Genomic DNA, 167,540 nt, shown 5'->3' with positions numbered 1-167,540 from the left:
AATTACAAAGAAATTCAACATGAAAGCCCTCCCATTGTGGAGGGCTTTCGTGCGTTTTGGGGCTAGCACAACTCAAGCACAAATCCGGCCTCTCATTTGACTATTCCCCTATGCCGGTGATTCCATCCTCTTGAAACAACTGAAAAGGGAACGGAGGCAGGCGTGGCAAGTCATGAAATCCTCGGTGGGAAGGTCAACGTCTACCGGCGAGGGGGCCTCACCTGGCATTGCTCCGCCTCTCTCAAAGGCCAGCAGTATCGCACCAGCACCAAGGAAACGGGTGCTCGAGCAGGCCAAGTCCCTTGCCGAGGACTGGTATCTCGGTTTGCGCGGCAAGCTGGCGGGTTTGATCAAGACCGAGGCGACCTTTGCCATAGCAGCCAAGAAGTTTGAACGGGAATACGCCATCATCACCGAAGGCGAGCGCAGGCCACACATCTTAGGCAGCGTCCCAAACCCGATTGACGATATTGGCAGCTAAGGCTGCCCTGATGCGATGGCGATCTTCTGGCACTCGACGTCTCTACTCGGCAGTTTGAGCGTTCTCTTGCCTGCCAAGATGGAACATCCGGCGCGGAAGCACGGCGAGGGCCGTCAGTCCCCCGTATGCGATCGCCGCGGCCGCCACGATCTGGAAAAGGGAATTGAGACTTGCCTGAAACCAGATCACCGAAGCCCACCCGACGAAAGCTGCCAGGATCATCCTGACTGTTCCGGCAAGAACCGGGAGTAAAACACGCTTCAGTCCCTGGCTTGCAAAATAAAGCGCCAGTCCCAATCCAACTGCACCATAAGCCGGTGCGACAATTTGCAGATACTGGGAGCCTAGCTGCTGCACATCCGGGTCCGCCGTGAATAATCTCATCCAGGTCATGGGGAACAGAGTGGCCAGAATGCCGATTGTCTGCGTGAGGCCGAATGCGATACCTGCGCCAACCCAGGCGACCCGGCGGGCGCGTTCGATCTGACCCGCTCCGATATTAATCCCAGCCATGGTGACGATAGCGGTTCCAAGACCGAAGATGATGGGGATTTGCAGATAATCTAGCCGCGATGCGATGCCGAACCCCGCAATTGCGTCTGCGCCGAAGTGGCCGACGGCTGCCGTTACAAACGTAACCGTCAGATTGACCTGGATCGTGCCGACTGCGGAAGGCAGGCCGACACCCAGAATGTCCTTGAACAGTCGACCTTGCAGCGGAACGATTTTGAACTTTAGCGGGCTGCTTGAGGAGCGCAGGTATAGGGCAAGCACCAGTGCCGCGGTGAGATAATAAATGAAGACCGCAGCGCCTCCGCCTGCCACGCCGAGCTGCGGGAAGGGGCCCCAGCCGAAAATCAACAGCGGGGACAAGACGAGGAGAAGGAACGCGCCGGAGATGATGACGAGGGCAGGCACGTTCACGTTGCCAGCGCCCCGCAGGGCTGCCGAAAGCAAAGCCGTGATCCAGATGGGAATGGAGCCTGCGAACACAATTCCTGAATAGAGGAGGGCGGCCTTAAGGGTTTCTCCAGTCCCTCCCATTGAGCGGTAGAGCGCAGGTCCAAGAAGGATTGCAGCGACTGAGAAAATAGCTCCGAATACTATGGCCAGAACAATCGAATGCCAGACAAGCCCATCGGCATCAGCGTAGCGGTTGGCTCCCAGCGCTCGGGCCACAGCCGAGGAAACTCCCCCTCCAATCCCGCCATTCGACATCATTTGCATCAGCATGAGGACCGGAAAGACGAGGGTCACGCCCGCTAAAGCCTCGGTCCCAAGGAAGCTGACGAAGTAGGTTTCCGCGACCCCAACAAAGGTCTGGACCACGAGAACGACGACCGTGGGCAATGCCAACCGAAACAGTGTGGGCGTGATTGGTCCCTGAAGAATTCCACGTGGTGTCTTCTGTGAAATTGTTGAGACATGAGAATTTTTGCTGTCAGGCATATCGGCCATGGCTGATCCTAAAAAGCTCTCCGAGGCTCTGCTCCGCTCCCAAGGCCATGGGCTCGCAACCGGTTCTCAGAATTTGAAAATAGATTGTTTTCGAAATCTAAATTATATAGAGTTCATTCGCAATCTAAAATATCGCTTCCGAGCGCGAGACCGGAGCCCGTGCAGGTGTTCAAAACCAATGTTTCAAGGATCGATAAAAGCTGAAATGGTGGAAAACCCGCTTGTCGGGAATCTATGCTTTGCCGTGCAGCGGACAAACCGCATCATCTCTCGCCAGATCAACGATGCATTGCGCTCCACAGGACTAACGGCAGAGCAGATATTTCTTCTTGCAGCGATTGGTGAAGCAGGTTCCCCTCGAATATCGGAGGTTTCGCTACTTCTTGGCCTTGACCACTCAACCGTCGTTTCAAATCTAAAACCCCTGGTGAGAAAGAACTGGGTGACGATGTCCGTGGATGTGGATGATCGCAGGGCACGAAGGCTTCTGCTCACCGACAACGGGAGCGCTCGGCTTGCAATGGCATTTGAGCGTCTTCAGGAACTTGGAGACGCGCTGATGAAAAAGGTTGGCGGCAAGCAGAATACTCTTAGCCTGTGCCGGATGCTTAGCGAGCTATCGACAGCGTGCGCTTGACATAGGCCGCGCGGGCGACCGGTAGATAAGTGCAAGGATACAGCCATCACCCCTTATTTTCGGCGCCGTCTTCCCGCACTACCTCCTTGTGGGGCTGTGCCTTTAATCCAGCCACTTCGGTCTCCAGGCGGGCCAGCCGTTTTTCCAGCGCGATGAGGTAGTCTCCCTGCGGATCGTCGATACTCAGGACGGCATCTTCCCACGATCGCCATTTTTCTCGAAAACGCTTCAACATTTCAAATCTCCATGGCCATCAATTTTACAAATCGGCGCTTGCGGGCCCCAAAGTATGAGCGAACATCACGCCATTCGCTCCGAAAGGCGGATCACCTCTGCCGGTTGCCTCAAACCTGTGGCGACGACTGAAACTCTCAGCCGCCTTTCAAGCGCGTCATTGAATGTCGCGCCGACCACGATATTGGCGTCGTCATCGACTTCCTCGCGAACACGTGTTGCCGCTTCATCGACATCAAAAAGGGTCATGTCCGGTCCGCCTGAGATCGAGACGAGAAGGCCTTTTGCTCCCATGACGGACGCTTCATCGAACAGCGGATTGGCAATCGCTGCCTCGGCGGCATGTCGGGCGCGGGCGTCTCCCGTTGCCTCGCCCGTGCCCATGACAGCACGGCCCATGTCACGCATGACTGACCTTACATCGGCGAAGTCGAGATTGATCAATCCTTCCTTGACGATCAGATCGATGACGGAACTGACCCCGGCATGCAGCACATGATCTGCCATTTCGAATGCATCCGCGAAGGTCGTCTTCGCATCGGCAATCCGGAACAGGTTCTGATTGGGGATGACGATCACCGTGTCTGCGCATTCACTAAGACGCTCGATTCCCTGCCGCGCTGTTCGCATTCGCTGGGTACCTTCGAATGTGAAGGGCATGGTGACGACGCCGACCGTCAGTATGCCTGCCTTGCGCGCAGCATGGGCGATAACGGGTGCGGCACCTGTTCCCGTTCCGCCCCCCATGCCCGCCGTCACGAAACACATATGGGTTCCGTGGAGGTGATCCATAATCTCGTCAATCGACTCTTCGGCGGCCGCCTGTCCAATATCGGCCAATGATCCGGCGCCAAGTCCCTCCGTGACGGTCGGGCCAAGCTGGATAAGCCGTGGCGCTTTTGACATGGACAAAGCCTGTGCATCGGTGTTCGCAACGATAAACTCCGCGCCCTCGAGATCGTGCACGATCATGTTGTTGACAGCATTGCCGCCGCCACCGCCGACGCCGATGACGGCAATCCTTGGCTTGAGGAGCGTTATGCCGGGCGGTGAAACGACAGTCGTTGGTTGCATGGTGGGAGCGTCCTGGTGGAGACTTTGTTCAAAGGGGATCACCCGCGGGGGTTAATCAGCTAATGGCGTACGATTGCCTCTCCTCGGCCAGCGTCGAAACACTGCGCTGGCATTGACGCCACCGAAGCCGAAGCCATTGGATATCGCATATTCAACATCGAGGGGTCGGGCATCGTTTGCGACAAAGTCGATGCCATTGGCTTCAAGGTCCGGTGAACTGAGATTCAAGGTCGGGGGCGCGATCTGGTGCTGGAGCGCCAGGATCGTAAAAATAGCCTCAAGGCCGCCGGCTGCCCCCAGCAGGTGCCCCGTCGCCGACTTCGTGCCGCTGACAGCGATCGACTTCCTTTGGCCGAACAGGCTCTTGATTGCTCTGAGCTCTCCGAGATCTCCAACCGGGGTCGAAGTCGCATGTGCGTTCAGATGGCCGATGTCGTGCGGCGCGATACCAGCCTGCGCGATGGCGATTTGCATTGCCCTGCGGGCGCCGCTTCCATCTTCCGGCCCGGAGGTAATATGATGGGCGTCGGCGGTCGTTCCATATCCAACGAGTTCTGCTATCGGCGTCGCACCACGAGCAAGGGCGTGGCTTAGGGCTTCAATGACGAGGATGCCTGCGCCTTCGCCCATAACGAAGCCGTCGCGCGCGGTGTCGAAGGGACGTGACGCTTTGGCCGGGGTTTCGTTAAAGCCTGTCGATAGTGATCTTGCCGCTGCGAAACCACCAAGGCTGACAATGTTCATACAGGCCTCGGTTCCACCACAAACCGCAATGTCGGCTTCATTGGATCTGATCAGTCGCGCTGCATCGCCAATCGCCTGAACGCCGGCGGCACATGCCGTCACCGGGGCTCCCAGCGGGCCTCTAAAGCCATGCCGGATAGAGACTTGTCCGGCAGCGAGATTCACGAGAAAGGATGGAATGGTGAAGGGCGAGAGGCGGCGCACGCCGCGTTGGTCGACGGTACGCACCGCCTCCGTTATCGCGGGAAAGCCACCGATGCCGGATGCGATGATTGTCGCCGTTCTCAGTTTTTCTTCTTCGGAAGCTGGCTTCCAGTTCGCCTGCGCAAGGGCCTCTTCCGCCGCTGCCAGCGCAAAGATGATGAAACGGTCGACCTTACGTTGATCCTTCGAGGACAGGGTCCTGTCAGGATCAAATCCTCCTTCAGGATCGTCTGCCAGAGAAGGGACCACGCCTCCGATTTTTGACGGCAAATCCCCGACGATGTCATCACCCAGCCGACGGATCCCGCTTTTGCCAGCAAGGAGCCGAGACCAGGAGATATCGACATTTGCACCAAGGGGGCTGACGGCTCCCATTCCCGTGACAACGACACGACGCATTTGCATTCCACCTGTCTATGATCAAAAATTTGGCATGCCTTCGGCGTCCGACCGAATGACCGGTCGTGAACTTGGGACATGCGGTTTGCGCTATACTCGCCTGATACGCGTGCGGATTCGGCTGAGCCGTGACAGCTACCGGCGACGAATATCCAAAAACGGTCTGTTAGTCGCTGCGATCGCGGCCAGCAATGCGCCGGACCTCGCTCGCTGCCGCGTCGAGTACGCTCGTCGACAGCAGTTCATCCTCGATGATACGCGACAGCGTCACCGCACCGACCATCATGGACAATATTGCCATGGCTTTTCCGCTTCGAGCTCTATCGTCGCCCTCTCCGATGAGTTCTTCGAGCACCTCGAAATGCGCCCGGATACCATCTTCAAACGGGCGCCGAACTTCGGCGGTTTGACGCGCCGCGTCGGAGCCGAGAGCAACAAGCGGGCATCCTTCTGCCTTCTCGCCGCTATGATCTTTGGAGAGATAGAAGCTGATGATCGACTCCAGGGGATCTGACGTGTCTGCTGCGGCATCAGACCACCTTCTCGTGGCGCTCTCGAGAGCACGCCGTGATGCGAGCGCCGCAAGATCGTCTTTCGATGCGAACTGTTTGTAGAATCCACCCTGGGTGAGGCCTGCACCCTTCATCAGGTCTTTCAGGCCGATCCCGTCGAAACCATGCTCTCGAAACAACCGGCTGGCGACGTTTATCACCCTCTCGCGGTTTTCCTCTGCCTGTACGCGGCTCACTCTCATGTGGACCTCCAATTAGATTTCATTTGACATCTATATGTCTTTTAGAGTTAGAGTGCAATCTAATATTTTTGAACGGGCCGTCAAGAAGGGACGATGAAATGAAACGGAAACTTGTTGTCACTGCAGCAGCAGTGCTGGCGCTGGCCGCAGGCGGAGCCGCAGCACTGCTGCTTCCGGCGCAGGCACCAGAGGCAAAGGCTGCCGATCCCCGGACCTTGGCACCACTGGTCAACCTCGCGACGGCCAGGCTCCCTGGCAATTCGAGCAGCAGCTTTACCGGAACCGTTGGCGCCCGGGTCCAGAGCAATCTCGGCTTTCGCGTTCCCGGAAAGATCGTTGAACGTTTCGTCGACGTCGGGGAGCAGGTGAGCGCTGGCCAGCCATTGATGAGGCTTGACGAGACCGATCTTCGCCTTGCTCTGACCGCCAAGCGAAACGCTGTCATCGCAGCACAGGCGACGTTTGTTCAAGCGAAAGCCGATGAGAAACGCTTTGCCGTGCTGGTGAAGACTTCTGCTGCCTCGACGCAGCAATATGAACGATCGAAGGCCCTGCTGGATACGGCGACGGCACAGTTGGCCGCCGCTCAGGCTGAGGCGAATGTTGCTGAAAACGAGGCCCAATATACGGTTCTTGTTGCCGATGCAGATGGAACCATTGTCGAGACGCTCGGTGAACCGGGCCAGGTGGTAACCGCCGGGCAGCCGGTTGTCCGGCTCGCGAAGTCAGGTCCGCGCGAAGCCATTGTCTGGCTTCCCGAAACCATGCGCCCTGAAATCGGGGTTCAGGCTTCTGCCTCGGTGTACGGCAGAAACAATGTGGAGAAGGCCAAGCTGCGCCAGATCTCCGATTCTGCCGATCAGCAGACCCGCACTTATGAAACGCGCTGGGTGCTTGAAGGGGGGGCTGCAAATGCGCCCCTGGGAGCGACCGTCACCATCGAAATCGAGAACAGGGATGTGCAGAATCATGCCGAACTGCCGATAGGCGCTCTGTTGGATGACGGGACGCGGACGGGCGTCTGGGTGATCGATCAGCAATCGTCCGTCGTGAAGTTTCGTGATGTGAACGTGGAGCGGGTGAGCGAAGAGAATGTGGTCGTCACTAATGTCAAGCCGGGAGAGGCGGTCGTTGCGCTTGGCGCACATCTTCTGAAGGATGGAGCGCAAGTTCGCACCAGCGTTGGTACAAAAGAGGCGGCAAACTGATGAACCTCAATCTGTCCGCCCTTGCGGTTCGCGAACGCGCCGTGACGCTGTTCTTCATCGTCCTTCTGTCGCTTGCCGGCGTCTATGCCTTCGTCAAGCTGGGACGCGCTGAAGACCCCTCCTTTACCATCAAGACGTTGACGGTCACGACTGTCTGGCCGGGCGCAACCGCGCGGGAGATGCAGGATCTCGTTGCCGAGCCGCTGGAGAAGCGCATTCAGGAATTGGCCTGGTACGACCGGGTCGAGACAACGACGCGCCCCGGCTTCGCCTATCTTACCGTCACGCTCAAGGACAATACGCCGCCAAGCGCCGTCGCCGAAGAATTTTATCAGGCGCGCAAGAAGCTCGGCGATGAAGCCAGAAACCTGCCGCAGGGTGTTCTGGGACCGTTCGTGAACGACGAATATTCCGACGTCAGCTTCGGCCTTTACGCTCTCAAGGCGCAGGGCATGCCGATGCGCGATCTCGTCCGGGAGGCCGAAAAGATCAGGCAGGACATGCTTCATGTTCCCGGCGTCAAGAAAATCAATATTCTCGGCGAACAGCCGGAGCAGATTTTCGTAGAGTTCTCCTATGAGAAGCTCGCCACGCTCGGCATATCTTCTCAGGACATTGCCGCAGCCCTTCAACGGCGCAATACCGTTACGCCCGCTGGCTCAATAGATACGCAGGGTCCGCAGGTCTTCATTCGTCTCGATGGTGCCTATGACAGTGTTCAGTCTATCGCTGATACGCCCATCGTCGCTTCCGGCCGCGCGTTGAAGCTTTCCGACATTGCTGAGGTACGCCGGGGTTATCAGGAGCCGGCAAGCTATGTCATCCGTCATGACGGCGAGCCGGCCATCATGCTCGGTGTTGTCATGCAACAGGGCTGGAATGGTCTGGAGCTTGGCAAGGCTCTCGAGGAGCGCTCCAGCCGGATCGCACAGTCGTTACCCCTTGGCATAACGCTGACGAAGGTCAGCGATCAGGCTGTCAACATTGATGCGGCGGTGGGTGAATTCATGGTGAAGTTCGCCATGGCCCTCGGCGTGGTGCTCTTCGTCAGTCTCATTGCGCTCGGCTGGCGGGTGGGCATCGTTGTGGCTCTGGCCGTTCCGCTGACGCTGGCTGTCGTCTTCATCATCATGCTCGAGACGGGGCGCTTCTTCGACCGCATCACGCTCGGTGCATTGATCCTGGCACTTGGCCTGCTTGTCGATGACGCCATCATCGCCATCGAGGTGATGGTCGTGAAGATGGAAGAGGGCATGGACCGCATCAAGGCGGCTGCCTATGCCTGGAGCCACACTGCCGCACCGATGCTGTCGGGCACGCTTGTGACCGTTATCGGCCTGATGCCGGTCGGTTTTGCCGCCTCTGCAGCCGGTGAATATGCGGGCAATATCTTCTGGATCGTCGGTTTCGCGCTGATCGTTTCCTGGTTCGTGGCGGTGATCTTTACGCCCTATCTCGGCGTAAAGCTGTTGCCCGATATCAAGCCGGTAGCAGGTGGCCATCATGCGATTTACGATACGCCGAATTACAGACGCCTGCGCGGCGCGATCGAATTCACCGTCAAGCACAAGTTCCTGACCTGCGCCATTGTCGGCGTCGTCATGGCGCTCTCGGTCGTGGGGATGGGTGCAGTGAAGCAGCAGTTCTTCCCCACATCGGACCGCCCTGAGGTTCTCGTCGAAGTCCGCATGCCAGAAGGCACGAGCATCGAAACGACGACCGCCACGGTCAAGAAGCTCGAGGCCTGGTTGAAGCAGCAGCCCGAAGCGAAGATCGCGACCAGTTACATCGGCCAGGGTGCGCCCCGCTTCTTCTTCGCCATGGCGCCCGAACTGCCCGATCCTGCCTTCGCGAAGATCGTTGTGCTGACATCCGACGCCCATGAGCGTGAGGTGCTGAAACTTCGTCTGCGGGAAGCCGTTGCGCAAGGGCTGGCGCCCGAGGCATTCGTGCGCGTCACGCAACTTGTCTTTGGCCCCTACACGCCATTCCCCGTCGAGTTTCGGATCAAAGGACCGGACTCGGAAGAGCTGTACAAAATCTCCGAGCAGGCACTTGCTCTCATGAGCTCTGTACCTGACGTCAGAAATGCCAACCGCGATTGGGGTAACCGCACACCCGTCGTCCGTTTCGTTCCTGATCAGGATCGCCTGAACCTCATCGGCATGTCGTCCGCCGAGGCTGCCCAGCAGATACAGCTCCTGCTGAGTGGTGTTCCCGTGACGCAAGTTCGTGAGAACATCCGAAACGTTCCTGTCGTGGCGAGAAGTGCCGGTGAAATCCGCCTCGATCCTGCAAGGCTAGCCGACTTCTCGCTCGTGACAAGAGACGGCCGTGCGATCCCGCTCGATCAGATCGGCCACACGGAGGTGCGCTTCGAAGAGCCGATCCTCAAGCGTCGTGACAGAACGCCTGTGGTGACGGTCCGATCCGACATTAACGAGGCGACCCAACCGCCGGAGGTTTCGCAACAGGTGATGACCGCTCTTCAGCCGCTCATTGCATCTATGCCTGCTGGCTACACAATCGAGATGGGTGGCAATATCGAGGAATCACTCAAGGCGAATACGGCTCTGGTGAAGGTGTTCCCACTGATGATCGCAGCGACCCTGATCGTCATCATCCTTCAGGTCCGCAGCCTGTCGACGATGACGATGGTGATGCTGACAGCACCGCTCGGTCTTGCAGGCGTCGTGCCGACCCTGATCCTGTTCAACCAGCCTTTCGGGTTTAACGCGATCCTGGGTCTTATCGGCCTGGCGGGCATCCTCATGCGCAACACGTTGATCCTCACCGAGCAGATCAAGGAGAACAAGGCTGCGGGTCTGGACGACTATCATGCCGTGATTGAGGCTACGGTGCAGCGAACGAGGCCCGTCATCCTGACAGCGCTTGCCGCGGTCCTCGCCTTCATTCCTCTGACGCATTCCGTTTTCTGGGGTTCGATGGCCTACACGCTTATCGGCGGCACGGCGGTGGGCACGCTCATCATCCTGCTCTTCCTGCCGGCACTCTATGCTGCATGGTTCCGCATCAAGCCGCCCAAGGCAGAAGTGCATCCAACGGAGCACGGGAATACGGAAACAGCTCAACATTCGCTTGCTGCGGAATAGCCAACCCGCACCTCCGCAGCAGAGGATGCTGCGGAGGGGTCATGCCGCTTTGGCGAGAGTGGCCTGGTTTGTGTGCCCACAGGGCCGTTTCGGAAGCCATGTCTTCGTCCCGCTTCAATCCTGCCAATGAGGAGTCTTTACATGAACCCCGTCGTATCCATTTTCAAATATCCTCCGGATGGGGGTAGAGGATATCACCGGGATATGCGCGTCAGGTGGGCTCTCGAGGAAGTCGGCCAGCCTTACACTCTACGGCATCTGACTTTTTCCGAGATGCGCTGCCCCGAATATCTGGAAATGCAGCCGTTCGGCCAGATGCCGATCTACCAGGAGGGCGATCTCATTCTTTTCGAATCCGGTGCGATTGTGCTTCACATAGCACAGCGTTTCGCCGGCCTCCTTCCGGATGAAGCGAATGCGCGCTCGCGCTCCATCATGTGGATGTTTGCAGCCGTCAACACGATCGAGCCCTGTATCGCGTCTGGCAGCGTCGGATATCTCAGTCAACGGCTCCAGCAACTGGGCGATACGCTTGGAGGGAAAGAGTGGCTTGAGGGGGCTCAGTTCAGCGCCGGTGATCTCATGATGGTGAGCGTACTGCGGCCGCTTAAGCACTCTGATATTCTGCTGGATAGTCCGGGCTTGCAGGACTACGTCGAAAGAGGCGAGCAACGATCCGCGTTCCAGCGTGCACTGGGCAATCCACCAGCGGACAGGCGAACGGCGTGACTTGATGGCATAAGCATCCGTCACACCTGTCACTCCTCAGGCAAGAACCGCCGTATTAACTCGACCGATGTTTCCCGCGTCGAGGCGATTCACCCACGTGTCGTGTGGACTGACCATCCGCCTCCTCAATTTCTGCATATGCGTTTTATTTCGCTTGCAATCTAACGGATTTATAGATTACAAACGAAATCTAAATTGATTTCTAATCCAACGCTAATTTTGGAGAGCGTAGATGTCGAGAGACAAGATTGTTGTGGTGACCGGAGCATCCTCCGGTATAGGGCAGGCGACCGTGAGGTTGCTGTCACAGAATGGGTTCAAGGTATTTGCAGGATCGCGCAATCCTGACAAAAGTGGACCGGTTCCTGGTGTCGAGTACGGACGTCTCAATGTGGACAATGACGAGTCGGTTAGGCAATTCGTCGATTGGGTTCTGTCCCGTTCAGGTGGGATTGATGTCGTGGTGAACAATGCAGGCGTCTCTCTTGTCGGGCCGGTCGAAGGCACGTCGGACGATGAGGCGAAGGCCCTTTTTGAAACCAATCTCTTTGGCCCACTGCGCATGATACGAGCGGTATTGCCTGCGATGCGGCAGCAGAATTCCGGCCTGATTGTCAATGTCAGCTCGGTCCTCGGCTTCCTCCCCGCACCTTATATGGGCCTTTATGCCAGCAGCAAGCATGCCCTGGAGGGACTATCTGAAACGCTTGACCATGAAGTTCGGCAATTCAACATTCGCTCCGTCCTGGTCGAGCCAACGTTCACGAGGACAAGTCTTGATGTCAATGCGAAGCAGACGGAGACCCGCATTGACGACTACGCCCATCAATTTGCCAAATCCAATGAGGCCGTTCTTTCCGCCATTAAGACGTCAAGCAGTCCGCAGACTGTTGCTGCCGAAATCATGGCGGCAATCACAGGTCCTCACAAAATGCGCAGGCCGGTTGGAAAACAGGCTACGCTTCTCAGTCGCCTGAAGCGGTTTGTTCCAGCCAAGGCATTGGATAGCGGCATCAGGAAGACGTTTGGGCTCTCCAGGCTGTAAGCATTCGCGGAATTCGCGCACCACAAGCAGAAAGTAGGGCGTACGGAATTCAGAAACTTCATGTCATCTATCGTCATGACTGACGGGTGCCACAGTCGCGCCGACCGCCACGTCCACTGCAGCGGTCAGTCGCACTGGCGAGAATATGTTAGCGCGCGCTCGGACCGACATGGGTTTAAAGCAGCGTTCACAACTACCAGCCGCCAGTCGATGTCGAACGAGCGCAGCGTGCGACGAAATGCTCTGCCGCCAACCCCAACAGCGGCGCTCCTAGATAGATGAAGGGCGGAGGGAAGTGCACACCCACACTGTCTGGTTCGACGGCCATGCTCATCTCCAATCTTTCCTCAAACCAGCATCCCGCGAGATCGTAAAGCTAAACCTGGCGGATAAGTCTTTGATCAATTGGATGTTTGCCAGTTTCAAAACAAAACCCCGTTGCACCCGCGACGGGGTTTTTTGTGTTTCGGGACTTATGAAATAACGACAAGCGTTAAGCTAACTTCGTCCCGCTTTGTCCTAATGCATAAGCGAAGTTGGAGGCTGCTCACTTCCGTCTGGCCTCTAACCTCGGAACCATCTGCTTTTTCCTTTGTTAGTGCCAACCTAAATGTAGCGCACGTTGTCGAGCCGACGCTCTTAGACAATATGACGGCTGCGTTTTTGCGCCGGAATCGGCGTCAGCGGTAAGGTGCAGCACGCTATGAACAAGTTCTTCACCCTTTTTGCCAGCCGTACCGCGTCCTTTTCAGGCTCGCCCACTGCGTTTGTCGTCGCGCTTGGCACGATCATCGTCTGGGGAGTAAGCGGGCCGCTGTTTGGCTTTTCGGAGGTCTGGCAACTGGTCATCAACACGGGCACCACCATTGTCACCTTCCTCATGATTTTCCTCGTGCAGAATTCGCAGAACCGGGATTCTGCAGCGATGGAAGCAAAGCTGGACGAACTCCTGAGAGCCGTGGAGCAGGCACGCGCAGATTTTATCGGGATCGAGCATCTCACGGAAGAAGAAATCGAGGAGATTCGCGCCCGGCTGGAAAAGGAAAACGGACCTGAAGGCGAGAAGCCACCTCCACATCACGCCATGGCGCGACTGCTTTCCCGGCGTTAGGTCAGACGGTTTGCCAGCTGGCGGCGGCCGTGGCCGTCTCCTGTCGCCGGGACATAGTCACCTACACCAACATGCGGCAAAGCCCGCTGACAGAAGGAGCTATTATGTCTCTCAAGGTCTTAGCATTGAATGCGACACTCAAGTCTTCCACCTCGGCAGAGCCGTCGTCGACCGAAAAACTGCTGACATTGATCCTTCGGGAACTCGGCAATCATGATGTGCAAACCGAGACGATCAGGCTTGCCGATCATGACATCAAGGCCGGCGTTACGTCCGATGAAGGCGAGGGGGACGCCTGGCCGGCCATCCGTGAAAAGATCGTTGCAGCCGATATTATTCTGATTGGAACGCCGATATGGCTCGGACAGCCCTCGAGCGTGTGCAAAAGAGCGCTGGAGCGCATGGATGCCTTTCTGGACGAGACCGACGCGCAGGGGCGTATGGTTTCCTATGGGAAAGTCGCCGCGGTGGCGGTCGTCGGAAATGAAGACGGTGCTCACCATGTTTCGGCGGAACTTTTCCAGGCCCTGAATGATGTCGGCTTCACTATTCCCGCAAATGCGGTTGCCTACTGGGTGGGAGAAGCAATGGGTTCGAAGAATTTCGTCGATCTCGATGAAACGCCGGAAGCCGTTAAAACCATGGTCAGCATGCTTGTGCGCAACTCGGTGCACCTGGCTCTGCTCCTTAAGAACAGTCAATATCCGGGCGACAAGGACTGACGTAATCAGGGCGGCCCTGCCGGCTTTTCCGCCAAGGACGTCGTATAAAACGGCTGCTACTCCTCACCATGCCCCGTCCGGCGTCGCGGGTAAGGCGATCATCATGTGAGGCGGCATTCTCCCCTGCCGATAATTATTTTCGGAACTCTCTGCATGTCGGTTTGTTCGAGAGGCGTTCATGCCGGCCCGAGATGGGTTTCCCGTCTCTCGGAGGAAATTCCCGAAAGGGAGGCTCGCAATCCATGATCCTAGCGGAGGAAAAATCCACATGAAGAAAACTGTTTTCGTTGTGTTGCTTCTAGGCGGCGGTGCGCTGTCGGCTTTCGCCCAGCAGACCCCAACCGCCAATCCGGGTGGCGATAAGCCGGCTGTCGCGACACCGGGCGCCAATAATCCGACGGCTCCGGTGGAGGGCGCCAATAGCTTCACTGAAGCGCAGGCCAAACAGAGGATGGAAGAGGCCGGGTACACGCAGGTCAAGGACCTGACGAAAGACGACAAGGGTGTGTGGATGGCATCGGGCGTGAAAGGCGGTAAGACCGTGGCCATAGCGCTCGATTATCAGGGCAACGTCGTCGCCAAGTGAGGCGCGCAGGATTTTGGGAGAAGTGACATGAGAACCGTAACCGGACTTTTCGACGACTATGACGATGCAAGTGCCGCCGTTTCCGAACTGGAAAGAGCGGGCGTGCCGTCAAGCGATATCAGCATCGTCGGCAGCAACGCCGACAGGCGGCATGGAGAGGATTCCGATTCCAACGCAGCGGAGGGCGCAGGCACAGGTGCCGGCATCGGTGCGCTTGTCGGTGGCGCGGGCGGTCTGCTGACGGGGCTTGGATTGATGGCGATCCCGGGCGTGGGGCCGGTGGTTGCAGCGGGCTGGCTTGCCGCAACAGCGGTCGGTGCAGCGGGCGGCGCCGTTGCCGGTGGCGCGGCCGGCGGGCTTATCGGAGCCATGACTCGCTCGGGCGTTTCCGAAGAGGATGCCAATCTTTACGCCGAAGGGGTTCGCAGGGGCGGTACGCTGGTCACCGCCCGCGTGGAAGATAATCTGGTGCCGGAGGCCGAGGCCGTGCTCAAGCGGCAGGGCTGGGTCGACCCTGCGGAACGCCGCGCGGCCTATCGCGAACAGGGCTGGACGGGCTTCGACGAGGCGTCGAGACCTTATGCGCCGGAAGATGTTGAGCAGGAGCGTAACCGGTACCGCCGCTCCGCAATTTGACGAACTCACCCGTCAGCCGGGGGCATGGTTTTGCCATCGCCTCCGGTCAACGCCTTGCAGGAGCTGACATGGCCAGAAAACCAGATTCCACCTCATCATCCGCCACCGCCACCATTCACGACCAGAAGCTTCTTCGGGGGGATGGCGGAGAACTGCACCAGACCGCGACCGGCGACGAGCCCGTGCTAACGACCGCGCAGGGCGGGCCGGTTGCAGACGACCAGAATTCCCTTCGGGTCGGTTCTCGCGGGCCGCTTGTCGTGGATGATTTCCATTTTCGCGAGAAGATCTTCCATTTCGATCATGAGAGAATTCCCGAGCGCGTGGTTCACGCGCGCGGTTACGGCGCACACGGCTATTTCGAGACTTACGACTCCCTTGCCGCCCATACCAAGGCCGATCTGTTTCAGCGGGCGGGTGAAAAGACCCCGGCCTTCGTGCGGTTCTCGACCGTCGCCGGCAACAAGGGGTCGGCCGACCTTGCGCGGGATGTGCGCGGTTTTGCCGTGAAGCTCTACACCAGGGAGGGAAACTGGGACCTTGTCGGCAACAACATTCCCGTCTTCTTCATTCAGGATGCGATCAAGTTTCCGGATCTCATCCATGCCGCCAAGCAGGAGCCTGATCGCGCCTTTCCGCAAGCACAAACCGCGCATGACACCTTCTGGGATTTCATCAGTCTCACGCCTGAAAGCATGAACATGGTCATGTGGATCATGTCGGATCGGACCATTCCGCGTTCCTTCCGGTTCATGGAAGGTTTCGGGGTCCACACCTTCCGATTCATCAACGCGAAGGAGCAATCGACCTTCGTGAAGTTTCACTGGAAGCCGAAGCTCGGATTGCAGTCGGTGGCGTGGAACGAGGCGGTCAAGATCAACGGCGCCGATCCCGATTTTCACCGGCGCGATCTTTGGACGGCGATCCAGTCCGGCAATTTTCCGGAATGGGAGTTGCAGGTTCAGCTTTTTGATCAGGATTTCGCCGACAGCTTCGATTTCGACGTTCTCGACCCCACCAAGATCATTCCCGAGGAGATATTGGCGCCCAAACCGGTCGGCCGGCTTGTCCTAGACCGGATGCCGGACAATTTCTTTGCCGAGACCGAACAGGTGGCGTTCATGACGCAGAACGTGCCGCCGGGCATCGATTTCAGCAATGATCCGCTGCTGCAGGGCAGGAATTTTTCCTATCTCGATACGCAGCTCAAGCGTCTCGGCGGGCCGAACTTCACGCATTTGCCCATCAATGCGCCCAAGTGTCCTTTCGCGCATTTCCAGCAGGATGGCCATATGGCGATGCACAATCCGACCGGACGGGCGAATTATCAGCCCAATTCCTTCGGGGAAGGGCCAAGGGAATCGCCGTCGCGTGGATTCCGGCATTTCCCTGCCGAGGAGCAGGGCGCCAAGGCAAGGTTGCGGCCGGAAAGTTTCGCCGACCACTATAGTCAGGCGCGCCAGTTCTACATCAGCCAGACGCCACCTGAACAACGTCATATCGCATCGGCGCTCACCTTCGAACTCAGCAAGGTGGAAACTCCCGTCATTCGTGAGAGGATGGTCGCGCATCTTCTCAATATCGACGAAACGCTTGCCGCGACGGTGGCGCAGAAGCTCGGCCTGCAAGCCATGCCGAAACCGGCGGATGCCGCCATGCCAACCCGTCAGGATCTGGAGCCGTCGCCGGCGCTCAGTATCGTTCAGCGGGGTCCCAAACGGTTCGAGGGTCGCAAGCTCGGCATTCTCATTACCGACGGCGTAGACGCCAAGCTGCTGAAGGGACTGACCAAAGCGGTCGAGGCGGAAAAAGCTGTCTTCGAGCTTATCGCGCCCAAGGTCGGCGGGGTAACGGCGTCGGACGGCACCTTCGTCGAGGCACATCACATGATTGATGGCGGGCCTTCGGTGCTTTTCGATGCGGTGGCGCTGCTGACATCGGCGGCGGCCATCGATGAGCTGATCAAGGAGGCAACTGCGCGGGATTTCGTCGCCGATGCGTTCCAGCACTGCAAATTCATTGGCTACGACCAGTCGGCGCTGCCGTTACTGGAAAAAGCGGGAATGGCCGATGTCATGGATGAAGGCATGCTGCCATTGCCGGGTGAAGGAGGACTGGCTGCCTTCGTATCAGAGCTCGGCAAACTTCGAGTCTGGGCGCGCGAACCGTCGCTCAAACTCGGCAAGGCCTCCGTGCCGGTCGATAAGCAATGAAACACCCACTCTCACTCACCACCAAGCAACAGGAGACTAAAAATGGCTGAGAAGACATTGGAAGACCTTTTCCTCGATACGGTGAAGGATATTTATTTCGCGGAACGCCAGATTCTCAAGGCGCTTCCGAAAATGGCGCGGGCTGCGCAGTCAGCGGATTTAAAGGCGGCATTCGAAAAGCACAGGGACGAGACCGAGGTCCACGTGGAGCGATTGCAGAATGTCTTCGAGTTGCTCGGCAAGCCGGCACGCGGCAAGACCTGCGAAGCGATCCAGGGCATTATCTCGGAAGGCGAGGAAATCATGGAGGAGTTCAAGGGCTCTCCCGCGCTCGATGCCGGGCTGATTTCTTCGGCGCAGGCCGTGGAGCACTACGAGATCACCCGTTATGGCACCTTGAAGACATGGGCGGTCGAACTCGGCATGAAGGAAGCGGCCAAACTGTTCGAGCAGACGCTGGGCGAGGAAAGCGCAACGGATACGGCTCTCTCTTCGCTTGCCCAGGCACGCGCCAACGTGAAGGCTAAATCCAAGGCGGCATGAGCCGTCACGCGGACGTGCCGCCGATACCGGCGGCGCGTCCAATTCTACAGTTGTCTCTTTCATGCGAGGCTGAACCATGAGGCTGTTTCGCGACAATGGATTGACGATTGTCCTTGTCCTGACTTCCCTTTTGACGATCGGTGGCATGCTTGCGACCGGCTGGGTCGTTTACAACGAGGAGCTTGCGCAGCATCAGGCGACGCCCCTGACGCTTCTTTCCTACGCAAAGAGCGGCCATTTTCTTTCCGCCCTGTTCGAAAACTGGGAGAGCGAATTTCTCCAGATGTCGGCTTATGTGATGCTGACTGCGTTTCTTTTTCAGAGAGGCTCGTCGGAATCCAAAGACCCCGATAAAGCTGCATCGCAGGACGAAGATCCCGCACAAAAAGCAGATGATCCCGAGGCGCCCTGGCCGGTGAAAGCAGGGGGATTTATCCGCACCCTCTATTCCTATTCTCTGGGATTGGCGCTGTTCTTCCTTTTCATCGTCAGTTTTGTTCTCCATCTGAAATACAGCGCTGACGCAGGGGCAGTGGAAGCCGCCATGCACGGTAAGCCCGAGACAACGCTATTTGCGCATCTGGGAAGTGTGGAATTCTGGTTTGAATCCTTTCAGAACTGGCAATCGGAGTTTCTTTCGACCGCGGTTCTCGTCATTCTCTCCATCTTCCTGCGCTTCCGCGGGTCGCCGGAATCGAAACCCGTTGCCGCTCCTCACAGCGAGACCGGCGGATAGGGAGGAGGAATTGATCGAGTTTTCTGCCGAGGGAGACTGGCGGCACCTGTGCGTCGACATGCAACGCGTTTTCGCCGAGGATACGCCATGGCATGTCGAATGGATGGACCGCATCAGCGAGGAGGTGGAGGCTGTGGTTCAAGGCGATCCCGCCCGATGCATCTTCACCTGTTTTGTGCCGCCGAAATCTGTCGAGCAGGCCGCCGGTGCATGGCGGGCCTATTATGAAAAATGGCCGATGATGACGCAGCAGTCGCTGGCCCCGGAACTGATCGGTGTTATACCAGCGCTGTCGCGCTACATACCGCCCGCCCGTATCTTTCGTAAAAGCGTGTACTCACCCTGGCTGCATGGAGGCCTTGGCGACATCCTGCGGGAGGAACGGGTTTCAACACTGGTGATTACCGGCGGCGAAACAGATGTCTGCGTTCTCGCCACCGTTCTGGGAGCGATAGACCAGGGTTTTTACGTCATTCTGGTCGAAGACGCGCTTTGTAGCGGAAGGGATGCGACACACGATGCGGCGTTGAAGCTGCTGTCTGGCCGTTTTTCGACGCAGTTGCAGGTGTGCGATACAGCGACCCTCCTTGCGGCGCTTCCCAGGCAATCCGCTCCGCGGTTCATGAGACCCTAATATCAGAATTGCTTCGGGCGATTAGCGGAAGCAGCCAGCGGTCTTCACCGAAGACAAGGAACAAGGCTCCCCTAGCGAAGTTAGGCCGCCTATCTTCACACGAACCGGAGGCTCCACCGTGGCCCAGACCGTTGATCACGAAACCAGCAACAGCCTCAATATCGAGGCGGCCACTCCCAAGGTGATTAAGATCATCGTGGGAGAGCGGACGGTGCTTGAGGGCGTGCTGAACACCGGCTGCGTCTTGAGAGTGCAGACAAAGGAAGGCGCCAAGCCACAATCCATCGAACTTGCGATCGAGGACCTGGCTCGGTGAAGGTTGTGGTGTGCGACCGGATCAACCCTGGAAATTGCCGTCGCTGGTATCCCGTTCGTCGTAGTTCAAATCCCAGTCCTTCTCCGGTTTTTTGACGCCGGGCGGCAGTTTGTTGACGGTTGCGTCGTCCGAACCGGTGATAACCCTTGGCTTCGCGCTCGCCACGCCGTTGTTTTTCGAGGTTTTCTTCCCGCGCGCAAATTGCGGTTCACTGTCCTTGTGAATTTGCTTCAGCTTGTCGTTCTTGTTCATGACGTCCTCCTTCATCCCTCCCTAACAGTTTTACAGCAGCGCTGTTCCCTCAATGCCTCAGCAAGATCGGAACCTCTCAACGACGCTGCGGTTAGAAGACCTGCAGGATAGCGGATCCGCCATTCCTGCAACCATAAGCGGAGATGAAGCGATGAGCCCACCCGACAAGGACACCCAGCCGGAGCCCGGTACGGACGATGCCCGGTTCGTCGATACTGAAGAAAGCCGCCGGGACAGGGAAAAGGCGAGAAAGAACGCGGAACGCATGATCGAAGAGAGGTGGCGGAGGCAACCGCCCAAGGGTGTAGATGAGGCCTGAAACCAACTGTCCTATCTAAAGCTTCGCGCGCGCCTGCGCTTTTCCAATCGACGTCGTCGAAATCCTCATTGATGTCGCCATTGTACGTTGGCGTACAGCAACCAAGCGTCCGCCGAGACATTTCCCCATAGTGAAAGGATGGGAAAATGGCCAAGCACGCTGTGAGTGGAGTTTCCGGAAACACATTGAGTGAAGCGCAGCTGGAGGAGTTGCGCATCGGTATTGCGGAGCTGGCGCCGGCCCTGACGGCTTTTGCGCGCCGCTTCGTCAGAAATGAGGAGGATGTTGACGATCTCGTTCAGGAGACGATGTTGCGGGGGCTTCGGGCCCTGCATGGTTTTACCCCCGGCACGGCGCTGAAATCATGGCTCTTCACCATTTTGCGCAACACGTTCTGCACTCGCTACAAGGTGTCGAGGCGTGAATGCGTCGGCTTGCCGGTCGGTATCGAGCAATCCATGTCTACCCCTGCCAGCCAAGAATGGCGTGTGCAGCATCAGGAGGTCATGAGGGCTATCCGCCATCTCGACAAGGACCAGAAAAAAGCTCTGCTGCTCGTGGCGGCAGGGACGAGTTATTCCGATGCCGCCGCCATCTGCGGCTGCCGGGTGGGCACCATCAAAAGCCGCGTCAACAGGGCGAGGGAGTCGCTACGTCGAAATCTGGACTGAGTGCTGGTGACAGCCGGCCGCACGCCGCAGACAGGTGGGCGCTACCTGTCCTGCTGGTGACCTTGATGTGTCGTGTTTATCTTTATGTTTGCCTGCCTCCCGGTCTGGGTTGAAACCTTCTGTTCCTTGACGGCGGAGGTTTCTTCCGTGTTCAGACGGTCGTTGTTGCCGGGCCCTTGCTGGCTTCTGTTCTCTTCGGGAATGGGGAGTGTTTTCCTGGTCATGTTACACCTCGTCCGGCATGAGTTCGTGGAGCGACCCGAACCATGCTTGCGCAGGTTTGTTCCCCCGTCCGTCGACGTCTTTCATATTGCAGGCGAGTGACGCCACGGATGGATGAATGGGAAACCGGAACGCATCATTCCGTTTCTGGGCATGACGAGGTACGCGATTATCCGAAACCGTAGAGGAACGTCCTTTAAGACCTCATTGAACCTGAGACCAAGCCGAACCGACAACGCGTAAGGCTGGAAAATCAGCCGACAAGCAATTTGGTTCGAAAATAGAGAGTCGCGAGCCGCTGAAGCTTCAGGGGATCGACAACGCCGCGATCATACATTTTCAGGACATAGCGGGCGACGTCTGCCCGGCACAAAGCCGGATCGCGTTCTGCGGACAGAACATTCTCGTAGGCTGCCTTAACGATGTTGATGTCTTCGTTCAGAAAAATTCCGGAACTCTGGTACTCGTGATTGGCGTGCATTTCACCTCCTTGAAACGCATCCTGCATTTCACAGCGTGAGGGAAGATGAACCCATACTATAGGGAAATGGCCAAACGTAAATGTTCGGAAGCGTACCGAACGACGATTGAGAAGGTCGTGCGGACTACCGAACCCCGCTGCTTTCGACAATGACGAGGTCGTCAAGCGGGATTTCAGACTGGTATTCGCGCAGAAAGCGGGCGAATACACGATTGCTTTCCTCTTCAGGCATGCCGTAGAGATCGCGCGCATAGTTCTCGAGCATCTCGCGGTTCCTGATCGTAATTCTTCCCCTTTCGGAACGAATGAACCCATGGCTTTCGAGAACGTGGAGGGCGTCCGTTACACTTGCTCGCCTGACGGCCAGCATGGTGGACAAAAAGTCGTGGGTCAGTGGCAGATGATTGCCTTCTATGCGGTCGTGGCACATCAGGAGCCAGCGGGCGAGCCGCTCCGTTACGGACTGGGTGGCATTGGAAGACGCCGTGTATTCCACCTGCGTTCTTGAGATGTGCAGTGCACAGACAAGAATCTCGAAAAAGACCCGATATTTTTCAAGAAGCGCTTCAAACGACCGCATGTCCATGACAAGGGCTTCGCCGGGAGCCTGTATCACGATTTCGGTCAGGTTTGTTTCCGCGCCAGCGACCGCCCCTGTCGGCACAAATCCCTCTCTCCCGACAAGCCCCGCTTCTGTTTTGCGCTCCGATTTGGTGACGACCACGACGGAGGCAATGCCGGATGACAGGAAGAAAACACGCTCGACGGGCGCGCCGGCGGAAATCAATACATCGCCCAATGCGAGCTTGATGGGCTTACAGACGCCCGTTACGTCACGCCTGATGTCATCTGGCAGAAGAGAAAGCAGAAAATTCTTTTCGCCATCGCCCTCAGCTTGTTTCAACATAACACGTGCCTCGCTTTAATGTCTGATGCCCCCTCCTTGAGCCATCAAAGCGGAAACAATGTTTTCGATGTCTTCCGAACGTCCGGAGAGGACAAAAGGTCCCGGCTCGCTGTCAATAACCGTCTCTGGCACGAAAAAAAGATAAGGAATTGCCTCTTCGTCCAGTTGTTCGGTGAGACGCAGCATGACGTCCGCCTCGTAACGAACGTCAATAATCGCCGCGGCAAATTTGAGAGCGTCTTCACTTTCAATGAAGCTGGCGGAGTAGGGTCCTTCCAGGCCGATCTGGGCATGAAACCACGCCATTCGGATTTCCGATGTAACAGTATCTGTCATGCCAATGATTGCGATGGTGAGGCGTTTAACGGTCTGCATGCTTTACTCCTCGCGCACCATCGGCATGCGTGCCTGTTCCCACCATAACGCCTGAGCAAGACGATTTCAGCCGCCCGGTCACAGAATTTATCAAATAAGCGCGAGGGAAGTGCTGCAATGTCAGAAATTGATCCCGAAAAACAGCGGCCAATACTCGAATTCGAGAGGTAATGATCTGATGTTCTAGCGCCTTGCGGCGGAACAATTGCGCATGAGCGGGGTTGGGGCGTCTTCCGGATTGGAAGGATTTCCTTCTTCGAGATGCGAGCCGGTGTTAGCGAGGGAAGATAAGACAATGACCACCATTCCGCTGATCGGTGCCGGTGCGCTTGAGATTTCGCTGGTCAGCCGGCAGTTTCTGATCGCCGACATGAAAGAGGCAATCTCTCTGCTGGAAGAACACTGGCCGGTAAAAACCGGTGTGCACTATCGTCTTGCCCTCAGGAGTTGCCGACTCGCTCTGTTGCGAAATGGCTCCTCAACCGTTGCGCGGGAACACCTGATTGCCGCGTGCCTGGAGGCGGGCGTGAGCCATAAAGCCGTTTCCACCGATCAAATCCGTCTTTAGGTCAGGTCCATGCGAACTTGTATTCATCCATAGGGGAGGTATCCGATGGCGGGGAAAAATAATGACATGGCTGATGCGCCGCGGGAAAGCATCAGGCCCGAACAGGATATGAACCGACCGTTAAGTGAAAGGCTCGACTCGAAATTCTCGCCCATCGGCATAGATGATGGCGATTTTCGAGGGCGCAAACGGACGTGGAAAACCATGATGGTCTATACGCTGGTCGTATTCGCCCTCGCTGTTGCGATTGCACTCTATTTTCTCACAGGAACACATCCCGGCCGCGCGGTGTGAGGCGAGGCCGGGATGTGTTCCGGTCTATACTTTGCCAGCTGCCAGATCGAGGCTGCCGATCGATGGAAAGCAGACTTCTTCGCTTCTTCGCCGCAAGGGAATATCCACCTGATAGGGCACAGCCACCATCAGTTGCAGGGGGGTGCGCAACCGGTTCGTTGCCGTGGTGTCGGTCAGGGTCAGATGGGCGGTCGCAGCAAGGCGTTCCGCCTCCTGCGTTGGGACCACATTGCTCTCCAGCAGCTTCGCAGCCGCCAAAGCCAGGTGGCGGCTGGGATAAACTGCCCTCATGACCTCAGAGACGACAACGGCCCACCCGTTCTCATGCGCGATGATTTGATATTCGATGCTCTTTTCCATGGTGTTCAAGCCTCCCTGTTCGGTCGCACCTAACCACGATGGGAGAAGCTTGTTCCTCACGTTGGGGCGATTGCGGCAGGCCGGTTTGGCTAAGTCGTCGCGCCAAGGATTTCGCCTATTTTGTGCAGGTCGGAGACGAAGGCGCGGTGCTGTCGATCCGCCTCCTGCCGGTCGCGAAGGCGCAGCAGATAAGATGGATGGATGGTGACGAGAAGGCGTGTGCCGGCCCGCGTCAAAAGAACATGCCCGCGTTCCTTTGTCACGCCGCTTGCGCGTCCCGTCAGCGCGTAAAAGGCCGTGGCGCCCATTGCTACGATAAGGTCTGGCTCGACGAGCCGCAGTTCTGCACCCAGCCACCAGGCGCAGCGCTGCACCTCCCCGCCGTTCGGGCGGGCATGCAGACGTCGTTTCCCACGCTGCTCGAATTTGAAATGTTTTACGGCGTTGGTCACATAACATTGCGAACGATCCACGCCCGCTTCTTTGAGGCATTCGTCGAGCAGGCGACCGGCCGGACCAACGAAAGGCCTTCCTTTCAGGTCTTCTTCATTGCCCGGCTGTTCGCCGACGAGGACTACCCGCGCCCGGGTGTCGCCGTCGCCGAAAACAAGCTGGGTGGCGTTCCTGTAGAGATCGCATCTTTCACAGCTTTCCGCTTCCTTGCGCAAAGCGCCAAGTGAGGGCGCGCTGGCGCTTTCGGGCTGGAAGGCGGGTGGCAGACGGTTTTTGCGTGTGCTTCTTGCCAAGGTGGTGACTCCCCGCAGATACGGCCATTTCTCCCCTGCCGTGACGGTGGGGGTCCACATACCCAATGACCTGGTTTCGATATATGATGCTGCCTGAAAAATGGGCCAAAATTTGAACCTGCGTCCATCTGCGGTGCAGGAACGATCCGTTCTACCAATTCGTACGGAAACGTACTCACTGTTTTCATGGGATTTTCCGCTGCTAATATGACCGCCGCAGGTTGATGGTTTTTCGAGCAAAGGGGCGACCGGGCGAACCGCTATGCTTGGATCAGATTTTCTTGTTTATAACCGATTGTTGAAGACCCTCGGCACAGAACGCCTGTCGCAGCTTGCGTCGCGGCTGGAGCCCGTGGATCTGCCGACGGGACATCGGCTCGTTGCCGCTGGCAAGCCCATTTCTCATCTCTGTTTTATCGAAACCGGTCTTGCATCGACGGTCGTTCATGATGACGGCGGCAAAAGCATTGAAGCCGTGCTTGTTGGGCGAGAGGGCATCACCGGCTGGCCCGTTCTGCTAGGCGCGGAAACCACGCCGGACGAAACCGTCATGGGCGTGGGCGGTCGTGGCTTCCTGATTCCGGCCGCTGAAATACGGCGGGAAATGGAGGAAGACGCGCGCCTGCGTGAGCTTTTGCTGGGCTATATCAACATCTGCCTGCTTCAGGCCAGCCAGCTTGTGCTGGCAAATGGGCAATATGGTCTGCGGGAAAGGCTCGCACGCTGGCTGCTGATGTGTCATGACCGCCTCGATACGGATGATTTGCCGATTACCCATGAGTTTCTCTCCACCGTTCTTGGGGTGCGGCGGCCTGGCATCACCAACGAGCTGCATGTTCTCGAAGGCATTCATGCCATTCGCGCCAGCCGCGGAAATGTCCGCATTGTCAATCGCGGTATACTGGAAGACGTCGCCGACATGACCTATGGCGTCCCCGAAAGAGAATATGAAACACTGATGGCCCGTATGCGGACGGATGATGCCCTTTCAGTCCTTTCGGTCCAGCGCATCGCTGAAACGGACGACTTTCAGTAAGTCATGCTGCTTGTTACGGATGATGATGCATCCTTCGGAAATGTCACGCCCTTGCAGGATCGCCTCGCTCATCAAGGCGCGGGCGTCCTTGCGCGCCTCTTCGATCGCTTGGTCGAGGGAAGGGAGCTCGCTTCCTTCCGGGTCATCAAGGACGTTTTTACCGCTGATTACATTGAAGAAAAATCTTGGCATTGCGGGTCTTCCCAAGGAACGATGGTCGCCGCTGACGCATGGAGTGGCCTATCCCTAGCCAAACTGCCGCAAATATTGCGCCTGTTTTTCAAGCCGTGCGGCAAGTTCGGAAATGCTCATATTCGTCGCGCATAGATGGATGGCGCATTCCAGGAAGTGCAGGGATGAGCGTCGGAGAAAGTCCTGCTGCTGCTCATGCGCCATTCTGGAGATGCGATCGGTTTTTCCGGATTTATCCGTCATCTTCTGTTCCCTCGGTTTGAATTCTGGGTCGCCTAACCAGTGGAGCGTGCAATTGTTTCGAAAAAAATTCCGCTGTTGCCTCCCCGTCTTCGCGGAACATTGCCCCAGCAAAGTGGTTGGGGAGCGTTGAACCCAACCGGAGGCAATGATGACCAATAATTCTCCACGAGACGGTGCTCCCGGCACCACCGACCAATCGCCGCGATGGGAAGGGCCGAAGGAAAGCCGACCCAGAGGCTACATGAAACCCACGGACGACCCCGAGCACGATCGGGATGCTGTCGGTGAAAATCTCAAGGACCCACGGAAGAAGCGTGTTTCCGATGCAATGAAAACCCGCGACGACCAATAGGCCAGCGGCTTGTCCGCTGCCACCCGACGACAGGAGGAATAAATGTCCACCTCGACGAAAACACCGGCAAGTATCCGGCAGGGCGGGCCGGGCTCTTCCCATGAAAACGCAAAGGCCCCACTGGAGATCAAGAAACCTGCGGCAGACAATGACAAACGTTCAAAGAGCAGGGTTTCCGGGGGAGGGGGTGAGCGTGACAGTCACCACACCCATGACCCCGAACGAAAATAATTATCCGCCGGGAGAGAACGATGAAAAAGGCAAAAAAGAAAAAGAAGTGGTCACAGAAGGTGACCAGGGAAAGCGATGCGCTCGATCTTGAGAAGGAGGTGTTCACCAAAGACGATCCTTCACAGATCGCACGTTCGCTGAAAGCTTCGGCGGAACAATCCTCCAGGCGCAAGACCAGCCCTTTCCGGTCTGCAATGTCGATGCTGGTGTTTTACATCAACCGTGCTGGCCGGACGTTGCCCGGAAATCGCAAGGAAGTGCTGGAAGACGCGAAGGATGAGCTTCGCAAGGAATTCGGGAAATCGCGATAGACGCACGGCACTCGCTTTTGGCCCCTATCACGCGAAGCGCGAAGGAGGGCTGGGGGCCGTGCAGCAGAAAATTGCTCCTCATGTAATATTAAGTCCCGGAACTCCTGTGAGCCGCCATGCCCCCGCGAAACGCAGGATGACGACGCGGCGACGTCAACGGGCGCGGCCAGAGACGCTGGCGATCATCTCGAAGGGCCGCCGATCTCTGTGTGGAGGCGCTCGTCGATTGCGTTCATTTGCTCGATTTCGGCGCGCTGGCCGCGGGAAATCTCCGCACAGAGTGCCATAAGTTCCGGATCGGTGATCCTAGCATTTCTGCACATGAGAATGGCGCCGGAATGATGGGGGACCATCGAAGCAATGAATTGTCGGTCGCCGATCAGGGTCTGGTTGCGCGTACCGGTGAAAGCCGCCACGAAGAGAAGGGCAAGACCGGCATGAAGAAATAGGTTCAGCCGCTTGTTCGGATACATCCCACCCATCGTCGCGAGCATGAGGATGCCCATTGGCGCAACCATGGTTAGGGCCATGTAGACCATGTTGAGATTGTTCCGGAAGTCGCCCCAGCCGTCGATCATGGAGAACATCACGAGGTACATAACCACCAGGCTGAGGACCATGTTAACGGCGAAAGCCGCATAGGGATGGCCGGCGGCGTGGGCTTTCCCCTCATGATTGGCGCCGTGATTGTCGTACATCTGGTCCTCCCGTTGCCGCCCAGCGGCTTGCCCCGGAGAGGAGTGCAGCCCTCTCCGGTGATGATCTAGTCGGTGGAGCCAGTCAAAACAGGCTCGGGGCCATAGGGCTAATGCGGCTGCACGCCCGACTGGCTATGGGTCCCGCCGGGACGGGAGATCGCTGCCAATGCCTCGCCCACGCCGTTGCCGTCGGTTTCCACGGCGACATCGCCAAGGGACAGGATCCCCACCAGCTGCTTGTTGCGGTCGAGGACGGGAATACGGCGGATCTGCTGGTCGCCGAGATTGCCGCAGACATCTTCCACATCCTCGTCATCGAAGCAGTATTTCACTTCCCTGGACATGATGTCGCTCGCTTTGGTGTCCGGACCTTTGCCTTCGGCAACTGCGCGAATTGCGATATCCCGGTCGGTGAGCATTCCCACCAACTTTCCTTCCTTGCCGACCGGCAGGACACCGGCATCGATTTCCGCCATGATGCGGGCTGCTTCCTGAATGGTTTCTTCCGCATTCACGACACGCACATCATGCGTCATGACCTCCTGGACTTTCATCGCGGTAACTCCTTCTGACGGTAAATCCTTGCTGCGCACCCGCTTAGTGCTGGGCGTGCTGCTCATTGCGCTTGCGGGTGGCGGCGGCCTTTTTGGCGGAACTGGATCGCTCTGCCTTCGGTCTTGCAGCAGCTGCCTCGCCACCTTTGCGGCCACCCTTTTCGGAAGAGGCGTGGTTCTCGGCATGACCGCGGCCGGAGCCGGATTTCTTGCCGCCGCCGCTTTCCTTGTTCACGGTGGCCCAGGCACGCCGCTCGGCCTCTTTCTCGCCGACGCCGCGATCCTCATATCCTTCTTCGATATGCTCGGCCTTGCGCTTCTGTTTGTCCGTATAGGAAGACTTGTCGCCACGGGGCATCGTGCTTCTCCTCTTGGTTGAAGCGCCCCTAACTCCAGTGATCAAACGATGTTCCCGAGATAACCCAGTCTCCGGCCCTCTCGCTTCTTACCGTTGACAGTCCGACGGAGATCACGCGTTTCTGAAACAGGCCTCGGGCACCATTGACCGGCAACCGGCCTACTGGACCCAAACGCGTCTAATTGCGTCGAATGCCGCGATGATAGAAGGATCGCCCATACGCGCTTCCAGGCAGAGGAAACTCAAGGTCGTCGAGAGCTTCACATTGTCCGCGATGACCAGTCCATGAGACTGCTGTTCATGCAGGGCAATCGATTCCCGGCAAAGGCTTAGTCCGACCCCCGTGCGCGTCATGGCGATCATGGACGCTTCCTGGTCCACTTGGGCCACGATGTGTTGGCGAACGCCAAGTTTGGTGAACAGCCGGGCCAGCATCCGATTATGGACCGATGCGGGTGGCGTGCCGATCCATGGGAGGGAGGCAAGCTGTAACCAATCGGCCCCTCGCACAAAGCTTGCGAGCGATGGCGGAGCGACGACGCAATAGGTCAATTGGGCAAGTGAGCGAGCGTAGAAAAGCGATGCGGTATTCTCTCCAGTGACGTCGGGCGACGGGTCATAGTCCCGTGGGTCACCGAGATAGAAACCGGCGTCGAGCTCGTTGCGCTTGAGCCTCTCCGGCACATCACCGCTCATTCCGTGACGCAACGTTGTTTCTATACCCGGTCCGCTTTCAAGAAGCGCTTTCAGAAAGGCGCCCAGCCGTGTGAATTCAGGATCGATGATCGTGCCGATCCGCAATTTGCCCCGGACCCTCGTCGATAAATTACCGGCCGTCTGACCGAAGTCCGTCAGCGCCGCCAGCACTTGCTCGGCTTTTGCAGCCAACAGCGCACCTTCCTGTGTCAACTCCAAACCCGTCGAGGTTCGCCGGAACAGGGTCAGCCCGGTGTCGGTGGCCAAGCGTTTCAACTGAAGCGTCACCGCCGGCTGCGTGACGTGCAGTTGCTCGGCGGCTCGGGTGACGTTTCCTTCCCGCCCCACGGTAACAAACGCCCGTAATGTTCTCAGATCGATACCTTCCAGCATATTAATTTCACTTATAATGCTCGGTTGAATTTGTCATTGGATTTTACGAGCGAATGTTGGCTATGCATCTAATTAAAGCAGGGAGGGAGCATGGCATGCCACGGCAAAGTGTCCAATCTTATAATTATGTGGCGTTCCATCGCGATGGGGGTGCAACCCGATGAGGACTGGTGGTTCCGGAACTTTCCGCGACGTTTTTGACTACGTTATTGTTGGCGGTGGCTCCGCAGGCTGCCTCCTCGCCAATCGCCTCAGCCGTGACCCGTCAAAACGTGTTCTTTTGCTGGAAGCCGGCCGAAAGGACGACTATCCATGGATACATATCCCGGTCGGCTACCTCTATTGCATCGGCAATCCGCGCACAGACTGGCTTTATAAAACCGAGCCAGATGCCGGCCTGAACGGCCGTTCGCTGCGCTATCCCCGCGGCAAGACGCTTGGCGGCTGCTCATCGATCAACGGCATGATCTATATGCGTGGTCAGGCGCGCGATTTTGACGGGTGGGCAGCGGCAACCGGCGATGATGCCTGGTCCTGGCAAAATTGCCTGCCCGATTTCAAGGTGCATGAGGATCATTACCGGCTGGACGATGGCGCGGATCCGAAGACCGGCGACAACAGCCGGTTCTCCGACATGCATGGCCATGGCGGCGAATGGCGGATCGAGAAGCAGCGTCTGAAATGGGACATTCTCGAATCCTTCGCGGAGGCCGCCGTGGAAGCTGGCATTCCGCGTTCGGACGATTTCAACAGCGGCGACAATGAAGGTGTGGGCTATTTCGAGGTCAATCAGCGCTCCGGCTGGCGCTGGAACACGTCAAAGGCTTTCCTGCGCCCGGCGCGGAACCGTCCCAACCTGACGATCTGGACGCAATCTCATGTCGAGCGTTTGATCCTTGTAAAAGAGGCGTCCGGTCGCAAACGGTGCATCGGTGTCATGGTTGAGCGCCACGGGCAGCGCACGGAGGTTGGGGCGCGCGGAGAGGTTATTCTCTCTGCAGGTGCAATCGGATCACCCCAAATCCTGCAATTATCGGGCATCGGACCCGCCGCACTGCTGAAGCGTCACGGCGTTGAGGTCGAACACGACCTGCCAGGTGTCGGTGAAAATCTTCAGGACCATCTGCAAATTCGTGCGGTCTTCAAGGTCGGTAATGCGAAAACGCTTAATACGCTCGCCAACAGCGTTTTGGGTAAAGCAATGATCGGGCTCGAATATGCGTTGAAACGCAGTGGTCCGATGAGCATGTCGCCCTCGCAACTCGGCGCCTTCACGCGTTCCGATGAAAGCCAGGCCCATGCCAATCTGGAGTATCACGTCCAGCCCCTCAGCCTCGACGCGTTCGGTGAGCCGCTGCACACTATTCCCGCCTTCACTGCCAGTGTTTGCAATCTGAACCCGACCAGCGTTGGAAGCGTGCGGATTCGCTCCGGCAAAGTGTCGGACGCGCCGGCAATTGCGCCGAACTATCTCAGCACCGAAGAAGACCGCGGGATAGCTGCCCAAAGCCTCCGCCAGGTGCGCAAAATCGTGTCGCAGCCAGCGCTGGCAAAATACCGGCCTGAGGAATGGAAGCCAGGTCCGCAGTTCCAGAGTGATGAGGAACTGGCGCGGCTTGCGGGCGATATTGCCAATACCATTTTCCATCCGGTGGGTACGACGAAAATGGGCCGCGATGACGATCCGACGGCAGTCGTCGACAGTCGCCTCAGGGTACGCGGAGTTGCAGGGCTGCGTGTTGTCGACGCGGGCATCATGCCGAAGATCACAAGCGGCAACACCAACGCACCGACGCTTATGATTGCCGAAAAGGCGGCCGGCTGGATCATTGCCGACGCACACGCATAGAAAATTCTTGGGGAGGTTCAAAGAGATGACATCGACCGCACGGTCCACGCTTCCGCTTTCCGGCGTTCGGGTGGTTGATTTCGGGCAATATATTGCCGGCCCCGCCGTCGCCATGATCCTTGGCGATCTGGGTGCGACTGTCGTGCATATCGATCCCCCTGGCGGCCCGCTGTGGCAGAGCCCAGCCAATGCAACGCTCAATCGCAACAAAGCCATCGTCAACATCGATCTGAAGGTGCCTGAGGGCCGCAATCAGGCGTTGGCGCTCATCGCGGAAGCAGACATTGTCATCGAAAATTTTCGCCCGGGCAAACTGGCGGCGCTCGGAATAAATTTTTCAACGCTCCGGCAGGAACGGCCGGAGTTGATCACGCTTTCCATCCCCGGCTTTGCTTCGAACGACGAGGAAAGGCGTGAGCTGCGCGCCTATGAAAGCGTCATCGCGGCAAGCTCCGGCGTTTTTACGGATATGGGCCTCAATCGGGTGCTCATGGGCGTCAACCCGTCCTTCTCCCCGCTGCCGCTGGCCTCGGCCTATGGCGCCATGCTGGCGTCGTCTGCAACAGTCCTCGCCTTGCAGGCGCGTGAGCGCACTGGGCTTGGCGATCACATCGAGGTGCCGCTTGCCAGCGCCGTCATGGAAGGACTGTGCTACAACTCGATCAAGATCGAAGGGCTCCCGGATCGGTATATCACGCAGCGCGAGCAGGAAATCGCCCGCCGCCGGGCCGAAGGCCTGCCGATGAACCTGAGTTACGAGGATCTGCAGGAACTTCTGGATCCCTTTTACAGAAGCTACCTCTGCAAGGACGGGCGGATGTTTTACGTCGTCTGCCCCAGCCACAAGAACCACGCGAAGCGCTGCCTGCAAGCGCTCGGCATCTACGATGAACTCGTGGCCGACGGGCTGACGGAGGAGGAAGATACATATCTTCCGACTTCTGAATGGAAATCCGATGTATCGCTCGGCGTCTACCCTTTGCCCAAGTTCTGGGCCGACAAGATCGCGGCAAGAATGAAGGAGGTGTTCATCACGCGGACCGCAAAGGAGTGGGAGCGCATATTCGGGCGTGGCGGCTTTCCCGGCGCTCCGCAGCGCTGGCTGCAGGAATGGATCAACGACGACCACGCTGAGACGGCGGGTCTTATGATCGATGTCAAGGACCCGGAATATGGGACCATGATCCAGCCTGGGCCGGTCGTCTGGCTCGAGGAAAGCGGCGCTGAAGCGCTCTCTCCAATGCCCCGGCGGTGGGTCGAGTTTTCGACCGCGTTATCCCTGCTGAAGAATGAGAAGACCGAACTTCCACGCATAACCAATCCCGATGATCGCAGCGGTTGGCTACAGGGCGTTCGTGTGCTCGACCTTTGCAATGTGATCGCCGGTCCGCATTGTGTTTATTATCTGGCACGTTTCGGTGCCGAAGTGATCAAGCTTGATCCTGCCTCGCCTCTCTACGATTGCTGGAATACCGTGATTTTCGGTATGTCGCACATGCGCGGAAAACAATCGGCGCTCATCGACATAAAAGCGCCCGAGGGTAAAAAGGCGCTCGAGGCCCTGATAAAGTCGGTCGATGTCATCGTCTGGAATGCGCCCGACAATCAGATCTTCAACATGGGGCTTGATGCCGAGACGCTGAAAACAATCAACCCGGATGCCATTTTCTGTAAACTCGACTGCTTTAGCGGCGTGAGCCGTGGCCCGAGGACCGATTATGTCGGTTATGACGACCTGGTCCAGGCAGCGACCGGCATCATGCTCCGTTTCGGTGGCTCGATGCACGAACCGGAAGAACATGCGCATGTCGGTACGATCGACGTTATGTGCGGATTCGGCGGTGCACTGGGGGTCGCGGCGGCCCTTTACCAGAAACTGAAGACCGGTCGGGTTGGTCGCGGACGGACGTCTCTTTCTGCAAACAGCGGGCTCCTCCAGATTCCATTCTCCTATGACTATCGCGGTAGAAGTCTCTTCAACGAACCTGCCGGTCGGTACGTGGCGGGATATGATGCCCTGACCCGCTTTTATTATACCGCTTCCGGCGACTATCTGCTGTTCAGCTCAAATGAGCAGGATGTGCCAAAGCTTGACTGCCTGGACGACTTCAAAGGAATAGCCAGTCTGCCGAAAGACGAACGCGACGCATTTCTTTCCAGTATTTTTGCCGGCGATACCTCTCAATCGTGGTTGGAGAAGCTCCAACGGGAAGGTTTCGGAGCGGTGATTTGCGACAATATCGACGCGTTGCGATCCCGCTATTCACGGCAAGCCGACGGGACGAACGGTGTAGACAGAGGAAGTTATTCTTTCTCCATTTATGCAGACCATCCAAGCGGCCACGTTGTGACGCAGCTCGATCCCTGTGCCATTCGCCCCAGCCGCAGCTCGATCGTCTCTCCGCCGCCGGCGGAAAAATACGGTGCCTCAACCGTAAAGGTCCTCGAAGAGGTCGGCTATACGGAAAAAGAGATCGAGAAGCTGCTTGAGGACGGTGTTGCGAGCCAGAGCTGGAGCACGGAGTATCTGCCGAGCTGAAACCTCGAAGCTCGGTCGGAAACCGATAACGTTGTGGAAAATGGCAGGATTGCCCAGCGAGCTGATCAGGCCATGCGCAAGCATCCTGTCCCACGGTCGTCGAAGGTGACCTATGACAGGATTTGAAGAACCGAAGCGAAAAGCATGTTGCATCCCGCTATGCTATGTTCAGGTTCAACATGCTCTGCCTCGTTATGACTGAGACCGTCGCGGCACGGCACAAAAATCATGGCCGATGGTGCGACCCTGTTCATGAAAAGTGCATCGTGAAATGCGCCTGACAACATGCGTTCGGTCGAAAAACCGCGCTCCCGCGCGGCGCGGCCCAATGCCGAGACGATGCCATCCTGGAAATTCGCCGGCGGCATGTCGAATATCTGTCCAATCGTCGCTTCGCATTTTTGGTCCATCGCAGCGTCGTGCACGATCGCGCGGATTTTGCTCTCCATTTCGTCGAGTGTTTCTGATGAGGGATGTCTGATATCGACGGTGAAAGTCACGGATTGTGGAATGGCGTTCACGGCACCGGGCTGCAACGCCATTCGGCCAACGGTGAACCGGGCCGCAGGATCCAGCGGCATCATGGCGGGGAAAAGCGACCCCAGCGCATTGACCGCGGCATGAAAAGGATCGCGTCTATATGCTAGGGCTGTTGTGCCGGCATGAGCAGTCTGGCCGGTGATTGACACCTCCAGCCAGCGTGTACCCTGTATGCCCGTCACAATCCCGATGGGCACGCCCTGTTTTTCAAGGGATGGACCCTGCTCTATATGTACCTCGACAAAAGCAAAGACCGGAAAACCAAGATCGCGCATGGTCGCTTCCGGCAGGCTTTTTAGGGTGGCGTCAAGCTCACCGGCAAAACCGGCGCCGTCATCCGTTGCCGCAAGATGAAGCCAGTTTTCGGGGATATTACCGGAAGCAAAAGCCATGGAGCCCATGCAGCCGGGAGCGAAGCGGCAGCCTTCCTCATTGGTGAAGGCGACCACCTCAATGGGGCGCTCCGTATCTATTCCGAAATCTTCGAGCGTTTCGAGAACCTCGAATGCCGAAAGCGTTCCCAGTGCTCCATCAAACCGGCCGCCTGACGGCTGGCTATCCAGATGGCTGCCGATCAGAAGCGGTGCAAGGCTCTCGTCGCGGCCACTCCTCCGAATGAAAAGATTGGCAAGGGGATCCTGAAACACGGAAAACCCCCGATCAATGGCGAGTTTCGCCAGCAGTCGTCTCGCCTCACGATCCAGTGCGGTCAACGCCTGCCGGTTGACGCCGCCCTTTTCAGTCGCGCCGATCGCCGCAAATCGATCGAGATTTGCCAGCAGTCTTTCGCCGTTGATCGAAAGTTTTGCCATTGCTGTCTCCTTTTCAGCCGTCGAGGCCGGGCTGAGCCGCTGCAACGAAAGAACGTACCCGGGACAGTTCGACCGGGTTCCACCAGACGCCGCCTTCCTTCAGCGATGACGCCACGATTACGCCATTGGTGCGTTTGAGGATTTCGATAATATTGCCTTCGTTGACCCCTGAGCCGACCAGAAGCGGCAGATGCGTGGCCGCGCCGATCTCCTCGATCTCTTCAAGAGACGCGCTGTTTCCGGTCCGCTGGCCTGTCGCTATGACGGCATCGGCGTCGAAGAAGGCGAGATCGCGCGTCAGTTCATCAATGCTGCGATCCGCGGTGATGGCGTGGGCGCCGTGCTTCACATGGCTGTCGGCAAAAACCTTGATGTGCTCCGCCCTTAGCAATGAACGGTAGCGCATCGCCTCGGCTGCACGTCCCTCCATGAAACCCTCATTGGCCACATAGGCGTTTGCCCATTGATTGACGCGGATAAATTTCGCCCCGCCCGCCATGGCGATTGCAAGGGCAGGGATGGGAGCATTGGCCAGCACATTGATACCAACGGGCACGCCGACGGCGCGAACGATGCGGTCCGTCACCACGCTCATGAAGGCTGAGGTTTCCGGTCCGATATCATCTGGTTTGGAGAAGGGAACGTCACCGTGGTTTTCGACGATCAGACCGTGCATGCCGCCTTCAACAAGGCGTTCGGCGTCGCGCATGCACGCATCGTAGATCGCATCCATGCTTGCGTTCCGATAACGCGGCGCTCCGGGAAAGGCCGGGCAATGTATCATGCCGATCAGCGCCTTGTTGCGACCGAAAATTTCCTTGATAGCATTGGCCGCGTTGTCGGATATGGTCTGCATTTCAGTCCCTTTCGAAAGTTTTCCATGCGTGCCTTTGTTGTCGGCAATATCGCACTTGATGAAACCTATTCCATTGCCGCACTGCCGGATGCGGGCGCTTCAATCTTTGGCGAGCAGGCCTCGCGCAGTCTCGGTGGCAAAGGCTGCAACCAGGCCATTGTTCTTTCGAGATGCGGTGTCGAAACCACGCTCGTCGCCGCCGTCGGCAGCGATGAGCGTGCGATTGCGATCGAAAAGGCACTCACCCGCGAGCGCCTGACACCAAAGCTCATTTCCGTCGATAGCCCCACCAGCGATATCTCCATCATCCTGACCACCCCCGACGGTGAAAACTCGATCATCACTACCCGTTCGGCAGCGGCAGCGCTCGATCAGAAAGCTGCCTTGGACGCCCTTGCCGTCGCCGTCTCCGGTGACCTCCTCGTTTTGCAGGGCAATCTTTCGGAAGAAACGACCCTTGCCATTCTCAATGCGGCGAGATCGAAGGGACTAAAGACGGCTTTCAATCCGTCGCCGCTTCAGCCCTGGTTTGCAAGCGTCCTGCCGTTCATCGATATCGCCGTCCTCAACCGCCTCGAGGCCGAGGCGCTGACGGGTGAGAGAGGGTCCGATGCCGGAGCGTGCCTGCTGCGCGCCGGTGTCGGCCTCGTCATCGTCACGCTCGGCGGACAAGGCTGTGCGCTCGTGTCCGCCGAAGGCGCTATCGAGGTGCCGGCTGCGCCCGCCACAATCGTCGACACCACGGGCGCCGGCGATTGCTTCACGGGTGTTGCGCTCGCCTCCGCCATGCTTCGCGGCGTCGCCGTGGACGCGCGTGCCCTTGAGGATGCCTCAAGGGCCGCAGCCATCACGGTTGGCCGTCGGGGCACGCAGGATGCCTTTCCCAGTCGTCAAGAACTGATGACCATTTTGCAGGCGTAGCCGCTCTGGTCACGGCTTTTCCGTCAGCCAGCCGAGAATGTTCTTCCACAGCCGCCCATAGCCATCCCATTCGCAGAAGGCTGGAGAAAGCCAGTGCGGACCAATGTCGGATGTCCATGCGGCCGTGCGGCCCTTGCCGAACCGACCGGTGACGAGCAGCGGATGGGAACCCTGATCTTCCGGCAGACGTGCAACCACCTCGACATCGGCGCGGTCACGCACCTCAACCTCGTTCACCCCCAGCAGAAGTGGCCATTCGCCGGAAAGGCCTGCCACGGTTGGATGGTCGGGTTTCAGAATATCGGCCGTCGAGCCCTCAGGAATTTCCACGCGATCGTCCCATGGAAGGCAGGTGACGGGCAACGTATCTTCCACCGGCGTGCGGCGCCAGCGGGCCTTACCATCAATACCCTGAAAGGAAAAATAGCCGCCGACCATCAGCAGGCCGCCGCCCTTTTCCACCCATGCCTTGATGAGCTTCAACCGGTTCGGCACGGTTTTGGACTGCAGCCAGACGGCCGGCGGCAGCAGAAGCGAATTTGCACCGATATCCGAGAGAATGATGACGTCATAGGTATCTAACCCCGCCATCTCGAAGGGAAATTTTTCCACCGCATCATGGGCGGTCATGTAAGTCAGCTCATATTCGCTGCCTTCCAGAGCCTTCACCAGCGGTTCTGCACCCAGATGAAAGGTGACGCTGCCAAATTGATCGAAGCCCTTGTAGTGGGTGGCGGAGCTGACCCAGCTTTCACCGACGAGGAGCACTTTTTTCGTCATGATCTTTCCATTTCCATAGTTTCGTCAGGTCTTCGCCTGGAAGACCGAGCGCGGGTTGTCCCGCATGAGAGTTTGAAGAGTGGCGTCATCGAGCCCGTGCCGCTTCAGCCGCGGCAGGAAGTGTCTGAGGATATAGGCGTAGCCATTGCCGCCATATCGGGTCAGCATCATTTTCAGGAAGACGTCATGAGACAGCAGAATGCGGTCGAGGTAACCGCCCTCCGCCAGCGTGACAATCGAACGGGCGGCATCCTCGTCGCTGGGGCATTGCACCTGCTGGTCGGCGTAGAAAAAATCCATACCGATCATGTCGTATTCGATGAAGGCGCGGCGATCTGCGAGTTCGCTCTGGTAGGTGATATCCGCGTGGGACGGGTTCATGTGACAAAGAACCGTATGGTTTAGATCGGCGCCTTCATCCGCGACGATGTCGAGAACCCTGTGTCCCAGCCGAAGCCATCCCGGCAAATGAACCATCAGGGGAAGGCCGGTGCGGACCTGCGCCTGCGCCGCTCCCCGCAGGGACTTTTCCTCCGCTGCCGTGAAATCCGCGGAGACACCGATTTCGCCGATCAGACCGATGCGGACATCGGTGCCATCGACACCGTGGAGCGCTTCGTGCACGATCTCGTCGGCTATGGCTTCGACCGTGAGCCCGGCCACTTTTTCGGGGTGGGAGGACGCAAGGTAATAACCCGCTCCCATCACGACGTTGAGCCCGGTTGCCTCCGAAATCCTCCGCAGCGCCAGGGGATTTCTGCCGATGCCTTGGCAGGTCGGTTCCACGACCGTCTGTCCACCGGCGGTCGCGAAATCTTTCAGTTCCGCAATCGCCAGGGGTTCGTCGTCGAGCGTGATATTGTGCTTGTTGACGAATGGGTCCTGACGCAACTCGCCGAGGATTTCCATGCAGACAAAGCCTTCGGCAAGATATTGTCTCTCCGGTGTCCTGGGGGCGTGCCACCAGCAACGGCAATCGTTGAGGATGTGCTCGTGCATCAGGGTCACGCCAAGCTGGTTCGCAGCGATTGCGCCACGCACGGTCATGATCTTTCCCGACCGGATATGTCCCTCAGAGAGTTCCGTGGTCATCGCATCACCCCTTTCTCTTCGCGCCGAGGCGGAAGTTGGCGGTGAAGATGCGCGTGTTGAGCCAGATTGCTGCGAGAATGATGGCGCCCGTCACGATCTGGGTAAAGAAGGGAGAGATATGCATGAGGATAAGGCCATTGCCGATGACGGCGATGGTCATGGTGCCCAGAACCGTGCCGAGAATTGTGCCGCGACCGCCCATCAACGATGTGCCGCCCAGAACCACCGCCGCAACCACCTGAAGCTCGAAACCGACCGCCGCATTCGAGGATCCCGACCCCAGCCGTGCTGCAATCATGAGGCCGGCAATGGCCGAGGCCACGCCCGCAGCCAGATAGACCGAGGCGAGAATCCATTTGGCTGGCATCCCGACGCGGCGCGCCGCTTCGGGATTGGAGCCGACGGCGACGACGCGACGACCATATCGGGTGCTGGAAAGCACGATATAGGCGATGATGGTAACGACGACGCCGATCAGGGCAGGAACGGGCATGCCAAGGAAATCACCCCTGCCGAGGTAAAAGAAACCGGGCGCTTCCGGTATCGGCACGGAATAGCCCTGCGTGATATAGAGGGCAACGCCGCGCAGGATGGAGAGGCCTGCAAGCGTCACGATGAAGGCTGGAATGCCCTGATAGGCAATGAACCAGCCCTGCACGAGGCCAAGCCCGCCGCCGAGCACGAGCATGGCGACGACAACCAGCGGCCAGGGGTAACCGGCCGCAAGCAGGATCGCCCCGACGGCATTGATCAGGGCGACCATGGAGCCGACGGACAGATCGATACCGCCGGTGATGATGACGAATGTCATCGCGACTGAGACGATCAGGATGGGCGCGGCCTGACGGACCACGTTCAGAAGATTGCCGGCCGTCAGAAACGTATCCGTGGTTGCGGAGAAGAACAGCATGCAGAGGGCAAAAAAGGCGGCGATGGAAAGCACCTGCGCATTTTCGGCGAAAAAGTCCGAAAGCGGCGAGCCTTTGGCGCGTTCAGTATAGACGGTCAATGACGTTGCCCTCCCACGATCAGACGCACGAGATCCTCGAGGCTGGTGTCGTTGATCTGACGCTCTGCCACCTTGGTGCCTTCATACATGACGGCGATGCGGTCGCAGACCCGGAAGAGATCCTGAAGCCGGTGGGTGATGAGAATAACCGACACGCCCTTGGCCTTGACGCGATTGATGAGCGAAAGCACGGCTTCCACTTCCGCAACGGCAAGCGCCGATGTCGGCTCGTCCATGATCAGGACTTTCGGATTGAAGGAGGCCGCCCGCGCAATGGCGATTGCCTGTCGCTGGCCGCCGGACAGTTTCTCCACCTTGGAGGTGAGACGCGGAATGCGGATTTCCAGTGCATCCAGCATCTTGCGAGCTTCTGAAAGCATGGTCGGCCGGTCGAGAAACGGACCTTTGGTAATTTCGCGCCCGAGGAAGAGATTGCCCACGACATCGATATGGTCACACAGGCTCAGATCCTGAAAAACCATCTCAATGTTGCGGTTGCGGGCATCGGCAGGGCCGGAGAAGCGAATGGCTTCCCCTTCCATTGTGATCGTGCCTTCATCAGGGATATAGGTGCCGGAAATCACCTTGGTGAGGGTAGATTTACCGGCCGCATTGTCGCCGACGAGACCGAGGCACTCGCCGGGAAAGATATCCAGATCGACGCCGCGAAGCGCCTGATGCGAGCCAAAGGTCTTGCGGATATTGCGCAGGGAGATACGCGCTTCACGATCGGGCTGCCGGGAGAGAAGATCTCCCCCGGCGCCGTCGACAGCGCCTGTGTGCTGTCCGGCCGCAATCATTTGAAGACCGCACGGTAGGGTTCGACATTGGCCTTGGTGACGATGGTGACCGGCACGGCAATGGTCTTTTCCACGGTGCCGCCATCGGAGACGGTCTTGAGGGCCTTGACCGCCGCTGCACCCATGGCGGAAGGATCCTGCTGGATGACGCCTGCGACATAACCCGCATCGATGCCTGCAATCGCCTGTTTGGTCAAATCCCAGCCAAACACCTTGATGTCTTTCTGTTTGCTCTGGCTTTCAACGGCGGCGACCGCTCCAAGAAGAGCCGGTTCACCGGTGGCATAAATTGCGGTCATATCAGGATTGCCGGTGATGAGGTTTTCCGCTGCCGACAGTGCGGTGTCCTGAACGTTCTGGCCATCGACGACACCTGCCGCCGTGATGCCGGTCTTGTCCTTGATCGTGTCTTCAAAGCCCTTCTGGCGGATGTTCTGGATGAAGGAGTTCAGCGCACCGACGACGCCAATCTTGGCTTTGCCGCCCATGTCGGACTTCACGTAGTCAAGGAAGAATTTTCCCATGTCGGCGCCCGCTTTGCCGTTATCCACGCCGATCTGCGCCTTCTGCGGACCTTCCGGCAAGATGGCGTCAATGGCGACAACGGGAATATTGGCGGCGGCCGCCTGCTTTACGGCCGGCATGATGCCATTGACATCGATGGCGACCACGGCAATGCCGTCCACCTTCTGCTGGATATAGGTTTCAATCGCGCTGTTCTGAGCGGCGGGGTCATTGTTGGCGTTAAAGATCACCAGCTTGACGCCGGCTTCCTTGGCGGCTTTTTCCGCGCCTTCATTCATCTGGTTAAAAAACAGCGCCTGCTGGTTGATCTGAACCAGGGCGATCGTCTTTTCGGCGGCGTTGGCGAGACCAGCAGACAAAGTCGCGCCGGCAAGGACGGTCGCAGCCAGAGCTGCGGAAAAATATCGACGTTTGAAATTCAGCATTATCGTTCTTCCTCTGTTGGTTTCGTTGCTTTTTATTAGATCGCGGGCGGCGCAACGGATTCACGCACGACGATTTCGACGGGCAAGAGCTCCTCTGACAGCAAAGGAGGTTCCTGGTCCGAATTGGTTTCGAGCAAAAGCGACAGGGCGCGTTGGCCAATGGCGCTGACAGGCTGGCGAATGGCGGTGAGCGGCGGCGCAAAAAGATGCAGCGGCCCGACGTCGTCGAAACCTATCATCGACACGTCCTGCGGGATGCGCACGCCTTCGGAACGCAGAACCTCGACAAATCCGATGGCGATTTCGTCCGAACTGGCGAAAACCGCCGTTGCCGGTCGCCCCTCATCCAGAAAGCGGCGCGCGGCAGCCCGGCCAAATTCCACGGTATAGGCGCCGCAATATCTGGAAATCGAAAGCTCTGCCTCCGCCACCCGCTCGGTGAGAGCAGATTTGAGGCCGCGAAAACGACGCTCCGTACTGATCATGTCCTCTGGTCCCCCGACATAAAGGACACGTTTATGCCCATGCATGGCCAGATGCGCGCCCGCCAGGCGACCACCCTGCTCATTGTCGCAGAAGAGTTTCGGCACGGTGGCGCCGGGCACGTCTTCATCGACCACCACGACCTTGCCGGTGGTATTGATCAGCTCCGCCAGTTCGTCGGTATTGGGGTGGTTCGTGATGAAAACGAGCCCATCGACATGATTGCGGGCAAGCAGACGAAGATAGGACAATTCCCGACCCGTACGGTTCAGCGTGGCGAAAAGCGAGAGGGCAAGTCCTCGCCTGTCGGCTTCTTCTTCGACGGCCGCAACGAGCATGCCGAAAAACGGGTTTCCAATATCAGGAACGACAAGGCCGATCGTGTCCGAGCGCCCTCGGCTCAAGCGTCTGGCATGGGGATTGGGCACGTAATTGAGTTCACGGATAGCGGCCTCGATGCGCGCTTTCGTTTCTGGCGGCAGCTCCAGCGTGCCGTTCAGAAGCCGCGATACGGTCGCAACTGAAACGCCTGCCGCCAAGGCGACATCTTTGAGGCTGGTCGCATGGTTCCGCGCCATCACACTCCCGCTTTCTGTTCCACTCTATCGGGTCTTTTCGACCTCTGTTCGGCTTGTAAAGCGATTTACTAAACCGGTTTACAAAGAAGTCTAAAAGCTCGGCCGAGTCAACACGGTTTTATAACCTCTTTAAAATTTGTCTGTTTCACCGGAGCCGGATCGAAGTGGAGATAAGGCGGCGCTTACCTTTGCCTACCAAGCATCTTCGTAGATTCTGGCGGCATCGGACAGCAGCACCGTCCGTGGATTGTTAACCAGCAGGCGGGTCTGTTCCATCGCACTTTCCGCCAGCAAGGCAAGCCCGTCTTTTGGTATCCCAACATCTCTCAGTCGCACCGGCAGGTTCAGGCGCCCGGGGAGCAAGGCCAGCCCTTCCAGGAAGCCGGCAAGTCGGCCGGACCTGTCGGCAGACTCCAGCTGAGGAAAAAGACATGGCGCCAATTCCGCATAGGCATCCCCGCACACCGTTGCGTTGAAACGCAACACATGTGGCAGGACCAGGCTGTTGGAGAGCCCGTGCGGAACATGATAGAGGCCGCCAATCGGGTAGGCGAGAGCATGAACGGCCGCAACCGGCGAATTGGCAAAGGCCTGACCGGCCAGCATCGCACCCAGCAGCATGGCCTGTCTGGCAACCATCTCGGCCCCGTTATTCACGGCGATCTCGATATTCGCTCCAAGAAGCCGGAGCGCCTCTTTGGCAAGGGTGCGGGAAACAGGATTGTTGTTCGCACTGGCGGAGGTGAACGCCTCGATGGCGTGGACCATGGCGTCAATTCCCGTCGCCGCAGTCACCGCTGGAGGAAGGCCGACGGTCAGGCTTGCGTCGAGGATCGCCGCATCCGGCAGCAGGGTTGGCGACACCACGCCCTTTTTCTGATGTGCATCCGTGGTAACGATGGAAATCGGCGTGACTTCCGATCCGGTACCTGCCGTCGTCGGCACCAGCACGAGGGGCAGGCGTTCCCCGGTCACCTTGCCGACGCCGTAAATATCACCGAGTGCTTCACCGCTTCTGGCCAGCAGGGCTACGAGTTTCGCGACATCGAGCGATGAGCCGCCACCGATGCCCAGTATGCCGGTGGCACCGAAATCGATTGCACGCGCTACAGCGTCGTGGATGACGGTTTCCGGAGGATCAGCGACAACGCCGGTGAAGATCGATGTTTCGGCTCCGCCCTCCGAAAGGCTCGCAAGGGCGGGTTGAACAAGCCCAGCCCTGACGACGCCATCGTCTGAAATTACCAGGACACGCGACCCGAGCCCGGTCTTCAGCTCCGAAAGCCTTGCGATACTGCCGGGGCCTGCGATTATCTGCGGGACAGTCGCGAATGTGAACGTGGACATCTTATCGGTCTCTCACTGATGCCATTTGACGAGAGGCTGATAGTGATGTGGTTGACGCATGACGACAAGATCCTTTCGCCGGACAATGTTCGTCGGATAGGGTGTATCGAGGTTGGTGGTAGAAAGCGGTTCCGCCCGGGTGTGGGGAGCCTCAAGCCCGGTCAGCGACAGTTCCGGGAAAACCAGAATGTCCGGCGCTGTCGTCGCCCTCGCTTCTGTGGCCAGTGCGGTGATGCGGGCGATGTTGTCTGCGATCACGGAGGAGGGGGCGAACTGGGCAACGGCCGCGCGCGATTTGCGCCCGCGCGGGATCGGTCTGCACGAGTTCACCGAAATCAAGGGCATCGTCGGCTTCGGAGATTGACCGTTACGACCCATCTCGTATCGTGACGCGTTCATCGGGGACTCGCCTCGAAATCGGGAAGCGTTAAACCTTCATCCCCATCGCGCCGTGCCGACAGCGATAACAGGGCCGGTTGCCTGACCAGTCGGCGAGCCGCCGAAAGGTTCGACGCTGATCGCGAAGGTGGTGCCTTCGGTGATGCTGTTGCGCATGTCGGCGGGGATTATAAGATCGCCATTCGTGCCGGGCTGGAAGACGCCGAGCGAGCGGGTCTTGCCGCCATCCATCACCAGCCACAGTTCCAGCGATTTTTCGTCGGTCTTGCCGGTTGCGACAGGCACAATGTGCATCCGTCCGGATTCCGCATCGTAGGAGGCGAGGAGATTAACCTGGCTGTCGGTCGTTGCAAGTTCGGCCACCAACGGAGTGGCGCCCTGCCATTTTTCGGGGAAGGCGGCGTAAACGATGGCGGCCACGGCGGTTGCGCTGGTGGCAACCGAGATCCAGCGCCAGAAGGACGCGGAATTCCAGAGGCTGCCATTGGTATTGACGGTCCTGCCGCCGAACAGGCGTTCTTCGATACGCGCAAGAACAGCGGCGCTCGGTGCCTGCTCCTGGTAATCGGCATTGAAGTCGGAAAATTCCGCCTCCCAGCGCTGCACCAGCTGTGCGAAGGCCGCGTCGTCCTGCATGCGTCGTTCCAGTTCACGGCGCTTTTCGAGCGGCAGCACGCCCAGGACATATTCACCGGCGAGGATGTCGTCGTGCGAATGCTTGCCGCCGCTCTGTTCGCCCGTTGTCATCGCTGCATGCACTCTCTGAGTTTGAGAAGACTGCGTCGCAGCCAGGTTCTGACCGTGTTGAGCGGCACCCGCAATTCTTCGGCGAGTTCGAGATAGCTCAAGCCCTCGACATAGGCCCGACGCACCGCCTGCGCGTGTACGGTCTCAAGCTCGCGCATGCAGGCTTCGATCCTGCGGCCTTCATCGGCGAGAACGATCTGCTGCTCAGGATCGCGGGCGCTCTCGTCGGCAAGATCGTAGGCTTCCTCGATGTCGTCGGTTATGGGCTTGCGCGCGCGGATCGTGTCTATTGCATGATTGCGGGCAATGGCGGCAAGCCATGTGGCGGGTTTGCCGGCGCTCGCGGCAAATGTCCGGGCCCGCTGCCAGACCTTGATATAGATTTCCTGCAGCGCCTCCTCGGCTTCCGTTCTGTCACGCAGGATTTTCAGGCAGATCGCGAAAAGCTTCGGACTGGTTGCCTGATAAAGCGAGACGAATGCTGAACGATCACCCATGCCGACGCGGTTAATAAGGCTTGCGATCTCTGTGCCCTGCATTCGAACCTTCCTTGCTGCGCCTCCTTTATAGGATCGTATTTCGCAGGAAGACAAGAGATGCATGCTCATGCTGCGAACCTGGCAACGACTGGGCCGCAGGGTTATCGCACTTAAGCGGCCGGTAAGAGGGGATGTCGTCATCACAGGCCCGTCGGATTTTCCAGCGGGCCGACCAGCCGCACCGTGAGGAAATAGCCGATTGTAGCCGCTGCCGCGGAGACGAAGGTTCCCCATAGAAGATCGGCGACGGTCAGGGTCGTGGACCAGCTTTTGAGCGTCGCCTGATTGGTCAGGTCGTAAGTGGCATAGGCCATGAAGCCGACCACTGCGCCATAGAGCAGCGCGGTCGTCCATTCTCCTGTCTGAAAGGCCGGGCGAACCGCAAGAAAGGTCAGGCCGGCGGCATAGATGAGGTAAAAGACGACCGCCGGAGCAAGCCGAAAGTTTTCTGCCAGAAGATCGCCGATGGCCGGGCGGTAAAGGCGCGACGCCATCGTGCTCAACCAGATGAAATCAACCACCAGAAAGGCGACGAGGGTAAAAAGGTAGGCTGCGACATAGGTTTTCATTGGTGTTTTCCTTTGCAGGGCATCGATAAGGGAGCGACGATGGCGGGCGAAGCAACGTGTAGATGTGGCTAGTTGATCCTTGTCCAATTTATGCCTTTGCACAGCAGACCGGCGACGATACAGCCTTTCGTGGTCATGCCGTTGCCGTTTATTGTCACTGTTATCCTGTAGGATTTATCCCGCTGGGGGTCGAAAGCGGTGCCGGAATAGCTGCCTGCCTCTGTCTGCTTTATGTCCATGATCAGCCGGTCCCCGGCCTTTTCCTTCGGGGTGCCCGGCTTGATCCAGGTGTTTGTGGCACAGATATTTTCACCGCAGGGCGCAATCAGTACTTTCGCCTTGCCGTCTCCGCGTGCCCAGTTGCCGTCGATATCGGCCGCCGTCGCGCTGGACGCGGCCAGCAGTGGCCATAGGACGGAAGCAACCGTTAATCTGTTGATCATCATTGTCTCTCTCCGCAGTTTGGTCCCGCCTTATCTGTGTTCGATCGTGTAGAAGCCCACATTTATGCTCCCTTCGGCAAAGCCCGCCTCGCAATAGCAAAGGTAATAATCCCAAAGCCGTCGAAAGCGGTCATCGAAGCCGAGCAGGGAAATCGCCTGCCACCGCGCATGAAAACGCTGGCGCCACTCGGCGAGCGTGAGCGCGTAGGACTGGCCGAAAAGTTCCTTATCGGTGAGCTTAAGGCCGGTTTTGTCGACCGCTTTTTCGAGCGCGGCATCTGAGGGCAGAAAGCCGCCGGGAAAGACGTATTTCTGAATGAAATCCGCCTTGCGCCGATATGTATCGAAGCGGCTTTCTTCAATCGAAATGATTTGCAGCACCGCACTGCCGCCCGGTTTCAGGCATCTTTTCAGCGTTTCGAAATAGCTCGGCCAATAGGCCTCGCCGACTGCTTCGAACATCTCGACGGAGACAATCCTGTCGAATTGGCCGTTCAGGTCGCGGTAATCCTGCAGCCTCAGATCGATGCGGTCTGTGCTGCCGGCTTTTTCCACCGCATTTTTTGCCCATTTTAACTGGGAGGGGGAGAGAGTGATGCCGGTGACGTTGGCTTTGGCCTGCGTGGCAAGGTGAATGGCGAGTGCGCCCCAGCCGCAGCCGATCTCCAATATGTTCTCGCCGCCGCTCAATTGCAGTTTATCGACGATACGTTCCAGTTTTTTCAGTTGTGCGGCTTCGAGCGTAGACGTCGTGTCATCGAAAATCGCCGAAGAATACAGCATGGAGGGATCAAGCCACTGCCGGTAAAACTCGTTGCCGAGATCATAATGCGCTTCGATATTGCGGCGGCTGCCGCGTCTGGTATTGGCATTCAACCCGTGCGCAGTGCGGTTGAGAAGGCGCATCGGCAGGCTGCCGCGCATTGACCTTGCGAACGCCTCGCGATTTTGGGCCGCAAAGCGGATCAGCGCCGTCAGATCTGGTGTGGTCCAGTCGCCTTCGATGAAACCCTCGGCAAAGCCGATGTCGCCGTTCAGCAGCATTCGCCGGATCGCGCGCCAGCTATGCAGGACAAGGATCGCCTCGCTGCCATTCGTTGCGCCGGATCTTTCAATGATGCCGCCGCCGGGAAGAATGACATGTAATCTTCCCCTGTCGATATTGCTCAACAGCCGGTTGATGAGCCACATGCCTGGGCTGATGCGGTCGTTCAGGCGCGTATTCTTCGCCGATAATTCCGTGAGATTGTCAAACGGGGTCATGAATTTTGGCCTCGATTTGCGACGATGAAGGATGATGGAAGGAGACTGGACCGGCAGGCGGCAGCGGCCGTTTTCTGAACTGCACGCCTTTCAGCCAAATTTTCAGGGCCTCCCAATGAATGCCCAGAATGACCTTGAGCGTCAGGAGGGGAATGGCGAAGAAAGCTTTCAGAAGCGCACCGTCCGTCAATTCGACACGCCGGGCCAGATGCCGGGCGGTCAGGATCAGGCCGTCCTTGTCGAAAGTATCGATGACGATTTTCAGCCTGTCGCCCGGCGGGGCGACGCGGAAAACATAGTGGAGATCCATGTCCATGAATGGAGAGACATAAAAGGCCTTGTCGCATTGCTGGACGATCTCGGTCGATTTGCCGGCTTCCACCGGGATCAGGTATGAGTGTCTCTCGCCAAACGTGTTGTCCACCTCCCAGAGGATAGCTTTGAGCGACAAGTCGCGCCCGTAGCAGAAGAAGACACTGAGTGGGTTGAAGGCCCACCCAAGCAGGCGCGGCATGGTGAGCAGACGTATCGGGCCTCCGTCCACTGCCATGCCTGCCGCCGTCATGGCTGCCTCGATCTGCTGGCGCAGCCCGATGGCGCTGCGGTTGCCGCGGTCCCTGCTGTGAAACGAGAACAGGTTGAACCGGTCTACGGAGAAAAATCGCAATTTCCGGTCGAGCACGTTCAACTCATCGAGGTCGAGGAGCAGCGAATAAATCCGGTAGGCGAGCTTATGGGTTTTCGGCTTCAAGCGCGCATGCGTTACATGGCCGGGAAAAAGCGCCGAGGTGAGGGGAGGCGTCATGCCATCGCCTCCATGATTTCCGTGTCTGTCGCAATCGTCGCCAAATCCAGGCGGATGATCCGGCCGTTGTCGTCAGCAACCTTCCATGGACGGGATACGCCGCCAAGATCTTCGGCGACGGCAAGGCCGGCCTGAAGACCATCTTCATGAAAACCGGATCCGAAATAAGCGCCGCAGAACCAGGTGTTTCGCAGACCCTGCAGGGCCCATAGCTCCTGACGCGCCTGTTCGGTGCCAGCATCAAAAACCGGATGGTGATAGGTTTCCTCGGCGATGATTTTTCCTTGATCCGGTTCTCGCTCCGGGTTCAGCGTTACGAAAATGTCCGGGGTTTCACCCAGCGGCTGAAGTCTGTTCATCCAGTAGGTAATGCTCGGCAGGCTCGTTTTAATGCGCGTGTCGGCCACATAGTTCCAGCTTGACCAGGCAGCGCGGCGGCGCGGCATGAAACGGCTGTCGGTGTGAAGCACGGCGCGGTTTTGGGTGTAGGCAAAAGCGCCAAGAATGCGCCGTTCGGTGCGTGTTGCATCGGCGAGCATGTCGAGCGCCTGATCCGCATGGGTTGCTATCACCACATCATCGAAGCGCACGGCTTTGCCGTCCGCAGTGGTGATTTCGACGCCGTCCGGCAGGCGGTGGATGCGCTTCACCGGCGTCGAGAGGAGAATTCGATCTGCAAACGGCGCCGTAATGCGTTTCACATATTCGCGCGAGCCACCGACGACTGTGCGCCAGACCGGCCGATTGCGCAGCAACAGCAGGCCGTGATTGCGGCAGAATTTGATGAAATGCGCCGCCGGATAACGGCCGACCTCCATGGCCGGCGTGGACCAGATGGCCGCAGCCATGGGGTAAAGATGATCGTCGCGGAACGCTGAACCGTACCGGTTGCGGGTGAGATATTCGTCGAGAGACAGATCGCCCATCAAATGCAGGTCGCGCGGGGCATTGCGGTAAAAGCGCAAAAGGTCAGCAAGCATCGCCCAGAAACGTGGCCTCAGGATGTTGGACTTCTGGGCCAGCAGGCCGGGGCCCGTTCCGCCGGAATATTCGAAACCGCCATCATTCAGAGAAACGGCGAAAGACATGTTCGAAGCTGCGGTCGCCACGCCCAGTTGCTTAAAAAGCGCCGTGAGATTGGGGTAGGTCTGCTCGTTATAGACAATGAATCCGGTATCGACATGGACTTGTCCGCGGTCTGTGCTGAACGTCACCGTATTGGTGTGGCCTCCGATGCGGTCAGCCGCTTCGAAAACAGTTACATCGTGTCGTTGCGACAAAAGCCAGGCCGCCGACAGACCGGAAATTCCCGTTCCGACGACGGCGATGCGGCGGCTTTGTTCTTTTTTCGCTTCGGTGTCGACCATTTTTCCTCGCTATCGCGCTGCCAATCCAGTCCTGGGGACCGCGACATGTACGAGGAGGCCGCCCGATCAGTTTCACCGGCGCACCGATTTTTTGAAATTTTGTCCGGCGCCTGAAACTCTTTTGCGGGTCCGCTCGTATTTGCCATCACGAAACCCGACCTCAAACCATTCAAAATGGCGAGCGAATTAGTGATGTTTTCTGTAGTCCTGGCGCTTGCCATTCTCATGTCGCTTCTGATGGCGGGTGCTTGGGCGTTGCAGAGAGCAACCGGTTCAAGCGGCTGGATCGACACGGTCTGGGCGGCAACTGTCGGGTTTGGCGGAATTTTCGCCGTTGTTTTCGCTGGTGGAGACGGCTGGCGGCGCGGTGCTGTACTTTTCCTGGTCGTTGTCTGGTCCCTGCGGCTTGCCGGCCATATCGGCATGCGCACGCGAGGAGCCGGGGAGGATCCCCGCTATGCAAAGCTTATGGAGCAATGGGGGAGCGCTGCCGCCCTGCGGCTATTCATCTTCCTGCAGATACAGGCAATCGCCGCTTTCGTGCTCGTTCTTGCGGTCTATCTTGCGGCAAGCAACACCCATGTGTTTCCGCGTATGGTTGACGTTATCGCCATGGTGGTTGCCCTTGGCGCGCTGGCAGGCGAAGCGCTCTCCGACGCCCAGCTCTCGAAATTCAGAAAGACCGCAGCGGCAAAAAACAGTGTCTGCGAAACCGGCCTGTGGCGTTATTCCCGTCACCCCAACTATTTTTTCGAATGGCTTTTCTGGTGCGGTTTTCCGCTGCTGGCCATTCAGGGGCAGCCCTTGTCATGGGTATCGCTCGCGGCACCGGCGATGATGTACTGGCTGCTTGTCCATGTCTCCGGCATTCCGCCGCTTGAAGACCATATGTTGCAATCGCGCGGGGAAAAATTCCGCGCCCTTCAAAAACGCGTCAACGCCTTTTTTCCGGGGCCGCGCAAGAACGAGGACAGGCCATGAACATGCTCGCACTCGCCATCAACGCCGCCGAGCGCGCGCCGCTCAGCGACGGCGTGACGCTGGCCGGAATAGATATGCTCTGTGCACGAACGAAGCGGCGGCTTGCCGCTATTCCAGCGGATGCGGAAGAGGTTTTCGCGGCGGATATGGTAAAGTTTCCCGTCGCCAGCCATACCGACGATGCAAACAAACAGCATTATGAAGTGCCAGCGGCATTTTTCGCGCTCGTTCTGGGAGAGCAGCGCAAATATTCCTGCTGTTATTATGACGATGCCACGACGACGCTGGATGAAGCTGAAAATGTTGCTTTGGCCCAGACCTCGGCCCATGCCGGCCTTGAGGACGGCATGGATATTCTGGAACTCGGCTGCGGATGGGGTTCGTTATCCCTTTATATGGCCGGCCGCTTCCCAAATGCGCGCATCGTGTCAGTCTCGAATTCCGTGTCGCAGCGCGAATATATAATCGGTCGTGCCCGAGAACGGGGGCTTTCAAACCTTTCTGTCGTGACGGCCGATATGAATGATTTTACGACGGGAGATCGATTCGACCGTGTCGTATCGGTGGAAATGTTCGAGCATATGTCGAATTGGCGCGTGTTGTTCGAGCGTGTTCACTCGTGGCTGAAGCCGGACGGCAGGTTTTTCCTGCATGTGTTTAACCACCGCGACCGATCCTATCGTTTTGACCACAACAATCCTGCCGACTGGATCGCCCGGCACTTCTTCACCGGCGGCATCATGCCGGCCTTCGACCTTCCCCATCGCTTCAGTCAGCTTTTCACCGTCGAGCAGGAGTGGCGCTGGTCAGGGTCGCACTATCGTCGGACAGCGCTCGATTGGCTCGAAAATTTCGACAAAAAAATTGACCGTATCCGACCCATTCTGCAGCAAACCTATGGCGCCGACGCCCGGCTGTGGGAAAGGCGATGGCGATTGTTCTTCCTGGCGACCGCCGGGCTTTTCGGGCATGAGGGCGGTGACGTGTGGGGTGTGGGACACTACTTTTTTAAGAGGGTTTAGTGTTACCCCCACACAATCGGCGGCGTCACGTTCTAAAAACCGCGCTCGAAACGTTTGCCAAAACGAACGTTTTCTCTCAGTGAGGCGTGCAGACCGGAAGCGAGGATTCTAACGGGGCATCGAGGAGGTCCTTATGACGATTTCACTGGCAACTTCCCTGACAATCGAGATGACAGGGAGGGGCGTTGTTCCGGGCGAGATTTCCGAATTATGACCGGGCCTGTTTAATCGCGGCCTTGAGGCCTTTCTCATCCAGAACACCGGGATAGATCGTCTTGCCGATGACGAAGGATGGCGTGCCGACAAAGTTGAAGGCGAGCGCCTGGCGATAGTTTCGATCGAGCAGCGCGGAGATTTTCCTGTTGTTGCTGTTCACCGCCGCGGCGATGTCTTTCATCGCCAATCCGGCGCCGGTCAGAGCCTTTTCGACATCGTTTTCGGAAATACGCGCCTTTGTTTTCATCAGCGCTTCCATGGCGATTTCATATTGACCGATCTGGGCGGCCCCCAGTACCGCTTGCGCCGCGAAGACTGATGCGCCACCAAAGATCGGCCAGTCCTTCAAAACAAGCCTGACGTCGCCGTCATTGGCGACAACCTTTTTCACCATGGCATGTGAAGTCTTGCAATAGGGGCATTGATAATCGAAATATTCGACAATCGTGACCTTGCCTTTGGGATTTCCAAGCACGGGTGCGTCCCTGTCGAAGAACACCTCCTCCGTGCTGACCTGCTGTGCGAAGCCGTCTCCTGCAGACAACAGCGCTCCGCTAAAAGCCGCCAGTCCGCCGGCAATGAAATCGCGTCGTGAAAACATCAGAATTCTCCTTGTTGGATTATTGGGATGCCGGCAATGCGGCAGGATTGATCGCAACGTCGTTCACGGACGCGAGCCCTGCGCCCTGCGAGCCGATGCTGCCAGATCTGCGGCCGAGAATTCGCCGATCAGCCGCGTTGCTTCCGGCTCGTTTCGGTTGCTGTCGAGAAAAACCATCGTGGGCGGGCCGACTACTTTCAATGTCGAAAGCAACGCCTGTTTATTCGCGTCCAGTTTTGTCAGGTCCAGGCTGACGAGGTTCACTCCCTTCAACGCTTCAACCACATCGGGTGCGGTTAAAAGTGAGCGTTCGATCGTGCGGCAGGTCACGCACCAGTCGGCTGTGACATAAAGGAGTGTCGGTTCCTGTGGCGGCGAGCTGTCGAGCCGGGCTTCCAGGCTTGCGATGGAGGAAACCTTCTCGAAGTCGCTTTTCTTTATCGATGCGAGCGATCCGGAGCCGCTGGCGGAACTCAGCGGCTTCAGGGGAGAGAGCGGATCCGTTGCACCGATGCCGAGACCGATGAAGATCAGAATTGCCCAGATGATGGATGCGAGACCCGTCGTGCGGGAAAGCACGCTCACACCGGACTTCGGATCGCCGGTCCCTGCACCGAAGGCAAAAACGCCGAAGGAAAGGGCAAGTATTGCCCATCCGAGCAATGTCAGCCGTTCCGGCATGAGCGGCGTTGCCAGCCAAAGCGCGGTGGCCAGAAACATGAAGCCGAAAATCTGGCGCACTTTTTCCATCCACAGCCCTGCTTTCGGCAGCGCCTTGCCGCTTGCGGTCGCCATGATGACGAGGGGAATTCCCTTGCCCAGTCCAAGGGCGAATAGTGCGGCGGCGCCGATGACGATATCGCCGGTGCGGGCAATGTAGAGAAGCGCACCCGCCAGGGGAGCCGTGACACAAGGTCCGATGAGCAATGCCGAGGAGAAGCCGAGCAGCATCGCGCCGGGAATCGTGCTAGCACCCTGCGGCGATTTCGCGAACCGGGCAGAGATCACGGCTGGAAGCTGAATGTGGAAAAGGCCGAAATTTGCGAGCGCGAGGACGGCGAACAGGGTGGATATCGCGGCTACGGCATAGGTCGACTGCAGTGCGACCTGCAGGTTTTGCCCTGACCATGCGGCGGCCATTCCCATCAGCCCGAAGGCGGATGCAAGCGCAAGCGCATAAGACAGGGACAACAGGAAGCCGCGCCGCGCGGTCAATTTTTCCCCTTCCCGGGCGAGCAGGGCCGCAACGATAGGATACATCGGGAAAACGCATGGCGTGAAGGCGAGCAGCAATCCGAAACCGAGAAATCCGGCAAGAAGCAGGATCAATCCGCCATCCGCCAGCAGCAGATCGACCGCTGTCTGCGCGTTATCCTCCGCCAGTGAAAATCCTTCCTGTGTGGCGTCCATGGAGACGCCGGCCGAAGCCTGTGCGGCTTTGGCGAAGCTGTTTTGGGAAAACACACCTTCAGCGCCCACGGTCAGGCTTGCCATATCGACCGTTTTGGTGGTCGGCGGATAGCAGAGCCCCTTGTCCTTGCAACCCTGATAGGTAAGGCGGAATTTTGCCGGCGCTTCGGCGACCGATGCCGTTGCGGTCTTGTAGAAAATCTCGGTAAAGCCGAAACTGGGGTCTTCTTTCATCTCTCCGGGGAGGGACTGGATTTCCAGTTTGCGGCCGTCCTCGCCTTCTGCGCTCAGATAGTCACGGTAGAGATAATAGCCGTCATTGATCGCCCAGCGAATGATGGCGCGGCCGTCGTTTCCCCGCTCGACCGTTGCCTTGAACGCCTGGTCCATGGCAAGTGGTGTTTCCATCGCGGACGCCGGGGAGACGACCCTGAAAAGCGCCAGGATCACAAATGTGAACGCCAATATGCGCATCCGGCATATCCTTTCATGTATTCTTCCATGCCGGGACTGATCTCGCCGGGAGCTTAAGGCAGGCTTAAGCTGGTGCGCGCATGGCAAGATTGGATGGACCGCTTGCGGAGGCGTGATTGCGAATTCTCATTGTCGAAGATGATCCGATCCTGCTCGACGGGTTACGGGAAGGTTTGAAGCTGAGCGGCTTCGTCGCGGACGGCGTGACAACGGCCGCCGACGCGTCGGAGGCGCTGGCGACGGATAATTTCGATGCGGTCGTTCTTGATCGAATGCTGCCGGACGGTTCCGGGCTGGATGTCCTGAACGGCTTGCGTCGCAGTGGAAACCGGATTCCCGTCCTGCTCCTGACGGCCAAGGATGAGGTTGGAGACCGCATCGATGGTTTGGATGCGGGCGCCGACGATTATCTTGGCAAACCTTTCGATCTGGATGAGGTTGCCGCCCGTCTGCGGGCGATCATGCGCCGTGCGGCCGGGCGGGCGAGTGCGCAGATCAGCCTGCGAGGGCTGACGCTGGATCCCGCTTCGATGCAGGTTCTTCGGGATGGGTCGACCGTAATCCTGTCGCGCCGCGAGTTCTCGATCCTTCATGCGCTGATGGAAAGTCCGCAGGCAATTCACTCCAAACAGGCACTGGAAGAGCGTCTCTACGGCTGGCAGGAGGATGTGGAGAGCAATACGATCGAGGTGCATGTGCATAAGCTGCGCGCCAAACTTGGAAGTGCCGCCATCGAAACGGTGCGCGGAGTTGGCTACAGACTGGGGATGCCCTGATGCGTTCGATCCGGTTGCGGCTTTTTGCGATCCTGCTGGCGACGACGGGAGCCCTCTGGCTGCTTGCCGTCATGTGGACCTATTTCAGCGTGCAGCATCAGGTCGAGCGGGTGCTGGACGCGCGACTGATGGAAGCCGCCCGCATGGTCAGCTCGCTACTTACCGATCATCATATTGATGTGGCTGCCGCCGTGGACGACACGAAAGCCACCGACGCCGCCTCGTCGTTCGATCTCCAGGGGGACTACCGACGACAGCTCTCCTGCCAGATATGGTCGCTTCAGGGGCAACTCGTCAGCCGGTCGGAAAGTGCGCCGCGTGAATCGCTAACAGACAATCGCGACGGGTTTAGCGAAACCATCGTCGATGGTGTGCGATGGCGTGTCTTTGCGGTTGTGAATCCGAACCTCAATGCCCGTGTTCTTGTGGGCGACAGTCTGGAGATACGCGACAGGCTGGTTGCCGATGTGGTCAAGGGGCAGCTCGTTCCGGCCGTTGCCATTTTGCCGATCCTTGCGGTGCTGATCTGGCTGAGTGTTGGACAGGGGCTGGGACCGCTCAACAGGATCGCCATGTCGCTGGGGTTGAGGTCTGCGGATGAACTGCACGCCATCGAAAACAGGGACACGCCCAGTGAAATCAAGCCATTGCTTAGATCGCTGAACTCCCTCTTCCTGCGGGTGGAGGCAGCCCGTGAGCGTGAGAAGACGTTTATCGCCTATGCCGCCCACGAGTTGAAGACCCCGCTTGCCGGATTGAAGACCCAGGCTCAGGTGGCGCTGCGGAGTAAGGAGGATGATGTTCGAGACAAGGCGCTGGCGCATATTTCGACGAGCGTTGACCGGACCGGGCGTCTTGTCCGCCAGCTTATCGACCTGGCGCTTGTCGATTCGGCGGATCGCGGCGACGGGATCGAGACGGTGCGGCTCGCAGGGATAATGGAGGACATTCGGTCCGATCTTGAAGCCCAGAGCAGCAGGCGTGGCATCTCCGTGAAGCTTCGCATGCAACCGGATGAAATGGTGACCTTGAGAAACGTCAATCTCCTGCGTCTGGCCCTGCGCAACGTGATCGAGAATGCGATTCAGTATTCGCCGGAGGGCTCAAGCGTTGAGATTTGTGCACTGAAGAACGGTCCCAAGGTCGAAATCGACGTGACGGATCAAGGGCAGGGCATAAACCCGGAAGAACAGGCGACTGTCAGGGAGCGGTTCAAGCGAGGACATTCGGCCCATGGCGAAGGCAGCGGCCTTGGCCTGGCGATTGTCGACATGGCGATGCGAAAGCTCGGCGGGGAACTTGATTTTCGTCAGGCTGATTCCGGTTTCGTCGTGACGCTTATTCTGCCGCAGGAGTGACCGGACTACGGTTTAAGGCAGCCTTAAGGTTGGAGCTTCAGCCACGTTTTATAGGCTCCAACCAATTCCAGCAGGCTCCCATGATTCGTCTAATTGTTTCTCCTCGCAGGCCGATGGCCGTCGCGTTGACAATCTTCCTCACCGCTTGCGCAAGCAATGCCGACCGTATTCCCGGCGCTGCGCCGCGCCCTTCCAATGAGCGTGTCGAAGATCGGGAGGCAGCCCCGATCGGAACCGACCCGGTGCTTATGTATGGCGAAAAGACGGATGCCGGTTTTCATATTGCCGGCGTTAATACCGGAAAAATGAATCCCGAGTTCGTGCGACAGGTCGTAAGCTATGCCACGGACGAAAAGCCCGGTACGATCATCGTCGATCAACGAGCGCGTTTCCTTTATCTGATTCAACCCGGCGGTAAGGCGATCCGATATGCCGTGGGTGTCGGCCCTGTTGCGCGCGCCTTTGACGGTGGCGACGCGATTATTGCGAGAAAAGCTGCCTGGCCTCGGTGGATCCCAACACCTGAAATGGTCGCAAGGAACCCCGCGCATTACGGCCCGAATAAGGACGGAGTCGATGGCGGCCCGTCGAACCCGATGGGTGCCCGAGCGCTGTATATGCATAAGGATGGCAGGGATACATATTATCGTGTTCACGGCACGAATGATCCAGGCTCAATCGGCAAGGCTGTATCGGCCGGCTGCATTCGTCTTCTGAATCAGGATATCATCGACCTCTACAACCGGGTAAAGCCCGGTGCCCGGATCGTTGTACAAGGATAGGGTGGAGCCGCTTGATAGCCTGGCGAAGTTCCAGAGGATTCCGAAGCCCGGATTAACCTGACGCTACAGGCTGAGACCGGGAAGAACGGTGCGGATGTGATCGCCCAGCGCCCTGGCTGCCGACGATGTCTGCGTATCGGCAAACTCGATGGCAATGCCGATCGTCGGCAGGGGTGGTAGCCCGCTTTTGACGATATGAAGGTCGGCTGGAACGGCTGTCCTTGTCAGCACGCTGATGGCGTGGCCGGAGCGCGCGATTGCGATGAGGCCGGAAAGGCTGTTGCTGGCGAAGGCGACGCGGTAGCGGCGATTGGCGGCTTCCATGGCGTCGCACGCCGCGCGGTGATCCAGCGTCACGGGCGCGGAGAGCGCCAGCGGCAGCACATCCTTGGCGAGGAGATCCGGCTCCGGCCTGTCCGCCACCCAGACGAAGCTTTCCCTGCGGAGCACGTCGCGGTGATCCGGATCGGATTGCGAAACCAGCGCCATGTCGATCTGGCGGCGTTGCAGGAGGGGGCGCAGTTCCGTCGTGGGCGCACAGACCATGCGCAGATCGACTTTCGGGTAGGTGCCGAAGAAGCCTCTCAGCAGTTCCGGCAGGAAGGCGATGGAATAATCTTCAGGGCAGCCAAGGCTCACGGTTCCCTGCAGAGTCGCCTCACCCATATCGGCAAGGATTTCATCATGCCGGGCAAGCAGAGCGCTGGCATGGGCAAGCAGTCTCTCGCCCGCCGCAGTTACGCGCACTCCCGAACCCGTTCGCTGCAGCAGGGTATGGCCGACCAGCTCTTCCAGCCGCTGCATCTGGGTGCTGAGCGCGGATTGGGTGCGTCCGATCTGCGCTGCGGCGACGCTGATGGAGCCGGCGCGAGCGACAATGATAAAGTTCTTCAGCAGCGTAAGGTCGAGCATGGCGATATCAAAATTATCGATATCGGAGTAAAATACTATCAATTGGACTGAGGTGGCAATGGGTTGTTATGTTTCCGCAAGATAAACTCTTGGGGAATATGCCATGGACAAGCTTGCGAAGAACTTCGCCTCGCTCAATGACGAACCGGCTTTCTGGGAGGCCGCCAATAAACATCTGACCCGCTACGGACCGGCCTTCGAGGAGATCATCGTCGAACGGGCTGAGGGAAGTTTCGTTTATGATGCGGATGGGCGCGCAATTCTCGATTTCACCTCCGGCCAGATGAGCGCTTTGATCGGGCATACCCATCCTGATATCGTCGCCACCGTCAACCGGCAGATGGCATCGGTCGCCCATCTCTTTTCCGGCATGTTGTCGCGCCCGGTCGTTGACCTGGCGGCGCGGCTTGCGGCGCTTGCGCCGGGTCTCGATCGCGTGCAGTTGCTGACCACCGGGGCTGAATCCAACGAGGCGGCGATCCGCATGGCGAAGCTTGTGACCGGCGGGCATGAGATCGTCGCTTTCGCGCAGAGCTGGCACGGCATGACAGGCGCTGCGGCCTCCGCTACCTATAGCGCCGGCCGCAGGGGTTATGGTCCGGCCACGGCCGGTTCACTCGTTATTCCCGCGCCGAATGCCTATCGTCCGCGTTTCAAGAATCCCGATGGATCGAATGACTGGCAGGCGGAGCTCGACGATGCCTTCGAACTGATCGATCGCCAGTCGACCGGCAATCTTGCCGCCTTCATTGCTGAGCCGATCCTGTCGAGCGGCGGTATCCTCGAACTGCCGGTCGGTTATCTCGCTGCGCTAAAGAAAAAGTGCGGGGAGCGCGGCATGCTGCTCATCCTCGATGAAGCCCAGACCGGTGTTGGCCGGACCGGGCATATGTTCGCCTTCCAGCGCGATGGGGTGACGCCCGATATCATGACGCTGTCGAAGACGCTCGGCGCCGGCCTGCCGCTTGCGGCGGTGATGACGAGCGCAGACGTCGAACAGAAGGCCTTCGAGAGGGGTTTCCTGTTCTATACGACCCATGTTTCCGATCCGCTGCCGGCGGCTGTCGGCGTGACGGTTCTCGATGTGGTGGCGCGTGATGGTCTGGTGGAACAGGCGATTGCCCGCGGGAACCGTTTGAAGGAGGGGCTGCTCTCGCTGCAGCAGCGGTTCGAATGCGTTGGAGATGTGCGCGGGCGCGGGCTTTTGCTCGGACTTGAAGTCGTCGCCGACCGGCATACGAAAGCCCCGGGCTTCGAACTTGGTGCGCGCATCATGCAGGAGGCGATGTTGCGTGGCCTCAGCATGAACATCGTCAAGCTGCCCGGCATGGGCGGTGTCTTCCGCATTGCGCCGGCGCTGACGGTATCGGATTCGGAGATCGACCTTGGGCTGGAGATACTGGCGGATTCGATCGAATCCGCACAGCTTGCCCGCTAGGTGTGACCGGCATTTGCCGGAAAAGTCAGTTCCACCCTTGCGCCTTCGCCGGGTCTGGAACTGATATGCGCTTCGCCGCCGCTCTGGCGCACGAAGCCGTAGACCATCGCGAGGCCGAGACCTGCACCGCCATGGTCGCCCCGCGTGGTGAAATAGGGCTCGAAGGCCTTGTCCACGGCCTCCGGCGTCATGCCGATGCCCTCGTCGGTGACGGCGATCACCAGCGTATCTTTGCCGGAGGCGGCCTGGATTGAAATCAGGCCGCCATCGGGCATGGCGGCTGCGGCGTTCAGGCAGAGATTGAGGATGGATTGTTCGAAAAGGGCCGGGTCCAGCGGTATCGAGGGAAGATCGCCCTCGATATCGAGCGCGATCCGGCATTTAGGGCCGACGGCGATTTCGAGAATATCGGCCATGCCGCGCAGCAGGCTTGCGACATTGATGACGCTTGGATGAATCGGCTGCTGGCTGCCGATGGTAAGCATGCTGCTGGCCAGAGACCGGCCGCGGTCCGCCGCCTTGCGGATGCGGGCGATGTGCCGCTTCTGGCGATCGTTGAAACCGGCTTCCCGCTCCAGAAGTCCTAGACTGCCGGTGATGATGCCGATCATGTTGCCCACCTCGTGGCTGACCTGATGGGTCATGCGCATGATGCCATCAAGCCTCTGGGCTTTGACGGCTTCCGCTTCCTGACGATCGAGAGCGGTCACATCGCGGGCGAGCAGCACGATGCCGCCATCCGGCTGGCGTGACATCGATACTTCAATCACCCGCTGATCGTCTGTGCGATGGCGAAGGACTGCGCGGTCGAGCAATTCCCCCGGTTCTGCGTCGAAGGGCAGCAGAGCCGGGTCGATTTCCGGGATCGGTTCGACAAACCGGCGAAGCGGCAGTTTTCGCGATGAGCCGGAGCGTCCGACGAGTTCGATGATGCGACGATTCATGGTGATGGGCCGGCCGGCCGGATCGAAGAGCGCAATTCCCTCGTTCATGGTGCGGAAGGTCGAGCGGATGGTGCGGGCTGCCGCTTCGGCCGTACGCCTGAGGCGCGAGACGCGGTCGACGCTGTCATGGAAGGCGCGAAACGCATCGAGCAGCCGGATCAACTCTGTCTCGGGACCGGTATAGGCGGGCGGGCCGACATCCTTATCCCCCTTGGCAAGGGCATTCATGCCGTTGGAGAGCGTCACGATCCCGCGCGAGACACGCATTACCGAGCGGATCGAGAAGATCGCCACGATGAGAACCAGAAGTGAGGCGACGGCGACAATGATCAGCAGCCGGTTGAGAGCATCGGAAGTCGAAATCAGGTCTTCGTTCAAGCTGCGCGCAACCGCATCGCCCTGGGTTTCTGTCACATGGGAAAGATCCCGCGAGACGGTGTGAAGGCGGGAGACCGAGGCGCGGATGGCGAACATTTCCAGAAGGTAACGGCTCTGGGCTTCGAAGACCCGCTCATAGGGCTGCAGCTCGGCCACGGGCAGGCGCTCGCCGGGATAGCCCTGCTGGCGCGCCGTCGTTTCCGCCACGTAGCGGCGGCGCAGTTCGCCAAGCTGGAAAAGGCTGTCGGATGCGGATGCGGCCTGTACGATGCCGTTCATTCGCCGGCGCAGTTCCGGATCGAGGATGCCCTGACCGGTGGCGATTTCGCCGAGCGCCGCTGCCGCTTCCGCCTTGTGGCCCTGTGCCGCATCGGCATCCTTCGCAAGATCGAGCGTCTGTTCCCGGATGATCTGGAGGAGTTCGACGATGCGTTCGCTGGCAAAGCCACGGGTGATCCGTTCGCCGCTGTCCGGTCCTGTCATTTTAAGCAAAATATCGACCTGCTGGACCACCGAGCGGCTTTCGCTGGAAACGCGATAGGGCGAGGCGGCGTTCATCAGGAACGGTGCGCTGGAGACGAGATCGGAGACCTGCCGCGAGACCAGCGACGCCTTGGCGAGGCTTGAAAAGGCCTGCAACCCATAGGCCGCCATTTCATCGCGGGCGCGCTGCAGGCCATAAATGGCGATGGCGGAAAGGCTGAAGACGAGGAGGCAGGTAAAGACAATCGCAAAGGGCAGGCGAAAGGCGATGGAGGAAAGGAAGGAGCGGCTGATCACGGGGAAGGCTCGCCCTCATCGGTGTGGAGCACGTAACCCTTGCCGCGCCGCGTCTTGATATGGCGCGGCAGGTCGGGATTGATCTCGATCTTGCGCCTGAGCCGCAGCACCAGCACGTCGACATTTCTGTCGATGTAACGGTCGCTCTCCGAACCCAGCCTGTCGAGAATCTGGGAGCGGCTGACGGGCTGGTTGGGTGTTTCCGCCAGTATTTCCAGAAGCGCGAATTCGGCGGTGGTCAGTGTCCGGCTACGGTCCGCGAGGCAGACGGCGCGGCGTGCATCGAGATCGATTGCCCAGTCGCCGAGGCGAAGCGCCCCGCGCCCATGATCGCTGTCCTTCTCCTGTTTCAGCGAAGGGATCGTTCGGCGTAGAACAGCTTTGATCCGGGCCGTGAGTTCGATGGGTTCGAAGGGTTTGACCACATAATCGTCGGCTGCGGTCTCAAGCCCGAGAACCCGGTCGGCGGCGCTGCCGGCGGCAGTGACCATGACGATGCCGATGTCGATCTGGCTGCGCAGCCGCTGGGCGAAGGTGCGTCCGGATGTGCCCGGCAGATTGTGATCGACCAGCACAAGCTGCATCCTGTCCCTTGCCAATATCTCGTCCGCCTCCTCGGCGGAGCGCGCGCAGGTGGGCAGCCAGCCCTCCGCCTCGATGAGGTCCGAGATGAGCTCGGCCATATCCGGATCGTCCTCGACGATCAGAATGCGAACCTTCTGATTAAGCACTGCACTTTCCTCCCGCCATCATCATAGGCATTGCGGCGGCGATCTTCAAAGGCTCGCTGGTTATCGCCCCTGTCATAATTGTAATATCTGTAATCTTGTTCGGCGGTGCGGTGAAAGATTGGTAACCATTCTTCGATTGCGGTGCGGACAGGATGTGACATGCTGTAGGTGGAGACTGGAACGGGGAGGTTCCGGGCAGGGAGGCTTAATTGAAAGCATTGACCGCACTTGCGGCGAGCATGGCTTTATGGCTGTGCGGCGCAGGGCATGGCATGGCCGAGCCGAAGTTGAACGTCCTTTGCGGCGTCGACGAGGCCTGGTGCGTGACCATGCAGCGGGCTTTCGAAGCCAGGGCCGGTCTCGAGATTTCGATGGTGCGCAAGAGCACCGGCGAAATTCTCGACCAGATTCGGGCCGAACGATCCCATCCCACTGTCGATGTCTGGTGGGGCGGTACTGGCGATACCCATTTGCAGGCGGGGTCTGAAGGGCTGCTGGATGAATACCGGCCTGTCCATCAGCAGGATTTGCTGCCGTGGGCGCAGAATTTCTCGGTGATGTCTGGATCGCGGTCTGCGGGAATTTATGCCGGCGCGCTGGGCTTTGCCTATAATTCGGAACTGCTTGCGAAGAACAATCTGCCGGCGCCGACCTGCTGGAAGGATCTGGCGAAGGATGTCTATCGCGGCCATATCCTGACCGGCAATCCGAACTATTCAGGCACGGCCTTCACCATGCTGGCCACTCTCGTCCAGCTCTTCGGCGAGGAGGAAGCTTTCGGGTTCGTGGCGAAGCTCAACCAGAACGTCGTGGGCTATACCAAGGTGGGTGCTGCACCGGTGAAGGCGGCGGCGCGGGGCGAAGTCCTGATCGGAATTTCCTTCATGCATGATGCAGTGACGCAGAAGACCGAAGGGTTTCCGCTTGTTATCGTCGCCCCCTGCGAGGGCACCGGTTACGAGATCGGGGCGGTCAGCATCGTCAAGGGCAACCGCAATACGGCACTTGCGCAGGATTTCGTGGAATTTGCGTTGAGCCCGGAAGGGCAGGCGACCGGGGCCGCGGCCGGCCAGAACCAGGTGCCTTCCAACGCCCGGGCGACATTGCCGCTGACCGCACCTGACATATCGATGATCAAGATGGTGGATTACGATTTTGCCACCTTCGGACAGCCGGAAGAGCGAAGTCGGCTATTGAGCCGCTTCGACAGCGAAATCCACCCGAGCCAGACCCAGTAGGGCCAAAACCAACATCCCGAAAAAGACAGCGCGCGCGCCGCAGAGCGCCGCGACCGGCAGCGCCATGTCTGCGCGCGGCCCAAGAATTCAGACGCAAACTACAGGAGGATAACGATGCGACTGACGATACTTTCCACCCTGCTTTTTGCCGGCACGGCACTCAGCGCCGTTTCCGCGCAGGCGGCGGGCGAACTCAACCTGATCTGCTCGGCCGATGTCGTCATCTGCGAACAGATGAAGGGCGATTTTGAAAAGTCACACGACATCAAGGTCAATATGGTGCGTCTGCCTTCGGGCGAGACCTATGCCAAAGTGCGTGCGGAAGCCCGCAACCCCAAGACCGACATCTGGTGGGCCGGCACCGGCGATCCGCACATGCAGGCGGCGTCCGAGAACCTGACGCTCGAATACAAATCACCGATGCTGGACCAATTGCAGGACTGGGCCGTGAAGCAGGCGGAAAGCAGCGGTTACAGGACGGTCGGCGTTTATGCCGGCGCGCTGGGCTGGGGCTACAACACCGAAATCTTCAAGTCCAAGGGTTACAAGGAGCCGAAGTGCTGGGCCGACCTGCTGGCGCCGGAACTGAAGGGCGAAATCCAGATCGCCAATCCGAATTCGTCCGGCACCGCCTATACGGCGCTTGCCTCGCTGGTGCAGATCATGGGCGAAGATCAGGCGATTGATTATCTGAAGAAGCTCAACGCCAATATTTCGCAATATACCAAATCCGGCTCGGCACCGGTCAAGGCGGCGGCACGCGGCGAAACGGCGCTCGGCATCGTCTTCATGCATGATGCGGTGGCGCAGACTGCGGAAGGTTTCCCCGTCAAGTCCATCGCGCCCTGCGAAGGGACGGGTTACGAGATCGGCTCCATGTCGATCATCAAGGGCGCCCGCAACCTCGACAACGCGAAGACCTGGTACGACTGGGCGCTGACGCCGGAGGTGCAGTCGCGCATGAAGGATGCCAAGTCCTTCCAGCTGCCCTCCAACAAGACGGCGGAAGTGCCGAAGGAAGCGCCGAAGTTCGAAGACATCAAGCTCATCGACTACGACTTCAAGACCTATGGCGACCCGGCCAAGCGCAAGGCGCTTCTGGAGCGCTGGGACCGCGAAGTTGGTGCGGTCGCCAACTGATCTTAACTCCGGCGACAGGCATCCCGGCTTTTTTAGCCGGGGTGTCCGCCACTCTTTCATCGGCATGAAATAAGCGAGGTCGGCCATGACACGTGGCAATCGCAGGCTGGACATCGTCCTGGCGCTCGGGGCTTTTGCCCTCATTCTTCTTCCCTGGTATCGCATCGAAGGCGGCTTTTTCAGCTTCCGCTGGCTTTCCGGATTTTTCTCTTCCGCCAGCAATGCGCCCGGTGTGCTGCAAATATTGTCCTATGGAAAACCATGGCTGGTCGGCGTTGCTATCTTTTTCCTCGCCGCATGCCTTCTCCGGTCCATCCGTGATCCGATGCGGCGCGGCGGTCTGCTTGCCGCCGTCGGCGCTGCCGGGCTCGTTTTCCTCGCCTTGCAGGGGCTGGCCATCGGCTTTAGCGGCTGGAGCTGGACGGTGAGCGAAAACCTCTTCGGCATGCTTGCCGATGGCCAACCTTCCATGGGTGCCGGTGCCGTCGTAATGTCGTTCGTCTTCGTGCTGCTTTTCGCCTTCGGTCTCGCCGAGCGGGGCGTCATGAAAGGCGACGCCTTCGTCGTCGGTGCCATTTCCGTTCTGGTTTTCCTCGTCACGGTTTTTGTCTTTTATCCGATTGGCAGCATGCTGGTCGCCTCCGTTCAGGATTTCGATGGCTCCTTTAATGCCGATGGCTTCATCCGCAATATTCAGGATCCCGGCATCTGGAGCCTTGGTTGCGTGGCGGGCGAAGAGCGTTGTGGCGTTGCCTGGCGGACGCTGTTTCTTGCCCTGATGACGGCCTTCGGTTCGACCGTGCTCGGTCTCGGCTTCGCGCTGATTGCCACCCGCACCCGCTTTCCCTTCAAGAAGGGCCTGCGGCTTCTCACCGTTCTGCCGATCATCACACCGCCTTTCGTCATCGGCCTTGCCCTGACACTGCTTTTCGGTCGCGCCGGTGTCGTCACCGAATGGCTTTCCTATCTCTTCGGCATTGAGCCCGGTCGCTGGCTTTATGGCATGACCGGCATCTGGATCGCGCAGGTCCTTTCCTTCACGCCCATCTCGTTTCTGGTGCTGATCGGCGTGGTTGAAGGCGTCAGCCCGTCGATGGAAGAAGCCTCGCAGACGCTGCGCGCCGACCGCTGGCGCACCTTCTGGCGGGTGTCGCTGCCGCTGATGAAACCCGGTCTCGCCAATGCCTTTCTGATCGGCTTCATCGAGAGCATGGCGGATTTCGGCAATCCGCTGGTGCTTGGCGGCACCCATGGCGTGCTATCGACGGAAATCTTCTTTGCCGTCGTCGGCTCGCAGAACGATCCGTCGCGTGCTGCGGTTCTGGCGATCATCCTCCTGTGCTTCACGCTTTCGGCCTTCCTTGCCCAACGCTTCTGGCTGGCCGGCAAGAATTTTGCGACGGTGACAGGCAAGGGTGACAGCGGCGCGCATATCGCGCTGCCGCGCGGCCTGTCCATCGGCGTTCACGCCGTCGTGGTGCCGTGGATGGTCTTCACCATCGTTGTTTATGGCATGATCCTTGTGGGCGGTTTCGTGAAGACATGGGGTCTCGACAATTCCCTGACGCTCGACCACTACGTCCGCGCCTTTTCCGTCAGCTTCTCCAATGGCTCGATTGCCTGGACGGGCGTCGCCTGGAATTCGTTCTGGACGACCATGAAGATCGCACTGGTTTCCGCGCCGCTGACCGCTGCCGTCGGTCTTTTGACCGCCTATATCATCGTGCGGCAGAAATTCGCCGGGCGGAACCTGTTCGAATTCGCGCTGATGATGAGTTTTGCCATTCCCGGCACGGTCATCGGCGTCAGCTACATCATGGCCTTCAACCTGCCGCCGGTGGAAATGACCGGCTCGGCGCTCATCCTGATCGCCTGCTTCGTGTTCCGCAACATGCCGGTCGGCGTGCGCGGCGGCATTGCGGCGATGAGCCAGCTGGACAAGAGCCTCGACGAAGCCTCGCTGACGCTGCGGGCCAATAGTTTCCGCACCATCCGCAAGGTCATCCTGCCGCTCTTGAGGCCCGCAATCACGGCCGCACTGGTCTATTCCTTCGTGCGCGCCATCACCTCCATCAGCGCTGTCATCTTCCTCGTCAGCGCCGAATACAACATGGCGACCTCCTATATCGTCGGCCTTGTCGAGAACGGCGAATATGGGGTGGCGATTGCCTATTCCTCCATGCTGATCGTGGTGATGATCACCGTCATCACAGGCTTCCAGCTCATTGTCGGCGAGCGTCGCCTGCGGCGCGAAAACCGCGTCGCCGGCCTGCCTTCCGCTTCCTCCGTTCCTCTCGCTCAGGAGAAAACCGCATGATTTCGGTAAAGCCCGGCTCCGTCACCTTTCAGAATGTCCGCAAGACCTTCGGCGCCTTCACCGCCATTCCCGACCTGTCGCTCACCATCGAGCCCGGCACGCTTGTAACCCTGCTCGGTCCCTCCGGCTGCGGCAAGACGACGACGCTGCGCATGCTGGCGGGCCTCGAGCATCCGACCTCGGGCCGTATTCTCATTGGCGACAAGGATGTGACCATGCTGCCCGCCAATGAGCGCGATGTCTCGATGGTCTTCCAGTCCTATGCGCTTTTCCCGCATATGACGGCGCTCGACAATGTCGCCTATGGTCTGCAATCCTCCGGGCTGCGCAAGGCGGAAGCGCGGGAAAGGGCGGAAGAGGGGCTGAAGCTCGTCGGCCTTGCCGGCATGGGCCACCGCCTGCCTGCCGAACTTTCCGGCGGCCAACAGCAGCGCGTGGCGGTTGCCCGCGCTCTTGTGCTCGAGCCGCAGGTGCTGCTGCTGGACGAGCCGCTTTCCAACCTCGATGCCCGCCTTCGCCGCCGGGTCCGCACCGAAATCCGCGAATTGCAGCAGCGGCTTGGCTTTACTGCCGTCTATGTCACGCATGATCAGGATGAGGCGCTCGCTGTTTCCGACCGGATCATCGTGATGAAGGATGGCGAAATCGCCCAGTCGGGTGCGCCACGCGATCTTTACGAGGCCCCGGCCTCCGCTTTCATCGCCGATTTCATGGGTGAGGCGAATGTCGTCGGTTGCGAGGTCATTGGCGTTGAGGGCGCCGATGCGCTGATCCGCGTCGGGGGGATCGATCATCGGGTCGCGGCCCGCAACGCCCGGCCGGGTCCCGCAGAGCTTGCGGTCCGCCCCGGCTCGATTTCCATCGGGCAACCTGGCGGGCCGGGGCTTGCCGGAAGGGTGCTGCACAGCGCCTATCTCGGCGGTCACGTTGAATATGAGGTGGAAACCGATATCGGTACGCTTTTCATTGTCGACCATGCTGTTGAGACCAGCCTGCCGGCGGCGAGCGATGTGACGCTGGGGTTCAAGAACAGGGGCATTGCCTTGATTCAGGCTTGAAGCCGCTCCTGCCCTCAGGATTACATCGAGACAGAGGCAGATTTGTTCTGCCTCTGTCTGTCGGGAAGGCGGGTCTCAAATATCCTTTGCCAGACGAAGCGCATCGTAGATCGCCGCATGGGTATTGCGTGCGGCGACCGCATCGCCGATCCGGAAGAGCCGGTAGGCGCCTTCCGGGTTGCGCTCGACCGCTTGGGCGGCTCCCGCAAGCAGGGCGTCGTAGGAGATTTCCCCGAGGTTTTTCGAACCGGGTTTGAGTTCGAAATAAAGGTCGTCCAGCGGGATCGTGCCGTGGTTGACGACGATCTGATCGACGGTTCTCGCTTTGGCCACGCCGCCATAATCGCTGCCGACATGGGCAATGAGCTGGTTGCCGTTTCTTTCCGCTGCTTCCAGCCGGTAGGTAACGGTGAAAGTCACATCGTGTTTCTGCAGCGAGCGCATATAGGGAACGAGGTTCATGGCCATGACTTCCGGGGCGAAGGCGCGGTCGGGCGTCATGATCTCCACCTTCGCCCCCGCTTTTGCAAGGAATTCGGCGGCTTGCAGACCGGCATGATCGCCGGCATCGTCGAAAACCAGTACATTCGTTCCCGGCTTGACGTCTCCTGAAATGATATCCCATGCCGAGACGACGAGATCGTTGCCGCTGGAAAGTACATCGGTATGCGGCAAGCCGCCGGTGGCGATGATGACCACGTCAGGGTTCTCCGAAAGAACCGTGTCCGCTTCGGCCCAGTTGTTGAAGTGAAAGGTAACGCCCAGTCTCTCGCACTGGCTCATGCGCCAGTCGATGATGCCGATCATCTCACGGCGGCGTTCGCTTTGCGCCGTCAGCCGGATCTGGCCGCCGGGATTGTTGGCGGCCTCGAACACGACGACCTCATGGCCGCGTTCGGCACAGACGCGCGCGGCCTCGAGCCCGGCCGGTCCGGCGCCGACGATCACCACCTTCCGGCGTTCCGCCGCCTTGGGTATCTCGTGCGGCATGGTTTCCTCACGACCCGTTGCCGCATTGTGAATGCAGAAGGCGAGACCGCCCTGATAGATACGGTCGAGACAATAATTGGCGCCCACGCAGGGGCGAATATCTTCCTCGCGTTTTTCCATGATCTTGCGCACGATATGCGGATCGGTCATGTGGGCGCGGGTCATGCCCACCATGTCCACCTTGCCGGCGGCGATGGCGTGGCGCGCGGTGGCGACATCGGGGATCTTGGCGGCGTGGAATGTCGGGAAACTGGTCACGGCGCGGATTTCACCGGCGAAATCGAGATGCGGTGCATTGGCCATGCCCTGAATGGGGATGACGTCGGTCAGGCCCGGGTCGGTGTCGATATGACCCCTGATGACATTGAGATAATCGATCAGGCCGCTGTCCTTCAGGCGTCTGGCGATTTCGATGCCTTCTGCCTTCCCGGTGCCGCCCTCAAGACATTCGTCGGCGGTATAGCGGACACCGAGGATGAAATCGTCGCCCACGCGTTCGCGCATCGCCCTGAAAACGTCGAGACAGAAACGCATGCGGTTTTCAAGCGGGCCGCCATAGGGGCCGTCCAGTTCGTTGGTCAGCGGCGAGACGAACTGGTCGATCAGATGGCCATAGGCTTCCAGCTCCACCCCGTCCATTCCGCCCGCCTTCATGCGTTCGGCGGCGTCGGCGAAGTCCTTGATGATGCGCTCGATATCCCAGTCCTCGATCTTCTTGGGAAAAGCCCGATGCGCCGCTTCGCGGTGATGGGATGGCGCAAGGATCGGCAGCCAGTCGCCCTTGTCCCAGCGGGTGCGGCGGCCGAGATGCGTGAGCTGGATCATGATAGCCGCACCCTCTTCATGCACGGCGTCGGTCATTTCCCGGATCCACGGGACGATTTCATCCTTGTAGGCGAGCAGGTTGTTGAAGACGGGCGGGCTGTCCCTGGAGACAGCGGCGGAGCCGGCCGTCATTGTGAGCGCAACGCCGCCCTTTGCCCGCTCCACCGTGTAGGCGCGGTAACGCCCCTTCGGCATGCCGTCCTCGGGATAGGCGGGTTCGTGCGAGGTGACGATGATGCGGTTGCGCAGTGTGAGGTGTTTTAGCTGGTAAGGCTGAAGAAGGGGATCGCTCGACATAGCCTGCTCCAAAAGGGTTTCTGTCTCAAGGCTAAGCGGGAATGTACACTTGTGTCAATTTACAAAACACAATTGTCTTTCCTTTTGACATGAGTGTACATCCCGCTTGTCGCGAAGAGACCGATTTGCTACGAACGCGTCATGGAAGCGACATTGAACGACACCGGCTGGCGTGGATCGCAGGAGGGGTGGCTTGAGGCCGCCTATCAGGCTTTGCTGGAATCGGGGGTGGATTCCGTCAAAATCCTGCCTTTGGCGAAAAAGCTAAATCTGTCGCGCACGAGCTTCTACTGGTTCTTCAAGGACCGGGAGGAATTGCTGGCCGCGCTTGTCGCCCGCTGGCGGGAAAAAAATACCGGAAGCATCGTCCGGCAATCCGAAGCCTATGCCGAGACGCTGGCCGAAGCCATGCTGAATGTTTTCGACTGCTGGCTGGATCCCGCGCTTTTCGACAGCAGATTTGAATTCGCCGTTCGAAGCTGGGCCCTTCAGTCCGACGAGATTCTTGCGGAGGTTCGCAAGGCCGACGAGATGAGAATGACGGCGCTTGCACGCATGTTCGTGCGGTTCGGCCACAATGAAAACACGGCGGATGTGCGTGCCCGGACCACCTATCTGGTGCAGATTGGCTACATTTCCATGCAGTCCGAGGAAGCTGTTGCGGTGCGGATGCAGAGGATTCCCGACTATATCGCCATCTATACCGGTGAGATGCCGCAGCAGCGTGAGCTTGACCGGTTTTATGCGAGACACGGGTACAGGTCTGCAACGGCGCAACTGTGAGATTTCCGGAGTGACGTCAGCGTACAACGCACGCAATGCCGTCGGCTTATCTGCTGTTGCTGTAAGGTGGTAGAAGTCGAATTGTCTGCCCGCCCTCTTGCAATGTAGCTGCAACATTTCTCGACCAGTGGTGGGGATGGCAAGAATCCATTTCCGGGGGAAGTCATTGCGAATCTTGCTTCTTGAGGATGAACCCGAAATGGCGCGCGCGCTTCTTGAAGCCCTGCGCCGGCGCGATGTGCTAGGATGGACAGGGCAGGCCGCAACTTCCGGCGACGCCGGAGCTGACGGAACTTAAACGGCGCTATCCGAATCTCTGGTTTGTGGTGCGCGAAGCCAATGACATCGTATTGCAATATGGCGCTGTCCCGGGGCGTGCCCTGTCGGCGGTATTTCCCCGAAGTTTTGACCGTGCGCGTCTGGAGGTGGCCGGAACGCTACGCGCCACCGTTGAAAACCGCGATACAGCCGCCGGGCGCTAGTTCGCCGGCTATCGGTATCAGAGGCCGGCAATGTTGCGGCCGATATGGCGCAGTATGCTTTTGAAGAGTTTCACTTCGGCCGGGTCGAGGCCTTCGATTGCGGTTTTTTCGAACATGGCGGCGATGGGCATGAGTTCGTCGGCCAGTTCCTCGCCCTTCGGGGTGAGGGTGATGCGCACGATGCGCGCATTGTCGAGCGGCCGTTCGCGGCTGACGAGGTTACGCCGGACCATCAGCCCCACAAGCCGGGACAGCGTGGAAATCTCCACCGATACCATGTCTGAAAGCTCGGTCAGCGTCTTGCTCTCCTGCTGCCGCAGCGTCGCCAGCACGCGATACATCGGCAGGGTGATGTCATAGGAGGCCAGTCTTACCGAAAAGCGCTCGCCAAGCCGAACGCCCACCCAGTTGAGCAGGTAGGGTACCGAATCGGTGAATTGATAGGACACGAGCAAATCCCCGTTTGAGAACCATCTGCGCAGATGCTGATGTGCGCCTATCGGCTGTACCGGCACAATCCATCCGTTTCAATAGCTTCGCCCCATAAGACGGGGGAATGCGGCGTTCTCCCCTGCACAAAAAATGACAAACAACATTTGCATTGACAAACGTTGCAAACGCAAATAAATAAAAATGCAGGATTTGGGAGGATCTCATGACATCAGCATTGTTTGGCCTGAGTAGCCTTGCGCCTGAAGGCGTCGGTCAGAATTTCCGTTCAACAATGCGTCGTTTTCCGGCGACTGTGACGGTTATCACGGCCTGTGCTTCGGGTGATCAGCGCGATCACGGCATGACGGTCACGGCCGTCACTTCGGTCTCGATGGAGCCGCCGTCCCTGCTGGTTTGCCTGAACAATCGCACCCTGCTGCATGAACTGCTGCTGTGCCGACCCGATTTCATCGTCAATGTGCTGACGCAGGATCAGATTGCCCTGTCGGATGCCTTTAGCGGCAAGGTGTCGCCGGAAGAGCGTTTTCGCGACGGTCAATGGCAGCGCCACGACAATGGCGTTCTCTATCTGCCCACGGCCCATGCCGCCATCGCCTGCCGCCGGGTCGCGGCCATGCCTTACGGAACCCATACCGTCTTCATCGGGCAGGTTGTCTCGGCCGATGTCAGCGAGACGACACGGCCGTTGCTTTACGAAAACGCCCAATATTGCGCCGCAAGCCCCGCGAGCCTGCCCGCCTGATCATCGCCGCCCAGATAATCCCGGCGGGATAACCTCCGGCCAGCAACATCCGGCCGGTAAAGTCCGGCCAGTAAAGTCCGCAAGGAGACAATCATGAACGATATGAGCCATGCGCCGCTGCCGGCGCAAACGAACCCGCGTGCCCGCCTCGCAAGCCGCGTTACCGGCATAGCCGATCTTTTCCGGGCGAGCGCCCGGCAGACGGAGGAGGCCCGGCGCGTTCCTGCCAGCCACATCGAGGCGCTACGTGGCATCGGGTATTTCGATATCGTCAAGCCCCGCGCCTTCGGCGGCAAGGGCGGTGACTTCGCCGAGCTCGTCGAGGCCAATATCGAGCTTTCGGCCGCCTGTGCGTCGACCGGCTGGGTCGCTGGCCTGCTGTCGGCCCATCAATGGCTGCTGGCGATGTTTCCGGAAGAGGCGCAGGCCGATGTCTGGGGCGAAAACCCCGATGCACTGCTGTGCGGCTCCTATGCGCCGGTAAAGATGGCGGAGCTCGCCGATGGCGGTTACCGCCTCAGCGGCAAATGGGCTTTCGCCTCGGGCTGCGAAAACGCGCAATGGTCCCTCTGCGCCGCCATCCTGCCGCCGCAGGGGGAAGGAAAGCCGGTTCCGGCCTTCCTGCTCGTTCCCGCCGGGCAATATGTGATTGAAGACACCTGGCACGTGGTCGGCCTGGCCGGCACGGGTTCCAAGACGCTCGTTCTCGACGATGTCGTCGTTCCCAAACACCGGGTTCTGACCTTTCCGGACGCCACCAGCGGAAAGACGCCCGGTGGAAAATATTATGCAGAGGAAGGTCTGTTCAACATGCCGCTGCTGACCGGCATTCCCTCCTGTCTCGCGGCGGCAGGCGTCGGTGCGGCCAAGGGCGCGCTTGCTGCCTATGTCGATCACGTCGGCGGCCGGGTGACGCGCGGTGCGGTGGCGGGCGGCAATAATCGCATGGCCGAATTTCCGACCATCCAGCTGCGCGTCGCGGAAGCAGCGGCCAGCGTCGATGCGGCTTGCGAAATATTGCTGCGCGATGTTGCCCGCGCACAGGCGCTCTCGCAGGCAAGGATCGAAGGCCGGGCGGAATTTACGGTGGATGACCGCCTTCTCAGCCGTCGCGGCCAGTCCTTTGCGGTGTCTCTCGCCCTGCGCGCCGTGCAGGCGCTCAACGATTCCACCGGCGGCGTCGGGCTCGATCTTTCCAACCCGGTGCAGCGGGCTTGGCGGGATGCGAACGCGGTCGGCCGCCATATCAGCATGAACTGGGACGCCGTGGGCACCATGATCGGCCAGAGCATGCTCGGGCTGGAACCCAAGGGCCAATATTGATCGCCTCTCGGGCGGCAAATCATAGAGTGAATTCGGAGGAAACCACATGCAAGGCAAGGTCGCTCTCGAGGAGCATTTCGCAATCCCGGAAACGCTTCAGGATTCGGCCGGGTTCGTACCCGGCGACTACTGGAAGGAATTGCAGCACCGCCTGCTCGACATTCAGGATACGCGCCTGAAGCTGATGGATGCGCATGGCATCGAAACCATGATCCTGTCGCTGAACGCGCCGGCGGTGCAGGCCATTCCCGACAGGAAGAAGGCGATCGAGATCGCGCGGCGAGCGAACGACGTCCTCGCCGAAGAATGCGCCAGGCGGCCGGATCGTTTCCTCGCCTTCGCAGCCCTGCCATTGCAGGACCCTGACGCGGCGACGCAGGAGCTACAGCGCTGCGTCAACGATCTCGGTTTCGTCGGCGCGCTCGTCAATGGTTTCAGCCAGGAGGGCGATGGCCAGACGCCGCTTTATTACGACCTGCCGCAATATCGCCCATTCTGGGGCGAGGTGGAAAAGCTCGATGTGCCCTTCTACCTGCATCCGCGCAACCCGCTGCCGCAGGATTCGCGCATCTATGACGGCCATCCCTGGCTGCTCGGCCCCACCTGGGCTTTCGCGCAGGAAACGGCCGTGCACGCGTTGCGTCTGATGGCGTCCGGCCTGTTCGACGAGCATCCGCGTCTCAACATCATTCTCGGGCATATGGGCGAGGGCCTGCCCTACATGATGTGGCGCATCGATCATCGTAATGCCTGGGTGAAGCTGCCGCCGCGTTATCCGGCCAAGCGCCGTTTCGTGGATTATTTCAACGAGAATTTCCACATCACCACCTCGGGCAATTTCCGCACCCAGACGCTGATCGACGCCATTCTGGAAATCGGTGCGGATCGCATCCTGTTTTCCACGGACTGGCCCTTTGAGAATATCGACCACGCCTCCGACTGGTTCAACGCGACGACCATCGCCGAGGCTGACCGGGTAAAGATCGGCCGCACCAATGCGCGCCGCCTGTTCAAGCTCGACGGGCGTTGAACCATGCATCCGTTCGTCTATATGGCCGCTCCCGCGCGCATCGTCTTCGGCGCGGGCAGCTCGGAGCGCGTGGCGGAGGAAATCCGCCGCCTTGGCCTGTCGCAGGCGCTGGTGCTTTCCACGCCGCAGCAGAAGGGCGACGCGGAGGCGCTTGCCGCCCGGCTTGGCCGGCTTGCCGTGGGTGTCTTCTCCGATGCGGCCATGCATACGCCGGTCGAGGTGACGAAAAACGCGGTCGAAGCCTATCGTGCCACCGGATCGGATTGCGTTGTCGCGCTCGGCGGCGGCTCCACCACCGGTCTCGGCAAGGCCATTGCGCTGCGCACCGATGCGGCGCAGATCGTCATCCCGACCACCTATGCCGGCTCCGAGGTGACGCCCATTCTCGGCCAGACGGAAAACGGGGTGAAGACCACCATACGCGGGCCGGAAATCCTGCCGGAAGTGGTGATTTACGATGCGGAACTGACGCTTGGATTGCCGGTCGCCATCAGCATGACGAGCGGGCTGAACGCCATGGCGCACGCGGCGGAGGCGCTTTACGCGCAGGACCGCAATCCCATCGCCAGCCTGATGGCGGTTGAGGGATTGCGGGCGATGATCGAGGCGCTTCCCGGCGTGAAGGCTGGGCCGCAGGATGTCAAGGCGCGCGAGACCGCGCTTTATGGTGCGTGGCTGTGCGGCACGGTGCTTGGCGCCGTCGGCATGTCGCTGCATCACAAGCTTTGCCACACGCTGGGCGGCAGTCTCGATCTGCCGCACGCGGAAACCCATGCGGTGCTTCTGCCGCATACCATCGCCTATGTGGAACAGGCGGTACCGGATCTGCTTGCGCCGCTTGCTTCTCTAGTGGGCGGCAGGGCAGGGACGGGGCTCTATGATTTTGCCGCCCGGCTTGGCGCGCCCTCGAGCCTTGCCGCTCTCGGGGTCCGGTCGGACGATCTCGACCGCATGGCGGAGCTTGCAACGGCCAATCCTTACTGGTGCCCGCGGCCAATCGAAAAAACTGCGATCCGCGACCTTTTGCAACGCGCCTTCGAGGGCGCGCGGCCGGAGTGATGGGAGGAGACGATGGATATGAAGATGAGCAATGATGACGGCTACTTCGTCGAGGAACGTTCGGCTGAAACCGTGATCGCGCGTATGCGCGACTGTGACGATCCGCGTCTGAAGGAAATCATGGCGGTGGTGACGCGCAAGCTGCATGAGGCGGTGAAGGAAATCGAACCGACCGAGGAGGAGTGGATGAAGGCCATTCATTTCCTCACCGAGGTCGGCCAGATCTGCAATGAATGGCGGCAGGAATGGATCCTGTTTTCCGATATTCTCGGCGTCTCCATGCTGGTCGACGCCATCAACCATCGCAAGCCAAGCGGCGCGTCGGAATCGACCGTTCTCGGCCCCTTCCATGTCGCGGATGCGCCGGAAATGCCGATGGGTGCGAATATCTGTCTCGATGGCAAGGGCGAGGATATGGTGGTCACCGGACGCATCCTCGATACCGAGGGAGCGCCGGTCGCCGGCGCGCGCATCGATGTCTGGCAGGCCAATGACGAAGGTTTTTATGACGTGCAGCAGAAGGGCATCCAGCCCGATTTCAACCTGCGCGGCGTCTTCATCACCGGCGAGGACGGGCGCTACTGGTTCCGGGCCGCCAAGCCGAAATATTATCCGATCCCGGATGACGGTCCGGTCGGGCAGCTGCTGCGCGCCATGGGGCGGCATCCCTACCGGCCAGCGCATCTGCACTATATCGTTTCGGCCGAAGGCTTCGCCACGCTCGTCACCCATATCTTCGATCCCGACGATCCCTATATCCGTTCGGATGCGGTCTTCGGCGTAAAAGAAAGTCTGCTCGCCGATTTCCAGCGGGTGGATGATGCGCAGAAGGCGCGGGACCTGGGTTTCATCGGCGACTGGTTCTGGTCGGTGAACCACGATTTCGTGCTCGCCCGATGAGCGGCGGCAGCGACCGAACACGGCTTTACGTGCGTTTCGCCGAAAGCGATCCCGCTGCGGCCGCACAACGGGCGGCGCAGATAGAGGCTCACAAGGCCCATCTGCGCAATGGCGAGGCGATGGCGGAAGGGTTCAAGATTCTTGTCTCCGGCCCGATGAGCGCGGTTGCCGACGGCCCATCCGCCGCCCTCATTATTGCGCAGGCGCGCTCGATCGAAGACGTCATCGCCTTCAGCGATGCCGATCCATTCGTCATTCACGGTGTTTATAACCGCATTCATATTTTGAGCTGGACGCCGACGTTGTCGACGATTTCCGGGCTGGAGCCTGGCTGAATTTCGTCGGCGCGGTGCGCCTGGCATTTGTAAATATTTCATTTGCAATTTTTGCAGATGCAACATTTAATCGAAGGCGGGATGCTGGCGATATGTGCTTGACAGGAGCAGGGCACATATCAGTGTGGAGCACGCCGGGCACTCACGGAGGATATCGCAGGAACGGGAGACGCTTATCCATACCGGATGGCGCGTTCATGCGTGAAAGGGAGGAACATGTCCACGAATTATCTGAGCGCCGCGTCAGCGCGGACGAAGAACCCGGCCGGCGTTATCGCGACATGCGGCCTGATGATCATGTTTGACGGTTACGATCTCGTCGTTTACGGCGCCGTCGCACCGGCACTCTTGAAAGAAGGAGCATGGGCGCTCAATCCGGCCATGGTCGGGCGCGCCGCCGCGCTGACGCTGGTAGGCATGCTGCTGGGCGCGCTTTTTGCCGGCACCATGGCCGACCGCATCGGTCGCCGCAAAGTGGTTCTTCTCAGCCTCGCCGGCTTTTCGGCGATGATGATCGCCTCGGCCATGACGCCGAATTTTCTCGCCTTCGAAATCACGCGCTTCTTCGCCGGTCTCGGGCTTGGCGCGCTGTTGCCGACAGTCACCGCGCTGGTGCTGGAATTTTCGCCGCCGCATCGCAGGGCGCAGGCCAATTCCCTGTCTTTCCTCGGTTATCTTGTCGGCGGCATCATTTCCGGCGTCATGGGCATTCTCCTTCTGGAGACCTATGGCTGGCGGCCCTTGATGCTGATCGGCGGCCTGCCGCTTATTCTTCTGCCGATCTTCATGCGTTTCCTGCCGGAATCGCCCGAATGGCTGGCAAGCAAGGGCCGGCAGGCGGAGGCCGACGGCATTTGCGACAGCTACGGTCTGCAACGCATCGTGCCGCATGCGAAAATTCAAAAGGGTGGTGTCGGCGCGCTGTTCTCGGAAGGTCGGTTGCTCTCGACGCTGAATGCCTGGGGCATCCACTTCTGCTCGCTGCTTCTCACCTTCGGCATGGTCAACTGGCTGCCCACCATCATGAACAAGATGGGTTATGATATCAGCTCGGCGCTCAGCTTTTCCGTCATGCTCAATGTCGGGGCCGCGATCGGCATCCTCATCGGCGGTCGGTTTGCGGATAAGGGCAATGTCAAGGTGGTCGTGGCGATCCTGTTTGCCATCGGCGCCGCCTCGATCTTCGCCCTGACGGTGAACAAGGGTCCGCTTCTTTATGCCTTCGTCGCTCTTGCGGGTGCGGGCACCATCGGCACCCAGATTCTCGCCAATGTTCTGGTGGGACGGCTCTACCCCGTTCATATTCGCGGCACGGGTCTCGGTTTTTCGCTGGCGGTCGGGCGGCTCGGCGGCATTGCCGGTCCGATGATCGGCGGCCTCGTGCTGCAGCGGGGTCTGGCGCCCGAATGGAATTTCTACATTTTCGGCTCGGTCGCACTTGTGGGGCTGATGCTGACGGTATTGACCCTGCTTTACCGCACCTCCGGTGACGCGCGGGTTTGATGAATGAAACGGCTGGCCGCGGAGAACCCAAATCCGCGGCCGGAGCATTTCCGGCAAAGCTGCCGAGCGGTTTTACGCCCGGAAAATGACGTTAACGCATCATGCCTTGCGGGACACCGGCGCTATTGTCGCCATCTGCTGCAACGTCCGTTCGTTGATGCGTTTGGCCCGCGCCAGCGCATCGTCGCGATCTTCCGGCAGTGTATAGGTCATATAGGACAGCGACGTTTCGAGGTCGTTGTTGTTATGTCCGAGAATGGCGGCGAAGTAGCTGTTCTTGGTCACATGCGGCGGCGCGAAATTGTGAAAGGCTACCTCGGCATAGAGGTGCCGGAGGCCATAGGGCTTTGGCAGCTCTTCCTTCGGCCAGAGATCCTCGAACAGGTTAAAAACCGTGTCCCGGAGCAGCAGGCGGGTTTCCGACGAAAAATCGTCGATCGACATGCCATGCCACAATTTTCCCTGCCCGCTTTCGCGCAGGCGCCTATAGGCGGCCAGAATCGTTTCCGAGCGGGCAAGCACCGGGATTTCATAGGTAATCCCGAATTTCGTTCCTTCGCCCTGTTTCGTCTTGGCCTGGCCGTTGAACAGGAGGCTCCATTTGGAGACGCCCTTGCCATAGGGGGCAGGTGAAAATTCGGCCTGGGTGAAGACCTCGTAGGGGCGGCGTCCCGTCATGCCGATCAGGCCGATGCCGATCATCACGGGATCGGCGGACAGGAGCTTATCGGCGCAAATCTTCAGAACCTGCCGATAATTCTCGAAGGTGATCAGCGCGCCGTGCTTTCTGGCGATCTTCTCCATCTTCACCCGGCGTGCATCGTCATACATCGCGGCATCGCCGGTGGCGATCTTCAGCATCGGGTGGTCGTCGCCGAAGGCCTCGCGGATGGCGTTGCGATATTTGGTGATGTAGGAGATGATCGTTGTCTGGGCTCTGCCCTTCATGGTGCTGATTTCAGCATTCCACAGGGACTGCATCTCTTCTTTTGTTCCCATGCCGTTCATCGCCGAAATGAAATCCGCGATGCGCAGCAGAACGGTCGGCTTGCGACCGGCGGTATTGAACTCCGCCCGCTCGATTTTTTCGACGATGGAGGTCGCCACGCCGGTTTTCGTATAGTCGGCGCGCGCAATATAGGTGTTCAGCCGCTCGCGCAGCTTTTTCATGTTGCAGATGGCAAGCGGTGTGCTCTTTGCGCCGAACTCGGCCTTCAGCGCATTGCGATATTTCATGATGTAGAGTTCGAGCGTCTTTTCGGTGCGGCCATTGTCGAAATGGTAGCGGACCTCGGCATCCCACAGATCGCGGATTTTTCTGTTGCGGAGCGTGTCATCGCTCTTCATCGCCTCTTTGACCTGGCCGACGAAATGATCGATGCGTTCCACGAGGACTGGTGTTTTCGTCTTTCGCTTTGAAGCGGGCATGCGGCGGCTCCCTGAACCCGTCCGGAAATATAAAATCCATGGTTGGCGATCAACAGCAGCACGGTTGCGGAAATGTGATGAACATCCACTGCAGGCCGGTTTCTTTTGAATAATAGTTTAAGCGATTCCGCAAGCACGGCCGCGACGCGAAGAAGCATCGGCGATGCATTCGCCGCCGAAGATCATCCTAGACGCGGGATTTCGGCCGATGGGGATGCAGGTTATTTCGGAAGCCGGGTCTTCAGCGACGTCACGATACGCTTGGCCAGTCCCTCATAGTCCTCGTCAAAATGGTGACCGCCCTCGATGCCGACTGCTTCCACGCCCTTGGCTTTCAGGCCGGGGCAGGGGTCTTCATCTTCTTCTTCCGTGCCATAGATGCATTGCACCAGCTTCGGATCAATCTTGGCGATGTCATCCACCGTCTTGCCGCCCTTGCCTTCACCGGCAACGCCAAGCCAGCCTTCGACGGAAATCTCGAAATCCACTTCGGTCGAAAGTCCCATCAGGGTCAGTTGCACGACATGCGACTTGTCGCGGTCCGGCAGCAGATTATAGGTGGCGGGAAGAATATCGGCACCGAAGGAATAGCCGATCAACACCACATTGCGGACTTTCCATTCCTTGCGATAGGTGTCGATGATGCGGCCGAGATCTGTGGCGACCTCCTGCGGTTTCTTTTCCTTCCAGAAATAGCGGAGCGAATCGACGCCGATGACGGGTATGCCTTCCTTCTGGAAGGCGCCGCCCACTTCCTCGTCGAGATCGCGCCAGCCGCCGTCGCCGGAATAGATCACCGCCATGGTGTCCATCACCGGGCTGGTTTCCAGAACCTTGATCGGCAGGCCGAGCGGGCTGTCGGTGTCGCCTGCGGCGTCGATCTGGTCGGACAGGGTCTGGGTCAAAACCTCGTCCGCCTTGTCATCCACATCCGTCACGTCGATATCGGGATGCAGCTTGACGAGCGCGTTGACGTGGTCGCGGCCCTTCTGATCCGCGGCAGGCGTGAACAACACGCTGACGGGGGCGGGCAGCGGCCCGTCGGTCAGGCCATAGACCATTTCGCCATCCGCCTTGTCCTTGGTGGCGGGGGTGCAGAGGATTTTCTCAAGCGGCAGGCCGGCCTTGGGGTCGACGGCGATGGCTTCCCGGACGGTGGAGACGGGGCTCTGCGCAATCATCGCCAGCGCCAGCGTTCCGCCCTTGCCGATGCCGGTGAGGATGGGCTGGCGATAGCTGCTCGTGCCGGCGGTGCGCTGGATCTGCTGCGAGAGCGACTCGATGTCCGAGATCATATAGATGCACTCGTCATCATCGGCCTCGAGCGCCTTCAGATATTCCTTGAAATCGATACCGACCACGGCTGCGCCCTTTTCCACCAGCGCCTTGGCGCGGGTCTCATCGGCAGCCGTCCATCCGTCCGCATCAGAAATCAGGAAGACGCTGGCGAGAATTTCGCCATCCGGCACCATGATATGCTCGGAAGGGATCATGCCGGTCTCGTAAGCGGGCTTGTCCTGCGCAAAAACGGCGCCAGAAACAAACAAGGGGGAGGCGAACAGGGCGGAGGCGGCAAGAACCGCTTTCAGCATGCTGGGTTTTCTCATTTTCCGATCACTCCTCTGACGCCGCCGCTGATGAGAACCGTCGCGTCCATCAGCGCCAGAGCGGCGTCTGCGCCGTTCTGCACGGCAAGGTAACGCGGTTCCCATTTCGGGTGGAACTTCGCCTTGAAGGCGCGAAGTCCCTTGAAGTTGTAGAACCGTTCGCCGTGTTCGAACAGCGTGCTGCCGATGCGGTCCCAGACGGGGGCGGCGTCGCGTTTCGACATGCCGGACATGGGGGCCATGCCAAGATTGAAGCTCTCATAGCCCGCCTCGCGCAGATATTGCATGATGCTGACGAAGAGAAAATCCATCGAGCCGCGCGGCGCATCCGGCGAAAAACGCATGAGGTCGACGGTGGCTTCCTTTTTTGTGTCCGTCACCATCAGATTGGCGAAGGCGGTGATCTTTCCATCCTTGCGCAGCACGGCGACAGGTTGCGACAGGATGTAATCCGGCTCGAAAGCGCCAAGAGAGAAGCGCTTTTCCCGGGTATTGTGGTGGGCGAGCCAGCCATCGGAGACCTGTTTCAGTTCATCCAGAATCTCCGCCACCTGCGCCTGTTCGACCACCTCGAAGGTCAGTCCGTCGCGCGCGCCCCGGCTCAGCGACTGGCGAAGATTGGCAAGCTTGCCGCCCTTCAGTTCGAATGCGGTGAGATCGACCAATGCCAGTTCGCCGAGCTTGAAGGCGCGCAGGCCCGCATCGGCGCAATGGGAGAGGAGGAAAGGCGAAATCTGGTAGAAGGCGGCGCGCGCGCCGGCGCCACGCGCGGCCTCCACGAATTGCCAGACCAGATCCGGGAAATCATCCTCATCGCCGACCGGATCGGCAAACGCGATCCATGAGCGGCCCTGAATGCCATACATGATGAAGGCGTTGCCGCTTTCGGAGAACATCACGTGTTTGTCGCCCATGCGCACCAGATTGGCGTCGGCCGCATCCTGTTTCATGACGATGCCGGTCGCACTCGTGACGTCGTCGGCCTTGATGGCGTCCGGCCTGAAGGCCACCGGCCGCATCAGGCTGAAGATGGCGATGGTGGAGGAGGCAAGCACGAGGCCGAGAAGGGCGCGCAATCCGCGCGGCGCTTCCTCGGAGAATTCGAACTGCCACCATAATGTCTGGCTGTAATCCGTATCGCGATAAACGAAGAGCAGGATTGTCGCCGCGCCCGCAATGATGACGGCCATGGCGGCGAGCCAGCTTGGGCCCAGCGCCTGCTTAACCAACGAGGCATGGCGGTTAAAGCTGCGCATATTGACGGAGAGGGCCGCGATGAAGACGCCGAGGATGGCGGCTTCGAACACGGCGATGGCCTTGAGGAGCGAGAGGACCAGCGCCAACGAGGCGGCGACCAGCGCAATCCACCAGGCGCCGTCCAGCCGCTGCCCGAGGCCCCGCGAGGCGACGACAAGCACGAGGCCGAGAATGCTCGTGAGAAAATGCGCCGCCTCGACGATGGGAAGCGGTACGAAATTGGAGAGGAAATCCAGATTGCTGTCCGGTGTCGGCGTCACACTCGAGAAGATCAGCATGGTGCCGAGGATCATCGCGAAGGTCGACAGCAGCGGCGGTGCGAGCCTGACGGCAAGCTGGCTAATATCGGAGACAACAGGCTTTGCCGCGAACTGCTTCATTTCCGAGACGAGCATGACCAGAATGGCCACCACGAGCGGCAGCACGTGATAGATGACGCGGTAGAGAACGAGGCTTCCGAGCAGCTGATCGACGCTGATGGCGTTGCCAAGCCCCGCAACCATGACGGTTTCGAAGACGCCAAGGCCGGCGGGCACATGGCTGAGCACGCCGAGGCCGACGGCGGTGGCGTAGATGGCGAAAAATGTCGGCCAGCCGAGATGTGTGTCGGGCAGCAGGACATAAAGCACGGAGGCGGAGGCGGCGATATCGAAAGCGGAGACCAGGAACTGGCGCGACGATGTCCGGCTGTCCGGGAGACGAAGCCGCCATGCGCCGAGCCTGATGGCGCGCCCGTTGCGCCCGACATAGGCGGCCGCCACGAGAATTGCGATTATGGCAAGCGCTGCACCCCTGAGAATAACGGCATCGACGCCGATGATGGCGGCGATGCGCGGTGCGACGATGAAGGTGGAGATGGCGCTGACCGAAAGCAGCCCAAGCCCGAAGGACAGCGTGACGAAGGCGATGACGCGGGCGATTTCGCCGGGCGACAGACCCAGCCGGGAATAGGCACGAAAGCGGATGGCGCCACCGCTCAAGGGGCCGAAACCGGCGGTATTGCCAATGGCATAGGCCGCAAACGCAGTTGCCGCCATGGGCGGAAAGGGCAGCTTACGGCCGATATATTCGATGGCATTGGCGTCGTAGAATATCAGCGCCAGAAAGCTGAGCGCGGTGAAAACGATGGCGAGCAGCACCGCCGAGGCCGAGGTCTGTGTCAGCGCATCGATGACGTCGTCATAGCGGACTTCGGAGGTCAGGTGATAGATGGCGAAAGTCATCATCACAAAGACCAGCGTGATGGCGATCGCCGTCAGATAGGGTCGGTTTCTGGCAAAAAAGCTTTCAACCGCAGATTCCGTAACATCGGTTTGTGTAATTTCGCTCTTGTCTGCCATTTACTTTGCCCAGCGCCAGTTCCTGTTGGCGAACCACAGGATTGTGTCGCTAATTCGTTTAGGTTGAGGAAATGTGATTAGCAGAAAAGCATGAAGTGTCGATGTGAAGTTTATGTCCGATCATGCGTGAATTTCACCGGTCGGGCGCTGAAAATACAACTATGGAATGCATGATTGGTGGGATTGTTCCGAATGACGCCAAATTGACCGTTGCGGTTGCTTGGTGGTGCCGTTTGATGCGACTACACGCTCCTTTCGATTGAAGGAGATGCCAATGAACAAGCCCACAAGAATAATAGTTTCGCTCGTCGTCGCCCTTGTGGCGGGCGGCGGATACATGGCGGTGGATAAGATGCGCGGCGCCGAATGGGTCGTTTCGCCGCAACAGATCGCGGAGGCCAAGGCAAAAGGGCAGATGGGTTATGAATCCCGTCCGGGCACCGTGACTGTGTTGCCGATCCGCAGCGAGACGGCGGATGTGCTGCCGATGAAATGGGCGCTGATTGGTGTCGTCGCCGGGCTTCTGGCTTTCCGGGCGACCGGCAAGAAAAAAGCGGCAAAGGCTTAAGGGCCTGCCGCTCACATCTCCGGCGCTTTGCGCCGGAGATAAATTGCAATATGCCTCACGCGCCCCAGGTTTTTTCGAGCACACGGATCCAGTTGCCGTGGCAGATTTTGGCGAGCGCCTCGTCGTCATAACCACCCTTGCGCAGGGCTTCGACCAGCAATTGCAGATCGGCTGCGTCCTTCATGGCCGCGGGAATGGTGGTTCCGTCGAAATCCGAACCGAGCGCGACGTGATCGATGCCGATGCGGTTGACGATATAGTCCACGTGGCGGACGAGTTCGTTGAGATCGGTGTCCGGATTTTTCACGCCGTCCTGACGCAGGAACAGAACGCCGAAATTGATGCCTGCGAGGCCGCCCGTGTCGCGGATGGCGTCAAGCTGCCGGTCCGTCAGGTTGCGGCTGTGATTGCACAGCGCATAGGCGTTGGAATGCGAAGCCACCAGCGGCGCGCCGGAAATCCCGGCAATGTCCCAGAAACCCTGCTCGTTCATGTGCGACAGGTCGACCATGATCTTCAGCGCGTTGCAGGTCTTTATCAGCCGCTTGCCGGCATCCGTGAGGCCCGGGCCGATATCCGGCGTCGAGGGGAAACGGAAGGGAACGCCGTAAGCGAAGATGTTCGGGCGGCTCCAGACCGGCCCGAGCGTGCGCAGGCCCGCTTCGTAGAGAACGTGGAGCGCATCCAGATCGGCGCCGATCGCCTCCGCACCTTCGATATGGAAGACGGAAGCGAAAGCGCCCTCTGCCATGGCGTTGCGGATATCGGCGGCCGTGCGGCAGACCTTGAGCGCGCCTGCGGATTGTTTTTCGGCCCGGAACAAAAGGCCGGCCATGGCAAGCGTTGCCTTCAGCGCATCCGCCTCGGTCGGCGTCGGGTAGTCGCCGTTGGCGTCCTTGTCCATGCTGGGCGAAGGCACATAGGCGGCGCAGAGGCCACCGGCCAGCCCGCCTTTCTTGGCGCGGGGCAGGTCGATGTGGCCGATGGTATCCCCTTCGATGAGAAGCGTTTCGGGGGAAACATTGCCCGATCGCCATAACCGCAGCAGCACGTCGTTGTGGCCGTCGAAGACGGGTACGGTTTTTTGATCGGTCATGGTCATTCACCTTCGGAAATGGGATTGCGCGGACGCGCGTGCGGACGAGTTTTCTGAATTGGTAGAGGAAAGGTCAAGGCGGGAGCAAATGCAATCCGTGCATAGGCTCTGCCAAATTTGGAATTGGTCGGGCCTCGTTTGCTCGTGGTAATCGCGGGAAAACATAAAAAAAATGACTGGATTGGGGCAAACCCATACCGTTTTCCGAAAAATAAGGTCCGAAAGGGGATTTTCGATGATTTCAAGACGCAACCTGTTGATTGCCGGTGCTGCCGTTCCGTTCCTTTCTTATGCGCGCATTCCGGCCTTTGCCGCGACGCCGAAGGATATTCTGGTTGTTGCGCAGCAGCTGGACAATATGACGAGCCTTGACCCGCATGAAGGTTTCGAAGCCGTCGGCGGTGAAATCATCTCCAACATGTATCAGAAGCTGGTGCGCGCCAACCGTGAGGATTCGACCAAGGTCGATCCGGTCATCGCGAAATCCTGGGAAGCCGATGCGGACAGCAAGGTCTTCACCTTCACGATCGGTGACGAGGCGACCTTCGCGAGCGGCGCCAAGGTCGCGGCGGAAGACGTCGCCTTCTCGTTGCAGCGCGCCATCAAGATGAACAAGAGCCCGGCCTTCATCATCAGCCAGTTCGGCTTCACGCCCGACAATGCCGAGACAACCATCGTTGCCACTGATGACAAGACGGTGAAGCTGACGACGGCAAAGCCGACCGCCATCTCCTTCCTGCTTTATTGCCTCTCCGCCAATATCGGCGCGATCGTCGAAAAGAAGGCGGTTCTCGCCAATGCTTCCGGCGAAGACCTCGGCAATGGCTGGCTGCAGAAGAACAGCGCCGGCTCCGGCGACTTCGTGCTACAGGCCTGGAAGCCGAGCGAAAGCGTTGCGCTCACCGTCAATCCGAACGGTCCTTACAAGGGCAATATCAAGCGCATCATCCTGCGCCACGTCACCGATCCGTCTTCCCAGCTGCTGATGCTGCAGAAGGGCGATATCGACATTGCCCGCGACCTGACGTCGGAACAGCTGCGCACCGTCAAGGACGATGCGAATATCGAACTGGAGCGCAAGTCCATTGCCTCGCTGGTGCTGATCTCGCTCAACCAGGGCAATGAGAACCTCGCCAAGCCGCAGGTCTGGCAGGCCATCAAGTGGGCGCTGGACTACAAGGGCATGCAGGAAAACATCGTGCCGCTGACGCACGAAATCCACCAGAGCTTCGAGCCGAAGGGCTTCCCCGGTGCCGTCAACGACATTCCGTACCAGCGCGACGTCGAAAAGGCCAAGGCGCTGATGGCGGAAGCCGGTCTTGCCGATGGTTTCGAGATCAGCATGGATCACTATTCCGCCCAGCCTTATCCCGATCTGGCGCAGGCCATTCAGGCAAACCTTGCCGATATCGGCATCAAGGTGCGCCTGCAGTCGGCGGAAAACCGTCAGGTTCTGACCAAGATGCGCGCGCGTGAGCACCAGATGGCGCTTTCCGCATGGGGCACGGATTATTTCGATCCGCATTCCAACGCCGATGTCTTCAACATCAACAAGGACAATGGCGACGACGCCAAGTCGAAGCCCTTCCTGTGGCGTTCGCGCTTCAAGAACGACGACTTCGCTGCCAAGGCCGAAGCCGCGCGTGACGAGAAGGATCCTGCAAAGCGCGTGGAGCTTTATGAAGCCCTGCAACGCGAGCACATGGAAAACAGCCCCTTCGTCTTCATGTTCCAGACCACGAAGACGGCAGCCTTCCGTAAGGGTGTTTCCGGCTTCGAACTCGGCGTTCTCTCCGAGGGCAATTCCTACCACGATGCGAAGAAAGCGTGACATTGAACAAGCGCGTTAAAAGCATATCGTCGATACTGGGCAGCGTCCTCCTGACGCTGTTCGGTTTGATGGTCATCACCTTCATGATCGGGCGCGTCATGCCCGTCGATCCCGTCATTGCGGCGGTCGGCGACAACGCGCCCGAAGACGTCATCGTGCGGGTCCGGGCCGAAATGGGTCTCGACCAGCCGCTGGTCGTGCAGTTCTTCCATTATGTCTCGCAGGTCCTGCATGGCGATTTCGGCAATTCGATCCTGACCCGCAATCCGGTCTGGATCGATATCAAGCGGGTTTTCCCCGCCACCTTCGAACTTGCCACCGCAGCCCTCATCCTTGCTGCGCTGATCGGCATTCCGCTCGGTGTCTGGGCCGCGGTAAAGCAGGGCAAGCTGACCGACCAGGTCATCCGCGTCGTCTGCCTTGCCGGTCACTCCGTGCCGGTCTTCATGCTGGCGCTGATTTCGCTGCTCGTCTTCTACGCCACGCTGGGCGTCGCGCCGGGGCCGGGCCGGCAGGACATCATCTATGACGGCATGATCACGCAGGTTACCGGCCTGATGACGGTCGACACGCTGCTTGCGGGCGACTGGGACGCCTTTTACGACGCCATCGCCCATATGGTGCAGCCGGTCTGCATCCTCGCCTATTTCAGCATGGCCTATATCACCCGCATGACGCGCGCCTTCATGATCGACGCGCTGAAGGGTGAATATGTCATCACCGCCCGCGCCAAGGGGCTTTCGGCCATGACCGTGATCTGGGGGCACGCCTTCCCGACGGTCGCCGTGCAGCTCATCACGGTTCTCGCGCTCACCTATGCCGGTCTTCTCGAAGGTGCGGTGGTGACGGAAACCGTGTTCAGCTGGCCGGGTCTCGGCCAATATCTCACCGTCTCGCTCATGAACGCGGACATGAACCCCGTCGTCGGAGCAACCCTGTTGATCGGCTTCATCTATGTCGCCCTCAACCTGCTCGCAGACGTGCTTTACAGAGTTATGGATCCTCGCGTTCGATGATGTTAGCTAATTTCAGAAACTGGGCGCTGGATGAGACGCCACATTCGCGAACACAGGCTGCCTGGGGCAACCGGTATCGCATCTGGCTCAATCTCAAGTCCAATCCGCTGGCGGTAATCGGACTTACGATCATCGTTCTCTTCATCGCGCTGTCGCTGCTGGCGCCGCTGCTTGCCCCTTACGATCCGGCGACGCAGAACCTCGGCAATCGCTTAGCGTTTCCGAGCGCCGAACACTGGTTCGGCACGGATGAGCTCGGTCGCGACATTCTCTCGCGCATTCTCTATGGCGGCCGCGTCACGCTCGGCATGGTCATTGCCGTCGTCGTTCTCGTCGCACCCATTGGCCTCGCCATCGGCTGCATCGCCGGTTATTTCGGCGGCATTGTCGATACGGTGCTGATGCGCGTGACGGATGTGTTCCTGGCCTTCCCGCGCCTCATCCTCGCGCTTGCTTTCGTCGCGGCTCTGAAGCCGGGTGTCGAGAGCGCCATTCTCGCCATCGCGCTCACCGCCTGGCCGCCCTATGCGCGTCTTGCCCGCGCCGAGACCATGACGGTGCGCGGCAGCGATTTCGTTGCGGCCTACCGGCTGACCGGTGCTTCCGCCTGGCGCATCATCGCCCGGCATATCGCGCCGCTCTGCGTGCCGAGCCTTATCGTGCGCATCACGCTCGACATGAGCTCGATCATCATCACCGCCGCCAGCCTCGGCTTCCTCGGCATGGGCGCGCAGCCGCCTTCGCCGGAATGGGGCGCGATGATTGCGACAGCCAAGCGCTTCATCTTCGAACAATGGTGGGTCGCCACCATTCCCGGCATCGCCATCTTCCTCGTTTCGCTCGCCTTCAATTTCCTTGGCGATGGCCTGCGCGACGTTCTCGACCCGAAGGGACATTGAGCCATGCTGGTCGAAATCGAAAATCTGAAGATCGCTTTCCAGACCCGCACCAGCCGTTTCGAGGCCGTGCGCGGTGTTTCCATGAAGCTCGGCACTGAAAAGCTTGGCATCGTCGGCGAGTCCGGTTCCGGCAAGAGCCTGACGGCGCGTGCGCTAATGAAGCTTCTCCCCTCCAATGCCGATATCCGCGCCGACAAGCTCGCCTTCGACGGCATCGACGTGTTGTCCGCCAGCGAAAGGCAGATGCGCCAGATCCGCGGCAAGCGGGCGGGCTTCATCCTGCAGGACCCGAAATATTCGCTGAACCCGGTAAAGACCATCGGCGCGCAGGTGGCCGAAGCCTGGCGCACCCACAAGGGCGGCAGCAAGCGAGCCGCCATGGAAGCGGCCATCGCCCTGCTCGATCAGGTAAAAATCCGCAATCCGCGCCAGGTCGCCTCTTCCTATGCCCATGAGGTTTCCGGCGGCATGGGCCAGCGCGTGATGATCGCCATGATGCTCGCGCCCGATCCGGAACTGCTGATTGCCGACGAACCGACCAGCGCGCTTGACGCCACGGTGCAGGCGGAAATCCTGCGGCTGATCGAGGAGCTGGTATCGGAACGCGGCATGGGCCTCATCCTCATCAGCCACGACCTGCCGCTCGTGTCGCATTTTTGCGATCGCGTCGCCGTGATGTATTCCGGCCGGGTGATGGAGGAGCTGAAGGCTTCCGAGCTTTTGAAAGCCCAGCATCCTTACACGCAGGGACTTTTAAACTGCATTCCCTCGCTGACGCATCCGCGCGAGCGTCTTCCTGTTCTCAACCGTGATGCAGCGTGGTCCAGCCAATGATCGACGTCGATAATCTCCGTATCAAGTTCGGCGACCGCGAAGTCGTGAAAGGCGTGTCCTTTTCGGTGGAAAAGGGCGGCAGCTTCGGCATCGTCGGCGAAAGCGGCTCGGGCAAGTCCACCATCCTGCGCGCCATGGCCGGCCTGAATGAAAGCTGGGAAGGCCGCATCGCCTTTGCCGGCAAGGATGCGCCGCTGAAGCGCACGCCGGAATTCTTCCGGCAGGTGCAGATGGTGTTTCAGGACCCCTATGGTTCGCTGCATCCGCGCCAGACCATCGACCGCATTCTCAGCGAATTGCCGCTGGTGCATGGCATGGACAATATCGAAAAGCGCATCCAGCAGGCACTCTCGGATGTGGCGTTGCCGCAGGCCGTGCGGTTCCGTTTCCCGCACCAGCTTTCCGGCGGCCAGCGCCAGCGCGTGGCGATTGCCCGCGCCTTGATCGCCGATCCGCAGGTGCTGCTGCTTGATGAGCCGACTTCGGCGTTGGATGTTTCGGTGCAGGCGGAAATTCTGAACCTGTTGCAGGACCTGCGCGCGGCGCGCAACCTCACCTATATTCTCGTCAGCCACAATCTGGCGGTCATTGCGCATCTGTGCCCGCAGGTGGGCGTGATGTTGAACGGGGAAATGGTGGAGCAGCTGAGTGCGGACGATCTGCGCGAAGGCCGCACGAAACATCCGCATACGGAAGAGCTGCGCAGCCTGAGCATCCGGTTGGAAGAGCCGGCCTGAGTCTACGTTGCCAATAAATCGAGCGGGTGCCACGAGTTTCTTCTCCCCGAGGGGGAGAAGTCCGCGGCAGCGGGATGAGGGGGCAAGCTTCCCGTAAATCTCTACCGTTGCCCCCTCATCCGACCCTTCGGGCCACCTTCTCCCCCTCGGGGAGAAGAAACAAGCGGCGATGCCGAGGCTTTCTGTAGAGACGACAAGACACGAGACCGAACCATGCCACAGCAATTCGACTGGAATGCCGCTTCAACGCTTGCCGAGAGCTTCGTCTCGCAATGGGCGGGCAACGAGCCGGGCGGGGCGGTCATTGGTTTCGATCTCGATGGCATTCGCTTTGCCCATGCGGGCGGTGTCGAGAGCCTTTCGACATTCGCACCTTTCACGCCGCAGAGCGTGGTGCGTTATGCCTCCGTCACCAAACACGCTTTCTGCGCCATGGTGCTTGCCCATTCCGATCTGATCGGGCTTGACGATCCGCTCGGCAAACATCTGCCGGAGCTGCAATCGCCGCTCCGCGAGGTGACGGTGGGGCAGGCGCTGGATATGAGTGGCGGGCTGCCGGATACGCGGGAATGCCTCTCACTGCTTGGTCTTTCCGTTTACACGGAGACAAAGGCCGGCCCGCTTCTCGATTATCTGTCGCGGCTCACTCGGCTGAATTTCCCTGCCGGCAGCGAGGTGTCTTATTCCAATACCGGTTATCGTCTGGTGGAAGCGGCGCTGGAGCGTCGCGGTTTCCGTTTCGATGATTTCGTGCAGACGCAGATTGCCGGTCCCTTCGGCGTGTTCCTGAAGGCGCCGGATGTCTGGAACGATCCTGTCGACGGGTTGGTGCCGGGTTACTGGAAGGCTGAAGACAACTGGCAGCTTTCGGCCGCCGGTCTGCATATCTCCGCTTCGGGCAGTCTTGCCGGCAGCGCCGAAGCGCTGACCCGATGGCTGCAGGGCCTGATGCGGGGCGAGGGCAGCTTTGCGGGCGTTCTGGAGAGGCTTTCTGCTGAACGTTCGTTGGCAGATGGGCGGATGAGCGAATATGGCCTCGGCCTGCGCTGGTCGCATCTCGGCGACAGGCGGTTTGTCGGTCACGGCGGTTCGCATCCGGGCTACAAGACCTATTTCCTGCTCGATCCGGAAAACGGCACGGGTTTCGTCGTGGTGTCGAACCGAGAGGACACCAACGGCTTCAAGATCGCGCTGGAAAGCATGGCGGCTCTCACCGGCCTGCCTTTGCCCAAGCCCGCCGCCAGCCTGCCGGAAGGCCTTTACGTGACCGAAAGCGGGCCGTGGTGGCTGGAGATCAAGGGCAGCACATCCACTTTCATCGATGGCGACGACACGCTTTATGAAGATGCCGATGGCTGGGTATCGTCGCGTTCGGCATCGTCTCCGATGCGCCTCAGGCTAGAGGGTGATGCCATTGTCGGCGAGGCCGGCCACGCCGCTCGCCGCTTCCTGCCGGTCGGCGATCATGCGGTGCCGGATGATCTTTCGGGCTCGTGGCGCTCGGATGAGGGCGCCGAATTTTCGATCAGCGGCTCATCGCTGACGATGGGCATCGGCCCGACGCGTCGCAGCATGCCTCTGAAGGCGCTCGGTAATGGCCGTTTCCTCTTCACGCTGATTGACGGGCCATGGACGAAGCGCGTTTGCCTCAATCGTCTGGGTCATGATCGGATCGAGCTGGTTTCCAGCCGGGCGCGGATGATCGAATATTCGAGGGCTGTTTAAAAGAGTTTCATTCACATTCCATTGCTCCTAATAAAGACGCTTTCCGAATGAACGGATAGGATATTGTTGGTGGGAGTGTGAGCCGTGGAAGTCAAATGGCTCGAGGATTTCCTGGCGTTGGCCGGAACGCTCAATTTCTCGAAGGCGGCGGATGAGCGGCATGTGACGCAATCCGCCTTCAGCCGGCGTATCAAGCAGCTGGAGGCCTGGGTGGGCGCGACGCTGGTTGACCGCGCCTCCTATCCTTCCCGGCTGACCGAGGCGGGCGTGAAATTCGTGCCGGTGGCGCAGGAGACGCTGAAGCAGCTTTATCATGCCCGGCGCACGCTTCTTCAGGAAGAGGGAGCGGATGCCAGAACGGTGCGGCTGACGGCGTTGCATACCCTGTCCTTCACCTTCTTTCCCGACTGGCTGAAACGGGTGAACGAAAAGGCGGGACCGCTGTTTTCAGTGTTGAGGCCTGATTCCGGGAGTATGGAGGAAAACCTTAATTCGCTGGTGGACGGGCAGAGCGATTTCCTTCTGACCTATGCCCATCCCGAAGTGCCGATGCTGCTCGATGCGCAGACCTTCGAGTTCCGCGTGCTGGGTGCGGAAAACATCATTCCCGTTTCCGCGCCGGCGAAAGATGGTTCACCGCTGCATGCGCTGGTGGAAAATGCGCGAAAACCCTTCGCCTATCTGGATTATGAAAAGGCGTCGTTTTTCGGTCCGTTGCTGCGCGATCTGCTGAGCGCGCGCCTGCCGCAATTCGAGCGGGTGCATGAGGGCAGCATGTCGGTGGGGCTGAAAGCCATGGCGATGGCCGGCTGGGGTGTCGCCTGGGTGCCGGAAAGCCTGATGCGGCAGGAGCTGGACAGCGGCGCGCTGGTGCGTGCCGCCGATGACAGTTTCGATATTGCCGTCGATATCCGGCTCTATCGTTCCAAGGAGAACCGCCGGCCCGTTGTCGAGCGTATATGGGCGGTTCTCGAAGGCTGATGTTTGCTTAAATCGCGGTGCGGCGGGCGTTTTCCAGATAGAGCGCGCGCAGACGGCTGACGAGCGGGCCGGGCTTGCCATTGCCAACCGGCTTGCCGTCGATCTTCGTTACAGAGACAACGAAGTTGGAGGCGCTGGTCAGGCAGGCTTCGTCGGCATTCAGCGCCTCTTCCAGCGTGAAGGGCCGCTCTTCCAGCGTGAAGCCGGCTTCCCTGGCCAGTTGCAGGGCGGCGAGGCGGGTGCAGCCGGGCAGGGTCTTGTTGCTGTTGCCGCGGGTGATGATCTTCTTGTCGCCGGTGATGATATAGGCGGTGGAGGAAGCGCCTTCGGTCACGAAACCATCCTCGATCATCCACGCCTCGTCACAGCCTTCGGCCTTGGCGATGCGCTTTGCCATGACCTGCGGCAGAAGGCAGACGGTCTTGATGTCGCGGCGTTCCCAGCGCTGGTCGGGAACGGATTTGACGGCGATGCCGGCTTCTTCGACCGGGGTGCCGATCAGCTTCTTGGCCTGGGTGAACATGACAAGCGTTGGCTTCAGATCGGCGGAGAACAGGAAGTTGCGGTCTTCAGCACCTCGCGTCAGCTGCAGATAGATCATGCCTTCGACGAGATTGTTGTCTGCGATCAGGCGGCGCTCGGCCTCGACGATTTCCTTGGTCGTGACAGGCAGGGTCACGTCGATTTCGCGGGCGCTGCGCTCCAGCCGGGCCATGTGCAGGTCGCTATCGATCAGCTTGCCTTCCAGAACCGAGGTGACTTCATAGATGCCGTCGCCGAACAGGAAACCGCGGTCGAAGATGGAAAGGCGGGCGTCCGCTTCGGGCAGGAATTCGCCGTTGACGTAAACGATGCGACCGGATGGGCTAGTCATGAAAACTCCGTCTGGAAAAGTCAGGCTGAAAGAAGGGTTTTAAGGGCGTCGATGGAAATGGCCTCGACCGTGGAGGCCTTGCCGGTGCCGGCATTAAAGCCGGTTGTCGTGGTTGCGGCGCAGAGCGAGTTGAGGATCGCCTCCTCCGTCGCCTCTATCGCGGCTTCGAAGAGCGGCGAAATCGCATCGTTGGAAAGTTCTGGATAGTCTGCGACGGCCTTTCGGCGCGTGGGCGTGCGGCGCAGCCGCTCATCGGTGGAAAATGCCAGCGCGTAATCGCCAGAACCATTGCTGAGCGCGGCACCCGTGCGTGCCAGCCCGCCGAAGCTTCTGGCGGCCAGACGCTTTAGATTGCGGGAGGAGAGCGGCGCATCGGTTGCCACAATGATAACGATCGAGCCGTCCTCGTCCTTGTGGTCAGGGCTGACATAGGGACTGCCGCAGACCAGCAGATGGCCGCCGTAGTTGGACTGCACGAGAATGCCGAGCGTATAGGTCGTTCCGGCGATGGTGACGATGCGGGATGCGGTGCCGATGCCGCCTTTCATGCCGAAGGCCACCGTGCCGGTTCCGGCACCCACGCCGCCCTCGGCCACCGGGCCTGTGGCCGCGTTTTGCAGCGCGACCGAAATTTCCTCGATGGTCGGGCGGCCGGCACGGATGTCGTTCAGGCGGGAATCGTTGGTTTCGCCAACGACGGCATTGATCGAGACGACTTTCTCATTGCCCGGCTGTGCCAGCGTATGGCGGTTGATCGCCTCGATGGCCCGGCCAGTTGCCAGCGTATTGGTGAGGATGATGGGTGTTTCGAGTTCGCCGAGTTCCTCGATCTGGGTGGAACCCGCAAATTTGCCGAAGCCGTTATAGACGGCGAAGGCGGCGGGCACCTTGTCTTGAAAGAGATTACTGCCATGCGGCAGGATCGCGGTTGCGCCCGTGCGGATCGTGTCGCCTTCGATGACGGTCGAATGGCCGATGGTCACGCCTTCGACATCGGTGATGGCGTTGAGCGGGCCGGTCTCGAAATGGCCGGGCCGGAAACCGATATCGCGCAGTCTCGGGCGGGTCGTCTGATGCATCGGGCGATCACTTTTGCGGAATACGGGCTCAAGGTGGAAAAGGCGCGGCTTCATGAAAAGCTTTGCTCTGACTTGACGTTAGACTACTTCGCCGCGAAACGGCATCGCAAAAATGGAATAGTTTTATGCGGGCAATGGATGCGCTCAGGAGGCGCGCAGCGCGGGTTCGCCTTCACGCTCCAGCCATTGGCGCATCGCGTCTTCCGTCTCTTCGCTCGTTGGTGCGCCGATGCGGCCGCCGAAGATCGTGCATTTCAGCGCGGCGGCAACGGAGGAGAGGCGGATGGCCGCGCGGCTTTCCATGCGCTCAGCCATCGCAAGTGCAAACGTGCCGTGGAAAATATCGCCCGCCGCCAGGGTATCGACTGCCTTAACCTGCATGGTCGTCTGGAAATGCACCGTGGGATCGCCGGCTTCCGTCCACCAGCAGCCTAGTGGACCGGCGGTGACGGCGATGAAGGTCTGCGGGTAGCGGGAATGCAGCATCGGCAGCATGTCCTTCACCGTTTCAAGTCCGGTGAGCCGGGCGGCGGCGGGTTCGGAAAAGACGATATGGGTTGCGGCGGGAGCGAGCTTTTCAAGCGTCTCTACCGGAGCAACGTCGCCATCCAGAATGGCCGGTTTGCCAAGCGCGCGTGCCACAGTCAGAACATCGAGCGCCAGTTCCGGCCAGCGCACATCCACCAGGATGGCATCGAAAGGAGCAATATCCTCCGGCGTGCAGGTGCGTTTTTTCTCATGCAGCCGGTGATCGTAAAAAGGCACGATCAGCCGTTCTCCCCGGTCATCGATGATGATTGTCGACAGGGCCGAGCGTGCGCCGGGTGCAACCGTCATGCCTGATGTGTCGATGCCGCTTTCACTGAGATCGCCCAGGATGCGGGTACCGGTTTCGTCATCGCCCACCGCGCCCCAGAGGCTGGCGCGGCCCCCCATGCGATGGACGGCGTAGGCAGCACTCGACGCCATGCCTTCGGCAATCTGCAGCATCTCATAGGGCAGGACCTTGCCTTCGCCCTTCGGCATGTCGTGCACACGAAACAGGGTGTCCAGCACGGCGGCACCCACGCAGAGCACATGCTTGCCGCCCTGTTTGTCTGCCATGCTGTTCACTCCTGTCACCTGTCAGATACGCTTGCCGCTGTCCTTGTCGAACAGATGCACGGTTGCCGGATCGATGGCAATGTGGATCGTATCGCCGAAGCGGACATTGAGGCGCTCGCGGAACAGGCAGGCAATGTCATCGCCCTTGCAATTCAGCTTGGCATAGATTTCCGAGCCGGTGCCTTCGACCAGTTCGACCCGGCCTTCAATGCCACTCTCAGCGGCGCGGATATGTTCCGGCCGCACGCCGTAGACGAGGTCACGGCCGCCCAGCTTGCCGATATCGGCATTGGCGGGCAGCGGCAGGCTGAGGCCCTTCGCCGTGCGGAACACACCTTCCTCCACCCGGCCGCGAATGAAATTCATCGCGGGCGAGCCGATGAAGCCGGCGACGAAGAGGTTGGCGGGATTGTCGTAAAGCTCCAGCGGCGCGCCGATCTGCTCGATGACGCCATCATGCAGCACCACGATCTTGTCGGCCATGGTCATGGCTTCCACCTGGTCGTGGGTGACATAGATGGTGGTGGTGCCGATGCGCTGGTGCATGGCCTTGATCTCGCCGCGCATCTGCACGCGCAGCTTGGCGTCGAGGTTGGAAAGCGGCTCATCGAACAGGAACACCTGCGGATCGCGCACCAGCGCGCGGCCCATGGCGACACGCTGGCGCTGGCCGCCGGAAAGCTGGCGCGGATAGCGGTCCAGCAGCTTTTCCAGCCCCAGAATGGCCGCGGCCCTGTCGACCTTGGCCTTGGTTTCCTCGGCGCTCACCTTCTTCAGCTTCAGCGCGAAGCCCATATTATCCTTGACCGTCATATGCGGATAAAGGGCGTAGTTCTGGAACACCATGGCGATGTCGCGGTCACGGGCGGGCAGGTGGCTGACCTCGCGTGCGCCGATGTGGATTTCGCCGTCGCTCAACTCCTCCAGCCCGGCGATCATGCGCAGCAGGGTGGACTTGCCGCAGCCGGAAGGGCCGACGAGCACGACGAATTCGCCATCCTTGATGTCGATATCGATGCCGTGGATGATGTTGACCGCGCCGAAGCGCTTCTGGACATTTTGGATATTGACCGGTGCCATGTGCAGGTTCCCGTTATGATTTGTTTGGTTCAGCCGCCCTTGACGGCGCCGGCGGTGAGACCCGCCACGATCTGTTTCTGTGCGAACATGGTCAGCAGCAGCACCGGCAGCGTCACGATCAGAGCTGCGGCGGCAAGCGGACCCCAGCTCACCTGTTCGAAGGACAGCATGTTGTAGACCGCGACCGGCAGGGTGCGGGTTTCACGGCTGGCCAGCACGATGCCGAAGACGAAGTTGTTCCACGAGAAGATGACCGCGAGGATGAAGGAGACGACGATGCCGGGCTTGGCAATCGGCAGCGCCACCAGCCGGAACACCTGCCAGGAGGATGCGCCGTCGATGCTTGCCGCCTCTTCCAGCTCTTTAGGCGTGGTCTCGAAATAACCGATCATGATCCAGACGACGATCGGAACCGTCACCACCAGATGGATGATGATCTGTGGCCAGAGCGTGCCGAGCAGGTTCAGCCATTGGAACAGCAGGAACAGCGGAATGAGGAAGGAGAGGCCGGGCGTCATGCGGGCGATCATGATGACCACAGCCGACTTTTCCGCCTTCAGCCGGGCGATGCCGTAACCGGCGGGCACGCCGATGACGAGCGCGAGAATAGTGGCCGCACCGGTGACGAGGACCGAATTCCAGAAATAGAGGAAGAAATTGTTCTCTTCGAACACCTTCACATAGTTCGACCAGGCGAAACGTTCGGGGATCAGGATTGGCGGATAAGCGCCGTTGTCGATTTCATATTTCAGCGACAGCGAGATCATCCACATGAAGAACAGGATGACCGGCGAGATCATCACCAGCGCCACGAAGAACAGGCCGAGCCGGTCGAGATTTCTGCGTTTCAGGATTTTTGCGGACATCAGTGTTCCTCCATCTCGTTCCATTGCGAGCGCTGGCGCACCATCAGAAGCACGAAGGAGAGCGCCACGATGATGATGAAGAAGACGACGGCCATGGCTGAGCCGTAACCGATGTCGTAATAGGCAAACGCCGTATTGTAGAGGTAGATGTTTATAGTTTCCGATGCCGTGCCGGGTCCGCCCTGGGTCATCGCATAGATGATATCGAAGCTTTTGACGGCGTCGATGGAGCGGATGATGACAGCGATCATCAGAAACGGCGCGATCATCGGCATGGTGAGATAACGAAACTTCTGCCAGGCATTGGCGCCGTCGATTTCGGCGCTTTCATAGGGTTCGCGGGGCACTGCGGCGAGCCCGCCGAGCACGATCAGCATGACCAGCGGCGTCCATTGCCAGGTTTCCACCAGCACCAGCGAGGGGATGACGGTGGACTGGTTGTAGATCCATTCCAGCGGGCCGATGCCGATGAAGGAGAGCAGATAGTTCAGGACACCGAGCTGCGGGTGGAACATCATGGTCCAGACGAGCGCGATGGCGACCGGCGTCGCCATCATCGGCATGACGAAGACGCCGCGCAGAAAACCGCGCAGCGGAAACTGCGCATCGAAAACCAGCGCCGCCAATGTTCCGAGGAACAGCGGAGCGACGACCGACAGCACGGTATAGATGAGCGTGTGCCAGAGCGATTCCCAGAACCGGGCGTCGCTGGCGAGCCGGATGTAGTTCTCGAAACCGATAAAGCTCTGCTCCTGTCCGAGCGTCCAGCGATGCGCGCTCATCCAGAGGGTAAAGACCCATGGAAAAACGATTACCGCCGAAATGACGACAAGTGCCGGTATGACGAAGGGCCAGTAGTTGGGAGCAAGCCTTGCCGGCCCGCTCCCTTCTTTACGACTGACGCCTGTTTTGGTGTTTTCGATGCTCACGGAGGCCATTATCCCTCGCTACGCGCCAGAACGGGTGCGAACTGTTCCGTCGCCTTTTTGAGTTCGGCGGCAGGATCCGCGCCGCCGATCATGTTGGTGAGGCCGACGCCGTAGATATCGCGGAATTCCGTCACCGGAATGATGACGGGCAGCGCAAGCTGCGAGACCTTGCCGGAACCGACGACCGCATCCAGCCAGGCGGCCGGCATCTTCACGCCTTCGCGCACCTTCTGGTCTTCGAGGATGGACTGGCGGAATGGAACGCCGGCACCCGCCTGCAACAGACGCGCGCCCATTTCATGCGAAATCGCCCATTGGCAGAAGAGGTAAGCGGCTTCCTTCTTGCTGCTGGCTTCGACAACACAGAGACCATCGCCGAAAGTGCCGGCGGCCTGGGTTGCCGGGCCCTTCGGCATGACGCCGTAACCGACCTTGCCGACGACGCGGGATTTTTCCGGGTTTTCGATTGGCGGCGCAAAACCGACGCCATCGAACCACATGCCGATCTTGCCCTGGAGGAAGGCCGACTGCGCTTCTGCCCAGTTGAAGCCGGAGACGCCGGGAGGAGCGGCTTTCGTCATCAGGCGCTGATAGAGCTTGGCCGCTTCAACCGCCTCCTTGGACTCGGTGTTGACCTTTCCATCCGCGCCGATGGGCTTTGCGCCGTAACCCAGCATCAGCGAGGTCCAGACCGGGGTATTGGCGTTCTTCAGGCCACGGGCAACGAAACCATAGGTGTTGGTTGCGGGATCGGTGATCTTTTCCGCCGCCGTCACCAGTTCCTCGAAGGTCTCAGGGTATTTCAGGCCCTTGGCTTCGAAGAGCTCCTTGTTCCAGTAGACGATCCAGTAGTCCACCGAGAAGGGCAGCGAGCGCAGCACGCCGTCGCTATCCTTGGCAAATAGCATACCGGCCTCGGCAAAATCCTTCTCCGCAAGCGAAGGGTCGGTCAGCGACGGGTCCTTCAGGAAGCCGCTGATATCGGCCAGCCACTTGCCCTTTTCGAACTGGCGCTTCTGCACGTGGTAGCTCAGATGCACCACATCGAAGCTCGGTTTGCCGGAGGAAAGCTCGATCACGACCTTCTGGCGCTGCTGCTGTTCCGGGGTGGCTTCGGCATTGACCTTGATGCCGGTCAGCTCTTCGAATTCGCCGAGATATTTGATCAGCGTTTCGCTGCGCGGGCTTTTGACGAGATTGACCTCAAGCGTGGTGCCGGCGTGTTTTTTCCAGTTCACCGCCGCCGATGCCGGGCGAATGCCGAGCATCGCGCCGCCGCCAAGCGCCGCCGTGCCTGCCAGAAAGGCGCGACGCGTGGGGTTGAGCAATGAATGCGTCATGTCAGTTCTCCTCCAGATTAGCCGGAAATTCTCCTCACCCCGGCTTGTTGCTTATTTTCCTGCAATCCCGGCGCAGAACCCTCTTCAGTCCCTGCCGGAATTGCCCTAAACCGCCAGCGCCCTGTCCCTTGCGTTGCGGATATGGGCGGTCAGCCGCTCCACGGCGTCTTCGACGGATCGCCTCTCGATGGCCTCGAGAATGGCGAGATGTTCCTTCATCACCGACTTCACGTGGCCGGCGATGCGGAAGCGCTCCTGATTGATGAGGCGCATCTTGATGGAATTGACCCGGTAGGCGTTCGAGATGATCGAGTTGCCGAGCGCATCGATGAAGGCGTCGTGCATGCCCCAGTCCACCTGCTGCGCATGCTCGTCCAGTTCCGGCGATTCCCCGCCATTTTCAGCCGCTTCGGCAATGTCGCGATGCTGTTTTAAAAGCTTTGCGATTGCCTCGTCGGAGGCCGAGCGGGTAAAAAGCGCGACAGCCTCCTTTTCGAGAAAGATGCGGAACTGGAACGCCTCGCGGATGAGATTGAGGTCGATATGGGCGACCTGCAACCCCCGCTGCGGCACGGTCTTGATAAGGCCTTCCGCCTCCAGCCGCGGAATGGCCTCCCGGATCGCCCCCAGCGGCAGACCCGTCAACTCCACGAGGCGGCGTTGCGAGATGAACTGCCCCGGGCGAACGTCGCGCGAGAGAAGGTGATGCGTAAAGCTTTCATACGCCCGTTCCCGCAATGTCTGTTCGCCGGTATCTTCCATGCTCAACCTTTCAAGGTCTGTTCAGGCGGCCTGCCTGCGAAACAGCGAATCGAACGCGCCTTCGATCTGCCGCCGGTCCTCCGGTGAAATGGCGACGAGCGGTGCGCGCACGTCCGACCAGATATTTTCCCCTGTCGTGTGTGATACCAGCACCTTGACCGCTGGTGTAACCGGGAATTTCAGAAGTTCCACAACAAGATCTTCGACGCGCTTGTCGTCCTTGCCGTCGACGGCCATGGCGCGGACTTCCTGTGTCAGGAAATTGGCGACGCCGGAGATCGCGCCCTGACCGCCGAGGCGAACACCCTTCGCCAGATCGCGCTCATCGCCGATCAGGATGGCGAGATCGCCATGTTCTTTCAGCAGACGCTCGGTATGGCTCCAGTTGCCGGAGGAATCCTTGACGCCGGTGACGATGCCGGGGAATGCCTTTTTCAGCCGTCCAACCAGCTCGACCGACAATGTCACCATGGTCACGGAAGGGATGTTGTAGACGAGAATGTCGCGAGCGCCCTTGCCGATCTTTTCGAACACCGCCGAGAACCAGGCAAACAGGCCGTCATCGCTGACATTCTTGAAATAGGAGGGCGGGGCGAGAAGAATATTGCGGGCGCCGGCCTTCAGGGCCTCGGCCGACTGGTCGGCGGCGTCCTCGATGGAATCCACCAGAACGCCGGTGACCAGACGGGAAGGCGCAACGCCGGCCTCGATGAAGCGGGAGAGAATGACCTGCCGTTCACGGCTGCCGACGGAGCATCCTTCGCCCGTGGTGCCGAAGAGTGTCACGCTGTCGCAGCCATTTTCAAGGCAGCGTCGGGCATGGGCGATCATGGCGTCGATATCGACCGTTCCGTCCTTTTTGAAAGGAGTGGTCAGGGCTGCCGAAAGGCCAAATTTCTGGGTCAAGTAAGATGCTCCTCGAAGGTGATTGCGCATTGATAACGCGCTGACATGTTAGTTGTAAAGAGGTAATTGCAGTTTGATTGTTCGGAAGAAGGGAAGCGAGGAATTCGCTTCGGCGTGCGTTGCGGGGCAACGTTGCGAGGCGTGGGGATGGAAGGGTTGTGCAGGGAGAGGAAGGCTGCTTTACCTTGGTGACAGCGCGCTTATGCTCTTTGCAGGGCGAGCGGATAAATGCGAAAATAAATTTGACTGTTGGAGTAAAGATTTTTATCAGCAATCTGAATATTAGGGATAAAGGGACCATCATCATGACCATTGCGGAGCCGTCAGCGCCTGTAGCAGACATTGAGCAGAGCCGCGTCAAGCGCCTGAAAGCTGCGACGCGCGGCGCGCATGGCGATCTCGATGCCTTCATCATGGCATCGAAGCCGTTCGAGAGCCGGGAGAACTTCGGCAAATTCGTGGAAACGCAATATCTTTTTCATCGTGACCTCGATGTCTTCTTTTCCAATGCGACGCTCGATGGCCTGCTTCCTGATCTCAAGGGCCGCCGCCGTCTCTCCATGATCGAGCAGGACCTTGCCGATCTCGGTCTTGCCATTCCCGAAACCGCCGAGCCGCGCTTCACCGGTGAAATGCCGTTCGATCTGCCGGAGGCCATGGGTTGGCTTTATGTGGTTGAAGGCTCCAATCTGGGCGCTGCTTTCCTGCTGAAGGATGCGGCCAAGCTTGGTCTGAATGAAGACTTCGGCGCGCGCCATCTGGCCGGCGCCCCGGAAGGACGCGGCCTGCACTGGCGCACTTTCACCGCCGCTCTCGATGAGATTTCGCTGACGGTCGAAGAGGAAGAGCGGGTCATCGCCGGTGCGGAAGCCGCTTTCCGGGCCGTGCATGCCTATGCGCGGCAACGCCTCGCCTGAGATTTTGGCATAGCTTTGCGATTCTTGTTCTCATCGCGCAGACGTGCCCCGTGGCACGTGTGTGTTCGATTGAGTCGTAAAATCCCTGCACCGTCACCCCGGACTTGAACCGGGGTCCAGTGCGATCAAGTCCTTGATCGCGAAAGGCTCCTCTCACGGCGCAGACGCGCCGTGGCTGGATGCCGGCTCAAGGCCGGCATGACGGAGGGAGGTTTTGGGATGCCGCGCAACGCTCCGCGACCGATATAAGAGCCGCCCATTTCCCGCAGATTGCGTTCGATATTTGCCGAATAAACAGGCAAATAATTTTATCGAATGATAAAATTTTTATCTTTTGGTAAAAATAATTCGCCTCCAAAATTTTATCCATTTGATAAAATTATTTTATTTGGTCTGGCACAGAACCTGCTACTCTTTTGCCAAGTCAGGAGACACCTGATGCAAAAAAGGGAACAGCAAGATGGAAGTTGGTGTTTTTATCCCGATCGGGAACAATGGTTGGCTGCTGTCAGAAAACGCGCCGCAATACAAACCGAGTTTCGACCTGAACAAGGCCATCACTTTGAAGGCGGAGCAATATGGTTTCGACTTCGCGCTCTCGATGATCAAGCTGCGCGGTTTTGGCGGCAAGACCGAGTTCTGGGACTATAATCTGGAATCCTTCACGCTGATGGCGGGCCTTGCCGCTGTCACCTCCAAGATCAAGCTGTTCGGCACGGCCGCAACGCTGGTCATGCCGCCGGCCATCGTAGCCCGCATGGCGACGACCATCGACTCCATTTCCGGCGGCCGTTTCGGCATCAATCTTATTACCGGCTGGCAGCGGCCGGAATATAGCCAGATGGGACTCTGGCCGGGCGACGATTATTTCGGTGATCGTTATGAATATCTCGGCGAATATACGACAGTCCTCAAGGAATTGCTGACGGAGGGCCAGTCGGACTACAAGGGCAAGTTCTTCCAGATGGAGGATTGCCGCATGAAGCCGGTGCCGCAGGGCGACGTCAAACTCATCTGCGCCGGCTCTTCCAATTCCGGCATGGCGTTTTCGGCCAAGTTCGCCGATTACAGCTTCTGCTTCGGCGTCGGCGTCAATACGCCGAAGGCCTTCGCACCCACCAATGAGCGGCTGCTGGCGGCAACGGAAAAGACCGGCCGCGAGGTTAAGTCCGTCGTGCTGACCATGATCCTTGCCGAGGAAAAATCCGAAGATGCCTGGGCGAAATGGGAGCACTATAAGGCCGGTGCAGATGAGGATGCGATCAAGTGGCTCGGCCTGCAAAGCGCTGTCGACACCAAATCCGGCTCCGACACCAATGTTCGCCACATGTCCAATCCCGTCTCGGCGGTCAACATCAACATGGGAACGCTGATCGGCTCCTATGAGGAAGTGGCGGCGATGCTGGACGAGATGAGCGAAGTGCCGGGAACGGGCGGCGTGATGCTGACCTTCGACGACTTCCTCGAAGGCGTCGAGAAATTCGGCAAATATGTGCAGCCGCTGATGAAGAGCCGCGCGCATGTTCAGGCTGCACTGGAGGCTGCGGAATGAGTGAAGCCGTCGTGGCGGGTTACAAGGGGCCGGAAAGCCGTTCGGAAAGTGTGACGCTTCCCGCAAGGCCGGAGCCGATCACCCTGAAACCCAGCGAGACCGCCGTTGTCGTGGTCGACATGCAGAACGCCTATTCGACCGAGGGCGGTTATGTCGATCTGGCCGGTTTCGATATTTCCGGGGCCAAGGGCACCATCGCCAACATCAAGAAGACGCTGGATGCGGCGCGGGCGGCAGGCGTTCAGGTCATCTATTTCCAGAATGGCTGGGACAAGGACTACGTCGAGGCGGGCGGGCCAGGTTCGCCCAACTGGCACAAGTCCAATGCGCTGAAGACCATGCGCAAACGCCCGGAACTGCAGGGCCAGTTGCTGGCCAAAGGCACCTGGGACTACGCCATTGTCGACGAGTTGCAGCCGCAGCCCGCCGATATTCTGGTGCCTAAGACGCGATACAGCGGTTTCTTCAATACCAATATGGATAGCGTGCTGCGCGCCCGCGGCATCCGCAATCTGGTTTTTGTCGGCATCGCCACCAATGTCTGCGTGGAAAGCTCGCTGCGCGATGCCTTCCATCTCGAATATTTCGGGGTCATGCTGGAGGATGCCACGCATCATCTGGGCCCGGACTATATCCAGCAGGCGACGGTCTACAATGTCGAGAAATTTTTCGGCTGGGTCGCCACCGTCAATGATTTCTGCGGCGTCATCTCGCAGGCCGCACCCGTCAGCGCTTGATATCCAACCACAAGAGGAGAACGAAATGCCGAAGAAGATCGTCGTGCCCGCCGGCACCAGCAAACCCATCGCTCCCTTTTCGCCGGGAACCCTTGCCGATGGCGTGGTTTACGTTTCCGGCACGCTGCCCTTCGACAAGGACAATAATGTCGTGCATGTGGGCGATGCGAGCGCCCAGACCCGCCATGTTCTCGAAACCATCAAGTCCGTCATCGAAACCGCCGGCGGCACGATGGAGGACGTGACGATGAACCATATCTTCATCACCGACTGGGCGAATTACCAGGCCGTCAACACGGTCTATGCCGAATATTTCCCCGGCGACAAGCCGGCGCGTTATTGCATCCAGTGCGGCCTCGTAAAGCCAGACGCGCTGGTGGAAATCGCCACCGTCGCCCATATCGGCAAATAGGGCGAAACGGCAGATGATGCATTTCGAGGTTCATGGCCGGACTGATCCTGAGGCGCCCACCATCCTGCTGTCATCGGGGCTGGGCGGATCGGGCGCCTATTGGACGCCGCAGATCGAAGCCCTTGCCGATCATTTCCGGATTGTCACCTACGATCATCGCGGAACCGGCAGGACCGGCGGCGAGGTGCCGCTGGATGGCGGCATATCGGCGATGGCGGATGATGTGCTGGAAATCGTCTCGGCGCTGAACCTCGAGAAATTCCACTTCATGGGTCATGCGCTTGGCGGTCTGATCGGCCTCGATATCGCGCTGCGCCAGCCCGGCCTTATCGACAGGCTCGTTCTGATCAATGCCTGGAGCAAGGCGGATCCGCATTCCGGGCGCTGCTTTGATGTGCGGATCGAGCTTCTGGAGAAATCCGGCGTTGAGGCTTTCGTGAAAGCCCAGCCGCTGTTTCTTTATCCGGCCGCCTGGATGTCGGAACATCAGGAGCGGCTGGCGCGGGACGATGCCCATGGCGTCGCGCATTTTCAGGGCAAGGGGAATGTGCTTCGGCGCATCGCGGCACTGAGGGCCTTTGACGTCGATAGTCGCCTCGGCGAGATCGGCAATCCGGTTCTGGTGGTGGGCACGAAAGACGATCTCCTGGTGCCCTACACCCGCTCCGTGCGTCTCGCTGAGGGTTTGCCGCAGGGGGAACTCTGCCTTCTCGATTTCGGGGCGCATGCGGTCAATATTACTGAAGCTGACCTTTTCAATGCCCGGCTTTTGCAGTTTCTGCTACCGGCAACACGAACATTCTGACGGGATTTTTAGGACAATGACGACAGCACTCGACGACAAGGCACTTGCAGCACTTTTCACCGCGGCGCGCACCCACAATGGCTGGGCTGACAAGCCGGTCGGCGACGAGACGCTGAGAGAGCTTTACGATCTGACGAAGATGGGTCCGACCTCAGCCAATTGCTCGCCGGGACGTTTCGTGTTCGTGCGCAGCCAGGAAGCGAAAGAAAAACTGCGGCCAGCGCTTTCGTCGGGCAATCTCGAAAAGACGATGGCAGCACCCGTCACCGTGATTGCCGCCATCGACCGCGAATTTTACGAGAAACTGCCGATGCTGTTTCCGCATGCCGATGCCCGTTCGTGGTTCACCTCCAGCCCGGCCGTGGCCGAGGAAACGGCCTTCCGCAATGCCACTTTGCAGGCGGGTTATCTCATCCTAGCAGCCCGCTCGTTGGGACTTGATACCGGGGCGATGTCCGGTTTCGACAAAGGCAAGGTGGATGCGGCGTTTTTCGCAGGCACGACGTGGAAGTCCAATTTCCTGATCAATCTCGGCTATGGCGATCCGTCGAAGCTTTTCGGACGGTTGCCCCGCCTTGGCTTCGAAGACGCCTGTGTGCTGGCTTGATGGCCTGTTAAGGAAGGATGGGTTAGATGCAGATGATGTCTCTTGAAAAGGAAGCGGAAATGGAGACGAAGACTGCACAGCAGCGCAGCCTCGATTATAGAAACGCCATGGCGCGGCTCGGTGCGGCGGTCAATATCGTCACCACGGACGGGGCGGCAGGCCGTGCAGGCTTTGCAGCGACGGCGGTTTGCAGCGTTTCCGACAATCCGCCCACCCTTCTTATCTGCCTCAACCGCAATTCTTCCGCTTACAGGGTGGTGAAGGCCAATGGCGTCGTCTGCGTCAACACGCTCGCCGCCCATCACGAGGTGCTGAGCACGCTTTTCGGCGGCAAGACGCCGGCGGAAGAGCGTTTCGCCGCCGGGAGCTGGGGTGTGCTTGAAACCGGCGCGCCGGTTCTGGAGGACGCGCTTGTCTCTTTCGACTGCCGCATCCGTGAGGCGCATGACGGCGGCACGCATGATATTCTGATCTGCGAGGTTGTGGATATGAAGATCAATGAAGGCGATGAGGCGCTGATGTATTTCAACCGGCGTTACCGGGTGCTTTGATCCAGCGGGAGTTTTTCCTCTCGGACTATAGAAAGGGCGTTTCCGGCCTCCCGGAAACGCCCTTTTCATTTACTTGATCAGCGGCAGAAGATCGTTGATCGACTTCTTGGCGTCGCCGTAGAACATGCGGGTATTGTCCTTGTAGAACAGCGGGTTCTCGATACCGGAGTAACCCGTGCCCTGGCCGCGCTTGGAGACGATGACCAGTTTGGACTTCCACACTTCCAGAACCGGCATGCCCGCAATCGGCGAGTTCGGATCGTCCTGGGCGGCCGGATTGACGATGTCGTTGGAGCCGATGACGATGACGACGTCGGTATTGGGGAAGTCGTCGTTGATCTCGTCCATTTCCAGCACGATGTCGTAAGGCACCTTGGCCTCGGCCAGCAGCACGTTCATGTGGCCGGGAAGACGGCCTGCGACCGGGTGGATGGCGAAGCGCACGGTCTTTCCGTCGGCGCGCAGCTTGCGGGTCAGTTCGGAGACCGCGGCCTGCGCCTGCGCCACCGCCATGCCGTAGCCGGGAACGATGATGACGCTGTCGGCGTCATTCAGCGCTGCGGCCACGCCTTCGGCGTCGATCGCCACCTGCTCGCCCTCGATTTCCATCGCCGGACCCGTCGTGCCGCCGAAGCCGCCGAGGATGACCGAGATGAAAGAGCGGTTCATCGCCTTGCACATAATGTAGGAAAGGATGGCACCCGAGGAGCCGACCAGCGCACCGGTGACGATCAGCAGATCGTTGCCGAGCGTGAAGCCGATTGCCGCGGCCGCCCAGCCGGAATAGCTGTTCAGCATCGAAACGACGACAGGCATGTCGGCGCCGCCGATGCCCATGATCAGGTGATAACCGATGAAGAAGGCGGCAAGCGTCATCAGCACCAGCGTCCAAGCGCCGGCGCCGTTGCAATACATGATGAGCAGCACCAGCGACAGGATCGCAGCGCCGGCATTGAGCAAATGTCCGCCCGGCAGCTTCTTCGCCTTGCCGTCCACCTTGCCGGCAAGCTTGCCGAAGGCGACGACGGAGCCAGTGAAGGTGACTGCACCGATGAAGACGCCAAGGAAGACCTCGACCTTCATGATCGCCAGTTCCACCGGCGTCTTGTGGGCGAGAATGGCGGAAAAGCCCGTCAGCAGCGAACGCGCGGTCTCATCGAGCGAGGCGACATGCGCTTCCTCGATATGGGCGTTGAAGCCGATGAAGACGGCGGCGAGGCCGACGAAGGAGTGAAGGGCTGCAACAAGCTGCGGCATTTCGGTCATCTGCACGCGGCTTGCGACGAAGTAGCCGAGAACGGAGCCGCCCGCCAGCATCAGCAGCACCACGAGCCACTGCCCGACGCCCTTGCTGATCTCAGGGCCGAAGACGGTGGCGACGATGGCGAGACCCATGCCGACAATGCCGTACCAGACGGCGCGTTTGGCGCTTTCCTGTCCGGAAAGGCCACCAAGTGAAAGGATGAAAAGAACGGCTGCGGCAACATAGGCCGCGGAAACGATACCAATGGTCATTGAATGTCCCCTACACGGCTCAGGACTTCTGGAACATGGCGAGCATGCGCCGTGTCACGAGGAAACCGCCGACGATGTTGATCGTCGCGATCAGGACGGAAAGCGAGGCGAGGATCACCACCAGCCAGTTGCCGGAACCGATCTGCAGCAATGCGCCGATGATGACGATGCCGGAGATCGCGTTCGTCACCGCCATCAGCGGCGTGTGCAGCGAGTGGCTGACGTTCCAGATGACCTGGAAACCGACGAAGCAGGCCAGCACGAAAACGATGAAGTGGCTCATGAAGCTTGCCGGCGCGAAAGCGCCCACCAGAAGCAGGATCGCCGTACCCACGGCGAGCAGGCCGACCTGGCTTTTCGTCTGCGCCTTGAAGTCCGCGTGTTCCTTGGCGTGCTTTTCCTCAGGCGTGAGTTCTTTTGCTCTTTCCTTCGGCTTCTGCGCGGCAATCGCCTGAATTTTCGGCGGCGGCGGGGGATAAGTGATTTCACCCCGATAGGTGACCGTCGCACCGCGGATGACGTCGTCTTCCATGTTGTGAACCGGCTTGCCGTCCTTTGCAGGCGTCAGATCGGTCATCATGTGGCGGATGTTGGTGGAATAGAGCGTCGAGGCCTGCGTGGCCATACGGCTCGGGAAATCCGTATAGCCGATGACGATGACGCCATTCTCTGAGACGACACGGCTGTCGGGAACCGTGAGGTCGCAATTGCCGCCGCGTTCGGCGGCCAGGTCGACGATGACCGAACCCGGCTTCATCATCGCCACCATGTCGGCGAGCCACAGTTTCGGGGCGTCGCGGCCCGGAATGAGCGCCGTGGTAATGACGATATCGATCTGCGGCGCGAGTTCGCGGAATTTTTCGAGCTGCTTCTCGCGGAATTCCGGCGAGGAGGGGGCGGCATAACCGCCGGTGGCCGCGCCATCCTGCTGCTGGTCGGCGAAATCGAGATAGACGAATTCGGCGCCCATGGATTCGATCTGTTCGGCCACTTCCGGGCGAACGTCGAAGGCATAGGTGATGGCGCCGAGCGATGTGGCCGTGCCGATGGCGGCGAGACCGGCGACGCCTGCGCCGATGACCAGCACCTTGGCGGGCGGCACCTTGCCGGCGGCGGTGACCTGGCCGGTGAAGAAGCGGCCGAAATTATTGCCGGCCTCGATGACCGCGCGATAACCGGCGATATTGGCCATGGAGGACAGGGCGTCCATCTTCTGGGCACGGGAAATGCGCGGCACCATGTCCATGGCGATGACACTTGCGCCCTTTTCCTTCGCCTGCTCCAGAAGGTCCTTGTTCTGGGCGGGATAGAAGAACGAGATCAGCGTCTTGTCCGAAGACAGGCGATCAATCTCCGACGTTTCCGGCGGACGAACCTTGGCGATGATATCGGAACCGGCGTAAAGCGCATCGGCGCTGTCGACGATCGTCACACCGGCTGCGCGATAGGCGTCGTCGGAAAAACCCGCCGCCTTGCCTGCACCGGTTTCAAGAATGCAATCATATCCGAGTTTCTGCAATGCCTGGGCGCTGTCGGGCGTCATGCCGACGCGCGCCTCGCCCTCATATAATTCCTTAGGTGTCCCGATTCTCAAAATGGCTCTCCCTCTGCCTGATAATATAGGGGGGTCATAACCTATTCAGGGGGGCTTTGTCTCCATATTGATTTTGTCTTGCCTGCGACGGAATGACAGCCCGCTGCGACAGTCTTGTTCGATATGCGGACGTATCGCGCAATAAAAGAACCCGGCGCTCCAGCGCCGGGTTCCGAAAATGTCGAACAGGGTATGGCTCAATCCATGGCGTGGATATCGCGATCCTTGGTTTCCGGCAGGAACAGCAGGCCGACGACCAGCGTGATGCCCGCGAAGATGATCGGGTACCAGAGGCCGTAATAGATGTCGCCCTTCGCCGCGCTCATCGCAAAGGCGGTGGCGGGCAAAAGGCCGCCGAACCAGCCGTTACCGATGTGGTATGGCAGCGACATGCCGGAGTAGCGGATGCGGGTCGGGAACAGTTCGACCAGCAGGGCGGCGATCGGGCCATAGACCATCGTTACGTAGATGACGAGGACGGTCAGGACCGCAATGATGACGACCCAGTTCACGGCGGCCGGATCGGCCACCATGGAGAAGGTGCCGCCGCCGGCTACGGTGTAGACGGCCATTTCCGCCGCACCTGCGGCTTCTGCCGGTGTCAGCAGCTTGTCCGCCACCAGCTTATCGGTCGCGACCATTTTCTTGTCGGCAGCGCGAACGGCCTCCGCATTGAGGTTAAGCTCCGGATTTGCGGCAATGAAGGCATCCAGTTTCGCGTCCGGCACCTGCGCCGCGCCGCGCACCAGCGGGTAGCCGCCATCGTGAAGCGCCATGTTGACCTGCTTCTGGAAGGCCTTGTCCTTGGCTGCCGCATCCGCACCGGCGGCGACGGCGTCATAGCTGGTAATGGTGGCATCGCCGATCTTCACGGTGGCCGGCTGGCCGGCTGTGCCCGCAACCACGTCGTAAGGCACGGAGTTGCGTGTCAGGAACGAGGTGGCGATATCGCAGGATGTGGTGAATTTCGCCGTGCCGGTCGGGTTGAACTGGAACTTGCAGTCGCCGGGGGCTGCGGTCACGGTGGCGCGAACGGTGGACTGGGCTTGCGCCAGCGCCGGGTTGCCGGCCCATGTCAGTGCCTTGAACAGCGGGAAGTAGGTCAGCATGGCAAGGATGAGACCGGCCATGATGATCGGCTTGCGGCCGATCTTGTCGGAAAGCCAGCCGAAGATGACGAAGAAGCTGGTGCCGAGGATGAGTGCTGCCGCCACCATGATGTTGGCGGACTGGCCGTCGACCTTCAGGATGCTCTGCAGGAAGAACAGCGCGTAGAACTGGCCCGTATACCAGACAACGGCCTGGCCGATGACGGCGCCGACAAGCGCGATGAGCGCGATCTTTGCGTTCTTCCACTGGCCGAAGGCTTCGCTGAGCGGCGCCTTGGATGTCTTGCCTTCTTCCTTCATTTTCTTGAAGGCCGGAGATTCGTTCATTTTCAGACGAATCCAGACCGATACGCCGAGCAGCAGAACGGAGACGAGGAAGGGAATGCGCCAGCCCCAGGCAGCGAAGGCTTCCTTGCCGAGTGCGAACTGCACGCCGAGAATGACCACCAGCGACAGGAACAGGCCAAGCGTCGCCGTCGTCTGGATCCATGAGGTGTAATAGCCCCTGCGGCCGTTCGGTGCATGTTCGGCAACATAGGTTGCCGCACCGCCATATTCACCGCCGAGCGCCAGGCCCTGCAGCATGCGCAGAACGATCAGGATGATCGGAGCGGCAATGCCGATCTGCGATGCGCCGGGCAGCACGCCGACGAGGAAGGTGGACACACCCATGATGAGGATGGTGATGAGGAAGGTATATTTGCGGCCGACAATGTCGCCCAGACGGCCGAATACCAGCGCGCCGAAGGGGCGCACGAGGAAGCCGGCGGCGAAGGCCAGCAGCGCAAAGATGTTGCGTGTCGTTTCCGGATATTGGCTGAAGAAGTTCGCGCCGATATAGATCGCGAGCGAGCCGTACAGATAAAAATCGTACCATTCGAAGACTGTTCCGAGAGAAGAGGCGAAAATCACCTTCTTCTCTTCACCCGTCATTGGACGGGCGGCGCCGCTCACGGCTGCAATATCTGCCATTGTCTGTCCTCCACAGATGTCCCAATTGGCGCATTGCCGAGCCCATCTCTCTCCTCCGGACTCCCCATAAGGGTGCAATGCGCGGAGTGTCAGAGTGACAGAAAATTAACTGCAATAAGAGCGATGCTTTCGGATTATGACTTTAGTCTAATGCAAGGCGTCCCGAAAATGTCGCGAGGCCGATTTTACGGCCTGCGCAAGACGCCTCCAAACGCGCCTTTTTTCTTGACACAACCGAGAAACCTTCTAATAGCTTCTCGCGAAGAAGGAGCATCACCTTGCGCATGCATGTTGCAGACATGTTCGTCATGGAAGGACCGGCACAATCCGCCGGCGATGATCCGCGCCTTTCTCATTCTACCCGAATTACGGCCAAAACGACGATTAAAACCGTCTAACGTCTCTGGCCACCGCTCTCTCCCCGGTTTGGCTGGGGATTGAGGAAGCCGCGATCTGATGCGGGTTCCCACCTCACCAAAAAGAGGAGAGACAGAAAGAGAGCTTGATCATGGGTTTCAAAGTTGCAATTGCAGGCGCCACCGGCAACGTCGGTCGCGAAATGCTCAATATCTTGGCCGAACGCGGTTTCCCCGCCGATGAAGTCGTGCCGCTTGCTTCCGCCCGCTCGCAGGGCACGGAAGTCTCCTATGGCGACCGCACGCTGAAGGTCTCGAACCTCGAGAACTACGATTTTTCCGACACGGATATTTGCCTGATGTCGGCCGGCGGCGATGTTTCCAAGAAGTGGTCGCCGAAGATCGGTCAGCAGGGCTGCGTTGTCATCGACAACTCGTCCGCATGGCGCTACGACCAGGACGTTCCGCTGATCGTTCCGGAAGTCAATGCCGATGCAGTTGCGGGCTTCACCAAGAAGAACATCATCGCCAACCCCAATTGCTCCACGGCACAGCTCGTCGTCGCGCTGAAGCCGCTGCATGACTTCGCCAAGATCAAGCGCGTCGTCGTTTCCACCTACCAGTCGGTGTCCGGCGCCGGCAAGGAAGGCATGGACGAGCTGTTCCAGCAGACCCGCGCCGTGTTCGTCGCTGATCCGGTGGAAGCCAAGAAGTTCACCAAGCGCATCGCCTTCAACGTCATTCCGCATATCGACGTCTTCATGGAAGACGGCTACACCAAGGAAGAGTGGAAGGTTCTGGCCGAAACCAAGAAGATGCTCGATCCGAAGATCAAGGTAACCTGCACGGCCGTGCGCGTTCCGGTCTTCATCGGCCATTCGGAATCGGTCAATATCGAGTTCGAAAACGAGATCACCGCCGATCAGGCGCGCGACATCCTGCGCGAAGCGCCGGGTTGCCTCGTGATCGACAAGCGCGAAAACGGCGGCTACATCACCCCGGTTGAATCCGCCGGTGAGGATGCGACCTATATCTCGCGTATCCGCGAAGATGCGACGGTCGAAAACGGCCTCAACCTGTGGGTTGTTTCCGACAATCTGCGCAAGGGTGCGGCTCTCAACGCCGTCCAGATCGCCGAACTGTTGATCAATCGTGGTTTCATCAAGCCCCGCAAGGCGGCTGCCTGATCCACGATACGATTTTTTAAGGTTCGTTAAGTATAACCCGTCTGTTCTGTGTGGGGCAGGCGGGTTTCATAATTGGCGACGATCACGGCCAGTTTATTTGCAGGCCTTGCTGCCGAAAGGCAATTTAGGCCGCCAAAAGACAGTTTTGGCACCTGAATCATACAGTATTGACGGTTTGGTTCTCGGGAAAAATTCCCCAAAGGATATCGAAGGCAGATTTTGATGCGGGCAATGAAGGTAATTCTGGCTGGTGTGGCCATGGTTTCGGTTCTGGCAGCGACGCCGGTTATGGCTGCGCAATGCGGTAACACTTCGGCGGGCTTCGATGCCTGGGTCGGCGCCTTCAAGCAGGAAGCGGCGGGCCGCGGCGTCAGCGCCTCGGTGCTCGACCGTGCTTTCTCCGGCGTCTCCTACAACCAGGCGACGATCCGCGCAGACCGCGGCCAGCACAGCTTCAAGCTTTCCTTCGAACAGTTCATGCAGAAGCGCGGCGGTCAGACGATCATTTCGCGCGGCAAGACCATGAAGAAGAACAACGCTTCTCTCTTTGCTTCCATCGAGCGCGCCTATGGCGTGCCGGCCGGTCCGCTTCTGGCCATCTGGGGCATGGAAACCGGCTTTGGCGGCTTCATGGGCAACCAGCACACGCTTTCCGCCGTCGCGACGCTCTCCTTCGATTGCCGTCGTTCGGATTATTTCACCGAGCAGCTTTACGCGGCCCTCAAGCTCGTCGGCAGCGGTTCGCTCAACGTCAACGCCAAGGGTGCGGCCCATGGTGAAATCGGCCAGACGCAGTTCCTGCCGCTGAACGTCGTGCGTTACGGCGTGGATTTCGACCGCGACGGCCGTATCGATCTCGTCGGTTCGCGTGCCGATGCGCTGGCTTCCACCGCGAACTTCCTCGTCGGCCATGGCTGGCAGCGCGGTGCAGGCTACCAGCAGGGACAGGCAAACTACGCCGCCATCCAGGGCTGGAACGCAGCAAGCGTCTACCAGCAGGCCATCGCGTTCATCGGCAAGGCGATTGACGGCCAATAAGGCTGCTTTCCACGCGCGAATTCCCACTTCCGTCATGCCGGACTTGATCCGGCATCCAGTCACGGCGCGTCCGCGCCGTGAAAGAGTCTTTGGCGATCAAGGACTTGATCGCGCTGGACCCCGGATCTAGTCCGGGGTGACGAGCGTTGAATTTGGCCGGTAGCTATTACCTGCCAATCACAGATCCGGGCGACGGAAATCACCCGTCTTGCCGTCCATCACCCACAATTCGCCGGTCGAAATATCGAACCATGCGCCGTGCAGCTTCACCTTACCGGCCGTCTCCTGCGCCTTCACAAAAGGGAAGCCGCGCAGATTGGCGATGGAGTTGCGGATGGAAACGCGTTCCAGCGCCGTCTGCCGCTCGGAAGCTGTCATCACGTCGTTGCTCTGGATTTGCGAGGCGGCCGACTTGACCATGTTCATCCATTTACCGATGAAATCGCCGGGCGACAGCGGCTCGAGATTGGGATCGAGCGCTGCCTGGATGCCGCCGCAGCGGCCGTGGCCCATGACGACGATATCCTTCACCTTCAGAACCTGTACGGCATATTCGATAGCCGCCGAGGTGGCGTGGTACTGGCCATCGGGCTCGAAAGGCGGCACCATGTTGGCGACGTTGCGGACGACGAAAAGCTCTCCCGGTCCGCAGTCGAAAATGGTTTCCGGCGCGGAGCGGGAGTCACAACAGGCAATGAACAGGGTCTGCGGCTTCTGTCCGGTGTCGGCCAGAACGCGGTATCTTTCGCGCTCGTCGACATAGCGACCGTTCATGAAGTTCTTGTAGCCGTTGAGAAGGTTTTCCGGAAAATCTTTCATCTATCGCAGTACCGTTGTGGTTGGACCGAGATCAAGAAAAGAACTCGGTGCGTTGAAGACCAATCCTTTGGAGCATTTTCGCTTTTCTTCGAACCGCGAAATCGCTCCAACTCCTTGTTTGTCGCATTTCCGGACGGAAAACCGAGGGCCACTTTTCCTGGAAATGCTCTAGCCGCTATTTGCGCTTGCTGCGCGAAGGATGCAAGAGATGACGCATCTGCACCATCGCCATGGGTGTGGAGAGGCTGGAAGAGTCCGTCTCCAGCGTCAGTTCGTTCATCTCGCGTTTTTTGGTGCGGGCCAGAATTTCGAACACGCTGGCGGTCGCGAGCTGCAGCGCCTTTTCGTCATCCATGCCTTCCAGCAGGCGGGCGAGGAACAGCGCCGACATCAGGTCGCCGAGACCGTTCGGCGCATTCTCAATGGCACGATGTTCGGCAAGCAGCGCGTGGCGGCCGCTGAGATAAAGATTGCCGGTGCCGCCCGTCATCATCGGCACGGCCGAGGTGACCAGCATTTTCGGCGGGCCCAGCGCAAGCGCGGCATCCATGATGGCATTGTTGGTCTCGAGCTCCGCGCCGCTCATCCAGGCGAGTTCATAACGGTTCGGCGTGGCGACAGTGGCAAGCGGGATGAGGTGATCGCGGATGGCTTCCGCGGTCTCGAGCGGAATGTAAAGCCCGCCCAGATCGCCCATGACCGGATCGCAGGCGTAAATCAGCGACGGGTTCTTTTCCTTCAGATTGCGGATCAGCCGTGCGGTGGAGCGAACCTGCGCCGCACTACCGAAATAACCGGTCAGAACAGCCTTGACCTCGCCGATCCATTTGGCGTTTTCGAGGTCGGTCATCGCCTTGTCGAAATCGTCGTCCTGAAAGCGCATCCGGGTGGAAGGGCCGTGGCCGGGATGCCACGGCATGACGATGGTGGGCACCGCCCAGACGGGATAACCGAGGGTCTCCAGCGCAAAGACTGCAGCGCGATTGCCGACGGAGCCACGCATGACATGGCTGGAAATGACGATGACGGCGCCCTGTGTATTTTCCTGCATCACGGCCTTCTTGCTTTCAAACAAGGCAGAAAGCCCGCAAGTGCACCTCGCCCTGCCACTGCCCAAAGATCAAGATGCGCTCTCATGACATATCGCAAGGCCGGTTTCCACCGTTAATCCCGCAAGGGTCTGTCCCGCAAAAGCATGGCGCGGTCAGGTTCTTTGTCTCTGCCAGCGCTGCCTGCCTGTCATTGCGAGATTGCCGAAGTACTCTATAGTTGTACCATGCTCGATCTCGTCATTGCCTATTGGCCGCATATCCTTGCCGTTCTCTCGATTTTGATGGGAAGCGTGGCGGCCGTGCATGCCACGATGACGAAGGAGGAGGTCCGCTCCGCGCTCGGTTGGGTCGGCGTCATCGTGCTGTCGCCCGTCGTCGGCGCGGTCATCTATGCCATTGCCGGCATCAACCGCATTCGCCGGTCCAACATCACGCAGCAGCGGTCCTTCATGCAGGACGAGATCATGGATCGCGTGGCGCGTCTGGATGCCAGCGGCGACATGATCGCTGCGCGCTTCGGACGCCGTTTCGAGGCGATGAAGACGCTGGGCGACCGGGTGACGCGCCATGCGCTGACGACAGGCAACGGCATAGAGCCGCTGGTGACGGGGGATGCCGCCTATGCCGCCATGCTGGGGGCCATCGACGAGGCGAAGCGGTCGATCATTCTCGAAACATATATTTTCGACAATGACCGGATCGGCGCCCGCTTTGTCGCGGCGCTCGAAAGGGCGAAGTTCCGCGGCGTGGAGGTGCGGGTGCTGGTGGATGCGGTGGGCGCGCGTTATTCGGTGCCGAGCATCCTGCCGACGCTCAGGGAAAAGGGCATCGTCTGCGACGTCTTCAACGGCAATGTCATCATGGGGCTGCGGCTGCCCTATGCCAATCTGCGCACCCACCGCAAGATCCTCGTGGTGGACGGCCGCATCGCGTTCAGCGGCGGCATGAATATCCGCGAGGGGTTCACCCAGGAATTCGGCGGCGAAAGCCAGTCGCACGATACGCATTTCAAGATCACCGGGCCGGTCGTATCGGATTTTTTCTCCATCGCGGCGGAGGACTGGCGTTTCACGACGAAGGAACTGCTGGACACGCCCGTCTGGGATATCGCCATTCCCGATGGTGTGCCGGGTTCGCAGATCGTTGCCCGCGTCTGCTCCTCCGGGCCGGATAAAAGCATCGAGACCAGTCACAAGATGCTGATGGGCGCGTTTTCCGTCGCGCGCTCCTCCATTCTCATCATGTCGCCCTATTTTCTCCCCGATCGGGAGCTTATTTCGGCACTCATTACCGCAGCAAGGCGGGGAGTCGTAGTGGATATCATCGTGCCGAAAAGCAACAATCTGGTGCTTGTGGACAGGGCGATGACGGCGCAGTTCGACCAGATGTTGAGGAATTACTGCCGCATCTGGCGGGCGACGGGGGCTTTCAATCACTCCAAGCTTCTGGTGATCGACGGGCGCTGGAGCTACATTGGCTCTTCCAATCTCGATCCGCGTTCGCTGCGATTGAACTTTGAGATCGATCTCGAAGTTATGGATGAGGAATTCGCCGCGACAATCGGCGAACGCATCCGGGATGCACGGGCAACCGCCTTGCCCGTGCGGCTCAGCGAACTGAATGCGCGGCCATTCGTTGTCCGCTTTGTGGAGCGTGTCCTGTGGCTCGCTTCGCCTTATCTTTAGAGTGCGGTGCGTCCGGCAGGGCGCTGCGCGAGACCGGAGGCATCGACGCGTGAAAAAGAACGGTTTGCTGGATGATGAAAAAACGGCTTTGACGAAAAACACCAGCCTGTCCGCCTTCGTCATGCAGTCGCTGCGCGACCGCCGCCAGCGCCAGAATGCGGCGCCAGCGACGAAAGATCATTCCTTCCCCGTCATCGCCTCCTACAATGTGCATAAATGTGTCGGCCGCGACCGCAAGTTCGATCCCGATCGCACCAGCCGCGTCATTCAGGAAATCGGCGCTGACATCATCGCCCTTCAGGAAGCGGACAGCCGTTTCGGCGAGCGTACCGGCCTGCTCGATCTCGCGCGGCTGGAGCGGGAAAGCGGCCTCATTCCCGTGCCCGTGCAGGCCGGCGTGAAGGCGCATGGCTGGCACGGCAATGTCGTGCTGTTCAAGGAAGGCGCGGTCAGGGATGTGCATACGCTGAAATTGCCGGGGCTGGAGCCGCGCGGCGCGCTCGTCGTGGAGCTGGATCTAAAGCGGGGCGGCACGCTGCGGGTCATCGCCGCCCATTTCGGGCTTCTCAGACATTCCCGCGCCCAGCAGGCGAAAGCGTTGATCAGCCTTCTCGAAGCACGCAACGAATGCGCGACCATCCTCATGGGAGACCTGAACGAATGGCGTCTCGGCAACGGGTCGTCGCTCAATACGTTCCGGGATGCTTTTGGCGCTTTGCCGCCGGCGGTGCCGAGTTTTCCGTCCAACCTGCCGGTGCTGGCGCTCGACAGGATCATCGCCAATCGTGAAGGACTGATCGAGCAGGTGGAGGCGCATGACAGCGCGCTGGCGCGCATCGCCTCGGATCATCTGCCGCTGAAGGCGGCGGTGCGGACCGACCTGCTGCCGGCCTGATCGCGTTGCGGCGTGGTGTGCCGCATAAAGGCGCCAAAAGGCCGGATTAAACCCGTTGCGCCACCGTCATGTGGCTGCGCGAGCGCGCTTCAAGCAACGATGTGCGAATGGCTTCCATCAGCCGCTCGCGATTATTTCGGGTCTTGCCTCTGTCGAGATTCTGCGCGGCAAGCGCGAGATCGAGACCCTCATGCATCACTATCGAATAGGCAACGGTCGTTGCCCAGTTTTCATAGTCCTGCTCCATCATGTCGCCCCTGAACTAAATCATTTAGTCCGAATCACCCTGTTCTTTAAAAGTACCACAAAATACAAAGCATAAAATAGAATTGTTTCTTTTGATGTTCATCAATATGGCTGGATATATTGCATTTCTGACGCCTCCGATGCGGCTTAAATTATCTAGTGTTGCCGTGTAAGTATTTGAAACTGATTCTATTTCAGAAAACCCGCATGAACGTTTTGTGTCATAAAAAACGCCGCGCATCGGGGGATGCGCGGCGGGCTTGCTTTGAAGGTGGCGGTGGATGGGAGTGCGGTCTCAGCCGGCCTTTTCGAGCTTGTAGTCCGAATTGGCCGGTTCTTCCTGCTTGTGCTGGATGAGCGGACGATTGCCCGCCAGCCTGCGCACCAGCACGTAGAAGACCGGTGTCATGAAGATGCCGAAGAACGTTACGCCGATCATGCCGGAGAACACCGCGACACCCATGGCCGCACGCATTTCCGCACCTGCACCGGTGGAGACGACCAGCGGCACCACGCCCATGATGAAGGCGAGCGAGGTCATCAGGATCGGGCGCAGGCGAAGCCGGCTTGCCTCGATGGCCGCCTGAAGCGGTGTTCGTCCTTCGAATTCCAGCTCCCGGGCGAATTCCACGATCAGGATCGCGTTTTTCGCCGAGAGACCGACAAGGACGACAAGGCCGATCTGCGTAAAGATGTTGTTATCCCCTCCCGTCAGCCAGACGCCCGTGAGGGCCGCAAGCACACCGAGCGGGACGATCAGGATGATCGCAATCGGCAAGGTGAGGCTTTCATATTGCGCGGCGAGCACGAGATAGACGAGCAGCAGCGCCAAGGGGAAAACCACGATGCTGGAATTGCCGGCCAGAATCTGCTGGTAGGTCAGGTCCGTCCATTCGTAGTCGACGCCTGCGGGCAGGGTTTCGGCAAGGATTTTTTCAATCGCCGCCTGTGCCTGTCCAGAGGAGAAGCCCGGTGCCGGACCGCCGTTGATATCGGCCGCAAGGAAGCCGTTATAACGGTTGGTGCGCTCCGGCCCCGTCGTCGCATTTACCTTCAAGAGCGTCGACAGCGGGATCATCTGGCCCGATGCGGAGCGAACCTTCAGGCGACCGATATCTTCGGCATGCGCGCGGAACTGGGAATCCGCCTGAACCCGCACGCTGTATGTCCGTCCGAAAGCATTGAAGTCGTTGACATAGAGCGAGCCGAGATAGATCTGCAGCGTCTGGAAGACGTCGCTGACGGAAACGCCCAGCTGTTCCGCCTTGGCGCGGTCGAGATCGGCGAAGAGCTGCGGCACGTTGATCTGGTAGCTGGAGAAGATGCCCGCGAGTTCCGGCGTTTGATAGGCCTTGCCGATCACGGCCTTCGTCGCTTCATCCAGCGTCTGATAGCCGTAGCCGGCGCGGTCTTCGATCTGCAGCTTGAAGCCGCCCGTCTGGCCGAGACCGTTGACCGGCGGCGGCGGGAACATGGCGATGAAGGCATCTTGAATGCCCGCATATTTCTGGTTCAGCTGCATGGCGATGGCGCCGCCGGACAGTTCCGGTGTCTTGCGCTTTTCGAAGTCATCGAGAACCGCAAAGACGATACCGGAATTGGAGCCGATGGTGAAGCCGTTGATCGACAGGCCCGGGAAGGCGATGGCGTGGCTGACGCCAGGTGTTTCGAGCGCGATGTCGCTCATCCGCTTGATGACGCTTTCCGTGCGGTCAAGCGTTGCGCCGTCCGGAAGCTGGGCGAAGCCGATCAGGTACTGCTTGTCCTGCGCCGGCACGAAGCCGCTCGGGACGGTGGTGAACATGCCGTAGGTGGCGGCCACCAGCGCCATATAGACCATCATGACAAGGCTCTTGCGCGTCACCAGCCCGCCCACGGTCTTGCCGTAGCCGTTGGAGGCCGCACCGAAGGCGCGGTTGAAGCCGCGGAAGAACCAGCCGAGGATTTTATCCATGAAGCGGGTCAGCCAGTCTTTCGGTGCGCCGTGTTCCTTCAGCAGCAAGGCTGCAAGAGCGGGCGACAGCGTCAGCGAGTTGATGGCTGAAATGACGGTGGAGATGGCAATGGTCAGTGCGAACTGCCGGTAGAACTGGCCGGACAGGCCGGAGATGAAGGCAAGCGGCACGAAGACCGCGACCAGAACCAGCGCAATCGCGATGATCGGGCCGGAGACTTCGCGCATCGCCTTATAGGTGGCGTCACGCGGCGAGAGCCCGTTTTCGATATTTCGCTCGACGTTTTCGACGACAACGATGGCGTCATCCACCACGATGCCGATGGCGAGCACGAGACCGAACAGGGTCAACGCGTTGATGGAGAAGCCGAAGGCATACATGACGGCGAAGGTGCCGATGATCGAGACCGGAACGGCGATCAGCGGAATGATCGATGCGCGCCAGGTCTGCAGGAAGAGGATGACGACGAGCACCACGAGGCCAACGGCCTCGAGGAGTGTATCGACAACCTTTTCGATGGAGGAGCGCACGAATTTCGTCGTGTCGTAGACGATCTCGTATTTCACGCCGTCAGGCATTGCCAGCTGCAGATTGTCCATCGTGGCGCGGACATTGTCGGCGATTTCAATGGCGTTGGAGCCGGGGGCCTGAAGCACGGCGACAGCCACGGCGGGTTCGCCGTCGAGCAGCGAGCGCAATGTGTAATCGGCCGCACCGAGTTCGATGCGGGCGACATCGCGCAGGCGGGTGATTTCACCGTTCGCGCCGCTCTTGACGATGATGTTGCCGAATTCCTCCGGCGTCGTCAGACGGCCCTGGGCATTGACGTTGAGTTGCAGGTCGACGCCGTTCGGGCTCGGCGAAGCGCCGATGACGCCAGCTGCGGCCTGCACGTTCTGCTGGCGGATGGCGTCGGAAACGTCGCTGGCGGCGAGATCATGCTCGGCCACCTTCTGCGGGTCGAGCCAGACGCGCATGGAATAGTCACCAGCGCCGAAGACCTGCACCTGGCCGACACCTTCGATGCGGGCGAGGCGATCCTTGACGTTCAGCGTCGCATAGTTACGCAGATAAGTGATGTCATAGGCGTCGGTCTTCGAGACAAGGTTGACGACCATGATGAAGTCGGGCGAGCTCTTGACGGTGGTGATGCCGAGGGCGCGCACTTCCGCCGGCAGGCGCGGTTCGGCCTGCGACACGCGGTTCTGCACCAGCTGCTGCGCCTTGTCAGGATCGGTGCCCAGCTTGAAGGTCACGGTCAGCGTCAGCACGCCGTCGGATGTCGCCTGGCTGCCCATATAGAGCATGTCCTCGACGCCGTTGATCTGTTCTTCCAGCGGTGTCGCGACGGTTTCGGCAATAACGGTCGGGTTCGCGCCGGGATAGGTGGCGCGCACGACGACGGATGGCGGAACGACTTCGGGATATTCCGAAATCGGCAGGGCGCGCATGCCGAGTAGGCCTGCCACCACAATCAGGACCGAAAGCACGGCAGCGAATACCGGCCGGTCGACAAAAAATCTGGAAATATTCATATCCAGTCCCTCTCCGGGTCTTTGGGAATGCGAAGGCCGTTCCGGCGGCAATTCTGCCGCCGGTGAAGGCCGGTTCTGTCTGAAGGGGCGTCTCGCGGGAGGCGGGACGCTTACTGATCAAAGAGGCGGGTTACTGCGAAGCAGCAACCTTGTCTTCCGCCTGCGGTGCGACGGTGGCGCCGGGACGAATGCGCTGCAGGCCGTTGACGACGATCGTATCACCGGCGGCAAGGCCGCTTTCGATGATGCGCTGGCCATCGGCCGGTGCGCCCGGCTTGATCTGGCGGTAGCTCACCTTGTTTTCGGCATCGACCACGAAGACGAAACGCTTGTCCTGATCCGTGCCGATAGCGCGGTCGCTGATGACGATGCGGTTTTCCGGCTTCGGTTCACCCATGCGCACCCGCACGAACTGGCCGGGAATGAGCCTGCCGTCCGGATTTTCGAAGACGGCGCGGACACCGATGGTGCCGCTTGCCGAATCCACCTGGTTGTCGATCAGATGCAGCGTGCCCTTGATCGGCGTGCCCTCATCCGAAAGCGTGCCGATTTCCACCGGGATCTGTTCGAGAGCGGGCAGGGCGCCGTCCGTCTGCGGCAGTTCGGCAAGCGCTTTGGCCACCACGCCTTCGCTGGCATTGAAGCTGGCATAGATCGGGTTGACCGATACCAGTGTCGTCAGCGCCGGCGAGGTCGAGCCGGCGGCGACGAGGTTGCCGGCGGTGATTTCGATGCGGCCGACGCGGCCGGAAACCGGGGCGAGGATTTCGGTATAACCGAGATCGAGCTGAGCCGTGGTCAGGGCTGCGCGGGCGGCGCGAAGCTGGGCTTCGGCATCCGCAAACGAGCTTTGACGCTGGTCAAGATCGCTCTGGGAGATGGTGCGATTGTCGGAAAGCCGGCGGCCACGGTCGAGTTCCGTTTTCGCAAGGCTGACCTTGGCTTCAGCCGAGGCGACCTGTCCTTCAGCCCCGGCAACGGCGGCCTGATAGGGGGCCGGATCGATGGTGAAGAGGGGATCGCCTTCCTTCACCAGCGCGCCTTCGCGGAAATGCACGGCCTTGATCTGGCCGGCGACGCGGGAGCGGATCTGCACCCGGTCAACGGCTTCGAGACGGCCGGAAAACTCTTCCCAGCGCATCACGTCGCGGCTTTCCACCTTGGCGACGGTAACCGGGATTGCCGGTGTTTCAGCAGGCGTCGAAGCGGCCGTTGCATCGCGGCTGGTGGGGAGGTCGAAAAACAGTGCTGCTGCTGCAACGGACATGGCAAGCCCGATGCCGGCACCCGTCAGGGCCCGGCGCTTTGTGTTCAGCGTCATGGGTATCTCCTTGGCCCCCGATCGGGAGCAGGTCGTTCATAAATAAATGCGAATTTTCAGTGTTTTAACTGGTCAACGAAGGTCTTGAACTCCGAACAGACGGATGAGACCCATCCGCCGCCCTCTCCTTGATAAAGCCCCGTCCAGCCGACGCCGGCGGGGAAAACATGCTGCCGGACGCTGACACCGGAGGCGATGAGGCGGTCTGCATAATTGACCGTTTCGTCGCGCAGAGGGTCGTCCTCGGCGGTAAAGATCAGCGCCGGCGCCACCCGGTTCAGCCGCGTGCACTGGCAGGGCGCGGCATAGGGGTGGAAAAACCCGCACGCCTTGGCAAGGTAATGGCTCCAGCCATCGGCCCAGCGCTGGCGCATGCCGATCCTGTCCGCATCGCGGAAGGATTCCGTCGTCATCATCGGGTCGATCATGGGCGACAGAAGAATCTGGCCTGCGAGTTTGCCCGGCATACGGTCGCGGGCCTTCAAGGCAAGCCCCGCCGCCACATTGCCGCCAGCCTCTTCGCCGGCCACGAACAGCAGCGATTTCGCGCCGCCATAATGCTTGCGATCCCGGCTCAGGCGATCGAGCGCTTCGTAAGCGCAGTCGATAACCATCGGAAATTCGTTGCCGGACGGCCTGCTGTAATCGGCCTCCACGACCACCGCGCCGCTTTCTGCAAGCGCGCGCGCGACCGGAAGTTCCGGGCAATTGCCGCCCGGCTCCAGGCCGGGTTCCAGAAACGAACCGCCGCGCAGATAAAGCACGACGGGCGGTTGGCTGCACAGGCTCGAACCTTCATATCGGCGCACGGAAAGCTGGGACGCGAAGCCCCCACAGCTTTTGATATTCTCCCAGTGCGCGTTCATCTGATCCGCTCCCGTTGCACCACCTTGAGCAGTGCATCACATTTGCAAAATCTGAAATTCATATTATTGTTCGGAGAAAAACGATCAAGTATGCCAAAATGAAAACACTATTCCAAAAAGACGGATAATCTCATCATGGATCAGCTCTCCGCCATGCGGGTTTTTACGCGTGTCGTGGAAACCGGCAATTTCAGCCGCGCCGCCACAGCGCTGAACATGCCGAAAACCACGGTCACCAATATGGTCCAGGCGCTCGAGGCGCATTTGCAGACCACGCTTCTCAACCGCACGACGCGGCGAGTGATGCTGACAACGGACGGCGCTCTCTATTATGAGCGTGCATCGCAGATTTTATCGGAAATAGAAGAACTTGACGGCAGCATGTCCAGCGCGCAGGTGCAGCCATCCGGCCGGTTGCGCGTGGAAATGGCCGGTGTCTTTGCGGACCTTGTGGTTATCCCACATCTTTGCGAATTTTACCAGCGCTATCCGCAAATCCGTCTCGATCTCGGTGTCGGCGACCGTCTGGTCGATTATATCGCGGAAAATGTCGACTGTGCACTGCGTGTCGGCGTGTTGCGCGATCAGTCGCTGATTGCCCGAAAAGTAGGCGAACTCCGGTTCGAAACATTTGCGTCGCCGTCCTATATCGAAAATTTTGGCATGCCCCGAGAACCGGAGGACCTGGAGAAGGATCATCTGTCGGTGGGTTACCTCAATGCCACCACCGGGCAGATCATGCCGGCCTCCTTCGACAATGGCATACGCAGCGTCGAGTTGACGCCCAACTACGTCGTTTCCGTCAATGACAGCCGCACCTACTTGAATGCGGCGCTCGCCGGCATGGGCATCGTGCAGCTGCCGATCTTCATGGTGCGCGACGCCCTTTCGCGCGGAGAGCTGGTGCCGGTGCTTTCCGAATGGCGACGGGAGGCGATGCCGATCTATGTCGTCTATCCCCAGACCCGGCACGTGACCAACAAGGTCCGCGTATTTGTCGACTGGCTTGCGAAGCTGGTACATGGGCTGGTGTGATAATCAGCGCCCGACCCTTGCGGCAAGGAAATCTATGAAGGCGCGCACGCGGGCTGCGAGATGCTCATGGCCGGCATAAACCGCGTGGATCACCTCCATGTCCTCGGCGCTATAGTCTTCCAGTACGGGAACGAGCAGGCCAGCCCTAATATCGGGTTCGACGTGGAATTCACCGACCCGACCGAGCCCAAGCCCCGATAGGCAAAGCCTGCGCATGGCCATGCCGCTATTGACGGAGGCATTGCCCGTGACTGGCAGGCGATAGACATCGGCAGAACCGGGGTCGCGAAACGGCCATTCATTGAGACTGCGACTGAAATTGAAGCTCAGGCAATTGTGCCGCGCCAGATCCTGCGGCGTTTCCGGCATGCCGTATTGTTCGATATAGGTGGGGGAGGCGACGATAACGCGGCGTACTTCCTTCAGCTTTCTTGCCTTCAGCGATGAATCGCCCATGGCGCCGGAGCGTATGGCAATGTCCGTGCGTTCCTCGATCAGGCTGATGACGCCGTCAGTCAGCGAAATATCCAGCTCGATTTCCGGATAAAGCGACAGGAATTCCGGTGCAAGCGGCAGGAGATAACGTTCGCCGAAGCCCAGCGTCGCGTTGACCCGTAGCAGCCCGCGCGGCACCACCTTGCCGCCGCTCGCCACGATCTGCTCGGTCTCGGCTATGTCGGCGAGAATGCGTCGGGCCCGCGCCAGATAGACCTCGCCCTCCGGCGTAAGCGTTACGAGCCGGGTGGAGCGGGCCACCAACCTGGTGCCGAGACGGTCTTCGATACGTGTGACAAGTTTGCTGACGGCCGAGGGCGAAAGCTTCAGCCTGCGCCCGGCGGCTGAAAAGCTGCCGAGTTCCGCCGCCGCCACGAAGACTTCCATCTCTCCGGCCCTGTTATCCATCGCGCATCACCTATGAAATCAATTCAAAGGTATTTATCCGGCTTTGCCGATTATCATGCAAGTCCTCTTCGCCCATATTGCGCTCATACAATTTGATCCAACCGGGCAGCCCCAAGCTGTCCAGAAGGCCCGCGATCCAGCTGCGGGCGAAGAGGTATTCGTCATGCCATTGGCCATATTTGCCCTGACTATCGCGGCCTATGCGATCGGAACAACGGAGTTCGTCATTGTCGGTCTGCTGCCGACTGTCGCAAACGATCTCCATATCACCCTGCCGCTCGCCGGTCTCATCGTCAGTGTCTATGCACTGGGTGTGACCTTTGGTGCGCCGATCCTGACCGCATTGACCGGCAAGATAGAGAGGAAGCCGCTGCTGCTCGGCCTGATGGCCCTGTTCATCGTCGGTAACAGTCTCGCAGCCCTCTCACCCAATTATGAGATGCTGCTGGTGGCCCGCGTCATTGCCGCCTTCGCCCATGGCGTCTTTTTCTCGGTCGGCTCCACCATCGCGGCCGATCTCGTGCCGGAAAACCGTCGCGCCTCGGCCATTGCCATGATGTTCATGGGCCTTACGGTCGCCATCGTCACCGGTGTTCCGCTCGGCACCTATATCGGCCAGGTCTTCGGCTGGCGCGCAACCTTCTGGGCCGTTGCTGCCCTTGGTGTCATTGCCTTCCTCGGCATTGCAGCGCTTCTCCCGAACACACTCAAGAAGGCGCCGCCGGCAAGCTTGCTCGATCAGGTCCGTGTTCTCGGCTCCGGCCGCCTGCTCATCGTCTTCGCCATGACCGCGCTTGGTTACGGCGGCACCTTCGTCGCCTTCACCTTCCTTGCGCCAATCCTGCAGGATGTGACCGGATTTTCGGAAAAGAGCGTCAGCCTGATCCTCGTGCTTTACGGTATCGCCATCGCGGCCGGCAACATCGGTGGCGGCCGGATCGCCAACCATAATCCGGCCAGGGCCCTCATTGGCCTCTTCCTGGCGCAGGCCATCGTGCTGCTCGTCTTTTCCTTCACCGCGGTTTCGCCGGTGCTGACGCTCATCACGCTTGCCGCGCTTGGTTTCCTCTCCTTCGCCAATGTTCCCGGCCTGCAGCTTTATGTGGTGCAGCTTGCCAAGGAGCATCGTCCCGGCGCCGTCGATGTCGCTTCGGCGCTCAACATCGCCGCCTTCAACCTCGGCATCGCCATCGGCGCGTGGCTCGGCGGTCTGGTGGTGGAATCACCGTTGGGCCTGGGTGCCACACCCTGGGTCGGCGCCATCCTCGTCGCGGTTGCCCTGCTTCTGACCATCTGGAGCAGCGCGCTCGACCGCCGCGCCGCGCTGACACTGAAAACTGCCTGAGCTTTTCATGAAATACCCGGCCGCTCCCAAGCCGGCCGGGCCACCTCAAAGGAGAAAATATATGTTTGATGTCACTGCAAACGGCGCGTCAATCCCGGCGCTTGGTTTCGGCACGTTTCGCATTCCCGGCCCCGATGTGCTGCGTATCGTTCCCCATGCGCTGAAGGCCGGGTTCCGCCATATCGATACCGCCCAGATCTACGGCAATGAGGCCGAGGTCGGTGAAGCCATCGCTGCCTCCGGTGTGGCGCGCGGCGACGTGTTTCTGACCACCAAGGTCTGGGTCGAGAACTACAGGCATAATGCCTTCCTCGCCTCCGTGGATGAGAGCCTGAAAAAGCTGAAGACCGATTATGTCGACCTGCTGCTGCTGCATTGGCCGAATGAGGCGGTTTCGCTTGCAGAACAGATCGGTGCACTGAACGCGGTAAAGGAAGCGGGCAAGGTGCGCCATATCGGCGTTTCCAATTTCAGCACGGCGCTGATGGCCGAGGCGGTGAAGCTGTCCAAGGCCCCGATCGTGACCAACCAGATCGAATACCACCCCTATATCGATCAGGACGTGGTCATCGCCGCGGCAAAGGCCGCCGGCATGTCGGTGACGGGTTATTACGGCATGGCCGATGGCAAGGTCTTCACCGATCCGGTACTGAAGGAAATCGCCGCAGGCCGTGGCAAGTCGGTGGCGCAGGTGGTGCTGCGCTGGCTCGTGCAGCAGCAGGGTGTCATCGCACTGTCGAAGACGGTCAGCGAAGCCCGCGTCGATGAAAATCTCGCCATCTTCGATTTCGAACTTTCCGCCGATGAAATGGCGGCGATCCGCGCGCTTGCCAGACCGGATGGCCGCATCGTTTCACCGGAAGGGCTTGCACCCGTCTGGGACAAGGCCGCCTGATAATAAGAGCCGGGGAGGGAACGCCCTTCCCGGTTTGCCCGTGCGTGGGAAATCCTCGCGCGGCAATGCTGCTCACAGCCCATGGAAACGACGCGTTTCACATCGGGTGCAGTGAAGATTTATCTGCCTGTTCTGGAAATTTGGAGCGGGCGAAGGGATTTGAACCCTCGACCCCAACCTTGGCAAGGTTGTGCTCTACCCCTGAGCTACACCCGCTCAAATCCACCGGTCCGGGGTAGTTCGCTGAACCGTGGGCCGCCAAGCGGCGACGGGTGCTATATCGCTCAATCGTTTTTGGAATGCAACAGTTTCTTTTGCGGTTTCGGTGGAAATCCGCCTGTGTGCGGATTTATCCGAAATCTGGCGGCCATCACGGGCTGACGACCAGGGAGTTTCCGCTGAAGATATTGTTTCAGCTGGCTTTTATCCCCCTGCCATGGGGTGGCGGCCGGCGGGAAGGCCAGAAAATAACCTATTTACATTTGGTTAAAATCTGATTCGACAAGTGATTCGTTCGGGTGTACAAATTCCCTGTCCACAAGAAAAATCAAAACGATATTGGGAACGATGTTTGGCATATCATCATCGGGAGGATGAGCCTTGTCGTACGCAGCTTTTGAACGGGTTGGCGCACAATTGTCGCCGGAGCAGATCACCGATCTGCAGACTATTTTCGATGGCGTATGTTTCGAATGCTTTCAAGACCGCAGCAGCCATGTTGCCAATGAGTGCGCGGCGGTTTTGATCCGTAGCGCCCAGCGCGGCATTCTTGACCATGAGATGTTGCGCGATATCGGTCTTGCGGTTTTACGTCGGCACTGATTGCGCCATATGACAATAAAAAAGCGCCCGAGCATCTCGGGCGCTTTCGTGTGTGTTGTGGCGGCAGCCGCTTCCTGCTCAGCTCTTTTCCTGCACATGCGCTTCGAGGAACCACAGCGACTTGTCGAGATCGCGCGAGGCGGCGGTGAAGATGTCCGCCGTCGTCGGGTCGCCCGCCTCGTCGGAATCGTCGATAGCCTTGCGGATCATGTTCGCGACCTCGCCATAACGCTCGATCAGCTCGTCCAGATGGTCGTGGATCTTGTAGATATCGGTCGGATAGGCCTTGAGCTTCGTCGTGGAAGAGACGGATTGCAGGCTGCCGAGCGCAGTACCGCCAAGCTGGACAACACGCTCGGCAATCGTATCGCCATGATTGTCGAGCTGGGTGCGGAAAGTGTCGAGAAGTTCATGCACGGCGATGAATTGCGGGCCCTTGAGGTTCCAGTGCGCCTGCTTGGTGATGAGCGCAAGGTCAATCACCGAGGCCAGCGATTCGTTGAGAATGCCGATCACGGTCGACTTGGCGTTGGAAGGCAGGTCGTTCTTCGTCTTGTGCGTCTTCATCGATGTCTCCTGAAGTTGCGGACGGAATGCCGCTTTGGAAAAGTCCGTCGTTTAACGTCCGGGCCTGAGGCCCTGTTCCATGCTAAGCACTGGGACAGCGAAAATCCTGCACAATCATCATGTCATTCGTAAAACAGGCAGATGCGCCGGCCGTCTATCTCATTGACGCGGATTGGCATGTCGTAGATGTCCTTGAGGACATCTGGACGGATGATCTCTTCCGCCGGCCCCTGATGGCAGATGCGGCCTTCGCGCATGGCGATGATGGTGTCGGAATACCAGGAGGCGAAGTTGATGTCGTGCAGCACCAGAACCACGGTCTTCTTCAGCTCGTCAGCGGCGCGGCGCATGATCTTCATCATGCTGGAGGCGTGTTTCATGTCGAGGTTGTTGAGCGGCTCGTCGAGCAGCACGTAATCGGTATCCTGGCACAGCACCATGGCCACGAAGGCGCGCTGGCGCTGGCCGCCGGAAAGCTCGTCCAGAAACCGGCCGGCAAGGGCTTCGAGGTGCAGATATTCCAGCGCCCGGTCGATATGGACTTTGTCCTCGATGGTGGGGCGGCCCTTGGAATAGGGGTAACGGCCGAAACCGACGAGGTCGCGCACCGTCAGGCGCGAAGAGATGTGGTTGTCCTGCCGCAATATAGAAAGCCGCTTGGCCAGCGTATCGGATGGGGTTTTCGTGACATCCAGACCGTCCACCGTCACCGTTCCGGCATCCATCGACATCAGCCTTGCGACGATGGAAAGCAGCGTCGATTTTCCAGCACCGTTCGGCCCGATGATGGAGGTGACGCCGCCTGCCGGAATGGAGACGGAGACGCCATCGACGACGAGGCTGTCGCCATAGGATTTGCTGATCTGACTGGCGATGATCATCGCGCACCCCGCTTCAGAATAAGACCGATAAAGATGATACCGCCCAGAAATTCGATGATTATCGAGAGCGCCGTATCGAAGGCGAAGACCCGCTCCAGCACCACCTGACCGCCCACGAGGCAGATCACGGCGATAAGGATCGCGGCCGGCAACACATAGGCGTGTTTGCCATTGCCGGTAAGATAATGGGCCAGCGCCGCGACCAGCAGCCCGAAGAACATGACCGGGCCGACGAGAGCGGTCGAGACGGCGACCAGCACCGAAACCAGCACGAGGATGATGGTGACCGTGCGCTTGTATTCGACCCCCAGGCTGATGGCCGTGGCGCGGCCGAGCGAGAGGACGTCGAGCGTGTGCATGAGCCTGAGCCCGATGATGGTCACCACGCCGATGATGACGGCGGAGACCGCAAGAAGCGTCGGATCGATGGAATTGAAGCTGGCGAACAGCACATCCTGCAGCACCGTATATTCATTTGGGTCCAGCACGCGCTGCATGAAACCCGAGAGGCTGCGGAAGAAGACGCCGAAGACGATGCCGACCAGCACCAGAAGATGCAGGCTGCGTTCCGCGCCGACGAAAAGCCAGCGATAGAGCAGGGCGGAAAAGGCGACGAGCAGCGCGGTCTCCGTGAGAAATTTCAGCTGCGGATCGATCAGGACGACGGTTGCCGAGCCGAAAACGAAGATCAGCCCGGTTTGCATCAGCACATAAAGCGAATCGAAACCCATGACCGAAGGGGTGAGGATGCGGTTGTTGGTGACCGTCTGGAACAGCACGGTTGAGACCGCGATGGCATAGGCCACCAGCAAGAGCGACAGAAGCTTGATGCCGCGAAACGGCAGTACGAAGCTCCAACTGCCCTTGGCGCCAAGCGTCATGAAGGCGGCCATGGAGATGAGTGCGAATACCGCAAGCACCAGCAGAACGGTTTTTGCACGCCGGTCGGGATGTCTCTCACGCATGGTGGCGTTTCCGCAGCAGGAGATAGAGGAACAGCGCGCTGCCTATGACGCCGACCACGGTTCCGATGGGTATTTCGTAAGGCGCGCGCACGGTGCGGCCGATGATATCGCAGGAAAGCACGAAGACCGCGCCGAGCGTTGCCACCCAGGGCACTGAGCGGCGCATATTGTCACCGATCATCAGACTGACGACATTCGGCACGATCAGCCCGAGAAAGGGGATCATGCCGACGGTGACGACGACGACCGCGCTGACCAGCGAGACGATGGTGAGGCCGAGCGCCATGACGCGGCGATAGTTGAGGCCGAGATTGGTGGTGAAATCGCGACCCATGCCGGCCACGGTGAAGCGGTCTGCCGCGAGATAGGCGGCGATGGCGAAGAGGAAGCCGACCCACAGCAACTCATAACGGCCGCGAAGCACACCGGAAAAATCCCCCGTCATCCATGCGCCCAGCGATTGTAGGAGATCGAAACGATAAGCGAAGAAGGTGGTGACGGCGGAGATGACGCCGCCCAGCATGATGCCGATCAGCGGCACCAGCAGCACGTCGCGCAGCGGCACCTGCCGCAGGATACGCAGGAACAGCGCGGTGCCGGCGAGCGCGAAAACGGCGGCCACCAGCATCTTGCCGAAGATCGGCGTATCCGGCGCCAGCAGGGTGATGGTGAGCAGGCCAAGGCCGGCGGATTCGGTGGTGCCCGCCGTCGAAGGTTCCACGAAGCGGTTGCGCACCAGCATCTGCATGATGAGCCCCGCAATCGCCATCGAGCTTCCGGCCAGGATCAACGCCAGCGTGCGCGGAATGCGGCTGACCAGCAGCACGCGCAGTGCGTCCGCACTCGTGTCCGGTGCGAAAAGCGTTGTGAGCGAAACGTTGCTCACGCCGACGAACAGGCTGGTGATGGCGAGCACCAGGGCCAGAAGAAGGGCAAGGATGAGAGACAGGGATTTCACGTTGGCGGTTTTTCGAAAATGGTGAAAGCTCCCGGCGACCCCTCAGGTTACGGTGAGGCTACAAACCTCTCTCCGTCATCCTCGGTCCCCGGAACAAGCCCGAGGATGTCCCGAGGATCCGCAACCTATTGATTTTACGATACCTTGGTAGATCCTCGGGTCAAGCCCGAGGATGACGTCGAGTATGGAGCAGCCTTCAGAAGCGGATGCCTGGAGGCTTTTACGATTTCTTCTCCGAGACGGCCTTGTAGACCTGATCGAGCAGGGTGGAGAGCGCCGTATAACCGCTGCTGACGATATAGGCCGCCTGCGGATCGAGATAAACGATCTGCTTTTTCTTCCAGGCATTGGTCTGGTGCACCAGCTCGTTGTCCAGCACCTGCGCGGCTGCCTTGCCCGGATCGGTGGCGCGGCCGATGCCGGCGTCGCGGTCGATCACGAACAGCCATTCGGGATTGACCTCGGCCAGATATTCGAAGGAGACGACATCGCCACGGTCAAAACGGTCGTCGATGTCGGCTGCGACCGGCTTGAAGCCGATTTCGGTGTGCAGCCAGCCGGTGCGCGAACTGGGGCCATATACGCCGACCTTGCCGGCATTGGTGACGAGGATCATCGCCGTGCCGGAATTGGGCGCGATTTCCTTCAGCTTCGCCACTTTTTCATCGATGGCGGCATCAAGCTTCTTGGCTTCTTCCTGCTTGCCGAAGATATCGCCGAGCTTGGTGATGTTGGCTTTGACGCTGCCGATGAATTCCTTGGAATCCACCGACATGTCGATGGCGGGCGTGATCTTCGCAACGTCCGGATATTTCGCCCGCGAACGGCCGCCGACGATGACGAGATCGGCCTCGGCCGCATTGATCGCCTCATAATCAGGCTCAAACAGCGTACCGACCTTCAGATATTTGCCGTCGGCATATTTCTGCAGATAGGTGGGCAGGTTGGAGCCGACGACACCGGCGGGCTCGACGCCGAGCGCATCGAGATTGTCGAGAGAGGGAATATCGAGAACCAGAACCTTCTTCGGCGCCGCCTTCAGCACGGTCTCGCCCTGCGCGTGCTTGATCGTCATTTCTTCGGCACTCGCCGTCATCGCGCCGAGGCTGAAGGCCGCTGCCGCCAGCAGCCGAACGGGGAAGGTGAAGTTGATGGCCACTTAATATGTCCCTTGCAATATTGTTCCGAGCCGGCGGACGTGATCCCGCCGGGTTAACTTGATGTTGGCGATCAGCTTTATTGGCAAGGTCGACGGAAATCAAAATTATGTTTTAGAACGGTTCTGAATTGCGGTGAGCGGGAAAGGGGGAGCCGCGCGTAGCAAGACTCGTTGTGATCGCCGGACGTAAACCACAATACGTCCACACAAGTCCGGCATGACGGGAAGAGTGGTCAGTCGTAGTAGAAGCGGGAACCACATCAAGTCCCATATCTTCCATCAATCCGGAGGCCAGTCGCCGACGATTTCGCGCCTCTCGAGTTTCAGCGACCGGTCCGGTTGCACGCGGTAGGTTTCGATCGCCAGCCGCCCGTCGCCCATGACGAATTCATTGCTGAGCGTGCTGCCGATGGGGGACTTGGTGAGTTTGGTGCGCGGCTGTCCGCCATAGGTGATGCTGCCGGGAATGGGCTCGACATCGGGGGCGGTGGTGCAGCCGGCAAGCGCCAGAACCATCATGATCGCAATCGTGCGCATGTCTTTCTCCTGCGGTTGGCGCAATTCTATCATGGGCGGGTGCGCATCACACATCCCGTTGGCGTGAATAAAAAAGGCCCCGCATCCGAAGATACGGGGCCAGTTGCCTTGGGAGGTTCTTGGTTTCTCAGTCCTCGTTGGCGGCAAGCTGCGTCAGCACCTCGCCACGGCCGCGGATACGCATGATGAGCGGGATGATGAAGGCGGCGGCTGCCACGATGAAGAGGCCAACGGCAATCGGCGAGGTGAACAGCACCGTCGGGTCGCCCTGGCCGATGGCAAGAGCGCGGCGCAGCTGCTGTTCCGCAAGCGGGCCGAGGATGAGACCAACGACCGCAGGCGCAATCGGATAACCGAAGATGCGCATGATATAGCCGAGGATACCGAAGGCGAGCAGCATGCCGAGTTCGAAGACCGACGGGTTGGCGCCGATGGTGCCGAGCGTCGCAAACAGCAGGATGCCCGCATAAAGCCAGGGCTTCGGAATGGTCAGCAGCTTCACCCACAGGCCGACGAGCGGCAGGTTCAGAACCAGCAGCATCAGGTTGGCGATGAACAGGCTGGCGATCAGGCCCCAGACGAGCTGCGGATTGGTGGCGAACAGCAGCGGGCCGGGCTGAAGGCCATATTGCTGGAAGCCGGCGAGCATGATGGCGGCGGTCGCCGTCGTGGGCAGGCCGAGCGTCAAGAGCGGCACCAGCGTACCGGCGGCGGAGGCATTGTTGGCGGCTTCCGGACCGGCCACACCTTCAATGGCGCCATGGCCGAATTCTTCCGGATATTTGGTCAGCTTCTTTTCGGTGGCGTAGGACAGGAAGGTGCCGATTTCAGCGCCGCCCGCCGGCATGGCGCCGATGGGGAAGCCGATGAGCGTGCCGCGCAGCCAGGCTTTCCAGGAGCGTGCCCAGTCCTGCGCGCTCATCCAGACGGAGCCCTTCACGGCTTCAACCTTGTCCGGGCCGGTGCTGCCCTGGGCGACGATGAACAGGGTTTCGCCGATGGCGAACATGGCGACCGCAAGCGTCGTCACCTCCACACCGTCGAGGAGGTCGGGAATGCCGAAGCTCATGCGGGTCTGGCCGGTCAGCTGGTCGATACCGACGATGGCAAGCGCAAAGCCGATGAACAGCGAGGTAAGGCCGCGCAGCGCCGAATCCCCGAAAGCGGAGGAAACGGTGACGAAGGCGAGCACCATCAGCGCGAAATATTCACGCGGGCCGAAGACCAGCGCCAGCTTGACGATATAGGGCGCGATGAAGGCGAGTGCGATGGTGGCGATAAGGCCGGCGACGAAGGAGCCGATGGCAGCGGTGGCAAGGGCCGGACCGCCTCTGCCCTTGCGGGCCATCTTGTTGCCTTCAAGCGCGGTCACGATCGAGGCGCTTTCGCCCGGCGTGTTGAGCAGGATCGAGGTGGTCGAGCCGCCATACATGCCGCCATAATAGATGCCGGCGAACATGATGAGCGAACCGGCGGGATCGAGCCTGTAGGTAACGGGAAGAAGCAGCGCCACGGTCAGCGCAGGCCCGATGCCGGGCAGAACGCCGACGGCGGTGCCGAGTGTCACGCCGATCAGCGCATAGAGCAGGTTCATGGGTTGGGCGGCAACCTCAAGACCGTGCAGCAGGAATTCAAAGGTACTCATGGACAGATGTCCCCCAAGTGGACCCGATGGGCGGGCGGAACGGCTGGCATATGCGTCATTGCGCGCCTGCGGTTTCCTGTTATCTCAAATTTTGGTCGGAATGGCTGTTAGAACAACAGCCGTTCCAGAGGCCCGGCGGGCAGCGAAAGTTGCAGCAGCCGCGCGAAGATGAACCAGATGAAGAAGCTCAGGGCGATGCCGATGGGGATCGAATACCAGAGCTTGCGTTTGCCGAAGGCGCGCGCCGTAAAGGCGAAAAGCAGGCCGGTGGCAATGGAGAAACCCGCGACGTTGAGCAGCAACATCTGCGCGGCAAGGCCGGCGACGACCCAGATAACCGGGGCGATTTCCTGTTTGTCGCGTTCGGGAAAATCACCGCGCCAGGCCTCGATGGCCGTCCACAGCGCCAGGCCGATAAGACAGAAGCCGATGGCATAAGGCACCGTTGCCGGGCCGACCGGCGAATAACCGGTGACGCTGGCGAGGCGGGCGCTGTCCCAGAAGATCACGCAGGCGATGATGACGAGGAAGATGGCGATCACCAGCGCCGCCCAGTCAGGGCGGCGCTTTTGATGCTGCGAAGGGTTGGAACCCTGGCTCATTTTACCAGTCCGATGTCTTTGAGGATGGCGGCGGTGGCGTCGGTATCCTTGGCGAGCTGCGCCTTGAATTCGTCACCGGCGAGATAGGTGTCCATCCAGCTCTTGGTCTTCAGGGTTTCCTGCCACTTGGCGGACTTCACCAGCTTTTCGATGTCGGCATTGACGGCCTTTTCCTGCTCCGGCGTCAGGCCGGGAGGAGCGGCGACCATGCGCCAGTTCTGGACGACGACATCGAGACCGCTTTCCTTCAGCGTCGGCGCATCGACGCCTTCCAGCTTCTCTTCGCTGGAAACTGCGAGCAGGCGCAGCGTGCCGGCCTTTACCTGGCTTTCGAATTCGCCGTAGCTCGAAATACCGGCGGTTACCTGCGAGCCGAGGATCGAGGCAAGCGCTTCGCCGCCGCCGGAATAAGCGATGTAGTTGATCTTGGTCGGATCGACGCCGGCCGCCTTGGCAATCAGGCCAACGGCGATGTGGTCGGTGCCGCCGGCGGAGCCGCCGCCCCAGGAAACGCTGCCCGGATCCTTCTTGAGCTGGTCGATGAGGTCGCCGATGGTCTTCAGCGGCGAGGATGCCGGAACGACGATGGCTTCATATTCGCCGGTCAGACGGGCGATCGGCGTCACTTCCTTGAGGGTGACGGGCGCGTTGTTGGTGAGGATCGCGCCGACCATCACGTAACCGCCGACGATGAGGGCGTTCGGGTTGCCCTTCTGCTGGCTGGCGAACTGCGCAAGACCGATGGTGCCGCCTGCGCCCGGTACGTTCTGCACCTGAACGCTCTTGGAAATGCCTTCTTCCTGCAGCACGGTCTGCAGGGAGCGCGCGGTCTGGTCCCAGCCGCCGCCGGGATTTGCCGGGGCGATGATGGTGTAGTCCGCTGCAACCGCCGGAAGCGCAATCACGCCCGCCAGGAATGTGCCGATAAGAAAATGCTTCACTTGGAAAACCCTCCTCAGGATGCCCTTTTTGGGCGTCGTTTTTCGTTTATGCGGGGGGCTTTTCGGACGCGTCTGCGCCGGCGCTGAATGCTCAGCGTGGGGCCTTGGCAATCCTGGATTTCCTCCCGCATCTTCTTCCGCCTCCACGGAATGAAGAAGAATTGCAGAGCATCACAGAAAGCTGTCATCTAACTGACGCTACGCAAGTCCTTGCGCATTTACTCTCTATTAATTTGTATCGGACGTCTACTGTGGCGTGTGGGACGGCTTTGTTTTGCGCCTTTGAAGCTTTCTCCACACCCTCATTCCTGTGACAAGCACAGGAATGAGGGGGGAACTACTGCGACCGCAACGCCTCGTTCCAGCGCTCGATCAGGCGGCTGCGCTTGACCTGATCCAGATAGACCATCAGGCCGGGACTGACGGGCACGGGGCGCAATTGTGCGCCGTGGATGGCCTGCATGGTGTTGGCGGTGTTTTCGCCCGCCACTTCCGGACTGACGGCGGGAATCTGCAACTGCCGGGCCATGATCGTCTGGCCCTCCTTCGACATAAAGAATTCGAGATAACGGCGGCCGAGCGCCGGGTTGGCGGCGGCTTCCGGCACCAGCCCGATGCGCGACATGACGACGGTATAGTCTTTCGGCAGCACGATGCCGACATCGGGGTGGCGCGAGGCCCAGTCGGCCGCATAGGAGCCGAGAATATTGTAGCCCAATACGAAACGGCCGTCGGAAACACGTTCCAGAATGGCCGATGAGGTGGAATAGACCTTCACGCCCGCCGCGCCCATGGCCTTGATGACGTTCCATATATCGCCGAACTGCTCCTGATCGCGCGACATGAACAGGAAACCCACGCCGGAGCGTTCGATGTCGTAAGTTGCGATGCGGCCATGCACTTGCCTGGCGTGGCGTTCGAGATAATCGACGAATTCGGCGCGGCTGGCTGGCGGTTCTTCGGTGGTGAAGCTCGGCTTGTGATAAACGAAAACCGCCGGCTCGAAAGTCAGCGCGTAAGCGGTGTTGCGCCAGTTCGCCCAGGCGGGCCAGCGGGCGCTCATTGCGAGGTCGGAACGCTGGGCATAACCGTCATTGCTCAGCTTCACCTGCAGATCCATGGCGGAGGAAAAGGCGAAATCGGCGGTCTTCTTTCCGGCGTCAGTTTCTTTGACGATGCGGTCATAAATCTCGCCGGTCAGCATATCCTCATAATGGACGGCGATATCGGGATTGGCCTTCTGGAAACCCTCGATCATCGGTGTCGCCAGCGGTTCGTCCAGCGAGGAATAGACCACCAGCGTTTCGGCATCCGCCTTGCCGGAGGGTGCCGGAAAGATGGCGACTTGCGCAAGCGCCGGCGAGGCCGTGCAAAGACAGAGACAGAGGAGAAGGCAGATACGCATGGAAAAGATCATGCAGCAGGCGCTGGCCATTCACAAGCGGTAAGGGTCTGGTTAAACTCGGCAATGCTGTGGGAGGGACGATTTGCGTATTTTGCTGGTCGAGGACAATCAGGTGCTGTCGGAGGGGCTGTCGGCGCTGTTGCGCGGCAGCGGTTATGCCGTGGATGTGGTATCCGATGGCGCTTCCGCCGATGCGGCGATTGCGGCGGAAAGTTTCGACCTCGTCATTCTCGATCTCAACCTGCCGGAAATGGACGGTATCGAGGTACTGCGCTCCATGCGTTCGCGCCAGGACAAGGCGGCGGTGCTGATCCTGACGGCGCGCGGCACGCCGGAGGAAAAGGTCAAGGGGCTCGATCTCGGCGCTGACGACTACATGATCAAGCCTTTCGACATCACCGAATTCGAGGCGAGGGTGCGGGTGCTGCTGCGCCGCAACGCCGGGCTGCGCTCCTCGGCGCTGAGTTTCGGTAAGGTGCTTTTCGATCTCAATTCCCGCACCTTTTCGGCGGATGGGCGTCCGCTCGATATTCCGGCGCGCGAGGTGGCGCTGCTCGAAGTGCTGTTCATGCGGGCCGGCAAGGTCGTCGCCAAGGAGGCCATCGTGCAGTCGCTGACCGGCTTCGACGACGATATTTCCGCCAATGCCATCGAGCAATATGTCAGCCGCCTGCGCAAGCGGCTCGCGCCGCACGGGCTGACGGTGAAAACGGCGCGCGGCATCGGTTATTATCTCGAAAAGCTGCCGGAGATGGCTGAATGAGACAGGCCGCCTATTCGCTCAGGCGGCGACTTTTAGGCTGGCTTCTCATCTCCACCGCCATTATCGGTTGCGTTGCGCTGACCGATACCTGGCGTGAGGCGGTCAATACCGCCAATGTCGTCTCCGACCGGGTGCTTTCCGGTTCCGCACTTGCCATTGCCGAGCGGGTGGTGGTGGCCGAGGACGGCTCGCTGGAAGTCGATATTCCCTATGTGGCGCTGGAAATGCTGACATCGGCCGCACAGGACCGGGTGTTTTACCGTGTCGACGGGCCGAACGGGCAATTCCTGACCGGCTACCAGAACCTGCCGACGGTGGAGAACCCGGCGGGCGATATCCCTGCCTATCGCGATGCCGTGTTCCGCGACGAGCCGATCCGCATCGCTGCGATCCGCCGTTTCGCTTCCACGGGCATCAATTCCGTGCCTTTTTCCGTAACGGTAGCCGAAACCACCATTGCCCGCAGCCAGCTGGCGCAGGCGATCATCCTGCGCTCGGCGCTGCGCCTGCTGTTGATGATTGTGGGGGCGGCGATAATCGTCTGGATCGCGGTGACGATTTCGCTCAGGCCGCTTTACCGGCTCAGCGAAGCGATTGCCGAGCGCAGCCCGAACGACCTGCACCCCATCCATCAATCCGTGCCGGTGGAGGTGGAAAATCTGGTGGAAACGGTCAATTCCTTCATGGTGCGGCTGCAATCGGCGCTCGACGCGCTCCGGCATTTCACCGGCAATGCCAGCCACCAGCTGCGCACACCGCTTGCCATCATCAGCACCCAGCTTGCGCTTTCAGCCCGCGCCGCAAGCCTTGAGGAAGCGCAGGCGGCGGCGCTGAAGGGCGGGGCGTCCGTGGCCCATGCCGAACATATCCTCGCCCAGCTGCTGCGCATGGCCAATATCGATGCCGCCGGCTCCAGCGAAAAACATGATTTTTCCGCAATCGATCTCGTGGCCGTTGCGCAGAATGTGACGGCCGATTTCGTGCCGCGTGCGGCCGAAGCCGGCATCGATCTCGGTTTCGAAGGCGAGGGGGAGGTCGCCATTCTAGCCGAGCCGCTCCTGATCGGCGAACTGGTCGGCAATCTCGTTTCCAATGCCATCAACTATGCCGGTCGTGGCGCGGAAGTCACCGTCCGCGTCGGCAAGGAGACGGACGCCGTCTGGCTGGAAGTGGAAGATAACGGCCCCGGCATCCCCCCGGAAAAACGCGCCATGGTGCGCCAGCGCTTTGCCCGCGGCGAAGCCAACGCCGCCCCCGGCGCCGGCCTCGGCCTCGCCATCATCGAAGAGATCGCCGGGCTGTTCGGCGGGCGGCTGACGCTGGAGGATGGCGCGGAGGGGCGTGGGTTGAGGGCGCGGGTGATGTTTGGTGGCGTGGAAAAGGCGCCGTAGCCCGCCGGGTTTATCAGGCGGCTGTGTCTGCAGGCGATTTCGCCACCAGCGAGAGCCTGTAGCCCAGCGCGTCGGCGACCTTGGCAATCGTCGCCAATTCGGGATTTCCCTCGCCGCTCAGCGCCTTGTACAAGGTCTGGCGGGGAAGGCCAGTTTGCCTCGAAAGGTCAGTCATACCCTTGGCCCGCGCCACGACGCCCAGCGCATGGGCAAGCTCCTGTGCGTCGCCGCTTTCTGTGGCGTCGGCGATGTAAGCGGCAAGCGCTTCGTCACTATCAAGGTAGCGGGCAGCATCGTAATCGCGTGTCACAAGTGGCATGGTCTCACTCCTTGAGCGCTCTGGCCAGTTTCTTGGCTCTGGCGATGTCGCGGGACTGCGATGCCTTGTCGCCGCCACACAGCAATATGATGACGACATCGCCGTGCCGGACAAAATAGACCCGATATCCGGGTCCAAGGTCTATCCTGAGTTCGCTGACGCCTTCGCCAACCGGTTTCACGTCTCCGGGATTGCCGTCCGCCAGCCGGTAAATGCGCCGTGCTATGCGGGCGCGCGCCTGCACATCGCGCAGACCCGCCAGCCAGTCGGCAAACTCGCTTGTTTCCCGGATCGTGAGCATGGCGCAATGTAAACTGTGGTTGTCATTTCGTCAATGACGAAGGGTTCACCCCATCCGCTCGGAAGCATAACTTCCCGGGCTTGGCGGGAAGACGACGGTGCGGTTGCCGTTGATGAAGGTGCGGTGGTGGATATGGGCGTGGATGGCCCGAGCCAGCACCTGGCTTTCGACATCGCGGCCAAGCGAGACATAATCGTCGGCGCTCTGTGCGTGGGTGATACGCACCGTGTCCTGCTCGATGATCGGGCCTTCGTCGAGATCGGCGGTGACGTAATGGGCCGTGGCACCGATCAGCTTCACACCGCGCTCATAGGCCTGCTTGTAGGGGTTGGCGCCCTTGAAGGAGGGCAGGAAGGAATGGTGGATGTTGATGATTTTGCCAGACATCTTCCGGCACATATCGTCGGAAAGAACCTGCATGTAGCGCGCCAGTACGACGAGTTCCGTGCCGCTGGTCTCGATCAGGTCCATTAGCTGAGCTTCGGCTTTGGGTTTATTCTCCTTCGTCACCTTGATGTGGTGGAAGGGAATGTCGTGGTTGACGACGACCTTCTGGTAGTCGAAATGGTTGGAGACGACGCCGACGATGTCGATCGGCAATGCGCCGATCTTCCAGCGATAGAGCAGGTCGTTGAGGCAATGGCCGAAACGGGAGACCATCAACAGCGTCTTCATGCGCTGGCCGTCCGGATAGATATCCGCCTTCATGCCGAATTTTTCCGCCACCGGCTTAAAGCCGTCGGTGATAGCCTCAAGCGTGGCGCCTTCTTCGGAGATGAAGGAGACGCGCATGAAGAACTTGCCGGTCTCGAGGTCGTCGAACTGCGAACTGTCGACGATGTTGCAGCCTTTTTCCGCCAGATAACCGGAAATCGCAGCCACAATGCCACGGGTCGATTTGCAGGCTACGGTCAGAACATAGGATGTCATTCGTTTTCCCTCAAAGACGTCGCACCGGCATCAACCGGCGCAGTTTGGCGCGTTCCATAGCGCAGCTCTGCGGCGGAGCAAAGCGTCAAGACGAACGCAGCCAAAGTCATAGGGCGGGAAAAGGCAGCGCGCCGTGCCGGAAGCGACATGGAATGTTCCATGGCCAGCACGTTGGGCCAGGACGGCGACGCAGGGTGTTGCGGCAGGTTGCCGGCCTCAGGCGCGGCGCAGGCGCATCGCCGTGCGGCCGCGGCCGTCGAGCAGTTCGAGCGTGCCCCGGCGCGGCTCCAGCCTGAAGGAGCGGGCGCCTTCCAGCGCTTCGATAAACTGCCGTTCCTGGCGCATGATGTCAGGCGCGCAGGCCATCTGGGTGGAAATCATCCGGCCGAAATCGATACGGTTACGGCTGATCTTCACCTCGCCACCGATGCCGTTGCAACCGGCATTGCCCGAAACGCGGCCCTCGCGGGTAATTTCCAGCGTCGCCTGACGGCGGCCGCGAACCCGCTCGCCACGGATGTCCTGCACCAGCCAGCGCCCGTCGATACCGGCTTCCGGCTCCGGCCGACCCGGGCCCGCGCCGACGCGCTCCAGCACGAGGTCGGTATCGTCGCGACCGCCGGTCAGCACCGAATAACGGCGGGTGGTGGTGAAGAGCAGCCGGTCGCGGTCGCGGATTTCGGCGCTCAGCGCATAGGAGCGGCGGCCACGGATGTCTCGGTCATCATAACGCAGCACGAAGGGTACGGGCACCTGGCCACGGGGGCGAATGGTGGTTTCGGCAATCGTCTGCGAGGGCGCATCCGCAAGCGAAACGTCGATCAGACGCACCGTAACGGTCGCGCCCGGCGGCAGGGCGATGCGTTCACGATAGGAAACGCTGCCGCGCAGGCTTGCAGGTGCGGCAGCCGCGCCGCCCGCTGCAAAAAGCGGCGCAAGCGCAACAAGCCCGGCGAAACTGCGGCGAGAAAGAAGAGGTTGGCGGTCGGTCATGGTGCTTGCTCCGTGCTGGTGCCGTTCGAATTTCAGCGGATGATAAAAAACGGCACTGAACGGGCGATGAACCGGTGGTTGTTTTTTCACGCGTCATCCGGAGAGGTCCCGGGCGAATGATGACGCGTGCGATTATGGAAGCAGTGGGGAGGCAGCTGGCAGCCTCCCCACGGGTCTCAGCCGCGGAAACCGTCCCGCAGCGCTTCGAACTTCGCCAGTTGCCCGGCCAGCAGTTCCTTGTTCTCGTCGCGGCGGACGAAAATCTTGAACATGGCGTTGCCGGCGGCGTTCATGAACCAGACGGAACAGGAGCGGCGGCCGTGGAAGCCGCGATCGACGAAGGTGATGCCGGCGCAATTGTCCTTCTTGATGTGACCGCCGATGGGGCTGTCGCCGTGGATGTTGAACCAGCCGTGGCTTTCGCTGCCTTCCGGCAGGTGGCCCGGCACTTCGAACACGATATCGCCGGTCTGCACGATCATCAGGACTTCGCCCCAGCCGCGCATCTCGTTCCAGATGGCGTCGAAGCGGTCGGCGGCAGCGGAAACGGCGGCACCTTCCGGCAGGATCGCCAGAATTTCGGCCGGCGTCACCTCGGCCTTGGCGGCGATGGCCTCCACGATGCCATCGGGCTTTTCGGCGAGCGCAGCGGCGGCGCGGGCCTGCCTGTCGTCGTCGGTCTTTTGGGCTGCAATGCTCATCGGGCGGCCTCAGGCGGCAATCGAACGGCGTTCGCCATTCTTGTCTTCATGGATGATGACGTCGAAGCCTTCGAAATGCGGGCCGGAGAGATATTCCACCTTGCCGCGGTTTTCGCCGGCCTTGGCGTGGGCGGCGCGGAACTGTTCGGATTTCGTCCAGGCGAGGAAATCGTCCTTGGTGGCCCAGACGGTGTGCGAGGCATAAAGCGTGTGGTCATCTGCCTTCGGGCCTTTCAGCATGTGAAATTCGATGTAGCCCGGCAATTCGCTCAGATGCGATTTGCGCTCGCGCCAGATGGATTCGAAGGTTTCTTCATAACCCGGCACGACACGAAAACGGTTCATTGCGATAAACATGAAATTCTCCCTTTAAGTTTCCAGTTTGAGTCAGGATATCCAGCCGCGGGGAGGTTGGAAAGGGGTTCACGACAAAGCGAACAAATTTACTCCACTTATCGATTGCGCCGCCCATAAACATGTGTAAAGAACTCAAGATTAATTGGCGCAGGGAAAGCCGCGCCGGGTCGTGTTTCAGGATAGCGCCATGTTGAATTCCCGCCTTCGTTCCTTTGTTTTCGCCTCTCTCGTGCCCGCCGCAATCGCCTTTGCCGCACCTGCCGCCATGGCTTCGGACAAGGGCAATCCGGAAGCGAAACGCATTGTCGCGGTGGGCGGCACGGTCACCGAAATCCTTTATGCGCTGGGCGCAGGAGACCGCGTCGTTGCGCGTGACAGCACCAGCAGCTATCCGGCAGATGCATTTGCCAAGCCGGATATCGGTTACATGCGGGCGCTTTCGTCGGAAGGCATCCTGTCGCAGAAGCCCGATCTCATCCTCTCTGAGGACGGGTCCGGCCCGGCCGATGTCATCGCCATCCTGAAGGCGAGTGCGGTGCCTTTCGTCACCGTCGATACGCCGCCGAGCGGCGACGCCATCCCCAAAAAGATCGAGGATGTCGGCGCGGCGGTCGGTCTTTCTGACAAGGCGAAGGCGCTGGCTGCCGAGACCAAGGCCGGGCTCGATGCGCTCGCCAGGGATGTTTCGGCCGTGCCGGAAAAGGGCAGAAAGCGGGTTCTCTTCGTGCTTTCCACCGCCGGCGGCCGCATCATGGCGGCGGGCAAGGATACAGAAGCCGCCGCGATCATCGAAATGGCAGGCGGCATCAATGCGGCTCAGGAGATCAATGGTTACAAGCCGCTGACGGATGAGGCGGTCATTGCCGCGGCACCCGATTTGGTGCTGACCATGGCGCGCGGCGACCATGCCGCCAAGGCGGAAGAGATCTTCGCGCTGCCGGCCTTCCAGTCCACGCCTGCTGCCGCCAGCAAGGCGCTCATCAGCATGGATGGGCTTTATCTCATCGGTTTTGGTCCGCGCACGCCTGCTGCGGGCCGCGAGCTGGCAGCCAAGCTCTATCCTGAGGTGGTGAAGCCGTGAGCCTTGCCGCCTTGAGTTCCGCTGAAGGCAGGGTTGCGGGCGACAGATCCCGCCAGGGGGTCGTCACCCTCGCCGTGCTCGTCGGCATCCTGCTGTTTGCCTGTGGCGTGTCGCTGGTCAGCGGACCCACGGGCGTCGGCATGTCCGAACTCTGGGCCTATTTCACCGGCGGCGCGGATCAGCTCGATGCGCGCGACAGGGTCATTCTTGAGGCGGTTCGCCTGCCGCGCACGGCGCTCGGCATGTTGATCGGCGCGGGGCTTGCCGTTTCGGGGGCGATGATGCAGGGCCTGTTTCGCAATCCGCTGGCCGATCCCGGCATTGTCGGCGTCACCTCGGGTGCAGCGCTCTTCGCGGTCGCGGCCATTTCTCTCGGGGAAGGCGCGCTTGCCACCGTCGCCGTGTTTTTCGGCCCGCATTTTCTGCCGCTGATGGCGTTTTTCGGCGGGTTGCTGAACACCTGGGTACTTTACCTGATCGCGACGAAGGATGGCGCCACCTCCACCACCACGCTCATTCTGGCCGGCATCGCGGTGGCGGCGATCAGCGGTGCTTTGACGGGGCTGATGATTTTCATGGCCGATGACCGGGCGCTGCGCGATATTACCTTCTGGTCGCTCGGTTCGCTCGGTGGGGCCACGCCCGCCAAGGTGCTCGCGACCCTCCCTTTCATCATCGTCGTTCTCGCCATCATTCCCTTCGTTGCCCGCGGGCTCGATGCGCTGATCCTCGGGGATGCCGCCGCCTTTCACATGGGCATTCCGGTGCAGCGGCTGAAGCGGATCGTCATTCTGGCCGTTGCCGCCGCCTGCGGGGCGAGCGTGGCGGCGGCCGGTTCCATCGGTTTTGTCGGCATCGTCGTGCCGCATCTTCTACGGCTCGCCATCGGCCCGTCGCACCGCTTCCTGCTGCCGGCCTCGGCACTTGGCGGGGCGGCACTTCTGCTTCTGGCCGATAGTTTCGCCCGCACCGTCGCGTCACCGGCGGAACTGCCCATCGGCGTCGTCACGGCGCTCATCGGTGCGCCGGTCTTCCTGTTCCTGCTATTGGGACGCGGCGGTTTTTCCATGCGGAACATGCCATGATCCGGGCCGAAAACCTCACCCTCATCCGCTCCGGCCGCCGGCTTCTCGATGCGGTCAGCGTCGATCTGAAGCCCGGCAAGGTCAATGTCATCATCGGCCCCAACGGTGCGGGCAAATCCACGCTGATGAAGGTTCTCTCGGGCGAGATGCGCGCCGAGGGCGGTTCGGTGACCTATAACAACGTTGACCTGCCGGCCTTCACGCCGGTCCAGCTCGCCCGTCTCAGGGCCGTGTTGCCGCAGAGCACCCAGCTTGCTTTCCCTTTCACCGCGCTCGAAATCGTGCGGATGGGGGCTGTTGCACAAGGCTCCCGCGCGCCGGAAGAGCAGGCCCGCCGCGCACTCGCCAAGGCCGGGCTGCGCGGTTTCGAGCAGCGGTCCTACAACATGCTCTCCGGCGGAGAACAGCAGCGGGTGCAGTTTGCCCGGGCGCTGGCGCAGGTGCCGAACCCGATGGAAAATGGCGAGGCGCGGGCGCTCTTCCTCGACGAGCCCACCGCAAGTCTCGATATCGGCCACCAGATTGCCGTGCTGGAAACGGCGCGCGACTTTGCAAGCGGCGGCGGGCTGGTGCTCGCCATCCTGCACGACCTCAACCTTGCGGCCGAATTTGCCGATCAACTTATCGTCATGCATGGCGGCCGGGTGACGGCGAGCGGCCCCTCGCTGGAAACGATCAGCGACGAGACGATTGCAAGGGTCTATGGCATTGGCGGTGTCGTCGGCCGGCTGCCGGCGCGGCATATTCCTTACGTGCTGCCGCAGTCGCGCCACCGTTAAGGGCCTGTCCTTCGCCTCAGCTTTCCGGCCGGGTGGCGATGAAAAGCGCGGAGCCGAGCATGACGGCGGCGACGATGGCGGCCCGCAGCGGCGGCGGCTCGCTCAGAAACCAGAAAGCAGCGTAACTGACGGACATGGCGGAAAGTGCTGCGACCTTGGCATTGCGGGCGATTGCGCCGCGTTCGCGCCATCGCCGCAGCGAAGGGCCGAATCTAGGGTGGGCCAGCAGCCATGCCTCGAGTTTTGGCGAGGAGCGGGAAAAACACCAGAGCGCCAGAAGCAGGAACGGCGTGGTGGGCAAAACGGGAAGAAACGCGCCGACAATGCCGGTCGCGACCATAAGCCAGCCAAGACAGAGGTATAAAAGGCGCATGCCTAGCCGGTATCATGAGTTCAACACTCAGGATAGAGCGGCAGAGCCAAAACCATGCGGTCTCGTTGCCGCAGGTCCCAACCGCACCGGAAAAACTAACGGGTTTTTGCCATCACATTTGCCGTGATCGGGCCGTTACGTCCTGTCGCAGAGCGCCTTTAGGGTTGAAAGCGAAGCACACTGTCTTTATCCCCTTGGCCGCGATGCCCGGAGCATAACCGGGCCGTCAACAGGAAGAAGAAGGAAAACACCATGGCCAAGCTGATCCACTCGATGGTCCGGGTGCTGGACGAAAAGCGTTCGGTGGAATTTTACAAACAGGCTTTCGGGCTTGAGGTTACGGAACGCGCCGAGTTCGAAAACTTCACGCTGATCTATCTCAGCAATGCCGAGGGTGATTTCGAGCTGGAACTGACCGTCAACCGGGGTCGCGAAGTGCCCTATGCGCTGGGTGATGGTTATGGTCACCTTGCGGTCAGCGTGGTCGATGTGGATGGCGAGCACCAGCGCTTCACCGAGATCGGCCTTTCCCCCGGAAAAATCATCGAAGCCGATTATAAGGGCCAGCCTTTCGCGAAATACTTTTTCATCTGCGATCCGGACGGTTACAAGATCGAAGTGCTGCAACGCGGTAACCGGTTCAAATAAGCGCGATTATGGGAGAGGCGGGCATGGCAGAGGCAGGCGTCAAACTCGAGGAGAGCTGGAAACGCGTTCTTTCCGGTGAATTCGCCAGCCCCTATATGCTGAAGCTGAAGGAGTTCCTGCTTGCCGAAAAGACCGCCGGCAAGCGCATCTTCCCCAGGGGTGCGGAATATTTCCGGGCGCTGGATCTCACGCCTCTCGATGAGGTCAAGGTCGTCATTTTAGGCCAGGACCCCTATCATGGGCTCGGCCAGGCGCATGGGCTGTGCTTTTCCGTCCAGCCCGGCGTGCGCATTCCGCCTTCACTCGTCAATATCTACAAGGAATTGCAGAGCGATCTCGGCATTCGCCCGGTGGGTCACGGCTTTCTGGAAAGCTGGGCGAAACAGGGTGTGCTTCTGCTCAACAGCGTGCTGACGGTGGAGGAATCCCGCGCCGCCTCGCATCAGGGGCAGGGCTGGGAAAAATTCACCGACGCCGTGATCCGCGCCGTCAACGACGAATGCGACCATGTCGTCTTCCTGCTCTGGGGTTCCTATGCACAGAAGAAGGCGGCCTTCGTGGATCAGCGCAAGCACCTCGTGCTGCGCTCGCCGCATCCATCCCCGCTTTCGGCCCATAACGGCTTTTTCGGCAATGGCCATTTTTCCAAGGCAAACGCCTTTCTTGCCTCCCATGGCCGCCAGCCGATCGACTGGCAATTGCCGGAAACGGTGGGAAGCGACAAAAACCTTCTCTAGACACTCATAAAATACCTTTACGCTTTGCGGTTGTCGGGATTAAAGATAACCGGACTGCAAAGTGAAGGATTATGCCCGTGTCTCTCCTGTCTGCCGAAACCTCCGTCTCGCTGCCCGATCCACTGTCGATTGTCGATGCTTTCGAGGATCATTTTTCCGAGCATATGGAGATGGAACGCGAAGGCGCGACAGTGCGGTTCAAGACGGAATATGGCCATGGCAGCTTCAGCGCCGAGGGCGGGCGTTTCGCGGCAAGGGTGAGCTGCATTTCCGAACATATATTGATGTCGGTGAAGGCGATGGTGGCCGAGCATATCGTCGAATTCTCCGGCGAGACGGGGCTGGATTTCCGCTGGAGCGGCCATGGCGCGCAACAGCGTGAGCTGCCCAATCTCTTCGTCGGCAAGGTCGCCCGCGCCTATAATCTGACGCCGCATATGCGCCGGCTGGTGGTTTCCGTCGAAAGCGGCATCGAAAGGCTGCTGACCGGCGGCATGCATGTGCGCCTGCTTCTGGTGCCGGATCAGGCCCGCGCGCCGGTCTGGCCTTATCTTGCGCCCACCGGCGCCATCGTCTGGCCGGCGGGCGACGATCTTCTCACACGGCGTGTCTACACCATCCGTTCCGGCGATATCGCGCGCGGTGAAGTCGATATCGATTTCGTCATGCATGAGGGCGACCACATGCCGGGCGCAACCTTCGGCGCGACGGCGAAGCCCGGCGATGTTCTCGGCATCATCGGCCCGAGCGGTGTTTGCCCGGAAGCCGAGCGTTATGTCTTTGCCGGCGACGAGACGGCGCTGCCGGTGATGCTGCGCATGGCGGCCGAAATGCCGGCCGGCAAAAAACTCAGCGTCTATGCGGAGATCGACGATGAAGCCGAGCGGCAGGAGATCGTCTGTGCGGCAAATGTCGAGTGGACATGGCTTTATCGCCGCGGCAAGCCCGCCGGCACCGCGGGCCTTATCGAAAAGGCGCTGCGCGACCATGGCTGGAGCGCGGATCATGACGGTCTGCATGTCTTTGTCGCCTGCGAAAAATCCGAGGCGAGGGCGGCAAAATCCTTCCTCACCGACGAGATTGCTTTCCCGAAAGCATCGCTGCGCGCTGTCGGCTACTGGACCCTGGGCGTCGCCGACGATCATTGAGCTGCCTTATCGGGCCCGTTGAACAGTCGGTTTTATCGTTCATCATTCGGGAACAATCCGTTCCCGTTGTCCACTCTATGCCTGAGAGCGCTGTTACCCCATCTTTACGCCATGAACAGGGCAGGCCCCAACCGTGAGGCCCGCCAGGCAAAAGGGGTTTATCATGCTCAACCAGATCAAGGGCCTGCACCACGTTACGTCCATGGCGGCGAGCGCGCGCCAGAACAACATTTTTTTCACCGATACGCTTGGCCTGCGCCGGGTGAAGAAGACGGTCAATTTCGACGCGCCTGACGTCTATCATCTCTATTATGGCGATGAAGTCGGCACGCCCGGCTCCGTCATGACTTACTTTCCGTTCCCGCATATCGCCCGCGGCCGTCCCGGCACCGGTGAGGTGGGCACGACGCTGTTTTCCGTTCCGGAAGGATCGCTCGGCTACTGGCAGGACCGTCTTTCCAAGGCCGGGGTGGATGGCCTGAAGGCCGATGAAGCCTTCGGCAACAAGCGCCTGCATTTTGCAGGTCCCGATGGCGACGGTTTTGCGCTGGTCGAGGTCAGGGATGACAACCGCGCGCAATGGATCGGCAATGGCGTCGGTGCGGATCAGGCGATCCATGGTTTTCAGGGCGCCTCGCTGCGTCTTCGCGATGAAGGTGCGACGGCCGAGCTTTTGAAATTCATGGGCTATCAGGAAGTGGGCCGTCAGGATGGCGTTCTGCGCCTCGGTATTCCCGGCGGCAACGGTGCCGACTTCATCGACATCGAAACCATGCCGAATATTTCTGGCGCGCGGCTGGGTGCGGGGTCCGTGCACCACATCGCCTTTGCGGTCGAAAACCGTGAAAAGCAGCTGGAGGTGCGCAAGGCGCTGATGGATACCGGCTATCAGGTGACACCGGTGATCGACCGCGATTATTTCTGGGCGATCTATTTCCGCACGCCGGGCGGCGTGCTGTTCGAAGTGGCCACCAACGAGCCCGGTTTCGACCGCGACGAGGACACCGCCCATCTCGGCGAGGCGCTGAAGCTGCCGACCCAGCACGCGCATCTGCGCTCCGCGCTTGAAGAGCATCTGGAGCCGCTGGGGGACGAGAAGGCGGCTTAACCTCTCAATAGCGCTTGGCAGGACATTGCGACCTGCTTCTTCTCCCCGGCGGAGAGAAGGTGGCCCGAAGGGTCGGATGAGGGGGTAACGTTGCCGGATTTCGGAGAGCTTGCCCCCTCATCCCGCTGCCGGGGACTTCTCCCCGGCGGGGAGAAGACACAAGCCGCGTCCGTTCGCTTCATATGATTGCTCCGCTTGGCCGAAGAGGCCTTGCGGAAGCCATTGAACCTCTTCCTTTCAGAAAGGATCCTCCCATGACCAGGGACAGCTATTTCCACAAATCCCGCGCCGGCGCTGCCGGTGCACCGCTTTTCGTTTTGCTGCACGGCACCGGCGGCGATGAAAACCAGTTCTTCGATTTCGGCTCGCGCCTGCTGCCTGAGGCGACTATTCTCTCACCCGTCGGCGATGTCTCCGAACATGGCGCGGCGCGGTTTTTCCGGCGCACGGGAGAGGGCGTCTACGACATGGCCGACCTTCAACGGGCGACCGTCAAGATGGCGGACTTCATCAGGGCGAACCGGGAGCATTATCAGGCCGGTCCGGTCATCGGCCTCGGTTTTTCCAACGGTGCGAATATTCTCGCCAATGTGCTCATCGAAGAACCCGGGCTTTTCGATGCGGCGGTGCTGATGCATCCGCTCATCCCGTTCGAACCAAAAATCTTGCCCGCCAAGGCTTCGCGCCGGGTGTTGATCACGGCCGGCGAGCGCGATCCGATCTGCCCCGTGCCGCTGACGAAGGCGCTGGAACAGAGCCTCAAGGCACAGGGCGGCACGGTGGAAACCGTGTGGCACCCGGGCGGACATGAAATCCGCTCCGGCGAGATCGATGCGGTCAGGGGTTTTCTGGCGGCTTATAACGCTTAGCTGAATGTCTGCGCCATGCCGGCTGTTAAGCCGGCATTCGCCTGTGCTGCCGCCTCAGCGATATCCGCATTGCTGCAGCTGCGCCTCGTAACGCAGCGCCATGTTGGCGGAGCGGCGGGCGGCCTTCTGGACGGCGGAATTGTTGCGCCAGCTGCCCTTCGCATAACCGGCATGGCCGGAATAATAGGCGAGGTAGAGATTATAGGGGTCGTTCAGCGAAATGCCGTTTTCGCGCCGGCTCTTGGCATGATACCAGCCGACGAAGTGGATGGCATCGGTGAAATCGGTGCGGCTTGCCGACCAGCGGCCGGTTTCACGCTGGTAAACGCTCCATGTGCCGTCCAGCGCCTGTGCGTAGCCATACGCGCTCGACTGGCGTGTCCAGGGAATGAAACCGAGAAGCTTGGTGCGCGGCGGCCGCGCATAGGGGCGGAAGGCGGATTCGGTGTAGATCGTCGCCATCATGACAGGCACGGGCACGCCGAATTCGCGCTCGGCCGCTTTCGCATCGCGCCGCCAGTTGTTGAAGATGCCGTTCCGCTGCTCGAAAATCGCACAGGCATTGGTCACCTGCGACGGTGCGGTGGCGCAGCCGGCCAGAACGAGCATCAGAAAAACAACGGCAAATACGCCACGCATAACGGAACCCTTTCGTTCCGTTATTCTTAAATTGCTAACCATTAACGTCGGGTTTTAAGACAAGGTTAATTCAAATGCCGCCGATCGGGCGGGCGTTAACCCGCTGAAAATTCCTGTGGCCGGGATGGGGCGAGGCCGCTTCCCGGGCGCCTTTTTTCAAGAAGCGTTCATCCCCGCGCGTCCACGGTCCCGCCGGCCCGGCTATACTTGGCCCATCCCGGTCATCAGGCGTGCGCGCGGCGCAAGGTGGACGGGCCAGGCGGCCAAAACCGGGGAGTTTCCCGATGTCACGGTTGAGGCGGCCGGCATATGTCCATCCTCCAAACAGGAACCGGTTTGGCGGGCGGGTCACATGTTTCAAGCCGGGGCCGCATCGTCTGCAAACCCTGCAATACACTTTAATACCCCGCAGCGATGCGGCCCTCTTTTATCGCTTCCCAACGTTGCCGCGGAATTCGCGGTGACGGTGTTGGCGCATATTCGAAAAAAGCTGTCCGCTGTACAAAAATGAAAACCGATAAAATTGTAGCAATCGGCTTAAAGCAGCTGAAAACAGTGCTGTGCCATTGTGGGATCACAGACGGGGAGCGGCCTTTTAAAGAGACGCTCCACACAACAGAAATCGAGACCGGCACAAGCCGGCGGATCGCAAACGGGGTATGAAATGCTGAAGAAGATTATTGCTGCCGCCATCTGCGGAATTGCCGTTGCTTCCATGTCCAATCATGCCGATGCGGCTGGCGCTGCCGGTTTTGCCCGCGGTTTTGCCGCCGTCGAGAAATCCGCGGTGACGCAGATTGGTGTTTCCGCGCGGGGCGGTTTCGATGGCTGCGTTCTTTCCGCTGGCCAATGCGTCTCCACCATCGCCGCGCCGCTAACCGGTGAGCGTCGCGAGGAACTGCTGCGCGTCAACCGCGATGTGAACGCCACCATGGGCGCGCTCGACGATTATTTCTCCGGTTTTGCAACCGATGTTCCGGCAACGCCGTCGTTGAGCCTTGGCGATTGCGGTGACTGCGCCGCCATCAAGCGCACGGCCCTTGCCGGCGCCGGCTGGTCCTCCAGCGCGCTGCGCCTTGCCTTTTCGCTGAACAATGACGGATCGCTCGAAAAAGTGCTGATCGTCACCACCGACAAGGGCGATATCGTCCTTGGCAACGCCGTCCTTTCTCCGGCTGAGCGCGAAACCGCGCTCTGACCTTTCGTTCGAGCATCGGAAAGATTTGCGATCCGATGCTCCATTCTTTCATGCCTGCCAGACTACGCCGGTTTTCCTGACCCTGTTGGTTCAGGAAGCCGGCGATTTTTTTCGTTCCGCGACGGCAATGCCCGCCAGCGCCATGATGAGAGCGACGATCTGATAGGTGTGCAGCGTCTCGCTGAGCACGATAACCGACAGCAGGGTGCCGAAGACCGGCACGAGGTTGATAAAGAGGCCGGCGCGGTTGGCGCCGATCTGTTCAACGCCTTTGATATAGAGGATCTGCGCGATCAGCGACGCAAAAATGGCGGCATAGACCACCAGCACCCAGCCCTTCTGATCCGGCCAGACGACGCTCTCGCGTGAGATTTCCCAGAAGATCAGCGGCACCGAGGTGAGGAGGGCGAAGAAGGCGGGAATGGCCATCAGCGTGCGCCAGTCGACCGCCGGTTTCCAGCGCAGGATGACGGTGTAGATGGCATAGACCAGCACGGCCAGCAGCATGATCCCGTCGCCGACATTCATTTCCAGTTGCAGCAGCGAGACCGGATCGCCATGCGAGGCGAGAAGCGCGACGCCAGCGATGGTGAGGCAGAAGCCGGCGATCTGGCCGAACAGCACACGGGTGCGGAACAGGATGAAGTTCAAGACGAAGATGACCATGGGAATGCCGGCCTGGATGACGGCGGCATTGATGGCCGAGGTGTGTTGCAGGGCCGTGTAGAGAAACACGTTGAAGGCGGTATAACCGACGCTGCCGAGCACGAGGAAATAGGGCAGGCGTTTTTTCACCACCGGCCAGTCCTTGATGAGCTGCGGCACGGAAATGGCGAAGATGATGGCGACGGCGAAGACCCAGCGCAGGAAGGTGAAGGCCATGGGGCTGATGTGGCCGACGGCGAGCTTGCCGGCAACGGTGTTGCCGCCCCAGCAGAGCGTGGCGATGATGAGGGCGATATAGGCTTTGGAGGGCACGCTGATGTTTCGCTTCTTCACGGGGCGGGAAAACGGCTAAGGGGTGAATGGCGGTCTTGCGCCCGCGCTTGGCCCCCACGGGGCGAGATAATGCGGGAAATCCGCGCCTTGTCACGGAAAAAGCAAAATTCTCCATAAGAAACAGGGTCGCTTTCCGTAAAACAACACAGTATACATTCGCGGGTTTGGGTTTCCCATCGGGTTATCGGGCGCGCAAGCGCCATGAGCAGGAAAGCAAGAAATGACGAATGTTGTGGTGGTCGGCTCGCAGTGGGGCGACGAAGGCAAAGGCAAGATTGTCGACTGGCTGTCCGAGCGGGCAGATGTCGTCGTGCGGTATCAGGGCGGCCATAATGCCGGCCATACGCTTGTCATCGATGGCATCAGCTACAAGCTTTCGCTTCTGCCGTCCGGCGTCGTGCGTCCCGGCAAGCTCGCCGTCATCGGCAATGGCGTCGTGGTCGATCCGCATGCGCTGATCGCCGAAATCGGCCGTCTGGAAGCGCAGGGCGTGAAGGTTACCCCGGAAAACCTGCGTATCGCCGACAATGCCACCCTCATTCTTTCGCTGCACCGCGAGCTGGACGGCATGCGCGAAGACGCGGCCTCCAACAGCGGCACCAAGATCGGCACCACCCGCCGCGGTATCGGCCCGGCCTATGAAGACAAGGTTGGCCGCCGCGCCATCCGCGTCATGGATCTCGCCGACATGGAGGCGCTTTCCGCCAAGGTTGATCGCATCCTCACGCATCACAATGCGCTTCGTCGCGGTTTCGGTGCAACCGAAGTCTCGCATGAGACGATCATGGAAGAGCTGGGCTCGATTGCCGAGCGCATCCTGCCGTTCAGCGAAACCGTGTGGCTGCTGCTCGACAAGAAGCGCCGCGCCGGCGCGCGCATCCTGTTCGAAGGCGCTCAGGGCTCGCTGCTCGATATCGACCATGGCACATACCCCTATGTGACCTCTTCCAACACGGTTGCCGGCCAGGCCGCCGCTGGTTCCGGCATGGGTCCGGGTTCGCTGGGTTATATCCTCGGCATCACCAAGGCTTACACCACCCGTGTCGGCGAAGGTCCGTTCCCGACGGAGCTGAACGATGAGATCGGCCAGTTCCTGGGCGAAAAGGGCCATGAATTTGGCACCGTCACCGGCCGCAAGCGCCGCTGCGGCTGGTTTGACGCGGCACTGGTGCGCCAGTCGGTCGCCACCAATGGTATTACCGGCATCGCGCTTACCAAGCTTGATGTGCTTGATGGTCTCGACGAGCTGAAAATCTGCGTCGGTTACAAGCTTGACGGGCAGGAAATCGATCATCTTCCGGCGAGCCAGGGCGCGCAGGCGCGCGTCGAGCCGATCTACGTCACGTTGGAAGGCTGGAAGGAATCTACCGTCGGTGCCCGAAAATGGGCGGATTTGCCTGCTCAGGCAATCAAATATGTCCGTCAGGTCGAGGAATTGATCGGGGCGCCTGTCGCACTTCTGTCGACAAGTCCGGAGCGTGACGACACCATACTTGTGACTGATCCGTTTGAGGATTAATGTCCTCGGCGATCTAGATTCATAAACCATATCGGGCCGGTACGTCGCCGGTCACGACGAGAAAGTGCTTATGGCGGATTTTGTAGCAGTCATTCGCAAGGCCGTGGATGGCTTGGCGAACAATACTCCCGAAAACCGGGCGAAGGTTTACGACAAGGCGCGCAGTGCGGTTGTGCGCCAACTCGAGAATATGAAGCCACGTCCGCCGGAAGAATTGTTGCGCCGGCAGATCGCCAAGCTGGACGCCGCCATAGCCGAGGTGGACAGCGAATATGCCGAGGCGCTTCCGGCGCTGGAGGATGATGACGCTGTCTCTCCCGCCGCGGAAGAGACGGCGGCATCCTATTACCAGCAGGATGCTGCCGACGAAGACGAGGCCCGCGCCGCCGAGCCGGCAGAGGATGCCGACCGGGAAGAGGCGCGGCACGAGCCGGCCTACGAAGAGCCGGCATCCGCTGAACCCGCGCAATCGGAGCCGGTTTACGAAGAAGCGGCCGAAGAGGAAGAGCCCCGGCACGCTGACACCGCTGCCGATGAGGAGCAGCATCATGGCGACCGCGCGCCGGAAGAGCTTTATGATGCGCCGGAAACGGTTCATGCCGCTCCCGCCCCGGCACCCGGTTCCGACGAAGCCGTCGGCACCTATTTCACACGGACGGATGAAGAGCCCGCTCACCAGCCGGAGCCTGAAACGGCGCTCGGCGCTGCCGATGATTCCGTTCCTTCCCATTGGGCTCAGCCGGTGGATGAGGATGACTGGCGCAAGCTCGATGAAGCGCAGGACGACGATGTGCGTCCGGCCGCCGAGGAATATGAAGAGGTTCGCAACGAGACCGACGAACGTCCGCTTGTTGCCGGTTATGCCGCCCAGCATTACCAGGAGCCGGAAGTAAGTTTCGAGCCCGCCCCTTACGAAAAGGATGAGCGGCGCGAGGCGGACGACCATTTCGGCCCCGCCGCCGTGGAGCATGCTCCGGCGTTTGGCGGCCGGCACGATTTTGACGACCATCGCCAGCCGGAAGAGCAGGCTCCGAAAAAGGCGGCCGTGGTCGAGGATTTCTCGTCCTATTTCCAGGATGCGGATATTGCCATTCCCGCCAAGGACGCGCCGGCGCTGCCGCGCGCGGATAACGATCTCTTCGGCGATCAGGCAGCGGCAAAGGACAACAAGGAACGCACGCCCTGGGACGATCTGGACGAGCTGATCGGTTATGACGGCGCGTCGTCCTCCACCCGTCAGGCTTCGGGCGAAACGAATGGCGTGGGCGCTGCCGCCGCAACGCCCGCCTATATGGTCAAGAAGAAGCCGCGCCGCAATTATGCGTCGCTGGTTCTGGCCGTTGTGGGCGTGGCGCTGCTTGCCGGCGGCGGTTATGCCGTGTGGATGAACCGCGATGCGCTGAACGATATGGTCGGCGGGCTGGTCAGTTCCGCACAGAACGGCGGCACCAGCCAGACGGCTTCGAACGGCACGGGTGAGGCGCAGACTTCGACACCGCCGGCGACCCAGCAGCCGCCCGCCACGGGGCAGCAGCCGACAACCCCGACCAACCATCAGGCCCCGACCCATGGCGATGACGGCTCCGTCACCGGCACCAAGTTCACCCAGCGGCTTCTGGCCGACGGCACCGAGCGTGACGAGGGACCTGCCGCCGGTGCGAACGGCCAGCCGGTCACCGCCGAAGGCCAGTCGGTCTATGAACAGAATGTCGCGCCGCCGCCTGCGGGCGAGGCTCCGGCCAACAATGCCGGTGCGCCCGCTGGAACGCCTGCCGGCACGCCGCCGGCGCAGCAGCCTGCCGCCGCTGCCGGCGACCGCATGTTCCTTTATGAGGAAGTGCTGGGCCAGACGGTGCCGACCGCCATTCAGGGCAGTGTTTCCTGGTCGTTGCAGCAGGAAAATGACGGTGAGGGCAAGCCTTCTCCGACCGTGCAGGGCCAGATCACCGTTCCCGGCCGTGGCCTCAGCGCGCTGATCACCTTCAAGCGCAATACCGATCCGTCGCTGCCGGCCAGCCATCTGATCGAGATCGTCTTCTCGGTTTCGCCCGGCTTCGAAGGCGGCGCTATCGACAGCGTCCAGCGCATCGCGATGAAGAGCACCGAGCAGGATCGCGGCAACGCGCTGATCGCGGTTCCGGCCAAAATCACCGACGATTTCCACATGATCGCGCTCAACGACTTCCCGGATGCGATGAAGACCAATCTGGAGCTTCTGAAGAGCCGTAACTGGATCGACATTCCGGTTTCCTACCGCAACGGCCGGCGTGCGCTGCTGACCCTGCAAAAGGGCAATGACGGCATCGCCGCCTTCGACAAGGCGCTCAGCGAATGGGCGGCGGCAACGCCAGCGACCGGTCAATGATGATTTAAGGGCGGCTCAGGCCGCCCTTTTCGTTATATGGCTGCGGCGGTGTTTTTGCGTTGGCGGGTGATGGGTGGGTTAGTTGGTGCTGGTGGGTGTGGCTTACCCCCCTCTGCCCTGCCGGGCATCTCCCCCACAGGTGGGGAGATCGATATGCCGCGAGGTCGCGGCCAACTCAACGGTCAAGGATGAAGCGGCGGTAGAGCGTCTTGCCAATCCCCCTCCTTGTGGGGGAGATGCCCGGCAGGGCAGAGGGAGTAAGCGGCATACTCCGAAGCGCGGATATTTTCCCTACCGCTTTTCCTCCAGAACAATCACGGGTCTCAGAGACAGGCCATTTGCCATCGCCCGCCTTTTACAAACAAAAAATCCCCGGCCGAAGGCCGAGGATGATTCATGGTCAGCGCATTGGCGTCAGGCGCGTGTCGCCTTACGCATCCACCACGCGCAAGGCGCGCGCAGCTTCCAGCGCTTCCTTCTGCACCGCTTCCTGCACCTTCTCGAAGGCGCGAACCTCGATCTGGCGCACGCGTTCGCGGCTGATGTCGAACTCGGAGGAAAGTTCCTCCAGCGTCACCGGGTCTTCGGCAAGCCGGCGGGCTTCGAAGATGCGGCGTTCGCGGTCGTTCAGCACGCCCATGGCTTTCGCCAGCATGCGGCGGCGGGTTTCCAGCTCGTCCTGTTCGATCAGCACGTCTTCCTGGCTGTCATGGTCATCCACCAGCCAGTCCTGCCATTGGCCGGACTCGCCTTCGGACGCCTTGATCGGCGCATTCAGCGAGGCGTCGCCATGCAGGCGGCGGTTCATCGAGATGACTTCTTCTTCCGACACCTGAAGCTTCGTCGCGATTTCCTTGACGTGTTCCGGCTTAAGATCGCCATCGTCGATAGCCTGGATGCGGCCTTTCAGCCGGCGCAGGTTGAAGAACAGACGCTTCTGGTTGGCGGTCGTCCCCATCTTCACCAGCGACCACGAGCGCAGGATATATTCCTGGATCGAGGCCTTGATCCACCACATGGCATAGGTGGCCAGGCGGAAACCGCGCTCCGGATCGAACTTCTTCACCGCCTGCATCAGGCCGACATTGCCTTCGGAGACGACTTCGCCGATGGGCAGGCCGTAACCGCGGTAACCCATGGCGATCTTGGCGACGAGACGCAGATGGCTGGTGACGAGTTTATGCGCGGCGTCGCGGTCGCCATGCTCGGCATAACGCTTGCCGAGCATGTATTCTTCCTGCGGCTCCAGCATCGGAAATTTACGGATTTCGTCGAGATATCTGTTGAGACCGGCTTCGCCGGCTGTAATCGTAGGCAAACTATTGCGGGCCATAAAGCACCCCCTTATCTATGGTCTGGAACGGCACCCTCTTTGATCGGCGACTGACCCGCCGGAGGCACACCGTAAGCTGCGGGTCGTTACCGACCCCGCACGAACCCATGTGACAGATATGTACGCGCGCGCCGCGTTTCAAGCGAACGCTGCGTTCACACATGCGTTATGTTCCAGTGACACCTTCTTTGACCTGTTTAACTTTCGAACGGTAGATTCGTTCCGAAAAACCGCCAAGGCCGGAGCGCACCATCAGCTCATACATTACCCGCCGGCGCATGGGATTGTGCAGACGCACAACCTTGGAGCCGAGGAACTGCGTCTCCACATGGGCAAGCGCCTGCAGATCGGGATCGGCGGCAATCGCGTTCGCGTAGGTTGCGTGAAATTCCCGGCGGCAGACATAGGTTTTGTATTTCGTCATGCCGAAGCAGACCAGGCTGTGGCCATGGGTGCGCAGGAAATCGGCGACGCCCACCGTCACTTCCGGCCAGGCGGGATTGAAAGTGTCGTCGAAGACGATGACGCCATGCGGCGCGATCACTTCCATTGCCAGTTTCGCATCGGCCAGCACGTGGTGCAGGTTGTGGCCGCCATCGATGCTGAAGAAGCGGGCGGGGCCGATGCGGGAGGTGATGTCGGCGGGCGCCAGCTGCGTGCTGTCGCCCCTGATGATCAGGTCCTCATCCATGGCGAAACCCAGCCGACGGCCGTTTTCCATCAGGCGTTCATATTGGTCGAGGCTGCCATCTTCGGGCGGATCGAGATCGAAGAGATCGATGCCCAGCACTTTTTCCTGCCTCCCGGCGAATTTGCGCAGCAGGAAATAGGAGCGGCCGTAATAAACGCCGATTTCCGCCATGCCGCCGTGGAGGCCGCTTTTCGTCTGGGCCTGCAACAGCGCCTTAAAGACGAGCGCATCGGGCGGGTCGATATAGCCTTCGACGCTGCGCAACTCCTGAAAGATAAACCGGCGGTCTTCGATATTCATGCGATAGATCCCGTCATCATGCCGGTTCCGTTCGGGTGCGGATCGAACGAATGGCGTCCCTGCGGCTTTATTTGGCAGGCTTGAAATCGCCACGGTTAACGGCGGCGATTTCAGGCTTTGCGGGGCCGAGGAGGTGTGACGATTGAAGCGAAATTGGGGCGGTCTATAAAAAGGACCGACTGTGGAATATCGCTATCCGCTAATCTTTTTTTATTATCCGGGGCTTCCGGCGAAATGCATGGCGCAGTTTTTTTGACCGCGCCATACAGGTTTTCAGCCACGCAATGCGGCGGTCAGCGCTTCCATGTCATCCGGCAGGTCGGTTTCGAATTCCATCACCTCGCCGGTGCGCGGATGTTCGAAAGCGAGCAGATAGGCATGCAGGGCCTGGCGCGGAAAGCCGCGGACGGTGCTTTTTGCCGGTTCTTCGAGAAGGTTTGCCTTGGTTCGGAAGGCCGCGCCATATTCGGGATCGCCGATCAGCGGATGGCCGATATGGGCCATGTGAACGCGGATCTGGTGGGTGCGGCCGGTTTCCAGCCGGCATTCCACCATGGAGGCGAGGCAGGTGGCGTCCGGCCGCTCATGGTAACGCTCCATCACCTCGTAATGGGTGATCGCCTCGCGGGCATCGTCCGAATCCTCGTGCTTGACGGCGCGTTTGGTGCGGTCGGCGCTGCGGCCCAGTGCTGCGTCGATGGTGCCGCGCAGGGTGCGCGGGCGGCCCCAGACAACGGCCTTGTAGGCGCGCTCCAGCGGCCCGGTGCGGCCATGGTCGGCAAATTGTGCGGCGAGATGGCGGTGTGCATTGTCGTTCTTCGCCACGACCATGACGCCGGAGGTTTCCTTGTCCAGCCGGTGCACGATGCCCGGCCGCCTGACGCCGCCAATGCCGGAGAGGCTGTCGCCGCAATGGTGGATGAGGGCGTTGACCAGCGTGCCGGTCCAGTTGCCGGCGCCCGGATGCACGACGAGACCGGCGGGCTTGATGAGCACGATCAGGTCTTCATCCTCATATTCCACGTCGAGCGGAATGTCCTCGCCCTTGGGTTCCGGGTCTTCCGGTTCTGGCATGACGATTTCGATGCGATCCTTGGGATGCACCTTCTTTTTCGGTTCCGTCACCGGCTGGCCGTTGATGGAGACCGCGCCCTGTTCGATCAGCGCCTTCAGGCGGCTGCGGGAGAAGTCGTCGCCCACTTCGCCTGCCAGCCAGGAATCGAGGCGGCCTTCGGCGTCTTCCCCGGCAATCAGGACTTTCCTTGCGTCTCCGCCTTGTTTAAAGGGGTCGTTCATTCTTATTTTTCCGATCCATCAGCATTTCAGGGAACCCGATGACGCAGATCGAGCAAGACGAACAGGAAGACAAGCCGCTTGATCCGGCCATGGAAAAAGTTCGCCGCAAGATGATCCGTTTGCAGATCGTGTCGGGCTCCGTGATGTTTATCAGCCTTATGGCTGTCTTCGGTGCGGTTGTCTACAAGGCGATGGGGCCGTCGAAGGCCGTCCAGACGCAGAGCGAAGCGCCGAACCTCGCCGTTCCCACCGGCAACGGACCGCTTGCCGTCACCGCCAGCCTGCCGCAGGGCTTCGTCATCGATAATGTCAGTTATTCCGGCGGCGACATGCTGTTTTACGGGCGGCTCGCGAACGGCACCCGCAAGGCGCTGGTCTTCAACGTCGCGGCCGGCCGGTTCCTCGCCGATGTGACGGTCGATGGCCAGTGAGGCCAATAGCCTATTGGATGGGCGGGCGCTGATCCCGGTCGAAGATCCGGCCGATCCGCGCATCGCCGCCTTTCGCGATATTCGCGAGCGCGACCTGACCGGGCGGCAGGGCCGCTTCATTGCCGAAGGAACGGTGGTGCTGCGCATGCTGGCCGCCGCGCATAAAGCGGGCGGCGCTTTTGCGGCCGAGAGCATCCTCATCCTCAGAAACCGGCTTTCGGGCGTCGCGGATATCCTTGCCGATTTCCCGCCGGATGTGCCGGTTTATGTAGCGGAAGCGCCGGTGCTGGATGGCATCGTCGGGTTCCACCTGCATCGCGGCATTCTGGCGCTCGGGCGGCGGGTTCAGGATCGCGGACTGGAAAAGATGACGGCAGCACTTCCTGCGTCGTCTCTGGTGCTCGTTGGCTGCGGTATTTCCAATCACGACAATCTCGGGGCGATGTTTCGCAATGCGGCGGCGTTTTATGCCGATGCGGTGCTGCTGGACGAGACCTCATGCGATCCGCTTTATCGCAAGGCGCTGCGCGTTTCCGTTGGCTCGGTGCTTTCGGTTCCCTGGCATCGCGGCGGCGGGGCGGTGGAGATGCTGGAGCGGCTTTCCGAGGCCGGTTTTGCTATCTGGAGCCTTTCGCCGGGTGGGGAGACGGAGATACGCGATATTCCCCGGTCCGAGCGCATGGCGCTGGTGATCGGCACGGAAGGCGAGGGGCTGCCGCAATCGGTGCTCTCGCGGTTC

The 167,540-nt window shown here is 59.9% G+C and carries 167 protein-coding genes, 1 tRNA gene and 4 pseudogenes; 84 read left to right on the top strand and 88 right to left on the bottom strand.

The genetic code is table 11. The annotated features are described in order from the left end of the window. Positions 1-280 precede the first annotated feature (280 nt). Positions 281-481: a hypothetical protein gene (locus RAC79_RS14860; RefSeq protein ID WP_174039661.1), complete on the top strand. Its 201-nt coding sequence runs from the start codon at positions 281-283 to the stop codon at positions 479-481. A gap of 42 nt (positions 482-523) precedes the next feature. On the opposite strand, the gene RAC79_RS14855 is transcribed toward RAC79_RS14860, so the two are convergent. Beyond that, positions 524-1,939 carry an MATE family efflux transporter gene (locus RAC79_RS14855; RefSeq protein ID WP_211412034.1) on the bottom strand — a complete coding sequence of 472 codons (1,416 nt, stop codon included), beginning with the start codon at positions 1,937-1,939 and terminating at the stop codon, positions 524-526. Positions 1,940-2,117: 178 nt separating this feature from the next. Here RAC79_RS14855 and RAC79_RS14850 point away from each other — a divergent pair, with 178 nt between their 5' ends. Then, the gene (locus RAC79_RS14850) at positions 2,118-2,576 is read left to right on the top strand and encodes a MarR family winged helix-turn-helix transcriptional regulator (RefSeq protein WP_174039660.1); all 459 of its coding nucleotides are present in this window, start codon (positions 2,118-2,120) and stop codon (positions 2,574-2,576) included. A gap of 46 nt (positions 2,577-2,622) precedes the next feature. Here RAC79_RS14850 and RAC79_RS14845 read toward each other — a convergent pair whose 3' ends face one another. The 4 genes from RAC79_RS14845 to RAC79_RS14830 all read right to left on the bottom strand — a co-directional run bounded on the left by RAC79_RS14845 (position 2,623) and on the right by RAC79_RS14830 (position 5,985). After that, positions 2,623-2,811 carry a hypothetical protein gene (locus tag RAC79_RS14845; protein ID WP_174039659.1) on the bottom strand — a complete coding sequence of 63 codons (189 nt, stop codon included), beginning with the start codon at positions 2,809-2,811 and terminating at the stop codon, positions 2,623-2,625. A gap of 65 nt (positions 2,812-2,876) precedes the next feature. Continuing rightward, the gene (gene ftsZ / locus RAC79_RS14840; protein ID WP_174039658.1) at positions 2,877-3,884 is read right to left on the bottom strand and encodes a cell division protein FtsZ; all 1,008 of its coding nucleotides are present in this window, start codon (positions 3,882-3,884) and stop codon (positions 2,877-2,879) included. A gap of 51 nt (positions 3,885-3,935) precedes the next feature. Continuing rightward, positions 3,936-5,231, bottom strand: coding sequence for a beta-ketoacyl-ACP synthase II (fabF, locus tag RAC79_RS14835; RefSeq protein ID WP_174039657.1), 1,296 nt, complete (start codon positions 5,229-5,231; stop codon positions 3,936-3,938). 166 nt (positions 5,232-5,397) lie between these two features. Further along, positions 5,398-5,985 (bottom strand): TetR/AcrR family transcriptional regulator, encoded by a 588-nt coding sequence (locus tag RAC79_RS14830; RefSeq protein WP_044460126.1) that lies wholly within the window; start codon positions 5,983-5,985, stop codon positions 5,398-5,400. Between the two features lie 98 nt (positions 5,986-6,083). Between RAC79_RS14830 and RAC79_RS14825 the strand changes: the two genes are divergently transcribed. The 4 genes from RAC79_RS14825 (at position 6,084) to RAC79_RS14810 (ending at position 12,080) form a co-directional block, all read left to right on the top strand. Beyond that, positions 6,084-7,193, top strand: a complete 1,110-nt coding sequence (locus RAC79_RS14825) for an efflux RND transporter periplasmic adaptor subunit (protein WP_135398151.1) — start codon at positions 6,084-6,086, stop codon at positions 7,191-7,193. Further along, positions 7,193-10,306 (top strand): efflux RND transporter permease subunit, encoded by a 3,114-nt coding sequence (locus RAC79_RS14820; protein WP_142844998.1) that lies wholly within the window; start codon positions 7,193-7,195, stop codon positions 10,304-10,306. Before RAC79_RS14825 ends, RAC79_RS14820 begins: the two co-directional genes overlap by 1 nt. Before the next feature lie 141 nt (positions 10,307-10,447). Beyond that, entirely contained in the window at positions 10,448-11,035 is a 588-nt protein-coding gene (locus RAC79_RS14815) for a glutathione S-transferase family protein (RefSeq protein ID WP_174039656.1), read from the top strand. A gap of 232 nt (positions 11,036-11,267) precedes the next feature. Further along, positions 11,268-12,080 carry an oxidoreductase gene (locus RAC79_RS14810; RefSeq protein ID WP_174039655.1) on the top strand — a complete coding sequence of 271 codons (813 nt, stop codon included), beginning with the start codon at positions 11,268-11,270 and terminating at the stop codon, positions 12,078-12,080. Positions 12,081-12,256: 176 nt separating this feature from the next. Here RAC79_RS14810 and RAC79_RS14805 read toward each other — a convergent pair. Continuing rightward, positions 12,257-12,408, bottom strand: a pseudogene (locus RAC79_RS14805) (isoprenylcysteine carboxylmethyltransferase family protein); the annotation flags it as partial. Between the two features lie 375 nt (positions 12,409-12,783). Here RAC79_RS14805 and RAC79_RS14800 point away from each other — a divergent pair. The 9 genes from RAC79_RS14800 to RAC79_RS14760 all read left to right on the top strand — a co-directional run bounded on the left by RAC79_RS14800 (position 12,784) and on the right by RAC79_RS14760 (position 19,577). Continuing rightward, positions 12,784-13,191 (top strand): low affinity iron permease family protein, encoded by a 408-nt coding sequence (locus RAC79_RS14800; RefSeq protein WP_078051580.1) that lies wholly within the window; start codon positions 12,784-12,786, stop codon positions 13,189-13,191. 104 nt (positions 13,192-13,295) lie between these two features. Then, positions 13,296-13,913, top strand: a complete 618-nt coding sequence (locus tag RAC79_RS14795) for a flavodoxin family protein (RefSeq protein WP_174039670.1) — start codon at positions 13,296-13,298, stop codon at positions 13,911-13,913. A gap of 268 nt (positions 13,914-14,181) precedes the next feature. Further along, positions 14,182-14,499 carry a PepSY domain-containing protein gene (locus RAC79_RS14790; protein ID WP_174039654.1) on the top strand — a complete coding sequence of 106 codons (318 nt, stop codon included), beginning with the start codon at positions 14,182-14,184 and terminating at the stop codon, positions 14,497-14,499. 27 nt (positions 14,500-14,526) lie between these two features. Next, positions 14,527-15,135, top strand: coding sequence for a general stress protein (locus RAC79_RS14785; protein ID WP_080820180.1), 609 nt, complete (start codon positions 14,527-14,529; stop codon positions 15,133-15,135). A gap of 68 nt (positions 15,136-15,203) precedes the next feature. Further along, on the top strand, positions 15,204-17,348 hold the full coding sequence (gene catE / locus RAC79_RS14780; RefSeq protein WP_174039653.1) for a catalase C: 2,145 nt from the start codon (positions 15,204-15,206) through the stop codon (positions 17,346-17,348). Positions 17,349-17,390: 42 nt separating this feature from the next. Beyond that, positions 17,391-17,891 carry a ferritin-like domain-containing protein gene (locus RAC79_RS14775; RefSeq protein WP_003520646.1) on the top strand — a complete coding sequence of 167 codons (501 nt, stop codon included), beginning with the start codon at positions 17,391-17,393 and terminating at the stop codon, positions 17,889-17,891. 76 nt (positions 17,892-17,967) lie between these two features. After that, a complete protein-coding gene (locus tag RAC79_RS14770; protein ID WP_174039652.1) occupies positions 17,968-18,627 on the top strand; it encodes a DUF6766 family protein in 660 nt (219 codons plus the stop codon). Between the two features lie 10 nt (positions 18,628-18,637). Then, entirely contained in the window at positions 18,638-19,261 is a 624-nt protein-coding gene (locus RAC79_RS14765) for a cysteine hydrolase family protein (RefSeq protein WP_161987863.1), read from the top strand. A gap of 118 nt (positions 19,262-19,379) precedes the next feature. Next, positions 19,380-19,577: a hypothetical protein gene (locus RAC79_RS14760; protein ID WP_174039651.1), complete on the top strand. Its 198-nt coding sequence runs from the start codon at positions 19,380-19,382 to the stop codon at positions 19,575-19,577. A gap of 21 nt (positions 19,578-19,598) precedes the next feature. Here the strand turns inward: RAC79_RS14760 and RAC79_RS14755 are convergent, their stop codons facing one another. Next, positions 19,599-19,829 carry a hypothetical protein gene (locus RAC79_RS14755; protein WP_003520650.1) on the bottom strand — a complete coding sequence of 77 codons (231 nt, stop codon included), beginning with the start codon at positions 19,827-19,829 and terminating at the stop codon, positions 19,599-19,601. A gap of 151 nt (positions 19,830-19,980) precedes the next feature. Here RAC79_RS14755 and RAC79_RS14750 point away from each other — a divergent pair, with 151 nt between their 5' ends. Continuing rightward, on the top strand, positions 19,981-20,148 hold the full coding sequence (locus RAC79_RS14750; RefSeq protein WP_174039650.1) for a hypothetical protein: 168 nt from the start codon (positions 19,981-19,983) through the stop codon (positions 20,146-20,148). A 146-nt stretch (positions 20,149-20,294) separates the two neighbouring features. After that, positions 20,295-20,819: a sigma-70 family RNA polymerase sigma factor gene (locus tag RAC79_RS14745; RefSeq protein ID WP_078051586.1), complete on the top strand. Its 525-nt coding sequence runs from the start codon at positions 20,295-20,297 to the stop codon at positions 20,817-20,819. A 475-nt stretch (positions 20,820-21,294) separates the two neighbouring features. Here RAC79_RS14745 and RAC79_RS14740 read toward each other — a convergent pair whose 3' ends face one another. From RAC79_RS14740 to RAC79_RS14730, 3 genes are all read right to left on the bottom strand, one after another. After that, positions 21,295-21,522: a hypothetical protein gene (locus tag RAC79_RS14740; protein ID WP_065656246.1), complete on the bottom strand. Its 228-nt coding sequence runs from the start codon at positions 21,520-21,522 to the stop codon at positions 21,295-21,297. A 124-nt stretch (positions 21,523-21,646) separates the two neighbouring features. Then, positions 21,647-22,429 (bottom strand): Crp/Fnr family transcriptional regulator, encoded by a 783-nt coding sequence (locus RAC79_RS14735; RefSeq protein WP_174036480.1) that lies wholly within the window; start codon positions 22,427-22,429, stop codon positions 21,647-21,649. Positions 22,430-22,444: 15 nt separating this feature from the next. Beyond that, entirely contained in the window at positions 22,445-22,804 is a 360-nt protein-coding gene (locus tag RAC79_RS14730; RefSeq protein WP_003520657.1) for a hypothetical protein, read from the bottom strand. Between the two features lie 295 nt (positions 22,805-23,099). Here RAC79_RS14730 and RAC79_RS14725 point away from each other — a divergent pair, with 295 nt between their 5' ends. Together RAC79_RS14725 and RAC79_RS14720 are read left to right on the top strand one after the other, a co-directional pair. Beyond that, on the top strand, positions 23,100-23,372 hold the full coding sequence (locus tag RAC79_RS14725) for a DUF982 domain-containing protein (protein ID WP_065656249.1): 273 nt from the start codon (positions 23,100-23,102) through the stop codon (positions 23,370-23,372). A 45-nt stretch (positions 23,373-23,417) separates the two neighbouring features. Next, entirely contained in the window at positions 23,418-23,666 is a 249-nt protein-coding gene (locus tag RAC79_RS14720) for a hypothetical protein (protein WP_125145403.1), read from the top strand. Positions 23,667-23,690: 24 nt separating this feature from the next. Here the strand turns inward: RAC79_RS14720 and RAC79_RS14715 are convergent, their stop codons facing one another. After that, entirely contained in the window at positions 23,691-24,026 is a 336-nt protein-coding gene (locus tag RAC79_RS14715) for a hypothetical protein (RefSeq protein ID WP_174039649.1), read from the bottom strand. Positions 24,027-24,115: 89 nt separating this feature from the next. After that, positions 24,116-24,772, bottom strand: a complete 657-nt coding sequence (locus RAC79_RS14710) for a UdgX family uracil-DNA binding protein (RefSeq protein ID WP_065656252.1) — start codon at positions 24,770-24,772, stop codon at positions 24,116-24,118. Positions 24,773-25,034: 262 nt separating this feature from the next. Here RAC79_RS14710 and RAC79_RS14705 point away from each other — a divergent pair, with 262 nt between their 5' ends. Further along, a complete protein-coding gene (locus tag RAC79_RS14705) occupies positions 25,035-25,808 on the top strand; it encodes a Crp/Fnr family transcriptional regulator (protein WP_174039648.1) in 774 nt (257 codons plus the stop codon). On the opposite strand, the gene RAC79_RS14700 is transcribed toward RAC79_RS14705, so the two are convergent. Then, entirely contained in the window at positions 25,761-26,000 is a 240-nt protein-coding gene (locus tag RAC79_RS14700) for a DUF6894 family protein (protein ID WP_078051592.1), read from the bottom strand. The two genes, RAC79_RS14705 and RAC79_RS14700, sit on opposite strands and share 48 nt — an antisense overlap. A gap of 54 nt (positions 26,001-26,054) precedes the next feature. Further along, a complete protein-coding gene (locus RAC79_RS14695; RefSeq protein ID WP_223215547.1) occupies positions 26,055-26,399 on the bottom strand; it encodes a hypothetical protein in 345 nt (114 codons plus the stop codon). Here RAC79_RS14695 and RAC79_RS14690 point away from each other — a divergent pair. The 3 genes from RAC79_RS14690 to RAC79_RS14680 are packed head-to-tail and all read left to right on the top strand — an operon-like array spanning position 26,392 to position 27,137. Then, positions 26,392-26,595 (top strand): hypothetical protein, encoded by a 204-nt coding sequence (locus RAC79_RS14690; RefSeq protein ID WP_035237037.1) that lies wholly within the window; start codon positions 26,392-26,394, stop codon positions 26,593-26,595. The genes RAC79_RS14695 and RAC79_RS14690 overlap by 8 nt on opposite strands. Before the next feature lie 42 nt (positions 26,596-26,637). Continuing rightward, on the top strand, positions 26,638-26,826 hold the full coding sequence (locus tag RAC79_RS14685; RefSeq protein ID WP_078051594.1) for a hypothetical protein: 189 nt from the start codon (positions 26,638-26,640) through the stop codon (positions 26,824-26,826). A gap of 20 nt (positions 26,827-26,846) precedes the next feature. Continuing rightward, positions 26,847-27,137 carry a DUF3175 domain-containing protein gene (locus RAC79_RS14680; RefSeq protein ID WP_174000082.1) on the top strand — a complete coding sequence of 97 codons (291 nt, stop codon included), beginning with the start codon at positions 26,847-26,849 and terminating at the stop codon, positions 27,135-27,137. Positions 27,138-27,319: 182 nt separating this feature from the next. Here RAC79_RS14680 and RAC79_RS14675 read toward each other — a convergent pair whose 3' ends face one another. The 4 genes from RAC79_RS14675 to RAC79_RS14660 all read right to left on the bottom strand — a co-directional run bounded on the left by RAC79_RS14675 (position 27,320) and on the right by RAC79_RS14660 (position 29,836). After that, positions 27,320-27,835 (bottom strand): DUF305 domain-containing protein, encoded by a 516-nt coding sequence (locus RAC79_RS14675; protein ID WP_174039647.1) that lies wholly within the window; start codon positions 27,833-27,835, stop codon positions 27,320-27,322. Between the two features lie 107 nt (positions 27,836-27,942). Further along, positions 27,943-28,389 (bottom strand): CBS domain-containing protein, encoded by a 447-nt coding sequence (locus RAC79_RS14670; RefSeq protein WP_078051597.1) that lies wholly within the window; start codon positions 28,387-28,389, stop codon positions 27,943-27,945. 43 nt (positions 28,390-28,432) lie between these two features. Further along, positions 28,433-28,747, bottom strand: a complete 315-nt coding sequence (locus tag RAC79_RS14665) for a plasmid stabilization protein (RefSeq protein WP_104679587.1) — start codon at positions 28,745-28,747, stop codon at positions 28,433-28,435. A gap of 159 nt (positions 28,748-28,906) precedes the next feature. Continuing rightward, positions 28,907-29,836, bottom strand: coding sequence for a LysR family transcriptional regulator (locus RAC79_RS14660; RefSeq protein WP_080856778.1), 930 nt, complete (start codon positions 29,834-29,836; stop codon positions 28,907-28,909). 160 nt (positions 29,837-29,996) lie between these two features. On the opposite strand from RAC79_RS14660, the gene RAC79_RS14655 reads away from it, so the two are divergent. Both RAC79_RS14655 and RAC79_RS14650 read left to right on the top strand, forming a co-directional pair. After that, entirely contained in the window at positions 29,997-31,685 is a 1,689-nt protein-coding gene (locus tag RAC79_RS14655) for a GMC family oxidoreductase (protein ID WP_174039646.1), read from the top strand. Positions 31,686-31,710: 25 nt separating this feature from the next. Beyond that, positions 31,711-34,224 (top strand): CoA transferase, encoded by a 2,514-nt coding sequence (locus RAC79_RS14650; protein WP_142844984.1) that lies wholly within the window; start codon positions 31,711-31,713, stop codon positions 34,222-34,224. A 110-nt stretch (positions 34,225-34,334) separates the two neighbouring features. Here the strand turns inward: RAC79_RS14650 and RAC79_RS14645 are convergent, their stop codons facing one another. Then, positions 34,335-35,576, bottom strand: coding sequence for a Zn-dependent hydrolase (locus RAC79_RS14645; RefSeq protein WP_142844983.1), 1,242 nt, complete (start codon positions 35,574-35,576; stop codon positions 34,335-34,337). A gap of 13 nt (positions 35,577-35,589) precedes the next feature. Next, positions 35,590-36,432, bottom strand: a complete 843-nt coding sequence (locus RAC79_RS14640; protein WP_078051602.1) for a BtpA/SgcQ family protein — start codon at positions 36,430-36,432, stop codon at positions 35,590-35,592. 24 nt (positions 36,433-36,456) lie between these two features. On the opposite strand from RAC79_RS14640, the gene RAC79_RS14635 reads away from it, so the two are divergent. Then, positions 36,457-37,353 carry a ribokinase gene (locus tag RAC79_RS14635; RefSeq protein WP_142844982.1) on the top strand — a complete coding sequence of 299 codons (897 nt, stop codon included), beginning with the start codon at positions 36,457-36,459 and terminating at the stop codon, positions 37,351-37,353. Between the two features lie 9 nt (positions 37,354-37,362). Here the strand turns inward: RAC79_RS14635 and RAC79_RS14630 are convergent, their stop codons facing one another. The 15 genes and pseudogenes from RAC79_RS14630 to RAC79_RS14560 all read right to left on the bottom strand — a co-directional run bounded on the left by RAC79_RS14630 (position 37,363) and on the right by RAC79_RS14560 (position 50,524). Beyond that, complete coding sequence (locus RAC79_RS14630) at positions 37,363-38,133, bottom strand: glutamine amidotransferase (RefSeq protein WP_065656265.1); 771 nt, start codon at positions 38,131-38,133, stop codon at positions 37,363-37,365. 24 nt (positions 38,134-38,157) lie between these two features. Next, positions 38,158-39,225 carry a phosphotriesterase gene (locus RAC79_RS14625; RefSeq protein ID WP_174044807.1) on the bottom strand — a complete coding sequence of 356 codons (1,068 nt, stop codon included), beginning with the start codon at positions 39,223-39,225 and terminating at the stop codon, positions 38,158-38,160. A 4-nt stretch (positions 39,226-39,229) separates the two neighbouring features. Then, on the bottom strand, positions 39,230-40,234 hold the full coding sequence (locus RAC79_RS14620) for an ABC transporter permease (RefSeq protein WP_174039644.1): 1,005 nt from the start codon (positions 40,232-40,234) through the stop codon (positions 39,230-39,232). Next, complete coding sequence (locus RAC79_RS14615) at positions 40,231-41,034, bottom strand: ATP-binding cassette domain-containing protein (protein WP_065656268.1); 804 nt, start codon at positions 41,032-41,034, stop codon at positions 40,231-40,233. Before RAC79_RS14615 ends, RAC79_RS14620 begins: the two co-directional genes overlap by 4 nt. Beyond that, the gene (locus RAC79_RS14610; protein ID WP_080856771.1) at positions 41,031-41,984 is read right to left on the bottom strand and encodes a substrate-binding domain-containing protein; all 954 of its coding nucleotides are present in this window, start codon (positions 41,982-41,984) and stop codon (positions 41,031-41,033) included. Before RAC79_RS14610 ends, RAC79_RS14615 begins: the two co-directional genes overlap by 4 nt. Positions 41,985-42,019: 35 nt before the next feature. After that, positions 42,020-43,045, bottom strand: a complete 1,026-nt coding sequence (locus tag RAC79_RS14605; protein WP_174039643.1) for a LacI family DNA-binding transcriptional regulator — start codon at positions 43,043-43,045, stop codon at positions 42,020-42,022. Between the two features lie 192 nt (positions 43,046-43,237). Continuing rightward, positions 43,238-44,392: an iron-containing alcohol dehydrogenase gene (locus tag RAC79_RS14600; RefSeq protein ID WP_174039642.1), complete on the bottom strand. Its 1,155-nt coding sequence runs from the start codon at positions 44,390-44,392 to the stop codon at positions 43,238-43,240. 12 nt (positions 44,393-44,404) lie between these two features. After that, positions 44,405-44,710 (bottom strand): annotated as a pseudogene (locus tag RAC79_RS14595) (hypothetical protein); the annotation flags it as partial. Between the two features lie 117 nt (positions 44,711-44,827). Next, complete coding sequence (locus RAC79_RS14590; RefSeq protein WP_065656273.1) at positions 44,828-45,538, bottom strand: anti-sigma factor domain-containing protein; 711 nt, start codon at positions 45,536-45,538, stop codon at positions 44,828-44,830. Beyond that, a complete protein-coding gene (locus tag RAC79_RS14585; RefSeq protein WP_065656274.1) occupies positions 45,535-46,077 on the bottom strand; it encodes a sigma-70 family RNA polymerase sigma factor in 543 nt (180 codons plus the stop codon). The genes RAC79_RS14590 and RAC79_RS14585 overlap by 4 nt, the downstream gene beginning before the upstream one ends. Positions 46,078-46,217: 140 nt before the next feature. After that, positions 46,218-46,646 carry a DUF2177 family protein gene (locus RAC79_RS14580; protein WP_142844979.1) on the bottom strand — a complete coding sequence of 143 codons (429 nt, stop codon included), beginning with the start codon at positions 46,644-46,646 and terminating at the stop codon, positions 46,218-46,220. A 68-nt stretch (positions 46,647-46,714) separates the two neighbouring features. Beyond that, positions 46,715-47,092: a DUF2147 domain-containing protein gene (locus RAC79_RS14575; RefSeq protein WP_125145416.1), complete on the bottom strand. Its 378-nt coding sequence runs from the start codon at positions 47,090-47,092 to the stop codon at positions 46,715-46,717. Between the two features lie 27 nt (positions 47,093-47,119). Next, the gene (locus RAC79_RS14570; protein WP_142844978.1) at positions 47,120-48,352 is read right to left on the bottom strand and encodes a cyclopropane-fatty-acyl-phospholipid synthase family protein; all 1,233 of its coding nucleotides are present in this window, start codon (positions 48,350-48,352) and stop codon (positions 47,120-47,122) included. After that, on the bottom strand, positions 48,339-49,157 hold the full coding sequence (locus tag RAC79_RS14565) for a DUF1365 domain-containing protein (RefSeq protein ID WP_142844977.1): 819 nt from the start codon (positions 49,155-49,157) through the stop codon (positions 48,339-48,341). Before RAC79_RS14565 ends, RAC79_RS14570 begins: the two co-directional genes overlap by 14 nt. Continuing rightward, entirely contained in the window at positions 49,154-50,524 is a 1,371-nt protein-coding gene (locus RAC79_RS14560; RefSeq protein WP_142844976.1) for an NAD(P)/FAD-dependent oxidoreductase, read from the bottom strand. The genes RAC79_RS14565 and RAC79_RS14560 overlap by 4 nt, the downstream gene beginning before the upstream one ends. 192 nt (positions 50,525-50,716) lie before the next feature. On the opposite strand from RAC79_RS14560, the gene RAC79_RS14555 reads away from it, so the two are divergent. Beyond that, positions 50,717-51,505 (top strand): DUF1295 domain-containing protein, encoded by a 789-nt coding sequence (locus RAC79_RS14555; protein ID WP_142844975.1) that lies wholly within the window; start codon positions 50,717-50,719, stop codon positions 51,503-51,505. Then, entirely contained in the window at positions 51,502-52,527 is a 1,026-nt protein-coding gene (locus RAC79_RS14550) for a cyclopropane-fatty-acyl-phospholipid synthase family protein (protein WP_142844974.1), read from the top strand. Before RAC79_RS14555 ends, RAC79_RS14550 begins: the two co-directional genes overlap by 4 nt. Before the next feature lie 208 nt (positions 52,528-52,735). Here RAC79_RS14550 and RAC79_RS14545 read toward each other — a convergent pair whose 3' ends face one another. Together RAC79_RS14545 and dsbD are read right to left on the bottom strand one after the other, a co-directional pair. Beyond that, positions 52,736-53,344, bottom strand: coding sequence for a DsbA family protein (locus tag RAC79_RS14545; RefSeq protein WP_142844973.1), 609 nt, complete (start codon positions 53,342-53,344; stop codon positions 52,736-52,738). 63 nt (positions 53,345-53,407) lie between these two features. Next, a complete protein-coding gene (gene dsbD, locus RAC79_RS14540) occupies positions 53,408-55,228 on the bottom strand; it encodes a protein-disulfide reductase DsbD (protein WP_142844972.1) in 1,821 nt (606 codons plus the stop codon). 116 nt (positions 55,229-55,344) lie between these two features. On the opposite strand from dsbD, the gene RAC79_RS14535 reads away from it, so the two are divergent. The 3 genes from RAC79_RS14535 (at position 55,345) to RAC79_RS14525 (ending at position 58,144) form a co-directional block, all read left to right on the top strand. Further along, positions 55,345-56,004 carry a response regulator transcription factor gene (locus RAC79_RS14535; RefSeq protein ID WP_065656201.1) on the top strand — a complete coding sequence of 220 codons (660 nt, stop codon included), beginning with the start codon at positions 55,345-55,347 and terminating at the stop codon, positions 56,002-56,004. Beyond that, positions 56,004-57,362 (top strand): ATP-binding protein, encoded by a 1,359-nt coding sequence (locus tag RAC79_RS14530; RefSeq protein ID WP_174039641.1) that lies wholly within the window; start codon positions 56,004-56,006, stop codon positions 57,360-57,362. Before RAC79_RS14535 ends, RAC79_RS14530 begins: the two co-directional genes overlap by 1 nt. Positions 57,363-57,442: 80 nt before the next feature. Beyond that, positions 57,443-58,144, top strand: coding sequence for a L,D-transpeptidase (locus RAC79_RS14525; RefSeq protein WP_236781156.1), 702 nt, complete (start codon positions 57,443-57,445; stop codon positions 58,142-58,144). Positions 58,145-58,207: 63 nt separating this feature from the next. Here the strand turns inward: RAC79_RS14525 and RAC79_RS14520 are convergent, their stop codons facing one another. Further along, positions 58,208-59,056 (bottom strand): LysR family transcriptional regulator, encoded by an 849-nt coding sequence (locus RAC79_RS14520; protein WP_162856837.1) that lies wholly within the window; start codon positions 59,054-59,056, stop codon positions 58,208-58,210. Between the two features lie 103 nt (positions 59,057-59,159). Between RAC79_RS14520 and RAC79_RS14515 the strand changes: the two genes are divergently transcribed. After that, positions 59,160-60,494: an aspartate aminotransferase family protein gene (locus RAC79_RS14515; RefSeq protein WP_174039640.1), complete on the top strand. Its 1,335-nt coding sequence runs from the start codon at positions 59,160-59,162 to the stop codon at positions 60,492-60,494. On the opposite strand, the gene RAC79_RS14510 is transcribed toward RAC79_RS14515, so the two are convergent. Together RAC79_RS14510 and RAC79_RS14505 are read right to left on the bottom strand one after the other, a co-directional pair. Then, positions 60,491-62,596, bottom strand: a complete 2,106-nt coding sequence (locus RAC79_RS14510; RefSeq protein ID WP_142844969.1) for a PAS domain-containing sensor histidine kinase — start codon at positions 62,594-62,596, stop codon at positions 60,491-60,493. The two genes, RAC79_RS14515 and RAC79_RS14510, sit on opposite strands and share 4 nt — an antisense overlap. Beyond that, positions 62,593-63,327 carry a response regulator transcription factor gene (locus RAC79_RS14505; protein WP_142844968.1) on the bottom strand — a complete coding sequence of 245 codons (735 nt, stop codon included), beginning with the start codon at positions 63,325-63,327 and terminating at the stop codon, positions 62,593-62,595. Before RAC79_RS14505 ends, RAC79_RS14510 begins: the two co-directional genes overlap by 4 nt. A gap of 239 nt (positions 63,328-63,566) precedes the next feature. Here RAC79_RS14505 and RAC79_RS14500 point away from each other — a divergent pair, with 239 nt between their 5' ends. The 4 genes from RAC79_RS14500 (at position 63,567) to RAC79_RS14485 (ending at position 69,080) form a co-directional block, all read left to right on the top strand. Further along, entirely contained in the window at positions 63,567-64,565 is a 999-nt protein-coding gene (locus RAC79_RS14500; RefSeq protein ID WP_142845011.1) for an ABC transporter substrate-binding protein, read from the top strand. Positions 64,566-64,679: 114 nt separating this feature from the next. After that, positions 64,680-65,705, top strand: coding sequence for an ABC transporter substrate-binding protein (locus tag RAC79_RS14495; protein WP_142844967.1), 1,026 nt, complete (start codon positions 64,680-64,682; stop codon positions 65,703-65,705). 85 nt (positions 65,706-65,790) lie between these two features. Next, positions 65,791-68,022 (top strand): iron ABC transporter permease, encoded by a 2,232-nt coding sequence (locus RAC79_RS14490; protein ID WP_142844966.1) that lies wholly within the window; start codon positions 65,791-65,793, stop codon positions 68,020-68,022. Beyond that, the gene (locus RAC79_RS14485) at positions 68,019-69,080 is read left to right on the top strand and encodes an ABC transporter ATP-binding protein (protein WP_125145427.1); all 1,062 of its coding nucleotides are present in this window, start codon (positions 68,019-68,021) and stop codon (positions 69,078-69,080) included. The genes RAC79_RS14490 and RAC79_RS14485 overlap by 4 nt, the downstream gene beginning before the upstream one ends. 75 nt (positions 69,081-69,155) lie before the next feature. Here RAC79_RS14485 and RAC79_RS14480 read toward each other — a convergent pair whose 3' ends face one another. Further along, the gene (locus RAC79_RS14480) at positions 69,156-71,192 is read right to left on the bottom strand and encodes an NADH:flavin oxidoreductase (RefSeq protein ID WP_142844965.1); all 2,037 of its coding nucleotides are present in this window, start codon (positions 71,190-71,192) and stop codon (positions 69,156-69,158) included. A 141-nt stretch (positions 71,193-71,333) separates the two neighbouring features. Here RAC79_RS14480 and RAC79_RS14475 point away from each other — a divergent pair, with 141 nt between their 5' ends. The 3 genes and pseudogenes from RAC79_RS14475 to RAC79_RS14465 form a co-directional block, all read left to right on the top strand. Beyond that, the gene (locus tag RAC79_RS14475) at positions 71,334-71,975 is read left to right on the top strand and encodes a TetR/AcrR family transcriptional regulator (protein ID WP_161987860.1); all 642 of its coding nucleotides are present in this window, start codon (positions 71,334-71,336) and stop codon (positions 71,973-71,975) included. A gap of 166 nt (positions 71,976-72,141) precedes the next feature. Continuing rightward, positions 72,142-72,261, top strand: a pseudogene (locus tag RAC79_RS14470) (DNA-binding response regulator); the annotation flags it as partial. After that, a pseudogene (locus RAC79_RS14465) lies at positions 72,221-72,454 on the top strand (sensor histidine kinase); the annotation flags it as partial. The pseudogenes RAC79_RS14470 and RAC79_RS14465, both read left to right, overlap by 41 nt. Before the next feature lie 20 nt (positions 72,455-72,474). On the opposite strand, the gene RAC79_RS14460 reads toward RAC79_RS14465, so the two are convergent. Further along, a complete protein-coding gene (locus RAC79_RS14460; RefSeq protein ID WP_004433168.1) occupies positions 72,475-72,906 on the bottom strand; it encodes a MarR family winged helix-turn-helix transcriptional regulator in 432 nt (143 codons plus the stop codon). A gap of 206 nt (positions 72,907-73,112) precedes the next feature. On the opposite strand from RAC79_RS14460, the gene graD reads away from it, so the two are divergent. From graD to RAC79_RS14425, 7 genes are all read left to right on the top strand, one after another. Then, positions 73,113-73,652, top strand: coding sequence for an FADH(2)-dependent resorcinol hydroxylase reductase component (graD, locus tag RAC79_RS14455; RefSeq protein WP_020810141.1), 540 nt, complete (start codon positions 73,113-73,115; stop codon positions 73,650-73,652). Between the two features lie 93 nt (positions 73,653-73,745). Then, positions 73,746-74,975, top strand: coding sequence for an FADH(2)-dependent resorcinol hydroxylase oxygenase component (graA, locus tag RAC79_RS14450; RefSeq protein WP_059755142.1), 1,230 nt, complete (start codon positions 73,746-73,748; stop codon positions 74,973-74,975). Positions 74,976-75,021: 46 nt separating this feature from the next. Then, positions 75,022-76,005 (top strand): gamma-resorcylate decarboxylase, encoded by a 984-nt coding sequence (tsdA, locus tag RAC79_RS14445; protein WP_059755140.1) that lies wholly within the window; start codon positions 75,022-75,024, stop codon positions 76,003-76,005. A gap of 3 nt (positions 76,006-76,008) precedes the next feature. Further along, entirely contained in the window at positions 76,009-77,064 is a 1,056-nt protein-coding gene (gene graC / locus RAC79_RS14440) for a maleylacetate reductase (protein WP_174039638.1), read from the top strand. 12 nt (positions 77,065-77,076) lie between these two features. Continuing rightward, the gene (gene graB / locus RAC79_RS14435) at positions 77,077-77,964 is read left to right on the top strand and encodes a hydroxyquinol 1,2-dioxygenase (RefSeq protein ID WP_174039637.1); all 888 of its coding nucleotides are present in this window, start codon (positions 77,077-77,079) and stop codon (positions 77,962-77,964) included. Beyond that, the gene (locus tag RAC79_RS14430) at positions 77,961-78,299 is read left to right on the top strand and encodes a YciI family protein (protein WP_065656212.1); all 339 of its coding nucleotides are present in this window, start codon (positions 77,961-77,963) and stop codon (positions 78,297-78,299) included. The genes graB and RAC79_RS14430 overlap by 4 nt, the downstream gene beginning before the upstream one ends. Positions 78,300-78,515: 216 nt before the next feature. Further along, a complete protein-coding gene (locus RAC79_RS14425; RefSeq protein ID WP_161987859.1) occupies positions 78,516-79,802 on the top strand; it encodes an aromatic acid/H+ symport family MFS transporter in 1,287 nt (428 codons plus the stop codon). A gap of 99 nt (positions 79,803-79,901) precedes the next feature. Here the strand turns inward: RAC79_RS14425 and RAC79_RS14420 are convergent, their stop codons facing one another. The 3 genes from RAC79_RS14420 to mprF form a co-directional block, all read right to left on the bottom strand. Beyond that, positions 79,902-81,230, bottom strand: coding sequence for a telomere resolvase (locus tag RAC79_RS14420; RefSeq protein WP_174039636.1), 1,329 nt, complete (start codon positions 81,228-81,230; stop codon positions 79,902-79,904). 221 nt (positions 81,231-81,451) lie between these two features. Next, positions 81,452-82,837 (bottom strand): virulence factor family protein, encoded by a 1,386-nt coding sequence (locus RAC79_RS14415; protein WP_174039635.1) that lies wholly within the window; start codon positions 82,835-82,837, stop codon positions 81,452-81,454. After that, positions 82,834-85,434 carry a bifunctional lysylphosphatidylglycerol flippase/synthetase MprF gene (gene mprF / locus RAC79_RS14410; protein ID WP_174039634.1) on the bottom strand — a complete coding sequence of 867 codons (2,601 nt, stop codon included), beginning with the start codon at positions 85,432-85,434 and terminating at the stop codon, positions 82,834-82,836. The genes RAC79_RS14415 and mprF overlap by 4 nt, the downstream gene beginning before the upstream one ends. 274 nt (positions 85,435-85,708) lie before the next feature. Here mprF and RAC79_RS14405 point away from each other — a divergent pair, with 274 nt between their 5' ends. Further along, on the top strand, positions 85,709-86,002 hold the full coding sequence (locus RAC79_RS14405) for a hypothetical protein (protein WP_174039633.1): 294 nt from the start codon (positions 85,709-85,711) through the stop codon (positions 86,000-86,002). Between the two features lie 55 nt (positions 86,003-86,057). Here the strand turns inward: RAC79_RS14405 and RAC79_RS14400 are convergent, their stop codons facing one another. After that, complete coding sequence (locus RAC79_RS14400) at positions 86,058-87,098, bottom strand: dipeptidase (RefSeq protein WP_174039632.1); 1,041 nt, start codon at positions 87,096-87,098, stop codon at positions 86,058-86,060. Positions 87,099-87,333: 235 nt separating this feature from the next. Here RAC79_RS14400 and RAC79_RS14395 point away from each other — a divergent pair, with 235 nt between their 5' ends. From RAC79_RS14395 to RAC79_RS14365, 7 genes are all read left to right on the top strand, one after another. Next, positions 87,334-88,929, top strand: a complete 1,596-nt coding sequence (locus RAC79_RS14395) for an ABC transporter substrate-binding protein (protein ID WP_174039631.1) — start codon at positions 87,334-87,336, stop codon at positions 88,927-88,929. A 2-nt stretch (positions 88,930-88,931) separates the two neighbouring features. Beyond that, positions 88,932-89,945, top strand: coding sequence for an ABC transporter permease (locus tag RAC79_RS14390; protein ID WP_174036487.1), 1,014 nt, complete (start codon positions 88,932-88,934; stop codon positions 89,943-89,945). After that, positions 89,942-90,844, top strand: coding sequence for a nickel transporter permease (nikC, locus tag RAC79_RS14385; protein ID WP_004433196.1), 903 nt, complete (start codon positions 89,942-89,944; stop codon positions 90,842-90,844). The genes RAC79_RS14390 and nikC overlap by 4 nt, the downstream gene beginning before the upstream one ends. A 3-nt stretch (positions 90,845-90,847) precedes the next feature. Beyond that, complete coding sequence (locus RAC79_RS14380) at positions 90,848-91,678, top strand: ABC transporter ATP-binding protein (RefSeq protein WP_004443518.1); 831 nt, start codon at positions 90,848-90,850, stop codon at positions 91,676-91,678. After that, positions 91,675-92,415, top strand: a complete 741-nt coding sequence (locus RAC79_RS14375) for an ABC transporter ATP-binding protein (protein ID WP_078051639.1) — start codon at positions 91,675-91,677, stop codon at positions 92,413-92,415. Before RAC79_RS14380 ends, RAC79_RS14375 begins: the two co-directional genes overlap by 4 nt. 213 nt (positions 92,416-92,628) lie before the next feature. After that, positions 92,629-94,140 (top strand): serine hydrolase domain-containing protein, encoded by a 1,512-nt coding sequence (locus RAC79_RS14370; RefSeq protein WP_374997176.1) that lies wholly within the window; start codon positions 92,629-92,631, stop codon positions 94,138-94,140. 84 nt (positions 94,141-94,224) lie between these two features. Beyond that, positions 94,225-95,121 (top strand): LysR substrate-binding domain-containing protein, encoded by an 897-nt coding sequence (locus tag RAC79_RS14365; protein ID WP_338810798.1) that lies wholly within the window; start codon positions 94,225-94,227, stop codon positions 95,119-95,121. Positions 95,122-95,128: 7 nt separating this feature from the next. Here RAC79_RS14365 and RAC79_RS14360 read toward each other — a convergent pair whose 3' ends face one another. The 9 genes from RAC79_RS14360 to RAC79_RS14320 all read right to left on the bottom strand — a co-directional run bounded on the left by RAC79_RS14360 (position 95,129) and on the right by RAC79_RS14320 (position 104,061). Beyond that, a complete protein-coding gene (locus RAC79_RS14360) occupies positions 95,129-95,995 on the bottom strand; it encodes a D-amino-acid transaminase (protein WP_142844958.1) in 867 nt (288 codons plus the stop codon). Positions 95,996-96,015: 20 nt separating this feature from the next. Then, positions 96,016-97,074, bottom strand: a complete 1,059-nt coding sequence (locus tag RAC79_RS14355) for a P1 family peptidase (protein WP_374997175.1) — start codon at positions 97,072-97,074, stop codon at positions 96,016-96,018. Between the two features lie 144 nt (positions 97,075-97,218). Further along, complete coding sequence (locus RAC79_RS14350) at positions 97,219-98,178, bottom strand: sugar kinase (protein ID WP_142844956.1); 960 nt, start codon at positions 98,176-98,178, stop codon at positions 97,219-97,221. 21 nt (positions 98,179-98,199) lie between these two features. Beyond that, on the bottom strand, positions 98,200-99,258 hold the full coding sequence (locus tag RAC79_RS14345; protein ID WP_078051645.1) for an ABC transporter ATP-binding protein: 1,059 nt from the start codon (positions 99,256-99,258) through the stop codon (positions 98,200-98,202). Positions 99,259-99,287: 29 nt separating this feature from the next. Beyond that, positions 99,288-100,109 carry a carbohydrate ABC transporter permease gene (locus RAC79_RS14340; protein WP_174039668.1) on the bottom strand — a complete coding sequence of 274 codons (822 nt, stop codon included), beginning with the start codon at positions 100,107-100,109 and terminating at the stop codon, positions 99,288-99,290. A 14-nt stretch (positions 100,110-100,123) separates the two neighbouring features. Then, entirely contained in the window at positions 100,124-101,062 is a 939-nt protein-coding gene (locus RAC79_RS14335) for a carbohydrate ABC transporter permease (protein WP_078051647.1), read from the bottom strand. Then, positions 101,062-102,393, bottom strand: a complete 1,332-nt coding sequence (locus RAC79_RS14330) for an ABC transporter substrate-binding protein (RefSeq protein WP_374997174.1) — start codon at positions 102,391-102,393, stop codon at positions 101,062-101,064. Before RAC79_RS14330 ends, RAC79_RS14335 begins: the two co-directional genes overlap by 1 nt. A 105-nt stretch (positions 102,394-102,498) precedes the next feature. Beyond that, entirely contained in the window at positions 102,499-103,155 is a 657-nt protein-coding gene (locus tag RAC79_RS14325; protein WP_020810165.1) for a GntR family transcriptional regulator, read from the bottom strand. Between the two features lie 21 nt (positions 103,156-103,176). Further along, a complete protein-coding gene (locus tag RAC79_RS14320; protein ID WP_142844955.1) occupies positions 103,177-104,061 on the bottom strand; it encodes a dihydrodipicolinate synthase family protein in 885 nt (294 codons plus the stop codon). A 305-nt stretch (positions 104,062-104,366) separates the two neighbouring features. Between RAC79_RS14320 and RAC79_RS14315 the strand changes: the two genes are divergently transcribed. The 7 genes from RAC79_RS14315 to rutF all read left to right on the top strand — a co-directional run bounded on the left by RAC79_RS14315 (position 104,367) and on the right by rutF (position 109,642). Further along, a complete protein-coding gene (locus tag RAC79_RS14315; protein WP_078051649.1) occupies positions 104,367-104,978 on the top strand; it encodes a biliverdin-producing heme oxygenase in 612 nt (203 codons plus the stop codon). 460 nt (positions 104,979-105,438) lie between these two features. Then, the gene (gene rutA / locus RAC79_RS14310) at positions 105,439-106,530 is read left to right on the top strand and encodes a pyrimidine utilization protein A (protein ID WP_142844954.1); all 1,092 of its coding nucleotides are present in this window, start codon (positions 105,439-105,441) and stop codon (positions 106,528-106,530) included. Then, positions 106,527-107,267: a pyrimidine utilization protein B gene (rutB, locus tag RAC79_RS14305; protein ID WP_142844953.1), complete on the top strand. Its 741-nt coding sequence runs from the start codon at positions 106,527-106,529 to the stop codon at positions 107,265-107,267. The genes rutA and rutB overlap by 4 nt, the downstream gene beginning before the upstream one ends. Positions 107,268-107,292: 25 nt before the next feature. After that, positions 107,293-107,679 carry a pyrimidine utilization protein C gene (gene rutC / locus RAC79_RS14300; RefSeq protein WP_003492069.1) on the top strand — a complete coding sequence of 129 codons (387 nt, stop codon included), beginning with the start codon at positions 107,293-107,295 and terminating at the stop codon, positions 107,677-107,679. A 13-nt stretch (positions 107,680-107,692) separates the two neighbouring features. After that, positions 107,693-108,484 carry a pyrimidine utilization protein D gene (rutD, locus tag RAC79_RS14295; RefSeq protein WP_161987857.1) on the top strand — a complete coding sequence of 264 codons (792 nt, stop codon included), beginning with the start codon at positions 107,693-107,695 and terminating at the stop codon, positions 108,482-108,484. A 16-nt stretch (positions 108,485-108,500) separates the two neighbouring features. Next, positions 108,501-109,091: a malonic semialdehyde reductase gene (locus RAC79_RS14290; protein ID WP_059760057.1), complete on the top strand. Its 591-nt coding sequence runs from the start codon at positions 108,501-108,503 to the stop codon at positions 109,089-109,091. Positions 109,092-109,117: 26 nt separating this feature from the next. Next, positions 109,118-109,642 (top strand): NADH-dependent FMN reductase RutF, encoded by a 525-nt coding sequence (rutF, locus tag RAC79_RS14285; RefSeq protein WP_065655575.1) that lies wholly within the window; start codon positions 109,118-109,120, stop codon positions 109,640-109,642. Positions 109,643-109,711: 69 nt separating this feature from the next. Here the strand turns inward: rutF and RAC79_RS14280 are convergent, their stop codons facing one another. From RAC79_RS14280 to RAC79_RS14270, 3 genes are all read right to left on the bottom strand, one after another. Beyond that, the gene (locus tag RAC79_RS14280) at positions 109,712-111,157 is read right to left on the bottom strand and encodes an NAD(P)(+) transhydrogenase (Re/Si-specific) subunit beta (RefSeq protein ID WP_003522629.1); all 1,446 of its coding nucleotides are present in this window, start codon (positions 111,155-111,157) and stop codon (positions 109,712-109,714) included. 19 nt (positions 111,158-111,176) lie between these two features. After that, positions 111,177-112,751 carry a Re/Si-specific NAD(P)(+) transhydrogenase subunit alpha gene (locus RAC79_RS14275; RefSeq protein ID WP_065655573.1) on the bottom strand — a complete coding sequence of 525 codons (1,575 nt, stop codon included), beginning with the start codon at positions 112,749-112,751 and terminating at the stop codon, positions 111,177-111,179. A 197-nt stretch (positions 112,752-112,948) separates the two neighbouring features. After that, on the bottom strand, positions 112,949-114,832 hold the full coding sequence (locus tag RAC79_RS14270; protein ID WP_161987856.1) for an MFS transporter: 1,884 nt from the start codon (positions 114,830-114,832) through the stop codon (positions 112,949-112,951). A gap of 508 nt (positions 114,833-115,340) precedes the next feature. Between RAC79_RS14270 and RAC79_RS14265 the strand changes: the two genes are divergently transcribed. After that, positions 115,341-116,375, top strand: coding sequence for an aspartate-semialdehyde dehydrogenase (locus RAC79_RS14265; RefSeq protein WP_003522626.1), 1,035 nt, complete (start codon positions 115,341-115,343; stop codon positions 116,373-116,375). Between the two features lie 222 nt (positions 116,376-116,597). Further along, positions 116,598-117,413 (top strand): lytic transglycosylase domain-containing protein, encoded by an 816-nt coding sequence (locus RAC79_RS14260; RefSeq protein ID WP_003522625.1) that lies wholly within the window; start codon positions 116,598-116,600, stop codon positions 117,411-117,413. A gap of 177 nt (positions 117,414-117,590) precedes the next feature. Here RAC79_RS14260 and RAC79_RS14255 read toward each other — a convergent pair whose 3' ends face one another. Together RAC79_RS14255 and pdxY are read right to left on the bottom strand one after the other, a co-directional pair. Beyond that, entirely contained in the window at positions 117,591-118,232 is a 642-nt protein-coding gene (locus RAC79_RS14255; protein WP_065655570.1) for a carbonic anhydrase, read from the bottom strand. Between the two features lie 175 nt (positions 118,233-118,407). Next, positions 118,408-119,283, bottom strand: a complete 876-nt coding sequence (gene pdxY, locus RAC79_RS14250) for a pyridoxal kinase PdxY (RefSeq protein ID WP_078051917.1) — start codon at positions 119,281-119,283, stop codon at positions 118,408-118,410. A 225-nt stretch (positions 119,284-119,508) separates the two neighbouring features. On the opposite strand from pdxY, the gene RAC79_RS14245 reads away from it, so the two are divergent. Together RAC79_RS14245 and RAC79_RS14240 are read left to right on the top strand one after the other, a co-directional pair. Continuing rightward, complete coding sequence (locus RAC79_RS14245; RefSeq protein WP_125145524.1) at positions 119,509-120,969, top strand: phosphatidylserine/phosphatidylglycerophosphate/cardiolipin synthase family protein; 1,461 nt, start codon at positions 119,509-119,511, stop codon at positions 120,967-120,969. Between the two features lie 49 nt (positions 120,970-121,018). After that, positions 121,019-121,864, top strand: a complete 846-nt coding sequence (locus RAC79_RS14240) for an endonuclease/exonuclease/phosphatase family protein (RefSeq protein WP_078051654.1) — start codon at positions 121,019-121,021, stop codon at positions 121,862-121,864. 46 nt (positions 121,865-121,910) lie between these two features. On the opposite strand, the gene RAC79_RS14235 is transcribed toward RAC79_RS14240, so the two are convergent. The 4 genes from RAC79_RS14235 to RAC79_RS14220 all read right to left on the bottom strand — a co-directional run bounded on the left by RAC79_RS14235 (position 121,911) and on the right by RAC79_RS14220 (position 127,787). Next, positions 121,911-122,114 (bottom strand): hypothetical protein, encoded by a 204-nt coding sequence (locus RAC79_RS14235; protein ID WP_065655566.1) that lies wholly within the window; start codon positions 122,112-122,114, stop codon positions 121,911-121,913. Positions 122,115-122,405: 291 nt separating this feature from the next. Then, positions 122,406-125,600, bottom strand: coding sequence for an efflux RND transporter permease subunit (locus RAC79_RS14230; RefSeq protein WP_142844952.1), 3,195 nt, complete (start codon positions 125,598-125,600; stop codon positions 122,406-122,408). A gap of 130 nt (positions 125,601-125,730) precedes the next feature. Further along, positions 125,731-126,921, bottom strand: a complete 1,191-nt coding sequence (locus RAC79_RS14225) for an efflux RND transporter periplasmic adaptor subunit (protein WP_078051656.1) — start codon at positions 126,919-126,921, stop codon at positions 125,731-125,733. Between the two features lie 56 nt (positions 126,922-126,977). Next, on the bottom strand, positions 126,978-127,787 hold the full coding sequence (locus RAC79_RS14220; RefSeq protein WP_174036429.1) for an alpha/beta hydrolase fold domain-containing protein: 810 nt from the start codon (positions 127,785-127,787) through the stop codon (positions 126,978-126,980). Between the two features lie 135 nt (positions 127,788-127,922). Between RAC79_RS14220 and RAC79_RS14215 the strand changes: the two genes are divergently transcribed. Beyond that, positions 127,923-128,822: a LysR family transcriptional regulator gene (locus RAC79_RS14215; RefSeq protein ID WP_004443468.1), complete on the top strand. Its 900-nt coding sequence runs from the start codon at positions 127,923-127,925 to the stop codon at positions 128,820-128,822. A 3-nt stretch (positions 128,823-128,825) separates the two neighbouring features. Here RAC79_RS14215 and RAC79_RS14210 read toward each other — a convergent pair whose 3' ends face one another. Beyond that, entirely contained in the window at positions 128,826-129,725 is a 900-nt protein-coding gene (locus tag RAC79_RS14210) for a LysR family transcriptional regulator (RefSeq protein ID WP_174036427.1), read from the bottom strand. Between the two features lie 163 nt (positions 129,726-129,888). Between RAC79_RS14210 and RAC79_RS14205 the strand changes: the two genes are divergently transcribed. Further along, on the top strand, positions 129,889-131,070 hold the full coding sequence (locus tag RAC79_RS14205) for an MFS transporter (protein ID WP_004443466.1): 1,182 nt from the start codon (positions 129,889-129,891) through the stop codon (positions 131,068-131,070). 61 nt (positions 131,071-131,131) lie between these two features. Then, entirely contained in the window at positions 131,132-131,965 is an 834-nt protein-coding gene (locus tag RAC79_RS14200) for an aldo/keto reductase (protein WP_174039626.1), read from the top strand. Positions 131,966-132,106: 141 nt separating this feature from the next. On the opposite strand, the gene RAC79_RS14195 is transcribed toward RAC79_RS14200, so the two are convergent. Continuing rightward, positions 132,107-132,181 (bottom strand) — tRNA-Gly (locus tag RAC79_RS14195). 384 nt (positions 132,182-132,565) lie between these two features. Here RAC79_RS14195 and RAC79_RS14190 point away from each other — a divergent pair. Continuing rightward, the gene (locus RAC79_RS14190) at positions 132,566-132,787 is read left to right on the top strand and encodes a hypothetical protein (RefSeq protein WP_003522612.1); all 222 of its coding nucleotides are present in this window, start codon (positions 132,566-132,568) and stop codon (positions 132,785-132,787) included. A gap of 78 nt (positions 132,788-132,865) precedes the next feature. Here RAC79_RS14190 and dps read toward each other — a convergent pair whose 3' ends face one another. The 10 genes from dps to RAC79_RS14140 all read right to left on the bottom strand — a co-directional run bounded on the left by dps (position 132,866) and on the right by RAC79_RS14140 (position 142,477). Then, positions 132,866-133,354, bottom strand: coding sequence for a DNA starvation/stationary phase protection protein Dps (gene dps / locus RAC79_RS14185; protein ID WP_003522611.1), 489 nt, complete (start codon positions 133,352-133,354; stop codon positions 132,866-132,868). Positions 133,355-133,476: 122 nt separating this feature from the next. Next, a complete protein-coding gene (locus RAC79_RS14180; RefSeq protein ID WP_003522610.1) occupies positions 133,477-134,235 on the bottom strand; it encodes an ABC transporter ATP-binding protein in 759 nt (252 codons plus the stop codon). Continuing rightward, a complete protein-coding gene (locus tag RAC79_RS14175; protein ID WP_174039625.1) occupies positions 134,232-135,200 on the bottom strand; it encodes an iron chelate uptake ABC transporter family permease subunit in 969 nt (322 codons plus the stop codon). Before RAC79_RS14175 ends, RAC79_RS14180 begins: the two co-directional genes overlap by 4 nt. Further along, a complete protein-coding gene (locus tag RAC79_RS14170; protein ID WP_174039624.1) occupies positions 135,193-136,158 on the bottom strand; it encodes an ABC transporter permease in 966 nt (321 codons plus the stop codon). Before RAC79_RS14170 ends, RAC79_RS14175 begins: the two co-directional genes overlap by 8 nt. A 220-nt stretch (positions 136,159-136,378) precedes the next feature. Next, a complete protein-coding gene (locus RAC79_RS14165) occupies positions 136,379-137,317 on the bottom strand; it encodes a siderophore ABC transporter substrate-binding protein (RefSeq protein ID WP_174036422.1) in 939 nt (312 codons plus the stop codon). A 279-nt stretch (positions 137,318-137,596) separates the two neighbouring features. After that, positions 137,597-137,854: a hypothetical protein gene (locus tag RAC79_RS14160; protein WP_003522606.1), complete on the bottom strand. Its 258-nt coding sequence runs from the start codon at positions 137,852-137,854 to the stop codon at positions 137,597-137,599. Between the two features lie 127 nt (positions 137,855-137,981). After that, positions 137,982-139,499, bottom strand: coding sequence for a tripartite tricarboxylate transporter permease (locus RAC79_RS14155; protein WP_020809148.1), 1,518 nt, complete (start codon positions 139,497-139,499; stop codon positions 137,982-137,984). Between the two features lie 107 nt (positions 139,500-139,606). Then, entirely contained in the window at positions 139,607-140,101 is a 495-nt protein-coding gene (locus tag RAC79_RS14150; RefSeq protein WP_078051663.1) for a tripartite tricarboxylate transporter TctB family protein, read from the bottom strand. Next, positions 140,098-141,042, bottom strand: a complete 945-nt coding sequence (locus tag RAC79_RS14145) for a tripartite tricarboxylate transporter substrate binding protein (RefSeq protein WP_078051664.1) — start codon at positions 141,040-141,042, stop codon at positions 140,098-140,100. Before RAC79_RS14145 ends, RAC79_RS14150 begins: the two co-directional genes overlap by 4 nt. 337 nt (positions 141,043-141,379) lie before the next feature. Beyond that, entirely contained in the window at positions 141,380-142,477 is a 1,098-nt protein-coding gene (locus RAC79_RS14140; RefSeq protein ID WP_374997173.1) for an ABC transporter substrate-binding protein, read from the bottom strand. Positions 142,478-142,529: 52 nt separating this feature from the next. Between RAC79_RS14140 and RAC79_RS14135 the strand changes: the two genes are divergently transcribed. Beyond that, the gene (locus RAC79_RS14135; protein WP_003491888.1) at positions 142,530-143,210 is read left to right on the top strand and encodes a response regulator transcription factor; all 681 of its coding nucleotides are present in this window, start codon (positions 142,530-142,532) and stop codon (positions 143,208-143,210) included. Beyond that, positions 143,207-144,601, top strand: a complete 1,395-nt coding sequence (locus RAC79_RS14130; protein WP_174039623.1) for a sensor histidine kinase — start codon at positions 143,207-143,209, stop codon at positions 144,599-144,601. The genes RAC79_RS14135 and RAC79_RS14130 overlap by 4 nt, the downstream gene beginning before the upstream one ends. Positions 144,602-144,614: 13 nt before the next feature. Here RAC79_RS14130 and RAC79_RS14125 read toward each other — a convergent pair whose 3' ends face one another. The 6 genes from RAC79_RS14125 to RAC79_RS14100 all read right to left on the bottom strand — a co-directional run bounded on the left by RAC79_RS14125 (position 144,615) and on the right by RAC79_RS14100 (position 148,202). Continuing rightward, positions 144,615-144,920, bottom strand: coding sequence for an addiction module antidote protein (locus RAC79_RS14125; protein ID WP_026363923.1), 306 nt, complete (start codon positions 144,918-144,920; stop codon positions 144,615-144,617). A gap of 4 nt (positions 144,921-144,924) precedes the next feature. Continuing rightward, entirely contained in the window at positions 144,925-145,221 is a 297-nt protein-coding gene (locus RAC79_RS14120) for a type II toxin-antitoxin system RelE/ParE family toxin (protein ID WP_035263680.1), read from the bottom strand. Between the two features lie 45 nt (positions 145,222-145,266). After that, entirely contained in the window at positions 145,267-146,151 is an 885-nt protein-coding gene (purU, locus tag RAC79_RS14115; RefSeq protein WP_174039622.1) for a formyltetrahydrofolate deformylase, read from the bottom strand. A 216-nt stretch (positions 146,152-146,367) separates the two neighbouring features. Beyond that, positions 146,368-147,144 carry a YbaY family lipoprotein gene (locus RAC79_RS14110; protein ID WP_078051920.1) on the bottom strand — a complete coding sequence of 259 codons (777 nt, stop codon included), beginning with the start codon at positions 147,142-147,144 and terminating at the stop codon, positions 146,368-146,370. A gap of 176 nt (positions 147,145-147,320) precedes the next feature. Beyond that, positions 147,321-147,845, bottom strand: a complete 525-nt coding sequence (gene hutX / locus RAC79_RS14105; RefSeq protein WP_080856731.1) for a heme utilization cystosolic carrier protein HutX — start codon at positions 147,843-147,845, stop codon at positions 147,321-147,323. A 9-nt stretch (positions 147,846-147,854) separates the two neighbouring features. Continuing rightward, positions 147,855-148,202, bottom strand: a complete 348-nt coding sequence (locus RAC79_RS14100; protein WP_003522597.1) for an antibiotic biosynthesis monooxygenase — start codon at positions 148,200-148,202, stop codon at positions 147,855-147,857. 187 nt (positions 148,203-148,389) lie between these two features. On the opposite strand from RAC79_RS14100, the gene RAC79_RS14095 reads away from it, so the two are divergent. Genes RAC79_RS14095 through RAC79_RS14085 form a run of 3 tightly spaced genes read left to right on the top strand, consistent with a single transcriptional unit; the run spans position 148,390 to position 151,147 of the window. Beyond that, on the top strand, positions 148,390-149,283 hold the full coding sequence (locus RAC79_RS14095) for a hemin ABC transporter substrate-binding protein (RefSeq protein ID WP_142844945.1): 894 nt from the start codon (positions 148,390-148,392) through the stop codon (positions 149,281-149,283). Further along, a complete protein-coding gene (locus RAC79_RS14090) occupies positions 149,280-150,368 on the top strand; it encodes an iron ABC transporter permease (protein WP_142844944.1) in 1,089 nt (362 codons plus the stop codon). Before RAC79_RS14095 ends, RAC79_RS14090 begins: the two co-directional genes overlap by 4 nt. Beyond that, positions 150,365-151,147 (top strand): heme ABC transporter ATP-binding protein, encoded by a 783-nt coding sequence (locus RAC79_RS14085; RefSeq protein ID WP_142844943.1) that lies wholly within the window; start codon positions 150,365-150,367, stop codon positions 151,145-151,147. Before RAC79_RS14090 ends, RAC79_RS14085 begins: the two co-directional genes overlap by 4 nt. Positions 151,148-151,163: 16 nt before the next feature. Here RAC79_RS14085 and RAC79_RS14080 read toward each other — a convergent pair whose 3' ends face one another. Then, positions 151,164-151,520: a YbaN family protein gene (locus RAC79_RS14080; protein WP_059754575.1), complete on the bottom strand. Its 357-nt coding sequence runs from the start codon at positions 151,518-151,520 to the stop codon at positions 151,164-151,166. 252 nt (positions 151,521-151,772) lie between these two features. Here RAC79_RS14080 and RAC79_RS14075 point away from each other — a divergent pair, with 252 nt between their 5' ends. From RAC79_RS14075 to RAC79_RS14055, 5 genes are all read left to right on the top strand, one after another. After that, the gene (locus RAC79_RS14075) at positions 151,773-152,168 is read left to right on the top strand and encodes a VOC family protein (protein ID WP_142844942.1); all 396 of its coding nucleotides are present in this window, start codon (positions 151,773-151,775) and stop codon (positions 152,166-152,168) included. A gap of 23 nt (positions 152,169-152,191) precedes the next feature. Beyond that, positions 152,192-152,905: a uracil-DNA glycosylase gene (ung, locus tag RAC79_RS14070; RefSeq protein WP_142844941.1), complete on the top strand. Its 714-nt coding sequence runs from the start codon at positions 152,192-152,194 to the stop codon at positions 152,903-152,905. A 71-nt stretch (positions 152,906-152,976) separates the two neighbouring features. After that, positions 152,977-154,053 carry a siderophore-interacting protein gene (locus RAC79_RS14065; RefSeq protein WP_142844940.1) on the top strand — a complete coding sequence of 359 codons (1,077 nt, stop codon included), beginning with the start codon at positions 152,977-152,979 and terminating at the stop codon, positions 154,051-154,053. A 163-nt stretch (positions 154,054-154,216) separates the two neighbouring features. Beyond that, positions 154,217-155,161, top strand: coding sequence for a VOC family protein (locus RAC79_RS14060; RefSeq protein WP_142844939.1), 945 nt, complete (start codon positions 154,217-154,219; stop codon positions 155,159-155,161). A 254-nt stretch (positions 155,162-155,415) separates the two neighbouring features. Further along, a complete protein-coding gene (locus RAC79_RS14055) occupies positions 155,416-156,030 on the top strand; it encodes an alpha/beta hydrolase (protein ID WP_174039621.1) in 615 nt (204 codons plus the stop codon). Positions 156,031-156,084: 54 nt separating this feature from the next. Here RAC79_RS14055 and RAC79_RS14050 read toward each other — a convergent pair whose 3' ends face one another. Next, on the bottom strand, positions 156,085-156,669 hold the full coding sequence (locus RAC79_RS14050; protein WP_003522586.1) for a transglycosylase SLT domain-containing protein: 585 nt from the start codon (positions 156,667-156,669) through the stop codon (positions 156,085-156,087). A 664-nt stretch (positions 156,670-157,333) separates the two neighbouring features. On the opposite strand from RAC79_RS14050, the gene RAC79_RS14045 reads away from it, so the two are divergent. After that, positions 157,334-157,867: a transglutaminase-like cysteine peptidase gene (locus RAC79_RS14045; protein ID WP_174039620.1), complete on the top strand. Its 534-nt coding sequence runs from the start codon at positions 157,334-157,336 to the stop codon at positions 157,865-157,867. Positions 157,868-157,957: 90 nt separating this feature from the next. Here the strand turns inward: RAC79_RS14045 and RAC79_RS14040 are convergent, their stop codons facing one another. Further along, positions 157,958-158,845 carry a DMT family transporter gene (locus RAC79_RS14040; RefSeq protein ID WP_174039619.1) on the bottom strand — a complete coding sequence of 296 codons (888 nt, stop codon included), beginning with the start codon at positions 158,843-158,845 and terminating at the stop codon, positions 157,958-157,960. A 241-nt stretch (positions 158,846-159,086) separates the two neighbouring features. Here RAC79_RS14040 and RAC79_RS14035 point away from each other — a divergent pair, with 241 nt between their 5' ends. Together RAC79_RS14035 and RAC79_RS14030 are read left to right on the top strand one after the other, a co-directional pair. Further along, positions 159,087-160,385: an adenylosuccinate synthase gene (locus RAC79_RS14035; protein WP_003522583.1), complete on the top strand. Its 1,299-nt coding sequence runs from the start codon at positions 159,087-159,089 to the stop codon at positions 160,383-160,385. A 70-nt stretch (positions 160,386-160,455) separates the two neighbouring features. Continuing rightward, positions 160,456-162,750 (top strand): hypothetical protein, encoded by a 2,295-nt coding sequence (locus RAC79_RS14030; protein WP_174039618.1) that lies wholly within the window; start codon positions 160,456-160,458, stop codon positions 162,748-162,750. A 430-nt stretch (positions 162,751-163,180) separates the two neighbouring features. Here the strand turns inward: RAC79_RS14030 and rpoH are convergent, their stop codons facing one another. The 3 genes from rpoH to RAC79_RS14015 form a co-directional block, all read right to left on the bottom strand. Then, positions 163,181-164,083, bottom strand: a complete 903-nt coding sequence (gene rpoH, locus RAC79_RS14025; RefSeq protein ID WP_003522581.1) for an RNA polymerase sigma factor RpoH — start codon at positions 164,081-164,083, stop codon at positions 163,181-163,183. A gap of 166 nt (positions 164,084-164,249) precedes the next feature. Then, positions 164,250-165,074, bottom strand: coding sequence for a class I SAM-dependent methyltransferase (locus RAC79_RS14020; protein ID WP_080856721.1), 825 nt, complete (start codon positions 165,072-165,074; stop codon positions 164,250-164,252). Between the two features lie 273 nt (positions 165,075-165,347). Then, positions 165,348-166,370, bottom strand: coding sequence for an RluA family pseudouridine synthase (locus RAC79_RS14015; protein ID WP_174039617.1), 1,023 nt, complete (start codon positions 166,368-166,370; stop codon positions 165,348-165,350). Between the two features lie 38 nt (positions 166,371-166,408). Between RAC79_RS14015 and RAC79_RS14010 the strand changes: the two genes are divergently transcribed. Together RAC79_RS14010 and RAC79_RS14005 are read left to right on the top strand one after the other, a co-directional pair. Continuing rightward, the gene (locus tag RAC79_RS14010; RefSeq protein WP_059754555.1) at positions 166,409-166,801 is read left to right on the top strand and encodes a hypothetical protein; all 393 of its coding nucleotides are present in this window, start codon (positions 166,409-166,411) and stop codon (positions 166,799-166,801) included. Then, on the top strand, positions 166,791-167,540 hold a 750-nt coding region (locus RAC79_RS14005; protein ID WP_374997172.1), incomplete at its 3' end, for a TrmH family RNA methyltransferase. The genes RAC79_RS14010 and RAC79_RS14005, both read left to right, overlap by 11 nt.

The organism is Agrobacterium sp. LR_9 (assembly GCF_041954855.1).
Classification (GTDB): Bacteria; Pseudomonadota; Alphaproteobacteria; order Rhizobiales; family Rhizobiaceae; genus Agrobacterium; species Agrobacterium leguminum.
This window is presented reverse-complemented; position numbering and strand designations above follow the sequence as displayed.

What these genes read in the sequence shown, in the direction of transcription:
- RAC79_RS14855 (WP_211412034.1), bottom strand. Translation starts at nt 1,939, where the DNA reads ATGGCCGATATGCCTGACAGCAAAAATTCTCATGTCTCAACAATTTCA.
- RAC79_RS14850 (WP_174039660.1), top strand. Translation starts at nt 2,118, where the DNA reads ATGTTTCAAGGATCGATAAAAGCTGAAATGGTGGAAAACCCGCTTGTC.
- RAC79_RS14845 (WP_174039659.1), bottom strand. Translation starts at nt 2,811, where the DNA reads ATGTTGAAGCGTTTTCGAGAAAAATGGCGATCGTGGGAAGATGCCGTC.
- ftsZ (WP_174039658.1), bottom strand. Translation starts at nt 3,884, where the DNA reads ATGCAACCAACGACTGTCGTTTCACCGCCCGGCATAACGCTCCTCAAG.
- fabF (WP_174039657.1), bottom strand. Translation starts at nt 5,231, where the DNA reads ATGCGTCGTGTCGTTGTCACGGGAATGGGAGCCGTCAGCCCCCTTGGT.
- RAC79_RS14830 (WP_044460126.1), bottom strand. Translation starts at nt 5,985, where the DNA reads ATGAGAGTGAGCCGCGTACAGGCAGAGGAAAACCGCGAGAGGGTGATA.
- RAC79_RS14825 (WP_135398151.1), top strand. Translation starts at nt 6,084, where the DNA reads ATGAAACGGAAACTTGTTGTCACTGCAGCAGCAGTGCTGGCGCTGGCC.
- RAC79_RS14820 (WP_142844998.1), top strand. Translation starts at nt 7,193, where the DNA reads ATGAACCTCAATCTGTCCGCCCTTGCGGTTCGCGAACGCGCCGTGACG.
- RAC79_RS14815 (WP_174039656.1), top strand. Translation starts at nt 10,448, where the DNA reads ATGAACCCCGTCGTATCCATTTTCAAATATCCTCCGGATGGGGGTAGA.
- RAC79_RS14810 (WP_174039655.1), top strand. Translation starts at nt 11,268, where the DNA reads ATGTCGAGAGACAAGATTGTTGTGGTGACCGGAGCATCCTCCGGTATA.
- RAC79_RS14800 (WP_078051580.1), top strand. Translation starts at nt 12,784, where the DNA reads ATGAACAAGTTCTTCACCCTTTTTGCCAGCCGTACCGCGTCCTTTTCA.
- RAC79_RS14795 (WP_174039670.1), top strand. Translation starts at nt 13,296, where the DNA reads ATGTCTCTCAAGGTCTTAGCATTGAATGCGACACTCAAGTCTTCCACC.
- RAC79_RS14790 (WP_174039654.1), top strand. Translation starts at nt 14,182, where the DNA reads ATGAAGAAAACTGTTTTCGTTGTGTTGCTTCTAGGCGGCGGTGCGCTG.
- RAC79_RS14785 (WP_080820180.1), top strand. Translation starts at nt 14,527, where the DNA reads ATGAGAACCGTAACCGGACTTTTCGACGACTATGACGATGCAAGTGCC.
- catE (WP_174039653.1), top strand. Translation starts at nt 15,204, where the DNA reads ATGGCCAGAAAACCAGATTCCACCTCATCATCCGCCACCGCCACCATT.
- RAC79_RS14775 (WP_003520646.1), top strand. Translation starts at nt 17,391, where the DNA reads ATGGCTGAGAAGACATTGGAAGACCTTTTCCTCGATACGGTGAAGGAT.
- RAC79_RS14770 (WP_174039652.1), top strand. Translation starts at nt 17,968, where the DNA reads ATGAGGCTGTTTCGCGACAATGGATTGACGATTGTCCTTGTCCTGACT.
- RAC79_RS14755 (WP_003520650.1), bottom strand. Translation starts at nt 19,829, where the DNA reads ATGAACAAGAACGACAAGCTGAAGCAAATTCACAAGGACAGTGAACCG.
- RAC79_RS14750 (WP_174039650.1), top strand. Translation starts at nt 19,981, where the DNA reads ATGAGCCCACCCGACAAGGACACCCAGCCGGAGCCCGGTACGGACGAT.
- RAC79_RS14745 (WP_078051586.1), top strand. Translation starts at nt 20,295, where the DNA reads ATGGCCAAGCACGCTGTGAGTGGAGTTTCCGGAAACACATTGAGTGAA.
- RAC79_RS14740 (WP_065656246.1), bottom strand. Translation starts at nt 21,522, where the DNA reads ATGCACGCCAATCACGAGTACCAGAGTTCCGGAATTTTTCTGAACGAA.
- RAC79_RS14735 (WP_174036480.1), bottom strand. Translation starts at nt 22,429, where the DNA reads ATGTTGAAACAAGCTGAGGGCGATGGCGAAAAGAATTTTCTGCTTTCT.
- RAC79_RS14730 (WP_003520657.1), bottom strand. Translation starts at nt 22,804, where the DNA reads ATGCAGACCGTTAAACGCCTCACCATCGCAATCATTGGCATGACAGAT.
- RAC79_RS14725 (WP_065656249.1), top strand. Translation starts at nt 23,100, where the DNA reads ATGACCACCATTCCGCTGATCGGTGCCGGTGCGCTTGAGATTTCGCTG.
- RAC79_RS14720 (WP_125145403.1), top strand. Translation starts at nt 23,418, where the DNA reads ATGGCGGGGAAAAATAATGACATGGCTGATGCGCCGCGGGAAAGCATC.
- RAC79_RS14715 (WP_174039649.1), bottom strand. Translation starts at nt 24,026, where the DNA reads ATGGAAAAGAGCATCGAATATCAAATCATCGCGCATGAGAACGGGTGG.
- RAC79_RS14705 (WP_174039648.1), top strand. Translation starts at nt 25,035, where the DNA reads ATGCTTGGATCAGATTTTCTTGTTTATAACCGATTGTTGAAGACCCTC.
- RAC79_RS14700 (WP_078051592.1), bottom strand. Translation starts at nt 26,000, where the DNA reads ATGCCAAGATTTTTCTTCAATGTAATCAGCGGTAAAAACGTCCTTGAT.
- RAC79_RS14690 (WP_035237037.1), top strand. Translation starts at nt 26,392, where the DNA reads ATGACCAATAATTCTCCACGAGACGGTGCTCCCGGCACCACCGACCAA.
- RAC79_RS14685 (WP_078051594.1), top strand. Translation starts at nt 26,638, where the DNA reads ATGTCCACCTCGACGAAAACACCGGCAAGTATCCGGCAGGGCGGGCCG.
- RAC79_RS14680 (WP_174000082.1), top strand. Translation starts at nt 26,847, where the DNA reads ATGAAAAAGGCAAAAAAGAAAAAGAAGTGGTCACAGAAGGTGACCAGG.
- RAC79_RS14675 (WP_174039647.1), bottom strand. Translation starts at nt 27,835, where the DNA reads ATGTACGACAATCACGGCGCCAATCATGAGGGGAAAGCCCACGCCGCC.
- RAC79_RS14670 (WP_078051597.1), bottom strand. Translation starts at nt 28,389, where the DNA reads ATGAAAGTCCAGGAGGTCATGACGCATGATGTGCGTGTCGTGAATGCG.
- RAC79_RS14665 (WP_104679587.1), bottom strand. Translation starts at nt 28,747, where the DNA reads ATGCCCCGTGGCGACAAGTCTTCCTATACGGACAAACAGAAGCGCAAG.
- RAC79_RS14660 (WP_080856778.1), bottom strand. Translation starts at nt 29,836, where the DNA reads ATGCTGGAAGGTATCGATCTGAGAACATTACGGGCGTTTGTTACCGTG.
- RAC79_RS14655 (WP_174039646.1), top strand. Translation starts at nt 29,997, where the DNA reads ATGAGGACTGGTGGTTCCGGAACTTTCCGCGACGTTTTTGACTACGTT.
- RAC79_RS14650 (WP_142844984.1), top strand. Translation starts at nt 31,711, where the DNA reads ATGACATCGACCGCACGGTCCACGCTTCCGCTTTCCGGCGTTCGGGTG.
- RAC79_RS14645 (WP_142844983.1), bottom strand. Translation starts at nt 35,576, where the DNA reads ATGGCAAAACTTTCGATCAACGGCGAAAGACTGCTGGCAAATCTCGAT.
- RAC79_RS14640 (WP_078051602.1), bottom strand. Translation starts at nt 36,432, where the DNA reads ATGCAGACCATATCCGACAACGCGGCCAATGCTATCAAGGAAATTTTC.
- RAC79_RS14635 (WP_142844982.1), top strand. Translation starts at nt 36,457, where the DNA reads ATGCGTGCCTTTGTTGTCGGCAATATCGCACTTGATGAAACCTATTCC.
- RAC79_RS14630 (WP_065656265.1), bottom strand. Translation starts at nt 38,133, where the DNA reads ATGACGAAAAAAGTGCTCCTCGTCGGTGAAAGCTGGGTCAGCTCCGCC.
- RAC79_RS14625 (WP_174044807.1), bottom strand. Translation starts at nt 39,225, where the DNA reads ATGACCACGGAACTCTCTGAGGGACATATCCGGTCGGGAAAGATCATG.
- RAC79_RS14615 (WP_065656268.1), bottom strand. Translation starts at nt 41,034, where the DNA reads ATGATTGCGGCCGGACAGCACACAGGCGCTGTCGACGGCGCCGGGGGA.
- RAC79_RS14610 (WP_080856771.1), bottom strand. Translation starts at nt 41,984, where the DNA reads ATGCTGAATTTCAAACGTCGATATTTTTCCGCAGCTCTGGCTGCGACC.
- RAC79_RS14605 (WP_174039643.1), bottom strand. Translation starts at nt 43,045, where the DNA reads ATGGCGCGGAACCATGCGACCAGCCTCAAAGATGTCGCCTTGGCGGCA.
- RAC79_RS14600 (WP_174039642.1), bottom strand. Translation starts at nt 44,392, where the DNA reads ATGTCCACGTTCACATTCGCGACTGTCCCGCAGATAATCGCAGGCCCC.
- RAC79_RS14590 (WP_065656273.1), bottom strand. Translation starts at nt 45,538, where the DNA reads ATGACAACGGGCGAACAGAGCGGCGGCAAGCATTCGCACGACGACATC.
- RAC79_RS14585 (WP_065656274.1), bottom strand. Translation starts at nt 46,077, where the DNA reads ATGCAGGGCACAGAGATCGCAAGCCTTATTAACCGCGTCGGCATGGGT.
- RAC79_RS14580 (WP_142844979.1), bottom strand. Translation starts at nt 46,646, where the DNA reads ATGAAAACCTATGTCGCAGCCTACCTTTTTACCCTCGTCGCCTTTCTG.
- RAC79_RS14575 (WP_125145416.1), bottom strand. Translation starts at nt 47,092, where the DNA reads ATGATGATCAACAGATTAACGGTTGCTTCCGTCCTATGGCCACTGCTG.
- RAC79_RS14570 (WP_142844978.1), bottom strand. Translation starts at nt 48,352, where the DNA reads ATGACCCCGTTTGACAATCTCACGGAATTATCGGCGAAGAATACGCGC.
- RAC79_RS14565 (WP_142844977.1), bottom strand. Translation starts at nt 49,157, where the DNA reads ATGACGCCTCCCCTCACCTCGGCGCTTTTTCCCGGCCATGTAACGCAT.
- RAC79_RS14560 (WP_142844976.1), bottom strand. Translation starts at nt 50,524, where the DNA reads ATGGTCGACACCGAAGCGAAAAAAGAACAAAGCCGCCGCATCGCCGTC.
- RAC79_RS14555 (WP_142844975.1), top strand. Translation starts at nt 50,717, where the DNA reads ATGTTTTCTGTAGTCCTGGCGCTTGCCATTCTCATGTCGCTTCTGATG.
- RAC79_RS14550 (WP_142844974.1), top strand. Translation starts at nt 51,502, where the DNA reads ATGAACATGCTCGCACTCGCCATCAACGCCGCCGAGCGCGCGCCGCTC.
- RAC79_RS14545 (WP_142844973.1), bottom strand. Translation starts at nt 53,344, where the DNA reads ATGTTTTCACGACGCGATTTCATTGCCGGCGGACTGGCGGCTTTTAGC.
- dsbD (WP_142844972.1), bottom strand. Translation starts at nt 55,228, where the DNA reads ATGCGCATATTGGCGTTCACATTTGTGATCCTGGCGCTTTTCAGGGTC.
- RAC79_RS14530 (WP_174039641.1), top strand. Translation starts at nt 56,004, where the DNA reads ATGCGTTCGATCCGGTTGCGGCTTTTTGCGATCCTGCTGGCGACGACG.
- RAC79_RS14525 (WP_236781156.1), top strand. Translation starts at nt 57,443, where the DNA reads ATGATTCGTCTAATTGTTTCTCCTCGCAGGCCGATGGCCGTCGCGTTG.
- RAC79_RS14520 (WP_162856837.1), bottom strand. Translation starts at nt 59,056, where the DNA reads ATGCTCGACCTTACGCTGCTGAAGAACTTTATCATTGTCGCTCGCGCC.
- RAC79_RS14515 (WP_174039640.1), top strand. Translation starts at nt 59,160, where the DNA reads ATGGACAAGCTTGCGAAGAACTTCGCCTCGCTCAATGACGAACCGGCT.
- RAC79_RS14500 (WP_142845011.1), top strand. Translation starts at nt 63,567, where the DNA reads ATGGCTTTATGGCTGTGCGGCGCAGGGCATGGCATGGCCGAGCCGAAG.
- RAC79_RS14495 (WP_142844967.1), top strand. Translation starts at nt 64,680, where the DNA reads ATGCGACTGACGATACTTTCCACCCTGCTTTTTGCCGGCACGGCACTC.
- RAC79_RS14490 (WP_142844966.1), top strand. Translation starts at nt 65,791, where the DNA reads ATGACACGTGGCAATCGCAGGCTGGACATCGTCCTGGCGCTCGGGGCT.
- RAC79_RS14485 (WP_125145427.1), top strand. Translation starts at nt 68,019, where the DNA reads ATGATTTCGGTAAAGCCCGGCTCCGTCACCTTTCAGAATGTCCGCAAG.
- RAC79_RS14480 (WP_142844965.1), bottom strand. Translation starts at nt 71,192, where the DNA reads ATGTCGAGCGATCCCCTTCTTCAGCCTTACCAGCTAAAACACCTCACA.
- RAC79_RS14475 (WP_161987860.1), top strand. Translation starts at nt 71,334, where the DNA reads ATGGAAGCGACATTGAACGACACCGGCTGGCGTGGATCGCAGGAGGGG.
- graD (WP_020810141.1), top strand. Translation starts at nt 73,113, where the DNA reads ATGACATCAGCATTGTTTGGCCTGAGTAGCCTTGCGCCTGAAGGCGTC.
- graA (WP_059755142.1), top strand. Translation starts at nt 73,746, where the DNA reads ATGAACGATATGAGCCATGCGCCGCTGCCGGCGCAAACGAACCCGCGT.
- tsdA (WP_059755140.1), top strand. Translation starts at nt 75,022, where the DNA reads ATGCAAGGCAAGGTCGCTCTCGAGGAGCATTTCGCAATCCCGGAAACG.
- graC (WP_174039638.1), top strand. Translation starts at nt 76,009, where the DNA reads ATGCATCCGTTCGTCTATATGGCCGCTCCCGCGCGCATCGTCTTCGGC.
- graB (WP_174039637.1), top strand. Translation starts at nt 77,077, where the DNA reads ATGGATATGAAGATGAGCAATGATGACGGCTACTTCGTCGAGGAACGT.
- RAC79_RS14430 (WP_065656212.1), top strand. Translation starts at nt 77,961, where the DNA reads ATGAGCGGCGGCAGCGACCGAACACGGCTTTACGTGCGTTTCGCCGAA.
- RAC79_RS14425 (WP_161987859.1), top strand. Translation starts at nt 78,516, where the DNA reads ATGTCCACGAATTATCTGAGCGCCGCGTCAGCGCGGACGAAGAACCCG.
- RAC79_RS14420 (WP_174039636.1), bottom strand. Translation starts at nt 81,230, where the DNA reads ATGCCCGCTTCAAAGCGAAAGACGAAAACACCAGTCCTCGTGGAACGC.
- RAC79_RS14415 (WP_174039635.1), bottom strand. Translation starts at nt 82,837, where the DNA reads ATGAGAAAACCCAGCATGCTGAAAGCGGTTCTTGCCGCCTCCGCCCTG.
- mprF (WP_174039634.1), bottom strand. Translation starts at nt 85,434, where the DNA reads ATGGCAGACAAGAGCGAAATTACACAAACCGATGTTACGGAATCTGCG.
- RAC79_RS14405 (WP_174039633.1), top strand. Translation starts at nt 85,709, where the DNA reads ATGAACAAGCCCACAAGAATAATAGTTTCGCTCGTCGTCGCCCTTGTG.
- RAC79_RS14400 (WP_174039632.1), bottom strand. Translation starts at nt 87,098, where the DNA reads ATGACCGATCAAAAAACCGTACCCGTCTTCGACGGCCACAACGACGTG.
- RAC79_RS14395 (WP_174039631.1), top strand. Translation starts at nt 87,334, where the DNA reads ATGATTTCAAGACGCAACCTGTTGATTGCCGGTGCTGCCGTTCCGTTC.
- nikC (WP_004433196.1), top strand. Translation starts at nt 89,942, where the DNA reads ATGATGTTAGCTAATTTCAGAAACTGGGCGCTGGATGAGACGCCACAT.
- RAC79_RS14380 (WP_004443518.1), top strand. Translation starts at nt 90,848, where the DNA reads ATGCTGGTCGAAATCGAAAATCTGAAGATCGCTTTCCAGACCCGCACC.
- RAC79_RS14375 (WP_078051639.1), top strand. Translation starts at nt 91,675, where the DNA reads ATGATCGACGTCGATAATCTCCGTATCAAGTTCGGCGACCGCGAAGTC.
- RAC79_RS14370 (WP_374997176.1), top strand. Translation starts at nt 92,629, where the DNA reads ATGCCACAGCAATTCGACTGGAATGCCGCTTCAACGCTTGCCGAGAGC.
- RAC79_RS14360 (WP_142844958.1), bottom strand. Translation starts at nt 95,995, where the DNA reads ATGACTAGCCCATCCGGTCGCATCGTTTACGTCAACGGCGAATTCCTG.
- RAC79_RS14355 (WP_374997175.1), bottom strand. Translation starts at nt 97,074, where the DNA reads ATGCATCAGACGACCCGCCCGAGACTGCGCGATATCGGTTTCCGGCCC.
- RAC79_RS14350 (WP_142844956.1), bottom strand. Translation starts at nt 98,178, where the DNA reads ATGGCAGACAAACAGGGCGGCAAGCATGTGCTCTGCGTGGGTGCCGCC.
- RAC79_RS14345 (WP_078051645.1), bottom strand. Translation starts at nt 99,258, where the DNA reads ATGGCACCGGTCAATATCCAAAATGTCCAGAAGCGCTTCGGCGCGGTC.
- RAC79_RS14335 (WP_078051647.1), bottom strand. Translation starts at nt 101,062, where the DNA reads ATGGCCTCCGTGAGCATCGAAAACACCAAAACAGGCGTCAGTCGTAAA.
- RAC79_RS14330 (WP_374997174.1), bottom strand. Translation starts at nt 102,393, where the DNA reads ATGACGCATTCATTGCTCAACCCCACGCGTCGCGCCTTTCTGGCAGGC.
- RAC79_RS14325 (WP_020810165.1), bottom strand. Translation starts at nt 103,155, where the DNA reads ATGGAAGATACCGGCGAACAGACATTGCGGGAACGGGCGTATGAAAGC.
- RAC79_RS14315 (WP_078051649.1), top strand. Translation starts at nt 104,367, where the DNA reads ATGACCATTGCGGAGCCGTCAGCGCCTGTAGCAGACATTGAGCAGAGC.
- rutA (WP_142844954.1), top strand. Translation starts at nt 105,439, where the DNA reads ATGGAAGTTGGTGTTTTTATCCCGATCGGGAACAATGGTTGGCTGCTG.
- rutB (WP_142844953.1), top strand. Translation starts at nt 106,527, where the DNA reads ATGAGTGAAGCCGTCGTGGCGGGTTACAAGGGGCCGGAAAGCCGTTCG.
- rutC (WP_003492069.1), top strand. Translation starts at nt 107,293, where the DNA reads ATGCCGAAGAAGATCGTCGTGCCCGCCGGCACCAGCAAACCCATCGCT.
- rutD (WP_161987857.1), top strand. Translation starts at nt 107,693, where the DNA reads ATGATGCATTTCGAGGTTCATGGCCGGACTGATCCTGAGGCGCCCACC.
- RAC79_RS14290 (WP_059760057.1), top strand. Translation starts at nt 108,501, where the DNA reads ATGACGACAGCACTCGACGACAAGGCACTTGCAGCACTTTTCACCGCG.
- rutF (WP_065655575.1), top strand. Translation starts at nt 109,118, where the DNA reads ATGCAGATGATGTCTCTTGAAAAGGAAGCGGAAATGGAGACGAAGACT.
- RAC79_RS14280 (WP_003522629.1), bottom strand. Translation starts at nt 111,157, where the DNA reads ATGACCATTGGTATCGTTTCCGCGGCCTATGTTGCCGCAGCCGTTCTT.
- RAC79_RS14270 (WP_161987856.1), bottom strand. Translation starts at nt 114,832, where the DNA reads ATGGCAGATATTGCAGCCGTGAGCGGCGCCGCCCGTCCAATGACGGGT.
- RAC79_RS14265 (WP_003522626.1), top strand. Translation starts at nt 115,341, where the DNA reads ATGGGTTTCAAAGTTGCAATTGCAGGCGCCACCGGCAACGTCGGTCGC.
- RAC79_RS14260 (WP_003522625.1), top strand. Translation starts at nt 116,598, where the DNA reads ATGCGGGCAATGAAGGTAATTCTGGCTGGTGTGGCCATGGTTTCGGTT.
- RAC79_RS14255 (WP_065655570.1), bottom strand. Translation starts at nt 118,232, where the DNA reads ATGAAAGATTTTCCGGAAAACCTTCTCAACGGCTACAAGAACTTCATG.
- pdxY (WP_078051917.1), bottom strand. Translation starts at nt 119,283, where the DNA reads ATGCAGGAAAATACACAGGGCGCCGTCATCGTCATTTCCAGCCATGTC.
- RAC79_RS14245 (WP_125145524.1), top strand. Translation starts at nt 119,509, where the DNA reads ATGCTCGATCTCGTCATTGCCTATTGGCCGCATATCCTTGCCGTTCTC.
- RAC79_RS14235 (WP_065655566.1), bottom strand. Translation starts at nt 122,114, where the DNA reads ATGATGGAGCAGGACTATGAAAACTGGGCAACGACCGTTGCCTATTCG.
- RAC79_RS14230 (WP_142844952.1), bottom strand. Translation starts at nt 125,600, where the DNA reads ATGAATATTTCCAGATTTTTTGTCGACCGGCCGGTATTCGCTGCCGTG.
- RAC79_RS14225 (WP_078051656.1), bottom strand. Translation starts at nt 126,921, where the DNA reads ATGACGCTGAACACAAAGCGCCGGGCCCTGACGGGTGCCGGCATCGGG.
- RAC79_RS14220 (WP_174036429.1), bottom strand. Translation starts at nt 127,787, where the DNA reads ATGAACGCGCACTGGGAGAATATCAAAAGCTGTGGGGGCTTCGCGTCC.
- RAC79_RS14215 (WP_004443468.1), top strand. Translation starts at nt 127,923, where the DNA reads ATGGATCAGCTCTCCGCCATGCGGGTTTTTACGCGTGTCGTGGAAACC.
- RAC79_RS14210 (WP_174036427.1), bottom strand. Translation starts at nt 129,725, where the DNA reads ATGGATAACAGGGCCGGAGAGATGGAAGTCTTCGTGGCGGCGGCGGAA.
- RAC79_RS14205 (WP_004443466.1), top strand. Translation starts at nt 129,889, where the DNA reads ATGCCATTGGCCATATTTGCCCTGACTATCGCGGCCTATGCGATCGGA.
- RAC79_RS14200 (WP_174039626.1), top strand. Translation starts at nt 131,132, where the DNA reads ATGTTTGATGTCACTGCAAACGGCGCGTCAATCCCGGCGCTTGGTTTC.
- dps (WP_003522611.1), bottom strand. Translation starts at nt 133,354, where the DNA reads ATGAAGACGCACAAGACGAAGAACGACCTGCCTTCCAACGCCAAGTCG.
- RAC79_RS14180 (WP_003522610.1), bottom strand. Translation starts at nt 134,235, where the DNA reads ATGATCATCGCCAGTCAGATCAGCAAATCCTATGGCGACAGCCTCGTC.
- RAC79_RS14175 (WP_174039625.1), bottom strand. Translation starts at nt 135,200, where the DNA reads ATGCGTGAGAGACATCCCGACCGGCGTGCAAAAACCGTTCTGCTGGTG.
- RAC79_RS14160 (WP_003522606.1), bottom strand. Translation starts at nt 137,854, where the DNA reads ATGCGCACGATTGCGATCATGATGGTTCTGGCGCTTGCCGGCTGCACC.
- RAC79_RS14155 (WP_020809148.1), bottom strand. Translation starts at nt 139,499, where the DNA reads ATGAGTACCTTTGAATTCCTGCTGCACGGTCTTGAGGTTGCCGCCCAA.
- RAC79_RS14150 (WP_078051663.1), bottom strand. Translation starts at nt 140,101, where the DNA reads ATGAGCCAGGGTTCCAACCCTTCGCAGCATCAAAAGCGCCGCCCTGAC.
- RAC79_RS14140 (WP_374997173.1), bottom strand. Translation starts at nt 142,477, where the DNA reads ATGGCCAGCGCCTGCTGCATGATCTTTTCCATGCGTATCTGCCTTCTC.
- RAC79_RS14130 (WP_174039623.1), top strand. Translation starts at nt 143,207, where the DNA reads ATGAGACAGGCCGCCTATTCGCTCAGGCGGCGACTTTTAGGCTGGCTT.
- RAC79_RS14125 (WP_026363923.1), bottom strand. Translation starts at nt 144,920, where the DNA reads ATGCCACTTGTGACACGCGATTACGATGCTGCCCGCTACCTTGATAGT.
- RAC79_RS14120 (WP_035263680.1), bottom strand. Translation starts at nt 145,221, where the DNA reads ATGCTCACGATCCGGGAAACAAGCGAGTTTGCCGACTGGCTGGCGGGT.
- purU (WP_174039622.1), bottom strand. Translation starts at nt 146,151, where the DNA reads ATGACATCCTATGTTCTGACCGTAGCCTGCAAATCGACCCGTGGCATT.
- RAC79_RS14110 (WP_078051920.1), bottom strand. Translation starts at nt 147,144, where the DNA reads ATGACCGACCGCCAACCTCTTCTTTCTCGCCGCAGTTTCGCCGGGCTT.
- hutX (WP_080856731.1), bottom strand. Translation starts at nt 147,845, where the DNA reads ATGAGCATTGCAGCCCAAAAGACCGACGACGACAGGCAGGCCCGCGCC.
- RAC79_RS14100 (WP_003522597.1), bottom strand. Translation starts at nt 148,202, where the DNA reads ATGTTTATCGCAATGAACCGTTTTCGTGTCGTGCCGGGTTATGAAGAA.
- RAC79_RS14095 (WP_142844945.1), top strand. Translation starts at nt 148,390, where the DNA reads ATGTTGAATTCCCGCCTTCGTTCCTTTGTTTTCGCCTCTCTCGTGCCC.
- RAC79_RS14085 (WP_142844943.1), top strand. Translation starts at nt 150,365, where the DNA reads ATGATCCGGGCCGAAAACCTCACCCTCATCCGCTCCGGCCGCCGGCTT.
- RAC79_RS14080 (WP_059754575.1), bottom strand. Translation starts at nt 151,520, where the DNA reads ATGCGCCTTTTATACCTCTGTCTTGGCTGGCTTATGGTCGCGACCGGC.
- RAC79_RS14075 (WP_142844942.1), top strand. Translation starts at nt 151,773, where the DNA reads ATGGCCAAGCTGATCCACTCGATGGTCCGGGTGCTGGACGAAAAGCGT.
- ung (WP_142844941.1), top strand. Translation starts at nt 152,192, where the DNA reads ATGGCAGAGGCAGGCGTCAAACTCGAGGAGAGCTGGAAACGCGTTCTT.
- RAC79_RS14065 (WP_142844940.1), top strand. Translation starts at nt 152,977, where the DNA reads ATGCCCGTGTCTCTCCTGTCTGCCGAAACCTCCGTCTCGCTGCCCGAT.
- RAC79_RS14060 (WP_142844939.1), top strand. Translation starts at nt 154,217, where the DNA reads ATGCTCAACCAGATCAAGGGCCTGCACCACGTTACGTCCATGGCGGCG.
- RAC79_RS14055 (WP_174039621.1), top strand. Translation starts at nt 155,416, where the DNA reads ATGACCAGGGACAGCTATTTCCACAAATCCCGCGCCGGCGCTGCCGGT.
- RAC79_RS14050 (WP_003522586.1), bottom strand. Translation starts at nt 156,669, where the DNA reads ATGCGTGGCGTATTTGCCGTTGTTTTTCTGATGCTCGTTCTGGCCGGC.
- RAC79_RS14045 (WP_174039620.1), top strand. Translation starts at nt 157,334, where the DNA reads ATGCTGAAGAAGATTATTGCTGCCGCCATCTGCGGAATTGCCGTTGCT.
- RAC79_RS14035 (WP_003522583.1), top strand. Translation starts at nt 159,087, where the DNA reads ATGACGAATGTTGTGGTGGTCGGCTCGCAGTGGGGCGACGAAGGCAAA.
- RAC79_RS14030 (WP_174039618.1), top strand. Translation starts at nt 160,456, where the DNA reads ATGGCGGATTTTGTAGCAGTCATTCGCAAGGCCGTGGATGGCTTGGCG.
- rpoH (WP_003522581.1), bottom strand. Translation starts at nt 164,083, where the DNA reads ATGGCCCGCAATAGTTTGCCTACGATTACAGCCGGCGAAGCCGGTCTC.
- RAC79_RS14020 (WP_080856721.1), bottom strand. Translation starts at nt 165,074, where the DNA reads ATGAATATCGAAGACCGCCGGTTTATCTTTCAGGAGTTGCGCAGCGTC.
- RAC79_RS14015 (WP_174039617.1), bottom strand. Translation starts at nt 166,370, where the DNA reads ATGAACGACCCCTTTAAACAAGGCGGAGACGCAAGGAAAGTCCTGATT.
- RAC79_RS14010 (WP_059754555.1), top strand. Translation starts at nt 166,409, where the DNA reads ATGACGCAGATCGAGCAAGACGAACAGGAAGACAAGCCGCTTGATCCG.